Raw genomic sequence first — 194,707 nt, 5'->3', positions numbered from 1 at the left:
GCGATGAGCGAGCCCTGGAAGCGCTTTGAGCACGACCAGCCCAACGTACTCTGGCAGATGGACTTCAAGGGGCACTTCGAGACCCTCGGGAAGGAGCGCTGCAGCCCCCTGACGGTACTGGACGATCACTCGCGCTTCAGCATCCTGCTGCGCGCCTGTGGCCCCACCGACACCGCTACCGTGCAGGCAGGCTTAAGGGAGGCGTTTGGGCATTACGGCCTGCCGTTGCGCATCAACACCGATAACGGCTCGCCGTGGGGCTCGCCCGGCAGTCCGGGGCAGCTTACCGAGCTGGCCGTCTGGCTGATCCGGCTGGGCATCCGCATCAGCTACAGCCGGCCGTATCACCCGCAGACCAACGGCAAGGATGAGCGGTTTCACCGGACGCTGAAGGCAGAAGTGCTGAACGGACGAAGCTTCGCTACGCAGGAGCACGTGCAGCAGGAACTGGACCGCTGGCGCACCATATATAACTGCGAGCGCCCGCATGAAGCGATCGGCATGGATACACCGATCAGCCGTTACAAGCCGAGCCCGCGGGCGTATCCATCAGCGCTGCAGGAGCCAGAGTACGGCCCGGATGACGTGGTGCTGCGGGTCAAATCCGACGGCCGGCTACGCTTTGAAGGACGGCATCTCAAGGTCTCGAATGCTCTTTATGGGCTGCCGGTTGCAGCACGCGCAAAGCCGGGCGAAGACGGCGTATTTGAATTCTGGTTTGCACATCACCGCATCCTCACCCTTGACCTGAGGAGCGAGAATCGCTGACCATAAAGTGTCAATGATGTCCCCGCACGTTTGTCAATCATGTCCCCGGTCTATACACCGCCGCAAAGAAAGATAAGCAAAGAAAGCGGCTCAAACCGCTAATTCTTAAGCGGGTCCCCCGCGCAGTCACGGTAGTGGTGCATCTGGAATCCGTGTTCTCGCACATTCAACGTAAGCGACAAGGCAGTCATGCCTCCCGCCTCGCACTACGTGCTCGCCGGCAAGGTTTATCAGGCAAACCCACGCCTGCGCTTCGCGTAGCAGAATCATCAGTTTCACCTCGCCAATGTACGGAAAGTACCGTTGAATTTTGCTACGGAATACTACTGAATTCAGGTAAAAAATTTACATGTATTTAAGTTTCCTAAACGACAACGAACAGCACACGCGTGACGAAGACCGCTGAGCGTCGGTAAACAACACGCGCGTGATGACAACTGCTGAGCGTCAGTGAACAAAACACAGGTGATGAAGACTGTTGATCGGTTGGCGAACAGAGCACAGGTGATGAAGACTGCCGGGCGGTTGGCGAGCAGAACATGGGTGGTGAAGGCTGCTGAGCGGTTGGCGAGCAGAACGTGGGTGGTGAAGACTGCTGGGCGGTTGGCGAGCAGAACGTGGGTGGTGAAGACTGCTGGGCGGTTGGCGAGCAGAACGTGGGTGGTGGAGACTTCTGAGCGGTTGGCGAGCAGAACGTGGGTGGTGGAGACTTCTGAGCGGTTGGCGATTGAAACGTGGCGGTGCAAATCGCTGGGCGTGGGCGAGCAGTGGATGGTTGGATGAAATATCGCTGAACGTAGGCACTGGCATACGGTTTAGTGAACTACCGCTACGGCGCGCGCAGCGCCGCCGGAAGTATGACGCCCTTGTCACGAGCGCCGAATGTGCGAGAACACGGATTCCAGATGCACCACTGCCCCCTCCAAGCCAGGGCCCCCACTTATGAGCTGGCGGTTTGAGCCGCTTTCTTTTGCCTATCTTTTCTTTGCGGCAGGCAAAGAAAAGTAGGTGCCGCCCCGCACAGGGGCAACACCAATAGACCACTAACAAATCAAGGAAAGGCCAAAGAAAAATCCAGACCAAGGAAACACCAACACCGTAAGCAAACAGACAACAGGCCCTGCTAGCGGCACACAAATTCATTTAGTCAGACGAATAAAACAGCGGGTTTCCCCTCCCCTGTGGAGGGAAGAACGAGAAGCCGTAAACACAAGGAGCAACAAGCCACACGCTGCAAGCGAAAGAAGTGAAAGAGTGAAAGAGCACCACCCTGACCGACCACCGCGCGAGAGCGAAAGCAAAAGCGAAAGCCAAAGCCAAAGCAACCGCGCAAAACCCCCATTGCTATGACTCTGAACAAAAAACTAGCCTCAATGATCGCGGTCCTCTGGACCGGCCTGATCCTGATCGGCGGCTTCGGCGCATGGCAAAACCGTGCGTCGATGATCTCGGACCGCCGCGATCAACTCGCCTCGCTGATCGACCAGGCGAATCACATCGTCAACCGCTACTACACCCTCGCCCAGCAACACACCCTCACCGAAGACGAAGCCAAAAAGCAGGCGCTCGAAACACTCGCCGCCATGCGTTATGGCAAAGACGGCTACATCTCCGTCAACAACTCGCAGTCGGTCATGCTAATGCACCCGATCAAGCCGGAAATGGTCGGCAAGAACATGGCGCAATTCACCGACCCGGCCGGCAATCACCTGTTCACCGATATCGTCGAGGCAGGCAATCACGAGGGCGGCGGCTACGTCGACTATCTCTGGGCCAAACCCGGCGGCGATAAACCCGTGGCGAAAACCAGCTTCTCACTGCGCTTCGCGCCGTGGGACTGGTATCTCGTCACCGGCATGTATATGGACGACGTGCAGAGCGCGTTCTACGCGAATCTGTTGCGCTGGCTCGTCCTTACCCTGACGCTCGGCGCGATCGCCACCGCCGTCATGCTGCTGGTGTTGCGCAGCATCCGCCGCACGCTCGGCGGCGATCTCGAAGTCGCGGTCGAAGCGGCCCAACTGATGGCGCGCGGCAACCTCGCGACGAACGTGCCGCTGCAGGCGAACGACACCAACAGTCTGCTGCACGCCCTCCACACCATGCAGGCCGGTCTCGTCGATACGGTTTCGCGCGTGCGTCTGGGCACCGAAAACATCAATATCGGCGCAACCGAGATCGCCGCCGGCAATACCGATCTGTCGCAGCGCACCGAGGAGCAGGCCGCGGCGCTCGTCGAAACGGCGTCGAGCATGGATCAGATGACGGTCAACGTGAAGCAGAACGCGGACAGTGCGTTGCAAGCGGCACATCTGGCCGGCCAGGCCGCGGACGTGGCCACCCGCGGCAGCCGCGTGGTCGACGACGTGGTCCGCACAATGGGCGAAATCACCAGCAGCTCGCGGCAGATCGGCGACATCATCGGCGTGATCGACGGCATCGCGTTCCAGACCAATATTCTCGCGCTCAACGCCGCCGTCGAAGCCGCCCGCGCAGGCGAACAGGGGCGCGGCTTCGCAGTGGTCGCCGCCGAAGTGCGCAGCCTCGCGCAACGCTCGGCCACGGCCGCAAAGGAAATCAAGGCGTTGATCGAAACCTCCACCCATACCGTGGAAGCCGGCGCATCGCTGGTGGCCAACGCCGGTTCGACGATGGGCGAGATCGTGCAGTCGGTGCGCCGCGTGAACGAAATCCTCGAGGAGATCAGCAATGCGTCGCGCGAACAGAGCGCGGGCATTGAACAGGTCAATCGCGCAGTCGGCGAAATGGATCAGGTCACGCAGCAGAATGCCGCGCTCGTCGAACAAGCCGCTGCCGCGGCCCATTCGCTGAAGGATCAGGTGGGCGTGTTGCGCGAGGCGATCTCGAGCTTCGCGTTGCCGGCCTGAGGCAAAGCGCGCTCTGCAGGCGGTAGAACGCCTGGCAACGCGCGTCAGATAAAAAGAAGGCGCTCGACAGGCAGGGAGCGCCTCTTTAACACGCCGCGTCGGAGTCGACGCATTAATCGAACGAACCAGCCGCGCGGATTTTCAAGTCCGCGCGGCTTTTTTGTCGCCGCCCGTGACTGCGCCCGCTTTGCGAAGACGAACACGAAGATGAAGCAGAAGCAGAGGCCAAGGCGAAAACAAAGCCCCCGTTCAGCAAACGCTTACCACGCCCAATCCCGCAACCAGGTTAAGCCGAATTTGGCATTGCCGAATTCGGCTTAAGGCATTTTCATCAAGCTCCACCGCTTCCGATAATGGCCGCTTTTGAACGCGCGCCTCGCGGCATCCAATACGGAGCATCTTCTCTCGCGAGCGCCGTCCCACCAAGGCTCGCCGTCATGTTGCTCCACTCCCTCTACCTGCTTGCGATCGTCGCCGAGGCCATGTCCGGCGCAATGATGGGCATGCGTCGCGGCATGGACCGCTTTGGCCTGTGTCTTGTCGGCACCGTCACCGCGCTCGGCGGCGGCACGGTGCGCGACGTGTTGCTCGGCCACTATCCGCTTGCATGGATCTCGCATCCGGATTACGTTCTGATTACAATCGGGGCAGCGTCGATTGCCGCGGCCGGCGCCAAGTGGCTGCGCAACTGGCAACGGCTGTTCGTCACGGTCGACGCGATCGGCCTGATCGCGTTCACGATCATCGGTTGCGATATTGCCGCGACGCTGAACGTGAGTCCGGCAATCGTCGTGCTGGCCGGGGCGATCACTGGCGTGTGCGGCGGCATGTTGCGCGATCTGCTGTGCAATCAGATGCCGCTCGTGTTGCGCGAGGAACTGTACGCCAGCATCGCGCTCGGCGCGGGCGCCGCGTATGTGCTCCTGCAAGCCTGCGATGTGGCGCCGGGGCCGGCATCCATCGTGGTGCTGGCAGGCGGCTTCACGGTGCGCATGCTGGCCGTGCGGTTTCGCTGGCAATTCAAGGTATTCACCGCCGCCGATTCGGGCGGCGCAAGCTAATCCCGCTGCACGCCACGCGCGTGCCGCATCCACTCGAGGAGCCCGCTCGACAGTCACGCGTAACAGGCCGCCGGCGTTGCCGGTTTCAGCTCGCCACGCAGCGCTGCTCGCTCACCGCACTCATGATCCAAAAGAAGAAATCGCAGTCCCATGATCCCTACGCGCCCGTCGCGAAGAACCAGTTGTTGGCCGCGCGCCTGCCGATGTGGCGCTCGAAACTCGTCATCCTGCTGGTGTTCGGCGCGTTCGCGTCGCTGGCGGCGCGCGCGTTCTGGGTGCAGGTGGTCAATCAGGACTTCTACGTCGATCAGGGGCAGAAACGCTATCAGCGCACCATCGAACTCGACGCAACGCGCGGGCGCATCGTCGACCGCAATGGCTCGCTGCTCGCCGTCAGCCTCGCGACCTATGAGATCTGGGCCTCCCCCAAGCTGCTCGACGAAGCGACCTTCGCGCCGCTGTCGAAACTGCTCGACCTGCCGATGGCGGAACTGCGCCGGCGCCTGAACGGCGACAAGACCTTCGTGCTGCTCAAGCGCCAGGTGGACGCCGATACCGCCGATCACCTCAACAAACTGGGCCTCGCCGGCATCACGCAGATCGCGGATTCGAAGCGCTTTTACCCGGAGGGCGAATCGGCGGCGCACGTGGTCGGCTTCACGGATATCGAGGACAACGGCCAGGAAGGCGTCGAGCTCGCCGCCAACGAACAACTGCTCGGCGTGCCGGGCCAGCGCGAAGTGATCCGCGACCGTCTGGGCCGGGTCGTGTCCGAGACCCGGCCGCTCGTGCCCGCGCAGAACGGCGACACCGTCCACCTGACGATCGACCGGCGCATTCAGCAGCTCGCTTACGCACAATTGAAGGACGCCATCGCCAGACATCACGCTGAAGCCGGCAGCGTGGTCGTGCTCGATGCGCGCAACGGCGAGATTCTCGCGCTCGCCAACTATCCGAGCTTCGATCCGAACGACCGCGCGCGTCTGACCGGGCGGCAATTGCGCAATCGCGCGGTCGTCGACACCTTCGAGCCAGGCTCGACGATCAAGCCGGTTGTGGTCGCGCTGTCGATCGACGAAGGCAAGGTACGGCCGCAAAGCATCATCAATACCGCGCCGGGCTGGTACAAGATCGGGCCGGCCGTGATTCACGACACCTCGAATCATGGCGCGATGACGGTTGCCGAGGCGGTGCAGAAGTCGAGCAATATCGCGCTTGCCAAACTTGCACTGAATCTGCCCGCCGAAACGATCTGGAACAAGTATCAGGAATACGGGCTTGGCCTGCGGCCGGATTTGACCTTTCCGGGTGTCGCGTCGGGCAAGGTACGCCCGTACAAACGCTGGCGTCCGATCGAACAGGCGACCATGGCGTATGGCTACGGACTGTCCACCTCGCTGCTGCAGATCGCGCAGGTCTACACCGCATATGCCGGCGACGGCACCATGCATCGCGTGAGTCTGTTGCGCAAAGACCAGGGCCTGGACCGGCAGGCGAACGGGAGTCCGGATGCAACCGGCGCCGCGCAGGCCGCGGACAAAGGCCATGCGGTCACCACGCCCGCTACCGCGCGCGCCATCCGCTCGATGCTCGAAATGGCCACGGGTCCGGGCGGCACGGGGCGTGCGGCGGCGGTGGAAGGCTACCGGATCGGCGGCAAAACCGGCACGGCGCGCAAACAGGTCGGCGCCACTTACGCGAAAAACCGTTACCGTGCGCTGTTTGTCGGCATGGCGCCCATGAGCGACCCACGGTTGATCGTCGCCGTCATGATCGACGACCCGGCCGGCAAGGCGTTCTATGGCGGGACGGTAGCCGGCCCGGTATTCGGCGCGGTGACAGGGGGGGCGCTGCAATTGCTGGGCGTGCCGCCGGATGCGTGAGCCGGGCTCGGTGCACCCCGCTGGTCCGTCAATCCCGCTGCTATGCGCCGTTCCGGCAGCGAGGCTTAGCGTCGAGCGTTATCGCTGCCCGCTTTCACCAGCGCCTCGATGCGGTTGCGGCCATTGCGCTTGGCCTGGTACATCGCCCTGTCGGCTTCTTCCATCATCGCGTGGCCGTGCACGGCCGCCTCGGCCGGCGTGCCCGTAATCGTGCGCGCGGCCACGCCGATCGACACGGTCAATACGATGCGTTCGCCGTGGTCGTCCTGCAATTCCAGTTTCTCGACTGCCATCCGCACGCGCTCGGCCGCCGTCAGCGCGTCGGCCCGGTCGCCTTGCAGCAGCGCGGTGAACTCTTCGCCGCCGTAACGCGCCACGGTGTCGCCGAGGCGCACCTGCTGCCGCACGCAGGCCGCCACCGCCGCCAGCGCGCGGTCGCCGGTCTGATGTCCGTAGGTGTCGTTGATCCGCTTGAAATTGTCGATATCGATAAACAGACACGCGACCGGCACACCGTAGCGGACAGCGCGCATGATCTCCTCGCGCAACCGTTCGTCGAAGTAGCGGCGATTGGCGAGGCCGGTCAGCGAATCGGTCATGCCGAGTTGCTTGAGCCGCTCGCGATGCGCGACGTTGTCGAGACTCGCCGTCACGATGCTTGCAAAGCGCTCCAGAATATCCGTCGCCATGCCTTGTGCGAAACGCGCCGGATCGTCGCTGCAGAGGCAGAGATAGCCGCTCGTGGTATCGCCCGCGGCGAGCGGCAGCAAGATCGCGCTCGCTGGCGTGCCGGGCCCGCCGAAGAACGCGCGGCACGCCGTTTCCGGCAGATCGGCCGGCTGGCCCAGCCACGGCTGGCCCTCGTCGCACAGCCCCTGGGCGGCGAGACCCGCTTCGCGCGACGTCCTCAGATTGGGCTGGGCGAGCGCATGCAAAGCGCCCGGTTCGAGAAGTTCGAGCAGCATCGGCGCGCGGTCGTCGAGCCACACCACCACGCTCGCCAGCGAGAATTCCCGCGGCAAATGGCTAAACAGCGTGTCGAGAAACGACGTGAAATTCTGTGCGCCGATCAACCTCAACTCGACGTTCTGAAAGCGGCGCAGCGTGCGCTCATTGTGCTGCACAGTATCGACGAGCGAGCGAAGGCGGTCTGAAAGCGGCGTTTGAGCGAGATTCGTCACGTTATCGATGCGAGCCCGAAGGCGGAGCGGGGTCGGCGGCCCCAATCGCTGTAATAACGGCCAATTCCGCGAGGTCTTGAGGGTTGGATCACCGCGCACGCAAAACAGCCGCTTGACGCGACGATCGGGCAGAAAGATTCGGCGCGGGAATTTTGAGCGCGCTCTTAAGTTTGGCTTAATTCTTACCTGTAACTATGGCAGCCAACATCCCCTGTTGAGCCGCCAGAACATCGGCGGCGCTTTTTTCTCCGGGGGTGTCGCCGACGCGCCGATAGATGGACAGCCTGCCTGCGAAAAAGGAGTCAAACCATGGTGGAAGACACGGTATTCGAGCATTTGCGCGCGATGCCCGGCAACGAATGGGTGCGCCAGATCCACTCGTGCAAGGTCTCGGACCCTTTGCAACCCCCTTGGGGACGCTCGTACAGACTCGTCGAATGGACCATGAAACACAATCCCGAGTCGAGCCGCCGCGTGGTGCCCGCGGAAAGCACGCCACTGGAAATCGCCCAGGCGGTCGTGTCGCACATTCCTGGGCGCCGTTTCTGCCAGCATAGCGACGACTGATCGCGCAGCCGGCAACCCGTCCTCAGCTTTTCGCGTCCTTGGCCATTTCTGCCTGAAACAGCGCGAATTCTTCCGCAGCGGCTTTGGCGATACTCGGGCGCCGCATCAACCGCTTGTAGTACCCGGCAACCGCCGGCCATTGCGACAGATCGATCCCGCCATACGAAGCCCAGTTCAGCACCGTGACCAGATAGGCGTCGCCCACGCTGAACGCGTCGAGCACATACTCGCTTTGCGCCAGATGATCTTGCAGAACGCCTAGCCGCAGCGCGGCCTTGTCGCGCGCATAGCGCTTCACGTCTTCAGGCGCGTGCGCATCGAGCAGCGGCACGAACACTGCCTTGTGCAACTCCGTACTGATAAAACCCAGCCACTGCTGCAGCCGGGCGCGCTGCGCCGTACCCGCGGCGGGCGCGAGCCGTGCGTCGGGATAGCGATCGGCCACATACGGCAGGATCGCCGTGTTTTCGGTCAACAGCCAGCCTTCGTCCGTGCGCAGCACCGGCACCTGACCGAGCGGGCTGATCGGATAGAAGTCCGAACCATCGGCCAACTGCTTCGACTTCGTGTCGACCTGAATGTACCCAGCCTGGGCCCCCGCCTCGTACAGCGAGATGCGGGTGGCGAGCGAGCAAGCGAGCGGAGAGAAGTACAGATCCATGGGGAATTCCCTGTCGTTGGTGTTTTTGTACTATATTGCATATAAATAACTTCCGCCATATTTTTATGCCGACCAGTACAAAAAAAGATGCCCGCCCACGCGGCCGCCCGCGTGCCTATGATTCCGACCAGGCGCTCGCCGATGCAAGAGACGTATTCTGGCGCAGCGGTTACGCGGGCACCTCACTGGATCAACTGAGCGCCGCGACGGGCATGAACCGCCCGAGCCTGTACGGCGCATTCGGCGACAAACGCGCGTTGTATCTGACCACGCTCGAACGTTATATCGAGGCCGGCCGGGTCGCGATGGTTCATGCGCTCGCCGAGGACCTGCCGCTGCCGCAGGCGCTGCAGCGTGTCTATGACGGCGCGCTCGCGTGGTACATGCCCGCCGAGGGCGATCCGCTCGGTTGCTTCATGATCGGCACCGCCACGGTCGAAGCGGCGTCTGACGCCGAGGTCCGCACCATGCTTGCCGAAGGGTTGCGCACCTACGACAAAGCCTTCGAGAAGCGCTTCAAGTTGGCGCAGGCCGCGGGCGAACTGGCCGCTGATGCACAACCGGCCGTCCTCGCAAAGCTCGCGTCGGCGATTCTGCACAGTCTCGCGTTGCGCGCCCGCGCGGGCGACTCGCGCGCGTCGCTGCGAGCGACGGCGGTTGCGGGCGTGGCCTTGCTATGCGGCGATGCGGACGGGTCATCTGGACCGGCATCGGAGAAAACGGCAGCGAAGGGACGTGGACGCTAGGCGGAAGGTGTTTCTCCCGCGTCGTTAGTTGTGCCGCCCGGATCATGGACTGCGGAACAGCAGCGCCTTTGCAATGGTTGACAGTCGCAGAGAACGGATACGCCTATGATGGGTTGATTCACCCGACACGCCATGGTTTCGACATGAACTATCCGTACGACGTACTGACTGCCGCCTGTCTTTTCATCATCGTGGTCTCCACCTCCATCATGCTCGTGCTCAGCTAAGAGCCGTAACGCCCTCTCCCCGGACAGGGGTTGAATGCTGTTCAACGCGCACCGCGCGTTTCCGCAAAAAGACGGGCTATACTGTACATATATACAGTACTTTTCGTCTGAGCAATGCGTCTTCCTCCCTTCGATCCGCCCACGCTAGCCGAACTGCGCGCCTGGTGGCGTACGCGCGACGAGCAGGCCGTCCAGCGGCTCATCCTCGAGATTCAACGCCAGCGGCTCACGCTGCTGGAGTTGCGCAACCTGATCGACAGCGGCGTCCAGCAGGCGCGCGCCGCCGACCGCACGCTGGTCGAGCGCGGCGAACCATTAATGACGCTACGTATACGAATCGCGCAAGAAGTGCTGCGTGTCGGGGATATCGACGATACGCGGCAGATGAGCCGCGCCGCACAGGAAAAGCTCGCCGTGCGCACCCAGGGCCAGATGGAGTACGCACGTGAGGGCCGCTTGAGGCGGCAGCGCCGGAATATCTAGTTCGAGCGTAGCGCTCGAACTAGCCGGCGTATTTCTGTACCCGTGCCCAGACGAAAAAACGGCGCGCGGCGAGGTGAGTGCCGCTGGATCAGCGCGTTTGCGTGGCGACGCGCAGGCCGAGCGAAATAAACAGCACGCCGATAATCTTGTTTTGCCAGCGGCTAAGCCAGGTCAGGCGCTTGACGAGTTTGCCCAGCGGACGAATGGTCAGCACGATCAGCGTTGTATAAAGCGCGCTCATGCCCACGAAGATCAGCCCGAGCGTGGCGAACTGCGGGAATGAGGCGCCGTGCTCAGGGTGAACGAACTGCGGCAGGAACGCGAGGAAAAACAGCGCGGTCTTGGGATTCAACACTTCGGCGGGAATCGCCTGCAAGAAAGCTTTGGAGGCGGATACCGGCGCAACCGCCGGCAAATGCGTGCTCGCCTGCTTTTCGCGCAAGGCGCGAATGCCCAGGTAGACCAGATATGCGGCGCCGACGAATTTCACGGCATTGAAGGCGAGTGCCGAGGTCATCAGCAAGGCCGACAGCCCGACCGCCGCGCCTAGCGTATGGATGAAATCACCCACCGCGATACCGAGACCGGTGAGTATGCCGGCCTTGCGCCCGCCATGCACCGTGCGTGTCAAAACCAGCAGCACGGCCGGACCGGGAATCAGAAAAAGCCCCAATACAACGGCAACGAACGTTCCCAGCGTAGAAAGATCAAGCATGTCGTCTCCTCAGTGGCGCGCCCGCTTCGGTGGACAGGCGCGCGTTCAAGCAGACGATTATAGACATTCGCCGATTACGCGTCGGCGATCCGTTACCATGGCGGACGCGGGGCCGCATGAGACGCCATATGAGACGCACATGGCGCATGAGGCCCGCGATTTTTTCGTCCACTGAAGTCTTAGCCTTGCCCACCTATACCTTGCCCGCGCCGCTCAGCGCGGAACTCGAGATTCGTAAGAGCCGTTTCATCGCGCATGCGATACCGGTTGCCGACCGCGACGCCGCGATGGCCGAGTTGCGGCGTCTGCGCGACGCGCACCCTGGCGCGACGCATGTGTGCTGGGCGCTGCTGGCGGGTGGCCAGTCAGGCATGTCCGACGACGGCGAGCCGTCCGGAACCGCTGGGCGGCCCATTCTCGAAGTGCTGCGGCATCATGATCTGGATGGTGTGCTCGCAGCCGTCGTGCGCTATTACGGCGGCGTGAAGCTGGGCGCCGGCGGGCTGGTGCGCGCCTATACCGATGCGATCGCCTCGGCGTTACTGGACGCGCCGCGCGTGGAGCGGATTGCCCAGGTTACGCTGATCGTCGAAGTGAGTTACGCCGACGAAGCGAAAGTACGCCGATGGATCGAAGCGGAAGGTTACGGACTCGTCGATAGTGCCTACGGAATGCTGGTGAAGATGACGATCCGGCTACCCGTCAACGCGGTAGAGGACGCACGGCTCGCGCTCGTGGATATGACTCAGGGCAAAGCCGGTTTCTTTTGACCGCTTCGCCCCCCTCCCTCCGCGACGAGGGCAAACGCGGAATCAGAATGCGTATCTGATGCCTGCAAAAACACTCCGCCCCTCGCCGGGATAAAAGATCGCCCCGCTCGCAGTGGCGGCATTGGCCACCGTGCTGATATCGCTGACGTAGCGCTTGTTGGTCAGATTCCTGGCATCCACGAACACCGACACGCCATTGCGAAAATCCATCCCGGCTTGCAAGCCGAGTAACGTGTAACCCGGCACGCGAAGCGTATTGGCATCATCGGCCCAGGCGCCGGCGGGCACCCAATCCACGGTCGCCGAAACATGAAAACCATTGGGCCGCGCATAACTCAAAGCGGCGCGCAGCACGTTGACGGGCACGCCGGCGATCCGCTTGGACCCATACTGCGGATCGTCCTTGAAACGGAAATCGCTCAGATTCCATAACCCCGACAGCGTGATCCGGTCTCCCGAACCCGGCCTGAAGACATCGCGCCACACATCGACCGAGGCGCCGGCTTCAATACCACGCAACACGGTCTTGTTGGCATTGAACGTAGCGGCCGGAATATCCGGATTGGTCGTGTATTGCAGCAACTGATCGCGCACCATCGACTGATACGCCGTGAGATCCCAACTCACGCCGCCACGCGTGCCGCGCGTTCCGATCTCGAGCGTCCATGCATGTTGCGACTGCAAGGGCGTGAAGCGTGTGGTCGACGCGAACGACTGCGTGAGATCGGTGAAATCCGGCGTATCCTGGCTGCGCGTGATGTCGACAAAAGCCTGAATCTCGCGATTCGGCTGCCACAGCAAACCGAGCTTCGGATTGATACCGTTATAGGTCTGGCTTGCCGATTTATAGGTTGGGTCCGCTGCGAGGCCGCCATGGTCGACATATTCACGCACGTCACGCAGCGCCTTGACGCCCGTCATCAGTGCGACAGTCGGCAGGAAGAACAGACGATTCTCGACATAGGCCTCGTAGTTGTATGCGTTCTGCGACGCGTCGAGTGTTTGCGTGCCGCGATTGCCGGCAACGTTGACGTACTGCCGCGCCTGCGTATTGCCGCCGAAAAAGCGTGCGCCCGCAATCACGTCGTTGCGCATTCCGCCGAGGTTCAGCGTTGCCGTATAGCGAGGCGCCACGCCATAGGTCCAGCCGTCCTGGTCGAGCACCTGAAAGATCGGGTGATACAGGCTCTTGTGGATCGCCCACGTGTCGATGTCGAGCTGGCCGATGTCGAGTTTCACCGTCGTGCGGTTCGCGATCCGCTCGGTGCGCGTGTTGCGCGCCTGGTCGCCTGACAACGCGCTGGCGGCAGCTCTCGTCGGATTGTTCAGCGCATCGCTCAGGCTCAGCGTGCCCGGCAATTGCTGATCGACGACGTAGGCGCCGAGATAAAAGCGCGTCTCGACGTTCGGACTGAAACGGTAGCCGACGTTGGCGTTGAACTGCTCATATTGGCCGCGTGAATGCTGGCGGAAGCCGTCGCTATGATCGACCGTGAACGTGCCGATGAAATCGAGCGGCCCCACCACGCGCGAAAACTGCGCGCTGCTGCGCACCGTGCCGTAACTGCCGCCTTCGAGCCGCAAGATGTTTGGCGCAGCCGCTGTGTGCGCGGTCGGCGTCAGAAAATCGATGGCGCCGCCAAGGGTCGACGATCCGTAGGCGAGTCCGTTGCCGCCCTTGTAGACCTCGGTGGCCTGCAGCGCGAGCGGATCGATCTGGTAGTAGTCGCCGCTGCCGTCAGCCAGATTGGTCGGTATGCCATCCTGCAGAATTTCAAGGCCGCGCGTATGGTAAGAACGGGCAATGCCCGAGCCGCGGATCGACAGACGCAGTTCCTGCCCATAGCGGTTCTGCACGAACACGCCCGGCACGTCCTTCAGCACGTCACGCAAGGTGAAGGCATAGGTATTCGTATAGGACTCGCTATCCACAAAGCCGACCGAGCCCACGGTTTCGTCGAGCTTGCGCTTCTGTTGAGCCGGTGTGCTAGAAGTCAGCGAACGCTCAACCTGCCCTTGCACGACGACTGGCGCCAACAGTTTCGGCTCCGAAGCGTCAGACGGTTTGCTGGTCTGCGCGAGCGCGTGCGTGGCGAAAAAAACTGCGGCGCTCGACAGCGCACTACTTCTTTTGATGAATCGATACATAGGATGAGGTCCCGGCGCTGCATCGTGGCAGCGTCTTTTTGAATGTGGTCTATCGCGCGTATTCGATCGGGTCGAGTACGCGTGCGAATGGGCTGCGCGGCGAGCACGCGCTAACAGGCCCACGCTTGCGTATGCAAGCGTGCACAGGCACTGCTAGCGGTGAAAGCCAGCGGCGTAAGAGAGAGGGTCTGCGCGCTCAGGCGTGCATGCGCGTCAGCGGCGAGGCGGCATCCAGGTGGAAGCACACCACGCCAGGCTCGCAGGCAGACCGGCGGAGATCAGAGAACGGCGGCAGGTGGCGCGCGGGGCTGCGCGTAGAGATGCGGCGTAACGGACGGCGCGCTGACGCTGGCATGGACGACAACGGTATGCGCGAAAGCGGCCTGAGTCGCGAAGGCAAGCGGCACCGGCGGCACGACCGGGAAATGTGCGAGCAGTCCGCAGTAGCCACACGCTTCCCAATGAAACGCCAGCGCATGCGAGTCACTCGCGCCACTGCTCGCTAACGCGTCGGCCTGTGCCGAACAATGATCGACCAGCGCTGCATCGAGACGCTCTTGCGCGCTCAACGCTTGCGACACCGTAGGCGCAAGCGTTGCCATCAGGATTGCGAGCAATCCGAGGATACTGCCGATCTTCTGTAGATGGCGGCGCAGCATGTGGCGAGGTGTTGGAGAAATGAAAGCCGTGCGATTATGCCACGCAACATCGTCGAAATCGCAAGCCCATCGGCACACCATAATGGCTATAGCGGCCTCTACGATATGACACAAGTTTCGCCATTTACATGCGTGGCGCTTATTGCACCGCATCGGCTCGCTGTTACCATGCTGCTCTGCACCGGGATGACTCAACTTAAAAGGCTACCCCTCTGACCTCGACCGCCGCTTTTTCCAGCACAGCGCCCAAGTCGCCGCAACAGAATCAGTCTCCGCGGCCATCGCCCGGCCCCCTGCGCCAGGCCCTGAGATCCGCTGTGGTCAAGGGTTGCGGCGCCGTCGCACTGCCGTTGATGCTGTCTGCCTGCTCCTGGTCGTGGTTCGGCCTGAATTGTCCATCGCGAACGGCCGCGCATCCCACCGGCTGGCTCAGCGTCGCCCCCGCCCGCGATTTCGTCTACATGGCGGCCGTCAATGGCCAGGTGTCGCCGAACCGGATCGAAAACACGGCGATGACCGGCATCGTGCTAAAAACCGATATCAACGAGGCCGTGCGCAACAGCATCGCGAGCAGTTTGCAGATTGCCGGTTTTCATCTCACCGAGGGCAGAAAGGTTCTGAGCGGCAGCATCGAGAAGTTCACGGTAGACGACACGCGCTCGCCCACGTTCTGGACGCTGAAAATGCGCTACATCGTGACCGATGCCGCAACCCAGAAAGTTGTGTTCTCGACCACCAAGACTGTCCGGCAGAAATCGCCTAAATTCACGAGCAATACCATCGCCATCGAAGACACGGTCAAACTGAGTGTCGATGCGTTGATCAGCGACCCAGGTTTCGTTAGATCGGTGAATTGAACGGACGGGCGGACTGAATCGGCACGGTCCGCCGATTCGCTACAATCGCGAAATAGCGGGAAAACGCAGAATCGGGGGCGTAACTGGCGCCTGCGGTCCTGCCTGCCCGATTCGTCGCAGTTTCGTCCTCTTCTCCGTGCGAGCCGTCATGTCCCTCACCGCCTGGCTGTTCTTCCTGCCCGCCTGCTTCGCGATCAACCTCGCACCTGGCCCGAACAATCTTCTATCGATCAACGTTGCCGCGCGGCACGGCTTCATGACGGCCTTCTTCGGCGGCGCCGGCCGGCTCGTTGCGTTCGCCTTGATGCTGGTGCTGGCCGCAACCGGCCTTGCGGTCGTGCTGCACGCATCCGAGTGGTTCTTTCTTGCGATCAAGCTGGCGGGCGCCGCCTACCTGATCTGGCTGGCAATCCAGCTGTGGCGTAGCGACGCGCCCACTATCGACACGATGCAGCAAGAAGACGCGTCGCTCTGGCGGATCGCGCGGCAGGAGTGCCTGGTGGCCGCCGGCAATCCGAAGGCGATTCTGGTTTTCACCGCGTTCCTGCCGCAGTTCGTCGATATCGCCAAGCCGATGCTGCCGCAATTCGCGGTGCTCGGCGCAAGCTTTCTGGTGCTTGAATGCGTGGCGATCGCGCTTTACTCGTGGGCGGGCATGCACCTCGGCAAGTGGCTGGTTCGCGCCAGGGTCCGGCGCTGGTTCAATCGCTGTTGCGGGACGTTTCTTGGGGCGATCGGGGTGAGTTTTCTGCTGGTGCGGCGGACATAACGCGCCGGAGCGGAAGAGAGATACCGGGCTTACCCAACGATCGTGCCGGAAACATGCATGTTGTACGGCCCACGCCCGCAATGGTGAAACCGGCCTGCTAGCCAGTCCATTGGCCCAACCATAAACAATAACGAATACACCGCCGCAGAAACTTTAACTGTCGTCAATCGTCTCGCACCCCTATGCTCGATCAATAACCCGCCATCGCGGCAAGACCATGCGCGGCGCCGGGCAAGCGAGTTCTCATCGTCACAGGGGCGGCATCATGAAGATCTGTATCTTCGGAGCAGGAGCGATTGGCGGTTTGATGGGCGTGCAACTGGCGCGTGCGGGCGCGGACGTAAGCTTTGTCGCGCGCGGCGCGCATCTCGCTGCAATGCGCGAACACGGCGCGAGGCTGATCATGGACGGCGAAACGTACAGCGCGCCGGTACGCTGCACGTCGGACCCGCGCGAACTCGGCGTGCAGGACTTCGTGATCATCACATTGAAGGCGCACTCGCTGCCCGGTGTGGTCGAAACCATGCAGCCGCTGCTCGGCAAGCACACGGCGATTGTCACCGGCGTCAACGGCATTCCTTACTGGTACTTCTACCAGCACGGCGGAAAATTCGCCGGCACGCGCCTTGCCAGCATTGACCCCGACGGCAGCCAATGGACGAGGCTCGGCCCCGAACGCGCAATCGGCTGTGTGCTGTACCCCGCCGCGGAGATCGTCGAACCGGGTGTCATCAAGCACGTGTACGGCAAAAAATTCCCGATCGGCGAGCCGAGCGGCGAACGCACGCCACGCATTCAGCAACTGCACGAGATCATGCAGGCGGCAGGTTTCGATGCACCGGTCCGTGACAATATCCGCGACGAAATCTGGCTCAAGCTGTGGGGCAATCTGTGCTTCAACCCGATTAGCGCGTTGACTCACGCCACGCTCGACATCCTCACCAGCGACCCCGGCACGCGCACGGTATCACGTACGATGATGCTGGAAGCCAAGCGCATTGCGGATCAGTTCGGCGTGCATTTTCGCGTCGATGTGGAAAAACGCATCGACGGCGCGGGTGCGGTCGGCGCGCATAAGACCTCCACACTGGTCGATCTGGAGAACCGCCGTCCGATGGAGATCGATCCGCTGCTCACGGTGGTCCAGGAAATGGGCCGTCTCGTTGCCGAGCCCACCCCGACCATCGACGTCGTGCTCGCCCTGATCAAACTGCGCGAACGGATGGCCTTGCAAAACGGTTGAGCGTCCGCCCGCGCTGCGCCACCAATTCGCGTGAGACCTCAGGCAAGGATCGAACACCAGGTGTTCGATCCTTCATTTACGCTGCTATTGATTTACGCTGCTATTGATCGATCGCCAGCCACACCGCCTTGGGCTCGGTGAAGTTTTCAATCGCGACGTCGCCATGCTCGCGGCCAAAACCGGAATCGCCGGAACCGCCCCAAGGCAAGCGCACGTCGGTATAGCCGTACGTATTGATCCACACGGTACCGGCCTTCAGATCACGCGCCACGCGATGCACGCGGCCAATATCGGCGCTCCATACGCCGGCCGCGAGGCTGTACAAGGTGCCATTGGCAATCCGGATCGCGTCGGCTTCGTCGTTGAAACGAATCACGGTTGCCACCGGCCCGAAGATCTCCTCCTGCGAAATGCGCATTTCATGCTCGACATTGGCGAACACCGTCGGCTCGACGAAGAAGCCTCGCTCGCCCACACGCGCACCGCCGGTCACAAGCGACGCCCCTTCGGCGCGCCCGGCCTCGACGTAGCCGAGCACGGTCTTCATCTGCGCGGCGGAGATGAGCGGCCCCATGGAGGTTTCGCGCGCCGCCGGATCACCGACCTTGATCGCCTTCGCCCGCGCCGCCAGACGCTCGACAACTTCGTCGTACACATCACGGTGGGCCAGAATGCGCGAGCCGGCCGAACATACCTGACCCGTGTTGAAGAAAATGCCGGACGCCGCGGCTCGCACCGCATTGTCGAGATTCGCATCCGGAAAGATCAGGTTCGCCGACTTGCCGCCGAGCTCCAGCGTGACGCGTTTGAAGTTGCCGGCCGCACCCTGCAGAATGCCGCGCCCCACTGACGGCGAGCCCGTGAAAGTCACTTTGTCGATGCCGGGATGCGCCACGAGCGCATCGCCGACCACCCGCCCCTTGCCGGTGACAATGTTCAGTACTCCCGGCGGTACGCCCGCTTCGAGTGCGAGTTCGCCGATACGCAACGCGGTCAACGGCGTAATCTCCGCCGGTTTGACGATCAGCGTGCAACCGCATGCCAGGGCGGGCGCGATTTTCCACATGCCGATCATCAGCGGGAAATTCCACGGCACGATCGCGGCGACCACGCCAACCGGCTCGCGCAACGTGTACGTCAATGCGTCGGGACGTACCGGCACCACCTGTCCGTTGATCTTGTCGCACCAGCCCGCGTAGTATTCGAGCGTGTCGATCGCCGCGGGAATGTCCTGGCGCATCACGGCCGAGATCGGCTTGCCCGCGTCGAGGCTTTCCAGCGCCGCAAGTTCTTCCAGATTCGCGCGCATCAGGCCGGCGAGACGCGCCAGGATGCGGCCCCGTTCGGCTGCCCGTATCGCGTTCCACACTTTCAACGCGGCCCGCGCCGCGTGTACCGCCGTATCGACGTCGGCCGCACTGCCTTGCGCAACCAGTGCAATCGGTTCTTCGGTTGCCGGGTTGATGTCGACGGAATATTCACCGGTGCCGGGCGGCAAACGCTTGCCGTCTATCAGCAGATCATGGCGCCTGAGGTCGGTTTCAGTTTCCATCATGAAGCTCCTTGTGGGAAATGTCGCGTGGGCTGACTAGCAGCGGATCGGTCAGGGCGGCGAACTGCGCCCACGCCGCCGCGGCGTTGGGTCTGAGGGAGCGGTTGCGGCGATGCACGAGCAGTGTGGTCAGATTCATCCCGGGAACCAGCGGTCTGCTCACCAATGACGCGGCGGGTACGGGCCAATGTCCACCGACAGGCAAAACACCAATGCCGATGCCCAGCTCGACCATGCGCGACACCGCCGCGACGTGTCCGAGTTCCTGAACCGGCCGCCGCTTCAGACCGTGCGTACTGAAGGCAAGCTCGAGCGCGGTGCGCACACCCGCATCGGCGTTCAGCGTGACGAGCGCATAGTCCTGCAAGGCGCACCACGGAACGGCAGCCTGCCGCGCCAACGGATGCGCGGGCGGCATCACCACGTGCAGTGGCGTCGTGAAAACCATTTGTGCATGCAACTGATCGGTGTTCAGCGGCTGCGCTACCGAGACGACACCGAAGTCCACTTCCCCCTGCTCGACGCTCGCGAGCACACCGCCTTGCGGCTGGTCCTTGACGGACACGATCAGTTCGGGAAACGCCGACGCACAACGCGCGAGCCCCTGCGCCACCCAACTCGACGACAGCACCGGGTTGCTCGCCAGCACAACCACGCCGGTGTGTCCTTCATAAGCGGCACGCTCCTCGCGCAACGTCAACTCGATTTCGTCGAGCAGGCGACCGATTCTGCGTTCCAGGCTCGCGCCCGCATGAGTCAGTTCTACCTGGCGTGTGGTGCGATCGAACAGTTTCAATTCGACCGCCTCTTCAAGCTCGCGCACACAACGGCTCACCGCCGACTGCGTCAGATCGAACTCGCGCGCCGCACGCGTAAAGCTCCGTTCACGCGCAACGGCGACGAACACTTTGAGTTGCTGCAGCGAAACATTCATGACGTCACTACCGGGTATGGGCCGCTCACCCTATTCGCCTGTCTGCTCGGGCCAATGACTCAGCCGCGAGGACTTGCTGCCGGCAACCGCGAGCGCGCCCTGAGGTTCGTTGTGCGATTCGATCCAGCGCGAACGCATGGGTGAAAGAATGAACTTCGCCGAGATGCCCGCCGCGATCGTGACCACCGCGGAGACTATAAAGACGAGATTCCAGCCACCTGTTGCCGACAGTACCGAAGCAATCGGCACCAGCAGCGACGCCGTCCCCTTCGCGGTGTAGAGCGTGCCCGCATTGGCTGCCGCGTATTTGCTGCCGAAGGTGTCGGCACAGATCGCCGGGAAAATCGAGAAAATTTCGCCCCAGAACAGGAAGATCAACGCGGCGAACGTCATGAACGCATACGGGTTGCTGCCGTATTGCATGAGGCCGAGCAACGCGAGACCCTCGCCGATGAAGATCACGAACATCGTGTTTTCACGGCCGAGCTTGTCGGAAATGAAACCGCACAGCGGACGGGTAAAGCCGTTGCAGATATTGTCGATAGAAAGCGTGGCGGTGAGCAGCGGCAAGGTCATGCCGAAGATCGTCATCGGGATGCGTGCGATCCCCCAGTCTTTCGCGATCGGACCGATTTGCGCCGTCGCCATCAAACCGCCCGCCGCCACCGCGACAAACGACACGTAGATCACCCAGAACACCGGTGTCCTGATCATCTGACCCGGTGTGTAATCGACCTTGGTGACCGCGAACTTTTTCTTCGACGCGGCTTGCTGGCGCAGGACCGGTTTCTTCAACAGCAGCGCGAGCCCGAGTATGCACACGCCCTGCAGGATGCCGAAAAAGAAGAACGTATGCTCATATCCCGAACGCGTAATCATGTTGGCGATCGGAATCACGGTGACCGCCGCGCCCGCGCCAAAACCCGCCGCAGTCAAACCCGCCGCGAGACCACGGCGATCCGGAAACCACTTCAACGCGTTGCCGACACACGTACCGTACACGCCGCCTGCACCGATCCCGGCAATGACCGCCGACACGTACAGCATCGGCAAGGTTGTCGCATATGAATTGATGACCCATGCGAGACCCGCGCATACCGCACCGCCGGCGACCACCGGGCGCGGGCCGAACTTGTCGACCAGCCAGCCTTCTACCGGCACGAGCCACGTTTCGGTGAGAATGAAAATAGCGAAGGCGAGTTGAATGGATGCCTCCCCCCAGTGATGCCGCGCATTCATCGGCGTGACGAACAATGTCCATGCGTATTGCAGATTGGCCACCAACGCCATGCACATCATGCCGATGACGAGCTGCCACCAACGGTTCGCCCAGAACACGCGGGCCGTGGTCTGCTGAGTGATATCGTCCATGCGCCTTGTCTCCGCCATTTTTATAGAGTGCGGCCGGCCGTCGCGCCGCACTCCATGCGTCTCGCCTTCTGGTTATGACCCGAATAGCCTTGCCATTCGGGAGTATTTAATTTTTGCGTCTTTAATTCGCATTATTCGAAAACTGGCCTGCCTGACTCATCGCTTTGCAGCGCAACTGCTTTTATTCCGATCAATTAAACATCGGTACTGCATCAATTCTTGCTGCAGGGCCCGTCACACCTCAAATCCAAGCGTTAACCCGGGTACTGCGCCGGGTACTGCGCCGAGCACCGCATTGCGTAACGCACCGGCAATTCCGCTTCTAATGCAGGTCCATGCTAGGGTCATTGCTGAATTACTAATAATTAAAGTTTGTTATTATGTTGATTCACATTTGCTTATACATTGGCCATGACGATGCGCAATGCGACTCTGCGGCAACTGAAGGTCTTTGAAACGGTGGCGCGCCACCTGAGCTTCTCGCGCGCCGCGGAGGAATTGCATCTGACGCAGCCCGCCGTCTCCACCCAGGTTAGGCAACTCGAGGAACACGCGGGGCTGCCGCTGTTCGAGCAGCTCGGCAAAAAAATCTATCTGACGCCGGCCGGCACCGAGATGCTTCACTACAGCCGCGCGATCATTCAGCAGTTCCACGAAGTCGACGAGGCGATGGGGCAGCTCAAGGGCGTCTCCGGCGGCAAGCTGAACGTCGCGGTGATCAGCGCCGGCGACTATTTCTTTCCGCGCGTGCTGGCTGAGTTCACGCGGCGCTACTCGGGCGTCGTGCTCAATCTTGCAGTACACAATCGCGCGGAACTGTTGCATCAACTCGCGACGAATCAGACCGACCTCGCGGTGATGGTGCGCCCGCCGCACGAAACCGACGCGACCAACGAGCCGTTCGCGCCGCACCCTTATGTGATCGTGGCGGCGCCCACGCATCCGCTCGCGCACAAACGCAACATCAGGATGAGCCAGTTGGCGAGCGAGGCTTTTATCGTGCGCGAGCGCGGCTCGGACACGTGGAATTCCATGGAAGAAGGCTTCGCCGGCCGGCTCGCCAATCTCAAGATCGCGATGGAGATCAAGAGCACCGAGACGATCAAGCAGGCCGTGATCGCCGGCATGGGTATCGCGTTCCTGTCCGCGCATACGATCAGTCTCGAGTTGCAACTCGGCCACCTGGTCGTGCTCGACGTCGAGAGCTTTCCGGTCATGCTCAACTGGTACGTGGTGCATCGGAAGAACAAGCGCCTGCCGCCGGTTGCCGTCGCCTTCAAGCGCTTCCTGATGGAGGAAGGCGCGAGTCTCATCGAGAAAATCACCCGCGTGAAGGAATTGAGCGTCTATAAGCAGTAGGTTATGCAAACCCATTAAAACTTTGACTATTTCAAACTGATCAGTATCCCTATGCTGCAAGTGAGTTCCCTTACTTGTCAGTTCAGGAGACCGATCATGAATCACGCTTCGCTTGAAACTCATGCCGGCACGCGCTCCACACCCGCTGCCGTGACCGGTGCCGACGACGCCCATCTGAGCGCGTTCAACGCCGCCTTCAGCGATCTTGGTCTGCGGTTTCGCTGGGACCAGGCCACACTCGAGGTCCTGAAGGAATTCAACAGTGAAGCGGCGCGTATTACCGCCTATATCGAGCGATTTCACTCGCATCTTCACCGGGCGTACGACGCCGAGTTTCTTGCCCAGATGATCCTGAGCAAGAAGCTCAGGTACTACAGCGAATTCGCGGCAGCCGGCGAAGCCAGCGAATAGAGACTGCGCGAGGACGGTCCCGCCATTCATCCGGTTTTCCGCTCGACATATCCCTGTATTCATCTTTGACGGTACATCGCGCGATGAGTGGCGTGCTGGCGGACGAGGCCGCGCCTGTGTGCACTCATGTTCCCCGTGCCATGCCAGCCACGGCGGTGCCGGTATGCCGCCGCGCGCACCGTGTCGGGCTCTATCTCACGCAGCACCCATGTTTGTTCTTCGCCACCGTGCCATTCGATTTGCGCCAACAGCCCTTGCCGCCCGAGCGTTATCGCGTGACAACGTGCATCGCCGTGCGCATGACCGCGTCCACTGAACGCGTGAGCACGGGGATTGCTGGAATAGGCGCGCTTCGCCATCAGATGCGTGCCTAGCGCGGCGGCCAACACGCTCATCGCAAGCAGCGCGGCAAGCCCGAACGGCTGGGCCTGTTCAGTCACAAAACCGTAGCCAAGCCATCCGCACAGCAATAGCGCCGACACATTGACGATACCGTGGCCCGGACGCGCCGCCGCGCTGAGATCCAGCACGCCGCGCAGTGTGCAGAACGCGATGGCAGATGCGGCAAAAACCAGCGCGCCGACGAAAACCGCCGCATAGAGTTCGATACGCTCGACATTCGCCCGCGCCGTTACCGTCGCGCCAAGGTAGCTGGCGAACCCGCCCAACACGACGGCGAGCCCCGTGGCGCTGCCCAGCAACGCAACGAGCCCGGGCCGTCGCGTCATAGTGAAACCTCACAGGCCACGGCCAGTGCATTGCTGAGCGTGCCGATTCCTTCAACCGCGATCGTCACGGTCGCGCCGTCCTTGATCGACCCAACACCGACCGAGGTGCCGCACGCAATCACGTCCCCTGGTTCGAGCGTCAAGTCCTGTGAAATCAGACGCACCTGCTCGGCAGGCGAAAACACCATATCGGCCAGCGGATAGTTCTGCCGCTCGACACCGTCGAGCGTCGTCACAAGGCGCGCCGTGCGCCAGTCGAAACCGGAGACGATGGAGGGTCCGATGCAGCAGAACGTATCGAAGCCCTTTGCGCGGCACCATTGCGGAAAATGCGGGTTCTCGTTCAGCAGGTCGGCTGCGGTTACGTCGTTGACCAACGTGTAGCCGAAGATCGAAGCCGCAGCCTCCTCCGCACTCGCATCGCGGCAGCGCCGTCCGATCACAATACCGAGCTCACCTTCGTAGACGATCTTGCCAGCGTAACTGGGCGGCCGCCGGATCGCATCGCCCGAGCCGATCACCGATCCCGCCGGCTTCAGCAGAAATAGAGGATGCGCCGGCACGGGCTTGTCGAGTTTCGCCGCGAGCGCGTGGTAGTTATTCCACAGCGCAATGATCTTGCCGGGCGCACACGGCGCGAGCGGCGTGAGTGCCCGTGTCGACAGCACAGCGCCGGTCGGAACCGGTTGATCGAGACTCTCGTACTCATGCAGATAGCCGCCTTCCACCCGGCCGAACACGATGCCACCATCGCTCGACATGAAACGCATCCACGTATCCATACGTCGCTCCTTGATCTGTCAAATTGCGCCGGCGGTCCGCAATGCGCTGATCTGTTCGGGCGAGTAGCCGAGTTCAGCCATCACCTCGTCGGTGTGTTCGCCCAGCAGCGGCGAGCGTTTGACTTCGGTCGGGCTATCCGAAAGTTTGATAGGATTGCCAACCGTCAGGTACTTTCCCCGGGTTGGGTGGTCAACTTCGACAATCGTTCCGGTTTTGCGCAGCGACGGCTCTTCGGCGATTTCCTTCATCGACAGAATCGGTCCGCAAGGAATGTCGTACTTGTTCAGAATCTGCATGGCCTCGAACTTGGTCTTGGTCATGGTCCAGCGCTCGATCTCGGCAAAGATGTCCTTCAGATGCGGCAAGCGTGCAGCGGGTGTCGCATAGTTCGGATCGGTGGCCCATTCCTCCTTGCCGATCACGTTGCAGATTTTCGCCCACACCGGCGCCTGCGTAATGAAGTAGATATACGCATTCGGATCCGTCTCCCAGCCCTTGCACTTCAGAATCCAGCCGGGCTGGCCACCGCCCGACGCATTCCCCGCGCGCGGCACCGCTTCGCCGAAGGTTCCGTTCGGATACTGCGGGTACTCTTTCATCGTGCCGGTGCGTTCGAGCCGCTGCTGGTCGCGCAATTTCACGCGGCACAGATTGAGCACACCGTCCTGCATCGCGGCGAGCACCTTCTGCCCGCGCCCGGTTTGCGTGCGCTGGTACAGCGCCGTGACAATGCCAAGCGCCAGATGCAAACCCGTGCCGCTGTCGCCGATCTGCGCGCCGGTCACCACCGGCGGGCCATCGTCGAAACCGGTGGTCGAAGCCGCGCCACCCGCGCATTGCGCGACGTTTTCGTAGACTTTGCAGTCCTCATAAGGACCCGGGCCAAAACCCTTCACTGACGCCACAATCATGCGCGGGTTCAATTCCTGAATCCGTTCCCACGTGAAACCCATACGGTCGAGCGCGCCCGGCGCGAAATTCTCCACCAGCACGTCGCACTTCTGGATCAGCGCCTCGAGCACCAGCTTGCCTTCCGGGTTCTTGGTATCGATCGTGACCGAGCGTTTGTTGTGATTGAGCATCGTGAAGTACAGGCTGTCCACGTCGGGAATATCGCGTAGCTGCTCACGCGTGATGTCACCGGCACCCGCCCGCTCAACCTTGATCACATCCGCACCAAACCACGCGAGCAACTGCGTGCAGGTCGGGCCCGATTGAACATGCGTGAAATCGAGAATGCGCACGCCTTCGAGTGCTTGACTCATATCCTGTCTCCTTTGTCGGCCAGAGTTAGCGCGTTACTTGTACATGGTTTGATTCTTCGTACCCGGCGCGTATTCGCGCGGGTCGACCCAGATATTCACGATCGCCGAGCGGCCCGTGCGATGAATCGCTTCGCGAGCGCGCTGCAAGGCGCCGGCTATCTGCGCCGGGTCGCGCACTTCTTCGCCATGGCCGCCGAGCATTTCCGCGAACTTGCTGAACGGCACGTCGCTCAGCAGATTGCCGACGTTGCCGCGCGCTTCACCGTACTTGGCAAGCTGCCCGTAGCGGATCTGGTTCATCGCCGAGTTGTTGCCGATCACCGCGAGATACGGCGCGCCGAAGCGGTTGGCGGTTTCCATGTCGAACGCGGTCATGCCGAACGAGCCGTCGCCGTAGTAGCACAGCACTTCTTTGTGCGGATGCGCGAGCTTGGCGGCGAGTGCAAAACCGGTGCCGACACCGAGCGAGCCGAGCGCGCCCGGGTCCATCCATTGACCAGGACGGCGAGGACGCACCGCTTGCGCGGAAATCGTGACGACGTCGCCGCCATCGCCGATGTACACGGTGTCGTCGGAGAGGAATTCGTTGAGTTCGTAGGCGACGCGATAGGGATGGATCGGCGTGCTGTCCGACTTGAAAAGCGGCATCAGTTTTTCGGTCGCGGTGGCCTCGGCGTCCTGCAACTGCGCCATCCATTTGCGTCGCGCCTGACGTTTGCCGCCTTTGAGACGGCCGCTCGCCGCCTGCAGAACGGCAGCCAGAATCGCGCCCGGATCGCCGACCAGACCGAGATCGATATCGCGGTTCTTACCGACCGTGCGGTAGTCCATGTCGATCTGCACCAGTGTCAACTCGCGGCTGATGCGTTTGCCGTAACCCATGCGGAAATCGAACGGCGTGCCGACGACGATCAGTACGTCCGCATTCGCAAAGGCCTGCGAACGGGTGCGGTCGAAGTGATGCGGATCGCCTGGCGGCAGCAGTCCGCGGCTTGCGCCATTGAAGTAACCAGGAATGTCGAGACCGCGCAACAACGCAATCGCCTCTTCATGACCGCGCGCGGTCCATACCTGCTGGCCATACAGGATCGCGGGCCGCTCGGCATCGACGAGGATATCGGCCAGTTTCTCGATATCGCGCGGATCGCCGATCGACCGGGTCGAGGCTCGATAGTGGCCCGACTGCGGCACAACTGCGCGCGTCAATTCCACTTCGCGGTCGAGCACGTCGCGCGGAATTTCCAGGTATGCCGGACCGGGCGCGCCGTTGAAGCATTCGCGCGCCGCCATCGAGATCATGTCGGCAACCCGCTCGGTACTCGGCACGCTGGCAGCGAATTTGGTAATTGGCGCCATGATGTCGACGTGCGGCAGGTCTTGCAGCGAGCCCATCTTGTGCTGCGTCAGCGCGCCTTGTCCGCCGATATGGAGAACCGGACTTTCGGAGCGGAACGCCGTCGCGATGCCCGTGACCGCGTTCATGCAACCGGGGCCCGCCGTCGTCACCACACAGCCGAGCTTGCCGGTCTGCCGTGCGTAACCGTCCGCTGCATGTGCGGCGACCTGTTCGTGGCGCACGTCGATGATGCGAATCCCTTCATCGACACAACCGTCGTAGATGTCGATGATGTGGCCGCCGCACAGCGTGAAGATCGTGTCGACTCCCTCGTTCTTCAGCGCCTTGGCCACCAGATGGCCACCTGAGACAACGCCGGCATCGCGAGTCTTCTGCCTGAGCGTGTCTTCGGCCGTCGTGCTGCCCGTGCCCGGATTCCCGGTTGAAACAACTGCGGACATAGTCGTCTCCAGTCCCATGCAAAGCTGTCGGCCGGAGTCAGTGCTTTCACGCTTACTCCAGCCTCACACACCCTATGCCGATCACCACCGATACATACCGTATGTGATATATCACATACAATCAAGTTCGATTTCAAGATGCGGCTATCCCGGTGTTTTGTGCTAAATGCTTGCCTGCACTACGTTGCAGCGGAACGGCATCGTGTTGGTCTGCTCGATCCGAGGGAAAACACTGAGTGAGTGTCTGCTCCTGCATCGTTTGATATATCACATACCATATTTCACAACCCGTCAAGCAAGGCTTATCCCCTACTGCTCAATGACCGCAGCTGGACGACGAGACGGGAGCACTCAGGGACCATGAGCCGCAGACGCCTGCTGAACGCGGCATAGAGGGATTCTGATGGCACTAAACAGCGCTATTTGCAGGCCAGCCTCGGCCGGCGCAGCCAGATCGGAAAAACAAAAAAACCCGCAGTGATCGCATCACCGCGGGCTTTTTTGATCCGTCGCGCCAGTCAGCACCCAAGCGGGCGCCTCGTCAGACACCTAAGCAGCCATCAGTCCAGAAAATCGCAATTCGCTTCGACAAACGCCGCCAGATCCAGCGAATGCTGGCGCGTGAGCCGCTCGGCCAGTTCGGTATCGCGCTGCTCCAACGCCTCGATAATTCGCAGGTGATCGACGATCGAACGCGACGCGCGGTCGCTTTGCGAAATGGTCATGCGGCGAATCGCCCGCACGTGGATGAAGATGTTTTTGATCGTGTCGAGAATGATCTGCGATTTCGACAACTCGACGATCGCCTGATGAAACGCGATGTTGGCGTCGGAATACTCGGCAATGTGCTCGGCCGGCGTGGCGTCGCGGAAATTGTCGAACATGTGGCGCAGGCGGGCGATTTCCTCGTCCGAGGCGTGCAGCGTGGCAAGACGCGCCGCCATGCTTTCGAGCGCGGCCCACATCTGGATCATTTCGACGATCTCACGCTTGCTCTTGCGCACGATGTAGATGCCGCGCCGCGGCACCATGCGCAGAAAACCTTCCTGTTCGAGCAGGGTCATCGCCTCGCGCACCGGCGTGCGGCTCACGCCCAGCGATTCACTCAGCACACGCTCGTCGAGACGGATTTCTTCGCGAGATTGATAGATGTCCGCGTCGGCAATGGCCTGGCGGAGCATCGCATACGCCTGATCGCGCAAGCTTGCGCTCGCGCCAATCGGCTGCAACGACAGCGTCAAGGGTGTGGCCACTGCTTCAGTTTGAAGTTCTGACGACATTCATCGCCTCTTGTTGAACATGCGCACGATACGGCGCCGCCCCGGCTATTGTGCCCTCCTGTTCGCCCAAACCGACGAACCGGCCATGCTGCGCCGCGAGTTGCGCAACCGGCTGCGGAATCCAGCGGGTCAACAGGACGGTGGCGGCCGAGCCCAAACCCACAACAGCGACGGCCAGCAGCGCGAGAGGAACAAATTCCATTTGTAACTCCGAATGATTGAGTGATCCGATCCCTCAATCATATGCTGCAATGCCGCATTAATCAATATTCTGTATGTAGTATATCAGTGGCTGTTGTTTCCAGACATCAGGTCAAGGTAGCACGGATCGCCCGATGCGCAACACGTCAGAATTACCCCGCGATCACGCGCTGCCCTCCTTCGCCCAACCGCCGCCCAGTGCCCGGTACAGTGCAATCGCGTTGGTGAGACGCAACTGCTTCAGCCGGATCAGCTCCTGGCCCGACTCGAACAGGCTGCGTTGCGCGTCGAGCAATTCCAGATAGGTCGCCACGCCGCTCGTGTAGCGCCGTTGCGCGAGCCGCATCCGCTCATTGTCCGCCTCATAGACGCCCTTTTGCGCATCGACCTGTGCGTCGATCTGATCACGGGCGGCAAGGGCGTCGGCCACCTCGCGGAAAGCAGTCTGAATCGTCTTTTCGTAGCCGGTGATCGCAATGTCCTTGCGCACCGTTGCGAGATCGAGGTTCGCGCGATTACGGCCACCGCTGAAGATCGGCAAGGTCAGTTGCGGCGCGAACGACCACACCCCCGAGCCGCCCGCGAACAGACGGGAAAAGCCGTCGCTGACCGAGCCCACTTCGGTGGTGATGCGCAGGCTCGGAAAGAACGCCGCCCGGGCCGCGCCGATATTCGCGTTCGCGGCTTTCAGGCGTTGTTCGGCTTCGCGCATATCCGGCCTGCGTGTCAGCAAATCCGACGACAGGCCGGCCGCCACCGGCATCATCGTCAGGTCGTCGAGCACCGGCGCGCTGCGCTGCAAGTCAACGGTGAAATCGCCCAGCAGCAACTGCAGCGAACTCGCCGCCTGGGTGCGCTCACGCGCCAGCGCAGCCAACGAGGCGCGCGCGGAGTCGACCAGCATCTGCGCGGTACGCAATTCGATCGCAGTACTCATGCCCGCGCCATAGCGGCGCTTCGTCAGTGCGTAGATGCCCTCACGCGCGGCGAGCGTACGGCGCGCCAGTTGTTCCTGATCGTAAAGCGCGCGCTCGGCGACATACGCCGACGCGACTTCCGCAATCAGACTGATCTGCACGGCGCGCTGCGCCTCCACACTGGCGAGATACTCGGCCAGCGCGGCGTCCGACAGACTCTTCACGCGCCCGAACACATCCAGTTCGAAGGCGCTCACGCCGAGCGCCGCGCGATACTGGCTTGCCACGACGTTTTCACCGAGCGACGAATCCACGGTCCGGCCGCGGTTGTAGCTGGCGGTGGCATCGACGGAAGGCAGCCGCTCCGCGAACTGGATGCCATACAGCGCGCGCGCTTCCTGAATGCGCAAGGTAGCGGTGCGCAGGTCGCGGTTGTTGGCGAGCGCCATCTCGATCAGATGATTCAAGGCCGGGTCGGTGAAATAGACACGCCAGTCGTCCAGATCTTGCGCGGTGGAATCGCTGCTCACGTGATTGTCCGCCGCCGAAACTGGAAAGGCCTGCGGCACCGGCGCCGGCGGACGCTCATAGCGCGGCGCCATCGAGCAGCCCGCAAGCACCATCAGCAGTCCTGCCAGCGCCGCGCGCGCCACCCGCCCGGCGTGCGCCGGCTCCTGCGTCCGTCTTTGCATCGGGTCGTGTTGCATCGGGTCTTGTTGCACCAAAGCGCGCTTCATTCCTTTATCTCCATTGCATTCGTCGCGGCGAGGCCAGGGCGCCGGCGCTTGCCAACGTTGAATAGACGCCCGACCACCACAAAGAACAGCGGCACCATGAAAATCGCCAGCACGGTCGCGCTGATGATGCCGCCCAGCACACCCGTGCCAATTGCGATCTGCGCACCGGATGCCGCGCCCGAGGCGAACGCGAGCGGCACCACGCCGACGCCGAACGCAAGCGATGTCATCACGATCGGCCGCAAGCGCAGACGCGCGGCTTCGAGGGTGGCGTCGATCAGCGGCATACCCTCGGCATACAGATCTTTCGCCACCTCGACGATCAGGATCGCGTTCTTGGCCGACAGGCCGATCGTCGCAATCAGGCCGACCTTGAAGTAGATATCGTTGGGCATGCCGCGCAGCGTCACGCCCAGCACCGCGCCGATCACGCCGAGCGGCACGACCAGAATCACCGCGAGCGGAATCGACCAGCTTTCATACAGCGCCGCGAGCGCGAGGAACACGATCAGCACGGACAGCGCAAACAGCATCGGCGCCTGCGAGCCCGACAGACGCTCCTCGAACGATTGCCCCGACCAGTCGAAGCCGATCCCCGCCGGCAATTTGCCCGCCAGCGTTTCCATCACCCGCATCGCTTCGCCGCTGCTGTAGCCGGGAGCGGCAGAGCCGTTCAGCGTGAACGACGGGTAACCGTTGTAACGCGTCAATTGCGACGGCCCGGCACGCCATTGCAACGTGACAAACGCCGAGAGCGGTACCATCTCGCCTGCCGCATTGCGCACGCGCAGCTTGCGCACATCGTCGACGTCGACGCGATTGCGCCCGTCCGCCTGCACGATCACGCGCCGCACCTGCGAGCCGTGCATGAAATCGCCGATGTAGTCGGAGCCGAACATGACGGCGAGCGTGGTGTTGATCTCGTCCATCGTCACGCCCATCGCCGCGGCCTTGTTGCGATCGATGTCGAGCACGATCTGCGGTGCGTCCGGTTGACCGGCGAACATCAGGTCGGTAATGCCAGTCTGCCGGTGGCCTTCGGTCAACAATTGTTCACGCGCCGCCACCAGCGCCGCGTAGCCGGCGCCGCCGCGGTCCTGCAAACGGAAGTCGAAACCGCTCGTCGAGCCGAGGTCCGGCAACGCGGGCGAGTTCATCGCGAATACCATGGTGTCCGGCGTGCCGGCAAAGCGCTGGTTCACGCGTTCGACGATGGCCTGTACATGCGCCTGGGTATCCTTACGATCTTTCCAGTTCTTCAGTGTCGAGAAGATCATGCCGCTGCTCGGGCCGCTGCCGTAGTTGCTGAAGCCGCCAATCGCATACACGTACTCGACTGGCTCCTTGTCGAGCAGATAGCCCTCCACGGCCTTGATGCTCTGCATCGTTTCCGCCATCGTCGCGCCTTGCGGGCGCATCACCATGATCATGAAGTTGCCCTGATCTTCGTCGGGCAGAAACGCGCTCGGCAGACCCGTGAACAGCATGGCGACCGCCGCGCCGATTGCCGCGTACGCCGTCATCCAGCGCACCGGCTTGCGCAGTATCTTCGCGACCGCGCCGTGGTAGCGGCCCGTCATACGCGCAAACATCCGGTTGAACCAGCCGAAGAAACCGCGCTTTTCATGGTGACCGGCGGCGACCGGCTTGAGCAGCGTCGCGCACAGCGCCGGCGTGAGCGACAAGGCGAGAAACGCCGAAAACCCGATCGATACTGCCAGCGACAACGCAAACTGCCGGTAGATGTTGCCCACCGCGCCGCTGAAGAACGCCATCGGCAGGAACACCGAGGTCAGCACCACCGTGATGCCGATAATCGCGCCGCTGATCTGGCGCATTGCCTTCACCGTCGCTTCGTACGGCGATAGCCCCTCCTCGGCCATGATCCGTTCCACGTTCTCGACCACCACGATCGCATCGTCGACCAGAATGCCGATCGCCAGCACCATGCCGAACATCGTCAGCACGTTGATCGAGAAACCGAGCGCAAGCATCACGCCGAATGTGCCGAGCAACGCGACCGGCACGACCAGCGTCGGGATCAGGGTCGCCCGGATGTTCTGCATGAACAGGTACATCACGAGGAACACGAGCACGCCGGCCTCGATCAGCGTGCTGATCACTTTCTGGATCGAGATCTGCACGAACGACGCGGTCTCGTACGGAATCTGATAGCTCACGCCCGGCGGAAAGTACTTCTTCAACTGGTCCATCGTCTCGCGCACGCGTTTGGTCGTGGCGACCGCATTCGAGCCCGGCGCCAGCTTGATCGCCATACCCGTCGCGGTCTTGCCGTTGACGCGCGAGGTGAACGCATAATCGCTGCCGCCGAATTCGATCCGCGCCACGTCGCGCAGATACAGCGCCGAGCCGTCCGGCCGGGTGCGCAACGCAATGCCGCCAAAGGCCTCCGGCGTGCTCAGCTGACCGCCCGCGAGCACGGTGGCGCTGATCTGCGCCGAGGCCGGCACCGCCTGGTTGCCGATATCGCCGACCGTCACACGCGCGTTGTGGCTGCGGATCGCCGCGACCAGATCGGACGCGGAGAGATTCAGCGAAGTCATCTTGATCGGGTCGGGCCAGATCCGCATGGCGTATTCGGCGCCCCAGAACTGCACCTTGCCGACGCCCTCGACACGCCGCAGCGCCTGCACGACATTCGCCGACGCGAGTTCGCCGAGTTGCACCTCGCTCATGCGGCCGTCGTCGGAAGTCAGCGTGACGACAAGCTGGATGTTGTCCGCCGCCTTCTCGACGGAGACGCCGTCGCGCCGCACCGGTTCCGGCAAACGCGCCTCGACCGTCTTCAAACGGTTCTGTACTTCGACCGCGGCAAGATCGGGGTTCGTGCCCTGCTTGAAGGTCAGGGTGATGGATGCCGAACCGGCACTGCTGGTCGCCGAGGTATACATCAGACCAGGTGCGCCATTCATCTCGCGCTCGATCACCGCGGTCACCGATTCCTCGACGACCTGCGCCGAGGCGCCCGGATAGTTCGCCCAGATGTTGACCACGGGCGGCGCGATGTCCGGGTACTGCGCGACCGGCAGCGCACGGATCGCGAAGACGCCCGCGAGCATGATGAGTAAGGAAATCACCCACGCGAAGACGGGGCGATCGATAAAAAATCGAGCCATGGTGCTCTCTGATCAGTTGGATTTCGACCGTCGCGGCGCATGCTGCGGGCGCCGCGCGGCCGGTTGGCGGGAACCAGCCGGTTCACCCGCTACGTGCTGGCCGGGGCCTTCGCTGCGCCCGGCTGGTCCGCACTGCGTTTACCCGGTTCACTCTGTTCACTCCGTTCGCGCGGCGTAACGGCCGTGCCGGGCACAAGCGTCGCGGCGTTTTCCACGATGACGCGCTCGCCGCCCTTCAGACCACGCGTGACAAGCCAGTTGCGGCCCTTCAGTTCGTTGACCTGCACGGGCACCACCGCGACCTTGTTCGTGGCATCGACGATCTTGACCGTTGCGTCGTCCGCCGTGCGGGTGACGGCATCGCGCGGCACCGCGATCGCCGCGGTATCGATCGCGCGATCCAGCCTGATGCGCACGTAGGCGCCCGGCAGCAGCTCGCGTTGCACGTTGGGAAAGAGCGCACGCATCGCAACCGAGTCCGTGCCCGGATCGACCGCGAGATCGGTGAACAGCAACTTGCCGGTCTGCGCGTATTCGCTGCCGTCCGGCAGTGTCAGATAGACCTTGATGTCCTTCTGCGCGACGCCTTGCACGCGTCCGGTATCGATCGCGCGACGCAGCGCGGCGACGTCCGCCGCCGGTTGCGAGAAGTTCACGTAGATCGGATCGATCTGCTCGACCGTAGTCAGCGGTGTGGCCGAATCCTGGCCGACCAGCGCGCCTTCAGTCACGAGCGCGCGCCGGGCGCGGCCGTCGATCGGCGCGGTGACTGTCGCGTAACTCAATTGCAGGCGCGCCCGCTCGAGTTCGGCGCGAGCCGAGGCCACCTCGGCCTTCGCCTGACGCTCTTCGATCAACGCTTCGGTGTGGTCGCGTTCGCTTACCGCACGATCGGTGACGAGATCGTCGTAGCGCTTGCGCTTGTCGGTGGCGCCGAGCGCATTGGCTTCGGCGCGCGCCAACGCGCCGGCGGCCACGTCCAGTGCGGCCTTCAGCGGCGCGGGGTCGATCCGGAACAGCGGCGCGTTCTTGCGCACCTCCTGTCCTTCGTCATAGAGACGCGCCGTGACAATGCCCGCTACTCGCGCACGCACTTCTGCTTGCCGGTATGCTTCGAGCCTGCCCGGCAACTCGACGCCAAGCGGTACGGATGACGGATGCACCGTCATCACCGCGACTTCCTGCGGCGCGGCGGCCGCAGCATCGGCTTGCGGGTTCTGTTTGCCGCATCCCGCGAGCAGCGTGAGCAGTGTGGCTACGGCAAGCGTGATCGGAATGGCGCGTGTGGTTTTCATCTGAATCCTTTGTGTCGAAGCGGTCACCACCGCCGGGCTGCCGCCGGACTCATCCAGCAGTCCGCGAAAGGCGATCGATTATAATCAGTCATGACTGATTGAATACAGCGAAAAACCGTAAGACTGTTGCTTGGTGGCGACAGCAAAGTGAAAGGTTGGTGTGAATGGCCCGCAAAACGAAAGAGGAATCGCAGAACACGCGTAACGGCATCCTCGATGCCGCTGAGCTGGTGTTTCTGGAAAAAGGCGTCGCGCAAACCGCGATGGCCGATATCGCCGACGCGGCGGGTGTGTCGCGTGGCGCGGTCTACGGACACTACAAGAACAAGATCGAGGTCTGCCTCGCGATGTGCGACCGCGCGTTCGCGCGCGCCGCCGAGGGCTTCGAGCTAGCCGAGGACGGCCCCGCGCTGGAAGCGCTGCGCGAGGCGGCGCTGCACTATCTGCGGCAATGCGTCGAATCGGGTTCGGTGCAGCGCGTACTCGAGATCCTCTATATGAAGTGCGAGCAGAGCGAGGAAAACGCCCCGTTACTGCGGAGACGCACGCTTTACGACAAGCAGACACTGCGCATCACGACCGCGCTGCTGCGTCGCGCAGTCGCCAACGGCGAGTTGCCGGCCAGCCTCAACCTGCATCTCGCGAGCGTGTACTTTCAATCGCTGGTGGAAGGCATTTTCGGCACGATGGTGTGGACCGACCGCCTGCGCCACACGCCCTGGGAAGACGTCGACGCGCTGCTGCTCGCCGGTATCGACACACTGCGCGATTCGGCACGGCTACGGCGCACGGAATCTCGCGCCGCGCTCTAAACCGGCTTGGTGTAAACACGTAAAACGCGCGCTATTCGCGCAGACGCGATCGATAATCGCGCAATTGGCATCGAATGCCGATTGTGAGATGGGCATCGCATCATTAACCTTCGGGAATCCTGCAACGGGTCGGCGGCCGCCGCGCTTCTTCCAGCATGTGTTCTGCGCCGCGCGATCCTGAACAGCAGTCCGAGAATCCGAAGGAGACACCCTGATGAGCACCACTATCCCCAAAGCACCGAAAACGGCCACGGCCGGCAACGGCACGGCGCGCAACCAGGCACGCAAGGCGGCGCTCGGCAGCTTTATCGGTGCCGTGGTCGACTGGTACGACTTTCTGCTGTACGGCATCGTTGCCGCGCTGGTCTTCAATGCCGAGTTCTTCCCGAAGGTCAGCCCGGCGATGGGCACGCTCGCCGCATTCGCCACCTTCGGCGTCGGTTTTCTGTTCCGGCCGCTCGGCGGCTTCGTGTTCGGCCACTACGGCGACCGGCTTGGACGCAAGCGCATGCTGGTCCTCACGGTGATGATGATGGGACTCTCCACCGCGGCGATCGGCCTGCTGCCGGCTTTCTCGAGTATCGGCTGGTGGGCGCCGGTGCTGCTCGTCACCTTGCGCGCGATTCAGGGCTTCGCGGTCGGCGGCGAATGGGGCGGCGCGGCCTTGATGGCGGTCGAAAGCGCGCCGGAGAAGAAAAAGGCGTTCTACAGCAGCGGCGTGCAGGTTGGCTATGGCGTGGGTCTGGTGCTCTCGACCGGCCTCGTCGCGATCATCAGCCGCTCGATGGACAACGCCGCGTTCCTGAATTGGGGCTGGCGCCTGCCCTTCCTGTTCAGCGTGGTGCTGGTGCTGATCGCGCTTTGGATCCGTTCGAGCATGGAGGAGTCGAAGGAGTTCGTCGAGAAGGTCGGCCAGCACGGCGAACGCAGCGTGCGGCTGCCGATCGTCGAGGCTCTGCTGAAACACCCCAAGGCCTTTCTGCTGATTATCGCGCTGCGTCTTGCCGAGTTGTTCACGATGTATATCGTGACGGCGTTCGCCCTCAACTACTCGACCGCCAATCTGCACATGCCGCGCGAGTTCTTCCTCACGATCGGCCTGCTGGTCGGCGCGGTAAGTTGCGTGACGATTCCTTGCTTCGCGTGGCTGGCGGACCGCTTCGGCCGCCGCCGCGTGTATATCATCGGCGCGCTGGTCGGGATGTTCAGCGCGGTGCCGTTTTTTCTCGCGCTCGAAGCACGCTCGACGGTGTGGATCGTGATCTTCGCGGTCATGCTCGCCAACGTCGCCCACGACATGGTCGTGAGCGTGCAGCAACCCATGTTCACCGAACTGTTCGGCACCGAGTACCGCTACAGCGGGGCAGGCGTCGGTTATCAGGTGGCGAGCGTGGTGGGCGGCGGCTTCACGCCGTTCATCGCGGTGGCGCTGGTCAGCTTTGCCGGCGGCTCCTGGCATCCGGTGGCGGCGTACCTCGCCATCGGCTGCCTGATCTCGGTGCTGGTGGCAGCGAAGATGAAGACCGGGCGCACGGTCGCCTGATTTTCCGCGCGGTTTTCGCCGCGCGCTTTGCCGCACTCCTTACCGCGGTTCTTACCGCGCTTCTCACCGCATCCGTCACCGCACTCCTTGCCGCGGTTCTCACGCCTCACTATTCACTGATTGTTGCAACGGGCCGGCCGGAAAGTGCCAATGCCGGCCCGCTTCTCCTATCCCCGCCTTCCTGCCGATTCCGGCATTCATACCTCGTCTGCGGTCATTCATTCCGAAGCCTCATGCCGCGCTGCCGCAATTCGGCAGATTACGGTCGTATTTCACCAGGCTAATGCCTTATGCATTCTTATCTCATATTGCAAAGGCCATGTTCGCGCCCTATCGTTCGTCCAAGCGCGTGATATATCCATTCTGCGTACATCATATGAAATTAGAATTCATATATTTATTCCATATCAGCCAGCAATTTTTACACCGCGACACTCAAGTAGTGTGTATGAAGCGCCGATAACAAAGAATTTCTCACCGGAGACCGACCATGAGCAGTATCACCGAGCCGAATGGCACTTCAGGCTCAGCCCCATTCTTTTCCAAAGAGGCCACCGTCGCGAAACCGGGGTTTTCGCGCTGGATGGTTCCACCCGCCGCGCTCGCCGTGCACCTTTGTATCGGCCAGGCATACGCCTTTTCCGTGTTCAATGGACCGTTGACCAAAGTCGTCGGCATTACGCAATCCGCCGCTGACGACTGGTCGCTGACGTCGCTCGGCTGGATCTTTTCGCTGGCGATCGTGTTCCTGGGTTTGTCGGCGGCATTTGCCGGCAAGTGGCTCGAGCATGTCGGCCCGCGCCGCACGATGTTTACCGCCGCATGCTGCTTCGGCGGCGGCTTTCTCGTCTCCGCGCTCGGCGTGTATCTGCACCAGATCGTGCTGCTTTATCTCGGCTACGGCGTGATCGGCGGGATCGGACTTGGGCTCGGCTATGTGTCGCCGGTGTCGACGTTGATCCGCTGGTTTCCGGACCGTCGCGGCATGGCGACCGGCATGGCGATCATGGGCTTCGGCGGCGGCGCGATGATTGCCGCGCCGTTGTCGGTGGCCTTGATGAACCACTTCCGTAGCGCGACCAGCATTGGCGTGGCCGAAACGTTCGTGGTGCTCGGCATTGCGTACTTCATCTCGATGACGATCGGCGCACTCGCGATCCGCGTGCCGCCGGCTGACTGGAAGCCGGCCGGCTGGACACCGCCCGCAACCAATCAGAAGAAGATGATTTCGCGTAACCACGTGCACATCGATCAGGCGCTGAAGACGCCGCAGTTCTATCTGATCTGGCTGGTGCTGTTCCTCAACGTGACCGCCGGCATCGGCATTCTCGGCCAGGCCTCGGTGATGATTCAGGAAAGCTTCAAGGGCACCGTGACGGCTGCCGCGGCGGCCGGCTTCGTCGGTCTGCTGTCGCTGTTCAACATGGGCGGCCGCTTCGTGTGGGCCTCGGCTTCGGACTGGCTCGGCCGCAAGAACACCTACTTCATCTTCTTCGCGCTCGGCGCCGTGCTGTACTACGTCGTGCCAGGCTTCGCGGCTTCCGGGCAGATTGCCCTGTTCGTGCTTGCGTACTGCGTGATCCTGTCGATGTACGGCGGCGGCTTCTCAACGGTGCCCGCGTATCTCGCGGACATGTTCGGCACAGCGTTCGTCGGCGGCATTCACGGCCGCCTGCTGACCGCGTGGGCAGCGGCTGGTGTCGCGGGTCCGGTGCTGGTGAACTACATCCGCGCCTATCAGGTGGCGCACGGCGTCGCCAAGGCAGACGCCTACACGATGACGATCCACATCATGGTCGTGCTGCTGGTGATCGGCTTCGTCTGCAACCTGCTGGTCAAGCGTGTCGACGATAAACACCACATGACCGACGCACAACTCGCCAAAGGCGCCTAAGGAGAGACTCGCATGTCGACCGTTCAAGCCGTTCATCCGACCAACAAGGTCAAGCTCGCCGTCTTCTGGCTGTATGTGATGCTGCCGCTGGCATGGGGTGTGATCAATACGCTCTCGCAGGCGTTGAAGCTGTTCAAGTAAGTGTTGCGCCGCACCCCGCACGATGTCATGAGCGGGGTGCCTGCAGTTGCTTGTCCGACTGCTTATCCAACTGCTGATCTAGCCGCGCCGGTAACGCGCGCGCTCATCCTTCCCCGCCGTGGCTACCACTGATACGCCGCACCGGCGCCGACTGTCGTCGTGGCAGAACTGATGCCCGCCCCGAGCTTTACCTTGAGGCTCTGCGTCACACGCGCCGACAAACCCACCGCCACCGCCTGATAGCCCTTGTAGCCGGCCGTCCCGACACCAATGGCGAGGTTCTTGTTCGCATCGACCTCAGGAACCATGGTCAACGCAATGGCCGACGCCGTGCCCGAATACGCATTGCGCGCGATTTCGTTCATGCCGCCCTGGAACTGCTGCATGTTCACGGCGTCTGCGGGCGCCTGCCCCGCTGCGACGTTGGTGATGCGGCGCTCGTTGCCTGCCGAACCGACCGAAACCGTGTTTGACTGATCGGCAACCGAGCCCTCGCCAATCGCAACCGAGTTCGGCGCACTCGCTTGCGCGCCGCCGCCGATCGCCACGGTACCGTTGCCGATCGCCTGCGCCGTATTGCCCGTGCTGTTGACGGCGACATATGAGCTGCCGGTGGCCTGGGTATTCTTCACGGCGAGATTGATGTCGCCGATCTGCTGACCGAGGTTGTCGATCTGCTGGTTCGTATTCCAGAGTTGCGCGCCGGTAACCGCGTCGCTGCTGGTCGCCGACACTTCGCCATCCTGCAGGTTGGTGAGCGTGACCTTAGGTGCGTTGGCCGCCGTGCCGCCGAGCGTGACCTTGTCGTGCGCGGAACTGTCGTACTGGAGCGCATTCGCCACCGACCCGCTGATGTTGCTGACCGTGGTTTGCAGCCCGGCAATATCGTTGGTGTTCTGCGTCACGCGGCCGTCCAGATTGGTGATCGCGCTGCCGACGTTGTTCACGACCGTGCCACCCACGCGATACGACGGCGCCGTCACGGAACCGTTCGGGTTGACCGTCGCCCCGCCGCCAAGCGCCACCGCCGTACTCGCCGCCTGCGTATAGAGCTGCGCGCCGCTGATGGCGTCGGCGCTGGTGGCATTGACTGCGCCAGGCGCCACGCCGGTGAGCACCCGATTGCCTGCCGTGCCCGCTATGTTGATCAGACCTCCGCCGGTCGTCGCACCAATGTTGATGATGCGCGACACAGGATCTTGCGTGACGATGCCAATGCCGCCGGTCTCCATGTTTTGCTGCAAGGTGGTCAGTCCGCTGTCGAGCGAGCCGAGCGCGTCGCCAACCGTGGTTTGCGTGGCTCCTTGCACGTGATACGTGGGACCACTCACCGAACCATCGGCATTGATCTGCGCACCACCGCCGAGCGCCGCTGCCATGGGTTTGATCTGACCGACATTGACCCCGGACGTATCCGAGGTGCCCGCCGCGATACCCGTCAGCTCGCGGGCGCCGCCGGTGCCGGTGAAATCGACGCTGGCGCCGTCGACGTCCTTGGCGACCGTGAGATTGCGCGACACCTGATCCTGCTGGACAAGACCGATCTCGCCATTCGTGATCTGATTCGTGATGTTGCTCACGTCTGCCTCGATCGTGGTGGCGCGCGCATCCAGGTTGGCGATCTGCGTGGTGTTATTCGTGACGCGCTGATCGAGGTTCGCGATATTGCCGGTGTTGGCGGCAATATCAGCGGCGTTCTGCTCTACGGTCTGGTTGGTCGCGAACAGTTGCGACCCGTTCACGGCATCTGAACTGTTGGCAGCAAGCGCTCCGGCGAGCACATTGGTGATCCGCACCGGCGTGCCGGTGCTCCCCAACGTCACCGTGTCATGCGAAGTCGAGTCGTATTGAACCGAGTCGGCGCTCGCCGCGACGCCGGTTGTCACGGCTGCCGCGAGCGCCGAACCTATGTCGCTGTATGTATTTCCGCCAATGCTGTAGACGGGTGTCTTGAGCGTTCCGTCCGGATTGACTTTCGCGCCACCGCCCAGCGCTACCGCCGTGCTCGCCGTATTCGCATACAGTTGCGCACCGTTCACCGCCTGATCGCTGGCGGCATTGATCGCACCGGCGGCCACACCCGATACTGCACGGGCGCCGGCATTGCCCGCCATATTGACGCGCGCACCGTCAGTCGCCGCACCGACAAGCAAGTCATGAGACGTTGGATCCTGGGTCACCAAACCGACTGAGCCGGTGTTGATTTGCGTCTTTAACGACGAAAGACCCGTGTCGAGTGCGCTCAGCGCGCCGCCCACCGTGGTCTGGGTGCCGACCTGAACATGATAAATCGGGCCGGTTACTGAACCGTCCGCATTGACCGTGGCGCCGCCGCCGAGCGCGGAGACAACCGGACTGAGCTGGCTGAGATTGACGGCGGAACCCGCCGCGGTACCCGCCGCCACGCCGAGCAATTCGCGCGGGCCGGTGGTTCCGGTGAAGTCGACATGCTTGCCGTCCTTACCTTTTCCGACGGTGAGGTCATGCGAAACCGGGTCCTGCTGAACCAGACCAACCGCACCGTTGTTGATGTTAGTGGTTATGCCGGCAATGTCCGCGGTATTTTGTGCGACGACCTGATTGGTGCTGTAAAGCTGCGCGCCGGTGACAGCGTCGGAACTATAGGCGCTCAATGCGCCATCCGCGACGTTGGTGAGCTTGACGGGGATGCCCGCATTGCCGAGCGTCGCGATATCGTGCTTTCCGGTGTCGTACTGGAGCGCGTCGGCGCTGCCCGCCGCGCTGCTTTTCACAACGGCGGCCAAAGCTGCGCCAACATCGTTATAGGTCGTCCCGCCTATGGCGTAAGCCGGTGCGACGATCGAACCGTCAGGGTTGATCGCCGCAGCACCGCCAAGCGCCGCGCTCACGCCCCTGAGTTGGCCCACCGTCGCAGCATCCGAGTCGAATGTGCCGGCTGCCACGTTAATGATCTGGCGACGCAGCGCAGCGCTACCCACCGCCACCGAATTCACCCGATCGGCCACCGATCCGCTGCCGAGTGCTACGGAGCCTTGCGTGTTGACCTGAGCGTTCGCACCCAGCGCCAGCGCATTGGTTGCACCAGTGGCCGTGAAAGTGTTGGTTCCCATAGCGACGGAGCCGTCGCCGTTCGCCATACTGCTCGTTCCAAGCGACAAGCTGTTGGCGCCTTCAGCGTCAGCCATATAGCCGATCGAAACACCGTTGGTTGCGTCGAAGCCGCTCGATGCACCGGCTCCCACAACAGTAGCGTTCACCGCCAATGCCGCCGCCGCAGCGCCAATTGCGGTCGATCCGCGACTGCCGGCGGCGGCCTGAGCGCCGACCGCTGTTGCATTGACCCCTGTCGCTGCCGCGGTCGGCCCGACCGCCATTGCATTCATATCTGTTGAGGTATGCGTCGCCACGCCACCCGTGACATTCTCGCTCACCGCAATGTAATCGGTCACAGGAGCCGCCGCCGAGACCGCCGCGAGATTCATCGAACTCGCCTGAGCACTGCCCACCCGCTGCACCGCCGCAACCGGCGGATGACCAGCAAACGCGCTTGCGTTATCGATCGCCACCGCCAACTGTTCGGACGTGGCGGCGTCAATCGGCAACTTTGCCGGGTCGGCGGATAGCGCTGCCTGCATCACCTTCGCATTGATACAACCCTGCGCCTCTGCCTCGCACTCGGCCGCACTTGCCGGCAATGAAAACGCCAACGCACCCAACAATCCCGCGCTGGCGACGACCAGCGTTCCACATGTCGACGCGCTCTTCGCACCACGACTCTTCGCCACCTCGGATGCAGCGACGTAGGTGCGGGTCGTTCTGTTCCAAACAGTCTTATAAGTCTTGTTCAACATTCCTCCCAATTTTTCTATCGAATTCAGGCCCGAAATTCAGATTCAGGATTTTTCTTAAGAAATCCTAATCATCAAACCCAAACATCGAAAAACTTAAGAACACAGTGCGCTTCTCTCGATCGACAAGCGCGCCACCGCCAGTGTGCCGCCAACCGCCGCGATGGCCGGCATACATATGTAGGTCAAACGTCCAGAAATTTAAGCATGCGTCGCACGCTCATCTGGCAGACAGACACGACACACCCAGTTTGCCGTCAGCGTCCGAGGCGGTGAATACGACAACTCCTAAAAGCACTTTTTTAGCCTGGATAAGTACAAACGGCCTACCCCGCTTAAGACGAAAAGTGCCAAATGTCTTAAATCAACCGGGGTATTTTTAGGCGATGTTAAGACGCGCTCTTAACGCTTCTTAAATCTGGAGGGCAAACACTGAGTCCGCGGTGTGACGCCGTGCGTCACACGGGATCAAGCGGGAAAGTGAGCGAGCGGTTTGAGGCCGCTCACCGAGGTGGATCTACCGCGCTTCCCGGAGCATCGGGAAGCTAATCACGGAAATGCTCCGCGCGAATGCGTCCGCCGACGACTTCGCGCCTTAGATTTTCTCAAACAGCACGTCTTGCGCACCTTCCCACAGCACCTTGGTGCCGAGTTCGCGCAATTTCTCCCGGCCTTCGACGATGGTCAGGAAGTGATTGCCCGCGAGTTGGCCCATCTTGCTCGCGAAGCAGCACGAACCGTACGCGAGGATGATCTCGGTTTCGCTGTAACCGCCCGGATAGAACAGGATGTCGCCAACCGACGGATGGCTCGTGTGATTTTCGAAGCCGACTGCCGCGCCGTCGTTTTCCAGTTTGAAGTCGCCAAGCGGAACCCAGCAGCCCTCGCCGCTCCAGCGCACGTGGATGATCTTCTGACGGTACGGCAGAAGCTTCAGAAAGGCGGCCACCGTTTGCGGCGCGTCAGGATGAGTTTCGGCGGTAAACACATGGCCGCAGGAGGTGATTCGAAGTCGGGTCATTGTCAGGATCCGTGTGACAGGTTGAGTGAAAAGGTCGGTCAGACGATGGCTGGGGCGAGGCTGCAGGCGCAATATTCTGTCGGCCGGTGCAAGGCTTCGACAGATACACTTGCCGCCCAACTGGTCAGGCCAGTTGAACCAGTGGTGACGGCTGCCACGCAGAAAGCCCATCACCGTGTCCCGGCGACAAACCGCGAGGACTCGCCGCAATGCTCTGCAACCCAGCAAAGGCAACAGGTACTTCAGGCTGGTCTGCTCTATTCATAGTAGACAAGTGGGCGGGAAACCGGCCTGAACACCCTTCAGGCCCAAGCGTGCCAGCTCCATCTCCCGACCCGCCACGAAACTTCGTAGTTTGCAAGCGATGCAATGCGCAGCAAACTGCGAAAAGTGCATAACGTCCGTTCTGGCAATTCAACGGACGGCGAAGCTGGCGACGGAATCGGCATCACCGCGGAAATTACACGCGTCGCCGCGAAATCCTTGCCCTCGATACCCCTGCGACCACCTTGACATGCCGGGCCACACGCGGCCAGAAGTTCGCCGCGCCGCCTGGCAAAATAGCGTGTTGCAAACGGCGAAGACCCGCGCGCCAGCAGGTACCGGCGCGGCGCCCGGGCATCGCATGCTGGCGAGCCGCCCGCATCACCCAGCCGCGCAACCCGACTCTTAGCCGCGCAGCCGGTAGGCAAGCGGCGTCACACCGTAGCCACGCTTGAACTGCACGGAGAAATGACTGGCGTTCTCGAAACCAACTGCAAGCGCAATTTGCAGCACCGGCTGATCGGTGGCGCGCAGCAGCCTCGCCGCCTCCTCGAGCCGCAAACGCGTAACGAATTGATGAGGTGTTTCACCGGTCTCGCGGCGAAACACACGAGCAAAATGAAAACTACTTAACCCGGCCTGCGCGGCCAGCTCGCCAATGGCCAGATCGGCGGCAAGATTAGCGCGAATGTAATCGGTTACACGGCGGATGCGGCGCGGCACCAGCCGCTCGGGATGCGCCGGCAAGCCGGCCCCGGCCTGACGGCCGCGCGAGTAGTGTTGCAAAAGATGAGCGGCGAGCGCGTGGGCCAGCGCGTCGACATACAGCCGCGAGTCGGCAGGGTCGCCCGCGGCGCGGTGCAGCGCACCGAGCATCTCGGCGACCAGTGGATCGTGAAACTGCATCGCGTCGCCAAGCGTCAGCTCGCGTGAGCCGCCCAGTTCCATCTGGTCGGCAACGCTGTCGATCAGGCTGCGCTCCAGGTGCAAATGGACGGTCGACAGCGGTTCATCGCTGATCGAACGCCAGCGCCACGAGATCGGCACGGGCGGCACGAACCAGACGTCGCCCATGCGCAGCTCGGCGCTCTCCCAGCGGCCATTCACGTTGCGCTCGAGGTGTTCGGCGCCGCTGCCGAGCGTCATCAACGTGACGTCCTGCAGGCCAGGTGCTTCCAGCAGCTCCTGCTCGGCCGGCTCGAGATACGAGCGCAGCACCAGGTGCCGCCACGGGCGATCCACGCTCGACACCAGTTTCTGGCCCGCCATATAGCGGTCGTAGGCAAGCGTCGTTGTCAGCCTTGGAATTTTTGCCATCACGTCTCTTCCTGGGAGGTCCCTTATGTACATGTGCAAACCCTGTCACACCCCTGTCGCCGGTTAGAGGTCAGCGCAAGATCTCAAAAATGATAGCAAGGAACCGGCTACCGTAATATTTGGAAATAGTTAATCATCCAGGTTGTCGTCTTTCACGCGTTTCGAACGCTGGAGCTACCGTTTCATGGAACACGAATGCGATACGCTGCCGCATTGGCTGACCGGCTCGCCGCAAGGCGAAGCCAGCCACGTGTCGGCGGCTTACAACTCAGCGGTTACCGCAGAACCGGCTTACCCGGCCGGCACGCGGCAACCCGAGAATTCAGCCCACGCGGCTGAAGCATCCCGGGCATCCGCCCGCACCGCATCAGGCATCGCGCCCGCAGGTTTCCTCACACTCTTCACCGAGGAGGAGATCGGCACGCCCTCGCCCGCCGCGCGGCGGGCCGCACCGGTCATCAGTCCGCTGGTGCGATTTGGCAGCGCGCAGGACCGCATGGAGTTTGTGCGGCGGCGCATCAAGCAACTCGGCTTCGACTCGTTCAGCTATTCGGCCACGCGCACCAGCGCGCACCACAAGACGATGTTCGTGCTGACGAGCTACGAGTCGCAGGCATGGCTCACGCGCTATTTCCGCGAGCGTTATTTCGAGCTCGATCCTCGGGTCGCCCTGGCGTCGCCGACCGGCATGCCGTTCCTCTGGAACACGGCCGACATGCGCGCCGACCTGCCGCGTGCGCAGATGCGCAGCGAAAGGCTCGGCGGGCTGATCGACATGCTGGAGGCCACCGGCCGCAAAAGCGGGATTCTCACGCAGATGCCGCTGCCCGAGCCGGAGTTGAGCGCAAGCCTGTGCTTCAACTCGGAGATCGGCAACCCGCGCTGGATGACGGAGTCGATCGTGGCCGAAACGCTGATGTTCGCGCACACGATCCACGAATTCATCTGGATGCACGCGAAGAGCGTGATCGGGATCGCGCCCGCGGAGCAGCAGCGCGTCACGCTGAGCGAGTTGCAGCACGCGGTGTTGAAGGCGGTCGTGCAGGGGCAGCGCGACAAGGAAATTGCGTATTTCCTCGGGCTGTCGCCGCATAACGTCGACTATCACCTGCGGCGCTTGCGGCAGTTGTTCAACGTGCGCAATCGCGTGCAGTTGATCAACGTGGCGCAGGGGTATGTAACGTAAGGGAACAGGAAGGGACGCTACGGCTCGCGCGCTTATCGCGCCGGCCGTAGCGTTTGATCTTTAACACCGCATCCGCGCCGCCCGATGGGCGGCGTCCAATCTCAAACGCTGCGCATCGTGCGCAGGCAATCCGCCGCGAGTTGCTGGTAAAGCCGGGTGCCGGCCGATTTCGCCACGATCTCGTCATCGCTCAGCGCGCGCACCACCCGCCCCGGCACGCCGGCCACCAGCACACCTGCCGGCACCCGCCAATCCTTCTTGACGAACGCGCAGGCGGCCACGATGCTCGCCGTGCCGAGCACGACGCCGTCCATCACGACAGCGTGCATGCCGACCATCGTGTTCGGTTCCAGCGTCGCGCCGTGAATGATCGCGCTGTGTCCGACGTGACTGTCGACGCCGAGCCGGCAAGTATTCGCCACGCCGGTATGCAGCACACAACTGTCCTGCACGTTGCTGCCGCGCTCCACCACCACCGCGCCGAAATCGCCACGCAGGCTTGCATGCGGGCCGATGTAACAGCAGGCGGCCACCGTCACGTCGCCGATCAGCACCGCACTCGGATGAACGTACGCCGATGGATCGACGTGCGGCCGCTTGCCGTTGAACTCGTAGAGCGCCATCGTGCCGCCGTTGCGGTTCAGCCCGCGTCCGCAAGCACGTGATAGTCGTCCGCGCCCCAGTACGCGCGCATGCGCAGAATCTTGCCGGCGGCGTCGAAGTCCATCACGTCGGTCACGTCGATATGCGCGGGCCGGCCGTCCTGCCCCGTGATATGCACGCGAAAGCTGATCGACGCGCTATTGCCGTGCGAGCCGCGCGGCGGTGTCATCAGTTCGAGCCGGGCCCCCACCGAAGTCGCGTACGTGTAGAAAGTCTGGATCTCGCTCCTGCCCTCTTTCAAGGGCGTGCCGACCGGGTCTTCCACGCTCGCGTTATCGGCGAACAACGCGACGACGCGCGCGGCGTCGGCCGCATTGAAGGCCTCGATGTATTCGACGAGGCGGCCCTTCATGTATTCGCTGGTGTTCATCTGTGCTCCTAGCGCGCGGTATAGCCGCCGTCGATCACCAGCTCCGTGCCGGTCACATAGCGGCCGGCGGGCGACACCAGATACAGAATGCCTGCCGCGATATCCTGCGGGTCGCCGATCTTCGCGAGCGGTACGAGCGTCTTCATATGCGCGAAAATCTGCTCCGGGTCACCGAGCTTTTCGAACGCCTCTTCCAGCAGCGGCGTGCGGATAAAACCCGGGTGCACGGAATTTGCGCGGATGTTCTGCGCGGCGTACAGCATCGCTTCGGTCTTCGCCATGAGCCGCACGGCGCCCTTCGATGCGTGATACGCCGGCACGTCCGGCCCGCCAACCAGACCATACATCGAGGACAGGTTCACGACCGAACCGCCGCCCGCCGTCAGCATGTGCGGAATCGCGTACTTGGTGCAGAGGAACACGCCCGTCACGTTGACGTCGATGACTTTCTGCCATTGCTGCAGCGTCATTTCGTGCGTCGGCAGATTCGCACCTTCGATACCGGCGTTGTTCACCAGTGCGTCGAGCCTTCCGAAGCGCGTGGCGATTTCGCCGAACACGCGCTGCACGTTGTCTTCCTGCGTGACGTCCATCTTCCAGAACGCCGCGCGGCCGCCCGACTCGTTGATCTCGGCGACGAGGCGCTCGCCCGGCTCCGTCAGCACGTCGAGCACCGCGATCGCCGAACCGGCCGCCGCCAGGGTGCGGGCTGTCTGCGCGCCGATGCCGCGTGCGCCGCCGGTAATGGCGGTCACCTTGCCGCTCATGTCGAACAGTTGATGGGGAAATGTCATACCGTCTCCGTCATGTTGTAGTGTGAATTTGCGCGGCGCCCGGACCTGAGCGGGTTGTGCGGATTGTGCGGGGCACACCCCTCGAGCCGCTCACCCCGGTTGCGCCGCATCCGAAGCATGCCTCAAGCGGCGCGCCGCTCCGCGAGAAATTCCAGGCATTCGCGATTGAAATACCGCCGATGTTCGACCATCACCCAGTGCCCGCAGCGATTCATCAGAACAAAGCGTGCGTCGGCGCAGTGTTCGAGAAACCGCAGCGCGCCGCTGGCTGGATTGAAGCGGTCGTCCGTGCCCCAGAAACCCAGCACCGGACATTTGAGTTCGGCGAGACGCTCAGTCAGATTGGGCACGCGCATGGTCGACAGCACTTCGGGTGGCTGCTGCTCGCACACGCTTAGCCGTTCTTCGACCAGCGCATCCGTGACGAGGCTGCGATCGAACACCAGCAGTTCGAGCAATTGCCGCATCGTCAGGCGGTTCATCTGACGGTTCGTGAAGAGCGAGACCATCTTCTGGATGCCTTCCATCCTGAAGTAGGTCTCGCGTTCCTCGACACCGCCCGGCGCCATCATGATCAGGCTGTCGACGTCATCGGGATAGTCGAGCGCGTACTGCAACGCGATCGCACCGCCAAGCGAATTGCCGAGCAGGGTCGCCCGGCCGATGCCGTTCGCCGTGAGTTGCGCGCGCAACGCGCCGACGAAGAAATCGAGTGTGTAGTTCACGTCCGCGGGCTTTGACGACGCGCCATAGCCCGGCAGATCGACCACGATCGCCCGGTGACCAGCTGCCGCGAACTGCGGATAGTTGTGCTTGAAGTTGCTGAAGCCGCTCGCGCCAGGGCCGCTGCCGTGGATAAACACAACGGGTGCGCCGCTGCCGGCTTCGAAGTGATGCAACGTCAGGCCGCCGGGAACCTCCGTGAAAATTCCCGTGGGCGCCTGCAAAGCTTGCGTCGTGCCGCCGGACTTGCCATGCGTGCCGGCGAGCGTATTGGCGTGTTCGGATTCGGTGGGCGTTGCGTTCATGCGCGCTTGTCTCCGTTGTCGGCCGGAGTTAGTGCAAAGCACTTACTCCGGCCCCATGCAAGTTGGTTGTTGCGTCGCGCCGCGCTCTTTTGCGCGGCAGAGTGTATGAGGGTCGCCAGCGAACACATCATCCGGTCGAATCCGCAACGGAACATCGTCTTTTCAGACTACGAGGCAGCGCCGCATTTCTCCTACCATCGGGCACACATGAACAGACGGAGACAGCGGCAATGACAGGGTTCGATTTCAGCGGCAAGGTGGTGCTGGTGACAGGCGGCACCAAGGGGATCGGCGCGGCCATCGCGCAAGCGTTTCAGGCGGCGGGCGCCACGGTTTATGTGTGCGGACGCACGCCGCCTGAGAACACGGCTACGGGTTTTCCTGAGAACGCGCCGCGTTTCATCGCCGCGGACGTGCGCGACATCGACACCATCGACGCCATGCTCGCGCGGATCGAACGCGAAACCGGCCGGCTCGACGTGCTCGTCAACAACGCGGGCGGCGCGCCGTTCGCACTTGCCGCACAGGCTTCGCCGCGCTTTACCGAAGCCGTCATCCGCTTGAACCTGCTGGCGCCGCTGCACATCGCGCAACGCGCGAACGCGCTGATGCAACAGCAGCCGGAAGGCGGCGTTTTACTTTTTATCGGCAGCGTGAGCGGTTTGCGGGCCTCACCGGGAACAGCGGCCTATGGCGCGGCGAAAGCCGGCCTGCTGAATGCAGTGCGCTCGCTCGCGGTGGAATGGGCGCCCAAGGTTCGCGTGTGCGCGGTGAGCCCGAGTCTCGTCGAAACCGAAGCCGCCACCAGCGGTCACACGGGTTCCGCCGCGATGGACGGCGCAAACGCGCTCGACAGTATCACCGCAACGATTCCCGCTGGCCGGCTGGCAAAACCGGGCGACGTGGCCTCGGCGTGCCTGTTCCTCGCCTCGCCGCACGCCGCCTACGCATCGGGCAGCAATCTGATTCTCGAAGGCGGTGGCGAAGTGCCCGCCTTTCTCGCCGCCACCGACCTGCATAAAGCGTTCGCGGCCCACCCATAGACGCATTCACCGGCCCACGCCTCGCATCCCTGGGGCAAGCGACTAGTCCGTTTTGACGATTCTCGCGCCGCACGTGCCCCCTAACCTCTGATCACAACAAATTTCAGACGTGACCACAGAGGAGACAGGATGCAGATCAACGGAACACAAACGCGCGCACCGGTAATGCGCGCACTGTGCGCGGCATGCAGACTCGCCGTGCTGACAGCGGCGTCGGCGGCAACCATGACGACCTTCGCCACGCCTGCTTACGCGGGCGACACCATCAATCTCGGCACGGACACCACGCTCGACTACACCTTCACGCTCGGCTACGGCCTCGGGATGCGCACGCGCTCGCCGAGCGGCAATCTGCTCACGCCGGCGAACATCAACGGCGACGACGGCGACCGCAACTTCGCGAAGAACAAGCTGATCGAGAACCAGGTGAGCCTGCTCGGCGAGGTGAACCTCAAGCACGACGACTGGGGGGTCTTCGTGCGAGCCAACGTGTTCTACGATCAGGCCTACCAGCACCCGAACAGCAACAACGCGCCCTACACCGTCAACCATAGCGGCGCATACAACCAGTTCACCAGCGACGCGAGCTACTTTGCCGGTGGCTATCCGCAGTTGCTCGCGGCCTACGCGTACGACACCATCCATCTGGGCAACACGAGCCTGAACGTCAAGGTCGGCGATCAGGTTGTCGCGTGGGGCGAAAGCGTGTTCTTTCCGAACATCGCGGGCGCCCAGGGGCCGTCCAACGCCACCGCTTCGTATGTGGCCGGCGCCGAGGTCAAAGACATCCTGCTGCCCGTGCCGCAGATTTCGACGCAATGGCAACTCGCGCCGAACTTCAGCCTGCTCGGCTACTACCAGTTCGCCTTCGAACCTAACCAGCTCGTGCCGCCGGGCGCTTACTGGAGCTACTCGGATGTCGTCGGTCCCGGCGCGCAATACATCATCGGCCCCGGCGGCATCAAGATTCCGCGCGGCAACGACATCCGGCCAAACGGCGACGACCAGTGGGGCCTCGGCGCACGCTGGCGCGTCTTCGGCGACACCGAAATCGGTGCGTACTACCTGCATTACAACGACATGAACCCGAGTGTCGTGACGACGTATTTCCCCACGCTGCAATATCAGCAGAAGTACTTCGACCACATCAAGCTCAGCGGCCTGAGCTTCTCGACCGATCTGAACGGCGTGAACGTCGCGGGTGAAACATCGTACCGGCAAGGCGCCGCGGTGCTCGTGAACACCCCCACGGGTGCGCAGTCGACGCGCGGCGACGTATGGCAGTCGAATCTCTCGGCGATCTACTCGATCGGACCGACCTTCCTTGCCGCTTCGCAAACGCTGGTGGGCGAAATCTCCTATGTGCACGCCGGCAACATCACGCCGGTCATGGGGTCGACGACGCTCACCAACACGCGCAACTCCGCCGCCTTCGAGGTGGCATGGACGCTCAGCTACAAGAACGTCTTCAACGGCTGGGACGTCGACGTGCCGATCACCTACGCCGACGACTTCACCGGCCAATCCGCGCTAAGCGGCGCACTCGGTTCGCTGACTGGCGTGGGTGACCACCGCGTGACGGTCGGCGTGAACTTCACGCGCCTGAGCAACCTGAAACTCGGGATCGTCTACGCGAAATTCCTCGGCACGCCGGACCCGACCAATCGTCCGCTCGCCGATCGCGACTACGTGCTCGCCACCGCCACTTACTCGTTCTGATGCTGCGAAGCGCCCCGCACATCGCGTGCCTCGGGCGCTTTCCAGCAGGCAGCACCCTTTGAATCAGCCGTCTTTTTACTGCAAGAGGATTTGGTCATGAGTCGAATTTTCAATCCCGCATTGCGTGTCTGCGTGTTCGCGGCAGGCGCCGCGCTCGCCTTCACACTGGGCGCCCCGTCGTTTGCCAAAACCAGCCCGGAAGATCTCGCCAAACTCGAAGGCCCGCTCACGCCGATGGGCGCCGAGCGCGCGGGCAACGCCGACGGCACGATCCCCGCATGGAGCGGCAAATGGTTCGGCACGCCGCCGGGCGTCGACTACAAACCGGGTCAGCGCTTCCCCGATCCGTATGCGAACGAAAAGCCGCTCTTCGTGATCACCGCGCAGAACATGCAGCAGTACGAAGCACGCCTCACCGACGGCGAGAAGGCGCTGCTCAAGAAGTATCCCGACAGCTTCAAGATTCCGGTCTATCCGAGCCACCGCGATTTCAGCTATGGCGACGCCGTGTACAAGGACATTCGCCTGTACTCGCCCAGCACCACGATGACGAAAGACCAGAACGGCCTGAAGGACTTCCCGCCGGTCACGCCGTTCCCGGTGCCGAAAAACGGCGTCGAGGCAATGTGGAATCTGCGCTTCGCCTCCGCGGTCGAGGGCGAAACCGCGACCTACGACCAGGCCGTGGTCTACCCGGACGGCAATATTGCGTGGGGCAAGGTGCAGTACGCGATTTACGGGCCGCGCAGCGCGGAGCACTTCGATCCGAAGAACCCGCTGAACGCGAAGAGCTTCTTCCGCCAGACCACCATGCTGCCGCTCTCCGATCGCGGCACGATCATCACCGGCTATGAAATGTGGGACCAGGAAGGCTCCGACACCCGCCGCACATGGTCGTATAACCCCGGTACGCGGCGCGTGCGCCAGGCGCCGGAGTTCGGCTTCGATCAACCCGAAGGCCCGGGCGGCTTTCGCACCGTCGACGACGACCGGCTCTTCAACGGTTCGGGCGAGCGTTACGACTGGAAGATCATCGGCAAGCGCGAAGTGTATGTGCCGTACGACAACTACAAGCTGATGGACCCGTCGATCAAATACACCGATCTGCTGACCAAGGGGCATGAGAACACCCAATACATGCGCTTCGAACTGCATCGCGTGTGGGTATTGCAGGCCACGCTCAAGTCCGGCTATCGCCATCAATACGCGAAACGGGTGCTGTATCTCGACGAGGATACCTGGAACGCAGTTGCCGCCGATAACTACGACGCACGCGGCACGCTGTGGCGCACCAACCTCGCCCCCACGCTCTACGCGTTCGACGCCAAATCGTTCTACTCGACCGCCGTGTTCTATCACGACCTGATCTCCGGCGCCTATTACGCGGACCGTCTGTCGAATCAGGAACCGATGCCGGTGCTTACACGCGGCTCGCAACTGACCGAAGCGTACTTCTCCCCGGATGCGATTCGCGGCGCGGGCAATTGATTTCGTTGCGCCCCTCTTGAAACCACGGCCGGGGACGGATTCCGATCCAGCCCCGGCGCTTTTCCCTTTCTATTCGCGCTCGCGATGACTTCGACACTTCACACCACGCTCGGCGACGAGCTTTACCACGCATGGCGCGAGCGCGCGCCGATCGCACCGTTCTCGGCGCGCGCCGCGGGTTTGCCGCTCGCCGACGCCTACCGCGTGCAGCAGCACTTCGTCGCCCGTCGCATTGAAGCGGGCGAAACCATTGTCGGCAAGAAGATCGGCGTGACAAGCCAGGCCGTGCAGGACATGCTCGACGTGCGCCAGCCGGATTTCGGCGTGCTGCTCTCCGGCATGCACTACGTCGCCGGCGAGGACATCCCGATCGACAAGCTGATCGCGCCGCGTGCAGAAGGCGAAATTGCCTTCTATCTGAAGGACGATCTGCGCGGCCCGGGCATCACGCGAGAGGCCGTGCTTGCAGCAACCGAAGCGGTCGGCGCGTGCTTCGAGATCGTCGATTCCCGCATCCGCGATTGGGCGATTCGCATCGGCGACACGGTGGCCGACAACGCGTCCTGCGGCGTCTACGTGCTCGGCGACGAACGCGTCGCGCCACACACGCTCGATCTCGCCGCCTGCCGCATGACGCTCGACAAGAACGGCACGCTGGCCGCAGAAGGCGTCGGCGCCGCCGCGCTGGGCCATCCGGCCGACGCCGTTGCATGGCTCGCGAACACGCTGGGCGAACTCGGTGTGCCGTTGCTCGCGGGAGAAGTCGTGCTGTCGGGTTCGCTGGCGGCCTTGATTCCCGTCACGCGCGGCGACCAGTTGCACATGCGGATTGAAGGCATCGGCAGTTGTTCCGTGCGCTTCATCTGACCGTTTGACTGTCTTTTCCTTGAGGATGCACTGATGAGCAAGATTAAATGCGCGCTGATCGGGCCCGGCAATATCGGCACCGATCTGCTGTACAAACTGCGCCGCAGCGCGGTGCTCGAACCCGTGTGGATGGTGGGCGTCGACCCCGGCTCCGACGGCCTCGCGCGCGCCCGCGAAATGGGGCTCAAAACAACCGCCGACGGCATTGACGGCCTGCTGCCGCATCTCGCCGCCGACGATATCCGCATCGCCTTCGACGCGACTTCCGCGTACGTGCACCGCGAGCATTCCGACAAGCTGACCGCGCGCGGCGTGCGCGTGATCGACCTGACGCCCGCCGCGATCGGCCCGTTCTGCGTGCCGCCGGTCAACCTTGCTGCGCAGATCGACCAGCAGGCCATGAACGTCAATATGGTCACCTGCGGCGGACAGGCGACGATTCCGATGGTGTATGCAGTTTCACGCGTACAGCGCGTGGCGTACGGCGAGATCGTCGCAACCGTATCGTCGCGTTCGGTCGGACCTGGCACGCGCAAGAACATCGACGAGTTCACCCGCACCACAACGCTTGCCATCGAGCAGATTGGCGGGGCTGCGGCAGGCAAGGCCATCATCGTGATCAATCCGGCCGAGCCGCCGCTCATCATGCGCGACACGATCCATTGCCTGACCGAAACCGATCCGGACATCGAAGCAATCACGGCATCCGTGCACGCCATGATCGAGGAGGTGCGCCAGTACGTGCCCGGCTATACGTTGAAAAACGGCCCGGTGTTCGACGGCCGCCGCGTGTCCGTGTTCATGGAGGTCGAAGGTCTCGGCGACTATCTGCCGAAGTACGCGGGCAACCTCGACATCATGACCGCCGCTGCCGCGCGTACCGCCGAAGTCTTTGCCCAACAGATGCTTGCCGCATCCCCTGCCACCGCGTAAGGAGTCCCCATGTCTTTAGCAGGAACCCGCATCACCGTCCACGACATGACGTTGCGCGACGGCATGCACCCCAAGCGTCACCAGATTTCGCTCGATCAGATGCGCTCCATCGCGCGTGGCCTCGACGCTGCCGGTGTGCCGCTCATTGAAGTCACGCACGGCGACGGCCTGGGTGGCGCATCGGTCAACTACGGTTTTCCGGCGCAGACCGACGAGGCGTATCTGAGCGCCGTAATCGCCGAACTGAAACAGGCCAGGGTGTCTGCGCTGTTGATACCGGGCATCGGCACGGTTGACCATTTGCGCATGGCGCACGGGCTTGGCGTGCACACGATTCGTGTGGCGACGCATTGCACGGAAGCGGACGTGTCCGAGCAGCACATCGGGCTTGCCCGCAAGCTGGAGATGGACACGGTGGGCTTTCTGATGATGGCGCATATGTCGCCGCCGGAGCAGCTCGCGAGCCAGGCGAAGCTGATGGAGTCGTATGGAGCGAATTGCATCTATATCACCGACTCGGCGGGCTATATGTTGCCTGACGATGTGACTGCACGGATTGCTCTTGTTCGCGCCGCGTTGAAACCTGAGACGGAACTGGGGTTTCACGGGCATCACAATCTTGCGATGGGCGTTGCCAATTCGATTGCGGCTATTGCTGCCGGGGCCAATCGCATTGACGCGGCCGCGGCGGGGCTTGGGGCGGGTGCCGGCAATACGCCGATGGAGGTTTTTATCGCCGTGTGCGAGCGGATGGGGATTGAGACTGGCGTTGACGTGTTTGGGATTTCGGATGTCGCCGAGGATCTGGTGGTGCCGATTATGGATGCGCCGATCCGGATTGATCGCGATGCGTTGACGCTTGGGTATGCGGGGGTTTATTCGTCGTTTTTGCTGTTTGCCAAGCGGGCTGAAGCGAAGTATCGGGTTCCGGCGCGGGATATTCTTGTCGAAATGGGGAGGAGGCGCCTGGTCGGCGGGCAGGAGGACATGATTGAAGATACGGCGTTGACGTTGGCCCGCGAGCGGGGGGTGTTGGTGTTGTAGTGTTGCCCCTGTGCGGGGCGGCACTTTTTTTTGGCCTTTCCTTGTTCTGATTTCTTTGGCCTTTCCTTGAGCTGGCTTTTTGGCCTTTCCTTGGTTTCTTATTGGTCTGGTTTGGCTGTGCGCTTACGGCGTTGGCCTTTCCTTGAATTGTTATTGGTTTATTAGTGTTGCCCCTGTGCGGGGCGGCACTTACTTTCTTTGCCGCCGCAAAGAAAGATAAGCAAAGAAAGCGGCTCACACCGCCAGCTCATAAGTGGGTCCCCCGCACAGCCACGGTAGTGGTGCATCTGGAATCTGTGTTCTCGCACACTCCGCGTTAGCGACACAGCGCTCATTCGCTCCCACTCCGCACTGCGTGCGTCGCGGATGGGTCTGCCAGGGAAACCCGAGGCTTCGTTTCGCGTGGCCGGGGCCATTGGCTTGGTTTCGTTTCACGCAGCGGGGGCCATCGGCTTCGCCTCGGCGAAAGACCAACCGGCTCTGCGCGTTGGAAGCGTGGTCGACGCTAAACATAGCTAACGATACGCAGGTGCTGCAGGGTGCCAGCGCCACGCCGCTTTGCGAAGTACTCGAGTACGACACACCGCTCGTGAAACGAGCGGGTCTCAGGTACGACATGCCGCATTAGTAAGTACCGCTGAGGTGCAAACGACAAGCGGTTTAGTGAACTACCGCGTCGGCGCGCGCAGCGCCGCCGGAAGAATGACGCCCTTGTCACGAGCGCCGAATGTGCGAGAGCACGGATTCCAGATGCACCACTACCGCAACTGTGCGGGGGACCCACTTATAAGCTGGCGGGGTGAGCCGCTTTCTTTGCTTATCTTTCTTTGCGGCGGCAAAGAAAGTAAGTGCCGCCCCGCACAGGGGCAACACTAATAGACCACTAACACAACAAGGAAAGGCCAACGCCATAAAACCACAACCAAAGCGCCGCGCAGGCAAAAAAAACAAACCTTTATTCCTCAAACACATGCCGCAAAGCCGGCGGCTCCCCCCCATCCCGCACCTTGATCTCCACCACCTTTCTCGCCGTGCTCGAAGGCCGCACATCCGCTGCATCGAGATAAAACTGCGAGTACCAGTCCCGCATCTGATACAACGGCCCATCGCCCTCGCACAACAACGGATTGTCGATCCGCGTCTTCGTGTCCCAGATCGCCACATCCTCATAGAACGCGGCCTGCGCCTGCTTCGAGTAAGCCCGTGCAATCTCCATGTTCTGTTCGTCCGATAAACCCGGCACCTTCTTCACCATCACCCCATAACGCAGCTCGAAGCTGTTCATGTCAATCGGCACATGGCAATTCAGCAGAATCGAGTGAATCGGATGACCACCGCTTTGTCCCGTCATTTCCGTGATGTGGTACGCCGGGCCAAAGTATGTGGATAGCGCAACCAGCTCGTCGTCGCCCAGACGTTCGCTGCGGCCAACCAGCAGTTGCGTCGCTTTATGTCCTTCGAAAAGATTCGCGAAGTAGTCGACCGGTGCGCCATGCACCGTGGCAAAGTGCGCCATGTCGGAAATGTTGTCGACCAGCTCGCGGCAGTTGGTGCCGATCGTCATCAGGTCGACGACCCAATCGGACCACTCGTCGGAGAAACATGCGTCAATGCGCGGAATCGCGACGTCTTCGCCCGGCGGATTGCCTTCCGGATCGTGCCAGATGAACAGTAACCGGTTCTGCTCGCAAGTCTGCCACGTGCCGATCTTTGCCTTCGGCGGAATCCGCTTGCAGTAGGGAATCGACTGGCAGTTGCCCTCGCCGTCCCACTGCCAGCCGTGAAACGGACACACCAGCGTGTCACCGTCCACACGGCCAGTGCTCAGATCGCCGCCCATGTGCGGACAAAAACCGTCCACCACGTTCACCCGACCCTGCGAATCCATAAACGCGGCAAGACGCTGGCCGAAAATGTTCAGCGTGTGCGGCTTGCCGTCCTTGTATTCGCTGGCAAGTCCAAGGCAATGCCAGCCGCGCGCATATCGCTGCACCAACGGCTGTGCTTCAATTCTGTAGGGACGTGCGGACATCTCTTATCTCCTCCAATGGAAAAGACGGCGCTTCTGAATAGCCGCCGTCATCGGTGCTTCTGCGCAGCGGGCGCAGACCTTCATGCTCACGCTCGACGATAAGCGCGACGCACTCCGCCTTCATCGTCCCGACGGACTAGGGACTTCAGCTACTTCAGCGGCGCCATTCGCGCCCGTCGGTGTCCGCCGTTGTCCGTAGCTATCCGCTAGCGCGCCGGATTGCCATGCTCGAGCGCAGCCGGCTCGACTTCGCCGGAAGCCGATGCCGCACCACGCACGGGGGCATCCGTTGCATTCGGCATGTTCGATTCCTTCGCCACGGCCGCGCCCGTCGCGCCAGCCCTCGCACCTGCTCGCCGCTCGGCCCGCTCCACCCCAAGCCATGCCGCAAGCGCCGGCAGCAGAAACACCGCGCCGAACAGATTGACGAGGAACATGAAGGCAAGCAGCACGCCCATGTCCACCTGGAACTTGAGCGCGGAAAACGCCCACGTCCCCACGCCGATGAACATGGTCACCGCAGTAAACAGGGCCGCGGTGCCGCGTTGACGCATCGCAGCCGCGAACGCCTCGGGCAAGGTGGCGCCGCCGCGTACCTCATGCTGCAAGCGTTCGTACAGGTAGATGCCGTAGTCGACACCCACGCCAACACCCAGCGTAATCACCGGCAAGGTGGCAACCTTCAAACCGATGCCGAGCCACGCCATTACCGCGTTGCACAAGATCGACACCACCGTCAGCGGCACGACGATGCACAACACCGCACGCCACGAGCGGAACGTCACGAAGCACAACAACGCGATCGCACCAAAAATCGACAGCAGCATCGCCACTTCGGCGTCGCCCACCGCTTCGTTGGTCGCGGCCATCACACCCACGTTGCCGCCCGCGAGCCGGAACGCAATGTTCGGTGTGTGATCTTCAGCGGCCAGCCGTTTGATTTCGTCGACGATGTGCGCGATCGTCTTGCCCTCGTGGTCCGTGGTGTAGATCAGCACCTGAATCGCCTGGCAGTTCTCAGTGTTCATGCCGTTATCCGGATCGAACGCACTCGCACCTTGCGTGAGACCGTCGCTCGAACGCGGCAGTGCGCCCCAGCGCGGATTGCCCTCGTTGAAAGCGGCAATCGATATCTTCGCGAGCGAAGGCACGCTCACCACCGACTGCACACCCGCCACGCCGCGCATCGCCATCTCGAAGCGCTCGATCGCGCTCATCACCGGGTAATGCAGGCAGGCGTCGTCGTAACCCGTCGTCTCGACAATCACCGCGAGCGCATCCACGCCGATGTTGTACTGGCTCGTGATACGCGCGTTATCGAGGTTGTAGCGCGACGTGGCGCGCAACTCCGGCGCTCCGGCGCCGATATCGCCAATCTGCAGATTGCGCGACTCCCGCGCGCCGAACGCGAGCAACAGCAAGGCGATCACGAACACGCCGAGCGCCGGCGCGGGCCGGGCGAAGATCGCGAAGCGCTTCCACAGCCGGCTGCCGCCTTGCACCGCGCGGCTTTGCGCGCGCGCCAGGGTACCCGCTTCCAGTCGCGTGTACGACAACAGGATCGGCAGAAACACCTTGTTGGTGACAATCATCAGCAGCACACCAAGGCATGCCGTGACACCCAGCTCGCGCACAATCTCAATCTGGATGCGCATGATCACCATGAAACCGAGCGCATTCGTCAGCAGTGCAACGGTACCCGGCACAAACAGTTTGCGAAACGCGTCGCGTGCCGCATCGGCCGGGGACATGCCGGCGACCAGCGCCTGCTTCCACGCATTGGTCATCTGCACCGCATGCGAGACGCCGATCGAAAAGATCAGGAACGGCACGAGAATCGACATCGGATCGATACCGAGACCCAGCACCGGCAACGCGCCGAGCAGCCACACCACCGGCAGCAGCGCAACGAACAACGCCAGCACCGTGGTCTTCGCCGAGCGCGTGTACGCAAACAGCAACGCAGCGGTAATCAGGAACGCGAGCGCGAAAAACCCGATCACGCCACTGATTCCCTGCTCCACGTCCCCCACGAGTTTCGCAAAGCCGATGATGTCGACCTCGACATCCTGGTTCGAATAGCGCGCGCGAATCTGTTCAAGTTGGCGCGCCACCGCGCTGTAATCCAGATGCTTGCCGGTAACCGGATCGGTCTCGCGCAACTCCGCGCGGATCAGCGCGGAATGCAGGTCGTTGCCGACCAGCCGGCCGATTTGTCCGGAACGCGCCACGTTGCGGCGTACTTTCGCAAGGTCGTCGGGATTGCTGCTGCTGAACTGACCGGGCACGACCACGTCGCCACGAAAACCCGCCTCGGTGACCTCCGTATAGCGCACGTTCGGCGTGAACAGCGAGAACACGCGCGAGCGATTCACGCCCGGAATGAAGAACACGTCATCGGTTGCGTGACGCAGAGCGTCCATGAACGCCGGGTTGTAGATGTCGCCGTGGCCCTTCCAGCGCAGACTCACGAGGATCGTGTTCGCGCCCGGAAAGGCGCTCGCATAGCGGTTGAACACCTGCATATACGGATGCTGCATCGGGATCATCTTGTTGAACCCGGGATCGAGCCGCAGACGCGTGGCGGAACAGCCCAGTGCGACGGTCAGTGCGAGACACAGCGTCAGCAGGATGCGCCTGTGCCGCATGATGGCGTCGGCGCAACGTTCGACAAAACGTGAAAGACGGGACGGAGAAGGACGGGACGATGCGTTCATGATGCGTCTCACGGCAAGGCAACTGGGAGCGCGGCGGGCGTGGCGATTTAGTGGCCGGCGGGCGCGCTATGGAATTTCGGAGAACGAAGCCGCGAACTCAGGACGGTGACGCGCGCGGAGCTGCAGGCGCTGGACTCATCGTTGGCGAAACCGGCAGCAACGCCACGCCCGCCTCGCCGCCCAAGGCAAGCTCACCATGCCCGGCGTCGACCACGGCAGCGAGGCTCTGCACGCCGCCGACTTTGCGTACCGTGAAGCTCTGCCCGTTATCGCGCGAGATGACGATTGCGCCGCCCTGGCCGACCAGCACGAGTTCGCCGTCAGCCAGTTGAACCGCGCCGAAGTACGAGGTGCCGACACGACTATCGATATGGGTCCACGTGTCGCCTTGGTCAGTGCTGCGCAGCACGTTGCCGCGCATGCCGTACGCGAGCCAGTCGCCGTTTTCCAGCTTCAGCACGCCGAATAGCGAACCCTGATAAGGTACGGGCCGCTTCTCCCACGTCGCGCCGTTATCCGTCGAACGCAGCAGCGTGCCGGTTTCGCCGGCGATCATCAAACGGCCGCTTGCGTCGCCTGCAATCGCGTTCAGGTGGCGATCGTCGGCGGGCGTTTTCTGTTGAGTCCAGGTGGCGCCCGCGTCGTGCGAGACGAATAGCTGTCCGAAGCTGCCGCTGGCGAATACCAGTCCGCTCGCGTTGCCCCACACGGACAGCAGCGGGTCCGAATGCTTGCGATCGAAACGCACCTCGCTCCAGTGCGCGCCGCCATCCACGGTGCGCACGATCCAGCCGTCATGTCCCACTGCGATGCCGATGCGCGGCGAGATGAAGAACACCTGGGTGAGCGTGGACGCTTCGTCGGAGACCATCGCCGCCTGGCGCCAGGATGCGCCTGCATCGTCGCTCAGGAGAATGACGCCGCGCTCGCCCACCGCGACGAGGCGCGCGCCCGCTTTGGCGAGTCCGTTGATCTGCAGGCGGTCGGCCTGAATGGTGGTTGCCGCGAAAGCCGGCAACGGGCGAGGCGAAAACGCAAACAGCGCCGCGCCCAGCACCGCCGCGGAGAGCAGCAAACCTGGTAGTGTCGATTTCATTTTTGTCTCCTGTCGGCCCGAGTTGGCGCTTTAGCTGTCGACCCGAGTTAGCGCTTTAGCGCTTACTCGGGTCCCATGCAAAGCTCTTACTCGGGCCCCATGCAAGGCTGTCGGCTGGAGTTAGCGCTTTAGCGCTCTACTCCAGCCCCATGCAAAGCTCCGAGTGCGGTCTACGCCGCTGTTTCGAAGAGTGCGGCAGCGCCCATGCCGCCACCAACGCACATCGTCACGACGACAAAGCGCACACCGCGCCGCCGCGCTTCGAGCAGACCGTGCATCGTCATACGGGTGCCCGACATCCCGAACGGATGGCCGACCGAGATCGCACCGCCATTCACGTTCAGACGATCGGAAGGAATATGCAATTGATCGCGGCAATAAATCACCTGGCACGCGAACGCCTCATTCATCTCCCACAGGCCGATGTCGTTCACCGTCAGCCGATGACGCGCCAGCAGTTTCGGCACCGCGAGCGCCGGGCCAATGCCCATTTCGTCGGCTTCGCAGCCCGCCACCGCCATGCCACGGTAAATGCCGAGCGGCTTCAAACCGCGCTGCTGCGCCTGCGCTGCGCTCATCACGACCACCGCCGCCGCGCCGTCGGACAATTGCGACGCATTGCCCGCGGTGATGAACTCGCCCTGCGCCACCGCTTCGCCGCCGCTCCAGACCGGCTTGAGCGCCGCCAGACTGGCCGCGCTGGTGTCGGCGCGATTGCATTCGTCACGGGTGGCGCGCACGCTTTCGCTGCCGGCCGGTTTGCCCTCCTTGTCGAACAACGCGCGCTGCGCGTCGAACGGCACGATCTCTTCGTCGAAGCGGCCCGCTGCCTGAGCCGCGGCCGTGCGCTGCTGACTGGTCAACGCGTACTCGTCCTGCGCCTCGCGTGAAATCCCGTAGCGCCGCGAGACGATTTCCGCCGTTTCGATCATCGCCATATACGCGGCCGGCTGATGCGCGAGCACCGCTTCGGAGCGTGCCCGGTACGCGTTCTTGTGCTTGTTCTGCGTCAGCGTGATCGACTCCACACCGCCCGCCACCACAATTCGCGCGTCGCCGCACAAGATGTTTTGCGCAGCTGTCGCAATTGTCATCAGGCCGGACGAGCACATCCGGTCCATCGCCATGCCCGGCACCGAGGCCGGCAATCCCGCCGCGGCCGCCGAAAGCCGGCCGATATTGTAGCCTTGCGTTCCTTGCTGGGCGGCACAGCCCATCAGCACGTCGTCGATATCGGAGGGGTCGAGCTGCGCGCGCTCGAGCGCGGCACGCACCACGTGGCCGCCAAGCGCGGGCGCTTCGGTGTCGTTGAACACACCGCGAAATGCCTTGCCGATCGGTGTGCGCGCAACCGAGACGATGACCGCTTCGTTCATGAGATTCCCTTTACTGGTTTCTACAGGTAGTAGCGGCTGATGGTGTCCGCCACGCAACCGGGTTTTGACTCGCCGTCGATTTCCACGCTCACGCGAATCCAGGCCTGCACGCCGCCTTCAATCGCTTCCGCACGCAGCAACTGGCCGACCCCGCGAGTGCGCGCGCCGGCTCGCACCGGTGCGGGAAAGCGGATCTTGTCGCAGCCGTAATTGACGCCGAGCCGCGCGCCGTCGACACGCACGATCTGCGGCAGAAAATAATTGACAAGCGAGAGCGTGAGAAAACCGTGCGCAATGCAGCCGCCAAACGGACCATGGCGAGCGCGTTCGGCGTCGACGTGAATCCACTGATGATCGAGCGTCGCGTCGGCGAACAAGTCGATGCGCGGTTGATCGATCGCAAGCCACGCGCTCGCACCGAGCATTTCGCCCACCGCGGCTGTCAGCGCTTCGGGATGGGCAAATACGCGAGCGGGCTGGCTGTGGCCGCCCATGTCGTCCACGTTGCCATCTCCGCGCGTGCCGCCGATGCCGCCGGCTTCAGTCATCACGCTGTCCATCACGCGTGCTGACTGCTGACCGACAGCACTTCGCCGGTCATATACGACGCGTAGTCGCTTGCCAGAAAAACCATCACGTTCGCCACCTCCCACACTTCGGCGGCGCGTCCGAATGCTTCACGCGACGCCAGTTGATCGAGCAGATCGGCCGAAGCCGACTTCTTCAGAAAATCGTGCAGTGCAATACTCGGCGCCACTGCGTTGATGCGCACACCGAACGGTGCGGCCTCGAGTGCCGCGCAGCGCGTGAGCGCCATCACGCCGGCCTTCGCCGCCGCGTAATGCGCCTGCTCCGCCTGCGCCCGCCAGCCGAGCACCGACGCGTTATTCACGATCACGCCGCGGCCGCGCTGTTGCATATGCGGCAAGATCGCCCGCGTCATGCGGAAGGTGCCGGTAAGGCTAATGTCGATCACCCGCGACCATTCGGCATCGTCCATTTCGACGATGCGACGCGCGCCGCCGAGCCCCGCGTTGTTGATCAGCACGTCGACGCCTTGCATCCTGTCTTCGGCGTCCGCCACCAGCGCGCGTACGTCGTCTTCCACCGAGACGTTGCACAGACGGCCGTAGATCTTTTGTAAGCCCGTTTCCGCACGCAAGGTCTCGACTGCTTGCGCGAGGCGCCGCTCGTGGATGTCGGAGATGAAAAGCGCGCGGCAGCCTTCTTCGGCACAGCGTTTGGCGGCGGCAAAGCCGATGCCCACACCGGCAGCCGCCGTAATCAGCACGGATTTACCGGCCAGCAGTTGATGGCCCGGCACATAGGCAGGCGCGGTGCGCACCGTTTGGGATTCGTTCATAGCGTTCCTCGGGGTTCTCTTGGCATACCGAGCCCGCGCTCGGCCATGATGTTCAATTGGATTTCGTTGGTGCCCGCGTAGATCGTGTCGGCGCGCGAGAAAAGGAACACGCCTTGCAGGCGGGTGCGCTTTGCGTTGGCGCTATCGATCAGATTGGCGTCGAGGCCCAGCACATCCATCGCCAGTTGGCCGAGCTCGCGATGCCAGTTCGACCAGTAGTACTTGTAGATCAGCGCTTCACGGCTCAATGCACCACCGTCGTTCTCACCGGCATCGGCGCCCGCCAGCATGCGCAGCGCGTTGTAACGCATCACGCGCAAACCGGCCCACGCCCGCGCGATCCGTTGACGAACCAGCGGATCGTTCGCGACTCCCGCCTCATGCGCCGCGTCAATCACCCAATCGAGTTCGCGAATGAACTGCATCTGCTGGCCCAGCGTGGACATGCCGCGCTCGAATCCGAGCAGCGTCATCGCAATGCGCCAGCCGTCACCCGGTGCGCCAACCAGATCGTCAGCGGAGGCGAGCGCGCCGTCGAAGAACACTTCGTTGAATTCCGCGCCGCCGTTCAACTGCCTGATCGGGCGAATCTCGATACCGGGCTGGTCGAGCGGCATCAACAGGAATGAGAGTCCGCGATTGCCGCGCGACTCCGCGTCGGTGCGCGCGATCACGAAGATCCAGTCGGAATCGTGCGCGAGCGAGGTCCAGACTTTCTGGCCATGCACGCGCCAATTGCCGTTTTCGTCGCGCACCGCACGTGTGCGCACGTTCGCGAGATCCGATCCCGCGCCCGGTTCCGAATAGCCCTGGCACCAGAACTGCGTGCCGTTCAGGATGCCGGGCAGGAAGCGCTTGCGTTGGTCTTCGGTACCACAGGCGATCAATGTCGGTCCGAGCAATCCCTCGCCGATATGGCCCATGCGCCCTGGACCTCCGGCGCGCGCGTATTCCTCGTGAAAGATCACCTGTTCGGCGACGGACATCCCACGGCCGCCCTGTTCTTTCGACCAACCCAGGCCGGTCCAGCCGCCGCTCGCCAGTTCGCGCTCCCACTTCTTGCGCAGCGCCGGATAGGCCTCTTCGTCGCCGGGGCCGCCGCGGTATTGCAGACAGGCGAACTCGCCGTTCAGATGCGTACGCATCCAGTCGGCGACTTCCGCACGCAGGCGCTGTTGTTGCGTTTCGTTGTTCATCAGAGAACCCCCGCGAGGACGGCTTGCGCGTGGTCGGTATGTGCCGGTGGCAGCGGCAACGCGGCGCCCGATACCTCGCTCCGATCGATCACCTGCTCCGCGATAAGCGACAGCATCTGCGCGGTGGTGCCGAATTGCGCGCTGCAAGCCTGTGCGCGCTTGAAATACAGTTGTGGGTCGTATTCCCATGTGAAACCGACGCCGCCGTGCAACTGGATCGCTTCCTGGGCGCAGAAGCGGAAGGCGTCGTTGGCGGTGGCTTTGGCTGTGGCGATATCCGCCAGCACGTCCGGCGCTAACGAAACGCCAGCCTGGTCGCGCTGTTCACTGTGTGCCCGATCCCACGCCTGGGCCGCACCGAGCACGGCCGACTGCGCCGCTTCGATCTCGACCATCATCTGCGCACATCGATGTTTGACCGCCTGAAACGACGCAATCGCACGGCCGAACTGCACACGCTCCGCGGTATAGGTCAGGGTGAGGTCAAGACACTGCTGCGCGCCGCCGAGTTGTTCGGCGGCCAGCGCCAATGCTGCGAACCATGCGGTATCGGAAAGCGCGCGTTGCACCTCGCTGCCGCATACCATCATGGCGTCACGCGGCACGTCGACCGCATTCAGTTCGATACGTGTCAACGGACGCGTCGCATCCAGCGTGACAAGCGGCGTGCGGGTGAGGCCAACACGATCAGCCTGGGTCAGTTCGAACAATCCAGTGGTCTGTGCTTCGTTCGCGATCAAGGCGGGCACCAGCAACAGATCGGCGCTCGCGCCATCAACAACCTGGGCCAACGTCCCGGACAAACGGTAACCGTGAGCCGTCTCTTCCGCGTAGACGGTCACCGTACGTGCGTCAAAGCCGGGCACGGCATATGCCGAAGCCCTGCGCCCATCGAAACCACCCGCCGCATCCAACGCCAGCGTCGCGCTCACCTCGCCGCTCGCGATCCGCGAGAGCCACGCGCGAGCCGCCGCGGATTCGCACCGCGCGAGCGCCGTGGCCGCCAGACACACCGTGCCGAAGTAAGGCACGCAAGCAAGGCGCCGCCCCATCTGTTCCATCAGCAGCACCAGTTCCATCGCACCCAGGCCCGCACCGCCGGCCGCCTCCGGCACGGTCAGCGCGCACCAGCCGAGTTCGCGCGCGACTGTGCGCCACAACGCATCGTCGCGACCCGAGTTGTGTTCGATCGCGTGCCGCACCGCCGCCGATGCACTGCGCTCGGCCAGCACCTCGGCGGCCGAATCGCGAATCATGATCTGTTCTTCGGAGAAAGCGAGGTTCATCGCGTCAGCTTCCGTAGACCTGCTGCGCCGGCTCGCGTTCGGCAACCAGCGCCGCGACCGCCCCACCCAGCGCCGTGACCTGCCAGCGTGCGCCGATATCGATGCGCGGCCCCGTACGCCAGCCTTCGGCCACTGCGATCATGCCGCCCGCCGCTTCGAACACCTGACCGGTCACGTCACGCGATTCAGCGCTGCCGAGCCAGACCACCAGCGGCGCAACATTGGCCGGATCGAAGTAATCGAATCCATTGGCGGGTTTTTTCATCATCTCGGCGAACACGCCTTCGGTCATCGAAGTGCGCGCCGCCGGCGCCAACGCGTTCACCCGTACGCCGTAGCGTTGCAATTCCGCAGCCTGCATCAGCGTCAAGGCGGCGATGGCCGCTTTGGCCGCACCATAGTTCGCCTGGCCGATCGACCCTTGCAGTCCCGCCCCCGAACTCGTGTTGACGATGCGCGCATCCACCTCGCGCCCCGCCTTCGACGCGTCGCGCCACTCGCGTGCCAGCAGTTGCGAAAGGCAGAAGTGCCCGCGCAGATGCACCCGCATCACGTCGTCCCAATCGGTCTCGGTCATGCTGGTGAACATCCGGTCACGGCAAATGCCCGCGTTGTTCACCAGCACATGAATCTCGCCGAAAGCTTCGTGCGTGGCGTCGATAATGCGTTGCGCCGTCTCGACACGCGTGATGTCGTCAGCGTTGGCCAGCGCCCGGCCACCGGCTCGCACGATCTCGTCGCAGACGATTTGTGCGGCCTCCTGACGAATATCGTTGACCACGACCGCCGCACCCTCGGCGGCAAACGCCAGCGCGTATTCGCGGCCCAACCCTCCCCCCGCGCCGGTAATGATCACGGTGCGTTCGTTGCAGATTCCCATGCTTGATCCTCGTAGACAGTGATGCGCCTGGTTGCGCTTACGGTTACGCTTACAGGCGCTCGATGATCGTGACGTTGGCAAGGCCGCCGCCCTCGCACATCGTTTGCAATCCGTAACGCCCTTGCGTGCGTTCAAGCTCGTGCAGCAGACTCGTCATCAGCCGCGCGCCGGTGGCGCCGAGTGGGTGGCCAAGCGCGATCGCGCCGCCGTTCGGGTTGGTCTTCTCGTGCGGATAGCGCGTCTCGGCCAGCCACGCGAGCGCCACCGAGGCAAACGCTTCATTCAGTTCCACCACGTCGATGTCGGCGAGCGCGAGGCCGGCCTTCTTCAGTGCGTGACGTGTTGCGGGAATCGGCGCGGTGAGCATCCACAGCGGATCGTCACCGAGCACGCTCAGATGATGAATACGGGCGCGCGGCGTGAGGCCGTAACGCTTGAGTGCCTCCTCGGAGACGATCAGCAGCGCCGCCGCCGCATCGCAGGTCTGGCTCGAAACGGCCGCCGTCAGCGCGCCGCCGGGCATCAGCGGTTCGAGCGACGCCATCCTGGCGAGCGTCGTGTCCTTGCGCGGCGTCTCGTCATGCAACACACCGGCGAACGGCACGATTTCACGCGTAAAGTGCCCGCCTTCGATCGCCGCCAACGCGCGCCGATGGCTCTCCAGCGCATAGCGCTCCATCGCTTCGCGCGACAGGTTCCAGTGATCCGCGATCCGTTGCGCCGCATGGAACTGCGAGACCGGCGCATCGCCAAATCGCGCGCGCCAGCCGATGCTGCCCGAGAACGGATCGGTAAACCCCAGCGGCTGAGCCGCCGTCATCGCCGACGAAATCGGAATCTGGGTCATGGTTTGCACACCGCCCGCCACCACCACATCCTGCGTGCCGCTCATCACGGCTTGCGCGGCAAAATGCACCGCCTGCTGCGACGACCCGCATTGACGGTCCACCGTGACGCCCGGCACCGTCAACGGCAAACCCGCGGCGAGCCAGCAGGTGCGGGCGATATTGCCCGCCAGCGGGCCGATCGTGTCGACGCAGCCGAACACCACGTCGTCGTATTCATCGGCGGGAATGGCGTTGCGGGCAACCAGTTCCTTCAGCACGAAGCCGCCAAGATCCGCGGCATGCACCTGCGCGAGTCCACCTTTGCGGCGGCCGGTCGGCGTGCGCAACGCATCGACGATATAAGCCTGTTTCATCACGATTCCAGTTCGAAAGTGCGTGCCGGTCCGATCGGAGCACAGGACTCGATCAGCGCGTCGGCCACGCGGGTCTTGTGAAACGTCGTGTCGCCCCAACTGCCCGAGAGCGCCCAGATACGTTTCATGAAAATCTGCAGGTCGAGTTCCCACGTGTAGCCGATCGCGCCGTGCACCTGCATCGCATGGCGCGCGGCGAGCTGCGCGGCGGCCGTCGCGGCGAGCTTCGCGTGGGAGACGTAGAGCGCGCGCTGCGGATCGTTGTCGGCGATCGCGCAGGCGGCCCGATACACCACCGGCCGCGCGAACTCGTAGCGGATCGCGACGTCGGCGAGCAGATGCTTGAGCGCCTGATACGAGCCGATCGGCTTGCCGAACTGCTTGCGCTGCGCGCTGTAATCGATGGCGACATCGAGCACGCGCTGCGTGAGCCCGAGCAATTGCGCGGCGACGGCAAACGCGCCCTGGTCGAGTGCGCGCGCCAGCAACGGCTGCGCTTCAGCGGCCGTTGCGACCCGCGTGTGCGGCGTTGCCTGCCAATCGAGTTCGAACAGCCGGCGTGAGGGGTCGACGCTCTCCACCGCAGTCAGCTTGCAAGCCTCAGGCGTGAGCCAATGCAACTCGCCATCCCGCTCGCACAACAACACCTTCGCGATATGCGCATCGCTGACATACGGATTCACCGGATGGGATATCGCGACACGTGCCGCACCCATTGCGATATCGCGCAACAGCGCGTCGCGTTGCGCGCCCGCCGGCAAACCTTCCAGCATGCCGACCGCCACGAGCGCCGTGTCGAGCAACGGTTCGGGTCCCGCGAAGTAGCCGTAGGTCTGCGCGAGCAGCGCCCACTCCACGTCGCCGAGCCCGAGACCCTCGTGACTTTCCGGCACCGACACCGCCGTCAGCCCTTGCGATGCGAACATGTCCCACATGCGCGCCGAGCGGCCCGTGGGGGTGGCCCACAACTCGCGGATCAGCTCCGGCGTCATCTCCGTCATCAGAAAGCGCTTGACGCTGCTCGCCAACGCTTCCTGATCTTCGTTGAATACGAAATCCATAGTTCCTCGCTCAATCCTTTAAGCGTCTGAATGCGCGCCGCCGCGGCTTGCCTGCCGCCCACGGCACCGGCAAGCACCGGCATTACGAGCGCGGCATGCCCAACATCCGTTCGGCGACGATGTTGCGTTGAATCTCGTTGGTGCCTGCATAGATCGGTCCGGCCTGCGCGAACAGGAACCCGTCGAGCCAGTTGCCGAGCGCCGCGTGTTGCTCCTGCGTTTGCGGCACGATCTCGCCGTGCGCGCCGAGAATATCGAGCGCGGTCTGATGCATGCGCAGATCGAGTTCGGACCAGAACACCTTGTTGGTGCTCGACTCCGCGCCAATGTGGCCGCCCTTCTGCAAACGGCTCGCGGTCGCGTAGGTGGAGAGCGCATAGGCCTGCGCATCCATCCACGAGCCGATCACCCGGTCGCGCAAGGTCGGATCGCGATCGGCCTGCTCACGGTGTGCGAGATAGAGCGCGCGCAACGCTTCAGCCGTGCGTTGAAAACGAGCGGGCGAGCGCAGCATCAAGCCACGTTCGAATCCCGCGGTCGCCATCGCGACCTGCCAGCCCATGCCTTCGCCGGCGAGCCGGTTTTCGACCGGCACTCGCACGTCGTCGAAGAAAATCTCGGCGAACCCGGTGTGGCCGTTCAACTGACGGATCGGCCGCACGGTAATGCCCGGGGTCGAGAGCGGCACCATCAGGAAAGTCAGGCCATGGTGCCGCGTGGATTGAGGATCGCTGCGAAAGAGGCCAAACAGCCAGTCGGCCCACACCGCGCGGGTCGACCAGATCTTCTGGCCGTTCAGGATGTATTCGCCGCCTCGGCCCTCATCGGTGCGGATCGCGCTCGCGCGGATCGCTGCCATGTCGGAGCCCGCGTTGGGCTCCGACCAGCCTTGCGCCCATACGTGTTCGCCCGCCGCCATGGCCGGCAGAAAGCGGGCCTTCTGCTCGTCGGTGCCGAAGTCCATCAAGGTCGGGCCGAGCAGGAAGATGCCGTTCTGATTCACGCGCATCGGTGCATCGGCGCGCCAGTACTCTTCCTCGAAAATCAGCCACTCGATCAGATCGCAACCGCGTCCACCCAGTTCGCGTGGCCACGTCACCATGCTCCAGCGGCCCGAATGCAGCGTGCGCTCCCATTCCCTGTGCGCGGCAAAACCCGCTTCGGTATCGAAGCTCGGCAGCGGCTCGCGCGGCACATGGGCCGCGAGCCAGCTGCGAATCTCGGCGCGAAACGCGCGTTGCGCCGGCGTGTAGTCGAGCTTCATGCGCGCGCTCCCGCCTGACGTTCGGCTTCGTTCGCGCCGTTGAACTGGGCGTCGCGTTTTTCGACGAAGGCCGAGCGCGCTTCCGCCGAATCGTTCGTCATGTATGCCTGCAAGGTGAAGCCCTGTTCCCAGCGGTATTTGCCTTCGAGATCGCCGTCCTCGACACCGTTCAGCGCTTCTTTCGCGAGTTGCAGCATCGCCGGACTCTTTGCGGCGATCTTGCGGGCGATCTCGAAGGCCGCGTCACGCAGTTGTTCGCGCGGCACCACGCGCTCGACAGCACCGAGCCGGTAGGCTTCGGCCGCGTCGACCATGTCGCCGGTGAAATACATGGCGCGCACTTTCTGCACGCCAAACATGCGCTGCAGGTGCGCGCCGCCGCCCATCGCACCACGGTCGATTTCGGGCACACCGAAGCGTGCGCATTCAGACGCGACGATCACGTCCGCCGCGCCGCAAATACCGATACCGCCGCCCAGCACGAAACCATGCACCGCGACGATCACCGGCTTCGGGTTGCGGTGCACCGCGCGAAAAGTCGCGTAATTGCCGGCGTTGACTGCAACGATCCGTTCGGGATGCGCCGCCAGTTCCTTGATATCGACGCCCGCGCAAAAGCCGCGTCCCGCGCCGCGCAGCACGATCACGTGCACGCTGTCGTCGCGGCCGAGCGCGCCGATGGCGTCGGCCAGAGCCTGCCAGCCGCGCGCATCGAGCGCATTGACCGGCGGCTGGTCGATCACCAGCTCGCCGATACCGCCTTCGCGTTCGATCCTGAACGGCAGCGGGCGAACGCTATTGATGGGTTCTGTCATGTCTGCGTCCCTGCTGAATGATGTGGGTTTGCTTTAGCGGGTCGTGCGTCGCGCCGGGGAAGGCGTCGCTCACGCGGGAACGGCGATGCCGCGCATGGCCGCCAACGCGTCGAGCCGTGCCACAGCCTCGTCGACGATGCGTGCGATCAAGGTCTCGCAAGGCTCGATCGCGCCGATCACCGCCGCGACCTGACCGCTCGGCAACACGCCTTCGTCCGGTTGACCCTCGACGATGGCGCGCTGAATCAGAAACGGCGCATTCGCCGCCATCAAGGTCTGGCTCGCGGTGTAGCTGTGATCGCGCAGTGCCTTGAAACCGAGCGCGGCCATCTGGCCCAGGCTCATACCGCTCTGGCGGCGCCACGCTTCCGCCGTGCGCAACGCAAACAGCGTGCGGCGCAGCGGACCGAATGCTTCGAGGCGCAGCAGATAGCGGTTGTCGATCATTCGCTGCGGCAAGCCGTCCAGTGCCGCGGACACGCGGATTTGCGAAGGATCGTCGACCTCCACATAACGCGCGAGCGTCGAGCGCGGCACCGGCGATTCTTCGGCCATCAGAAAGCGCGTGCCCATCGCAATGCCTGCCGCGCCGTAGCCAAGCGCCGCCGCGAGACCGCGCCCGTCGAAGAAACCGCCTGCGGCGATCACCGGCACGTCGACCGCGTCGAGTACGCGCGGCAGCAGCAAGGTCGTGGGCATCGAGCCGGTATGGCCGCCGCCCTCGGCGCCCTGCACCGTGACCGCGTCGGCGCCCAGCTCGACCGCTTTGGCCGCGTGCTTCGGTGCGCCCACGGTGGGAATGCACATCACGCCGGCGTCCTTGAAGCGGCGGATCGTCTTTGCGTCCGGTCCACGGCCATAGCTCACCGCACGCAACCGGTGCTTGATCGCCAGATCGACCACCTGAGCCGCGTTCGGCTGGAACATATGGAAGTTGATGCCGAACGGTTTGTCCGTCAGCTCCTTCACGCGCAGAATTTCCGCTTCGACACGGTCGGCTTCCAGCGTCGCGCCGGCGAGAAAACCGAAGCCACCCGCATTGCAGGTTGCGGCCACGAGCTTCGCGTCGGCGACCCAACCCATCGCCGTCTGCACGATCGGATAGCGGCAGCCGAGCAGATCGCACAAGGGCGTATGCAGCGTCGCGCTCATGCGGCCTCTCCTTCGGCCTTGCCGTCTGCATGCGTGGCGGCAACCGGGCGCTGCGATTCGGCCATCTTGCGGGCGTCGTAGCCACCCAGCCTGTCGCCGCTCACCAGTTCGTTGTGCGCATGTGCGAAGTGGTGCCAGGCAAATGCTGCATCCATCGCCGCGCGTTTGCCCTGCAATTCTTCGACGTGATTCACGGCCTGCTTGGTCAGCGTCAAACCGAGACGCGGCATGCGCGCGATCTTCGCGGCGATTTCCGTCGTGGTGTCCTGCAGGCGCTCGCGCGGCACGACGCGGTTGACCATGCCCATCTGATAAGCACGCGCTGCGTCCATCCGTTCGCCGAGAAACAGAAATTCCTTGGCGATGCGCGGATTCAGTTCATACGCATGGGCGAAATACTCGACGCCCGGAATGCCCATGCGCACCACCGGATCGGAAAAGAACGCATCATCGGAAGCGACGATCAGGTCGCACACCCACGCCAGCATCAGACCGCCCGCCACACACGCGCCCTGCACCATCGCGATGGTAGGCTTGGGCAAATCGCGCCAGCGGCGGCACATGCCGAGATAGACCTCCTGCTCGCGGGCGTAGAGAAACTCGCCGCCTTCCTTGCCGACATGGTCGTACCAGAGCGAGGTGCGCTCGAACGACTGATCGATGTCGCGGCCCGGCGTGCCGATATCGTGGCCCGCCGAAAAATGCTTGCCCGCGCCGGCAAGCACGATGACCTTCACTGCGTCGTCGTTCGATGCGCGCTTGAATGCCGCGTCGAGCGCATACGTCATCTTCGAGTTCTGCGCGTTGTGATACTCGGGGCGATTCATCGTGAGCGTGGCGATGCCGTCGCTCACGCGATAATCGACAACGTTTTCGTGAGTGGCTTGCATGATGTCCCTCACACGCGGCGCGGCGCGGGGTTGTTGCGCACGACGCTCGCACGCAGATTGTGCGGATCGAGTGCGCGCACGATGCGCAGATCGTCGGCGCCCGGCGGCGGCGTCACGTGCATGTCGGAATGCTGTTTCAGTTCGAAACCCGTGGCGTCCTGCACTTCGTCGAAGCTCACACCAGGATGCAGCGAGCGCACCTGCACCGCATGGTTCGCGCCGCCAAAGTCCATCACGCACAGATCGGTGATCACGCTGCGCAAATCGGTGAACGCACGCATACCGGCAATTTCGCGCGCCGGGTTGTAGCCCACGCTGCACACCATGTCGACTTCACCGGCCACAAACGTACGTTTGCCATGACCGGAAACGAAGAACGAATTCGCGTGATTGATGCTATTGCCCGGAAAACCGCGCGCGCCGAGCAATTGCGTTTTGGGGCGCGCATAGTCGTCGCCGAGCCAGGAAATATTGGCCTGGCCGAAGCGGTCGATCTGCGTGGGCATCACGAGCGCATGACGCTTGCCATGCCACACGCAATCGAACACGCGCTCATAGGTCATCAAGCCGGACGCCTGCACGCGATAGCCCGCTTCACGCGGCCCGAGCGGCACCGGGCTTTCGACCAGGTAAGCCTCACCGTCGGTCAGCATCAGCCCCGCGTTGTAGGCAAGGCGCGCAAGACCGGCGGCCAGACGCGGCCCCGTGCCAATCCCGGTTGCCAGCACTTCGCCGTCATCGCGCCAGACACGCGCCGCCGCGGCGATCATCAGTTCTGCGAGAGAATAATCGAGAGAGTCGCTCATCTGCGCTCCATTACAGAATCGGCAACGGCAACGCCGCTACATGGGACCGGCCGCCTGCGCGTTGCAGATAACCCGGTTCGTCGGCGCCTACTACATCGCTCAGGTAGGCCGCTGTTTGCTGCTGATCTTCCGCGCTCGCGCAATAGGCCTTCAGATGCGCCAGATCCCAGCCGTAAGCAGGGGCGCACGAAGTGGGATGGGCGCCGCACGGTGCGTGCACCACGCCGCTCACCAGCGACCGCTCGAAGGTGTTGCGGCGCGCGAGATCGAGGTCGTCGCTGGCCAGCGTTTCGACCAGCGTTTCGCTGCTGACGAAGCACTTCTTCGCCGCGCGGGCGAACCATGCGTCGAAGAACGGATCGGGACCGTCGATCCGCGTATTGCCCATCCTGTCCGCGGCGTTGACGTGCAGCAAGGCCGCATCGAGTTCAAGCGCCGGCATCGCCAGCAATGTTTCACCGCCGTAGGGCGATTGCACGGTGCGCAAATGCGGTGCGTGCTTCAGCAAATCGGTGCCGAGACCCACGCGCGTCGGCAGGAACGGCAAACGCGCCGCTGCCGCGCGCAGGCCGAGTTGCAGCAGGCCTTCGTCGAGTTCCCAGACGTCGAGTGCGCCCTGCTCACGCGCCCTGCGAAAATGCGGTTCGAGCGGAATCACGTCGAGCGAGACGAAGCCGAACACCAGCTTGCGGACTTTGCCTGCCGCGCACAGCAGCCCGACGTCGGGGCCGCCATACGCGACCACGGTGAGGTCTTTCAGATTCGAGCGGACAATCTCGCGCACGAGGGCCATCGGTTTGCGGCGCGGACCCCAGCCGCCGATGCCGATCGTCATGCCGTCGGCGAGTTGCGCAACGGCATCGCGCGCGCTGAGTGCTTTGTCGAGTGGTTTCATGCGTTATTCCTGCGGATTTGCTGCGGGGTTTCTGCGAGTTTTCTCATGACGGCCTAGCGGAATCCCACGCTGAAGTCATGACCCCACAGGCTCACGCGGGTCGCTTCATAGACGTTGTGCTGTGCCCAGTCGACCGTCAGGCCGCCATAGCCGTACTCCAGATCGAAGCCGCCCGGCGTTTTCATGTAGAACGAGATCATGTGATCGTTGCAATGACGGCCAAGCGTGGCGGAAAGCTTCACGCCATGCGCCGCGACGCGGTCGAGCGCGCGGCCCACTTCGTCCATCGAATCCACTTCGGCCATCACGTGGATGCAGCCGGACGGCACGGCAAGGTCCATGATCGCGAGGCTGTGGTGGCGCGCATTCCTGCAATGCAGAAAGTGGATGCGCTTTTCGGGCTCGGCGGGGTCGTCGGTGAAACGCACACGGAAGATGTCGGAAAGCTCGAAGCCGAGCACGTCGCGCAGGAAGGTGTCGGTCGCGTCGAATTGCGGGGCGGGCAGCACGGCGTGGCCGAGTCCCATTGCGCCGGTTACGAAACCGGGTACGCCGAGCGGCGAGGCGAAGCGGCGGAAATCGGCGCGCACGCCCCAGAAGAACTCATGCCGGTTGCCGGACGGGTCGGTGCACCACACCATGGCCTGCACGCGGCGCAGCGCGGCTTCCTGCGCGCTGGCGCGGATCGGTTCCACGCCGGCCAGCTCGAGGGTGCGGATCGCGTCGTCGAACGCGGCCGCGTCGGCCAGCTCCCAACCCGATGCGAAGTAGCGATCGGCGTCGCCGGGCACGATCAGGTAGCGGAAATCGCGCTCGTCCATCTTCACATACAGCGCGCCTTCCGTTGCGTCCTGCACCTGCATGCCCAGCACGTTTTCCGCGTAGCCGCGCCATGTGCTGGCATCCGCCGACTGCACGACCACGTAGCCTAAAGCCCGTACATCGATCATCTCCGACTCCTCCAGAAGCTGTTGTTGTCAGGCTTATTCTGGCGGTCCCGGGGGTGGCTAACATCGTCTGTTGGGACTAGCTTGCAGCGGTGTTTTCAGCGGTTTTTTCGTGACTTTCGACGCCGCTTCCAGCGTCACTTCTGACGGCTTCGCGAAGGCGGTATTTGAGCACCTTGCCGGCCGCGCTGACGGGCAACTGCTCGACCAGCGTGACATGGCGCGGCACCTTGTAGTTCGCCATGTTCTTGCGGGCCCAGTCGGTCAATTCCTCCGGGCTTGCATGCTCGCCTGAACGCAGCACCACGTACGCATGCCCCACCTCGCCGAGCCGTTCGTCCGGTATGCCGACCAGGGCCACTTGCGCCACGGCGGGATGCGCGCTGAACAGCCGCTCGATCTCCGCCGGATAGCAGTTGAAGCCCCCCACGATGAACATGTCCTTGATCCGATCAGTGATCCGCAGATAGCCGCGTGCGTCGAGCGAGCCGAGGTCTCCGGTGTGCAACCAGCCTTCGCTGTCGATCGTGTCGGATGTGGTGCCCTGCTCGCCGAAATAGCCTTGCATCACGTTGTAGCCGCGAATCAGGACTTCTCCTGTCTCGCCGGCGGCAAGCGCTGCGCCGCTGCTGTCGGCGATACGAATCTCCACACCGGGCATTGCGCGTCCCGACGTGTTGGCGATCGTCTCGGCATCGTCACCGCCGCGGCACAGCGCTGCAAAACCACATGACTCCGTGAGGCCATAGCCCGTCAGCACGGTTTCGAAGCCCAGTTGCGCGCACATCCGTTCGATCAGGCTCGGCGCGATCGCGGCAGCACCGGTCACCGCGACCCGCAATGACGACAGATCGCGCGTCGCCAGGTCCGGCATGTCCAGCAACGCGTGATACAGCGTCGGCGGCCCCGGCAGGACGGAGATGCGATCCCGCACGATGCGTTCGAGCACGCGCTCCGGGTTGAATACCAGATGCGGCAGCACGGTCGCGCCGCTCGCGAACGCCGCGAGCCAGCCGGCCTTGTAGCCAAAGGCATGAAAGAACGGATTGACGATCAGATAGCGGTCGCTTTCGCGCAGCGTCGCAATCTGCGCCCAATCGTGAACCGCGCGCAGATTCTGGCCGTGTGTGGTCATCACGCCCTTGGGGCGGCCGGTCGTGCCGGAGGTGAACATGATGTCCATCAGCGTGTCGGGACGCACCCCTGCCTCGCGGGCCCGGAACGCTTCCATCGAGGTGCCTGCCGCGCGCAGTTGAAACGCGTCCCAGGTCTCGTCGCAGCAGCGGCCCGCTTCCCCTGCCGGGCCGTCGAACACCACGATCCGCTCCAGCGTCGCGGGACGATGTGCGGCCAGCATGGCCGGATACGAATCGCCGAGAAAGGTGCCGCAGCAGAACAGCAGCCGCGCGCCGCTGTCCTCGAGAATCGCCGCGGCTTCCAGGCCTTTCATGCGGGTATTGATCGGCACCAGCGCCGCGCCCGTGCTGTGAATCGCCAGCGCCGCCACGATCCATTCGGCGACGTTCGGCGCCCAGATCGCGACACGCTCGCCCGGCTGGATGCCGCAGCTCATCAACGCGCGGGCCGCTTCGATTCGCGCGGCGTCCAGTTGCGCATAGCTCAGGTTGCCCTGAACGGTTTCGATCGCGGTGCGCGTGCCGTAGCGCGCGGCGCCGCGCGCGATCAGCGCGGGCGTCGTCAGGATGTGGTTGAGCGTCATGATGGATTCGATGGATGGGGTTCGCGGCAAGCGCAACACGCGAGAACCGCGTGTGCGAACCGCGAACCTAGTCGGGAAAAACCACGCGCAGCGTCGGGCTGGCGGGCGTCGCACTGCAGGCCAGCGTCCAGCCGTCGGTCAGATCGGCCGCATCGAGCACGTGGTTGGCATTCAGGTTCACGCTGCCGGCCTCGACCCGGCACATGCAGGCGCCGCACAGGCCACTGCGGCATGAATTGGGGGCCGGCACGTCGGCGCGCAGCATCGCGTCGAGCAGGGTTTCGCCGGTTTCGCAGACGAAGCTGAAGGTGTTGCCGTCGAGCAGGGTTTCGATTGCGGCGTTTGCGATGGGAGCCGGTTGCCCTGATCCGGAGGCCGAAGGCACGTCTGGCTGCTCCGGCGCCGCGGTCGCGTCCGATACGCGCGATAGGCCGGATACGGCCGATGCGCCGGATTTGCCGGTATCCGGCATCGCCGGCAAATCCGGCAGTGAAGCAAACCGCTCCACATGCACCTTCGCCCGCGGCAACCCGAGCGCCAGCATGGCCGCCAGCGCATTCTCCATAAATAGCGCCGGTCCGCAGATAAAGCATTCCTGCGTGCTCCACGGCCGCGCCAGCTCTTCCAGATGACGTTGCTGCGGAATGCCCTGCACGCTGTCGAGCCAGTGAATCACCCGCAGTCTTCCCGCATGCCGCTGTCCGAGTTGCCGCAGTTCCTCGCTGAAAATCACTGACTGCGCGTCCCGATTCGCGTAGATCAGGGTCAGCATGCCGCGCCCGTTCACGAGCGCGGATTTGAGAATCGACAGCACCGGTGTGATGCCGCTGCCGCCCGCGAACAGCAGCAGGTCGCCGTCGAGCGAACGTGGCGTGAACACGCCGGCGGGCGCCATCACGTCCAGCTCGTCGCCGGGCCGGATGCTGTCGCACATCCAGTTCGACACGCGCCCATCGCGCACCCTTTTGACAGTGATCTTCGGCGCGCGGTCAATACCCGGCGCGCTCGACAAGGAATAACAGCGCTGCACGGTGGCATCCGCGCACGGCACCTTGAGCGTGAGGAACTGCCCCGGGCGATAGCTGAAGGCATCGTGCAGCGCCTGCGGCAGATCGAACACGAAAGAGCGCGCGTCGGCGCTCTCCGCGATCACGTCCGCCACTTTGAGCCGGTGAAAACGCGAATCGGCCATGGCGGGCGAACTCAGGCCACGCCCATGATCAACTGCGCGTTGTCGATCCGGTACTCACTGCCATTGATAAAGCGCGATTCGTCAGATGCCAGGAACAGCACGAGATTGGCGATGTCTTCCGGCAAGCACATACGTGCATGCGGATCGACCGATTGCGTGAGCGCATCGCGTGTTTCTTCAGAAGTACCGAAGAACGGCGCGGTCATCGGCGTGAGAATGCCGTCCGGGTGAATGGTGTTGCAGCGAACCTTGTAGCCCTGCTGCTTGCAGTGCGCGGCAATGGCACGCGTCATGGCCGTCACCGCGCCCTTGCTGGCCGAATAGGCGCAGAACATGCCGAGCCCGCCCAAAGCCGCCACCGACGACATATTGACGATCGAACCGCCCTTCTCCTTCATCGCCTTCACCGCCGCGCGGCAACCGAGAAAATAGCCTTCGGCATTGATCTGCAGTACTCGCTGCCATTGTTCGAGTGTGGTGTCCTCGATGCTGCCGAGCAGCAGCACCGCCGCGTTATTGACCAGCACGTCCGGCGTGCCGAAGGCCGTTTGCGCCGCGCCGAACACATCGTTCCAGCCGCTCTCGGACGTGATGTCGTGACGCACGAACAGGGCCGCGTCGCCGATCTGCGCCGCCACTTCACGGCCGGCTTCCTCGTTGACGTCGGTGAGCACCACGCGCGCGCCTTCACGGGCGAACAGCAACGCGTCCTGTTTGCCGACGCCGCTCGCCGCACCCGTCACGACGGCGATCTTGCCTTTGAGTCTGTCTCCCATCTTCGTTCTCTCTTTCAGTGTCAGTCAGTTTCAGTCAGGAAATGGGCGGCGTTCGCGAGAACCACGCCCGCTGCGGCCCGGCCCGCCTGGCGGCCGGACCAGATACAGTCCGCGAGCGAAAGGCCGCTCACATAATGATTCGATGCGAGGCCGCACGCAGCCCGGCCGGCGGCGAACAGGCCTTCGATCGGTGTGCCCCGCGCCGACAGCACCGCGTTGCTCGTCTCGTCGACTCGCAAGCCGCCTAACGTGATCGACGGGCACGGGAAAACGCGGCTGTCCGATGAAATGTCGATCGCGTAGTACGGGCCGTGCGTGAGCGGTTGCAACATGGCAGCGGATTTGCCGAACGCACGGTCGATGCCGTTCAGCGCGCTCAGGTTGTACGCATTGACGGTTCGTTCGAGCACCGCCGGATCAGCGCCAATGCGTGCGGCAAGGCCAACCAGCGAACGGGCGCGCTTGCGGCCTGCCAGCATTAACAGCAGCGCGGGCACGCTCTGAAACGCCCACAGCTTGCCGCGCCAGCATTCCTTGAGCGCGTGCTTCACAAGCCGGGCGTCGAGAATCAGCCACGCATGCCCTTCGCGGGTTTCGCACATCGCGTGGCCGAGCGCGGCGCCATACACTTCCTCGTTGCAAAAGCGCTCGCCGTGGCGATCCACGACGCAGCCTTGCGCCCATGCATAGGGCGGATTGATGAAACGCCACGCGGACACCCGTTCGAGCCGTTGCGCGACGCCACCGGCGGACAAACCGAGCCGGATGCCCGAACCGTCGCAACCGGTAGTGCCAAGACGCCAGTTCGGCAGATAACGCGGTGCGTAGTGCGCCACCATCGACCGGTTGAAGATGAAGCCGCCGGTGCTCAACACCACCGCATCGGCCTTGATCGTGATGAGCCGGCCCTCGCGCTGCTCGACGCGATGGAGCGTGGCGCGTAAGCGGTCGGCCCACGCCGGCATGCCGTTATGCAGGCGCTCGGCCCAGCGCGCGAGCCGCCGATGGACGCGCTGCGCACGGCCAGGCGCCACTTGCCAGACTTGCGCGCCGATCACTCGCCCGCTGCGGTCGGTGACCAGTCTGCGCACGCTGGCATGGCGCATCGTGTCGACGAATGGCTGCGCCTCCACCGCGCGCCGCAGCGTGTCGTACAGCACGCGCCCGGACATGCCGTCGCCGACCACGCGATGCCCACGCGGCGCGGGCGCATGTTCGCGCACCGCGTCGCCCACGGCTTCATTGCCCGAGTAGTACAGGTAATAACGGTTCTGCGGATACGAGGTCTTGCGCGGCGGCACCGACGCGGCAAAACGCACACCGAGACGCTCGAGCCAGCGCAGCATATCGACGCTGCCCGCGCAAAAGCGCTTGAGCGTTGCCGCGGACACCGCGTCGCCCACTTCCTGCTGCAGGTACGCGAACATTGCCTCGGGCGTGTCGCCGTAGCCCGCTTCGGTTTGATAACGCGTGCCGCCGCCCGCGTACACCACGCCGCCGCTTCTAGCGCTCGCGCCGCCGCCCTCGAAGCGCTCGACGATCCGCACTTTCGCCCCGGCTGCCGCCGCTTCCAGCGCGGTGCACGCGCCTGCCGCGCCAAAACCCGCCACCAGCACGTCGCACACGTCGTCCCAGCGCACGCAGGCGGGGTCGTCGACGACGAGCGGCGCTTCGACCGGTGTGGCCGATTCCTGCGACGCGGACGAAGGGTTCTGCATCGCGCGTCCGCTCAGACCGTTGCGCAGCGCGCGGGCGCGGCAGCAGTGGTGTAGATACCGTCCACATACACCAGCGGATCGACTTCGCCGCTGATTAGCACCTGCTCGACGCGGCCGATAAAGATCGCATGCGTGCCGTAATCGAAGCGGCCGTCCTGCGTGCAGATCAGACTCGCTTGCGCATCGTGCAGATACGGCACGCCATGATCCGAACGCTGCCAGTTGCCGGTCGTGAAGCGTTCTTCGCCTTTGAGGCGTCCGCTGCAATCGATCGCAATGTGCTGATGCTGCGCCGAGAGCACATTCACGCAAAACGCCGCGCCCTGGTCGAGCGGCGGAAAAATCGACGACGTGCGGTTAATGCAGATCAGGAGCGACGGCGGCTCGGTCGACAGCGAATCGACCGCGGTGGCCGACATCGAATAGCGCCGTTCGCCGTCGCTGCAACTGATCACGGCGACCGAGCGCGCGAGGCGGCGCATCGCAAGCAACATGTCCGCGCGCAATGGATGAGAAGTAAGGTCGGTCATGGCGTGACTCCGCGAAGTTCGTTGCTGGCAGCGCGTGCCGGTTCTGAGGGACTGCTGTCGCGATCATCGCCGGCGTCGGCGAGATGATTCGCGGCGATGTAGCCGAAGGTCATGGCGGGTCCAAGTGTCGAACCCGCGCCGGGATAACTCGCGCCCATCATCGACGCGCTCGTGTTGCCGATCGCGTAGAGTCCGGCGATCGGCGTGCCGTCTGCGTGCAGCACCCGGGCGCGGGCGTCGGTGAGAAGACCGCCTTTGGTGCCGATGTCGCCCGCGTCGATACGCACCGCGTAGAACGGTCCGGTCGCAATCGGCGCGAGGCAAGGATTCGGCTTGACGCTGGGGTCGCCGTAGTAGATGTCGAAGGCGTTGCCGCCTTTGGCGAATTCTTCGTCGATACCCGTCGTGGCGTAGCGATTCATCTTTGCTACAGTGTCGCGCAAGCCTTGTGCATCGACGCCGATTTTCGCGGCCAGCGCATCGAGCGAATCGGCCTTGTAGAGCAGCGAACGAAAGGCCGCCGGAATGCGGGTGTCCGGCATCATCGCGCCGGGCATGATCGGCCCGCACGGGTACTTGTGGCGGAACTGCGCGTCGAACACCATCCAGGCCGGTACGCACGCGCCGGTTTGCGCATGGTCGCGATACATCGCCGGCACGAACTCCGAATACGGCGCAGCTTCGTTGACGAAACGCTTGCCCAGTCCGTTGACCACCACACAACCGGGCAAATTGCGCTCGACGAACAGCGCGCGCTGCTTTTCCTCCTGATCCACGTGGACCGTCGGCGCGCCCCACACGTGCTCCATCAAGGCGATCTGCGCGCCCAGTTTCAAACCGACGGCAATCGCATCCCCGGTATTGTTCGGCGGCGTTGCGCTCCACTGCGCTTGCGTGGGATGCGGCAGATAGCGCTCGCGCATCGCCTGGTTGCGCTCGAAGCCACCGGCCGCGAGAATCACGCCGCGCCGCGCGAGCACGCGCACGGTCTGCGCACCACGCTCCACCACGACACCCGTTACACGTCCGTCTGCTTCGAGCAGTTCGGTCATCGGCGCATTGAGCCACAGCGGAATGTCGCGATCGAGCAAGGCACGGCGCAGGCCGCCTGCCAATGCATTGCCGAGCGTCAGGCGGCGATCGCGCCGCGAACGGCTGCGCGCGCGCAGATCGAACCAGTAGCGGCCGAATTGTTTCAGCGCGAGCCCGATGTATCCGGGCGCTTTCGAGAGCAGGATGTGCGCCTCTTTCGAGGTCACCGCCACTCGCCCACCGATCAGCGTGCCGGGTGAAGGCAGCCGCAGGCGCGCGAACTCGTCACCAAGCGACGCACCATCCACCGGCAGCGGATCGAGCGCGCGGTAACCCGGCATCGATCCGGGCAAATCCTGAAAGTAGTCCGCGTACTTCGGCAACGCTTCATAACGCACCGGCGTATTCGCTTCGACGTAGCGCAGCATCTCAGGCGCGGTGTCGAGATAGGCGTCGATCCGCTCGCTCGCGGTGGCGCCTTGCGTGCAAGCGTCGAGATAGGTTCGTGCGGCCGCGCGCGTATCCGTGACGCCCTGTTCGGCGATATGGTGGTTGCACGGAATCCAGATGCCACCGCCCGAAACCGCCGAGGTCCCGCCGTACACTTCGCTCTTTTCGAGCACGATGACGGACAGGCCGCGATCGGCCGCGCGGCAGGCGGCCAGCATGCCGCCCGCGCCGGAGCCGACCACCACCACGTCGAACACGTAGTTCTGCGTTTGCTGTTGGCTCATGGCGGCATCCATCAGACGAAGAAATCGGTGTTCGGACGCCCTAACATCACGGCGCCGAGATTCTGGCCGAAACGATCCAGGTTGTTCGCGTAGTGCGCGCGCGCGGCATGCAGATCGAGAAAGCGCCGCACCAGCGGATTGCGGTTGTAGATGCCGTTGCCTCCCGCATAGCGCAGCAACGCGTTGGCAGCCTGCGCGCAGCGTTCCGCCACTTGCGCGGATTGATAACGGAAGTGCACGCGGCGCTCGATCGATACCGCCGTGCCGCCATTGACCGCCGCGAGCAGCTCGGCGAAGTTGCGCATCAGCAGCACTTTCATTTCGTCGATCGCGACCGCCGCGTTGGCGCATGCGGTTTGCGCGCCGGTGTCGTCGGTGGTTTTCGCGCCGCTGTTGGCGCTCACGCGAGTGGCCGCGTAGGACGTGAAGTCGTCCAGCGCGCCTTGCAATGCGCCAATGCACGCCGTGCACACCGCACGCACGAAAATCTGCGCGAACGGCAGATGGAACAACGGTGCATCGTTGAGCGCGAGACCGGGGCTCGTGCCCATCATGCCGTCGATCGCCTTGTGCGTGCGATAGTCCGGCACGAACGCATCGTTCACCACGATGTCGTGGCTGCCGGTCGCGCGCAGTCCTAGCACGTCCCAATCCTGTTCGATCGTGTAATCGCTTTTCGGCAGCAGGAAGGTGCGGTATTCCGGCGGCTCGCCCGCTTTCGCCGGCGGCACGAGCGCACCGAGAAAGACCCATTCGCACAGCTCGCTGCCGCTCGAGAATTTCCAGTGCCCGGACAGCCGGAAACCGCCTTCAACCGGTGTCACACGGCCCACCGGCATGTAGGTCGACGCGATCAGCGTGCCTGGGTCCTTGCCCCACACGTCCTGCTGCGCGCGTTCGTCGAACAGCGCCAGCTGCCAGTTGTGCACGCCGATCACGCCGTACACCCATGCGGTCGACATGCAACCGCGCGCCACCGCCATCTGGATCTCGAAGAAGGTTTGCGGATCGAGTTCGTAGCCGCCATAGCGCTTCGGCTGAAGCACCTTGAAAAAACCGGCGGCCTGAAAATCGGCCAGCGTTTCGGCCGGAATCCGGCCATTCGCCTCGGCCTGCGCGGCACGCCCGGCGAGTACCGGCGCGAGCGCTTCGGCGCGGGCGATCAGTTCGGCTGCAAGGGCGTTCGAATCATTGTCGCGATGCACGGCTGTCTCCATGATGGCGCGCGAGAAGGACGCCGCGCCTGTTTTGTTGGGATCATCTTCGAGCTGCGGTCGCGGCGTCGCATCGTCTGAAGAGACTAGCGACGCCCGCCTCGCCCGTTGTTACGCGGCAACGTTATGCAGCGACCTGTGCTTTCTGCTTCTCGCTCTTCAGGCGATTGAAGTAAGGAATCACGTGCTCGCCGATGTTGCGGATCGTTTCGAGCTGCGCTTCCTGAGACACCGTGCCCATCTGGCACAGGAACAGCACTTCATCCACACCCGCTTCCATCAGGCGGCCCACGTAGCCGATGCAATCGTCGACTGTGCCGTACGCGTGATTCGGGTTCATCATCGAAAGCGCCGGATCGCTGAAGTCGACCACCACCTCTTCTGAAGCGAAGCGCGAGCGGATCACCATTTCGCCGGTATTGCCCTTCACGAGGTCGTCGCCCCAGCTATCCGGGTTCGGACGTTCGCCGCCCGTGTACCAGTACGCCAGCGACTCCATGAAATAACGCTGACCGCGAATGCCGATCTTGCGGGCCTGCTGGCCGTCGTTCAGCACCACGGTCGGGCACAGTGCGGCCAGATGCTGCGTCGGACGGAAACCGACCTGGTCTTCGGGCTTGCGGGTCGCCCACGCTTCGCGATACAGCGCGTTTTTCTTCGCGACTTCATCCGGGCCGCCGAAACCGAGCACCAGTGCGCCGAGACCACGCTGACCGGCACGCAGCAGGCCATCGTTGTTGGTGCAGGCCATGTACATCGGCGGATGCGGGTCCTGGAACGGCTTCGGATGAATCGGCCGTTTAGGAATCTTGATGTATTTGCCGTCGTGCTCGATCTCGTCCTGCACGAACATCTTCGGCACCAGGTACATCGATTCGTCGATCATCGGTTGCAGCTCGGCGAGGTCGTAGCCGAACGCCCCTGCTTCCTGCTGGCTGCCGCCTTTGCCGACGCCGAAATGCACACGGCCGCCCGACAGAATGTCGAGCATGGCCACGCGTTCGGCCACCTTGATCGGATGATTCATCGCGGGCGGCAGGCAGATCACGCCATGGCCGAGGCCGATACGGGTCGTGCGGCCGGCCAGATAAGCGAGAAAAGTCTCCGGGGCGCTCATATGCGCGTAGTTCGTCAGCGACGTGTGTTCGACGCACCAGACGGTATCGAAACCCATCTGTTCTGCGAGCAAGGCCTGCTCGACGGTCTCCTTGAATACCCGGTGATCGCCTTCCCGCGAAGCGTCCGTGGTCTGGGCTTCGTAAATCAGAGAAAACTTCATTGCGTGCGTCTCCATGAATTTTGGACTGTGCTGAAACGGGCGGTCCGCTCCCGGCTCACCGATTCCGACGATGATCGTGACGGTCCACGGAATGAAGTTTCAGTTCGCGCGTGCGCCCCGGCATCGTCTATTTGGATTAACGGTGCGTGCTTTGATGTGGAAGCGCTGATCGCAGGCCTGTTTACCGCATGTTTCGCCGCGTTTTTCGTCGCCTAGCTAGTCCGATTGGACCTCGTACGGCGCGCCTTGCTGACGCTACGATCGAGCCGCTATACAACGCTGCTCAACTGATGGGAGTGCAATGCAATGAAGGCTTCGATGATGCTGTACCCGGTCGAGACGATCGACGCGGCGCTGCCGCTCTTTGTCGACGGGCTCGGTTTGACGGTGAAGTTCCGTGACGGCGAACGCTATTGCGCGCTCGATGGCGGTGCGCTGAGCGTCGCGCTGGTGGCGGGCGAGGAGCGGATCGTCGAACGCGCGGCGCTGGTGTTTCGCGTCGACGAAAACGACGACCTGTATGCGGCGATGGCGCGGGTGGTCGCGGCGGGTGCGTCAGTACGCGTGCCGGTACAGCAAGGGCCGCACGAATGGCGCGCGGTGCTGGAGGACAGGAACGGCGCGTTGCTGGTGTTGTCGCAAAAGCGCGCGGTTTAAGCGCCTGGAAGACGTGCGGCGCCTGCTGAAGGCGCCGCACAGGCGATATGGATGGGTACAGGCAGGTCCACGCGCACACAGCCGCGTGGCACACGTTCGTTCAGTGGCGTTCAGCCGAGCGGCACCACACTGCCCAGCAGAATGCGCACGAGCGTGGCCTGACGCGTGACACCCGTCTTCGAGAAGATGGCCCGCAGATGGGCCCGCGCGGTGTTCTTGCTGATACCCAGTTCGTCGGCCGCCTCTTCCAGCGTCAACCCATTGGTCAACAGCAAGGCGAGCGAGGTCTCCGCCGGCGTGAGGTCGAACAGCTTGCGCACGATCTCCTGCGAGCCTTGCGATTTGCGATCGGGATCGCGCAGGAACAGCACGGTGGCAGGACGGCGTTTGTTGTCCTCGGACCAGTCCGAGAGCGGAATCGTGCGCACCAGCACGCCGAGTTTCGGCTTGTCGCAACCGCGCGTGATCGGCATGGCTTCGACAATCGGCGCGGCCGTGCCGAAGTGGCCCATCAGCGCATGGCGCACCAGCCGTTGCAAATTGCGGTTCTCCTGCGTATCGGTCGCCTCGACGTTGCCATGCACGATGCGCAGGCCGTTGCCCTGCGCGAGAATCTCGTCGGCCACGCTGTTGGTGCGCATGATCGCGCCGCTCTCGTCGAGCGTCACCGTACCCACCAGCATGCGGTCGATCGCGCTCGCATACAGCGTGCGCTCCGACTCCACGATATCGAGCCGTGAATGCAGTTCCACCGCGCGCCGCAAATGCGGCAGCAGTAGCGCGCAAAACGCTTTGTCGCGTGCGGAAAAATGCTTCGACGCGTGACTGCGGCATACGCGAAAGCGGCATTCGACACCGGATTCCGTGCGCAGATCGGCACCCATGATGTAGCGAATATCGGCCGGTTTCAGGAACTGCTTGTAGAGTTCGCTGGTGAGCCAACCCGTGTCGCCGAATACTTCGTCGACCGTCACCACGCGATCGGCCGGCAAACCGACGAACGGGTCGAGCGAATAGTAGTAGTTGTTGTACGACGCTTCGCCCGGCACGCCCGAACCCATTTCGGAAGCATGCACCATCAGACCGCGCCGGTCGCTCGAAGGTGAACGCAGAATCAGGGTGGCATAGCTCGCACCGAGCGAAGTGCGGATCAACTCGAGCGCGCTTGCCCACGGCGTGCTTTCCAGCGCCCCCTGATAAATGCGCGCGGTCAGTTCGCTGAACTGCGCGACGCTCACCTCGGCCAGTTCACTCATGGCCTGGCCCTCTTCAGGGGCCCATTTTGTCTCCATCAACACTCTCCGTCCTCCATGCGATGTTGCATCGCGACGCCAAGCTTAAGGGTCGATCTGTTCGCTGGCATCAGGAGAAGTACTTAGCTCGGGAAAGTTTCGCTGAGCGTGCGAACGAACTCTCGTCCAATCGGACGATGCCCCCGTCAAGCTGCCGCGCTTCAATGCATTCAATGTTGCGGCGTGCGCGCCGAATACCCTGATTTGCAGCTCGATTCGGGTCTGGCGCGGCCGTATCGCCTATACCCGGTATAGCCGCTTTCATCATATTCTCAGGAGACCCGATGGCGCTCGATCCCCAGGCGCAGGCCGTGCTCGCCGCTTTCGCCGGCATGCCCCCACTCGATTTCGCGCAACTCACCGTGCCCGCATACCGTGCAATGCTCGCTGCGGGCGGCGGTTTTGCGCCGGGCGACCCCGTCGCTTCGGAAGAAGATTTGACGATTCCGACCGCCGGCGGCCCGCTCGCCGCGCGTCTCTACCGGCCAGTGGTCGAAAACAGCGATGCCTTGCTGCCCCTTACTGTCTTCTTTCACGGCGGCGGCTTTGTTTCTTGCGGGCTCGATACTCACGCGAACATTTGCCGCTGCCTCGCGCAACGCGCGCGAACGGTCGTGCTATCGGTCGATTACCGCCTTGCGCCAGAGGCACGCTTTCCGGCCGCCGCACTCGATGCGTGCGACGCCGTGCGCTGGGCCGCGTCCAGTTCAGCCGATTTGCGCGTGCGGCCCGGCGCGCTCGCCGTTGCGGGCGACAGCGCCGGCGGCAATCTGGCAGCGGTGGTCGCGCAACAGTTGCGTCATGGCGCCGTGAATGTCGCGCATCAGGTGCTGTTCTATCCGGTGGTGGATTGCGCCACCGAACATCCTTCATATGAATCGATGGGTGACGGGTACCTCCTGACGGCGAACATGATGCGCTGGTTCAAAGACCAGTACTTCGCGCCGGGCGCCGATCGTGCCGATCCACTCGCCAGTCCCCTGGCCGCAGCCGATCTCACGGGTGTGGCCAGCGCCACCGTCATCAGCGCCGAATACGATCCATTGCGCGACGAGGTCGAGCACTATGCGGCGCGGCTCGCACAAGCGGGCGTGCTCACAACGCATCTGCGCTGGCCGGGACAGATGCATGGTTTCGCCAGTCTGCTCGGTGCGCTCGATGCGGCCGACCATGCACTCACGATCGCGGCGCGCGCCTTGCGCCATGCGCTGCACGTTCAGAACACCTGACTCCGCCCAACTGACAAGACATGACTGCATTGATCCGCCTCGCGGCCGAAGACGGTATCGCGACGCTCACGTTCGACCGCCCCGAGGCACTGAACGCGCTCAACGAAGCGATGGCCAACGAACTGAACGCCAAGCTCGCACGCCTCGCTCATCATGACGAGATCCGTGCGATCGTACTGACGGGCGCCGGCAACGCCTTCATGGCGGGCGGCGACTTGCAGACCATGCGCGCCGCACTCGACGAAAAACCCGTGGTACGCGACCGTTCGATCGGCAAACTCGTGCGGCTCGCGCAAACCGTGGTCGAGACCGTCACGGGTTCGCGCAAGCCGGTGATCGCCAGCATCAACGGCGCCGTGGCGGGCTTCGGCTTGAGCCTCGTCGCGGCCTGCGATCTGGCTATCGCCGCGAAGAGCGCGACCTTTACGTCGGCGTATGGCCGCATCGGCACCTCCCCCGACGGCGGCGCGACCTATACGCTACCGCGCGCGCTCGGCACCAAACAGGCCGCGCAATGGATGTACCTCGACGAGCGCCATACGGCCGATGAAGCGCTGCGAACCGGCATCGTCAACTGGGTCGTCCCGGACGACGAACTCGCCGCGCAAACGCGCTCGCTTCTGAAGCGAATGGGTGCGCTCTCGCCGGATGCCTTCGCGCAAACCAAGAACCTGATCCTGCACGCACCCGAGCGCAGCTTCGCCGAGCATCTGTACGCGGAACAACGCAGCTTTCTGCACTGCGCGGCGGGCGAAGATTTTCGCGAAGGCATCGACGCTTTCTTCGACAAGCGCGCACCCGTATTCGGCTCCAGCGCACGTTAAGCGCCTTGCCTCGCTTCTCCATACGCGCGAGCGCAATAACAGCAGCAACAGCAGTAGCACAGGGAAAACTTCATGAAACTGGCCACTACCGACGAAATCGTCGCCGAGCTGAAAGCCGGCCGCATGATCATTCTGGTCGACGAGGAAGATCGCGAGAACGAGGGCGATCTGCTGATTGCCGCCGACCACGTCACGCCCGAAGCGATCAACTTCATGGCGCGCTTTGGCCGCGGCCTCGTTTGCCTGACGCTGAGCGCCGCACATTGCGCACGCCTGAAGCTGCCGCCGATGGCGGAGCAGAACGGCACGCAGTACGGCACCGCGTTCACGGTCAGCATCGAGGCGGCGCAAGGCGTCACCACCGGTATTTCCGCGGCCGATCGCGCGCATACGATACGCACTGCGATTCATGCCGATGTGCGCGCCGAACATCTCGTGCAACCGGGTCATGTGTTCCCGATCGCAGCGCGTGAAGGCGGCGTGCTGGTGCGTGCCGGACATACCGAGGCGGGTTGCGACCTCACCGCATTGGCAGGGTTGACGCCTGCCGCGGTGATCTGCGAAATCATGAACGACGACGGCACCATGTCGCGTCTGCCGCAACTGATCGAATTCGCCGAACACCATGGCCTGAAGATCGGCACGATTGCCGATCTGATCCACTATCGCAGCACGCACGAGTCGCTCGTCGAACGTGTCGGCGAGAGACCCTTGCACACGCCGTGGGGACCGTTTCGCGCCATTCAGTATCGCGACACTGTGCGCCAATCCACGCATCTGGCCCTGGTGCGCGGCAATCCGATGCCCCATGTGCCCGTGCTCACGCGCGTGCACGAATGCTTTTCGCTACTCGATCTGCTCGATGCGGAACCTTCCGCGCATTCATGGCCGTTACACGCGGCGCTGCAGAAAATCGACGCGGCCGGATGCGGCGTGGCGGTTCTGCTCGATTGCGACATGCGAACCGATGCGATGACCGGCAGCAACGGCGTACAGGCGCGTAGGGACGGCCGGCTCTCAGGTATTGGCTCGCAGATTTTGCGCGATCTCGGCGTGCGTCGACTGAATGTGTTGTCGAGTCCGTTCAGGTTGCCGGCGCTGTCGGGCCATGAACTTGAAATCATGGCGTTCATTCCGCTTGGCGAAACGGATCTGGATAATCCTCACGCGTTCGAACGCACGGCTGTGGCGCCGCCGGCTGGCGCGCCGCTGGGGTCCACCGCGGCAATGCGGGCAAGCGCTCGACAGCAGTCATACGAACTCGAAACTTCTTCATGGTGAATGCCCGATGACTCAAGCCAATCAGCCTTATGTCGCTCTCGTCACTGGCGCCTCGCGCGGTGCCGGCAAGGGTATCGCGCTCGCCCTCGCCGCGAGCGGCGCAACGGTCTACGTGACCGGACGCACCCAACGGGAAGGCGACGCGCCCTTGCCCGGCACCGTGCACGCAACGGCGATAGAAATCGATAAGCTCGGCGGCAAGGGCATCGCGCTGACCTGCGATCACGCCGACGACCAGCAGGTGGCCGAAGTATTCGACTACATCCAGCACAACAGCGGGCGCCTCGACATCCTCGTCAACAATGCCACGACGCTGCACGATGAACTGATTCGCCCGGCACCGTTCTGGGCAAAACCTCTGGAACTCGTGGATATTCTCGATGTCGGCCTGCGCTCCGCGTATGTTGCGAGCTGGCATGCCGCACGTATGATGGCCGCGCAGGGCGATGGTCTGATCGCGTTCACGTCCTCGTTCGGCGCGAGCTGCTACATGCACGGCGCGGCGTACGGCGCGCAGAAAGCAGGCGTCGACAAATTCGCCAAGGACATGGCTGTCGATCTGAAACCGCATGGCGTCGCAGCGGTTTCCATCTGGATGGGCATGCTGCAAACCGAGCGCACTGCGCGTGTGATCGCTGAGCATCCCGAACAATATGCGGGTTTTAGCGAACTCGCGGAAACACCGCAGTTCACCGGGCGGCTGATCGATGCGTTGTATCGCGACCCGCAACGTCAGCGGAAATCCGGTCTGGTGCTGGTCGGCGCGGAGCTTGCGCGCGAGTATGGCATCACCGAACTTGACGGGCGCCAGCCGCCCTCGCATCGGGAAGCGCTGGGTGGGCCGGTACAGGCACATCCGGCGATCGTGGCCTGATCATCGCGGCACACGGTACGCGGCGCAGGTGCGGGCTGCGCCGCGGATGTGCGGCGGCGCGGCTCTGAATACCCTGCCGCTCTGCTGTCCCGCCGTTCCGCACCGCTTCGTACCCTGCGCGTGTGGCACAGGTAGCACGGGCGACTAGAAGCCGCTCACCACCATCGCGTACACCAGAGCCGCACCACCCACCGCGCCGAGGAACGTGAAGCACTGTTCGTCCGCGCCCGAGCGGCGCGACCAGATTCGTCCTGCCAGCGCAGCCAACCCCGTGATACCCAGAAACAACGATAGCGACGAGCCGGCCGTACACACCATGCCGGGAAACTCGTCGCTCCAGGCGCACGCATAGAGCTGCCGCACGGATACGCCAACCACGCCGATCGCCACCAGCAAACCGGCAACCAGTCCGTCCCGCTGAACTCTGGATTTCATCTGCATCCCTCCCCCTTCACGTCCTTGCTCATCCCGCTCGTCCCCGTCCCTATGCGTGGCTCAACCGCCTGCCACGTGGCTGTGCGCCTCGATACGGCGGACCAGAAAAGCTGGTCGCGCCGCTCCCGGTTCATACCGTCATTGACGGCGATTGGCGGAGTACGGGCATCGTCCGGATGGACTAAGGGGATTGCCTGAGCGTGCGCAGAAGCACGGCCGAGGTGCCGACGGCGGCCTCGTGAGCGGAAATGCGGGGATGTTGCGAAGAAAACGGCGGGGACGTTGCGAGGAGACGATCGAGGCGGGGAACAGCAAACGTGACGGCAAGCGCCATCACGTTTGCACAGTAATACCGGCAGCGCTACCAGCGCCCCAGTCAGGCCGTTTGCGGCTTACCCACCCACCACGTCCCAATCACCTCTTCGATTGCGCGAGCGGCAGACAGCAACGCCGCTTCGCCGCGCGGTTTGCCAACAATCTGAATGCCGACCGGCAAGCCACTTGCACTCATCCCACACGGAATCGCGATGACCGGCATGCCGGTGAGCGTCACCGCATAGGCGATCGCGAGCCAGTCGATATATGTCTCGAAGTGCCGCCCGGCTGCCTCGCGGACATCGCGTGCTTCCACCGGGAACGGCAGCACGATGGAAGCCGGACAGATCAGCACGTCATAGCGCTGCAACAGCGCATTCATCTTGTGAAACAACGCGCCGCGCGTGCGCTGCGCGGCAAGCATCGCAGGGTTATCCACCTGCAGGCCGAACTCGATGTTCCAGATCACGTCCGGGTTCAGCACGTCGCGATGTTGCGCCAGCACTTCTTCGTAGTTCGCCGCGTACGAAATACCACGCAGCGTATGGAACGCCTGGGTTGCCGCGCTCAAATCGATATCGCTTTCATCCACGCCAACACCGGAAGCGCTCAGGCGGTCCATCGTTTTGCGGCAGATCGCGAGGATTTCGGGTTCGACGGCCGCGATACCCAGCCCTTCGCTGAACGCCACGCGCGCGGGCCGCTGCGGCTTGCGTGCATGGTCCAGAAACGAGGTCACCGGTTCGCTCAACGACAAAGGCGCGCAATCGAGGTCGCCGCACATCGCGTCGAGCAACAGCGCGGCATCCGTTACGTTGCGCGCCATCGGCCCATGAATGCCCAAGGTGTTGTACGGATCGGCGGCCGGCCCGTACGACACGCGCCCGGGCGTGGGACGCATGCCCACCACGCCGCAAAACGCCGAAGGCGTACGCAACGAGCCCGCCAGATCGGAACCTTGCGCGACCCACGCGGTGCCCGACGCCAACGCCGCAGCCGCGCCGCCCGAGGAACCGCCAGCCGAGCGCGACAGGTCCCACGGATTGCGGGTCACGCCGAACACGCTGTTGTACGTATGGCCACCCGAGCCGAACTCCGGCGTATTCGATTTTGCATAGACCACGCCACCGCGTGCCTCAAGCAGCGTCACGCCGGCATCGGATGTGTCCGGAATACGATCGCGATAGACGAGCGAGCCGCGCGTGGTGCGCACGCCGGCAACGTCGGTCAAATCCTTGATCGGCACCGGCAGCCCGCATAGCAAACCGCGCTCGCCGACCGGCTTCTTCAGCAATGCATCGGCATGGGCATGCGCGCGTTCGAAACACAGCGTGGGCAACGCGTTGACCTGCGGTTCGACGCGCGCCACCTGGGCGGCCAACGTGTCGAGCAGATCGTGCGGACTGACGGCCTCCTCGCGCAGCAGATCGACAATTTCGCACGCGCTTCGCTCAATGAGACTCAAATCGACGGACATAGTGGCTATCGGCTCCGTAGTGGGGTGCCCGTCAGTTTCGCATGCCGGCTGCGTTTTGCGTCGTCAGAACGCTCAGCTCTTCAAGCGATACCCGGTCTTGAAGATCCAGGCGACGATTGCGAGAAACACCGCCAGGAACAACGCGGTCATGCCGAGGCTGACCTCGACATCCACATCGGCGAGGCCATAGAAGCTCCAGCGAAATCCGCTGACCAGATAGACGATCGGATTGAAGAGCGTCACGACTTTCCAGAACGGCGGCAGCATATTGACCGCATAGAAACTTCCGCCAAGGAACGTGAGCGGCGTGATGATCAAGAGCGGCACGAGCTGCAATTTCTCGAAGCTATCCGCCCAGATGCCGATAATGAAACCGAGCAGACTGAACGTCACTGCGGTAAGCACCAGGAACAGAATCATCCAGAACGGATGCTGCACCTGCAGCGGCACAAAGAGGCCCGCGGTCGCCAGAATGATCAGCCCGAGCAGAATCGATTTGGTGGCCGCCGCGCCCACATAGCTCACCACAATCTCCAGATACGACACCGGCGCCGACAGCAACTCGTAGATCGTGCCGGTAAAGCGCGGAAAATAAATGCCGAACGACGCATTCGAAATGCTCTGCGACAGCAGCGACAACATGATCAGACCCGGCACGATGAAGGCGCCGTAACTGATGCCATCCACTTCCTTGATGCGCGAACCGATAGCCGCGCCGAATACGACGAAGTAAAGCGACGTTGAAATCACCGGCGCGATAATGCTCTGCATCAACGTGCGCCAGGTGCGCGCCATCTCGAACTTGTAGATCGCGCGAATTGCGTAAATATTCATTGGTTACCTCGGAGCAGACTGACGAAGATGTCTTCGAGCGAGCTTTGCGTCGTATGCAGATCCTTGAAACGGATGCCGGCGTCGTCGAGCGCCTTGAGCAACGCGATGATGTCGGTGCGCCCGCCGTCGCCCTCATACGTATAGATCAACTCGTTGCCGCCCTTGCCGACATCCAGCCCATATCCGGCCAGCGCCGCGGGCACCTCGGCGAGCGGACTGTCCAGTTGCAGCGTCAACTGCTTCTTGCCGAGCTTGCGCATCAGCTCCGTCTTCTCTTCTACCAGCATGATCTCGCCCGCGTTGATCACGCCAATGCGATCGGCCATTTCCTCGGCTTCGTCGATGTAGTGTGTGGTGAGAATGATCGTCACGCCGCTCGCGGTCAGCGAGCGCACCAGCTTCCACATATCGCGGCGCAACTCGACGTCGACCCCCGCGGTGGGTTCGTCGAGAAACAGCACGCGCGGTTCGTGCGAGAGCGCCTTCGCAATCAGCACGCGGCGCTTCATGCCGCCCGACAGCGTAATGATCTTGTTATTGCGTTTTTCCCACAGCGACAGGTCACGCAATACCTTTTCGATGTAAGCGGGGTTTTTCGGCTTGCCGAATAGCCCCCGGCTGAACGAGACGGTCGCCCAGACGGTCTCGAACGAGTCGGTGGTGAGCTCCTGCGGCACGAGACCGATCAGCGAGCGCGCACCGCGGTAGTCCGTCGCGATGTCGCGGCCGTCCACCATCACGCTGCCCTCGCTTGCCTTGACGATGCCGCAGATGATGCTGATGAGGGTGGTTTTGCCCGCGCCATTAGGGCCCAGCAAGGCGAAGATCTCTCCGCGGTTGATCGCCAGATTGATGTTTTTGAGCGCATGAAAACCCGTGGCGTAGGTTTTCGACAGATTCGTGACCGAGACGATTGGCTGCATGGATTCGACGATGGCAGACACCGGTTTTGATTAGTAGGAGGCGGTGCGAATATGCGGCCGCACCCGCAATGTAATTGAAAGTGGGAAAGCCTGCAGCATAACCCCGATATTCCGGAAAAACGGCCATGCGAGGCCCGTCAGGGTTCGGCGCACGCGAAACTGCTGGCAAGATTCACGTTGCCCTTGCCGTTATAGCGGGGAAACAGCGGGTAACGGCACAACGGACGCGAGCGTCCGTTGGTTGCGGCCGCGATATCGGTGGCGGTCAGCGTCTCGGGCGATACGCCACGCGTCACCCAGTTGTCGAGCGCGCCCAGCAGATCCACGGAGGGAATGAACACGCCGCTGCCATGTTGAAAACCCGGCACCATGTAGAGCCGCATGAACCCGTTGACCTGGTCCAAGCCGAAGCGGTCGATCAGCGCCTCGTAATAGGCAATCGTCTGGTTCGGGCTGATGACTTCGTCGGCAAGGCCTTGCAGCGTGATGAGCTTGCCGCCGTGCGCGATGTAGCGTGCGAGATCGGGGTTCATCGCGCCGATCGTCTGTGACAGCGTAACGAGTTGGCCGCGATACTTGCCAGGATGCGACGGGTCGAAGCCGAGCGGATCGAACTGCTCGTTGCGCGTCACGAAATAGCGGATGTAGCCGTCGCCCTGCGCGAACAGGTAGCCATTGGCGAAGAAGGTCGGCACCGGCAAACGCTCAGGCTGATGCGCAAGCCCGAGCAGGCCGGTCAGACGCGTGCCCTGAAAGACGTTGTAGCCAGGATAGCCGGTGACGCCCCACGCGAGCTTGTAGGGCAACGACAGACCATCGCGCATCAGCAGCAAGGTGGCGAGTTGCGCGTCGGTGAGGCATTCGTCATGCACGGGGGTGCGTCCGGCGCAGCGCAACGAGGCAATGATTTCCGCTTCGTGTTGCCGGCAGCCGGCCACGTCGCTGACGATGCCGTCCGCCGCGCCATCGAGCCGGTCGCAAACCGCAACCGTGCGTTCGTACACGTGCTCGAGCAATGGCGGCGGGATGAAACCGCCGGGCGTCGCGTATTCCGCGTGACCCAGCTTCACGCCCATCAAGCGCACGCCGGAAAAATTGAGCGCGGGGGAATTGGCGATCACGCCGTCGTAGTCGTCGGGATAGCGCTGCATCACCGTGTAGCCTTCGCGGCCACCCGTCGAGCCGCCGGCGAAATACATTCGCTGCGGCGGGCGGCCGTAAGCACGCACAATGAGTGCGAGCGCGGCGTCGTGCGTTTTCTTCAGATGCGCGTAGCCGAAATTCGTCACCGCTTCATCCACGAGGCCGAACACCGCGAGCGACGAATTGCCCACATGCCCGGAGTCGTCGCCGAAGGTCGCATAGCCCTGCGCGAGCGGTGCGCGATCCGGCGAGAACGGCATCACGCCCGTGCCGCTCACCACCACGCCGTTATAGCCCCCGCCGCCGATCTGCAGCGCACGGCCGTTCCAGCGGCGCGGCAGATTCAGGTCGAAGCGGATATCCGGTGTGGTGGCGTTGAGCCCCTTGATACGGCCGGTAATGCGGCAATATTCGCCGCCTTGCTGATTGCCAGGCGCGGTGGCCGCCACCATCGCCGCGCTTTCGATCTGCACGCCGGCGGTAGGTAAAGCGATCAGCTCGGGAGGTAACACCGCACCCGCAAGCTCCACGCAGCGCATGGCGAGCAGCGCGTCCTTGCCCACGGCGAATGCCGCCGGTGCGTTCAGCCATAGCAGCGCGCCGGCGACTATCGCCAGCGTGCGCGAAGCTCGCATCAAATTCACATGGCGCACGAGGCGCGCACGCGCCCTCATCCGTAACGCGCGCGGTTGGCAGCCGTGCGCGACTGCTGCCCTTTCCAGTCGTTCCAGCCGCGCGCGATCATCAGCACCGCGCCGATGGCGACCAGATCGCCGCCGAGTCCGATCAGCGTGCCGCGAAAGCCGTGGAACGTATGCCGCGTCGCCGTATCGACGATCAACGACACCAGCGTGCCGGTCACAAAACACACGAGCCCGGTACGGCCGACGGTTACCACGGCCGGCAACCGCTGGGCGAGCCAGGCGATGCTGCCCACGCGCACGAACTGCGCGGCGAGCCAGGCGATAACGATAAAGTTGATCACGCGTTCCATGGAAAGGTTCTGTTTAAGTACGCCAGGCAACGGCTGCGTCAGTATGAAGAGCTTGACGATGGCGAACGCCAGCACCGCGGCCACCGCGGCACGCGTGAACCAGCGCGCCGTGCGGGTGGCGTGAAAGCGTTCGCTGACGGGTTGCACCCGGCAGAGAATACCAAGCACGAACATCAGTTGCCAGGCAAACGGATTAAAAGCCCAGTCGGCCACGTCGTCAATGCTAAATAGCGCGGCCAGCGGCCGGGCGAGCGCCCAGACCGTCATGCTCAGGCCCAGTGCGGCAAGCGGCGAGCGGCGCGCCAACGGCACGGCAAACGGGACGCACAGCGCGAAGATCACGTACATGGGCAGCACGCTCGACAGATACGGCTGGTGCCGCAGCACGGCAATATCGAACGCTTCACGCAGCGGCTGAAGCGCAAACGGTTGCCAGCCGCTCAGGTCGACCATCGGCTGGTTCAGATGCAGGAACGCGAGAACGGCGCCGGACAGCAGCGTCAACACGGCCGTCAACAGATAGGCGCGATAGATCTCCCAGCAGCGCCGGACAAAACGCATCGCCGCAGCGCTCTCGCCACGCCCTGAAAGGACCGCCGTATACGCCGCCGCCGACGCGTAGCCGCCGAGGAAGACGAACACTTCAGCGGAGTCGCATAACGCATAGCTATGCAACATCAGATGCGACAAGGTGCTACCGGGGATGTGATCCAGCACGATGACGATCAACACGACGCCACGGAAAAAATCCACTTCGATCGAGCGTCCGCGACGAATGTCCATTCTGGTTCTCGCAAGATGGCGCGTGTCTGCAATGCGCCGTGAAAAACGGGGAATTGCCGTTGTATTGCCGTTGTTCCTGTTAGGAACTCCATGACAATAAAACGTTCCCGCCGAGTCCGTGCGCGAGCCCGGCGCGCGCTGACAACCGCCCTTTAAATACATAGGACGTGGCAGCAATCTGAAATTCGAATGTCGGTACGCCGTAATACTGAGCCGTCGCATGAAATCGACGGAAAACCTTGCAGCAAGTTTTGCGGCTTTTAATGCGTCCAGCGCGAGCGCAATCGGTAAAGGCCACTGAAAAAAATCACGTATTACGATGCGCGATTTTTTTCGCTTTTTTTCATCGTAGGATGAATTTATGCAATACGGCTGGAAGAAAACCTCATGAACAACAGGATTGCCGGCTTCGACGGATTGCGCGCGATTGCAGTCTTGATGGTCTTTTTTCAGCACCGTCTATTCGGTGAAATCGGTGAGATCGGTCACCTCGGCGTGTGGATCTTTTTCGCGCTGAGCGGCTTTCTGATCACCGGGATTCTGTCCGCGCAACGCGCACGTATCGAAACAAACGAAAGCAGGTTCGGTGCTGAACTGAAGCGCTTCCTGTTGCGCCGCACGCTGCGCATCTTTCCGGTCTACTACCTGATGCTGGTCACGATGTGCGTGCTGATGGCGTTCGGCCTGGCAAGCCCTGAGTTAGTGGGCGGCATGCCGTTTCATTTCGCCTATCTGTCGAACATCTGGATCGGTTCCGTGCTGCATTACTGGCCAGGTCGTTACTCGCATCTCTGGAGTCTCGCGATCGAAGAACAGTTTTATCTGGTGTTCGCGCCATTATTACTGCTGGTTACGGCGCGGCGGCATCGCACGGTGTGTCTCGCGGTCGTCGCGGTTGGGCTGACCTCGCTGCTGGCGATGCGTGCGGCGCAGTGGCAGGACATCACCATCTATACGCATCCGCTGACCAACTTCTGGCTGCTCGCATTGGGTGGAATGGGCGGCCTGATGATCGCCGGGAAAACGAGCCGCTTGCGCATCGTGCTGGGACACGGCCTGACGCTGTTCGTGCTGGGTGTTTGCCTTGCGGGATTTTGCGCGACCGAGCCGATGTGGAGTCAGTTGAACAGCCCGCTTGCCTTCACGATGGTCAGCGCCTTGTACGGCGTCACGATCGCGGCGCTTGTGTGTTCGATTGCGTGCTGCCGCAACGCCGCAGTGATCGGTCTGCTTGAAACCGCGTGGCTGGCGAACTTCGGACGCATCAGCTACGGCTTTTACCTCTACCACAACCTGATTCCGGACCTGACCCGCAACCGCCACGCCACGACGTTTTTTGGCGGCGCCGTACCGACATGGGCGCACGCCGCCGGCATTGCCGCGTCGTTCCTGATTTCGCTGACATTGGCCGTGCTGTCCTGGCGCCTGATCGAAGCGCCGATTCTGCGCCTGAAAACACGGTACGCACAGCCCGGCACGAGGGCTCAGGCTGGTGCGCAGATTGGCCCGCACATAACGCCTGCGCCGGCCTCTTCGTTTGCCGCGCGCAACGAGCACGCATTGAAGGATGAAGACGCCACTTCAGATGCTGTTTGAAGACGGGAACGAAGGCGGGAATGAAGGCAGGAAAGCTTACGATATGCCTTCATGCGACTTGAGTGCAGGCGCGGTATCATGCGGCCTCACCTGGCCGGCTGCTTCGAACCTTGCGCGACACGCGGGCACTGAACAGGCCGAACAATAAAAACAAGCCACTGCCCGCGCATGCTCCGGTCCATCCGGTCAGCGCGGTTGGCTCGCGGACACCAACGATGTTTCATTTCAGTTTCGCCGACGGCGTGCTTGGCGCGAGCCTGCAGACGCTCAGCCTCTACGCGCTGCTTGGCATCATTGCGGCGCTGCTACTCGGCGGCATGGTCAAGGGCGTGGTCAGTATCGGCGTACCGCTGGTGGCGATGCCGATTCTCAGCCAGTTCATGCCGATCAAGGAGGCCGTTCTATTGCTGTCCATGCCGATCATCCTCGGCAATATTCCCCAGGCACTGGAAGGCGGCGAGTTGCTGCCGACGGTCCGGCGCATTGCCGCGCCGTTGATCGGCACGGTGGTGGGCAACCTTGTCGGCGTGAGCGTATTGATCTCGCTCGCGCCACATCGCGCACAGGCTGCCGCAGGCATCTTGCTGATCGTTGCGGCCCTGCTCCTGCTGCTGTCGCCGCGGCTTACGTTGTCGCCGACGTGGGCGAAGCCCGCGGGCTTCGTATTGGGATTCGGCGCAGCAGTCATGGAAAGTATCGCTTCGGTGCCGGGTCCTTTGCTGGCGATGTATCTGATCGCCACGGGTGCCACGGGGAAGGCTTTTACCAAGCAGATCGCGATTATCCTGGTGGTATCGATCATCACGCTGGTGGCGGCGTTCAGTGGCGGCGCGCATGCCAGCTGGAGCGACCTGGTCATTTCGGCGTGTGCCAGCGTGCCGGTGATCGCGGGCATGCTCCTGGTACGGCCGCTTAGGGACCGTTTGCCGCCGGCGGCGTTTCGGGTTCTGGTTCTACTGTTCGTGCTGGCAGCCGCCGCGCAAATGGTCTGGAAATCCGGGGTTTTATAAGGGTTCGGGTTGCGTGCGGCGCTCAATCCAGGCCGTGGAACGCGCATTGCTGGTGATTGCTTACTGCAATCAACCGGAGAGCGCTTTTGGCAACCATTCTGGCAACCAAGGCAAATCCCCCAAACGAGCCGGACCACAAGCCCGATGAAGATCCGGGCAGCCCGCCTACCGAGGTATCCAGGCCGATTGGCGACGCCATCCCCACGCCGGTCGAACCGGGTCTCGATGAGCCATTGCCGGCAAAAGGCGAAACGCCACCACCGGTGAACCAGTCAGACGACGCAGACGACGCGTGATAAATAAATTGCTCAGGCGGCAGCCGGCTCGTGGACGATCTTCAGCGCACTCTTGTGCTCCTTGATCAACCGGTAAACAGTTTCGCCAGGGACGGTTTCCCGTTCGAGCAGTTCATCGGCAATGGCGCGCAGTACGGGTTCGTAAGCGTGCAGCAGTCCATAGCACAACTCGTTCAATTCCTTGAGCAGCACATTGGCGTGTTCGATGGCGCTCTTCATTTGCAGGCCCGCGTACTGCGACGGCAGCGCTGCGAGGCTGAACAGATCGCCGTCGCGATTGAAGCCGAACTTGGACACCATGTCGAGACTGATGCGCGACGCTTCCTGAAGATCCGACGCGGCACCGCTCGACGCTTCGGAGAACGTGAGAATTTCGGCGTTGCGCCCGCCAAGCAGGACCTGGATCTCGTTGCGGATTTCAGTCTCGCGGTACAGGTGCTTGTCCTGCGCCTTCGTGATCAGCGCGACACCCAATGCGCCGCCACGCGGCAAGATCGTGACCTCTTCCAGCACGCCGGTGCCGAGCAGTGCGGCAACGAGACCGTGTCCCGCTTCGTGCACCGCGATACGCGTGCGTTCGTCTTCGCTCAGCGCCCGCTCCGCGCCGCTCACGTCGCCGATGCGCGCAATCTTGATTGCCTCCATGAAATGCTTCGACGCGATTTCCGTCTCGCCGGCTTTGCGTGCGACCAGCCCGGCCTGATTCACCACCATCGCGACGGTAGCAGGAGAAAGACCCGTGGTCAGGCGAGCGAGCTGGTCGTAGTCGATGTCCGCGGCCTTCGACTTCAGCTTCTGCGCGTAGAAGCGGAAAATTTTCGCGCGCTCCTCGCGGTCGGGCAAACGGACCTGGACCGTGCGGTCAAACCGGCCCGGACGGCGCAATGCTTCGTCCAGATTGTCCGGGTGATTCGTCGCCGCGACGATGATGACGCCTTCGTTGGCGGCAAAGCCATCCATTTCCGCCAGCAACTGATTGATGATGCGGTTGCTCTCCGCTTCGACGGGGCCGCCGCCGGTATCCGTGCGTTTGGCGAGACCGTCGGCTTCGTCGATGAAGATCACGGTGGGCGCATTCTTGCGCGCGAGTTCAAACAGATGTTTGACCTTCTGGATGCCGACGCCGTAGTACTTTGCGCTGAAATAGCTGCCCGTGATTGAAATGAAGTTCGCGCCGCATTCACCGGCGAGCGCCTGCGCAAGCCGCGTCTTGCCAACGCCCGGGCCGCCGACCATCAGAACGCCGCACGGCGCGCGCACGCCCATCGACGTGAATTGCTTCGGATCGGACAGATAGCCGCGGATGTCCGCGAGCGCCGCCTTGGCTTCCCCGGCGCCGATCACGTCGTCAAAACGCAGCGTGGGCGTCTTGCCGAGCAACGACGCACCGCCCTTCATCTCGCGGCGCATGAACCACACCATGCCGCCGATCAGCAACAGTGGCAGCAACAGGCCGATCGTGTCGCGCAGCAGGCCGAATATCGACATCCAGCGCGCGGCGCCGGTGCGGATATCGGCGTCCGGCAGCCACACCAGCTGATACGACGCGGCCTGATCGGCTTTGGGTTCGCCGAGCAGCAGTGCATGCGAGAACGTCGCGTTGTGGTCGGTGACGAAGTATTTCGCGCCCTGGCGCGTCGACACCAGAATCGCATTCGGGCTCACGCCGATCGCGGCCACGTTGGCCTCGCGAATATCACGCAGCATTTGCGACGCGTCTTTCTCATCGTGCGTCCACGCCGAAGGGTCGTGACGCATCTGACTCGCAATGCCGGTAAGCACCGGATCGGTTTGCCCGTCGCGCTGCTGGTAAGCCCACACACTCAATGCGAGCAATACGGCGAAAAGTACTGCACCGACCCCAATGGCGATCTTGCGTGCACGTCTTTTCTCAAGCGAATTCTTTCCCGGCTTCATGAGTCACTTCCAAAAACAGGCCAAGACAGGCCCTCGATACTGGTGAAAATCAGGTGGTGGAGGCTGGTGGGAGCAGATCGGCAGATCGGCTGGAGCGGCACCATGCATGCGCGGAAAGAAGGACACCCAACCATTTGCCCCTTTTAGCGGCCCGCGAATCGGCTAGTATGCCGGCCGGCCCTTCGGTCCATGTTGCAGAAAGGGCCTGTTTCTACCGCTGATCCGACGGTTTATATCGCCGAATTAAGGGGAGCGATCGCCCCATTGAAGCGATTCCGGCTGCTCCGGCGCACAGTTTATCAGCGCTATATTCCCTGCGTATTCTGCATACCTGAAAGTAACCGCGCCCTATTTAAAAGCGGTCAGAGTTACAGTAAATCGTGGAATATAGGCGACACTCGTCCAGACAGGGCTGGCGGCGATAAGCGGATTTTGCGCGTCGCGCGGGGGCGAGGCCGGGGTTTAACCGAGCGAGCGCCCGGCGAGGCCGACACTTTAGTGGCAATCCTCGACCGGTCGCTCGGTCAAGTCCGAAGGCGCAACCATCACGCCGCCGAACGCACGATGGGCAAGGCGCCCAACGTTTTCGCAGCTAGGCGGCGAGCCTCTATGTGCCCGTCCGGATCTTGCCGCACTCTCAGGTCCGTCTTTTTTTTGCCGGTACCTTGTGGCACCGGTCAGCTCTCCTGCAACTACCCCCGATCCTCGCAACTCTTCTCTTCGACAGATTCAGACGGCAGTACGCCACCTCGGCCTGTTCTGTTATAAACGGATTCATTACTTAGCCGATGAAAGCGACACGCAGCTAATCATCGGACAATACCGCAGCTTTTTTGATACGCTTTACCATACGTCTCAGTTCTGGACGTTGGCGTGTTAAATACTTCGCTCCGCCGCTTACATCACCGGAACCGCGCCCGTCATTCGCACCACCAATCCATGAACCAGCGCACCCTGCCACCGCATCTGGCCGCTGCCGCCGCAGCCGAATCGCGCTCCGCTATTTCCACGAGCCGTTTCAGCACGCATGGGCTACCAGTCGATGAACAGTTTCTCGCCTGGCGCCGGCGCGTGGGCCACGTGGTCGACGTACCGCCGTCGAAGGAACAGGTCGCGACGGGATTTCGCGGCGAGATCGATCTCTATGCCGTAGGCGGCATGGTATTTACGGATTGCAGCACGCAGGCGCTGCGGCTGGAACGCTCGGTCGCCCGGGTCTCCACGGACACGCGGCGCGACTACGCCTTTCACCTGTTCGTGGAAGGCGAAATCGGCAACGTGATGGGTGTGCGCAAGAAACGCAGCGCGCCGGGCTCGGTGCAGGGCATCGTCGCGTTCGATATGAATCAGCCGTTTCGGGCCGAACGGCCCGAAAGCCGGCTGTTGAACCTGTTCGTACCGGCCGAGATCGTGGACGCGGAGTTGGGTGACGGCGCGGCGATTCACGGCCGGATCGTTCCGCAGGGCCCACCGCTAACCGGCCTCGTGCTGGACCACATGATGGCGATCGCCCGGGAAATCCCCATGCTCGACCCGCTCGCCGCGGCGGATGCCCTCCATACAGGCGCTCAACTGCTGATCGCCGCGTTCCGCAAAGAGGCACGCCTGACAGGTGCGAGCCGGGGCGCGCTCCAGGCCGCCGTGATGGGACAGGTGCGGCGCTACGTCGAGGCCAATCTGCATCAGGGCGATCTCACGCCAACCAGCGTGGTTGAGGCGCTGCAACTGAAACGCGCCACCATCTACCGCTGGTTCGAACACGATGGCGGGCTTGGCGCCTATATCCGCAATCGCCGCTTGCGGGAAGCGGCGGACGAACTAGTCCGTTTCCCACATCTTCAGGTGACGGACATCGCGTACGGACTCGGTTTCCAGAGTGCGTCCGATTTCACCCGTGCATTTCGCCGTGCCTTCGACATGAGCCCGCAAGACATGCGGGCACAAGCGCTGATCCTGCAGCATCGCGGCGTGAGCGAGCTTACGGCAGGGGCTGCGAAGCGCGGGCATCGCACACACGGGGCGTTTCTGCCTCGGGGAATGCCCGCAGTGCGGCAAGCGTGAGCAGGGTCACGGCAATCAGATACCACGCGGGAACCATGGGATCGCCCGTCCGGTTGATCAGCCACGTCACGATGAATGGCGCAAATCCGCCGAACAGAACAACACCGAAGCTATAAATCACCGCCAATCCGGCCGCGCGCTGATGCGCCGGAAACGCTTCCATCATCAGCACGGAACTCGGGCCGGCATTATTGACCGCAAGCGCTACGTACGCCGTGATGATGACGAGCGCGGCGACATCGCCCACACCGTGCGTCAGCGCCCAGAATGCCGGCCATGCGGCCGCCAGCGAGGCCACGAGCGCCAGGTACTGCACTGTCTTGCGGCTCGTCTGGCCGTCGGCCACGCGCGCCACGAGCGGCGTCACCACAAGAATCACGAGGCCGGACAGACAGGCCGTCAACAGGCTGATCGCATCCGGCCGATGCAGCGTGCGAACCAGATAAGCCGGCATATAGAAGACGGTGAGGTAGATGCCCACCGAGGGCGCGGACATCATCAGCAGGCCGCAAATGACGGGACGCGGATGCTCCGCGAGCATGCGCCACGGGCTGAGCCGCGCGCGGTGCAGCGGCGCGGCCACCGCCATCCGGCGACGCAAATACCAGCCGACCGGCCCAATCAACCCGCCCAGAATGAACGGCACACGCCACCCCCAGTCGTGCATCTGGGCGGGCGACAGCAGCGCCGTGGTGCTCACGCCGACCAGCGCGGCGACGAAAGCGGCCGCGCCCTGGCTGGCCCCACGCCAGCTCACCATGAAACAGCGGTGCCGGTAAGCAACCGACTCCATCAGCGAGGCCGACGCCGGCCCTATCTCCCCGCCTGCCGCGAGCCCCTGCATCAGGCGCGCGAGCACCATCAATACCGTCGCCGCGGGACCGATCGACGCGTAGCCCGGCAGGCAAGCGATCAGCCATGTGCCAACGGTCATGAGAGTCAGCGACAGTGTGAGGCCGGCTTTGCGGCCACGGGTATCGGCAACATGGCCGATCACGATCGCGCCGAGCGGGCGCATGACGAAGCCCGCGCCGAAGGTAGCGAGCGAAAGCAGCAAGGACGACGCGGGACTAGTCGAAGGGAAAAAAAGATTACCAATTATGACAGCGGAAAAACTGTAGACGGTGAAGTCGTACGCGACGAAGCCGTTGCCGATAACGATGGCCGTGACGATACGCCTGAGTTCGGCGCGGGACGGTTCGGCCCCTGTGCGGGCAGCAGTTTGCATGGATTGCGCTCGACGAGCAGAGCGTCGAGAAATTCGGGAAATTGTTGGAATGTCAATGCAGCCCGTTTTTTAACGGCGCAAAGAGACGCAACTTTACACCGCTTCCCCGCTTGTTCGCTCGCACGTGACCAATAGACGGCGTAATTGCCAGACGCGCGCAGCGCATCGGAGCACGCTGCTACACTTGCACACCGCCAACTTCCCAAAGAATCCCGCGCCGGCCGGCATCGTGTGCAATCGCAATCTGCTCGACGTGCGGCACATTCTTCGGCAGACACACTCCGCCCCCATGCTTCGATTCGAGAACCTCAGCAAACGCTATAGCGAACGCATCATCTTTCAAGGCCTGCATTACGACACTGCAGCAGGATGCGTGGCGCTCAACGATGAATCCGGCAGCGGCAAATCCACGCTGCTCAGCATTCTCGCCGGGACGATCGAAGCCGACACTGGCGAAGTGTGGCTCGGCGGCCACTCGCTGCGCAGCGCATCGCATAATGCGAAATCCGTGCTGACGTATGTGCCGGAAGACTGCATGGCGTATCCGGACCAAACGGGTCGCGAGTATCTGAATCGCCTGGCTTCGCAGAGGAACACGGTGCTCGACAGTCAGGCTCTCGATCTCGCCAGCCGCTTCGGGCTCGATCAGCATCTCGACAAGCGCTTCGAACAGATGTCGTTTGGCACGCGCAAGAAGATCTTCCTTACCGGGGCCACGCTCGGTGAAACGAAAGTCGTGATCGCGGATGAACCGGCCGGCGGACTCGACGCCTCGGCGCGCGCGGTTCTCGTCGATCTGTTTAAAACGCTGGCTGAAACCCGTACGGTCTTTTTCTCGAGCTACGACGCCGCGTTCGTGCAGGCATGCGAGGCGAAAACCATCGGCTTTGCGGACCTGGGTGCTGTTGCCGATGAACGTGGGTGATTCAATGAACCATCGTGACGGGCGTGGGGGTTCGCCTCGACAGAGACGCGAACATGGCCAGCCGTCTGAAGAAGCCCATGTGGCTCGCGTCGATCACCATGACGTCGGGTTGGGTGGAGGCCGCGTAGTCGGCGATGGCTTTCGTGCGGTGGCCGAATACCCGTTTCCAGTGATACGGCACGCCCGCTTCTTCGAGAATCGTGCGCGCGTCGATCAACGCTTTCAACATGGCCTGTTTTTCCATCCGCACCAGTGAGCTTCGGGTGTGGAAGGCTGCCGCGCGCCCCTGATCGACTGGCTCGAGTACTTCCAGCAATTCGACTTCGGTTACGCCTCGCTCCAGAAACATGAACGCCGCGTAGCGAGCGGCTTCTATCGCGCCGCCATGGTCGAGAACAGGGATCAGCATTCGTATCATCGAGAACTCCAGCGGGTACTTTGTACTTCTAGCTTAGCCAATGCGGCGTTAACTTCGTATAAAAATCCTCACGCCAAAGCGCGCCGCAGTGGAATGTGTCCGCGTGCAGGCACATTCCACTGCGGCGCACCGTGTCCTCACGATGCCTGTATCGCGGCGGGATTCAGTTCGATGTGCAAAATCACCAACCACCGTTTCGGACAATCCTCGGCAATCTGCAACTCCTGCTTGCGTTCGCCGACCGTCTTCACAAAACCCTTCTCACGCGCGAAACCGAACGCGCGCCGCGCATCGGATTGCAACCATAGCGTGAGCAGCCCACATGTCACGCAACTAAACAGCCAGATCGTTTCATGAGGCAACGTGGCGTCGAACTGCTGCGCGACGTACGTGAAAATAGTCGTGAGAACCTGATTGGTTACGAAGGCGATGGCGACAACCTTGCACATCCCTCTGAATATCATGGCGGGTCTTGAGGGCGTCATGGACTCTCACACTCCGAGCATGCGGCGCGCTTCGGCTTCAGCGAGAGCCAGTGCCGCGCCTGAATCACGCATCGGCCGGCCGCAGCCGCGCCCGGTAACCTGCTGAATCTGCTTGTCTTGCCGCGTGGTCGTCACGCGCAGTGCGCCTTTGAACATGTGGCCCGGCGCGGGAAACACGCACGCCTCGACAGTCACGTTACCCTTGGTTTGTTTGAATGCCATACACCCTCCAGCCTGAACGCAGATTTTTTCTTACGGCGGAACGCCAGATTCAAACTATACGGACGACGCCATAAAGGCCGGGAAACGATTGCCGCCGGCGATATAAAAATCCCGTGAAATTCACCGCACGCCGACCAGCCGGTAGCCCACGCCGGCCTCGGTGACGATGTGTTCAGGATGCGCCGGATCGCGTTCGAGCTTGTGGCGCAGATGCGCCATGTAGATTCGCAGGTAGTGGTGATTGTCGATTTGCGAAGGCCCCCAGACCTCGCCGAGCAGTTGCTCATGCGTCAGGACGCGCCCAGCATGGCGCACCAGCGCGCAGAGCAGGCGATATTCGGTGGGACTGAGGTGGACAGTGCGGCTGCCGCGCACGACCTTGCGCTCACTGAGATCGATCGTGACGAGGCCGAACTGAATCTGCGGCACGCCCACCCTGCTGCCGTTGGCCTGTCTGCGCAAATGCGCGCGAATCCGGGCGCTGAGTTCGGGCAAACCGAATGGCTTGGTGAGGTAATCGTCCGCGCCCGCATCGAGCGCGGCCACCTTGTCTTCTTCGCGGCTGCGCGCCGACAGGACGATCACCGGCATCGCGGACCAGCCGCGCAGCGCGCGGATCACCTCGATGCCGTCCATGTCCGGCAAACTCAGATCGACGATGGCGAGATCCGCCAGCCGCGTCGCAGCCTGCGCGAGGCCCTCTGCACCGGTCTGCGCTTCGAAGACACTCATGCCGTCCGTTTCGAGGCTGGTGCGAACGAAGCGGCGGATGGCTTTGTCAGCGTCGATCACAACGACTGTTACGGTGGGATCGCTCATGAATGTGCCACGTCGACAGCACACCGTTGAGGTTGCGGCCAACGTCCGGGCGGGGTCTCCATAGATTAGTGAACGTCAATAACGAACAGCCACCAGCAACGGGTCAATGCATCGGCTTGAGATCGTCCAGAGCCAGGTTGAGCTTCAGCACGTTCACGCGTGCCTCGCCGAAAAGGCCGAATTGCCGCCCCAAGGTATTACGCGCAACCAGATCGTTCACCTGATCGAGCGGCAGGCCGCGAGCCTTCGCCACGCGCGCCGCCTGGTAGGCCGCCGCCGCGGGACTGATCTCCGGATCGAGCCCGCTGCCCGACGAGGTCACCAGATCCACCGGCACCGGTTGCGACATGTCGTTACCCGCTGCCTTCAATGCATCGAGACGGCCTTTGATTTCGTCGGCGAGCGCGGGGTTGGTCGGCCCGAGATTGGAACCACCCGAGTTCTGCGCGTTGTAGGGCTGCGGCGTCGTGGCCGACAGGCGTCCCCAGAAATAGTACGGCGCGTCGAACTGCTGGCCGATCAGCGCGGAGCCGACCACCTTGCCGTTCTTCTCGAGCAGGCTGCCGTTCGCCTGGCGCTCGAAGGCCGTATGACCGATTGCGGTCACAACGAGCGGATAGATCACCCCGGTGATCACGGTCAACAGGATGAACAGGACAATGAGCGGACGAAGCAGCGTTTTCATGATGTTCACTCTATTGGGTTAAACCCAGCCGAACACGTTCAGGACCATATCGATCAGCTTGATGAACGGGAACGGCAGCAATATTCCGCCCAGCCCGTAGATCAACAGATTGCGGCGCAACAGCGAGGCCGCGCCCAGCGGGCGGTACCTCACCCCCTTGAGCGCTAGCGGGATCAGCGCAACGATAATCAGCGCATTGAAAATCACCGCCGACAGAATGGCCGACGACGGCGAACTCAGATGCATCACGTCGAGCACACGCAGTTGCGGGTAAGTCGTCGCGAACGCAGCCGGAATGATCGCGAAGTATTTGGCGACGTCGTTGGCGATCGAGAACGTGGTGAGCGAGCCGCGCGTCATCAGCATCTGCTTGCCGATCTCGACGATCTCGATCAGCTTGGTCGGATTCGAATCGAGGTCGACCATGTTGCCGGCTTCCTTCGCCGCCTGCGTGCCCGTGTTCATCGCCACCGCGACGTCGGCCTGGGCGAGCGCCGGGGCGTCGTTGGTGCCGTCGCCGGTCATCGCCACGAGCCGCCCTTCGGACTGATGCGTGCGGATCGTGGCGAGCTTGGCCTCAGGCGTTGCTTCGGCGAGGAAATCGTCGACGCCCGCTTCGGCTGCTATCGCAGCGGCCGTCAGGCGGTTGTCGCCCGTCACCATGATGGTCTTGATGCCCATCTTGCGCAGTTCTGCGAAGCGTTCCTTGATGCCGCCCTTGACGATGTCCTTCAACTCGATCACGCCCAGGCAGCGCGCGGCACCCTCACCGCGGTCATGTTGCGCGACCACCAGCGGGGTGCTGCCGCGCCGCGCGATTTCCGACACTGCGGCTGTGAGCTCCGCGGGGAACCGGCCGCCGCGTGCCTCCACATAGTGTTTGATCGCATCGGATGCGCCCTTGCGAATCTCGCGCTCAGGGAGATCGACGCCGCTCATGCGCGACTGCGCGCTAAAGGCGAGGAAGGTCGCCTGCAACGCGTGCATGTCGCGTTCGCGAATATTGAAGCGCTGCTTGGCCAGCACGACGATGCTGCGCCCTTCCGGTGTTTCGTCTGCGAGCGAGGACAGTTGCGCCGCGTCGGCGAGCTGTTCCTCCGTGACGCCCGGCGCCGGCGTGAACGCCGAAGCCTGGCGATTGCCGAGCGTGATCGTGCCGGTCTTGTCGAGCAACAGAACGTCGACGTCACCGGCCGCTTCCACGGCGCGGCCCGAGGTGGCGATCACGTTCGCCTGCATCATGCGGCTCATACCGGCCACACCGATCGCCGACAGCAGCCCGCCGATGGTGGTCGGAATCAGGCATACCAGCAGCGCGACCAGCGCGGTAATCGTGACCACGTGCCCTGCTTTCGCGGCTTCGACCGAGAACATCGAGAACGGCAGCAGTGTCGCGGTCGCGAACAGCAGCACGAGCGTCAGCGCGACCAGCAGGATCGTCAGCGCAATCTCATTCGGTGTCTTCTGACGCTTCGCGCCTTCCACCATCGCGATCATGCGGTCGAGAAAGGCCTCGCCCGGATTCACGGTGACGCGCACGACGATCCAGTCCGACAGCACGCGCGTGCCACCCGTCACCGACGAAAAATCGCCGCCCGATTCGCGGATCACCGGGGCGGATTCGCCCGTGATGGCCGATTCGTCGACCGAGGCGACACCTTCGACGACCTCGCCGTCAGCCGGAATCACATCGCCGGTTTCGACCAGCACGACGTCGCCTTTACGCAGCTCGGTCGCGGTCGTGATGCGGATCGGCGACTTGGGATGCGCCTCCTGCAGTTTCTTCGCCATCACGTTGTGCTTCGCGCCGCGCAGCGAAGCCGCCTGCGCCTTCGAACGGCCTTCGGCGAGCGCCTCCGCGAAGTTCGCGAACAGCACGGTAAACCACAGCCAGAGCGCGATAGCGAGAATAAAACCGGCGGGCGCCTCGGCCTGACCGCCGAGCGCGGCGATCCACAGAATGGTGGTCAGAATGCTGCCGACGTACACGCAGAACATCACCGGGTTACGCAACTGGTGGCGTGGCGCGAGCTTCCTGAACGAATCGACGAGCGCCGGCCGGGCAATCGCCGGGTCGAACATCGAGCGCGCGGCGTTGCGTGCCTGGCCGATGTTGCCCGGCTGATGAACCGGCGGTTGGAGTCCGTTAGTCATACTATCCTCTCAGTCAATGTCCCGCGACCATGATCAGATGTTCCACGAGCGGGCCGAGCGCCAGCGCCGGCACGTACGTCAAAGCGCCCACCAGCACCACGGTGCCGAGCAGCAGCACGACGAACAGCGGGCCGTGCGTCGGCAGCGTGCCCGCCGTAGCGGAGATGCGTTTCTTGGCGGCCAGCGATCCGGCGATCGCCAGCACTGGCACGATCGACCCGAAGCGGCCGAACCACATGGCGACGGCCAGCGTGCCGTTGTAGAACGGCGTATTGACCGAAAGGCCGGCGAACGCGCTGCCGTTGTTATTGGCGGCCGAACTGTAGGCGTAGAGAATCTCGGAGAATCCATGCGGTCCGGGATTGGCGATGCCCGCTACGCCGGCCGCCGTCAGCACGGCAATCGATGCACCTACCAGTACGAGCAGCGGCGTGAGCAGCACGGCAATCGACACCATCTTCATCTCGTACGACTCGATCTTCTTGCCAATGTATTCCGGGGTTCGCCCGATCATCAGCCCGGCCACGAACACCGCGAGCAGGGCGAACACGAGCATGCCGTACAAGCCCGAGCCGACGCCGCCAAAGATCACCTCGCCGAGTTCGATCAGCAGGAGCGGAACAAAGCCGCCCATCGGCGTCAACGAATCGTGCGTGTTGTTCACGGCACCGCACGATGCGGCGGTGGTCGCCACGGTAAAGATGCCGGATTGCGCGATGCCGAAGCGGGTTTCCTTGCCTTCCATGTTGCCGCCCGCTTGCGTTGCCGATGCCGTTTGATCGACGTGCAGCGACGCATACAGCGGATTACCGCTCTGCTCCGCCGAAATCTCGCCCCAGCAAGCGAGCGCGAAAGCGATCGTCATCGCCGCGAGCACCGCATAACCCTGGCGCCGGTCGCTCACCATGTGGCCGAACACCACGCACAGGGCGGCTGGAATAACCAGCATCCCGACCATCTGAACGAAGTTGGCGAACGGCGTGGGGTTCTCATACGGATGCGCCGAATTGGCGTTGAAAAAGCCGCCGCCGTTGGTCCCGAGCATCTTGATCGCTTCCTGCGAGGCGACCGGCCCCATCGCGATGGTCTGCTTGTCGGCCTTGTTGTCCACCATCACCGGATTGCCCTTGGCGTCCTTGACGGGATTGCCTTGAGCGTCGGTCTTCGGCGTTTGATACGTCGTCACCTGCAGCGTCGGCACGTCTTCGTACGACTTGAAGTTCTGAAGCACGCCCTGGCTGATCAGGACAAGCGCGACCACCGTCGCGAGCGGCGCGAGGATATACAACGTGATACGCGTCAGATCGACCCAGAAATTGCCGATCGTCGCCGCCGTGTGGCGTGCGAACCCGCGAATCAACGCAACCACGACAGCAATGCCGGTGGCGGCCGACAGGAAATTTTGCACCGTGAGCGCCGCCATTTGCGTCAGATAGCTGACGGTCGATTCCGGCGTGTAGTCCTGCCAGTTCGTGTTGGTCACGAAGCTCACCGCCGTGTTGAAGGCGGCATCGGGCGTCATCGGTCCGAAGCCTTGCGGGTTCGCGGGCAGCCATTGCTGCAGACGCAGGAATCCATACACCGCGAACACGCCGAGGGCATTGAACGCCAGCACGGCCAGCGCGTAGTGTTTCCACGACATTTCGGCGCTGGGGTCGACCCCGGCGAGCTTGTAGAGCGCGGTTTCGATCGGCCGCCCTATGCGGCGCACCACCACCGAGGAACCGTCCACCACGCCGGTCATGTAACGGCCGAGCGGTATGGCAAGTGCGATCAGCACGACGATGAACAGGCCGGGCTGAAACAGGTTGTTGAAGTTCATTCGAGGGCCTCCGCGCGCAGCAAGGCATACACGAGGTAAGCGAACAGAATCAGCGTCGAGGCCGCTGCGAGCCATGTCATCCAGGTGGTCATGGACGGCCTCCCGGCGCGCGGCGCAGCTTGTCGCAGCCAATCACGAAGGCCGCGACGAGGCCGCTGAATGCAACGATTGCGATGAGATAAAGCAGATCCATGGTCTGATCTCCACGAGGGACTCCTGCACCATGAAATTTAGGGAAAACCGTGTAAACACAGCGTTAATACTTCACGGCGTTTCGTAAACACGATGGGCACGGACGCAGAGAGACCGCCGCGCCGGCGTCGCGGCGCGGTTCTGCTGGAAGACTTTCAGCGCTTCGTACTGCCGTTTGAAATCAGGCGGCGCTCAAGCAGCCTATGCCGCCTGAGCCGCCTTATCGTGCGCGGCCTGTTCGAGCCAGAGCCGGCTATCGGGAAACCAGAATGCGTCCGGGCGCGGAGGCGAGACGAGCTTTACCGGAAGGGAGGGATTGAAGATCTTCGACCATGCGGACAGATAAGACGGCGTCTTTACGAGGAATCCGCAATTGGCGAGAAGCAGGCACGAAACCAGCGCCTCGCGGCCGATTTCGAGTCCTGGATAGCCGCTGAAATGAACGGGCGTGCTGCCAAACGCAAGGTGTTTTGCCGGTGCAACCGTAACCGGTTTGCCGAACGGCCAGGCGATAAAGAAATCGATGAACGCCTGTTCGTCGCTCGATATGAAAATATCGGTGAGGTGCGGGTTTTCCGCGAGCGTGGATTCCACCTGCCGGCAAAAGCTGCCCCATGAAACCGGCACGGCCTCCAGCGTCTTGTCAGTCCCTCTGAAATGCGCGCCAAGGGTCGATGCGCCGATTCCGAGCGTGCGGCAGATCGCGTCGACTTCTTCGAAGACATGCGCGGCCGGCCGATAGTACGCGAAGAAGAGCTCGCTCGCGCTTCTCAGTTGAAGCTGGCATTCATAGCGCTCACGAAAGCCCAGATGGACCAGATCGCGAACGGTCGAAGTCCTTACCTTATGGGTGACCGCGGCGCCTAACGTGGGATGCACGGCTTCGAAGAAAACCGGGAACCAGTCCAGTTTTCCCTCGGCATCGCCATACAGCCCGCCGCGCGCGCTAATGCACGGGGTGAGGCATTTTTCGTCGCAATACATCAGAATAAACAGGACCATCTGCATCACGGAGAAAAAACCGGAGTTCTCCTGAATCTCGATGGAAAAAACACCCCTGTTCAAACGTTGTTTCGCATGAAGCGAAATCCGGCGCGGCATGGCCACGGAATGCTTGAACCCTTCGCTGCGTCGGATCTGTTTCGCCCGATCGACCACCTTTCTCAACATGCCGGCTCCTAATTAATTAGGTATTCTTTGAAATGGCACGCACCTCGCACCTCTCTTTGTTGCGGGGGAAGGGACGGCCCAGAATAGCATTTCAAGAAGTTCAGTCACGTCAGGTTCGGCTCGTCTTAGTGAGCTAGCGCACAAAGAATCGGTAAGGTTTTCCCCGGATGAATCAGGGTGGTCCGGGCAACGGACTCGAGACAAGTATCGCCGCCACAGCAAGAACGCCCATGAGCACCCACGCCTCAACGCGCAAGACCGTTACGAAGCGCCGGAACGGCCGCCTCAAGGACGTCGGCGAGGCAATTTTCAACGACGTCAACAATCTGGGCATTTCGACGAAACGGTTGTGCCCGCCAAGCGCCGCGGCGACGAGCACAAGGCCGAGCTTCAGCAGCAACAGTTGTCCATAAGCAGAGTCGGGAAGACTGGCCGGCGACCCGACGCCACGCCAGCCGTTATACGCCCCGGTGACGAACAGTACGATCAGCGCGAACGTCGCCGCATCGGACAGCGACTGGATAAATGCAGCACTGATCGCGCGCTCCGTTGCAGGGGCACGTAACAGGAGAGGCGCCACGACATAGGCGGTCACCACCACGAGCCCCACCCACGCACTGATAGCCAGCAGATGCAGCCAGTCCACCCATACCGGCAGGCTGAACGGCCCGGCATCGACCGGATGCCCTGAATGACTGCGGGCGAGCGCGACCCCGGCCAGCGCAAGACTCATCGTCAACGGAAATCGGACCGCGCGATCGGGCGAAGATACAAACGAAAGCATCGCCACGCCCGACAGCAACGTCGCGCCGGCTAGCCAGGCATGGCCCAAACTGGTGCCCGCCAGCATCGAGCGAACCGCAGGCCACGCCTCCAGAAGCGCGGTCTCGCCCATCAAAGCGCAGTGAACCCAGAAAGCCAGCACACTGGAGGCCACAGCGACGATGGATGCGATGCGCAACGCGAGCGTCAGTTGCCGGCTGACGCCCGTGCGCCACGGCGACGTTCGCGGCACGAGCCAGCGATCGCAGAGCAGCGCGCCGACAGTCACGGCAAAACAGAGATTCTGCAGCGCGACGAGCCCAAGCCGCAGCGTGTCGAGGGAACCGTCGCCCATCACTTCACCTGGAACGCGTAAGTGCCATTGGCCTTGTGGCCGTCCAGAGTCATGACCGCCCAGCGGACCTCATAAGCGCCTGGTGCCACCTTCGGAACGGCAAGCGTCAACACCCGGGGATTCGCCGGATCGACCCGGCCCTTTTCCTGACTGACGATCGCGCCAGTGGAATCGGCTACTTTCACCGTGCTGAACGCGCCCTCCAGGTCCTCGTTGAAGGTGAGCCGAAGTGTCTGCGGTGCGCTATTGACCGAGCTGCCGGCAGCAGGCACCGCGCTCTCGAGCTTGCCGTGCGCGAACCCGTAAACAGGCGCGAAACCTACGGCGGCGAAGGCGATCACGTGCAATAGTTGTGTGCGAATGCGTACTTTCATCTTTTACATGTCCCATGTCGGTAAGGGTGAACGTGCGTTGCGTTGGGCGTGATAGGGTCACGACGCTTCGCAAGCAAGCACACTGCTACGGCTTGTGCATTTCCATGCCCGGCAGTTCGCCGGTGTATTCATACGCAACGGTTCCTTTCGGATGCCTGAACCACCCCGGGTCCCGATAATCGTTACGCCCCAGCCCCTCCCGCACTTTCACGACGCTGAACATGCCGCCCATTTCCAGCGCGCCGAACGGCCCTGTGCCGGTCATCATCGGCAGTGTGTTGTCGGGCAGCGGCATTTCCATTCCGCCCATCGAGCCGCCCGTGCTGCCCATCGCCATGTAATCGGGCACCAGCTTGTTGATCCGCTTCGCCAGGTCCTGCTGCGGCACGCCGATCAGGTTCGGCACCTGATGCCCCATCGCATTCATCGTGTGATGGGACTTGTGGCAATGAAACGCCCAGTCGCCGGGCCGGTTCGCCGTGAACTCGATGGCGCGCATCTGGCCAACGGCGACATCCGCGGTCACCTCGGGCCAGCGCGCGGAAGGCGGAATCCAGCCGCCGTCCGTCCCCACCACTTCGAACTGATAGCCATGCAGATGGATCGGGTGATTGGTCATCGTGAGATTGCCGACGCGGATGCGTACGCGATCGCCGGCACGCACCGGCAACGTGTCGATGCCCGGAAAAACACGCGCATTCCACGTCCACATGTTGAAGTCGGTCATCTCGTTCACGCGTGGCGTGAAACTGCCCGGGTCGATGTCGTACGCGGACATGATGAACACGAAGTCGCGATCCACCCGCATGACGCCGGGGTCTTTCGGATGAACGATGAAGGTGCCCATCATGCCCATGGCCATCTGCACCATCTCGTCGGCATGCGGGTGATACATGAACGTGCCGTGTTTCTCCAACTGGAACTCATAGACAAAGGTCTTGCCCGGCGGAATGTGCGGTTGCGTGAGACCGCCCACGCCATCCATGCCGCACGGCAGCAGCATGCCGTGCCAGTGAACCGTGGTGTGCTCCGGCAGCTTGTTGGTCACGAAAATGCGGACCTTGTCGCCTTCGACCGCCTCGATAGTCGGCCCCGGCGCCTGGCCGTTATAGCCCCACAGATGCGCGCTCATGCCCGGCGCCAGTTCGCGCACCACCGGCTCGGCAATCAGATGAAACTCCTTCCAGCCGTTCTTCATGCGCCACGGCAGCGACCAGCCGTTCAACGTGGCGACGGGCGTATATGGCCGGCCATTCGGCGGCGCGAGCGGTGGCTGCATCGTGGCCGTGGCCGCCGTGGGCGCCTCGGGCAGTGACGCGGCGCCAGCCTTGCTGACCAATGCAGCGCCCAACATCGCGGCGCCTGAGCCGCTGAGAAAATTTCGACGAGACACCATGTCATTGCCCTTCAGAATCGGTGGATGGCGCTTGTGGCGCGATGGATGCGAGTGGCGCCGCGGCGGTGGCGTCCAGCGGCAAACGGCCGCCGAGCGCCTGTTGCAGATCGGTCTGCGCGAGCCAGTAGTCCTTGAGCGCGTCGATCGCGCTGTTCACGGCGCCGATCTGCTCGCGCGAATCGGCGAGCAGTTCGAACACGCTTGCGAGCATGCCGTTATAGCGAAGCAGCAGTTCGTCAGAAATGGTTTTGCGGATCGGCACCACTTCGTCGCGATAGTGTTTCGCGACGTCGTAGCCGCTCACATAGGCCGAATACGATTCACGCACCTCGGAGCGCGCGTTGATCGCAGTCTCGGCGACGCGATTCACCGACTGCAGATAGATCGCTTCGGCGCGCGCCACTTTCGAGGCTCCCCAGTCGAAGACCGGAATTTCGACGCTGATCTCGTAGCCCTGTTCGCGGCCGTCGGAGGTCGTGAAATTGTTCTGATACCCGACATCCAGCGCATTGACGAATCGCGTTGCCCGGCTTAGGCCCAGAGAACTTGCAACGCTTTGCGTTTGCAGTTTCGCGGCCTGGATGTCGAGGCGGTTCTGCATCGCAAAGCGCTCGAGGTCCTGCAACTCGGGCCGGGTTGCAGGCAGATCGGGCAAACGCTCGGGGAGGTCGTACTGCGCTTGCGAGCCCCATAGGCCCATTGTGCGAGTGAGTTTCTCCCGTGCAGATACGGACTGCTGCCGCGCTTTCGCCAGTTCCACCACGGCTTGCGCGTAGAAGGCCTGCTCACGCGCGTAGTCGAGCTTGCTGAAGTTGCCCGCCTGCTGCATGCGCAACGCGAGTTCGGCGCCGGCTTGCGCCGAGTCTTTCACCTGCTCCGCGTAGGCGGCGGATTGCGCCGCCGCGACGGCTCCGATATAGGCGCGGCGCGCGTCGGCGGCGACCTTGAGCATGGCATCGGCCGCGAGCAGGCGGGTCTGCTCGAAACGGCTGCTTTCGATGCGTGTCGCCAGCGGCAGCGTCAGCACGCCCAGCAAGCCAAGCGTGAACGTGCGGCTGATGCTCAGATCGTTGCCGCCGTGCGTACGGCTGAATGTGAAACCAGGATTCGGCAGACGTCCTGCCTGTACCAGGTCCGCCTCGGCAATGCCGAGTTCGCTGTACGAGGCTTGCAATCCACGGTTATTCAACAGCGCGATCTGGATCGCGTCGTCCATACCTAGTGGCCGGGACAGCAGTTCCTGCGTGCGTTGGGCCACAGCGCTGCGGTCTTCGTCCGTCCTCACCAGCACGGCATCTTTTCCAAGGCGCTGCGATGCTGTGCTGGAAACGGTGTCGAAGCCACCGTCCTTCGAAAACGTCGTGCAGCCGGTAAGCAGCGCCGCGACGGTGAGAGCGGCGATGACGCGGCTATCGGGAAAGAGCGCTCGTCTCATTTCGCCGGCCCCTCATGATGGGTGCCGTGCTCATCGTCGGCGGCAGTGCCTTTGGTGGCGCTGGTGCCGTCACCCCCTGAGAGCATTTGACCGTGATTCATTCCAGACCCGCCGGACGGACTCGCCACCGCGCGATTGAGCGTTTGCCAGCTGGCTGCCTTCTGCTCCCGGTATGGCCGATAGTCCGCGAAGACAGACGGCACATTCACTGCCGGAACCGAAGCCGCGGCGTCCGCCGGGTCAGGACGTGTGGACGTGGCGTGCACGAGCGCCGGCAATACTGCCGTCGCGCCGAGCAGCGCCGCAATAAACGTTCGCATTGATTTTCTCGTCGTATGCCGCCCGGACGGCCGACGTGCAACGTGCGGCCATCAAGGCGAAATTGAACATCGCAGCGTCACGCTGCGAAGGAACTAGACGAGAGAGATTCGGGGAGGTCGTTCGATGCCGCCGGTCAGAAATGACACGACACGGGCAGCAGGAGGAAGAGGCGCAGCGGAATGGACAACGGCGGTGGAGATCGCGGCTAGTGGACCGGCCGGCAAGCCACCGCCGGAACAGCAGGACGCGCAAGTCGAGCAGGTGTGAGCATGATGCGCACCGCCCGGGTGACTGTGGCCCGGGGCCTGGGTCTGAGTCTGAGTCTGGAAACTGGCATCATCATGGGCGCTATCGGCCATCATCGTCGCGGCAGCGCCATGCGGATGGTTCATCTCATCCGCATTCTGTTGGTGCATAGGCGCCCCTTCTCCACCGGCCTGCGAGGACTCGCATTTCATGGAGACGGCCGCGAACGACTGAACCGGAAGGCTCAGTGCGAGCAGCACGACAAGGAAGAGTTTGCGCCAGTAAGACATGGGTACGGAGTCTAGCACGCTGATTAAGAAGATTGTAAGGCGCTAAACGGATCAGCATGAGCCGTTTTTTTCCACCAGGAGGGTCAAGACCAGCGGCAGCATGAACATGGACATGGACGCTTGACCTTCCCGCGGTGGGAAGGTCCAAGCTTGGCTTCTGATTTCTCACTGGAGGCAGGAAATGGAACTCGAAATCCCGGATATGTCGTGCGGCGGCTGCGCCAATGCCATTGCTCGCGCAGTAACAGGCCTCGACCCCGCGGCAAAGCTCGACGTCGATGTCGCCGTTAAAATCGTGAAGGTCGCGTCGACATTGCCGCCGCAGAGCGTTATCGAGGCAATCGAAGCGGCGGGCTTTCATCCTTCGCTCAAGGGCTGAACAGAGCGCATCAGGCTATGCCTGTCCGTTGAGCGTGGCGCCCGGTTCGCAACATCATGGTCGTTTGATATCACGTTGTCCCTAACGGAAAACCCAATATGAAAAACCTTCGCGCATTCCGTGCCCTTTGTCTTTCAGGCGGCATTGCGTTCGCCGTCGCGGCAACCCCCGTCCACGCCCAGCAGGCTGCATCGATGCCCGGCATGGACATGTCCGGCTCAGCGGACGCCGGGTCGAGCGCATCGACCCAGGCATTCAAGGACGCCGACGAGAAAATGATGCAGGCCATGGACGCGCCGGCCTACACGGGCGATGCCGACAAGGACTTCGTCGCGCACATGATTCCGCATCATCAAGGCGCGGTCGAAATGGCGCAGGTGGAACTGAAGTACGGCAAGGACCCCGAGCTGAAACGCCTGGCCCGCAACATCATCAAGGCACAACACGACGAGATCGCGTTCATGCAGCGCTGGCAGGCGAAGCACGGTGCCAGGTAATAACCGGTACGTCACGGCGTCAATGAATACTTTGATCTTGTGACGCCGTGCTTGACCCTCACGCAACGTCAGGTTTTAGTCTGCATGCAGGCATGAAGAAAGGAGCGATTTCGATGCTGCTGAAAGTAGGTGAACTAGCCAGGCGATCCGGCATTACGGTGCGCACGCTTCATCACTACGACGCAATCGGCCTGCTCACGCCTTCTGCCCGCTCCGATGCCGGCTATCGGCTTTACAACCGTGACGACATTGCCAGGCTGCACCAGATTCAGGCGATGCGGCGGCTGGACATGTCGTTGGCCGACATCGGGACCTTGCTGGCCAGACCGGACTCCTCCCTCGCTTCGGTTGTCGAGCAGCAGATCGCAGCGCTGACTCGGCAGATCGATCGGGCAACCGACCTGCGCGACAGGCTTCATCGTTTGCGCGGACAGTTGATGACGGGAGAAGAGCCCGATCTTGCCGACTGGCTAACCACGTTGGAGTTGATGACCATGCAAGATAAATATCTTACGCAGGAAGAGCAGAACCAGCTTCGTTCGAACAAGAGCGCCGGGGCGGCCGACTGGCCGGCATTGATTCAGGCAGTGCATGCGCTGATGGATCGCAACATTCCGGTCGAAAGTAAGGAAGCCCAGGCGTTGGCGCAACGCTGGGTGTCGCTGGTGGCGGATTACACCGGCGGCGATCCGGGTCTGCTTTCGAAGCTCGACACGATGCATCGCAATGAGCCGTCGCTGCAGGTGAAGAGCGGCATCACGACCGAACTGATGGCCTACATGACACGCGCAATCAGGCACTCGAAGTTCGCGCTCTATGCGAAATACCTGTCGCCAGAGGAGCTGCAGCGCATGCGTGACGGCGACCAGCGCTACGTTTCCGAGTGGCCGGGTCTCGTCGCGGAAATCCGGCTTGCGATGGAAGGCGGCAAAACCGTTGACGACCCATCGGTTCAGAAGCTCGCACTGCGCTGGATGGATCTGTTCAACGATTATGTCGGCACGGACCCCGAGACGCACCGGAAACTGTACTCCGCCTACGCGAACGAACCCGCGATACTGGCGGGCACGGGAATCGACCAGTACATGCTCGCCTATCTTCGCGACGCACTGGAGATCGCGCAGCCGCATTGATGCGGTGTGGTGAGCGATAAGCGGCGGAGGCCATGCGCACGAACTTCACATCAAAGCATGCGCAATGGCTTCCTCGTGGATATCGAACGCGTCAGTCACGTGGCCGGCGCTTACGCGCAACGCTCCGCCGCGTTTCGCGCAACATACTTCCGATAGGCAAGTCCGGCAAGGGCAATGTCCTGCAAGCCGATGCCGACCGCCTTGTAGACGATGATGTCGTGTGCGTGGACGCGCCCTGCCACCCTCTCGTCGAGCACATCGCCCAGTTCGACGACCTCGCTCCAGTCGAACGTGCCCGCCGCGGCCAGTACCAGATCTCCGGCCTCTTCCCGTGCCTGTTCGCGCAACTCGACAACGATGCGAGCCGCGCGAGAGAGCGTCGCGTCGTCGAGTTCACGCGTGGTCGGCAGGCTCGAACCGATCGCCGCGATCAGCGTGCCGGACGCGAGCGCTGCGCCGTCGAACAAGGCGCCGGTTGCACGGGTCGCGGTCACGATCACATCGGCGCCGCGCACCGCGTTCGCGGCGTCGGCAGGGATCGCCTCAATACCGCTCGCCCCGTAACGGCTGTTTAATCGATCGCACAACGCCTCCACGCCTTCGAGCCCGACAATCCTGAACGAGCGCAAGCCTGTATGTCCGGCCAGCGCGTGAGCATGAGCCTGTCCCTGCACCCCCGTTCCATACAGCGTGACCGTTCGCGCATCGGCGCGCGCCAACGCGCGAACCGCGATGACTGTCGTTGCCGCTGTTCTGATGCGAGTAAGCGCATTGGCATCCAGGGTGGCGAGCAGACTGCCGTCTACGGTCGAGAACAGCACGATCGAAAAATTGAAGCGTCCGTTGATCGTCGTGTACACCTTCGCTCCAGCCACACCGGCATCCGGCAAGACGGCGCCGAGCGTCGACAGCTTCACTGCCCCCGCCTCCGTGCGCACACGGCGCTGAACTGCCGCGCGACGCTGCGCGACTGCGCGCAGGGCTTCCTCAAGCACAGGAATGGCCTCGTCGAAATGGACTAGCTCGTCGATCTGCGCATCGCTCAAATGAATCATGAATAAGGCCTCCTTGATACCGGCACGGCACGCGTCATGTTGCTACTCGACGGTTGCCGGGGCGTGCTGGAAAGTAAAACTATCCGCATACAGATGGTCGATGCTCGCCCCCTTCGAGATGAATGCCCGCTTCGCATCGGCGATCATGGCCGGAGAGCCGCACAGATACACCGCATGTTCCGACAGATCGGCGTAATCGTCACACGCTGCATGCTGCACATAGCCGCGCCGGCCGGCCCAGCGCTCATCCGCTCGCGACAGCACAGGCACATAGCGGAACTCGTAGAGGCGCTGCGCCCATTGGGCGATCTCATCATGGAAATAGAGATCAGCCGCCGTGCGCCCTCCCCAATACAAGCTCACCGGCGGGCAATCGGGATCGTCCATCAACGACTCGAGCATCGCTTTGAGCGGCGCAAGACCGGTACCGGTCGCTACCATCAGCAGCGGCCGGTAGTCTTCCGCGTGTAAGCGGAACGTGCCCAGCGGCAGTTCCACCTCGAGGCTGTCGCCAGCCTTGAGGCCGGCGATCACGCGATCGGTAAAGTGGCCACCGGGAATCTTGCGCACGTGAAAATCAATCTGGCCGCCTTCGGCTGCCGATGCCATCGAAAAGCTCCGGCTGCTGCCATCTTCGAGCAGCACGTTCATGTACTGGCCCGGGCGGTACAGAAGCGCGGCCTCGGCGGGCAGCGTCAACGTGAGGTGAGTGACATCGCAGCTCAGCGCGCGTATTCCGCTGATGCGGGCCGTATGCCGCGAGGGTTCGGAAGCCGGGCCCCCGCCGTGACCCGCACCGATCACCATGTCGCTGCGCGGCCTCGCCTGACAGGCGAGCGCAAACCCCGCGTCAGCCTCCTCCTGCGTGAGTCCGAGCGGAAACTCTTCATAGTCGAGCGTACCGCCCAGCACCTTGATACGGCACGTGCCGCAACCGCCGAACTGACAATCGTGGGCAAGCACTACATTCGCGCGCAGTGCGGCGCTCAGCAGCGACTCGTCGTGCTCCGCTGCGAAGCACGCGCCCGTTTCGAGTACCTGAATCTGATAAGACATGAACGCTACCTCATGACGAGACCATCCGGACGGCTGGCCGTCGGCTCATTCCGACGGCCGCCGGTCACTTCTTGATGTCGGCTTCCACCAGCACGCTATGGCCCTGCGCCGAAAGCAGTTCGTGCAGCGCCTGCAATGCGGCGACACCGCACTGGGTGTCCTGCTCACCGTTGCCGCCGCTGAGGCCGATGCCGCCGATCACCTGACCGTCGACCACGACCGGAAAACCGCCGACAAACGCGGCAAATTTGCCTTCGAAACTCCACTGGATGCCGAATGCTTCGTTACCCGGCAATGCCGGGCCGTTGGGCGGCGTGGTGAAAAGATGCGTGGAGCGTTTATGACCAGCGGCCGTGAACGCCTTGTTCCAGGCGATCTGCGGCCCGGTGATTCGGGCCCCGTCCATCCGCTCGAGCACCAGTGGATAACCGCCCTCGTCGACGACACAAATCGATTCGAGTACATTGATCTGCTGCGCCCGAGCGATCGCGGCGCGAATCATCTCGCGTGCCTCGGCCAGTTCCAGTCGAAATACCTGTTTCATTGTGCTGTCCTCTGTATAACGAAACGGTATCGGTCAGATGCCCCGATACACCGTCTTGATCTGCGTATAAAACTCCAGCCCCCCGCGACCCGATTCCCGAAACGTCGACGTGCTCGAACGCTTCAGGCCACCGAATGGCGCGTTGATCGCATTGCCCGTGGTCGGGCGGTTGATTTTTACGGTGCCCGCTTGGATGTCTTCGGCGAAACGGTGCATATGGCGCGGATTGGCTGTGGCGATCGCCGCGGATAAGCCGTACTCGGTGTCGTTTGCCTTGGCAATCGCGTCTTCATAGCTGGTCACCGTCACAATCGCGATGACCGGCCCGAAGATTTCCTCGCGGCAAATGCGCATCTGCTGCGTGACGTCCGTGAAGATTGCGGGTGTCACGTAATAGCCGTGGTCATACTCCGGCCCGCTGAGGCGCTCGCCGCCGTATAGATGCGTGGCTTCCGCCTTGCCCGACGCGATGTAGGCGAGCACGGTGTCGAGCTGCTTCTGCGTCGCCAGCGGACCGATGTCCATGCCCGGTGTGCGGCCACTGCCGATCCTGAGTTGCTTCACCTTGGTCAGCAACTTGTCGGTGAATGCCGCGCGCACGTTCTGCATCACGAGCACACGACTCGTGCCGGTACAGGCCTGGCCCGTCAGCGAGAAGCCGCCCTTGATCGTCAGATCGACCGCGCGGTCCAGATCGGCGTCGTCCATGACGATGAGCGGGTTCTTGCCGCCCAGTTCCATCTGGGTGCGCGTGGTGAGCGGCACCGCGCGGTGAATCTGTTCGCCCGCCGCGGTGGAACCGGTAAACGACACCGCCCGCACAACCGGCGCTTCGGTCAACGCCGCGCCGATCTCCGCTGCGCGCCCCGTGATGTAGTTGAGCACGCCAGCGGGGATGCCCGCCTGCACCAGGGCCTCGGTGAGCCGGTAGCCGATCAGCGGCGCATCGGACGAAGGCTTGAAGATTACGGTGTTGCCCGCGATCAGCGCCGGCGCGATCTTGCGTGCCGGAATCGAAATCGGGAAATTCCACGGTGTAATGACCGCCACCACGCCGAGTGGCTCGCGCTGCGTATGGACAGTCATGTCGGGGTCGTCGCTCGGGAAGGTCTCACCGGAAAACGACTGCCCCTCCACCGCATAGAAGCGCAGCACCTGCGCGGAGCGAAGAATCTCGTCCTTGCTCTGCGCGAGCGGCTTGCCCTCCTCGCGTGTGAGTTCTTCTGCGAACGCGTCTGCATGGTGTTCCAGCCATGCTGCCGCGCCAGTCAGAACCTTCGCGCGCTGCACGACCGGCGTGCGCCGCCAGGCTGCAAAAGCGCCCGAAGCCGCGGCGAGCGCCGCGTTGGCATCGTCGGGCGTGGATGCCTGGAAGCGGCCGACGATGTCGCGCGTGTCGGCAGGATTCACGTTAGCGAACGTGCGGCCGCTGATACTCGCGGTCCATTCGCCCGCGATGTGATTCCTGAACTCGGGTGTTGCCGGATTGCTCATGACGGATACCTGTACTGATGTTGCGGCGCCGATCAGACGATCGCACTACCGCAACGGGTGCTCACAGAAAAGCGGTACGGGAGCCTTATGCCCGCGCCGCACTACGTTCAGCTCGCCAGCGCGAGTTCCGGCAGCGCGAGGTCCTGTTCGACGTAGTCGTAATAGAGCGCGGTGGTGTAGAGCAGACGCATCTGCGCACCGATCTCGCAGATCTTCAGGCAGCGCTGCTGCAACTCGGGCGTATTCGCCTGTTCGAGCACGATCTGGTAGCCGCGCTCACCGTGAATCTCGTCCGACACAATGTGCAGATCGAAGAACTCCACCTCCTCGTCGGTGAAGTGATACTTCTCTCGCAGCGTGGGTGTCTGCTTGCGATAAATCGACGGCACCTGCGATTCGAGCCCGACCACCAGTGCCGCCACCGCGACGATCGGGTCTTCACGCATGGCCACGGAATAGCACCATGCCTGCAAACCGCGCGTGGTCGGCGACATGTTGTCCGGGTCGACCACGCGTTCGCGCGTCGTGCCGCACGCCTCGGCAAAGCGGATCAGCAAATCGGTATGGCGGTCGCCGCCAATCTCCTCTTCGTACATGTTGGCGAGCAGGAAATCCTTCGCCTCGGTGAGATTGTCCGGCGTGCGCGCGTAGATGTAGGCCAGGTAGTCCGCGAAGGGGCCGACGTAGTGATAGTGATTCTCGGCCCATCGCGCGAGATGGGCGCGACTCAGCTTGCCGCTCGCCCAAGCGATGCTGAACGGCGCCTTGTTTGCACTCTTGCCTTTGATGGCCTCCTCGAGTGCGCTGCGGAATTCATCACGGTTCATCAATTCAGCCATTTCAAGCTCCTGACAGATAGGAAACAAAGGGTTGGGGACAAAGGCTCCGATGCCGCCGGGCATGGGAAATCTGTGAACCAAGTTTAGCGCCACTTACGAATACTGTATACCGTTTTATTTTGACAGAGTGAAATATGACGCTTGCACCGAGTGTCTGTCGATCAGGAAAAGCTCTGTGGATCCCCACTACAAGCGGTGTTTCGAGGATACGGGGGAGGCAATGGCCGATTACCAACACTAGCCGAGATGTGTCATCTATGCTGTTTTGGTATACTATATTCTGAAAATGCAGCTACAATCGACACGCCGGCGAGCGTCTTCGGTGCATCGAACGCATCGCCGGTCAGAGTGAGTCACGGAGAGAACGTCATGCCAATAGTCATATTTCACCGGAACGGCGAGGTTCATCGGGGCGAGGTCAAGGAAAACACCAACCTCGTCGTCCGCGCCGGGATCAAACAATTTCCCTATCCGCATCTGCGTTATGAATGCGGAATGGGCAAGTGTTCGAAGTGCGCCTGTCTCGTGCTTGGAGGCGCGGAACATCTGCCGCCACCCAACTGGAAGGAGAAGAAGCAGTTGGGCGAACGGCTGACGCAGGGCTATCGACTTGCATGCCAACTCTGGATCGAGCACGACATCGAACTCGTGCAGGGCGATCTCGAAGCAGCATGAACCCATGCACCAGGGCATCCAGCATGTACGTCATCCTGACCAGCAAACCAGGCCAATACCGGACCGAAGCGGTAGAAAACATCGTGCCGCTCGACACCTATGACTATGTCTACTGTGGACGGCATATCGCGACCCACGTGATCGCCGCACTGAGCGCGGAGACAAAGATCAAGGTGACTGACGAAACCGAGCCGCCCGTCGTCAATCTTGTTCCAACCAGATTCCTTGAAAAATTCGCGACGCGAGATGCTGCAGTCAAGGCACTGCAGCATCTCGCGGGACACGGCAAAGCCGAAGCGCAGCTGATTCGGCGGTAACAGTGCCGCTACTCACGTTCCGTACGGCAAACGAAACACAGGTTTCCTAATGATCCAGATCACCTTCCTCAGCAACGACAACAAGTCAGTCAACGCACCGCCCGATAGCAATCTGTTGCGCGTGTCGTTACGCGAAAAAGGCGGTATTCCATTTAAATGCGGCGGCGGTCTGTGCGGCGCGTGCAAATGCAAGATCGAAAGCGGGATCGAGCACACCGACAGCATCAAGGACAAGGAAAAACGTCACCTCAGCGACGCGGAAATCGAGAATGGTTACCGGATGGCCTGCCAGACGTTCGTCAATGGCGATATCAGCGTGTCCTGGTGAAACCTCCTTAATGAATTGTCCTGCGCGCCGGTCTCCGGCACGCAGGACTTCCGGCACCGCCCGCGCGGCGCGATTGACGGCCGGCTCACTACCAGATCACGATTGCGACCAGCGTTGAAATCAGCAATCCAGCCACCACCGGCAACAGCAGATGACGCACGGCCTGCAACACCGGTACCCGCGCAAAACTCGCCACCGCGGCAAGCGCGGACCACGCAGTGAGCGTCTTGCCGGTCCACACCGAACCCATCTGACCGATCGCCGCCAGCGTCGACACATCGAAACCCACCGTACGGCCCAGCGCACCTGCCAACGCGCCCGTCAATGGCAGCCCTGCGAACCCCGAACCGTCGATACCCGTAACCATCCCGGCGAGGAGAATCCCGTACGAGACAAAAAACGCGTTGTGCGGGATGTAAACCTCGCCCGCTTTCACCAGATCGGCAAGCAGGCCGGGCGCCGCCGTGCCAGCCGGTAAGCCGAGAATCGGCGCGGCCGTCCCTGCGACGCCAATAAAGAAGAACCCCGCGATCGGCAACACCGAACTCATCGCGCGAAACGAAAAAACAAAACCTTCGGTGACGTGCTCGGCGGTACTGCGGCAGATCGATCGATAATCGCGTGCGGCAGCGACAGCCACCATCAGCAACGCCGACACGCCACCCACCAGCGCCGCCGCGGCCGCTCCACTTGCTCCCTTGAAGCCGGGGATGACATGCGGCAACACCATATAAGCCACGATCGCCAGGAAGGTGACCGGAATGAAGATTGCAAAGCATTTCGACCACCACTCCTGGGTGGGCGTGAGCAAATCGCGCGCCGCCATGCCCATGCGCGAAGTCGTCTGGATTCCTGACTGACCACCCTCGCCTACGGAGGCATGTTGCAACTTGCCGCGCCGAATGCGCGCACGGCTCGGCGCAGTCACGACGACGACCGAATTAGCCGTGACCTGGGTTGCTTCCCAGCGCTCCAGATGCCGCGCGTCAGGTGCCTGGATCTGCTTGCGGATCTTGAGGTATGCGATCAGAAACGCGACGCCGCCGGTGATCAGCGAAAGCAGCAACGCCTTATCGGCGACCGCCGGCATTGCAACCGCGGCAGCCTTCGCGCTGATGCCTGGAGCGACCTTGATCACATAGTCCGACGACAGTGCCGTGCCCAGCCCGGCGATACCGATGCACAGCGCCGCGCCAAGCGGCGGCACACCCGCGTAAATGGCCGCCGGCAGCAGGATGCCCGCGATCAGCGGCACTGCGGGCGTGGGCCAGAAGAACAGCGACAAAATATAGCTGACGAAACCAAGCACGAAGAAGCCGACGTGCCCATTGACCATGACTGCCCTGAACGGCTGAACCATTCTGATGTCGGCATTGATCCGCTTGAGCGCATTGAGCAGCGCCGTCATCAATGAGATCACGAGGAAAATATTGAAGAGTTCCCGGGCGGCGGTGAGCGGCGCGAAGAACACCGCTTCTAACGCGGTGGACACGTGCCCGGAAAAGGCCAGCACCGTGGCAAAGGTGGCGAGGATGGCGGGCGCGACGACATTGGCCCTGAACACGAGGGTCGCAATGATGGCCACAACCCCGCAAAGATAGACCCAATGCGCCGAGGTAAGGACGACGTGAGATTCCATTACTTCTCCTGATAGCGCGAGCAGCTGGTGCGAGCAGATTATTGAAAGGTTTGAAGGGACAGCTGGTATACTATGTACTATATTCATCGAGATCAACGACAGAGATAACAGCGTTTACCCGGATGAATCACATGAATTCAACGTTAAAAGTACAATGTATACATAAATAACCAACAAACTCAGATGCCTTTCCCATTCGCTCGACTAGTTCAATCGCCCGTGCGCCAAGGCGCGCAGAACCAGCAAGGTATAAGGTCTACAGTATTCCCCGGTTGACGCTGAGGTAGAATTCGTGGCACGACATCGCCACCAGCAAGACCGTTGGAGACCCCTATGAATACCGAAGCGGAGATGTCCGCAGTGGCCGGCGCCCAGGAGACTTCCGGCGCGCCCATCATGCACAAGCAGTTGTCACAGCTCGTCGTGGCACGCTTGCGCGAAGCAATCCTGTCGGGCACCTATGCACCTGGCGAGCGTCTGGTTGAAGGACGCCTTGCCGAAGAGCTCGAAGTGTCGCGCGTGCCTGTGCGTGAAGCGCTACGCGCGCTGGCCTCCGAAGGACTTGTCGAGGTTCGGCCGCGGCACGGCGCGGTCGTGGCATCGCTCAAACCATCCGCCGCGCGTGAAATGATCCAGATTCGCGCCACGCTCGAAGGGCTCAACGCCCGGCTCGCGGCCGAACACCGCACGCCGGAACTGATCCAGAAGATCGAAGAGGTGCTCACCGAGGGCAAGGCCAAGGCGGACGCCGGTGAAACCGCCGGCCTGCTGGAATTGAACGCGCGCTTTCACGATCTGCTCTACGCCGCGGGGGCGAACATGATTCTCGGCGACCTGATGCGTTCGCTGCGCGACCGCACCCGCGTCCTGTTCATCAAACCGAGCGACGAAGAGGTCCGGCTGACGTGGGATGAACATGCCGCGATCCTGCGCGCAGTCCAGTTTGGCGACGCGACGCTGTCGGCATTGCTCGCGGAGCGGCATGTCATGCGCGCCGCCCAGCACTATCTCGACAGGAACGCGCGCTAAGCGTCCCATTCTTTGTTCATGCGCGCGGCGCACGGTGTCGCGCACACTTTCCTTTCATTTCTGGCTGACAGGGACTTGACAGACTAAATTTGGCGATTGACGGTATACAGAATACTAATGCCAAATTTTTGTCAGCGAGCCCCATGACTCTCACGTTCTCGCAGCCGGATTGCGCCATCGGCGCCCCCTCAGCCTGCTCCCCGCCGCCCGCACCAGATCCGGCGCCGCGGGGCAACACCGCCCCTTACCGCTACGCGACGCTTTGCCAGGCGGCCGAAGCGATGGCCAACGACGAGGTGGATGCAGTAGCACTGGTCGCCTCGTGTGAAGCAGCCTTCCAGGCCGACAATGCGCGCCTGAACGCAATCGTCGTGTCCGACTTCGACGCCAGCTACGCCGCAGCCCGGGATCGCGATTGTGAACGCCGCGCCGGACAATTGCGCAGTCCGCTGCACGGTATCCCCTTCACGATCAAAGAATCGTTCGACGTCAGCGGATGGCCCACCACACTCGGCGATCCTGCCCATCGCGGCAACGTGCCGGGCACCCATTCCGACGTGGTCAAGCGCCTGCTCGATGCCGGCGCAGTGCTGCTCGGTAAGACCAACGTCCCGATTTACCTGCGTGACTGGCAGACCTATAACGACGTGTACGGAACGACGCGCAATCCCCGCGATCCCTCCAGGACACCAGGCGGGTCTTCCGGCGGCAGCGCGGCAGCCGTGTGTGCCGGCATGTCATTCTTCGATGTCGGCTCCGACGTCGGATCGTCGATCAGAAATCCGGCCCATTTCTGCGGAATCTTCTCTCACAAGAGCACGCACGGCATCGTTTCGCTGAAAGGGCATGGTTTTGGCGGCGGCATGGCCGTGCCCGACATCAACGTGGCCGGCCCTCTCGCACGTTCGGCGCGGGATCTCGAACTCGTGCTGAACACGATCGCAGGCCCAACGAGTGCAGCGGCTAGCGCCATTCGGCTCGCGCTGCCTGTCTGCGAGCAGGCCGAGTTGCGCGCGTTCCGCTTTGGCGTGCTCGCCAATCACCCGCTCGCCGAAGTCGACGAGCCGGTCGAGCGATGCATCGTCGAGTTGGGCAAGCAACTGAAGCATGCCAGCGCTACTGTGGTCTGGGACGCGCGCCCGGCGCTGGACGCGGCCCAGTTGCTGCGTACCTATATCCTGCTTCTGCGTGCCTCGACGTCGCATTATCTGGACGACGGAGCTTTCACCACCGCACTCGCTGCCAGCGAAACGGTTGCGGCCGACGACCCGAGTTATGCAGGACTGCAATACGTCGGCACCGTGTTGCGTCACCGCGAATGGTTAAGCCTGCAAGCACTGCGTGAAACGTTCTGTGAAGCATGGCGCCAATTGTTCGCCGATATCGATGTCCTGCTTTGCCCGGTTGCCGCCACCGCCGCGTTTCCGCTCGACGAGGCCGGCGCGCCCTGGCAGCGCACCTTGAATGTCAACGGCCGGGCTCAGCCAATGACGACGCAATTGTTCTGGGCGGGTCACTCCGGCCTGTGCGGATTACCGTCGACCGTCGTGCCGGCAGGGACCACCGCCGGCGGGCTGCCCATCGGCGTTCAGATCGTTGCCCCGCTTTACCACGACTTGCGTTCGCTGCGCGTTGCCGCGCTGCTCGAGGGCGCCGGCTACGCATTCGCACCGCCTGAGCCGCGCAGCGCGTTCGCCTGAGCCTAATCCCGGCTGCAATCATTGTGCAATCACTGAATTAGTTCGCTACGGAGTTCATCCATCATGGTCTGGTTCGAATCACTATCGGGCAACGAAAAGAAAGCTTTTGCCGGCGCGTTCATGGGCCACGCCGTCGATGTGTATGACTTCATGATCTACTCGTTTCTCATCCCGGTCCTTGTCACGACATGGCATATGAACAAGGCGGTGGCCGGCGGCATCGTCACGTACACGCTGATCGCATCGCTGGTCGGCGCCATCGGTGCCGGATTGCTCGCCGATCGCTATGGACGCGTTCGGATCCTGCGCTGGACCATCGCGCTCTTCGCGGTTGCGTGTTTTGCCTGCGGCTTCGCCAACTCGCCGGCCCAACTCGCCGTATTGCGCATGGTGCAAGGCTTGGGATTCGGCGGTGAATCGTCACTTTGCATGGTGCTGGTCACGGAGATGATCAGGAATCCGGCACATCGGGGGAAATACTCCGGTTTTACGGCGAGCAGCTATTCGTTTGGATGGGCCGCTGCCGCGCTCGTCTACAGCGCGACGTTTTCGTGGTTGCCGGCACAATGGGCGTGGCGCAGTTGCTTCTTTATCGGCGTACTGCCGGCTTTGCTGGTGATCTATTTGCGGCGCAATCTGCAAGAATCGGATTCGTTCGCGCGCACCCTCGAACAGCGCGGCACACCGGCGATGTCCGCCGGGCTGCGCCGCGTTTTTTCCGGTCCGCTGCTCGGCAAGACTGTTCTCTGCAGTCTGCTCTCAGGCGGCATGCTAGGCGGCTATTATGCGATCGCAACGTGGATGCCGACCTATCTGAAATCCGAGCGCGGCCTGTCGATCTTCGGCACCGGCACCTATTTGACCGTGATGATTCTCGGCTCCTTTGTCGGCTACGTGCTGGGGGCATACTCGTCGGACCGTATCGGCCGGCGGCTGACGTACATGATCTTCGCGGCGGGCGCGTTTACGATGGGCCTCGCCTACATGGCCATACCCGCGTCCAATACGGTGATGTTGCTACTGGGATTCCTGCTTGGCGTGCTCATGCAGGGGACCTTCTCCGGAATCGCCGCAACCATTTCGGAAACCTATCCGAATGAAATCCGCGCCACCGGCTATGGGGTGGCCTACAACGTAGGGCGCGTGATCGGTTCGGTTTTCCCGTTCGGTGTAGGGTGGTTAAGCACGGGGTACCTGTCGCTGGGATGGTCCATCCCCCTGGTAGCAGGTGTGGGTTATTTCTGCGTGATCATCGCCGCGTGGCGATTGCCTGAAACGAACGGCATCCGGCTTGACGATGTCGCGGCTGACGCCGCGGAGCCCGTGAATATGACGGTAACCTCGCTTTCACCGCAACGCGAAGCGGGTCAGTAGCGCCGCTGTAACTGACCCGGTAACCGCCGGGCCGGCATGGCTTCCTCCGGGCGCCCCTTGCGGCCCGGACTGTATCTTCACATCGTTCACACGGAGCCAACCGGATCACTCAGAGCACCTCGCTGTGCAGCCAGCCCCGACTGCTCGCCGAACTGCAACGCAGCAAGCTGCGCATAAAGCGGCGAGCTCTGTAAAAGCTCGGCATGCCGGCCCTGCGCCACAATGCGGCCGTGTTCCAGCACGACAATGCGGTCAGCCTGCTGCACGGTCGCGAGACGGTGCGCAATGACCAGGGTGGTGCGATTCTGCGCGGCATTGTCCAGTGCCTTTTGCACCAGCCGTTCGCTGGCGGCATCGAGCGCGCTGGTTGCTTCGTCGAGCAGCAGGATGGGCGGATTCTTCAGGATCGCGCGCGCGATCGCAATACGTTGGCGCTGCCCACCGGACAGACGCACGCCACGCTCGCCGAGAAAAGTATCGTAGCCCTGCGGCAATTCTTCGATAAAACCGGCTGCGGCGGCCATGTCGGCGGCTTGTTGTACTTGCGCCAACGTCGCGTCCGGCGCGCCGTAGCGGATGTTGTCGAGCACGCTCCCTGAAAAGATCACCGATTCCTGCAGCACCACGCCGATTTCCTTGCGCAATTCGACGAGCGGCACATCGCGCGTCGAAACGCCGTTGATCAGAATGCTGCCGGACTGCGGATCGTAAAAGCGCAGCAGCAGTTGAAACAGCGTGGTCTTGCCCGCGCCGGACGGCCCCACCAGAGCGACATGCTCGCCCGGACGAACATCGAGAGACAGTGCGGAAAGCGCGGCGATGCCAGGGCGCGACGGATACGAAAAACTGACGTTGTCGAAGCGGATACCCTCGCCTCGCGCCGGCAGTGCAACCGTAGTGTCGGCCTCCTGCACCGGCGAGCGCGCCGCCAGCAATTGCAGCAAGCGCTCGGTCGCACCGGCCGCGCGCTGCAGATCGCCCCATACCTCGGCGACCGCTCCCACGGCGCCTGCCGTAAATACCGCGTAAAGGATGAACTGAGACAATTGGCCCGCCGTCATCCGCCCGGCCAGCACGGCTTGCGCTCCGAGCCACAGCACGAACACGATGGCGGTGAACACCAGCACGATCACCACAGCGGTCAACCACGCGCGTGCGCGAATGCGCGTGAGCGCGGTCTCGAAGGCCGCCTCCACTGCGCCGGCAAAACGCCGCGTCTCAAAGGGCTCTTGCGTATATGACTGCACGGTCGGCATGGCATTGAGCACCTCGCCCGCCAGCGCGCTCGTGTTCGCGATCTTGTCCTGGCTCGCGCGCGAGAGCCGTCGCACGCGCCGGCCAAAGATCACGATAGGCGCCACCACCACGATCAGCGTCGCGATGATGTAACCGGACAAGACCGGGCTCGTCACCGCCAGCATCGTCAGGCCGCCGGTCAACAGGAAGAAGTTGCGCAGTCCCAGCGACAGGCTGGTGCCCACCACCGCCTGGATCAAGGTGGTGTCGGCGGTGAGGCGTGACAGCACCTCGCCGGTCTGCGTGGTCTCGAAGAACTGCGGACTCATTCCCAGTACGTGGTTATAGACCGCGCGCCGCAAGTCCGCTGTAACCCGCTCGCCCAACCATGACACGAGATAAAAACGTGCGGCGGTGGCGCCGGCAAGTACCAGTGAAACGACAAAGAGCGCGAGGAAATAGCGGTCGATGTGCGCCCGGTCGCCGCTCGCGAAGCCACGATCGATCAGGTATTTGAAAGCCACCGGCAACACCAGGGTGGCGCCCGCCGAGGTCACCAGCGCGAGGAACGCGAGCGCCCAGCGGCCGGCATAGGGCCGCAGGAAGGGAAACAGGGCGAACAGAGGGCCAATACGCCGTGAGGCTGACGAAGACGGCGAAGGCGGTGACAATGAGGAAGGCGGGACAGCGTCTGACATGAAGATTCCCAAGCGAATCGGAGGTCACCCAGATTGTGCCAGTCCTGTGGATTCCAAGGCGGCTCTGATGTGCTTGCCGTGGCTATCCATCTGTATCAAGATCGAATCGACTCACCCGCACGAGGCCATTCCCATGACAGACGACACCGATCCCGACAAACTGAAAGGCCCCGGCGGCATGACGCTGCGTCAGATCCACGAACAGGTGCACAAGAGCGTCGAGCGCGACCGCGAAGAGCAGGCATCGCACCACGCTGTCGCGCCGCAGCGCAGCCGGTGGCAGCGCTGGGTGCGCTACGTGTGGGGCCGCAGCGGACGCCGCTAGGCGGTGCGCTTAGGGCCGGTTGTTTTCAGACGTAGTCGCGTGCAGCCTGACAGAGCGTTGAAACTGAACCGCGGCGTCAGTTCGTTGCACCGACGCTGCGCGATTGCGCGGACCACTCAAGGAATCGGCCCCCGCATACGATCGATCTGCTCGTTGAGCCGGGCGACCGAACTGGCGAGAAAATCGGCTCTCGCATCGAGGCGGGAAAGCAGCAGCGTCACGAGGAGAATCGCGAACGCAAACGGAATGACGGCGGCAGCGAGCCATTGAGGCTTGACGCCGTTCGCCGCGCCGCACACCGATCCAACGGGGAAATTCGCCGCGGCCATGCCGGTGTAATGCATGCCGGTGATGGCAATACCCATCACACAGGCCGCAGCAACGCGCTTGCGCATCACATGGTGCTGATCCACGCCGCGCAGCGTGTGCGCGACCCACAGCGCCACCGTGGAGGCAGCGATTGCAATGACAATCGACGCAGCGAAAATACTGGGTTCGTAGCTGATCGTGGGGCTCATCAGCATCGCCGCCATCCCCATGTAGTGCATGCCGGCGATCCCGAAACCCATCAGGACCCCACCGACGAGCAAATGGGACAGCTTCAGACGTTCCTGCGTGACGACATGCAACGCAAACCCGGAGACGACTACCGCGATAACGAGCGAATAACAGGTGATGGCGAAATCGTAGCCAATCGGAATGCTTAGAGAGAACGAGAGCATCCCGATGAAGTGCATTGACCAGATGCCGATGCCCATGACCAACGCGCCGGCCGCCAGCCAGATGTGCCGGGCACGCGCGTAGGTCAGAAGGGAAAGCCGGTCGGCAAGATCGATGGCGGTGAAGGAAGCAAGCGTCGCGACGATAAGTGAAACGGCGACTAGCCCCAGGTTGTAGTGGCTCTGCATGATGGGTCGGCGGCTCCTTGATGAAAGCTCGATTACCGTTTATCGACAGCCTCCCACGGCCGCCAGGCCGACGAAGAACTGCTCTCTATAAATCGCACTGGCCAGTGCGGTGATGAATGCGTTCTGGATTTCTTTGTGCCGCCGAATCCCCCGGCATCTGGCGTATTCTAAACGCGCCCCGTGCGCTTTCGTGAGCACAATCGATCGAGACGGATTTCTATTTTCCGTTTCTGGTGGCTAGTACTCATTGAGTGGCGGAAGCGGCGGGCTTTCCTGCTGCATTTTTTTCTTTTTCCAGACGCGCCGCAGTGCCCATTCCGTGTCCTTCCAGCGGAATCCTCGCGCGATGCCGTCGGCATAGTGCACGGTCACAGCCTCGGTCAATTCCGCTACTTTCGGGTCGTCCGCGCGAGCGAGGTTTTCCAGACGCGCCGGATGGCCAAAATCTCCGCTCCGATCCATCCAGCGATACAAGGCCGGAATGGTCAGCCGCCATTCGCCCTTGCGCGCCACCGCGCATAACCTGCGCCACGCTAGCGCATCGCTTTCGCGCCATCGCTCTCGCGCGTCGCTTAACCGATGCTTTGCGCGCCGCAGAAACAGGGCGATGCCCCCACGTGCCCACAGCGCCAGGAAAAACCCCAGCGCGATCGCACAGGCGGCGATCAATTGCCCGCTGTGAATCACAATGATCCGATGCGACAGACCCTGGCTCATCACATCGGCGGGGATCTCGAAGAGGGGTTTCTCGCGCGAGCTGGATGCGGAAAAGGTCACCCCCGGCAACTCGATCGTCTCTTTCTTTTGCGTCTTTGTGTTCCACCATTCGATTGTCACGGGCGGCAGCTTGAACCGGCCGCTGTGATCGGCGATATAGGTCACGCTGTCGGTTCGCTCTCCCGCGACCAGCCCCACCCGGTCCTGCACGACGTTGCGGGTGGTGGGCGATCTGGGGTAACGCTTCAAGCCGTCGACCTCGCCCAGACTCACCGGCGGAATCAGCATCGACTCAGTGCCCGCCGCGCTTTGCGTGATGCTGCGCGTAATCGAATCGCCTATCCGCAACTGCTCGGTCGACGGCTCGATTTTCTGCGTGGCCGTCAGTTTCGTTGTCGGAAAGAACACCGCCATGCTCTGCGCACCCGGCGGCAAGGTCGCCACGAGTTTCAGCGCGGGCGTCATGAGTTGCACCGGCGTCGTCATGCCGCCTGGATAGACGGTGATCGCGAACGGTGGGATGTCATAAGTCTTGCCCGCCTGAGGGGCGATGCGATACGCCCGGCTCACGCCGAACCAGCGCACGCCGTCGATGTCTTCGGAAAGGTTGTCGGCCTGCTCGTCCGGCAAGCTTACGATCGCGTCAGCGACGGTGAAGAGCGGCCAGTTCGGCGCCTCGGTAAACCAGGCGGTCGTGAGCAGATCGACAACCAGTTTGACCTCGCTGCCCGCGACAACCGGACCGGCAGGTTCGAGATGCGCGCGAATCATGGTCCGCGGCGCGGGATCTGCAAAAGCTGCAGTTGAAGCGCAAGCCGCGCCGAGCCAGACGATGACGAGCAGAAGCTGCCGCAAAGCCACTGTCATGGCGTGCCCGCTCCTTTTGCATCGGACTCGGCCTCAAAGCGCTGCTGCAAAAAAACCGCTGGCGAGGTATTCAGATTGCGCATCCAGAGGTCTTCACTCGGACGTGGCGCCCCTTCGATCACGGTCGACGTGCCCCGTCCTTTCTTCTTGTCGGTCTGCACCTGATCGGGCGGGTCCTCTTCCGGGTCCATTTCATCCTGCTCGTCTTTTGCGAGCAGGCGCTGCAGGAATGCGCGATTGGTCGCGGCTTCGCGCAGCGTGGGCTGAAGCTGGAGGGCGTTGTCGTACGCCTTGATGGCGGCGGGGTAGTCGTCGAGATGCGCGAGCGTATTGCCCATGTAGAAATACGCTTGCGGTGTCTTCAGACGCGAAAAACTCGCAAGGGCGCCGGCATAGTCGCCCGCGAGATATTGCGCGCGCCCCTTCCACATCGGATCGTCGAAGTGCTGCGCGGCCGCCTTGTAGTCGCCATGATCGAACTTCCAGCGACCCTGCTGATCGTGCGTCGCGAACAGATCGATCCAGTGCCATTCGGCGGCCTGAGCATGACGGGGAATGGCGCTGAAGGCGAGCGAGATCAGCACCACCGGAAGCCACTTGACGCTCCAGCCGCGCCGGCAACTCCACAGCGCGAGCAGCAGCAATGGAACGACGAGCCAATAGCCCGTTTCTTTCCAGTGCGGCACGATCTTCGACTCCTCCACTTGCGCAAGGTAGGCCTGCGCGCGGTGCTGGACCCACACCACGTCATCGTCGTCCACGCGCATGCTGGCGAGCGGAATACCGGCTTCATCCGCGACCTTGCGGATCGCGTCGGCGTCGAAGGTGCCCATTAGCGGGTGCCCTTCGGGGTCCATCGCGATCATGCCGTCGGGGCCGCGTATCGGGCCGCCGTTTGCCGTTCCGACAGCCAGCCATAGCAGTTGATGACGCAGTGTTTTGGCCTTCTGCACGAACGCGTCGGTCTGGTTCGTATCGAAGCCGTCGCTCATGAAGACGATCGTGCCCGCAGTGGGATCCTTCGCGAGAAGCCGCTCGGCTGCATCGAGTCCGGCCGTCGCGTTCTTGCCGTCGCGTGGCATCAGCGAAGGCGACAGCGCCGGCACATAGAGGTCGAGCATGGCCGGGTCCTCGGTGGGCGGCACAACGAGGTGGCCCGTCGCGGCGAACACCACCAGACCGGTGCGCGCCCCTTTACGCGCCTTCGCCAGATCGAGCACTTTCTGTTTGGCACGCTCGAGCCGCGTAGGCGCGACATCGGTTGCGTCCATCGACTGCGCGAGTTCAAGTACGACGACGAGCGGCGCCTTGTCCTGATTGAACGGCGGGCGCTCCTGCTGCCAGGTCGGCCCCGCCGCGGCAAGCGCGCCGATGCCGAGCAGCAGACCGAGCGTGTGAACCGGCTGAATCACGCGGCGCTTCGTATCGCCGACGATCAGATGTTCCAGCAGAACTGGATCGATCACGTTGCGCCACCGCGCACGCACGCTGTTACGGCGAAACCAGGCGAGCGGCAGCAGCACGGCGGGAATCAGCAGCAGCAACCATCCCGGCCGCAGAAAATGGAAAGCCGTCAGATCAATTTCCACGACGAACCTCCGCGAGGCTCACGCGTTCCGGTGGTGGCTCGCGACGCGGCGCGCGCAGCATCGCAATCAGCAGCGCCAGCACGTGATACAGCGCGAAAAACGCCACGGCCAATCCGACCGGCATCCAGTAGAAATCGCGCTGCGGCCGGTAAATTTCGCGCTTCACCTTCTCGGGCGTGAGTCTATCGAGCGTGGCATAGACGTCGGCCAGGTCCTGCTGCCGGCCAAGCGCGCGAAACGCACGGCCTCCGGTGATGTTCGAAATGCGGGCGAGCGCATCGAGATCGACCTTGTCCTCGCCAGTCGTATCCGGATCGCCAATTCCAATCGTATGGATCACTAATTTGTGATCTTTGGCTATCTCAGCGGCGCGTTCCGGCGGAATGGCGCTGCTGGTGTCGTTGCCGTCGGTCAGCAGAATCAAGACCTTCTCCTGAGCCGGCGAGTTCTCCATCAGCTTGACTGTCAGACCGATCGCATCGCCGATGGCGGTGCGCGGCCCCGCCATGCCGATCTGCATCTGGTCGAGCAGAATCTGCACGGCGTCGTGATCGAGCGTGAGCGGCGCCTGTGGATAGGCGGCGTCGCCGAACACGACAAGGCCGAGACGATCGCCCTTGCGTTTCGCGATGAAATCGGCCACCACACGTTTGACCGCGGTGAACCGGTCCATCCGGGCGCCGGTGGCATCGACAAAATCGCGCGTCGCCATCGAACCCGACAGGTCGATGGCGAGCATCAGATCGCGCGCGGGTTCTTCGCGCACGATCGGTGCTTCGACATAGACGGGTTTGGCTGCGGCGACCACCAGCAACGCCCACAGCAACGGCATGAGCAAACGTTGCAGCCAGTTACGGCGCAGCCGCACGCCGCCGGGCGCCGGTTTCTCGCCGGCAGCCTGCGCCATTTCATGAAAGAACGGCACGCGCACCGCGGAGGCACGGGTGCGGTACGCCGGCACGAGCCACCACACGAGAAGCGGCAGCGGCAGCAGCGCGAACAGCCATGGAAAATCAAACTTCCACATGATGATGTTCGATCCAGTCGCGTGCATGGCCGATAAGCGCTGCCGCATCGCCTTCGGAGATTGCGGCAACCACCTCGGGCGGCGCATAGCTCGCCAGTTCGAGGAGCACCCCGCTGCCGGCGTCGAAGCGGCCATGCGTGCGTTGCAAAAACGCGAGCCATTCGCCACCGGTCAGCGCGGCAACCTGCTCGCGCGGCGCGACCGCGAGCGCGGTCCGCTTGATCAGGCGCGGTATCGCCGCAAGCGCGTGCGCGCGCTGTTCGCGATCCGCGTGGGCCGACGCGAGACTGGCTTCGATGCTCGCCAGTTCGCTGAGTGCGACGCGCCGGTAGCGCTGCTTCTCGCGACGGCGCAAGAATAACCAGAGCGCGACGCCCAGTGCCGCCACCAGCAGGACGGCAACGAACACCCAGCCGATGGTGTGCGGCGCGTACGACACCGTTTCCGGCAGCGGCAGTTCCTGCAACGGCTTGAGTTGTCCTGACGAATCAGGTGGAACGAGCGATGCGTCGCTCATAGACCGCTCCCCGTGGCCGTCCGCGCGCGCTGACCGAAGAGACGCCGCACCTGATCGACCGTCGGCTCCGCCGTCGAGAGGGCCATCAGCGGCACACCGCTCGAGCGCAGCAACTCCGCCACTTCGGCGGTGCGGCCATTGAACAGGCTCGACAGCGGCGCGCGGACCCGCTCCTGCTCGATCCGCAGTTCCACCTGCAGATGCCCTTCGCTGACCACCAGCGCACGATGTTCGGGCATGCGCTGCCACAAAGGATCGAAGATCATTGCCGCAACGACGTCGTTGTGCACCGACAGTTGCCGCAGCAGCCGCTGCGTGCGTTCGTTCGCGCCCGCAAAATCGCTGATGATGCAAATAAGGTAGTCGTGGCCGGCTAATTGCAGCACGCCTTCGAGTGCCGTGTTCAGTTGAGCGTAGTCGGTGCGCGCTTCGCTATCGGCATGTAGCGTGCGATTCATCGCGGCAAGCGCACCGAACAGAACATTGATCCGGCTATGGCTGCGCAGCGGCTTCACCCGCACGATCCGGCTATCGTTGAACAGCACGCCGCCGACCCGATCGCCGGCCGTGAAGCCCATCCACACGGCAAGCGCCGCCACTTCCGCGGCCACTACCGACTTGAACGCGCGGCGCGACCCAAAAAACATGCTCATACGCTGATCGACCACCACCAGCAGCGGCCGGTCGCGCTCTTCGGTATAGGCGCGAATCTGCGGCTTGCCGAGGCGTAACGAAACCTTCCAGTCGATGTGACGGATATCGTCACCAGGCAGGTAAGCGCGAATCTCCTCGAAATTGAGCCCGCGGCCACGCAAGCGTGACGCGTGACTGCCCGACAGCACACTCGATACCGGCGCGGGAGCGATAAAGCTCAGCCCGCGAGCATGAAACTGGAGTTTCGCCAGATGCGCTGCGTCGATATAGACACGGCCATCGGCTGATGCTGCAGCGTTCGCAGATTCGGACATCATGACCACGGCGATTCCTCGCGACGATGCGACGATGCCTGGTGCGCCATGCGCCAGGCAGCAGATGTCAGGCCGGCACGGCAACCTTTTCGATCAGCCGGTCGACCACGGCGTCTGCGCTGACGTTCTCGGCATTGGCGTCGTAAGACAGGATCAGCCTATGCCGCAGTACCGGATGAATGACGGCGCGCACGTCGTCGGGCGTGACGAATTTGCGATCCTGCAGCCAGGCCTGCACGCGGCTCGCACGGTCGAGGCCGATCGAGCCGCGCGGGCTCGCACCGATTTCGATCCATTTGCCCAGATCGGCGTCGAGTTCCGTGGCGTGCCGCGTGGCATTGACGAGCGACACAATGTAGTCGTCTATCGCCGGCGCAACCGCGATCTGCCTGATTTCTTCACGCACCGCGAAAATGACATCCTGCGCGAGAACATTGGGCGCGGCGGCGGCATTGCCGCTTTCGCGCCGCAGTAGCCGCAACATGTCGGTCTCGCTTTGCGGCGACGGATATGTAATTAGCACTTTAAAAAGAAACCGGTCCATTTGCGCTTCAGGCAATGGATATGTGCCTTCCTGTTCGATCGGATTCTGTGTGGCCATAACAAGAAACAGATCCGCCATTCGATGGGTTTTTCCCGCTACAGATATCTGCCTTTCCTCCATGGCCTCTAATAATGCGGATTGAACCTTTGCCGGAGCGCGGTTAATTTCATCCGCAAGAATCAGATTGCCGAAGATCGGGCCAGGCTGAAAACTGAGCGTGCGCTCCGTGCCGCTTTGCAGCAGTGTTTCGGCGCCAGTGATGTCGGACGGCAACAGGTCGGGTGTGAACTGAATACGGCTCATGGTAGCCGCCAGACGAGTGGCAATCGCTTTGACGGTACGCGTTTTGGCAAGTCCGGGCAGGCTCTCGAGCAACACATGCCCGTCGGCCAGCAGCGCGATCAATACCTGCCGGACCACCGCCTGCTGACCCACTACGGCTTCATTGACGCCCGACTCAAAGCGCAACACAGTTTCGCGCATGGCTCTCGATTTCCCCATTCTTTTGATGGTGGAACAACTTTGGTGTCCTTGGATATCGTCCTTGGGTATCAATACTCGCCGCCAGACACGTTAATGCACGAAGCTCATTCCGTCAAAGTTTCATGCCCACAAAAAAAAAGAGTGAAATGTGCTTGAAAAATTGCTAGCCTGCGTCTTACGTTTTGTTAAGCTTCACCCGGCGCATTGGTTACCGGCGTCAATCGTTATTCCGTATCGCTAAGCTTCTTCAGTGCCAATGAGAACTGGCCGTGTTCGATAAGGGCCAGCAGCTTCACCCTGAGAGAGAAGGGATGATGAGTTCAGGAAAACGAGGCACGGTAACGGCTGCCCGCTCTACAGGCACGCCTCCCGCGAACCCGGTGCGCGCTGCGCGCTATCGCAAACTGCTCTTGTGGGGCGGGCTTCTCGTCATGCTTCCTGCATGCGTCGGCGCAGCGGTCAGTTGGGCCGTCACTTCGCACACTCAGCCTCATGCGCAAGTTGTCTATGGCGACGGAACCCACGGTCCACTCGGCATGGCCTGGGTGCCCGGCGGACAATTCCTGATGGGCAGCGACTCGAAGCAGGCGCAGCCCAACGAACGCCCTGCTCACAAGGTGCGCGTACACGGTTTCTGGATGGACCGTCATCACGTCACCAATGCCGAATTCCGGAAATTCGTAGAAGCGACCAGCTACGTCACGACGGCCGAGAAGAAACCCGATTGGGATACCTTAAAGGTGCAATTGCCGCCCGGCACGCCACGTCCGCCTGACAGTGCAATGGTTGCGGGCGCAATGGTATTCGTCGGCACGAATCACCCGGTGCCGCTCGAAGACTATTCGCAGTGGTGGCGCTATGTGCCCGGCGCGAACTGGCGTCACCCCACTGGACCGGAGAGCAACATCGCCGGTAAAGACGATCATCCGGTTGTTCAGGTTTCCTACGAAGATGCGCAGGCCTATGCGAAATGGGTCGGCAAACGCCTGCCCACCGAAGCCGAATGGGAGTTCGCCGCGCGCGGCGGACTCGAACAGGCCACCTACGCCTGGGGCAATCAGTTCGCACCGGATGGCAAGCAGATGGCCAACGTCTGGCAAGGCCAGCAGGTGCAGTCATTCCCGGTGGTCAGCCCCAAGGCGGGCGGCGCTCTGGGCACGAGTCCGGTCGGCACCTTTCCGGCGAACGGCTACGGGCTCTCCGACATGACCGGCAATGCCTGGCAGTGGGTGGCCGACTGGTATCGCGCCGATCAGTTCCGGCGCGAAGCGGTGAACACCAGCACGATCGACAACCCGGCCGGCCCGCGCGATTCATGGGACCCGGCCGATCAGGGCGTCCCCGTGAACGCTCCCAAGCGCGTGACGCGCGGCGGCTCGTTCCTGTGCAATGAAACCTACTGCCTGAGCTACCGTCCGAGTGCGCGGCGCGGCACCGACCCCTACAACAGCATGTCGCATCTCGGTTTTCGCCTCGTGATGGACGAAGACACCTGGAAGCAACCGCTTGCACGTCAAGCGTCGGCTCGCGCAGCAGGCGCGGACGGAAGCTAGAACGCACTGCCCCTTTGAGTTGGTCGCATTTCTTCCGCGCGCTATTGCTCGCGGGTCGTGGAATTGTGCAAACAGAATGGAGCTCGGATGCAGTCGAACTGTCGATCGAAGTGCTTGCAACGTGTCGGGGGGCCGATCCGCCCTGCGCTCAGGTCGGTATTCAGTGTCGCTCGTGTTGCGTTGATTTCGCTCGGCGTCGCGCTCGGCGCCGCCGCCTGCACCACGTCCGGTGGCGCGAGCGCGTCGCCGCCGGCCGTCAGTTCAAGCGCCGCGCTGCCATCGTGGCGCGACGGCGCGGCCAAACAGACGATTCAAAAGTTTGTCGCCGACGTCACCCGTGAAGGCTCGCCGAACTACGTGCCGCCTGAAAAGCGCATTGCCGTGTTCGACAATGACGGCACGCTCTGGAGCGAACAGCCGCTCTATTTCCAGTTCGCCTTCATGCTCGATCAGGTGAAAGCGGCAGCGCCGAAGCATCCCGAGTGGAAGAACAATCCGGCCTTCAAGGCGCTGGTCGCCAAAGACTACGCCGCGCTGGCGAGCCAGCAGAAACAGGTGCTGCAACTGGTCGCGCTCGCCAATAGCGGCATGACTGTGGACGAGTACGACAAGACCATCCGCGACTGGCTGGTCAGCGCCCGGCATCCGAAATTCAACCGCCCCTACACCGAACTCGTCTATCAACCGCAACTGGAATTGCTCGCCTATCTGCGCGCCAATGGCTTCAAGACCTTCATCGTGTCGGGCGGCACCATCGAGTTCATGCGGCCGTGGGTCGAGAAAGCGTATGGCATTCCCCCCGAGCAGGTGATCGGCTCAAGCCAGGTCGTGCAGTACCAGATGCGTGACGGTCAAGGCACGCTGGTGCGCCAGCCGAAAATCGATTTCGTCGACGACGGTCCCGGCAAACCGGTCGGCATCTATCGGAGCATCGGCCGCAAGCCGATTCTCGCGTTCGGCAATTCGGACGGCGATCTGCAAATGCTCCAGTACACCGCGTCCGGCAGCGGCCCGCACCTTGCCCTGCTGGTGCATCACGACGACGCCGTGCGCGAATTCGCGTACGACCGCACGTCGAAAATCGGCAAGCTCGACAAGGCGTGGGACGAAGCCATCGCCGACGGCTGGACCGTGGTCAGCATGAAGGACGACTGGCAAACCATCTATCCCGCGCCGAAGCATTAAGCAATAAGCAAACCGAACAGGACGCAAGAGGACATAAGAAAACGCGAGCCGCGTGCAGCTTGCGGCCGCTGCGAGGCAACCCCGCGCGCAAGGAACGCGTAACGGGTGAACCGAAGTCAACTCCATTGGAGCGACACGATGAGAAAGTTCCTGCGAAAGGGGCGCTATGCAGCCGGGGCGACAGTCGTCGCACTTGCCGCGTTCGCTGCATTGATTCTTCCATCCATCAACGCGCCCGCGCAGACGCCCGCGCCGGCCAAACCCGCGGCGACGAGCGCGCCGCCACCGGCCGCCAGGACCTCGGCCAAGCCCAACATTCTCGTGATTTTCGGCGACGATGTCGGGCAGGCAAATATCAGTGCGTATACGCGGGGAGTGGTGGGCTACAAGACACCGAACATCGATCGGGTTGCCAGCGAAGGGATGATCTTTACGGACTACTACGCTGAAAACAGCTGTACGGCGGGGCGTTCGTCCTTCATCACAGGACAGACGCCGTTGCGTACCGGGCTTTCCAAGGTCGGCGCGCCTGGCGCACCGGTCGGTCTGCAGAAGACCGACATAACGATTGCCCAGGCGCTCAAGCCGCTCGGCTACGCAACCGGCCAGTTCGGCAAGAATCACCTTGGCGACAAGAACGAGTACCTGCCGACCAATCACGGTTTCGACGAGTTCTACGGCAACCTGTATCACCTGAACGCCGAAGAAGAGCCCGAACGCCCGTACTGGCCGAAGGACAAGAACGACCCCTATGTGAAGAACTTCTCGCCACGCGGAGTGATTCACAGCACCTCGGACGGCAAGGTGCAGGACACCGGGCCGCTCACGGCCAAACGCATGGAGACCATCGACGACGAAACCGGTGCCCACGCGGAAGAGTTCATCCGCAAGCAGGCCAAGACCGGCACGCCCTTCTTCGTCTGGATGAACTACACGCGCATGCACGTCTTCACGCACGTGCGGCCCGAGTTCAGAGGCAAGAGTGGCATGCCCGGCAATGAGTACGCGGACGGCATGTGGGAGCACGATCAGGACGTCGGCAAACTGCTCAAACTGCTGGACGATCTGAAGATCGCGAACAACACCATCGTGATCTACACGACCGACAATGGACCGAATCAGTTCTCGTGGCCGGACGCGGCGACTACGCCCTTCCGCAGCGAAAAAGACTCCAACTGGGAAGGCGCGTTCCGGGTACCGGCAATGATCCGATGGCCCGGTCATATCAAACCGGGAGCGGTGTCCAACGAAATGATTTCCGGGCTCGACTGGTTCCCGACGCTGCTTGCCGCAGCAGGCGACACCAACGTCAAGGACCGGCTCCTGAAGGGATGGGCGCCCAAGGCGGGCGGCGCGAGTTTCAAGAATCACCTGGACGGATATAACCAGCTACCGTTCCTGACCGGACAGACAACCAAGGATCCACGCACGGAGTTCTACTACTTCGACGACGACGGCGATCTGGTGGCCATGCGCTGGGATCAGGACGGCAATGCCTGGAAGGCGGTGTTCTGCGAGCAGCGCGCGAAAGGCAACCTGAATATCTGGCAGGACCCACTTGTCTGCCTGCGTCTGCCGAAGCTGTTCAACCTGCGCATGGATCCTTATGAACGGGCGGACATCACCTCGGATCAGTACAACGACTGGGTCACGAAGAATGTCTATCTGAACGGCATCGCCACCTTGAAAGCGTCGACGTTCCTGCAGACCTTCGTCGACTATCCGCCGAGCCAGCGGCCCGCGAGTTTCAGCGTGGACGGTGTGCGCCGGCAGGTCGACAGGAAGATCGACGAGTCGTTCAAGAAGCGCGGACTCGAGTAAGACGTCGTGTGATGTCGTGCAGTTGCGCCCGCCGGCTTCGGCCGGCGGGCGCAACGTTCCGGTCGCGCGCAATCCGCATCGGGCCACATCGCGCTACGTCGCGCTACGCCAGGCCAATCAGGATCAGTTCACACCCTCCCGACGCAGATCAATCCCATGACTGAAACGCTGGCCAACCGTGCCAAAAGTCCACGCCGCGAGCGGCGGGCACATGAACGCGCGCAGCGTCGCGACGATGCACACTTGCCGGAGCCTCAGAAAGAATCCGCCAACGCGGCAGACTTGCCGATTGCCTGGCCGCTGCTGCTTCTGTTCGCCTCGGGCGCGGCGTCGCTGATTTACCAGGTTCTGTGGATCAAGCAACTCGCGCTGGTGGTCGGCGTCGAGGTGCAGGCCGTCACCACCGGCGTGAGTGCTTTTTTCGCAGGCCTGGCCGTGGGCAGCTGGGTTTTCGGCAAGCTGGCCGACCGGCTGGTTCGGCCGTTGCGCCTCTACGCGCTACTCGAAGCGGGCGTGCTGATGTTGGCCCTCGCCAGCACATGGATGCTGCCGCATGCCGCGGCGCCGTTTGCCTCGCTGCAAGATCGGATCGGACCGCTGGCCTGGGCGATACCCTTCGCGCTGGTCGGCTTGCCCGCCATCCTGATGGGCGGCACGCTGCCGGTGCTGATGCGCGCGCTGCGCCCCGCCACCGCCCAGGTGGGCCGCTCTGGCGCCCGTCTCTATGCCGCCAATACGGCCGGCGCGATTGCCGGCACGCTGGCCGCGAGTTTTGTCCTGATTCCATGGCTCGGTGTGCTGGGCAGCGCCTGCGCCGCCGCCGCGCTAAATGCCGGCGCCGCGCTCGTCGCCGCATTGCTGGGACGCAGCAAGCAGGCTTTGGTGCCGGCAGTCGAGTGGTCCGCGCCGCTCACGCCGGTGGGCCCATCTTCTGCGGACATCGCGCATGAGGCGTCGTCATCCGCTCCCGTGACTGCCTCGAAGGTCCATTTCGCGCTTGCGCTCTACGCCATCGCCGGCGGCGTCGCGCTCGGTTACGAGGTGGTGTGGTCGCAAGTGATCGTGCAATTCATCAGCACGCGCAGCTTCGCCTTCGCCGTGGTGCTGGCCACCTACCTGCTGGGCCTCGCGCTCGGCAGCGCCCTGGCGTCGCGTTATGCCGACCGGACGCGCGATCCGTGGGGCGCGTTTGCGACACTGATCGTATCGGCCGGACTGGTCGCGCTGCTGGAAGTCGCCGTGCTGGGCAACGGGCTGCTGCACTGGCAAAGCCTCGCGCGAGTTGCCGCATTCGGCGCCACCGGCAGCCTGTTGACCGCCATGTGCGCGGGCTTCGCGGTAGCGGCCCTGTGCATCGTTTTCGTTCCCACCCTGCTGTTAGGCGCGGCATTCCCGTTCGCGTTGCGTCTTCACGTGGACAACCGGCATACGGGGCGCGACGTCGGCGCGGTCGTGGCGCTCAATACCGCCGGCGGGATCGCCGGCACCCTGCTGACCGGTTTCGTGCTCGTGCCGCAGTTAGGCCTCGTTCACACCCTCGCGGCGCTTGCCGTCCTGGCGGGCGCGGTGGGCCTCGCCGCCGTGCTGCGCGGCCCGGATGTCCGGCGGCTCGCGCGCTGGAGTGTGCCGTTCCTCGCCGTGCTGACGCTCGCCGTTGTGATCGCGACGCCGTCCGACCGGCTCGCCACCCTCCTCGCCGAATCGCGCGGCGGCAATCTGAGCTTCTACGAAGAGAGCGCGGGCGGCACGGTGGCTGTGGTCGAACAGCATGCCGGCCAGCGGCAATTCCGGCGGCTCTATATCCAGGGCGTCTCCAACTCCGGCGACACGATGGCGTCGCGCCGATACATGCGCCTGCAGGCGCTGCTGCCTTTGATCATCCATCGCGAAACACCACGCACGGCGCTGGTGATCGGACTCGGCACCGGCATTACCGGCGGCGCGCTGCTCACCTGGCCGGGGCTGGAACATCGCGTGGTCGCCGAACTGTTGCCGGCCGTTGTGCGTGCCGCGCCGCAGTTCAAGGGCAACTACGCGATGAGCACGGACGCCCGCATGGACATCCGGATGCGTGACGGACGGCGCGAACTGCTGCGCAATACCGAACGCTACGATCTGATCACGCTCGAACCGCCGCCGCCGTCGGCGGCCGGTGTCGCCAATCTGTACTCGTCGGACTTCTACCGCCTCGCGGCAACGCGTCTGCAGCAAGGCGGCATCGTCGCGCAATGGTTGCCGTTACCGACGCAGAATGAAGAGGACACGCGCTCGTTGATCCAGAGCTTCATCCAGGTGTTTCCGCACGCCGCGTTGTGGACCACGGAGCTGCACGAGATGATGCTGGTCGGTTCAATGCAGCCGCTCGAACTGGACGTACCGCGAATCGAGGCGCGCTTCGCGCAACCGCAGGTCGCGGCGGCACTGCGCGAAGTGGGTATTGCCTCGCCGGCCGCGCTGCTGGCCACCTGGATCACCGACCGCGCCGGCCTCGCGTACTACGCCGCGGATGCGCAGCCGGTCACGGACGACCAGCCGCGCATCGAATACGCCACATGGGTTCGCGAGGACGCATTCCCGGCGACGCTGACCCACCTGCTGGCGCTTCGCACAGCCCCGCCGTTGCAAGGCGCTGACGAAGCATTCCGCACTGCCATGGAAAACTCGCGCAACGGGTTGCAGAGCTTCTATTCGGCCGGACTGGATGCCTACAAAGGCGATCGGGATGCATGGGCGCAGGACATCGGCGACGCCGTACGCGCGGACCCGGACAACGCTTACTACCGGTGGCTCATCGGCGACGCCAGCTAGGCGCCGTGTAAGCGCTTGTAAGCGCGCGTGAGCCGGGCCACGCGCGCTTCATTACACGTTATCTTTCGACTCCGTGCTGATCGCACTTGAATTTCAGAACGATCAGTCTTAATATCCTCTCACCATGAAACGAACCCCTTCTTCCACCCGCCCCGCCACCGCGCTGTCCGAGCGTGGGCGGCCGCGTGAATTCGATCTTGACGAAGTCACCGGAATTGCCGGCAAAGTCTTCTGGGAGCAGGGCTACCATGCCACGTCGATTGAATCCCTATGTCAGTCGACCGGCCTTTTCCGGGCCAGCCTTTACAGCACGTTTGGCGATAAGCATGGGCTTCTCGTCGCCGCATTCGACCGTTATGCGGAAGGCGCCATTGCTCGCCTGAAAGAACGGTTAGCCGTCGATCTGCCGCCGCGGGAAGCACTTCGCGAGGCCCTGCTTCATTACACCGAGGTCGCCAGCAAACTGTCGGGACGCCATGGATGCCTCATCACGAACGCCGCGATCGAGATGTTGCCGGCCGACGAGGCTTTACGCCCCCATATCGAAACCACCTTGAGACGTATCGCCTCTCACCTTGTCGCCGCCGTGGTCCGCGGCCAGCAAGCGGGCGAATTCAACGCTGGGCTCGACGAGCAGTCTGTCGGCACCTTCCTGCTCTGCATGGTTCAGGGCTTGCGCGTACTAGGGAAAGTGAATGTCAGTAAGAGCGAGCTGGTGTCGATCGTCGACATGACGATGCGAGCGCTGGTCTAAAAAATTTTGCCCATTTCTGGAATGATCGTTCATGAATAAATCCATCGAATTTGCGACCGCATCGGCGCCAGGTTCGGGCACTCAATCTGCCAGCCCGGCTGGGAAATCGATTCGTGGCGGCTACTGGAAGGGCGTCGCGTTTTGCGTGATGGCGACCATCCTGATGGGCATCATGTTTCCGGTGATGACAAGCGCTCTCGTGCATGTCGACCCGTTCACGTTTACCTCGCTCAGATACCTGATTGCCGGCGCTGCGTTTCTTGTCCTGCTGCTGGTCAAGGAAGGAAGAGGCGCGCTGAAGGCAAACGGTGAATCGCTGGCATTGGCCTGGCTGCTCGGATCGGTCGGCTTTTGCGGATTCGGATCTTTCGTCTTTCTGGGGCAACAACTGGCGGGACGCGAAGGGGCGCTGACGGCTTCGATCATGATGGCCACACAGCCGATGATGGGCCTGCTCGTGAATTCGATCGTGCGCAAACGCCGGCCACCGCTCTATTCTTTTCTATTTATCCTGATGTCGTTCGCCGGAGTCTCGCTTGTGGTGACAAAAGGGGATATCGCGGCCGTTCTGCGTGAACCGCAGCATTATTCGGCGAATGCCTTAATCGTGCTCGGCGCGCTGTGCTGGGTGATATACACCTTCAGTGCGTCCCACTTCAAGAACTGGTCCGCACTCAAATACACGACCATAACCACCTGGCTCGGACTCTCCACGATTATCAGCCTGAATGTTCTGCTATTCGCGCTTCACGTTGTGCCGGTGCCATCGGCAGGCGCTTTGCGCGCAATCGTCCCTCACCTTCTCTATATGGGTCCGATCGCCGGTTTTATCGCGATCCTGTTCTGGAACATGGGTAACAGGATTCTCACCCCGCTCAATGGCGTTCTGTTCATGGACGTGCTGCCTGTCACGACTTTCGTCGTCTCTTCGTTGACCGGCGTGGTGCCGGGACATTGGCAGATCATAGGCGCATGCATAACGGGCGCCGCGCTGATTTTCAACAATATCTATTTGCGGCGTCAGGCTCGACCACCTGTGCAGCAAAGGTAGTGCGCCGAACGCGGGCTGCCCGGGGTCGAACGGGCGCCTTGGCTACCTTGACGCCCGATGCAGCCGGCCTGGGTGCTGCCGGATGGACCACCGAGGGCCACGGCGCGCCCACGCGCGCCGCAGCCCGGAACCGCCTTATTGCTTCGACAGTTGACCGTAGCCGATCACCGAGTTATCAGCCGCCTTGAACAGATAGACGATGGTTCGCTTGTACAACGTCGTGCTGCCAGAAACGGGCAGGAACGTGATTGCCGCATTCCCCGTATAGGTCGCGCCCGAATTCAAGGTGCAGGTGCTCGTCGTGCCCGTCACGGTCATCGTGTACAGATTCTTGCTCGAACCCGGCGTGGTCAATGCCAGGGTGCCCGTGACACCACAACCTTGAATCGTGCCGCTGAGGCCGCCGGCATTGTCGACCGTAATCGAAGTCGACGTTTGTGCCCACGTGCCCGCCACGCTCGACTGGGTGACTGCGAGCGCATTCGCCGGGTCGTACTTCAGCGCGAGATTCACGGTGCTGCCGTTGGCCGAATAGCTGCCCGTGAAAGTCTGGTTCGCGGCGATCGTGCCGCTTCCCAGGCTGGCGGTGTACCTGATGCTGCTGAACGTCTCGAAGCCGGTGGTCAAGGCCCAGTTCGACGCCGCGGTGGAGATCGTCCCGAAGAAGGTCCCCGTGACGAAGGAGAACAATCCGTTGAGGTAGGAAAAGTTGCCGGCCGGGTCCAGGAAGGCCGTCATGTTGGTTGAGACCGATTGCGTCCAGATCCCTTCGGAACCGTTGCCGGTGGCAGCCGTTGAGCCGGCTTGCGGGGACGTCAGGCTCGGCAGGGCCTCACCGGTCAGGACCGGTGCCGGCGTGGACGCAGCCGCGGGTGCGCTGGCCGCGGCCGGTGCGCTCGCGGTGGCCGGTGTGCTGGCCGATTGGTGGGTCGGCGTGCTGCTGTCGCCGCCGCCCCCGCCGCCACACGCAGCCAGCGTCAATGAACCCAGCATTGAAACGAGTAGAAGTGATTTTGATTTCATTTTCATTTTATTAGTTCAGAGTGCGGACTCTCAATGCCGCAAAATGATTGGTTGGATCTCGATTTACCCTGCGCAAAATCGCGCCATCTTGTATACGGCAGCAAAAGAAAAGTCTTTAACATTTACTGAAGAATTGCTTGCCGATAATGCAGGCTTGACGAAAAGCATTTTTTGCGATTCACACCGGTATTGGCACGAGGTCTATTATTCGCAACGCATAGCACTCATTCGCCTCAAATGCGAATATGTGTATGAATATCAATGATCTGGAACCGGTGAATGACTGGCAATGGCCGGCGCACCATGCCGGGGCACGGGAAAGAGTCGAAACGAAACGGGCGCGCTGGTAAAGTGCCCCTGATCCCGTTGCTTCCCTAACGCATTCACTCATCTCGTGACGCCGCAATGCCGCTCAAGCAAAGTCCTGGAGGCGTCCGCGCCTCGCTCGTGCACCGCGCGCCGTCTCGTCCGGCCATCCCGGCCGTCGGTGCTCTCAGCCTTTCTTTACAGGGGTGCGCACAGCGCGGTGCGCCGTCGTATGAAATCTTTGGCGCTTATTTCCCGCTCTGGTTATTGAGCGCGGTAGTCGGGTTCATCGGCGCAGTCATCGCGCATCGGATCTTCGTCTCCACGGGATGGGTGCGGATCGTCCCGTATCAGCTCTCCGTCTGCATGGCAATCGGCCTGACGGTCGCCGTGCTCTTCTGGCTTTCGGGAACAGGACAGCTCCTATGAAAATCGCAGGCAAGCGCCAGGCCTCCGTCAAAGGCCGCGTGATCGCGGGCGTGATCGTCGTACTCGGGGTCGCGGTAGCCTGGTATGGCTATGACCGGACCAACCGGTTCCCATCGACCGATGACGCAACGATCGACGCCGACGTCGTCCACGTCGCGTCGCCGGTCGGCGGCCGGATCATCCGGCTGCCGGTGCAGGAGAACCAGCGGGTCGCAAAGGGCGACGTGCTGTTCGAGATCGATCCCGTGCCTTATCGGCTTGCGCTCGCGCAAGCCGAGGCCGATCTCGAAGTGGCTCGCGCCGCGCTCGAAACACGGCGCAGGTCGCTGGTCGGCGAGCGCGCCAATGCGGTCATTGCCGGCGACCAGACCGGCAAGGCGGCACACAACTACGAACTGGCCTCACGCACCGTGCAGCGGCTCACGCCGCTCGTGGCGAAGGGCTATGTGCCGGTCCAGCAACTGGATCAGGCGCAGGTCGCGCAGCACGACGCGGCGTTGTCGCTCAAGCAGGCCAATGAGCAGAAGCAGGCCACTGCGCAGACGATCGGCGACGAGGCGGGTGCCGTCGCCACCGTGCATGCGCGCGAGGCCGCTGTCGCGCTCGCGCAGCGCGGCCTCGACGACACCGTCGTGCGCGCGTCGCAGAATGGCTTCGTCACGGGGCTGTCGGTGCTGGCGGGCGAAACGATCGCGCCGCATCAGTCGATCTTCACGCTCGTCCACGCGGACGAATGGTTCGCTGTCGCCAACTTCCGGGAAGGCGCGCTCGCGCGAATCCAGCCGGGCGACTGTGCGACCGTCTACTCGATGATCGACCGCAGCCAGGCGATTCGCGGCGAGGTGGTCGGCATCAGCGCGGGCGTGGCCGATTCGGACCGGATCAACCTGCCGCGCACCTTGCCGATCGTGCAGCAATCCGTGAACTGGGTGCGGGTCGCCCAGCGCTTCCCCGTGCGGGTGCGGCTCGACGAACCGGCTGCCCGGCTGGTGCGGATCGGTGCAAGTGCGATAGTCGAGGTCCGGCATGGCGCAGCCTGCCGGTGATCTCGCCCGACCGGGCCCCGCCGATATCCTGAAGCTGCTCGCGCCCTATCCAGGGCGCGCGGCAATGGCGGCCCGCATCGCGCTGATCTGCGCGTTGACGGCGTTTGTGACGAGCGCATACGGCACGCCTGAAGCCGCGATCTCCGCCTATGTCGTGTTCTTTCTGAACCGGCCCGACCGCGTCCTGAGCGTGGTGCTGAGTTCGGCCCTGCTCGTGCTCGTCACGCTGATCATCGCGCTCGTGATGGTCGTGGCCATGTTCGCGCTCGACGATCCCATGTGGCGGGTCGCGTGCATCGCGGTTCTATCGTTCGGTCTCCTGTTCGTGACCTCGGCGAGCAAGCTGCGGCCGGTGGGCGCGATCATCGCGATGATCGTCGGCTTTGCACTCGACGAACTCGGCAGCGTCCCGTTCGGCGAAGTGGCGACCCGCGCCCTGCTCTACGCATGGCTGATGGTCGCGATCCCGATCGGCGTTTCGATCGGCGTCAACCTGTTGATCGCACCGTCGCCGCGCCAGCTCGCCGGCCGCGAACTGGCGAAGCGTTTGCGGCTCGCGGCGCAGAGCCTCGCCGAACCCGAAGCGGCTGCCGCCGCGCTTGGCGCGTGCCTGCGCGAGGGCGATGCGGAGATCGGCACGTGGCTCAAGCTTTCGGTCGTCGACGGGTCGTCGGCGCGTACCGATGTCGCGCCGCTGAGGCAAGCGGTGTCGTCGACGCTGACGATCCTGGTCGCGGCCGATCTGGCGGCGCGCGAACCATCGGCGCGGCTGCCCGCAGCGTTCGCCGCGCCGATTGCCGAAACGCTCGGGAACATGGCCCGAATGCTCGAGACAGGCGGCTATCCGGTCGACATCGAACTCAGCCTGCCTCGCGCAATCGATCTGACGCCGCTGGCAAAGATCGTCGCCGAGGACATGCACGATGCGATCACCCGCTTCGCCGTGGCCGAAACGCAAACCGATGGAGCAAGTGAAAGCAAGGTCGAAACCGAAGCGCAACCTCAAGCTCAAGGCGAAGTCAAAACCACGCCGCCACCCGCGGGCAAGCGCGGCGGGTTCTTCCTTCCGGATGCATTTAGCAATCCCGATCACATCCGCTACGCGCTGAAAACCACGGTAGCGGCAATGTTCTGCTATCTGCTTTATTCGCAGATCAACTGGCCGGGCATCCATACCTGCTTCATCACGGTTTACATGGTGTCGCTCGGCACCACTGCCGAAACCGTCGAGAAGATGACGCTGCGGATCGCCGGGTGTCTCGTGGGCGCCGTCCTGGGCATCGCGGCAATCGTGTTCGTGACGCCGGTGCTGACCTCCGTCGCCGGCTTGATGACGCTTGTGCTGATCGGTGCATGGCTGTCGGCGTGGGTCGCTTTCGGTTCGCCACGCATCGCGTATGCCGGCTTCCAGATCGCCCTGGTGTTCTTCATGTGCATATTGCAGGGCGCGGCGCCTGGCTACGATCTGACGCTCGCGCGCGATCGCACGATCGGGATCCTGATCGGCAACGTGGTGGTCTATCTGGTTTTCACGCGCGTGTGGCCGGTCACTGTGGCCGCGCGTGTCGACTCGGGGCTCGCCGCGCTGCGGCAGCAATGGGCGCGGCTGGCGGCGCTGCCTGATGCCGTGGCGCGCCGGGCACTCGCCGCGAGCGCCATGACTCAACGCGGCGCGCTGGAACAGGACATCGCGCTGATGCACTACGAGCCGTCCTGGGTCCGCCCTGACGCACAGTGGATCGCCGCACGCCGCAGCGCGCTGGCGAGGCTCGATGCGCTCGAAGGCCCCATGTTCCTGCTCGCCGAGCGTCGACCGGGCGATGCCGCGATTGAAGGCTGGCTCAAGCAGGTCGTGGATGAGCCTGATCTATCGCCAGGCGAAAGCGGTGTTGCTGAGGCGGCTTTGCCGCCCGCGCAGGACCCGGCTTTACCCGTCGCCCCCCATGCCGCTTTGCCGCAAACAACAGTCGGCGACGACACACGCACCGCCTTGCACCATCTCGGCGACTCACGCCTCACTCAACTCGAACACGCTGCGTTGAACGACGCAGCGAAGGGACTCGCCACTCATGCGCCGGCATAACCCTTCATTCGCACTGGCGATCCTGGCCGCAGCGGGTTTGGCCGGCTGCGCCACGTCATCGCTGGACATGGCGCCTGACAGCCCCGATCGACCGTGGCAACCGCAAACGGACGCGGCGGGCGCCATTGTGCCGGGACCTGCGGCCGTTGCGGGTTCAGCTAGCGCAGCCAGTCCGGTTAGCCCGGCTGCTTCGGCTGCTTCGGCTGCTTCGGCTTCATCGCTCAACGCCGCTCACGCCGCCAACGCCGCTCGCGGCTATCAACTTCCCGCGAACCCCGCGCTCGCCGCCGTGCCGCCTCCGCCCGCACTCGACCAGGCGCACGCCTACGACCTGCCCGAACTGATCGATCTCGCGGAATCGGCGAATCCGTTGACCCGCATCGCGTGGAACGACGCGCGCAATGTGGCGCTCGCGGCCGGCATTGCGAAGAGCGCGTACCTTCCACGACTGTCGGTTGCGGCGATGGGGCAATACGCCGGTCTTCATAATTCGGAGACGTCCGTGCTCGGCGATTCGTCGTCGACTGCAAGCGGGCACGGCATGACGTCAGTGGTCGCGCTGCAATGGCTGCTGTTCGATTTCGGCGGACGCGCCGCGCGTGTCGAAGCGGCGTCGCAAGCATCGGTGGTGGCGAACATCGGTTTCACCGCGGTCCACCAACAGGTCATTTTCGACGTCAGCGTCGCGTTCTACACGTACCAGGCCGCGCGCGCCCGCATCGTCACGACACAGCAAGGGCTCGGCAATGCCGAAGCGATTCTGGCCGCGGCGCAGTCGCGCTACAAGCACGGTATCGGCACGGTCATCGAAGTGGCGCAGGCCAACCAGAACCGCGCGCAAGCGAAGCTCGCGCTGGTCCAGGCCCAGGGCGCCGAAAGCAACAGCTATCTCGCGCTGATTGCCGCGATGGGGATTTCCCCGCTGTCCAAACCCAGGATCGCGGAGATGCCGGCGCACACGCTCCCCGCCATGACGAACGATTCGATCGACCAGATCGTATCGAGCGCAATCGCGAGGCGGCCGGATGTGTTGAGCGCCTATGCGGCAGAGCGAGTCAATCTTGCGAAAGTAAAAGCGGCCGAATCGGAATTCATGCCGAAGATATTCCTCGCGGCAAACGGTGCATATAACACCGGTAGTTCATCGATTTCAGCGGTTCCCGCGATCGGTCAACAACTGCCGACCGTGAATCTGAGCGGCGGCCGCTACGGCGGCAGCGTGATCGTCGGCGTGACGATTCCGCTGTATGACGGCGGCCTGCGATCGGCGGTGCTCGCGCAGGCGCGCAACGACGCCGACAGCGCGTCGACGCGTCTTACTCGAAGCCGCGAAGAAGCGGTCCGGCAAATCGTCGCTGCGCAGAATACGCTGCAGACGAGCCTTGCCGCGCAGGCAGCGGCGAAAGAACTGCTCGCCGCAGCCCAAACGACTTATGACGCCGCGTTCGACGCCTATCGGCAAGGCGTCGGCTCGATCACCGACGCGCTGCTCGCGCAGAATCAATTGCTGGCGGCGAAGAACGCGGACGCGGATAGTTACAGCAGTGCATTGGCTGCGGCAGCCGCGCTCGCGCTGGCGACCGGATCGATCGAGTCGATTCCGATGCGGGATAATGGCTGAGTCGCGTGGCGCATGAAAGGATGAAGAAAGCATGAGCTTTTCAGCGGTGGTTGTCGTACTGCTATGTGCGTGTTGCTGGATCGCGGTAATCATTGCGAAGACCGGGCTCATGCGTGAAAAACGCGGCGCACAAGATCAACGCCGGGATCAACAGCAAGATCAGCGAGGTCTGCAGATACTGCGAGAGGCACTCGATAAACACAAACATGACGTGCCCGACGTACGGAACGTGCGCGAAGTCCGGGACGTCAGAGCGGTAAGCCTTCTGAAAAATCTGCAGACACGCAAAAACAGGCGCGAGTAAGTACCTCGGCCCGACACCCGCAGCGCGTGGCTGCATCGATAGCCGTTCCCCGGCGGTGCACGTTTTTTGCTTCTCGATGGTACCTGTCGCAAAGCGTCACGAGCGCGACGGCCAGGCGGGAACCCGACCCGCCGCGTGCGGGCATCTGCCCGGGCGACCCGCTGCGGAGGCGCTATGCGAGCAACCCACGACACGGTACACACGGTACGTATTGCAATTCTTGCCGCAATGATTTCACTGCTTGCCGCATGTGGCGGGCACGGAGGCAGTTCCAGTAGCGGCAGCAGCACGAGCACGCCGCCGGGCGGTGTCAGCCTGCAAGTGGTCTCATTCGGCGACAGCCTGTCGGACGTCGGCACTTATGCGCCGATTGCCAGCGTGGTAGGCGGGGGGCGTTTCACGACCAATCCGGGGCAAGTGTGGGATCAGGACGTCGCGCAGTACTACGGCGGCTCATTGAGCGCCGCGTTTACGATCGACCTCGGCCATCAGTTGAGTGCGCAAGGCGGTTTCGGCTACGCAGAGGGCGGCTCCACCGTGGCAACGCCCGCAAATCAGTACGACTTTCTTTCCGACGTGATCGGCAATGTCGAAATGCCGGTCACCCAGCAGGTGTCGAGTTATCTGAGCGCGCACGGGAGCTTCAACGCCAATCAGCTAGTGCTGGTCTGGGCCGGTGCAAACGACGTGCTGCGCGCCGGTTCGCTGTCGGCTGCAACGCCGATCGTGCAAACGGCGGCATCCACCCTCGCGCAGCTTGTCGGGCAGATCGTTCAGAACGGCGCCACGCACGTGGTCGTGGTCAACGTGCCGAATATCGGCTTGTCGCCCAAAGGCATCAGCTCGCCCGACGGCGGGGCCAATCTGACGCAGGTATCGCAACTTTTCAATGAGGACCTGAATGCTGCCTTGCAGACCAACGGCCTGCAAGGCAAGGTCATCCAGGTCGACGCTTACACGTGGGTCAACCAGATCATCGCGAACTATCAGGCCAACGGCTTCACCGTGACAAACACCGCGCAAGCCTGCGATCCCGCCAAAACGCCAGATGACACGGCGTTGCTGTGTTCACCGGCCACCTACGTGACGCCCAATGCCGACCAGACCTATATGTTCGCCGACGACCTGCATCCGACGACGCATCTGCATGCGCTGTTCGCTCAGTACGTCGAACAGCAGATCGCCCAGAGCGGATTGGGACACTGAGCGATCATCAAGGACAGCAGAATGACCTGGCTGACCTTGTGTGTGCGCGGCGCTATTTCAGGCTGCCAGAGAGAAACTGCCCCAACCGTTCGCTTTTCGGATTGACGAGGATGTCTTGCGGATCACCTTCCTCTTCAATCTTGCCCTTGTGCAGAAAGACCACGTGATTCGATACGTTGCGGGCAAAGCCCATTTCGTGCGTGACCACGATCATCGTGCGCCCTTCTTCAGCCAGCGCCTGCATGACTTTCAATACTTCGCCGACCAGTTCCGGGTCGAGCGCCGAAGTGGGTTCGTCAAACAGCATGACTTCAGGTTCCATGGCCAATGCGCGTGCAATGGCCACCCGCTGCTGCTGACCACCCGACAAATGGGACGGATACTTGTTCTCCATACTGGCCGTGAGTCCCACTTTGGTCAGGTACTTGCGGGCACGCGTCTGCGCTTCGGCCCGGCTCAAACCCAACACGCTGACCGGTGCCTCGATAATGTTTTCGAGCACGGTCATGTGCGCCCACAAGTTGAAGTGCTGAAACACCATCGATAGCTTCGCGCGCATTTTCTGCAGTTGCTTGCGATCGCTCACCTGCAATGCGCCCTTTCTATCCCGGCTCGTCTGAATCTCCTCCGCGTCGACGGTGATGCGTCCGGAGCAAGGTTGCTCAAGAAAATTTATGCACCGCAGGAAGGTGCTTTTCCCCGAGCCGCTCGACCCGATGATACTGATGACGTCACCGGCCTTTGCCTTGAGCGACACACCCTTCAGCACCTCGTTGTCACCAAACTTCTTGTGCAGATCGTCGACAATCAGCTTATACATGCTCAATACACTCCATCTTGACTGCGGGTAGCCGGGTTCAATGCCCTTGAGGCTTCAGAAACGCCAGCATGCGTATTTCCATCCGGCGAAACGCCCAGACCAGCGTAAACACAATGGCGGCATACAGCAGGGCAGCAATGCCGTAGGCCTGGAAGGAAGCGTAGGTTGCCGAGTTGACGTCGCGCGTCACTTTCAGAATGTCGGGTACCGTGGCGGTGAAAGCGAGCGTTGTTGCGTGCAGCATCAGGATGACTTCATTGCTGTAGTTGGGCAGCGCCCGCCGTAATGCGGACGGCAGGACGATACGCGTATAGAGCTTGAATTTCGACATGCCGAAAGCCTGGGCGGCCTCGATCTCGCCGTACGACGTCGCTTTGATCGCGCCGGCAAATATCTCCGTGGCGTACGCGCACTCGTTCAACGTAAACGCGAGCAAGGTGCAATTCATCGCGCTACGGAAGAAGCTGTCGAGCAATGCGTGCGAGTGCACGACCTGGAGGCTGTAGAGGCCCGTATAGCAGAGCAGCAACTGGACATAGAGCGGCGTGCCGCGGAACACATAGGTATAGAGCCAGACCGGTCCGGAGATGAAGCGGTTACGCGACGAGCGCGCAACGGCAAGCGGAACGGCAAGACAGAAACCCAGTCCGATCGACGCGACGAGCAGCCACAAGGTGACGACAAGACCGCTGTAGTGATAGCCGTCGCTGTACAGATAGTTTTGCCAATATTGCCTGACGAGTTCAATCACAGCGCGGCCCTCCGTACGCCCATCGAATAGCGTTTTTCCAGCCAGATCAATACGAGGTTCGACACGGTTGTGATCGCGAGATAGATCGCGCCCGCCGTCAAGGTGAAAAAGAAGAACTGCAGCGTGCTCTTGCCCGCGTCCTGAGACGCCTTGACGACATCAGAGAGGCCGATGATCGAAACCAGCGCCGTGGCCTTGACCAGCACCTGCCAGTTGTTGCCGATACCCGGCAGCGCGAAACGCATCATCTGCGGGAACATGATCCGGCTGAAGACTCGCCATGAACTCATGCCGTAGGCAAAACCTGCTTCCAGTTGCCCGCGAGGCACCGCGAGAAAAGCGCCGCGAAACGTCTCGGTGAAGTAAGCCCCGTAGATAAAGCCGAGCGTGATCACGCCGGCAACGAACGGGTCGATATCGATCTGATCGATACCGAGTGAGTCGGTCAGATTATTGAGCAGGATCTGAATGCCGTAGAACAGCAGCAGCATCAGTACGAGGTCAGGAACCGAGCGGATCAGCGTCGTATAGGTCACGCCGATGCGCGACAGTATCCGATTGGGCGACAATTTCGCCGCCGCGCCACCCAGGCCCAGCAAAAACGAAGCGGCCAGCGACAGCATGGCCAGCTTGATCGTTTCCCACATGCCCGCAAGAAGAAGCGGGCCATACCCGTGAAATGACATGCTTAGGTATCCTTGATGGCGAAGCGTTTGGTCGCGCAGCATGGTTGCCGCGCATGGCCGGTTTCGCGAGCTTGAGCAGACGACGCCGCTCGGCCGCGCAGCCGCGCGGCTGCGCAACGAGCAGGTCGTGTCGATCCGCGAGAAAAGCGCTGAGCTACCGCTCAGCCGCCATAGACGTCGAAGTCGAAGTACTTCTTCTCGAGCTTCTTGTAGGTGCCGTCCTTGATGATGTCGGCGATGGCCTGGTCAACCTTCGCCTTCAGATCGGCGTCTTCCTTGCGCATGCCGATGCCCGCGCCATTACCCAGGACCTTTTCGTCGACGATATCCTTGCCGGCGAACGCAAAGCCTGCGCCGCGCGGGGTCTTCAGGAAGCCGATTTCAGCTTCCACTGCATCTTGCAGCGATGCGTCGAGGCGCCCCGAGAGCAGGTCGGTATAAACCTGATCCTGGTTCTGGTACGGCACAACCTTCGCGCCCTTCGGCTCCCAGTAGGTCTTCGCGTAGGTTTCCTGGATCGTGCCCTGTTCGACGCCGATCGTCTTGCCGGCCATCGATTGCGGCGTAGGCAGCAGCGGCGAGCCCGCCTTCGCAACGAGGCGCGTGGGCGTGTTGAACAGTTTCGAGGAGAAGGCAACCTGTTCCGCGCGTTGCGGCGTCATGGACATCGACGACAGCACGCCGTCGAACTTCTTCGCTTTCAGCGCCGGAATCATGCCGTCGAAGTCGTTTTCGACCCACACGCACTTGGCCTTCAAACGCGCACAGATTTCGTTGCCGAGATCGACGTCAAAACCGACCAGCTTGCCGTCCGGGCCCTTGGACTCAAACGGCGGGTAGCTGGCGTCCACGCCGAAGCGCACGGTCGACCAGTCTTTTGCATACGCACCGGTTGCTACGGCGGCAAGCGCGAGGCACAGGACAAACTTCTTCATAAACTCTCCAGAGACGGACTTCGAGGCGCTGAACGGTACAAGGGGCGGACTGCCCCTAACCCGTGGGTTCTGCCCGGCAATGTTGTATAGACAGGAGCGTTTTGGTTAGCGTCCGTCTGTATCGCCAGATGTTGTATAGACATCATAGTAGCGAGTCGTCTTTCAACATCGCAACTAGGGTTTGCGCGCATGATCCCTGATTTATGCTCGAATTTACGGGAGTTTACAAATACATTCAGCAAGTTTGGCGTGCACTATTCCTGCGTAAATTGTCCTTGTTGTATAGACATATCAGCTTTTCCGGTGTCAAATCAAGCTGTCTAGACAGGATCATGCCGGAACTCAGTTGAACGCGACATAAGCCGCCACGAGGATCATGCAAACGCCGAACACCCATCCCTGGATCCGCAGCGCACGTGCCGATCGAAACCGGCGGAGAATCAGCTGGCCCCCGGCTATCCACGGGAAGTGGCAAGCCACGCACACGAAAAGAAACCCGGCCGTGAGCTGGAAAACCTGTGTCGGGAGCGATTGCCCCGCATCGAGAAACTGCGAAAACATCACCAGAATCATCGAGTGAATCTTGGGGTTGAGGAGCACGGACAGGAATCCGTCTCCAGCACGCAGTCGCACCTCGTCCGCTTCGCCGCTGCTCGATGCTGGAGCCGACGAACGGAAAAATCCCCAGGCAAGGTAGAGCAGATAGACGGTGCCGGCCCATTTGAGCAGCATCTGGATTTCAGGGTGGCCATGCAACGCCTTGCCCAGACCCATTCCGTAGACAACGCACAGCGCCAGATTCGCCAATTCGAAACCGGCCCAGAACGGGATCGAACCGCTTACGCCGTAGCGGCCGCCGGCGGTCGCAAGAACCGTGTTGCCGGGCCCGGGGCTCACAACCATGGGTACGGTGTAACCAAAAAACAGAATCCAGATGTTCCATGAAATCATGAAGAAACCTTGTGTCGGCAAAGAGTCGGGGGCAGCGCGTCCGCCCAGGGCGTGTGTGATTAGAAGCGACTTCCTCCCGGGTCACAAACGGGTTATCTTCATGCTCTCGATAAGATGAAGTAATCGACCAATCCATGCGACGCTTGCCCCCGCTCGGCGCGCTGCGGGCCTTCGAGGCCGCGGCGAAGCACCTGAGCTTTACCCGTGCCGCCGCTGAGCTTTGCGTGACACAAGCCGCCATCAGTCATCAAATCCGTCAGCTCGAGGAATGGCTGGGCGTGCGCCTTTTCGAGCGTCGAGGACATGCGCTCAAGCTCACTGCAAAGGGCGAAGCCTATCTGCCGGAACTGACAGGCGCGCTCGATCGCATCGCGGCGGCAACGGTGCGCCTCATGGAGCCTGATGAGCGGCCTCTGCGCATTACCGTTCTGCCGTCGTTCGCTTCGCGATGGCTGGTGCCGCGTCTGGAAGCGTTTCGCGCCTTGCATCCGGAAATCGACGTGCGCCTCGATAGTTCGGCGGACGTCTGGCCGTTTGCCACCGAGCGCTTCGATCTTGGCATTCGCTCAGGACTCGGGAAATGGACAGGCCTGAAGGCCGATCTGATCGCGCGGGAAACACTGAGCCCGGTCTGTAGTCCGAAACTCGCCGACGGGCCGCCCGCCATCCGGATTCCGGACGACCTGCGCCACGTTCGCTTGCTGCACGACACGCCGAGGCAGGGATGGCAACGCTGGTGTGATGAGGCCGGGGTGGAAGGGCTCGACATGGAGACAGGCGCTTCGTTTAACGACGCCAGCCTCGCATTGCAAGCCGCAGTAGATGGACAGGGGGTTGCGCTCGGGCGACTCATGCTCGCTCAGGACGAGCTTCATAGCGGCCGTCTGGTACAGCCTTTCGACATCGTGCTACCCAACGACTACAGTTACTGGCTCGTCTATCCGCCGGCCGCAATGAACCGCCCTAACGCCGCGGCATTCCGTACGTGGCTGCTGTCAGAGGCATGAGGAGAATGATGTCATGGAGCGCACTGAATTCCTTGCCGCCATCCGGCAGTTGGCAGCCGCCGCGGAGCTTCTAGCCAGGGCCGGACCGCAAAGTCTGCAGTCCGATGCTTTCCAGATGCTCGCGTTCTTTCGTCAATACGAGCATGCGGGTCCCGGTTCGAATGCGCCGGCAACATCCGACGACGCCCTGTTCGCGCGCACGGGTCACGCCGCCCTCACCATGGCGGGACGCAATGAGTTTGCCGCGTCGCATGCGCTTCTCGGACAGGCTCAGGCGCTTTTGTCCGTTGCGTAGGAGCCCTTCTCATTGGCGTTGTGCGTCAAACCGAAAGAGGCGCTCCGGTAGGCGCCCTCTCCTGCTCAGAGCATGCGCCGCAAGACATCGTTACGCGCGATCAACTGGTGCTTGATGACCGCGAGCACGTGCAGCGCGACCAGGCCGGCCAGCAGAGCGCAACTTGCGCGATGTATGGTGAACAGTTCGTCGGTCAGCGCGCCTTTAGGAAAGGGCGTGTGAATCTCGATCAGGCCGAAGAACGAATAACCGTTCGGGACCATCAGGAAGCCGCTCGCCAGCACCGCAAAGATAGTTAGGTAGATCAGATTGTGGATGCCGCTTGCCAGTAACCGTTGCCACCCGGGCATGCCGGAGATTGCGCGAGGTTCGGCCCGGACGAACTTCCACACCACCCGCAGCGGAAAGAGCACGATCAGCACCGTGGCGATCGACATGTTCAGCCGCGAGAGGAAATCGTGGACGGGTCCACCGGCAATGTGGGCCAACGCGTAGCCCGCGACACTCGCATAGATGATGACGGCGGCGAACACCCAATGGAAAAATCGCGTCAGGCCGTCGTAGCGATGGTCGGCTCGCGCGCGCTTCGGCTGGTATGTGCCGTGCCCGTCAAGCAGACCGTTCTGCGGCGCCACGGCGCGCGGTTCGCCTGGTTGACCGCAGCCCTGTGTTGCTTCTCGCGGCATCCAGTTCACAGACATGTTCAGGTCCAAAGTCCAAAGTCGTCAGGCCGTTTCGAAACGCCGGTGCACGTTCCGCGCATGGTTTGTTGCCCGGCGGACGCTATCCATATTCAGTGCCGCCCGGGTCGCCCACTTCCGGGCAGCAGCGCATCCTACCTATCGTGCATACGCGCGTCAATAAAAACGCAAATGACAATCATCCGCATTTACAAAACCATTCACATGGCTTTCGCCGGGCTTGCGCCGAGGCCCGGTGACCTGGTATCGGGTCATCCGGGCCTTGCGTGCGGACGCCTATGCAGCGGCCGGATCGCTGATCAGATCGCTGCCGTTTTCGAGCCGTCCGGCAAAGCGCCGCAAGAATGCGTGTTGCACGTCGACCGTGACACTGAAGTCGTACCAGTTCCCGCTCGATGCAACCGGCCAGTTCGTCTCCGCCGTCGCGCCCGCTGCAACCGTGAAGGTCCAGGGGCCGTCGGTGCGATACGCGTTCGACACCACCGTGAACGTACATGGCCCGGCGCCGCTATTCATCAGCGTCAGATAGACGGCGCTGTTGGCGACGTCGTAGCAGACGCGAATTTCCGGATTGGCGGCCGTGGTGCCGACCGTGGCCGCCACGTCGCCCGCGAATAGCCGCAAGAAACCATTCGCGCCGCGCAGCGCGAGGCCATACTGCGTGCCGGTCAACGCCGAGCCGCTCCACGAGTCCGTCAGTTGCATACCCCCATCGACCGCATAGCGGCGTGGCGGATTCGCCGGGGTCGCAACGTCGTATGCCGAGAATGCCGCACCTTGCGCGCCGCCGTTCGCGACGATCAACCACAGCGCCGCTGTCGACGGATCGACGCGCGCGCTCGCATGGAACTCGTACGGCAAGGCCTTCGAGGGACGCGTGCCCGGCTCCTGTTTCGGCATCGACTGAGTAGACGGAATCGTGGGTGCGGGCAAGGTGCTGCATTGCAGATTTGCCGCGGCAACATAGCCGCTGGTATCCGGCAGCGACGGCCAGCCGCTGTCGGGATTGCCGAAGTTGAACGCCGCGGTCAGGTCGCCGCATATCGCGCGACGCCATGTGCTGATGTTCGGGCAATGCACGCCAAAACGCTTCTCGATGAATTGAATCACCGAGGTGTGATCGAACACCTGCGAACACACGTAACCACCTTTGCTCCATGGCGAAATCACCGTCATCGGCACGCGAAAACCGAGGCCGATCGGCTGGCCGCCGTAGACTTCGCCGGTGGTGGTCATGGTGGTCTTGCCTTCGCTTGCGGAGCCGGGCGGGGTGGGCGGCGGATCGTGATCGAAGAAACCACCCTGTTCGTCGTAGTTCAGCAGGAACACCGTTTTCGACCAGACGTCGGGCGTCGCGACAAGTCCCGCGAGCAGACGCGCGGTCAGATCCTCGCCGTATGAGGGCCGATAGTTCGCGTGCTCAGACAGCGCGGCCGGCGCAATGATCCACGAGACTTGCGGCAACGTGCCTGCGGCGACGTCGGCGGCGAATGCCTGCGCGATGTCGGGGACAGTCGCGAGGCCTTTCTTGTAGAGGTTGCTGCCAACCGGCGCGGTCTTGAAGCTCTGAAACCACGCGAGCGCGTTGTCGTCGAAGTTGTCGGTCTGTTGATAGACCTTCCAGCTGATGTTCGCGGCTTCGAGCGTCTCGGCAAAAGTCGGCCAGCTGAAACCTGGCGTTGGTTCGGTGTTATCGAGCGTCGGTGATTGCCCCACTGACAAACCGTTGCTGCCGCTGAACAGATGCAAGCGGTTCGGGTTGGTCTGCGTGAACACGGAGCAATGGTATTGGTCGCAGATCGTGAACGCGTCGGCAAGCGAATAGTAGAAGTTCAGATCGGTGCGCGTGAAGTAGCTCATGCCGAGCCCGGGCGCGCGTGCCGTGTTCCATGCGTTGTAGAGACCGTGATTCCACATCGCGATGTCGACCGGATAACTCATTGCCGGCGCGTCGGCGCACATTGCGCTGGTGGTCGTCGAGTCCATATGGAACGGCAAAATATAGCCGTCCGGATTGCTGGGGTACGGCTGTTTCCACACCGCGTTGCCGTTGGGCAGGGTGATCGCCATCCGGTCGTTGAAACCCCGCACGCCGCGCAGCGTGCCGTAGTAATGATCGAACGCGCGGTTTTCCTGCATGAAGACGACGATGTGCTGGATGTCGTTGATCGTGCCGGTGGTGTTGTTGGCGGGTGTCGCCAGCGCGTCGCGGATCAGCGCGGGCATCATCGACGCAGCCGCCGATGCACCGACCGACCCGGCCGCGAGACGCAAGAACTGACGTCTTTGATTCGAAATTTTCATCAGGTCACCTTGGAGAAATCGGAGCGCGCGCAACACGCCAACGAGCTATGAGCAGGTGTTGCGCGCGGGGTGTTCATCGGGTGCTTGGGGTTGTCCTCTTTGCGCACGTCATGGCGCGCAATGCAGCGTCGACTTCGCCACCGCGGGCGTCGACGCCCCCGTATCGGGCTGACTCGCCGCCGGCGGGGCCGATGCGTTGCTCTTCGGGCCGTCACTTGTGCCGCCGCCGCACGCGCCGAGCAGCAACGCCAGCGCGGCCGCGCCGCAGCACTTGATAAGGGCGGAGCGATCCACCCGTGATTGATATCGGTTCATCGAATCTCCTCGTTCAAGGCAGCAGGGACGCGAGCGAGCGCTTCGACGCGAACAGCGAGAGCACCTGCTGCTGCGTGATCACCTTGTTCCACATCGCGAGGTCGTTGTAGGCCATCGTGCCGAGCACGCCGTTGCCGCGCGAGTAGTAGTTGCCGCGCGCATCTTCGTTCAGACCGATGGTCGAATAGATGCCCGCGATCTTCGCCACGTTCATCCCGGCGAGACTCAGCGTGCCGCTCTGCAAACCGTAGGTGGGATCGTCGACGTAGGCCGTCGCGGTGAGCGCGGCCGTATCGAAGGTGATGGCCACATACACCCACGTGTTCTTCGTGAATGCGATCGACAGGTCCGCACGCTTGGCTCCGTCGCCGACGTTGAACTTGAACGTGCCATTGCTCTCCTGCGCGATGACGAAGCCCGGATTCAGGCCGGAATTCCAGTCCTTGTTGCCGAGCGCGGGCGAATCGTTCTGCAGGTCGTTCGAGTTGAACCAGAAGCCGATCGAGAATTGCGCTTGAGTGCTGACGTCGTCGGCGAGCTTCATGCCGTTCAGCGCATTGGCCGCGCTGTTCAGCGACGAGACTTGCATCGCCTTACCGCTGAAGTTGTCGGCAATCAGCGATTCAGTCGTGGCCGATGCCGGATCGAACTGTTGCAGCGAAACGCTAGGCGTGATCGCATCGGCAAGACCCGTGTCGAACGAGAAGAAGTGAATCAGGCCGCTGGCGAGCGTGCTGTCGAGCAGCACCGGCTGCACGTAGCTGATCTGCGCGAGCGACGAAACCGCCGCGCCGCCCGCAACGAGCGTGTAGTTGAACGTGTAGATGCCGTTCGCCGTTTTGCCGAGCTGGCTGTCGACGTAAGACGTGGCGTTGCCAGGCAAGGTCGCGATCAGCGTGCCGTCGCGATACAACTGGTACTGCGCGGGCGCCGTGGCCGGCGCGACCCATGACAGGGCGAGGCTCGCCTGATCGGCGCCCGGCGTCGAGGCAAGTGAGCGCGGTGCGCTGCCGCCGAGCAAGGTGGTGCCGTCGATGGCGTAGGTGGCCAGACTCGGCTGGATCGCGAACCAGCCGAGCACAGTCGGCGTCACGTCGGCCTGGGTCGCGCCGGTTGCGAGTTGCGCGAGGGTCGGCGCGGCAGCGATGGCGCCAGGCGCGGTGGTCGTGCCCGCCACGGTCAGCGGCTGATTCGAGGCAATGAAAGCGGTTTCGTTCGAGAGCAGCGGCAGGCCGCTTTCCGTGCCGGTCGCGTCGAGCCCCTGGTCGGTCGTGACCATCACCAGCCACTTTTCGTTGACGCCAGACTGGGTTTGCCGCGCCGCAATGGCCGCAAGCAACTGGCCGACTTTCTGGTCGGCGCTCGCGAGTGCGTTCGGATAGTCGCTTTGCAAGCCGGATGTAGCGGCAACCGTAGCCGGTCCGCTCAGGTTCGCGAACACGAGATCCGCACTGCCGGTGCTGATCGACTTGGTGGCGGCGTCGACCACGCAACTATCGACGCCCGCGCAATCCACCGCGGCGTCGATGTATCCCGCGGAAATCGCCGGAGACAGCAGCGCGTTCAACGTGCTCCAGCTATCGAAGGTGGCCGTCTTCCAGTTGCCCGCCTGCTTGATGCGCTTGAACAGCGTGTCCGTCTGGATCGCCTGGCCCGCGTAGTCGTTGCGCACGCCGTGGCGGTTGGTCCACGTGCCGGTCAGCACGGTGGCCCAGCCGGGACCCGCGAGCGTGGCCTGCTGGGTGGTCGTGCCGCTCACGCCACCTGCGAGCGCTGGCACGATGGCAAGCCGGGCAAGATTCGGCGCCTTCTGTTGGGTAATCGCCTGCTGTAACGCCGTGTACTGCACCCCTGAAATGCCGATCACCAGGGCCTTCTGGCTGACGGCCACGGCCGGCGTGCCCGGGCCAGCGGGTTGCGCGACGGTCTGCGCGGATGAACTCCCCACGCCGCCGCCACATCCTGCCAACCCGAGAGAACACGCTAATGCCGTTAGGACGGCAATCGTACTGCCCCACCTGCGTTGTTTTTGGTTCGTCATCCGTCGCTCCCAGACAGAGCTGACGGGGCATGATGTCATGCCGGACGTCAGCGGGTGATTGAGGAGCCACGAACTTTACGCAGAGATTATTGCAATGTAATGCCACATTTAACAACAAAACAACAACTTTCTTACGTGTTGTTAGCTGACATATAGCTGTCAAATCGAAGTGAGACGCGCGCGCGTCCGAGGAGCGGGACGAAGCCGCGCCGGACGTGATCGAATCGTATGGACGGTCCGGTTGAGTGGGTTAGGTGGGTTAAGCCGCCAATGCTCGCACCACGAGCGCGGTGTCCCAATAGAACGGGTTGAGTTCGAGAATCTTCCCGCTCCGGATGACGAAGTGCTGAAGAAGCGGCCAGTCCACTGCAACACCACTGCGTTTCGCGACGGCATGAATGTGCGACCGGCTAAAGATGTTCTCGCCGATCGTGTAGAAAGTCGGGGCGATCACGTCAAGACTCGACCATTGCTGGCCAAAAACCTTCATCCATGCTTCGAAGCCCGCGTGCCCGCGCCAGATCCCGCCATACGGAAGCGACGCAGGTTGGCGAATCACGCACTCGGAGTCGAGTGTCTTCGCAATCGGCGAGAAATCTTCGCCATTGGACGCGAGATACTGCGTTTCGGCTTCGTAAAACGCCATCAAAGTCGCCAATGCATCAGGTTCGACGTCAGTCATTTTTCATCACTCTATTAGCATTACTACATAAATTATCGACAAGACCGGAAGACGGATATTTCACGCCGCTTCTCGCGCTATATCTCCCTGTTCCGTTCGTTGAAGGCTTTTTTCTTCGCCCTGTTGCCACAACCGGCACCCACCATCGAACACCAACGCCTGTTCGCGGTGCGACTTGTGTCGAGAAACAACATCCTGCATGCGGGCTCCTCACATGCCTTCAGGCGTGTGTCAGGTTGTGAGGCAAGCAACTCGATTGCATCCCGGGCAATGGTGGAAAAAACGCACGCATAGCCGTCAACGGGCACCTTTCGCAACGTCACGGCATCGTTTTCGATTTGCAATCCAACCGGCGCTGCGGCCGCCAGATCGTTCAATACATGTAGATCGCGCTTGCGAGGCGGCAGCCCCTCAAGCATTCCCTCGAAAATCAGGAGCAGTACGCGTCGCAGCGCCTTGATCCGGGCGAGATCATCGTCCGTAGCAGGTACAGGCGAGTCCAGCAGCCCGGCTTCAACGGTCCAATTCTCAAGATCCTCCGCGGTATTGAGCCGCTCGATATCTCTATGGCCGCGCTCCCCCAGCGTCGAGGCAAGATCAAGGCACAATCGGTCCGCGGTAAATCGAAAATTCAGATCGTCAGCATTTATCGACATCGGAGCCTCAGATTAAACGTGCCCGCCTGAACAGGGTCTGGCGCATAACCGCTCGTACACAGGACCGGGCGCGGCAGGCGCCAGCTGTCCCGACTGGTACGCGAGCACTCACGTCTCGCGATCCATCGCATTGGAACCATATTAGTAGGTTCCAAGTTTTCTGACAAGCTTTAAAGCACCAGGCCTGCCCCTCGGGAAAACCAGCCGATCGAGGCACACCGCCGGGCTGCAATTACATCGCGGACGCCACTTCCCGCAACGGCGAGTGACCGGATGGCGGCCGGCGCAATGCCCACGCATCGCTCGCGGCCACAATCGCACCTTGCAAGGCAGCACCATGACCGAAAGCGGCAATCGCCACGTCTGGCGGATAAGGCACAGCTCGCGCCAGCAGCGAGCGCATACCATCAGGAATGCCAGGAATACGCGCCATACCGCCGCCGATCACGATCCGCGAGGGATCCAGCATCAGCGTCAGATTGACGACGTGCCGCGCGAGGCTGCCGAAAGCGTCCTTGATCAGCGCTGCGACCTGGGGCATGGAATCCTGTAACGCGAACGCTTCGTGTGTGCTGACATGTCGTCCAAGCAGCGCGCTCACGCGATCGGCAATCGCGCGGCCGGAAACGAAGTTTTCCAGCGACGCGCCGCCATCGGCGAACAGCACGTCGTCCGCCGCGCCGCGCAACTGGTAGCCAATCTCGCCCGCCGCGCCATTCGCGCCGCGCAGCACTTTTCCATCGATCACCGCAGCGGCCGCCAACCCCGTTCCCAGGTTCAGATACAGACCGCAGTCGACGCCCGCAAGCGCACCACAGCGCGCCTCTGCCAGCGCCGCAGCCTTGACGTCGGTTTCGACCGTGACGCACTGGGCAGCAAAGCCTGCGCGCAGTACATCGTGGAGTGCGAGCCGGTCCCAACCGGGATTGTTCGGAGCAAGCCGGATGCCGTCGGGTTCGATAATGCCAGGGGTGACCGCGGCCACCGCCAGCAAGCGCCGCTGCGCGCCGCCAGACGTCTTCGCAATCAGCGTCCGAGCGGCTTCGAACATGCGCCTCATGACGATCTCCGCGCCCTGCTCCGCGAGCGTCGGAATTTCCGCTTCATGAAGGCGCTGTCCCGCCGGCGTCGTGGTCGCCATGGCGATCTTGGTGCCGCCGAAATCGATAGCCAGCAGGAATCCGTTTGCATCAGCGCCGGCGCGCTGAATTTCATCCAGGTCTTTAACGTGCATGTGTTTCGGTATTCGCTGTTGCAATACTCTCCGCCTGGCGTTCGAGAAACACCTCACGGATAGGCTTCGGGCCAAACGGCCATTGGCGCGCGACACGCGCCCAGATCAGGAACGCGATCAGCCCGAGGACGAGCCAGCCCGTCGACATCAGTTGGGATTGACGGTCGGTCGCATAGAAAACGTAAAGCCAGCCAAGCAGTGCGACCAGGCTCGGCACCGGATAGAGCCACTGCCGATACGGTCGATGCAAGGTCGGCTGACGGCGGCGCAGCACGGTCAAGGCGGCGATCTGCGCCACCGACTGCAGCAGCACCGCGACGGCGACCAGCATGTTGATCACCGAGGTCAGATCAAAAAACGTGCCGGCCGCGGTAACCACACCCATCACAAGCAACGCGACGTGCGGGAAGTTGTGCTTCGGATGCAGCTTGCCGAATGCCGCAAGAAACACGCCGTCGCGGGCCGCATAAAAAGGCACGCGCGATCCACCGAGCAATCCTGCAAAGACCGACGCGAGCGCCGCCACCAGGATCAGCACGGTGACAACCGCCGCCGCTGAATGCCCCCAATTGCGCGACACGACGAGCGACGCGACCGAAGTCGATTTAGCCACCTCCTGCCATGGCACCGTGCCGATCACACCGATGTTCAACGCGAGGTAAAGGATCATCATGGCGATGATCGACACAATGATCGAGCGCGGCATGACGCGTCCGGGATTCTTCAGCTCGTCACCCATGTACGCCGTCGTGTTGTAGCCCGCGTAGTCGTAAATGGCGATGATCAGACCCGCACCGAGGCCCGTAAAGAACTTGCCGAGATCGCCCGCGTCGGGCGGCAGTGTCGTCGCAAGGTTCAGATGGAAGTTCGAGTATGCGGCCGCAATGGTGAGCCCGACCGCGAGCATCATGATGATCCACAGCACCGCGCTCAAGGCACGGATCGATTCGATCCGCCGATACAGCGCGAGGACCACCAGCGCGGTTGCGCCGACGCCGATCGCATGCGTTTGCCACGCCGAAAGCGTCGGCAGGAAGAACCCCAGGTACTGGACAAAGCCGATGATGCCCGTGCTCATGATGAGCGGAATGGACAACATCGCGGTCCAGACGAACAGAAAGGGCATCAGCTTGCCGGTGCGGTACTGGAAGGCTTCGCGCACGTAGAGATAGGTGCCGCCCGCGCCCGGCATCGCCGCGCCGAGTTCCGCCCAGACGAGGCCGTCCGCCATGGCCAGCACCGCACCGAGAATCCAGCCGATGACGGCAAGCGGCCCGTTCATCACGGCCACGATGGCCGGGATAGTCAGGAATGGGCCCACGCCGCAGATCTGAATCATGTTCACCGCGGTCGCCGAGAACAGGCCGACGGAACGACGGAAATGCGGCGCTTCGGTCGCCGGCCGCCCGGCCGCGTCAGCCGGTGCGATTGGGGACGGCTCGTGCCAGGCAGAATCGCTCATGTATGTCTCCTTGCGGCGCGTGCCGCGTTGATAGTCAGATGCTCCGGGGTCCATCTGTTTTTTTGCGAATGATAGGAAACTTTCTTTACTAATGCAATCGAACCAAAAATGTTTCCGGTTCGAATCGACGGCGAGCGGCTTGCCCAGCCGGACAGTCGTTGATAGGATCGGCCATCCCGAAACCAGACGCCCCATGCACGCGCATAGAAAGAACAGCCGGCCGACAGTCACCGTCACCCGTGGTCCCGCGTTCGTCCGCCAGGGCAACGAATGGGCTATCTACCAGCATCTGTTGTCGCTGGCGCCCGCCTCCAGCCCGCAACTCGCGCAGAGCACCGGGCTGTCCAAGGTGACGGTCTCGGCCGCGCTCGGCAATCTCGAACGGCTTGGAATCGTCGAACAAACTGGCGTGCGTGGCGGCAGCGCGGGACGCTCCCCGCGCCTTTACGCGCCCCGGGCGCGGGCCGGTTTCGTGGTGGCGATCGACATCGGCGCCGAATGGATACGGGGCGCGGTCGCCGATCTGACCGGGACGGTGGTGGCGCGGCTCGAAAAGCGCACCGCTGCGCGCGTGGAACGGCTGGTCGCTCGAATCGTCGAGCTCGTCGGCGCGATGCTCGAAGAACAGCACATTTCGAAGAGCGAGGTTCTGGCAACCGTGCTCGGCTCGCCAGGCGTGCTGGACGCGGAAAGCGACCGGCTGCGTCTCGCGCCGAACCTGCCGGATCTGGAGCGTGCCGGGTTGATTCCGTCACTGCGGGAAGCGCTCGATACCGACTTGCTGGTTGAGAACGACATCAACCTGGCCACACTGGGCGAACAGCAGCACGGCCTGGGGCGCGGCGTCGACAACTTCGTTTTTATGTGGGTCGGCACGGGCGTGGGGCTGGGGATCATCGCGGATGGCAGGCTGCATCGCGGCGCCCATGGCTTTGCCGGCGAGATTGCGGTGTTGCCCGCGGCTCCGGTGGTGGGCTCGAAGTCCGACGGCATCTACCGCCCGATGTTCGAGGTGTCCGCCGCCGCGAAGGGGATCGTCGCGCACGCGCAGCGGCTCGGCCTCGAGGTGGCCAATGCGGAAGCGGTGTTCGTGGCGGCCCACGCGGGCGATCCGCGCGCACTTGACTGCGTCGCGGAAGAAGCGCGGCAACTCTCGTGGGGGCTTGCGTCGATTATTCCTATTCTCGATCCGAAGCTGGTGGTGCTCGGCGGTGGGATTGGGCGAAGCGGCGCCCTGCTTCTCCCGACGATCCGGGCTCATCTCGCCGACTGGTTGCCGATTCCTGTGCCTGAGTTCGCCGTGTCCGCGACCGCCACCGACGCCGTGCTGCTGGGGGCGATTGTTTTAGGCGTCGAACGCGGCCGGCTTCGGGCGTTCGAGCGGTTGGGGTATGCGACTTCGTAGGGTGGCAAGGATTCCAGACTACCGAATATCCCCTGGTGGCGGGTTTAACCCCCGCCCATGAGATAGTCAGTCAGCCTGGAATTAAGCCAGGACTTAGGCCCGGCCGCCCTTCCCGGAAAGACCAGAAATCGCCTGCAATGCGACGACGCGCGCCTGCGCGAACACCATGCCTTTCCATGCGTCGTTGTCGCAATAGAAAACGTCTTTCAGGTCACGCCCGATCTGCTGCGCCTGGTCAGCAGCTGCATCCGGATGCCGATGCAGCCAATGGTCCGCGCGCAGCGCTTGCAAGACCCGCGACGTCTCATAGGTTCCGAATTCGAGGCCGAGCGTGGTCTTTTCGACTGTCGGGAATCCTTCGTAGACGGCATTCATCAACGGCCCGTCGATAACGGCAGACACTGAACGCGGATCGACAATCTGTTTGACATCCGCGCCCCACCAGTCACGCGCCCGCTGCAGTTCAGGCAGGTCGTCTCTCATGAAGATTTTCTCGCCGTGACCATGAGCGCCGAGACCGGTGTGGATATCCACCCACGCCAGACGATCGACGTTGGGCAAGTGCGCGCCGAGAATCGCATTGACCTCGCGTGTGCTCCAGCATCGCGAACCTCCGCCGTAGAACATGCCGTCAGGCACTTCGTATTGCCCCTTGGTCACGGTCTCGCGCAACTTGCGCTCGCCATGCTGCTGGATGTAGCTGGCAAGCGCGTCATTGTCGGCATCCGTCGGAGGCCACGTCCCGGGCAGGAGCAATGCGTCGAGCTCCCTGTAATCCGGGTTGGCGCCCTTAGCAGTGCTGAAATCAACGCAGTTGCGATTCAGGTCGACATTGTCTTCGTTCACTCTGCGCAGATGCGCAAACCCATAAGGATTGACAGCGTGAATGAGGAGCAGCGCGACCGCCTTATGCCGCAGTTCGCCCAGAAAATCGGTGTCGTTCAGCAAGCCGACCTGGCATCCCGATCCGCAAAAACCTTCCACGCCATGCGTTCCAGAGGTGATGACGAGCAGCGACCTGGCGTTGTCGGGCGCAAGCAGGGCTGAGTCGATCGAAAGCGCCTCGCCATCAGGCCCGAGCCTGTTTGGATGGAATGCCCGCCCAACAGTCATACCCAAAGCTTGAGATGCGCCAAGAAATTTTTCTCGCGCTTCGACGTAGGTGGCTGAAAAGTAATTTTGTACCGTCATCGCTCGACCTCTAACCGTTGCATGAAAGTGCCGGCGGCGTATTCCGGACACGCCGCCCGTAACCTATCAGTGATGCGTCTGAGTGTCCGCGAACGGATCGTCAGTCGCCGGCCACAACGGCCTGCCCGCCTTCGTATAGAGCCGGGTGGCAAAGTCTCTTTCGAGGGTGCCCGGCGCGTCGACATGAATGATGTCTTTGGCGAGCGGTGCAAAGCCCGCGTGGAAGTGATTCAGGGACTTCACAACAATGATCTTGAACTGACTCGGATCGAGTCCCAACGCGACCATGAATTCCGGGTGGAAGACCTGCGTTCGATGCGTGTTCAGAATCAGATTGACGTTGCCGATGCTGACCCATGCCGCGTCGCCGATACTGATGGGCACGAGGCCGAATCGCTGCGTGATGCCGGACGCGAGCCGGCGCACGGTCACGTCCAGATCCAGCGGCTGACCCGATGCGGCGCCGACTTTTCCTCCAACGCGCAGTTTCAGTCTTGCGCCTTCGCCCGCTTCCTGGCAGAAACGAACGGCAACCGGATCCCAGTACAGCGCGCTAATGACGTTATCGATGCCGCGCTCCAGGATTCTTTGCAGAATAAAAGTCGAATCCCCGGGTGCGCCACCGCCTGCGTTATCGGACACATCGGCTAGAACAATCGGGCCCTCGGCGGCCGCGCATGCGCGATCCAATGCTTCGTCTATCGATTGGAACACCGGCGTCAGAGCTGCGCGTTTGCTCCACAGTTCGTCGCCCAGTGCCGCGGCCACGGCGGCGGCCTGGTCATAGTCACCGTCGGCGATCACGAGCATTTTGGCGCCGACGTCCGCGACATCGCCCCATGGGAAGCCATGCACGAAAGACACGGAAAGAATGCCACCGGAGCCTTCCATCGCTTTGATTCTTTCGACGAACTCGCGCAGAGGCTGATCCTGCGTCCTGAAGATGCCCAGCATCCGGCAATCGAACATCGCCATCCGGGGCCTGACTTTACCGGCCACCGTGTCGGCGACGAGATTGAAGAGCTGGCCCGCACAAATTTCGATATCGACGTGCGGGTACTCCTTGTACGTCACGATTGCCGTCGCCTTATCGAGCATCAGCGGGGTGAGATGGGCGTGCAGATCAAGTTCCACCCCAATCGGCAGGTCCGGTCCGACAACATCCCGGATATGGCTGAGCAGATCGCCTTCAACGTCGTCGTAACCGTCGGCCACCATCGCGCCGTGCAGCGCGAGGATCACGAAGTCGACGGTGCCGGCTGCCTTCAGATCGGCCACGATCCTTTCCCGAAAGGCTTCGTACACCGCGCGGCTGGTAATGCCGCCCGGTTCCGCCACCGCGCACAGACTTTCCACTGCCGTCCAGCCTCGCGCATCGGCCATCTGCTTCCAGGTTGCAAGCTGGGCGGAGCAGCAGTTCAGTTGGCGCTGCGTGGCGTCTCCATAGGCGAGCAATAGCTGCTCGAAGCTTTGCAGCCCGGTTGGGATTGGCGAGAAGGTATTGGTTTCGGTGTCGAGCCCAGCCATGAAGAATTTCATTTTGTCTCTTTCGATCGCGAATTGTCATCAAGCGAGGGGGCGCCCTGCCGGTGCCTCCCATTGTACAGAACGATAAAAATATTTCCATTTAGGAAAATCACACCCCCTCCAACTACCTCACAAGCACGTGGCACGCGGCAAAAGTCGCCGGTCGCGACCGGGATGACGCGCTTTCCCAAGTTGTCCAGGACGGTTCAAATACCCATTTTTGAAAATCTTTTTCTTTTTAGGATAATTTTTGCTACCTTGTGCACGTGGCCCGGTACAAGAAGCGCTAAAGATCCGGCCGGTCCACGCCAGCCAGCTGAACCGAGACCATGGAATTCAAGGAGGAGACCCATCGTGGGTATAAAGACCAAGCAGAACAGGCCCCCGCGGGGAAAACACAACAACGGCTGCGTCGTCGTGCGGCCCGTGGGTGGGCGCTATGCCTCGATGCTCGTCGGACCCGCGGTGGGACTGACGGTACTGTGCGCCCATGCGCAAACGGCGCCCTCCATTCCAGCGCCGGCTTCCGCGCCGGTCGCCGCGAGCGCCGCCAACGCAGCGGCGCCGGCCAAACTGCAAACGCCCGCGAAGAGCGCTGCGGCAGGCAACGCCACCACCCTGAACACCGTCGAAATTACGGCGAACCGGCGCCGGGAACCGGCGCGTGAAGTGCCGATGCAGGTCAATGCGTTGAGCTCGGAAGAACTTCAACGCAAGGGCGACGCGTCGATGCGCGATTACCTGACGAAGGAGCCCGGTGTATCGCTTTCCTCGGTGGGAGCCGGCAATGCCCAGATCACGATGCGCGGGATTACGACCGGCACTGACATCTCGCCGACGGTCGGTGTCTACGTCGACGAAGTGCCGTTTGGCTCCAGCACGATCTATGGATCCGGTTCACAACTTTCACTGGACATGGGGCTGCTCGACCTCAACCACATCGAGTTGCTGCGAGGCCCGCAAGGCACGCTGTACGGCGCGGGTGCAATGGGCGGCCTGCTGAAATACGTGACAAACGAGCCGGACACCGAAGGCGGCATCACCGGTCACGCGGGCATCATGTTCTCGGGAACCGACCACGGCGGCCTCAACCATACCGAGAGCGCGGTGGTGAATGTGCCGATCAAGCAGGATGTCGCCGCCCTGCGAGTCAGCGCATTCAACCAGCAGGATGGCGGTTACGTGAACCGTATCGGCAGCGATCCGGAAAAGGGCGTGGACGGCGCCAGCACGCGCGGCGGCCGGGCATCCCTGACAGTCACGCCAACCAATGCCCTGACCGTGCGCCTGACCGCGACCACGCAGCAGATCAAGCGCGATGGCACGGCGGCCGTCGACTACAACTTCTACACGCGGCAACCCGTCTACGGCGACCTGACGCAGAACCGGCTGGTCGATGAACCATTCGACCAGATCATCGAACTCTATTCCGCGAACATCGAATACGACTTCGGGTGGGCACGCCTGAACGCCATTTCGGCCTATCAGACCATACGCTCCAGCCAGACCAGCGACGATTCGGCTGTCTATCCCGGCATCCTGAACGCCCAGTTCGGTGCGCCGCTGTTTCGTACGACTTCCGCGAATCTGGCGATCTCGACGGATAAGTTCACGCAGGAATTGCGCCTTACGTCCCCGGCGAATCGCAAGCTCGAGTGGATTGCAGGGCTCTTCTACACAAGCGAACGCAGCAACCAGAATCAGGCGCTCACCGCCACCGGGCCCACCACATCGCTCAATCTGCTCACGAATCAGTTTCCTTCGACCTACAAGGAATATGCAGCCTACGGCGATCTGACCTATCACTTCACCACCCGCTTGTCCGCAACTGCCGGTTTGCGGGTTGCCCACAACGATCAGACATTCAGCGCCATCGCGTCGGGCCCGCTTGCCGGATCGGGGAATCAGCCGGGCCAGTCGGCCGACACGAGCAAGACATATCTCTTCACACTCGGCTATCTGGTGACGCAGAACAGCAGCCTGTACGGGCGGATTGCAAGCGGCTACCGCCCGGGCGGTCCGCAGCCGAGCTATCACGACCCTGTTACCGGGCAGATGTCGCCGGGCACGTTCAATCCCGACACGCTGACCAGTTATGAAATTGGCTACAAGGCCGATTTCCTCGACAAGCGCGCGTCGTTATCCGTTTCGGCCTTCGATATTGAATGGAAGAACATCCAGCTCAATACCATCATCAACACCCTCGGTGTGGTCGCCAATGGCGGCAAGGCACGTTCACGGGGACTGGAGTTCTTCGGCACGCTGAATCCGACTCCGCAGTGGCATCTGGGCGCGGGCCTCACCTATCTCGACTCGCGGCTCACCCAGGACGTAGTGGGCATTGGAGCCATGTCGGGCGACCGCCTGCCCAATACGCCCGATCTCTCGGCCACGGTCAATGTCGACTATCTCTTCAACGTCGCCTCGTATCGCGCTTATGTGGGTGCGACCGAGGCATATATCGGCCAACGCAACTCGAACTTCCCCGGAAGCAAGACAGCGCCGAACTTCAGCATGCCAGGCTACTTCACGACGGACCTGCGTGCCGGTATCGATCTGCACAAGGCGAATGTCTCGCTCTTTGTGCATAACCTGTTCAACAGACGCGGCATGCAGGCAGCGGGCAGCTCCTTCGTGCCGCTCGGCGGACCGGCGTCGGTTATTTTTATCCAGCCGCTGACAGTCGGCATGCAGGTTGACGTGCCGTTCTAAAACGGATCATGGGCGCGGAGATTGCCGGTGTCTCCGCGGCGGCGCGGCCTGCATTGTCGGGTCGCGCCGTCATACCGCAGGGCGGTGCGCTCCGCCTCCAGCCACACGCGTTGCCCATTCGAGCCGGCGCTACTGAGATAGTCCATGTTTGAATCCAACGATTTGTTATCCGAACTAAGATCGCGGCAACCGCTGCTATGGCTCAACCCTGATGCCGGTTGCCCCTTGCCGGCGAACGCGCCCACCGCGGACCAGATCACAGAAGCCGAAAACCGGCTGGCGCGCTGCGAGCCGTTGATGGCGCAGCTGTTTCCCGAACTCCACGCGAGTGCGGGGAAGGTCGAGTCCGCTCTGGTACCTGCGGACCGTCTGCAATCCGCATTGACGGATCCGGGCAAGCCTCAAGGCACGTGGTTCATCAAGCGCGACGATGCGCTGCCGGTTGCAGGTTCCATCAAGGCGCGCGGCGGTTTTCACGAGGTGCTGGCTCTGGCCGAGTCGATCGCGATCGAACAGGGTCTCGTGGATGCCACCGGTGATCGCAGGCTTCTCGCGTCACCATCGGCACGGGCGCTATTTGCACAGCACACGGTCACGGTAGGCAGCACCGGCAATCTCGGCTTGAGTATCGGCGTGATGGCGGCGGCGTTGGGGTTCAAGGCGGTCGTGCACATGTCCACCGACGCGAAACTGTGGAAGAAGGAGCGCCTGAGGCAACGTGGCGTTCAGGTCGTCGAACACGAGGGCGACTATGCCCAGGCCGTGGCGGGCGGACGCGCGCAGGCGCTAGCCATGCCTCGCTGTCATTTCGTCGACGACGAAGGTTCGCTAATGCTGTTTCTCGGCTACGCGGCGGCTGCCCGCCATCTGGCGAAACAGCTTGCCGAAGCGGGCCGCCACGTCGACGCGGAGCATCCCCTCTTCGTCTACATCCCGTGCGGCGTCGGCGGTGCGCCGGGCGGCATCACCTACGGCCTGACCGCCCTGTTCGGCCCGCATGTGCATTGCTTCTTCGCGGAGCCCGTGGCTTCACCTTGCATGCTGGTTCAACTGGCGGCCGGTTGCGCCGAACCGGTGTCCGTGTATGACATCGGCCTCGACAATCGCACGGAGGCCGATGGCCTCGCAGTCGGTCAGGCATCCTATCTTGTGAGCCCGCTCATGGCCACGCAGGTCGCAGGCATATTCACGGTCAGCGACGACGACCTCTACACGCAGTTGCATGTGGTCAAGCGGACCATGAAGATCGAGCTCGAACCATCGGCCGTGGCGGGCGTCGGAGGTCCGGCGTGGTTGAGCGAGTCGGCCGCCGGTCGTGACTACCTGCGCGCTCACAATCTCGACCTGAGCACCGCAACGCACGTGATCTGGACAACGGGCGGATCATTGGTGCCGCCTGAGGAACATCGGCGTTTCCAGGCTCGCGCGAAAGCGCCGGGCGTCTCTCACGGCTAAGGGGCCGCTCCACTTTCGCGCCGCCCCCTTCAAGTATTCAGGCAATGCCCAGTGACGCGTCCGGTATGACACGGACGCGTTTCAGCCGCGCGCTCCCGTGCTCCGCCGCGCCACTGGGCGACTGCCTGTTGCGCTCAATTAAAAGCGAAGTCGATCGCGCGACCGAGCGCCGGCCAGGGCGCAAGCCCATGCCCCTGTTTGGCGAAGACCGCGTAGTCTTCAACCTGATAACCGTTCGAGCCGCGCAAGGCTTGCAATCTTGCGGTGAGATCGCGCGCGTTCCCGACCATGCGGTTGCTGCGAACGCGAGCGTCGAGTTCGGCCTGAGCCATAGCGAGTGCGGCCGGCACAGGGGTCGGCGTCTCCTCCTCGCTACCCATGGTCACGAGCACCCGTGGACTGACCGTGCCGGCGCTCACCGCCGCCGAAAATTTTTCCTCATTCGCCAGCACCGCTTTCTCGCTCCACCAGATCGACGGACTTGCTGCGATAAAGGTTCGAAAAGCGCCCGGTTCAACGAACAACGCGTGGAGAACGGCCAGACCGCCAAGCGAATGCCCGAAGATCGCCTGGTTCGAGCGGTCGATGGAGACCATCTCCGCGATGCGAGGCTTGACCTCCGTTTCGATCGTTGCAAGAAAATCGTCGAGACCGCCAACCCGTTCAGGAGTCAGATTGAATCCCGGTATCTGCTGCGTCGCAAGGACTTCGGCACTGACCGGCAAGCTGAGGTCGTACATTCGCTTCAACCCGAAGGCGTAGGACATCGACGTCAGTTCATTCAATCCCGGCAACGGCCCAAGCGGCTCAATGGCCTTCTTGATGAAAGCAGGGTCGTTGGGATAGCCGATACCCACGACAACCACATCATGCACATTGGCGCGCACAGCTTCTGTCGCGCTCGCGAAATAGGCGTGCGCATCGAGCACATAGAGTACCCGGTAGCCGCGTTCGGGTGCCGGCAGCAACGGCAACGCCACGCTGATCGAATATTCATGGCCATTGACCCCGGAAACAAAATCGATTTTCCGGGTATTGGGGATCGAAACAGGCTGAACTTGCGTCATACGCTTCATCTACCTCAATGATTGGTTAGGGTCTGCACAACGCAGACGCCGTCGTGCTGGGAAACAAAAGTGACGGGCTCTGGTCCCGTCACTGGCATTCATGATTTCTTGTACGTTCCTGATGCGAGCCGATGCTGGTCAGCGTTCAGCCGCTCTGTTTGCGCTCGAACGAAAGATTCCTGGTGCGCGGCAAATTGATCTGGAATCCGATCATTCGGCCGCCCTGCTTCGAGAAACTGAACGCGGCGGACCAACCCATCATGGAAGGCGCGAGACAGGCAAGCGTCTCGCCCAGACAGATCAGCTCGCTTTCGGCTTGCCCGTAGGCGTCGCCGCAGCGAAGCACAATGCGTTCACCCTCCCGGGCGATAATGGCTGTGCAGTCGGCGTCGGCGCTGTAGTACTGGCCCGTGACCGCTTCGACGAAAGCTTCAACGTCGGCGGTGTCTCTGCTGACCTTTCGATAGACTGCGGATTGTCCGCCGAACCGGATCGTCAACTCGCCGCCCCGAATTGCATCGTCCAGCCCAAGCTCAACCTCGCCCATGCCTATGGCAGGCAAGATAGCCCGCCCGTCGGGCGCGTGCCGCAACGGCACCCCTTGCGATACGCCGCACATCGACAGCTTCAGCACGCCCTCTTCGTCGACCAACCCATAGATCATGCCAGTGTCCGCAGACCACCAGTCGCCAAGCAGATCCTTGTAGTCGGCCGCGGCGATCGTCGGCGTGCGGTCTCCCAGGTGCCCGGCGAGGATGAGATCGAGTGCCTGCTCGGCCAGTTTCACCGGACTGCACCCAGGCGCACCATTGGCCATGATCACAATGTCGAGCCCGTGGTCGGGCGCCGTGAGCATCTGGCTCGACGCGCCGATCACGCCGCCGGAGTGATGCACGACACGCACGCCTCGATAGGGCTCGACCACCAGACCCAGCGCATACGCGCCGACGGTTCCGTCCGGAAAGGGCACCAGCTCGGTCAGCGCGGTCCAGGTGGCGGGCGAGCCGAATCGGTCTCGGGTTCGGAGATGTTCGGTCCAGCGCAACATGTCGTCGATCGTCGAGACGATGGCGCCCGCGCCGCGGTTCTCTTCCGAAGGAAACAGGCCGCGCCGCCAGCCGCCGCCAGGCGCCGGCGTATGCATCGTCGCAATGCCAGGCGTGATGCTGTAATCGCTTGGGATCGAGTCGGTATCGAACATCCCCAACGGATCGAACAAACGCTCTTTTAGCTGCGCCTCGAACGACGAACCGCCCGCTCTTTCGATCGCGATCGAAACGAGGTGATAGCCGCCGTTGTTGTAAAGCATCGTCTCACCAGGCGCGAAGTTGCGGCCCTTCTGACGAACCTGTGTGGCGAGTCCGGTCCCGACTGGCGGCACGGCCAATCCACGGCATAGAAGACCAATGTCTATAAAGCAGCGCGAGCCGCCGCGATGCAGAAGGAGTTGCCGGACCGTAGGCTCGCCGCCCGGGCCGGTGAGTTCGGGAATGTAGTTTCGGATCGGCGCGTCGAGATCGAGCTTGCCATCTTCGACCAGCAGCAAGGTCAGCAGAGCGGTGAAGTGCTTGCTGATCGAGGCAATCCGCATGCGCGTGCCAGGCGTGTTGGCCACGGCATGCTCCAGGCTGGCGAGCCCGAAGCCGCGCCGGTACAGCAGCTTGCCGTGCTGCGCAATGCCCACCACCAGACCCGGCGCATCGCCGCGATTGAAGGGCGCGAAAATACCGTCAAGGGCACTGCTGACATCCGCGTTCAACTCTGGACCTACCATTAGCGCTTCTCCACAGATTGGCCGCCGTAGCGGCGCGATTGCATGCAATATATGGCTATATATTCCGGTTCAGGAATTCTTCCAGAACGGGTATTAATGCACTCGGACGTTGCCTCACACGAACAGGGACTCAGTCTGCGTGCCTGCGCTCGAACGAGAGATTCCGCGTTCGCCCCGAGTTGATCTGAAATCCACTCACTCGGCCGCCTTGCTTCGAAAAACTCAACGCGCAGGACCAGCCTGAGAGAGACGGTGCAGTAGAGGCAAGCGTCTCGCCCAGACAAATCAGTTCGCTCTCGGTTTGTCCGTATGCATCGCCGCAGCGAAGCACGATGCGTTCGCCGTCGCGGGCGATAACGGCTGTGCAGTCGGCGTCGGCGCTGTAGTACCGCCCCGTGACCGCTTCGGCGAAGGCTTCAGTACTCGCGATATCCTTCGCGACCCTTCGATAGACGGCGGATTGGCCGCCGAACCTGACTGTCAGCCCATCGCCGCGCACGGCTTCGTCCAGCCCGATTTCGACATCGCCCATGCCCGCGCCGACGCCCCGTGCAAGCACTCGGCCGTCAAGTCCGTGCTCCAGCGGAAACCCCTTCGGACTGCTGCACAGCGACAGCTTCAGCACACCCTCTTCGTCGACGAGGCCATAGATCATGCCGTTGTCCGCAGACCACCAGTCGCCAAGCAAGTCCTTGTAGTCGGCCGCCGGGATCGTAGGTGTTCGCTCACCCAGATGTTCGGCGAGAATGAGATCGAGCGCCTGCTCGGCCAGCTTCACCGGATAGCACGCGGGCGCGCCATTGGCCATGATCACGATGTCGAGCCCGTGGTCGGGCGCCGTGAGCATCTGGCTCGAACCGCCGACCACGCCGCCGGCGTGGTGCACGATTCGCACGCCCCGATAAGACTGGACCATCAAACCCAGTGCATAAGCGCCGACGGTTCCGTCCGGAAAGGGGGCTAGCTCGGTCAGCGCGGCCCAGGTTGCGGGCGAGCCGAACCGATCTCGCGTACGGAGATGCTCGGTCCAGCGCAGCATGTCGTCGACCGTCGAAACAATGGCGCCCTCACCGCGGTTCTCCTCCGAAGGAAACAGGCCACGCCGCCAGCCGCCGCCAGGCGCCGGCGTGTGCATCGTCGCAATGCCAGGCGTGATGCTGTAGTCGCTTGGGATCGAGTCGGTATCGACCATCTCCAAAGGATCGAACAGGCGCTCTTTCAACTGCGCCTCGAACGACGCGCCGCCCACCCTTTCGATCGCAATCGACACCAGGTGATAGCCGCCGTTGTTGTAGATCATCATGTCGCCGGGCGCGAAATTACGCCCCGTCTGGCGAACCTGTGTGGCCAGCGCGGTGCCCAGCGGGGCAATCGCCAGCCCGCGGCACAGAAAGCCAATGTCCAGATAACAGCGCGAACCGCCGCGATGCATCAGGAGTTGCCGGACTGTGGGCTCGCCGCCCGGGCCGGTGAGTTCGGGAATGTAGCTTCGGATCGGCGCGTCGAGATCGAGCTTGCCGTCCTCGACCAGCAATAGCGCCAACAGACTGGCGAAGTGCTTGCTGATCGAGCCGATCCGCAGGCGTGTGCCCGGCGTGTTGGCCACGGCATGCTCCAGGCTGGCGAGCCCGAAGCCGCGCCCGTACAGCAGCTTGCCGTGCTGCGCAATGCCCACCACCAGGCCCGGCGCATCGCCGCGGTTGAAAGGCGCGAAAATACCGTCAAGGGCACCGACATCCACGTTCAACGCTTGAACCACCATCACGCCTCTCCACAAGACATAGCGCCATCGAGGCGCAACAGTTAGTAGTACGTTGGAGCAATTTCCAACGGCACATCATTTGCAAACCGGCGATCCCGCGATCCGGACAAACCGGCAGTACGAGAAGCCCGGCGAAGGCGCCAGTCTAACGGCTATGGCCGCGAGCACTCACCGGCCATATGACCTCAACGCGCTCCTCGCGAAACACAACGATCTCGTCATGCAGATTGAGCGTCGGGTCGCAATGGCCCGGCACCAGCAGAAGCTGGCTGCCAAGCGCCGGTTTGACGACGTCGCGATTGAGCATCTGCACACTTCCATGTTCGTCATTGACGACCGTATAGTGCAACGTGCTGCTTGCGCCGTCATCGCCCCAAACCGTCGGCAAACCGGAATCGACGGCGAGAGACTTGAGTCCCGCGTCGACCACCACGACCTGTCCGGCGTCACTATGGCCAACGCTGATCACCGAGGTGGCGAGAAACAGGCTGTGCTCGAAGCGCAGTGCGTCGGTATAAACGTTGCGACCGTAGTCGCCATCCATGAAGGCGTAAGAACCGGGCTGCACTTCGGTATAGACCCCACTCGCAAGATCGAACTCGACGCTGCCGCTGCCGCCACCGGTGACAACCGCGCAGACCACACCATCACGGCGGAGTGCGTCGACGACCTCCTCAGTGCGGGCCGCGGCAAGCGCCGAAGCGTCACGCCGCTCGCCATAGTCGCGGATATGCTGGATACCGCCCTGATAGGCCTGCAAGCCTTTGAACGTCAATTGAGCGTGGGCGGATATCACTTCCAGCAATTGCAACACCTGCCTCGCGTCGGCTACGCCGCAGCGATTCTGGCCGACGTTGATTTCGACAAAGACATCAATACGGCTGCCATGCCCGGCGGTCGCCGCCGCTAAGGCCACCACCTGATCCGGGTGGTCGACACAAACGCTGAAACGCCCATGCAGCGCCATGCGCGCCAGCAGGTCCAGCTTCGCCGATCCGATCACTTCGTTGCTGATATGAATATCCGTGACGCCGGCATGAAGGAAAGGCAACGCCTCGCTGACCTTCTGGCAGCAGATGCCGACTGCCCCGCGCTGGATCTGCGCCAGCGCGATCGCCGGGCATTTGTGCGCTTTGGCATGCGGACGCAGCGCTACACCGGCCTCATCGGCTCGTGCCTGCATGACATCCAGATTGCGCTCGAACGCGTCGGCGTCCAGCAGTAGCGCAGGTGTATCGATGCTTGTAATCGGATTCCCCGGACTGGCTGCCGGCAGGACCTGGATATTGTGAATGCTGCTCATAGTTCGGGCCTCACGCGCACAACGTCTTCACGGAGTGGCCAAAGGTCCTGGGCGAGACGCGAACGCGGGAACGATGCGACGTCGGCTGAACTCAGGCCCGGACTATCGACGGTAATGATCGCGGAGGCCAGTGCCTGGAATCCCGCCCGGAAATGATTGGAGCTTTTGAGCGCAACGATCCTGCGGCTGTTCACGTCGATGCCGTGAAGCAGCAGCAACGCGTGGTCGAAGGTTTGCGTAGGACGCGAGATAACGATGACATCGACGCCTTCGATGATGAGCCTGCACGATGTCCCGAGATCGAACTGAAGACCCTCGAGCATGGAGCCCGGAAGATTCGTGAAGCGGCCATCGGTAACGGCTTTGACATACGCCTGCGCAACGATGGGGGCACCTTGCATCTTGCCGAGCTTCCCGCCGAGTTTGACCTCTATCGTTGCGCCGACGCCGGCACGCTCAGCCTGTTGCGCGACTTCCCGGTCGTGAATTGCCACGAAGCACGCGGTCTCGGGCGGAAGCTGCGCGTCCAGAAGCGCCCGCAACAAATACGTCGCATCGCCAGGCGCGCCGCCGCCCGGGTTGTCCGAGCTCTCGTTGATCACTACCAGACCTGACTCCACTGCAAGGGCCTGCCTGACGCCTTCCTCAGGAGCCAGGACTCTCGGCCTGAACGCCTCCCGGTTCGCCCAGATCCAGTCCGCAACTTCGTCGGCGCAGCGCTGCGCCAGGTCCAGGTCGCCATCGGTCGTACACACCACCGTGGGGCACGGCGCGGGAATAT

173 protein-coding genes (1 of these 173 cut by a window edge) are annotated in these 194,707 nt (G+C 62.6%); 63 read left to right on the top strand and 110 right to left on the bottom strand.

What is annotated here, in order from left to right:
* Positions 1–768: integrase core domain-containing protein (locus BCY88_RS28255; RefSeq protein ID WP_147408554.1), on the top strand; the 768-nt coding region annotated here is incomplete at its 5' end.
* 332 nt (positions 769–1,100) lie between these two features.
* On the opposite strand, the gene BCY88_RS39950 is transcribed toward BCY88_RS28255, so the two are convergent.
* Entirely contained in the window at positions 1,101–1,514 is a 414-nt protein-coding gene (locus BCY88_RS39950) for a hypothetical protein (protein ID WP_183081472.1), read from the bottom strand.
* Between the two features lie 600 nt (positions 1,515–2,114).
* Between BCY88_RS39950 and BCY88_RS28245 the strand changes: the two genes are divergently transcribed.
* From BCY88_RS28245 to BCY88_RS28235, 3 genes are all read left to right on the top strand, one after another.
* Positions 2,115–3,656 (top strand): methyl-accepting chemotaxis protein, encoded by a 1,542-nt coding sequence (locus tag BCY88_RS28245; protein WP_120347442.1) that lies wholly within the window; start codon positions 2,115–2,117, stop codon positions 3,654–3,656.
* A 437-nt stretch (positions 3,657–4,093) separates the two neighbouring features.
* Positions 4,094–4,717, top strand: a complete 624-nt coding sequence (locus BCY88_RS28240; protein ID WP_120347441.1) for a trimeric intracellular cation channel family protein — start codon at positions 4,094–4,096, stop codon at positions 4,715–4,717.
* Between the two features lie 122 nt (positions 4,718–4,839).
* Positions 4,840–6,600 (top strand): peptidoglycan D,D-transpeptidase FtsI family protein, encoded by a 1,761-nt coding sequence (locus BCY88_RS28235; RefSeq protein ID WP_120347440.1) that lies wholly within the window; start codon positions 4,840–4,842, stop codon positions 6,598–6,600.
* A 65-nt stretch (positions 6,601–6,665) separates the two neighbouring features.
* Here the strand turns inward: BCY88_RS28235 and BCY88_RS28230 are convergent, their stop codons facing one another.
* Entirely contained in the window at positions 6,666–7,781 is a 1,116-nt protein-coding gene (locus tag BCY88_RS28230) for a GGDEF domain-containing protein (protein WP_120347439.1), read from the bottom strand.
* Between the two features lie 309 nt (positions 7,782–8,090).
* On the opposite strand from BCY88_RS28230, the gene BCY88_RS28225 reads away from it, so the two are divergent.
* Positions 8,091–8,348: a DUF2866 domain-containing protein gene (locus tag BCY88_RS28225; RefSeq protein ID WP_120347438.1), complete on the top strand. Its 258-nt coding sequence runs from the start codon at positions 8,091–8,093 to the stop codon at positions 8,346–8,348.
* Between the two features lie 22 nt (positions 8,349–8,370).
* Here BCY88_RS28225 and BCY88_RS28220 read toward each other — a convergent pair whose 3' ends face one another.
* A complete protein-coding gene (locus BCY88_RS28220) occupies positions 8,371–9,009 on the bottom strand; it encodes a glutathione binding-like protein (protein ID WP_120347437.1) in 639 nt (212 codons plus the stop codon).
* A 65-nt stretch (positions 9,010–9,074) separates the two neighbouring features.
* Between BCY88_RS28220 and BCY88_RS28215 the strand changes: the two genes are divergently transcribed.
* From BCY88_RS28215 to BCY88_RS28210, 3 genes are all read left to right on the top strand, one after another.
* On the top strand, positions 9,075–9,755 hold the full coding sequence (locus tag BCY88_RS28215; protein ID WP_120347436.1) for a TetR/AcrR family transcriptional regulator: 681 nt from the start codon (positions 9,075–9,077) through the stop codon (positions 9,753–9,755).
* Between the two features lie 68 nt (positions 9,756–9,823).
* The gene (locus BCY88_RS39945; RefSeq protein ID WP_183081471.1) at positions 9,824–9,982 is read left to right on the top strand and encodes a hypothetical protein; all 159 of its coding nucleotides are present in this window, start codon (positions 9,824–9,826) and stop codon (positions 9,980–9,982) included.
* A 114-nt stretch (positions 9,983–10,096) separates the two neighbouring features.
* The gene (locus tag BCY88_RS28210) at positions 10,097–10,465 is read left to right on the top strand and encodes a hypothetical protein (RefSeq protein WP_120347435.1); all 369 of its coding nucleotides are present in this window, start codon (positions 10,097–10,099) and stop codon (positions 10,463–10,465) included.
* Between the two features lie 88 nt (positions 10,466–10,553).
* Here the strand turns inward: BCY88_RS28210 and BCY88_RS28205 are convergent, their stop codons facing one another.
* Complete coding sequence (locus tag BCY88_RS28205; RefSeq protein WP_120347434.1) at positions 10,554–11,180, bottom strand: LysE family translocator; 627 nt, start codon at positions 11,178–11,180, stop codon at positions 10,554–10,556.
* A 146-nt stretch (positions 11,181–11,326) separates the two neighbouring features.
* On the opposite strand from BCY88_RS28205, the gene BCY88_RS28200 reads away from it, so the two are divergent.
* Positions 11,327–11,950: an IMPACT family protein gene (locus tag BCY88_RS28200; RefSeq protein WP_404935739.1), complete on the top strand. Its 624-nt coding sequence runs from the start codon at positions 11,327–11,329 to the stop codon at positions 11,948–11,950.
* A gap of 42 nt (positions 11,951–11,992) precedes the next feature.
* On the opposite strand, the gene BCY88_RS28195 is transcribed toward BCY88_RS28200, so the two are convergent.
* Together BCY88_RS28195 and BCY88_RS28190 are read right to left on the bottom strand one after the other, a co-directional pair.
* Complete coding sequence (locus BCY88_RS28195; protein WP_120347432.1) at positions 11,993–14,098, bottom strand: TonB-dependent receptor family protein; 2,106 nt, start codon at positions 14,096–14,098, stop codon at positions 11,993–11,995.
* Positions 14,099–14,376: 278 nt separating this feature from the next.
* Positions 14,377–14,757 carry a DUF2946 domain-containing protein gene (locus BCY88_RS28190; protein ID WP_183081470.1) on the bottom strand — a complete coding sequence of 127 codons (381 nt, stop codon included), beginning with the start codon at positions 14,755–14,757 and terminating at the stop codon, positions 14,377–14,379.
* A 317-nt stretch (positions 14,758–15,074) separates the two neighbouring features.
* Here BCY88_RS28190 and BCY88_RS28185 point away from each other — a divergent pair, with 317 nt between their 5' ends.
* From BCY88_RS28185 to BCY88_RS28175, 3 genes are all read left to right on the top strand, one after another.
* The gene (locus BCY88_RS28185; RefSeq protein ID WP_120347430.1) at positions 15,075–15,614 is read left to right on the top strand and encodes a hypothetical protein; all 540 of its coding nucleotides are present in this window, start codon (positions 15,075–15,077) and stop codon (positions 15,612–15,614) included.
* Positions 15,615–15,762: 148 nt separating this feature from the next.
* The gene (locus BCY88_RS28180) at positions 15,763–16,383 is read left to right on the top strand and encodes a LysE family translocator (RefSeq protein ID WP_120347429.1); all 621 of its coding nucleotides are present in this window, start codon (positions 15,763–15,765) and stop codon (positions 16,381–16,383) included.
* 265 nt (positions 16,384–16,648) lie between these two features.
* Entirely contained in the window at positions 16,649–17,626 is a 978-nt protein-coding gene (locus tag BCY88_RS28175) for a 2-dehydropantoate 2-reductase (RefSeq protein WP_120347472.1), read from the top strand.
* Positions 17,627–17,726: 100 nt separating this feature from the next.
* Here the strand turns inward: BCY88_RS28175 and BCY88_RS28170 are convergent, their stop codons facing one another.
* From BCY88_RS28170 to oxlT, 3 genes are read right to left on the bottom strand one after another with little or no spacing between them, the layout of a single operon-like run.
* Positions 17,727–19,178, bottom strand: a complete 1,452-nt coding sequence (locus BCY88_RS28170) for an aldehyde dehydrogenase family protein (protein ID WP_120347428.1) — start codon at positions 19,176–19,178, stop codon at positions 17,727–17,729.
* Positions 19,168–20,112, bottom strand: a complete 945-nt coding sequence (locus BCY88_RS28165; RefSeq protein ID WP_120347427.1) for a LysR family transcriptional regulator — start codon at positions 20,110–20,112, stop codon at positions 19,168–19,170. The genes BCY88_RS28170 and BCY88_RS28165 overlap by 11 nt, the downstream gene beginning before the upstream one ends.
* Positions 20,113–20,142: 30 nt before the next feature.
* Positions 20,143–21,483: an oxalate/formate MFS antiporter gene (oxlT, locus tag BCY88_RS28160; protein WP_120347426.1), complete on the bottom strand. Its 1,341-nt coding sequence runs from the start codon at positions 21,481–21,483 to the stop codon at positions 20,143–20,145.
* Between the two features lie 411 nt (positions 21,484–21,894).
* Between oxlT and BCY88_RS28155 the strand changes: the two genes are divergently transcribed.
* Both BCY88_RS28155 and BCY88_RS28150 read left to right on the top strand, forming a co-directional pair.
* Positions 21,895–22,842 (top strand): LysR family transcriptional regulator, encoded by a 948-nt coding sequence (locus BCY88_RS28155; RefSeq protein ID WP_120347425.1) that lies wholly within the window; start codon positions 21,895–21,897, stop codon positions 22,840–22,842.
* A 96-nt stretch (positions 22,843–22,938) separates the two neighbouring features.
* Positions 22,939–23,253 carry an HAD family hydrolase gene (locus tag BCY88_RS28150; RefSeq protein WP_120347424.1) on the top strand — a complete coding sequence of 105 codons (315 nt, stop codon included), beginning with the start codon at positions 22,939–22,941 and terminating at the stop codon, positions 23,251–23,253.
* Positions 23,254–23,312: 59 nt separating this feature from the next.
* Here BCY88_RS28150 and BCY88_RS28145 read toward each other — a convergent pair whose 3' ends face one another.
* From BCY88_RS28145 to BCY88_RS28105, 9 genes are all read right to left on the bottom strand, one after another.
* Positions 23,313–23,981: an NAD(P)(+) transhydrogenase (Re/Si-specific) subunit beta gene (locus BCY88_RS28145; RefSeq protein ID WP_120347423.1), complete on the bottom strand. Its 669-nt coding sequence runs from the start codon at positions 23,979–23,981 to the stop codon at positions 23,313–23,315.
* Positions 23,978–24,763: a fumarylacetoacetate hydrolase family protein gene (locus tag BCY88_RS28140; RefSeq protein WP_120347422.1), complete on the bottom strand. Its 786-nt coding sequence runs from the start codon at positions 24,761–24,763 to the stop codon at positions 23,978–23,980. Before BCY88_RS28140 ends, BCY88_RS28145 begins: the two co-directional genes overlap by 4 nt.
* 18 nt (positions 24,764–24,781) lie before the next feature.
* Positions 24,782–26,029, bottom strand: a complete 1,248-nt coding sequence (frc, locus tag BCY88_RS28135) for a formyl-CoA transferase (protein WP_120347421.1) — start codon at positions 26,027–26,029, stop codon at positions 24,782–24,784.
* Positions 26,030–26,062: 33 nt separating this feature from the next.
* Complete coding sequence (locus BCY88_RS28130; protein ID WP_120347420.1) at positions 26,063–27,826, bottom strand: thiamine pyrophosphate-binding protein; 1,764 nt, start codon at positions 27,824–27,826, stop codon at positions 26,063–26,065.
* Positions 27,827–28,386: 560 nt separating this feature from the next.
* The gene (locus BCY88_RS28125) at positions 28,387–29,106 is read right to left on the bottom strand and encodes a GntR family transcriptional regulator (RefSeq protein ID WP_120347419.1); all 720 of its coding nucleotides are present in this window, start codon (positions 29,104–29,106) and stop codon (positions 28,387–28,389) included.
* Positions 29,084–29,308 (bottom strand): hypothetical protein, encoded by a 225-nt coding sequence (locus BCY88_RS28120; protein ID WP_120347418.1) that lies wholly within the window; start codon positions 29,306–29,308, stop codon positions 29,084–29,086. Before BCY88_RS28120 ends, BCY88_RS28125 begins: the two co-directional genes overlap by 23 nt.
* Positions 29,309–29,470: 162 nt before the next feature.
* Positions 29,471–30,931 (bottom strand): efflux transporter outer membrane subunit, encoded by a 1,461-nt coding sequence (locus BCY88_RS28115; protein ID WP_404935738.1) that lies wholly within the window; start codon positions 30,929–30,931, stop codon positions 29,471–29,473.
* 26 nt (positions 30,932–30,957) lie between these two features.
* A complete protein-coding gene (locus tag BCY88_RS28110) occupies positions 30,958–34,098 on the bottom strand; it encodes a multidrug efflux RND transporter permease subunit (RefSeq protein ID WP_120347417.1) in 3,141 nt (1,046 codons plus the stop codon).
* Positions 34,099–34,187: 89 nt separating this feature from the next.
* Positions 34,188–35,393 carry a MexX/AxyX family multidrug efflux RND transporter periplasmic adaptor subunit gene (locus BCY88_RS28105; RefSeq protein WP_120347416.1) on the bottom strand — a complete coding sequence of 402 codons (1,206 nt, stop codon included), beginning with the start codon at positions 35,391–35,393 and terminating at the stop codon, positions 34,188–34,190.
* A 164-nt stretch (positions 35,394–35,557) separates the two neighbouring features.
* Between BCY88_RS28105 and BCY88_RS28100 the strand changes: the two genes are divergently transcribed.
* From BCY88_RS28100 to BCY88_RS28085, 4 genes are all read left to right on the top strand, one after another.
* A complete protein-coding gene (locus tag BCY88_RS28100; protein ID WP_120347415.1) occupies positions 35,558–36,205 on the top strand; it encodes a TetR family transcriptional regulator in 648 nt (215 codons plus the stop codon).
* A 214-nt stretch (positions 36,206–36,419) separates the two neighbouring features.
* A complete protein-coding gene (gene shiA, locus BCY88_RS28095; RefSeq protein ID WP_120347414.1) occupies positions 36,420–37,748 on the top strand; it encodes a shikimate transporter in 1,329 nt (442 codons plus the stop codon).
* A 490-nt stretch (positions 37,749–38,238) separates the two neighbouring features.
* Positions 38,239–39,642: an L-lactate MFS transporter gene (locus tag BCY88_RS28090; protein ID WP_120347413.1), complete on the top strand. Its 1,404-nt coding sequence runs from the start codon at positions 38,239–38,241 to the stop codon at positions 39,640–39,642.
* A 12-nt stretch (positions 39,643–39,654) separates the two neighbouring features.
* On the top strand, positions 39,655–39,783 hold the full coding sequence (locus BCY88_RS28085; RefSeq protein ID WP_120347412.1) for an MFS transporter small subunit: 129 nt from the start codon (positions 39,655–39,657) through the stop codon (positions 39,781–39,783).
* A 122-nt stretch (positions 39,784–39,905) separates the two neighbouring features.
* Here BCY88_RS28085 and BCY88_RS28080 read toward each other — a convergent pair whose 3' ends face one another.
* The 3 genes from BCY88_RS28080 to BCY88_RS28070 form a co-directional block, all read right to left on the bottom strand.
* Entirely contained in the window at positions 39,906–43,616 is a 3,711-nt protein-coding gene (locus BCY88_RS28080; RefSeq protein ID WP_120347411.1) for a YadA-like family protein, read from the bottom strand.
* A gap of 592 nt (positions 43,617–44,208) precedes the next feature.
* Positions 44,209–44,634, bottom strand: coding sequence for a DUF3830 family protein (locus BCY88_RS28075; protein WP_120347410.1), 426 nt, complete (start codon positions 44,632–44,634; stop codon positions 44,209–44,211).
* A gap of 669 nt (positions 44,635–45,303) precedes the next feature.
* Positions 45,304–46,215 (bottom strand): helix-turn-helix domain-containing protein, encoded by a 912-nt coding sequence (locus BCY88_RS28070; RefSeq protein ID WP_120347409.1) that lies wholly within the window; start codon positions 46,213–46,215, stop codon positions 45,304–45,306.
* A 184-nt stretch (positions 46,216–46,399) separates the two neighbouring features.
* On the opposite strand from BCY88_RS28070, the gene BCY88_RS28065 reads away from it, so the two are divergent.
* Positions 46,400–47,401 carry a helix-turn-helix transcriptional regulator gene (locus tag BCY88_RS28065; protein WP_120347470.1) on the top strand — a complete coding sequence of 334 codons (1,002 nt, stop codon included), beginning with the start codon at positions 46,400–46,402 and terminating at the stop codon, positions 47,399–47,401.
* Between the two features lie 101 nt (positions 47,402–47,502).
* On the opposite strand, the gene BCY88_RS28060 is transcribed toward BCY88_RS28065, so the two are convergent.
* The 4 genes from BCY88_RS28060 to BCY88_RS28045 form a co-directional block, all read right to left on the bottom strand.
* Positions 47,503–48,024 (bottom strand): LbetaH domain-containing protein, encoded by a 522-nt coding sequence (locus tag BCY88_RS28060; RefSeq protein ID WP_120347408.1) that lies wholly within the window; start codon positions 48,022–48,024, stop codon positions 47,503–47,505.
* 17 nt (positions 48,025–48,041) lie between these two features.
* On the bottom strand, positions 48,042–48,434 hold the full coding sequence (locus BCY88_RS28055) for a nuclear transport factor 2 family protein (RefSeq protein ID WP_120347407.1): 393 nt from the start codon (positions 48,432–48,434) through the stop codon (positions 48,042–48,044).
* 8 nt (positions 48,435–48,442) lie between these two features.
* Positions 48,443–49,228 (bottom strand): SDR family NAD(P)-dependent oxidoreductase, encoded by a 786-nt coding sequence (locus BCY88_RS28050; RefSeq protein WP_120347406.1) that lies wholly within the window; start codon positions 49,226–49,228, stop codon positions 48,443–48,445.
* Positions 49,229–49,350: 122 nt separating this feature from the next.
* On the bottom strand, positions 49,351–50,256 hold the full coding sequence (locus BCY88_RS28045) for an alpha/beta fold hydrolase (RefSeq protein WP_120347405.1): 906 nt from the start codon (positions 50,254–50,256) through the stop codon (positions 49,351–49,353).
* A 230-nt stretch (positions 50,257–50,486) separates the two neighbouring features.
* On the opposite strand from BCY88_RS28045, the gene BCY88_RS28040 reads away from it, so the two are divergent.
* The 6 genes from BCY88_RS28040 to dmpG all read left to right on the top strand — a co-directional run bounded on the left by BCY88_RS28040 (position 50,487) and on the right by dmpG (position 57,350).
* A complete protein-coding gene (locus BCY88_RS28040) occupies positions 50,487–51,299 on the top strand; it encodes an SDR family oxidoreductase (protein ID WP_120347404.1) in 813 nt (270 codons plus the stop codon).
* 129 nt (positions 51,300–51,428) lie between these two features.
* Positions 51,429–53,018, top strand: coding sequence for a DUF1302 domain-containing protein (locus BCY88_RS28035; protein ID WP_120347403.1), 1,590 nt, complete (start codon positions 51,429–51,431; stop codon positions 53,016–53,018).
* 96 nt (positions 53,019–53,114) lie between these two features.
* Entirely contained in the window at positions 53,115–54,506 is a 1,392-nt protein-coding gene (locus BCY88_RS28030; RefSeq protein WP_120347402.1) for a DUF1329 domain-containing protein, read from the top strand.
* A gap of 84 nt (positions 54,507–54,590) precedes the next feature.
* The gene (gene dmpE, locus BCY88_RS28025; protein WP_120347401.1) at positions 54,591–55,373 is read left to right on the top strand and encodes a 2-oxopent-4-enoate hydratase; all 783 of its coding nucleotides are present in this window, start codon (positions 54,591–54,593) and stop codon (positions 55,371–55,373) included.
* Between the two features lie 33 nt (positions 55,374–55,406).
* Positions 55,407–56,306 carry an acetaldehyde dehydrogenase (acetylating) gene (locus BCY88_RS28020; RefSeq protein ID WP_120347400.1) on the top strand — a complete coding sequence of 300 codons (900 nt, stop codon included), beginning with the start codon at positions 55,407–55,409 and terminating at the stop codon, positions 56,304–56,306.
* A 9-nt stretch (positions 56,307–56,315) separates the two neighbouring features.
* The gene (dmpG, locus tag BCY88_RS28015) at positions 56,316–57,350 is read left to right on the top strand and encodes a 4-hydroxy-2-oxovalerate aldolase (protein ID WP_120347399.1); all 1,035 of its coding nucleotides are present in this window, start codon (positions 56,316–56,318) and stop codon (positions 57,348–57,350) included.
* A 955-nt stretch (positions 57,351–58,305) separates the two neighbouring features.
* On the opposite strand, the gene BCY88_RS28005 is transcribed toward dmpG, so the two are convergent.
* From BCY88_RS28005 to BCY88_RS27880, 26 genes are all read right to left on the bottom strand, one after another.
* Positions 58,306–59,382, bottom strand: coding sequence for a 3-ketosteroid-9-alpha-monooxygenase, oxygenase component (locus BCY88_RS28005; RefSeq protein ID WP_120347398.1), 1,077 nt, complete (start codon positions 59,380–59,382; stop codon positions 58,306–58,308).
* Positions 59,383–59,588: 206 nt separating this feature from the next.
* Entirely contained in the window at positions 59,589–62,099 is a 2,511-nt protein-coding gene (locus BCY88_RS28000; protein WP_120347397.1) for an efflux RND transporter permease subunit, read from the bottom strand.
* A gap of 97 nt (positions 62,100–62,196) precedes the next feature.
* A complete protein-coding gene (locus tag BCY88_RS27995) occupies positions 62,197–63,195 on the bottom strand; it encodes a WD40/YVTN/BNR-like repeat-containing protein (protein WP_120347396.1) in 999 nt (332 codons plus the stop codon).
* 170 nt (positions 63,196–63,365) lie between these two features.
* Complete coding sequence (locus BCY88_RS27990) at positions 63,366–64,571, bottom strand: acetyl-CoA C-acyltransferase (protein ID WP_120347395.1); 1,206 nt, start codon at positions 64,569–64,571, stop codon at positions 63,366–63,368.
* Between the two features lie 20 nt (positions 64,572–64,591).
* Positions 64,592–65,065, bottom strand: a complete 474-nt coding sequence (locus tag BCY88_RS27985) for a MaoC family dehydratase (protein WP_120347469.1) — start codon at positions 65,063–65,065, stop codon at positions 64,592–64,594.
* Positions 65,066–65,130: 65 nt separating this feature from the next.
* Positions 65,131–65,934, bottom strand: a complete 804-nt coding sequence (locus tag BCY88_RS27980; protein ID WP_120347394.1) for an SDR family oxidoreductase — start codon at positions 65,932–65,934, stop codon at positions 65,131–65,133.
* Positions 65,931–67,130, bottom strand: a complete 1,200-nt coding sequence (locus tag BCY88_RS27975; RefSeq protein WP_120347393.1) for an acyl-CoA dehydrogenase family protein — start codon at positions 67,128–67,130, stop codon at positions 65,931–65,933. The genes BCY88_RS27980 and BCY88_RS27975 overlap by 4 nt, the downstream gene beginning before the upstream one ends.
* Positions 67,130–68,416 (bottom strand): acyl-CoA dehydrogenase family protein, encoded by a 1,287-nt coding sequence (locus BCY88_RS27970; RefSeq protein ID WP_120347392.1) that lies wholly within the window; start codon positions 68,414–68,416, stop codon positions 67,130–67,132. Before BCY88_RS27970 ends, BCY88_RS27975 begins: the two co-directional genes overlap by 1 nt.
* A gap of 4 nt (positions 68,417–68,420) precedes the next feature.
* On the bottom strand, positions 68,421–69,296 hold the full coding sequence (locus BCY88_RS27965; RefSeq protein WP_120347391.1) for an SDR family oxidoreductase: 876 nt from the start codon (positions 69,294–69,296) through the stop codon (positions 68,421–68,423).
* A gap of 49 nt (positions 69,297–69,345) precedes the next feature.
* On the bottom strand, positions 69,346–70,497 hold the full coding sequence (locus tag BCY88_RS27960) for an acetyl-CoA C-acetyltransferase (protein ID WP_120347390.1): 1,152 nt from the start codon (positions 70,495–70,497) through the stop codon (positions 69,346–69,348).
* On the bottom strand, positions 70,497–71,558 hold the full coding sequence (locus BCY88_RS27955; protein ID WP_120347389.1) for an acyl-CoA dehydrogenase family protein: 1,062 nt from the start codon (positions 71,556–71,558) through the stop codon (positions 70,497–70,499). The genes BCY88_RS27960 and BCY88_RS27955 overlap by 1 nt, the downstream gene beginning before the upstream one ends.
* Positions 71,559–71,640: 82 nt before the next feature.
* Entirely contained in the window at positions 71,641–72,822 is a 1,182-nt protein-coding gene (locus tag BCY88_RS27950; RefSeq protein ID WP_120347388.1) for an acyl-CoA dehydrogenase family protein, read from the bottom strand.
* Positions 72,819–73,637, bottom strand: coding sequence for an enoyl-CoA hydratase family protein (locus tag BCY88_RS27945; protein ID WP_120347387.1), 819 nt, complete (start codon positions 73,635–73,637; stop codon positions 72,819–72,821). Before BCY88_RS27945 ends, BCY88_RS27950 begins: the two co-directional genes overlap by 4 nt.
* Before the next feature lie 69 nt (positions 73,638–73,706).
* A complete protein-coding gene (locus BCY88_RS27940) occupies positions 73,707–74,789 on the bottom strand; it encodes an NAD(P)H-dependent flavin oxidoreductase (protein WP_120347386.1) in 1,083 nt (360 codons plus the stop codon).
* Entirely contained in the window at positions 74,786–75,679 is an 894-nt protein-coding gene (locus BCY88_RS27935; RefSeq protein WP_120347385.1) for an enoyl-CoA hydratase, read from the bottom strand. Before BCY88_RS27935 ends, BCY88_RS27940 begins: the two co-directional genes overlap by 4 nt.
* A gap of 8 nt (positions 75,680–75,687) precedes the next feature.
* Positions 75,688–76,485 (bottom strand): CoA-transferase subunit beta, encoded by a 798-nt coding sequence (locus tag BCY88_RS27930; protein ID WP_120347384.1) that lies wholly within the window; start codon positions 76,483–76,485, stop codon positions 75,688–75,690.
* Between the two features lie 10 nt (positions 76,486–76,495).
* Entirely contained in the window at positions 76,496–77,380 is an 885-nt protein-coding gene (locus tag BCY88_RS27925; protein ID WP_120347383.1) for a CoA transferase subunit A, read from the bottom strand.
* 53 nt (positions 77,381–77,433) lie between these two features.
* Entirely contained in the window at positions 77,434–78,330 is an 897-nt protein-coding gene (locus BCY88_RS27920; RefSeq protein WP_120347382.1) for a VOC family protein, read from the bottom strand.
* Between the two features lie 76 nt (positions 78,331–78,406).
* The gene (locus tag BCY88_RS27915; protein WP_120347381.1) at positions 78,407–80,047 is read right to left on the bottom strand and encodes a FadD3 family acyl-CoA ligase; all 1,641 of its coding nucleotides are present in this window, start codon (positions 80,045–80,047) and stop codon (positions 78,407–78,409) included.
* Positions 80,048–80,114: 67 nt separating this feature from the next.
* Positions 80,115–81,239 (bottom strand): ferredoxin--NADP reductase, encoded by a 1,125-nt coding sequence (locus BCY88_RS27910; protein WP_120347380.1) that lies wholly within the window; start codon positions 81,237–81,239, stop codon positions 80,115–80,117.
* An 11-nt stretch (positions 81,240–81,250) separates the two neighbouring features.
* Positions 81,251–82,015, bottom strand: coding sequence for a glucose 1-dehydrogenase (locus BCY88_RS27905; protein ID WP_120347379.1), 765 nt, complete (start codon positions 82,013–82,015; stop codon positions 81,251–81,253).
* A 20-nt stretch (positions 82,016–82,035) separates the two neighbouring features.
* Positions 82,036–83,733, bottom strand: coding sequence for an FAD-binding protein (locus tag BCY88_RS27900; protein ID WP_120347378.1), 1,698 nt, complete (start codon positions 83,731–83,733; stop codon positions 82,036–82,038).
* Between the two features lie 11 nt (positions 83,734–83,744).
* Positions 83,745–84,263 carry a flavin reductase family protein gene (locus BCY88_RS27895; protein WP_120347377.1) on the bottom strand — a complete coding sequence of 173 codons (519 nt, stop codon included), beginning with the start codon at positions 84,261–84,263 and terminating at the stop codon, positions 83,745–83,747.
* Positions 84,260–86,029: an FAD-dependent oxidoreductase gene (locus BCY88_RS27890; RefSeq protein ID WP_120347468.1), complete on the bottom strand. Its 1,770-nt coding sequence runs from the start codon at positions 86,027–86,029 to the stop codon at positions 84,260–84,262. Before BCY88_RS27890 ends, BCY88_RS27895 begins: the two co-directional genes overlap by 4 nt.
* An 11-nt stretch (positions 86,030–86,040) precedes the next feature.
* Complete coding sequence (locus tag BCY88_RS27885; RefSeq protein ID WP_120347467.1) at positions 86,041–87,234, bottom strand: acyl-CoA dehydrogenase family protein; 1,194 nt, start codon at positions 87,232–87,234, stop codon at positions 86,041–86,043.
* 133 nt (positions 87,235–87,367) lie between these two features.
* Entirely contained in the window at positions 87,368–88,522 is a 1,155-nt protein-coding gene (locus BCY88_RS27880; RefSeq protein ID WP_120347376.1) for an LLM class flavin-dependent oxidoreductase, read from the bottom strand.
* A 306-nt stretch (positions 88,523–88,828) separates the two neighbouring features.
* Here BCY88_RS27880 and BCY88_RS27875 point away from each other — a divergent pair, with 306 nt between their 5' ends.
* On the top strand, positions 88,829–89,179 hold the full coding sequence (locus BCY88_RS27875) for a VOC family protein (protein WP_120347375.1): 351 nt from the start codon (positions 88,829–88,831) through the stop codon (positions 89,177–89,179).
* A gap of 110 nt (positions 89,180–89,289) precedes the next feature.
* Here the strand turns inward: BCY88_RS27875 and BCY88_RS27870 are convergent, their stop codons facing one another.
* Positions 89,290–90,471 (bottom strand): helix-turn-helix transcriptional regulator, encoded by a 1,182-nt coding sequence (locus tag BCY88_RS27870; protein WP_120347374.1) that lies wholly within the window; start codon positions 90,469–90,471, stop codon positions 89,290–89,292.
* 284 nt (positions 90,472–90,755) lie between these two features.
* Here BCY88_RS27870 and BCY88_RS27865 point away from each other — a divergent pair, with 284 nt between their 5' ends.
* The 4 genes from BCY88_RS27865 to BCY88_RS27850 all read left to right on the top strand — a co-directional run bounded on the left by BCY88_RS27865 (position 90,756) and on the right by BCY88_RS27850 (position 94,679).
* Positions 90,756–91,700, top strand: a complete 945-nt coding sequence (locus tag BCY88_RS27865; RefSeq protein ID WP_120347373.1) for an alpha/beta hydrolase — start codon at positions 90,756–90,758, stop codon at positions 91,698–91,700.
* Positions 91,701–91,720: 20 nt separating this feature from the next.
* Positions 91,721–92,524, top strand: coding sequence for an enoyl-CoA hydratase/isomerase family protein (locus BCY88_RS27860; protein ID WP_120347372.1), 804 nt, complete (start codon positions 91,721–91,723; stop codon positions 92,522–92,524).
* 72 nt (positions 92,525–92,596) lie between these two features.
* The gene (ribBA, locus tag BCY88_RS27855; RefSeq protein ID WP_120347371.1) at positions 92,597–93,805 is read left to right on the top strand and encodes a bifunctional 3,4-dihydroxy-2-butanone-4-phosphate synthase/GTP cyclohydrolase II; all 1,209 of its coding nucleotides are present in this window, start codon (positions 92,597–92,599) and stop codon (positions 93,803–93,805) included.
* Between the two features lie 7 nt (positions 93,806–93,812).
* Positions 93,813–94,679 carry an SDR family NAD(P)-dependent oxidoreductase gene (locus BCY88_RS27850; RefSeq protein WP_120347370.1) on the top strand — a complete coding sequence of 289 codons (867 nt, stop codon included), beginning with the start codon at positions 93,813–93,815 and terminating at the stop codon, positions 94,677–94,679.
* Positions 94,680–94,823: 144 nt separating this feature from the next.
* Here the strand turns inward: BCY88_RS27850 and BCY88_RS27845 are convergent, their stop codons facing one another.
* From BCY88_RS27845 to BCY88_RS27820, 6 genes are all read right to left on the bottom strand, one after another.
* Positions 94,824–95,114 carry a hypothetical protein gene (locus tag BCY88_RS27845; protein WP_147408562.1) on the bottom strand — a complete coding sequence of 97 codons (291 nt, stop codon included), beginning with the start codon at positions 95,112–95,114 and terminating at the stop codon, positions 94,824–94,826.
* Between the two features lie 376 nt (positions 95,115–95,490).
* The gene (locus BCY88_RS27840; RefSeq protein ID WP_120347368.1) at positions 95,491–96,906 is read right to left on the bottom strand and encodes an amidase; all 1,416 of its coding nucleotides are present in this window, start codon (positions 96,904–96,906) and stop codon (positions 95,491–95,493) included.
* 72 nt (positions 96,907–96,978) lie between these two features.
* A complete protein-coding gene (locus BCY88_RS27835) occupies positions 96,979–97,740 on the bottom strand; it encodes an ABC transporter permease (protein ID WP_120347367.1) in 762 nt (253 codons plus the stop codon).
* Complete coding sequence (locus tag BCY88_RS27830) at positions 97,737–98,663, bottom strand: ABC transporter ATP-binding protein (RefSeq protein WP_120347366.1); 927 nt, start codon at positions 98,661–98,663, stop codon at positions 97,737–97,739. The genes BCY88_RS27835 and BCY88_RS27830 overlap by 4 nt, the downstream gene beginning before the upstream one ends.
* Positions 98,664–98,800: 137 nt before the next feature.
* Complete coding sequence (locus tag BCY88_RS27825; RefSeq protein ID WP_120347365.1) at positions 98,801–100,480, bottom strand: tannase/feruloyl esterase family alpha/beta hydrolase; 1,680 nt, start codon at positions 100,478–100,480, stop codon at positions 98,801–98,803.
* Positions 100,477–101,583: an OpgC domain-containing protein gene (locus BCY88_RS27820; RefSeq protein WP_120347364.1), complete on the bottom strand. Its 1,107-nt coding sequence runs from the start codon at positions 101,581–101,583 to the stop codon at positions 100,477–100,479. The genes BCY88_RS27825 and BCY88_RS27820 overlap by 4 nt, the downstream gene beginning before the upstream one ends.
* A 387-nt stretch (positions 101,584–101,970) precedes the next feature.
* Here BCY88_RS27820 and BCY88_RS27815 point away from each other — a divergent pair, with 387 nt between their 5' ends.
* The 3 genes from BCY88_RS27815 to BCY88_RS27805 all read left to right on the top strand — a co-directional run bounded on the left by BCY88_RS27815 (position 101,971) and on the right by BCY88_RS27805 (position 104,485).
* Positions 101,971–103,179 (top strand): acyltransferase family protein, encoded by a 1,209-nt coding sequence (locus BCY88_RS27815; protein WP_120347363.1) that lies wholly within the window; start codon positions 101,971–101,973, stop codon positions 103,177–103,179.
* A 215-nt stretch (positions 103,180–103,394) separates the two neighbouring features.
* The gene (locus tag BCY88_RS27810; RefSeq protein ID WP_120347466.1) at positions 103,395–104,189 is read left to right on the top strand and encodes a sulfite exporter TauE/SafE family protein; all 795 of its coding nucleotides are present in this window, start codon (positions 103,395–103,397) and stop codon (positions 104,187–104,189) included.
* Positions 104,190–104,287: 98 nt separating this feature from the next.
* Positions 104,288–104,485: a hypothetical protein gene (locus BCY88_RS27805; protein WP_120347465.1), complete on the top strand. Its 198-nt coding sequence runs from the start codon at positions 104,288–104,290 to the stop codon at positions 104,483–104,485.
* A 12-nt stretch (positions 104,486–104,497) separates the two neighbouring features.
* Here the strand turns inward: BCY88_RS27805 and BCY88_RS27800 are convergent, their stop codons facing one another.
* The gene (locus BCY88_RS27800) at positions 104,498–106,402 is read right to left on the bottom strand and encodes an AAA family ATPase (protein ID WP_120347362.1); all 1,905 of its coding nucleotides are present in this window, start codon (positions 106,400–106,402) and stop codon (positions 104,498–104,500) included.
* Between the two features lie 939 nt (positions 106,403–107,341).
* On the opposite strand from BCY88_RS27800, the gene BCY88_RS27795 reads away from it, so the two are divergent.
* Entirely contained in the window at positions 107,342–108,463 is a 1,122-nt protein-coding gene (locus BCY88_RS27795) for an AraC family transcriptional regulator (RefSeq protein WP_120347361.1), read from the top strand.
* On the opposite strand, the gene BCY88_RS27790 is transcribed toward BCY88_RS27795, so the two are convergent.
* A complete protein-coding gene (locus BCY88_RS27790) occupies positions 108,381–109,691 on the bottom strand; it encodes an MFS transporter (RefSeq protein WP_120347360.1) in 1,311 nt (436 codons plus the stop codon). The two genes, BCY88_RS27795 and BCY88_RS27790, sit on opposite strands and share 83 nt — an antisense overlap.
* Before the next feature lie 289 nt (positions 109,692–109,980).
* On the opposite strand from BCY88_RS27790, the gene BCY88_RS27785 reads away from it, so the two are divergent.
* Positions 109,981–110,616: an ABC transporter ATP-binding protein gene (locus BCY88_RS27785; RefSeq protein WP_120347464.1), complete on the top strand. Its 636-nt coding sequence runs from the start codon at positions 109,981–109,983 to the stop codon at positions 110,614–110,616.
* 1 nt (position 110,617) lies between these two features.
* Here the strand turns inward: BCY88_RS27785 and BCY88_RS27780 are convergent, their stop codons facing one another.
* The 15 genes from BCY88_RS27780 to BCY88_RS27715 all read right to left on the bottom strand — a co-directional run bounded on the left by BCY88_RS27780 (position 110,618) and on the right by BCY88_RS27715 (position 123,225).
* Positions 110,618–111,034: a universal stress protein gene (locus BCY88_RS27780; RefSeq protein ID WP_120347359.1), complete on the bottom strand. Its 417-nt coding sequence runs from the start codon at positions 111,032–111,034 to the stop codon at positions 110,618–110,620.
* A gap of 137 nt (positions 111,035–111,171) precedes the next feature.
* Positions 111,172–111,498, bottom strand: coding sequence for a hypothetical protein (locus BCY88_RS27775; RefSeq protein ID WP_259461535.1), 327 nt, complete (start codon positions 111,496–111,498; stop codon positions 111,172–111,174).
* Between the two features lie 27 nt (positions 111,499–111,525).
* Complete coding sequence (locus BCY88_RS27770) at positions 111,526–111,741, bottom strand: hypothetical protein (RefSeq protein WP_120347357.1); 216 nt, start codon at positions 111,739–111,741, stop codon at positions 111,526–111,528.
* 120 nt (positions 111,742–111,861) lie between these two features.
* The gene (locus tag BCY88_RS27765) at positions 111,862–112,560 is read right to left on the bottom strand and encodes a response regulator (protein WP_120347356.1); all 699 of its coding nucleotides are present in this window, start codon (positions 112,558–112,560) and stop codon (positions 111,862–111,864) included.
* A 103-nt stretch (positions 112,561–112,663) separates the two neighbouring features.
* A complete protein-coding gene (gene kdpC / locus BCY88_RS27760) occupies positions 112,664–113,245 on the bottom strand; it encodes a potassium-transporting ATPase subunit KdpC (protein WP_120347463.1) in 582 nt (193 codons plus the stop codon).
* Positions 113,246–113,263: 18 nt separating this feature from the next.
* A complete protein-coding gene (gene kdpB, locus BCY88_RS27755; RefSeq protein ID WP_120347355.1) occupies positions 113,264–115,399 on the bottom strand; it encodes a potassium-transporting ATPase subunit KdpB in 2,136 nt (711 codons plus the stop codon).
* A gap of 13 nt (positions 115,400–115,412) precedes the next feature.
* Entirely contained in the window at positions 115,413–117,221 is a 1,809-nt protein-coding gene (gene kdpA, locus BCY88_RS27750) for a potassium-transporting ATPase subunit KdpA (RefSeq protein WP_120347354.1), read from the bottom strand.
* Entirely contained in the window at positions 117,218–117,313 is a 96-nt protein-coding gene (gene kdpF, locus BCY88_RS27745) for a K(+)-transporting ATPase subunit F (protein ID WP_028193906.1), read from the bottom strand. The genes kdpA and kdpF overlap by 4 nt, the downstream gene beginning before the upstream one ends.
* On the bottom strand, positions 117,310–117,414 hold the full coding sequence (locus tag BCY88_RS40125; RefSeq protein ID WP_220669700.1) for a potassium ABC transporter ATPase: 105 nt from the start codon (positions 117,412–117,414) through the stop codon (positions 117,310–117,312). The genes kdpF and BCY88_RS40125 overlap by 4 nt, the downstream gene beginning before the upstream one ends.
* Before the next feature lie 200 nt (positions 117,415–117,614).
* On the bottom strand, positions 117,615–118,583 hold the full coding sequence (locus tag BCY88_RS27740) for an O-fucosyltransferase family protein (protein WP_120347353.1): 969 nt from the start codon (positions 118,581–118,583) through the stop codon (positions 117,615–117,617).
* 172 nt (positions 118,584–118,755) lie between these two features.
* On the bottom strand, positions 118,756–119,700 hold the full coding sequence (locus tag BCY88_RS27735) for a copper resistance D family protein (RefSeq protein ID WP_120347352.1): 945 nt from the start codon (positions 119,698–119,700) through the stop codon (positions 118,756–118,758).
* Positions 119,700–120,074, bottom strand: a complete 375-nt coding sequence (locus tag BCY88_RS27730; RefSeq protein ID WP_120347351.1) for a copper resistance CopC family protein — start codon at positions 120,072–120,074, stop codon at positions 119,700–119,702. Before BCY88_RS27730 ends, BCY88_RS27735 begins: the two co-directional genes overlap by 1 nt.
* Before the next feature lie 85 nt (positions 120,075–120,159).
* Positions 120,160–121,470, bottom strand: a complete 1,311-nt coding sequence (locus tag BCY88_RS27725; RefSeq protein WP_120347350.1) for a copper oxidase — start codon at positions 121,468–121,470, stop codon at positions 120,160–120,162.
* Position 121,471: 1 nt separating this feature from the next.
* Positions 121,472–122,905 (bottom strand): TolC family protein, encoded by a 1,434-nt coding sequence (locus BCY88_RS27720; RefSeq protein WP_120347349.1) that lies wholly within the window; start codon positions 122,903–122,905, stop codon positions 121,472–121,474.
* Positions 122,902–123,225, bottom strand: a complete 324-nt coding sequence (locus BCY88_RS27715; RefSeq protein ID WP_120347348.1) for a hypothetical protein — start codon at positions 123,223–123,225, stop codon at positions 122,902–122,904. Before BCY88_RS27715 ends, BCY88_RS27720 begins: the two co-directional genes overlap by 4 nt.
* Positions 123,226–123,349: 124 nt before the next feature.
* On the opposite strand from BCY88_RS27715, the gene BCY88_RS39940 reads away from it, so the two are divergent.
* The 4 genes from BCY88_RS39940 to BCY88_RS27695 all read left to right on the top strand — a co-directional run bounded on the left by BCY88_RS39940 (position 123,350) and on the right by BCY88_RS27695 (position 125,771).
* Positions 123,350–123,493 (top strand): hypothetical protein, encoded by a 144-nt coding sequence (locus BCY88_RS39940; protein ID WP_183081469.1) that lies wholly within the window; start codon positions 123,350–123,352, stop codon positions 123,491–123,493.
* Between the two features lie 450 nt (positions 123,494–123,943).
* Positions 123,944–124,141 (top strand): heavy-metal-associated domain-containing protein, encoded by a 198-nt coding sequence (locus tag BCY88_RS27705; protein WP_120347346.1) that lies wholly within the window; start codon positions 123,944–123,946, stop codon positions 124,139–124,141.
* Between the two features lie 98 nt (positions 124,142–124,239).
* Entirely contained in the window at positions 124,240–124,638 is a 399-nt protein-coding gene (gene copM, locus BCY88_RS27700; protein WP_120347345.1) for a CopM family metallochaperone, read from the top strand.
* A 113-nt stretch (positions 124,639–124,751) separates the two neighbouring features.
* Complete coding sequence (locus BCY88_RS27695; RefSeq protein WP_120347462.1) at positions 124,752–125,771, top strand: MerR family transcriptional regulator; 1,020 nt, start codon at positions 124,752–124,754, stop codon at positions 125,769–125,771.
* Positions 125,772–125,881: 110 nt separating this feature from the next.
* On the opposite strand, the gene BCY88_RS27690 is transcribed toward BCY88_RS27695, so the two are convergent.
* From BCY88_RS27690 to BCY88_RS27670, 5 genes are all read right to left on the bottom strand, one after another.
* Positions 125,882–126,826: an ornithine cyclodeaminase family protein gene (locus BCY88_RS27690; RefSeq protein WP_120347344.1), complete on the bottom strand. Its 945-nt coding sequence runs from the start codon at positions 126,824–126,826 to the stop codon at positions 125,882–125,884.
* A gap of 42 nt (positions 126,827–126,868) precedes the next feature.
* Positions 126,869–127,882: a 2Fe-2S iron-sulfur cluster-binding protein gene (locus BCY88_RS27685; RefSeq protein ID WP_120347343.1), complete on the bottom strand. Its 1,014-nt coding sequence runs from the start codon at positions 127,880–127,882 to the stop codon at positions 126,869–126,871.
* 64 nt (positions 127,883–127,946) lie between these two features.
* Positions 127,947–128,426, bottom strand: coding sequence for a GlcG/HbpS family heme-binding protein (locus BCY88_RS27680; protein WP_120347342.1), 480 nt, complete (start codon positions 128,424–128,426; stop codon positions 127,947–127,949).
* Positions 128,427–128,459: 33 nt separating this feature from the next.
* Positions 128,460–129,920, bottom strand: a complete 1,461-nt coding sequence (locus BCY88_RS27675) for an aldehyde dehydrogenase family protein (RefSeq protein WP_120347341.1) — start codon at positions 129,918–129,920, stop codon at positions 128,460–128,462.
* A gap of 107 nt (positions 129,921–130,027) precedes the next feature.
* Entirely contained in the window at positions 130,028–130,759 is a 732-nt protein-coding gene (locus BCY88_RS27670) for an iron-containing redox enzyme family protein (protein WP_120347340.1), read from the bottom strand.
* Between the two features lie 369 nt (positions 130,760–131,128).
* Here BCY88_RS27670 and BCY88_RS27665 point away from each other — a divergent pair, with 369 nt between their 5' ends.
* From BCY88_RS27665 to BCY88_RS27655, 3 genes are read left to right on the top strand one after another with little or no spacing between them, the layout of a single operon-like run.
* Positions 131,129–131,434, top strand: coding sequence for a 2Fe-2S iron-sulfur cluster-binding protein (locus BCY88_RS27665; RefSeq protein ID WP_120347339.1), 306 nt, complete (start codon positions 131,129–131,131; stop codon positions 131,432–131,434).
* 23 nt (positions 131,435–131,457) lie between these two features.
* A complete protein-coding gene (locus BCY88_RS27660) occupies positions 131,458–131,751 on the top strand; it encodes a hypothetical protein (protein ID WP_120347338.1) in 294 nt (97 codons plus the stop codon).
* 49 nt (positions 131,752–131,800) lie between these two features.
* Positions 131,801–132,079 (top strand): 2Fe-2S iron-sulfur cluster-binding protein, encoded by a 279-nt coding sequence (locus BCY88_RS27655; RefSeq protein WP_120347337.1) that lies wholly within the window; start codon positions 131,801–131,803, stop codon positions 132,077–132,079.
* Positions 132,080–132,167: 88 nt separating this feature from the next.
* On the opposite strand, the gene BCY88_RS27650 is transcribed toward BCY88_RS27655, so the two are convergent.
* Entirely contained in the window at positions 132,168–133,718 is a 1,551-nt protein-coding gene (locus BCY88_RS27650) for a hypothetical protein (protein ID WP_120347336.1), read from the bottom strand.
* Positions 133,719–134,051: 333 nt separating this feature from the next.
* Here BCY88_RS27650 and BCY88_RS27645 point away from each other — a divergent pair, with 333 nt between their 5' ends.
* From BCY88_RS27645 to BCY88_RS27635, 3 genes are all read left to right on the top strand, one after another.
* Positions 134,052–134,747, top strand: a complete 696-nt coding sequence (locus BCY88_RS27645) for a GntR family transcriptional regulator (RefSeq protein WP_120347335.1) — start codon at positions 134,052–134,054, stop codon at positions 134,745–134,747.
* Between the two features lie 143 nt (positions 134,748–134,890).
* Positions 134,891–136,447, top strand: coding sequence for an amidase (locus BCY88_RS27640; protein ID WP_120347334.1), 1,557 nt, complete (start codon positions 134,891–134,893; stop codon positions 136,445–136,447).
* Between the two features lie 60 nt (positions 136,448–136,507).
* Complete coding sequence (locus BCY88_RS27635) at positions 136,508–137,821, top strand: MFS transporter (RefSeq protein ID WP_120347333.1); 1,314 nt, start codon at positions 136,508–136,510, stop codon at positions 137,819–137,821.
* 86 nt (positions 137,822–137,907) lie between these two features.
* Here the strand turns inward: BCY88_RS27635 and BCY88_RS27630 are convergent, their stop codons facing one another.
* Entirely contained in the window at positions 137,908–139,755 is a 1,848-nt protein-coding gene (locus BCY88_RS27630; protein ID WP_120347332.1) for an ABC transporter transmembrane domain-containing protein, read from the bottom strand.
* 133 nt (positions 139,756–139,888) lie between these two features.
* On the opposite strand from BCY88_RS27630, the gene BCY88_RS27625 reads away from it, so the two are divergent.
* On the top strand, positions 139,889–140,080 hold the full coding sequence (locus tag BCY88_RS27625) for a hypothetical protein (protein ID WP_120347461.1): 192 nt from the start codon (positions 139,889–139,891) through the stop codon (positions 140,078–140,080).
* 116 nt (positions 140,081–140,196) lie between these two features.
* On the opposite strand, the gene BCY88_RS27620 is transcribed toward BCY88_RS27625, so the two are convergent.
* The 7 genes from BCY88_RS27620 to BCY88_RS27590 all read right to left on the bottom strand — a co-directional run bounded on the left by BCY88_RS27620 (position 140,197) and on the right by BCY88_RS27590 (position 147,700).
* Positions 140,197–140,988 carry an MHYT domain-containing protein gene (locus tag BCY88_RS27620; RefSeq protein ID WP_120347331.1) on the bottom strand — a complete coding sequence of 264 codons (792 nt, stop codon included), beginning with the start codon at positions 140,986–140,988 and terminating at the stop codon, positions 140,197–140,199.
* Positions 140,989–141,225: 237 nt separating this feature from the next.
* Positions 141,226–142,572: a BatD family protein gene (locus tag BCY88_RS27615; protein WP_120347330.1), complete on the bottom strand. Its 1,347-nt coding sequence runs from the start codon at positions 142,570–142,572 to the stop codon at positions 141,226–141,228.
* Positions 142,569–144,161: a vWA domain-containing protein gene (locus tag BCY88_RS27610; protein WP_120347329.1), complete on the bottom strand. Its 1,593-nt coding sequence runs from the start codon at positions 144,159–144,161 to the stop codon at positions 142,569–142,571. The genes BCY88_RS27615 and BCY88_RS27610 overlap by 4 nt, the downstream gene beginning before the upstream one ends.
* On the bottom strand, positions 144,151–145,188 hold the full coding sequence (locus tag BCY88_RS27605) for a vWA domain-containing protein (protein ID WP_120347328.1): 1,038 nt from the start codon (positions 145,186–145,188) through the stop codon (positions 144,151–144,153). Before BCY88_RS27605 ends, BCY88_RS27610 begins: the two co-directional genes overlap by 11 nt.
* Complete coding sequence (locus BCY88_RS27600) at positions 145,175–145,705, bottom strand: DUF4381 domain-containing protein (protein ID WP_120347327.1); 531 nt, start codon at positions 145,703–145,705, stop codon at positions 145,175–145,177. The genes BCY88_RS27605 and BCY88_RS27600 overlap by 14 nt, the downstream gene beginning before the upstream one ends.
* The gene (locus BCY88_RS27595; RefSeq protein WP_259461534.1) at positions 145,702–146,676 is read right to left on the bottom strand and encodes a DUF58 domain-containing protein; all 975 of its coding nucleotides are present in this window, start codon (positions 146,674–146,676) and stop codon (positions 145,702–145,704) included. The genes BCY88_RS27600 and BCY88_RS27595 overlap by 4 nt, the downstream gene beginning before the upstream one ends.
* 64 nt (positions 146,677–146,740) lie before the next feature.
* Positions 146,741–147,700, bottom strand: a complete 960-nt coding sequence (locus BCY88_RS27590) for an AAA family ATPase (RefSeq protein WP_120347326.1) — start codon at positions 147,698–147,700, stop codon at positions 146,741–146,743.
* Between the two features lie 431 nt (positions 147,701–148,131).
* Between BCY88_RS27590 and BCY88_RS27585 the strand changes: the two genes are divergently transcribed.
* The 6 genes from BCY88_RS27585 to BCY88_RS27560 all read left to right on the top strand — a co-directional run bounded on the left by BCY88_RS27585 (position 148,132) and on the right by BCY88_RS27560 (position 156,872).
* Positions 148,132–149,253: a formylglycine-generating enzyme family protein gene (locus BCY88_RS27585; protein WP_120347459.1), complete on the top strand. Its 1,122-nt coding sequence runs from the start codon at positions 148,132–148,134 to the stop codon at positions 149,251–149,253.
* A gap of 87 nt (positions 149,254–149,340) precedes the next feature.
* Positions 149,341–150,438 carry an HAD family hydrolase gene (locus tag BCY88_RS27580; protein WP_120347325.1) on the top strand — a complete coding sequence of 366 codons (1,098 nt, stop codon included), beginning with the start codon at positions 149,341–149,343 and terminating at the stop codon, positions 150,436–150,438.
* A gap of 138 nt (positions 150,439–150,576) precedes the next feature.
* Positions 150,577–152,259, top strand: coding sequence for an arylsulfatase (locus BCY88_RS27575; protein ID WP_120347324.1), 1,683 nt, complete (start codon positions 150,577–150,579; stop codon positions 152,257–152,259).
* Between the two features lie 156 nt (positions 152,260–152,415).
* Positions 152,416–155,067: a fused MFS/spermidine synthase gene (locus tag BCY88_RS27570; RefSeq protein ID WP_120347323.1), complete on the top strand. Its 2,652-nt coding sequence runs from the start codon at positions 152,416–152,418 to the stop codon at positions 155,065–155,067.
* Between the two features lie 124 nt (positions 155,068–155,191).
* Complete coding sequence (locus BCY88_RS27565; RefSeq protein ID WP_120347322.1) at positions 155,192–155,821, top strand: TetR/AcrR family transcriptional regulator; 630 nt, start codon at positions 155,192–155,194, stop codon at positions 155,819–155,821.
* A gap of 31 nt (positions 155,822–155,852) precedes the next feature.
* The gene (locus BCY88_RS27560; protein ID WP_120347321.1) at positions 155,853–156,872 is read left to right on the top strand and encodes a DMT family transporter; all 1,020 of its coding nucleotides are present in this window, start codon (positions 155,853–155,855) and stop codon (positions 156,870–156,872) included.
* A gap of 135 nt (positions 156,873–157,007) precedes the next feature.
* Here BCY88_RS27560 and BCY88_RS27555 read toward each other — a convergent pair whose 3' ends face one another.
* A complete protein-coding gene (locus BCY88_RS27555) occupies positions 157,008–157,610 on the bottom strand; it encodes a hypothetical protein (protein ID WP_259461533.1) in 603 nt (200 codons plus the stop codon).
* On the opposite strand from BCY88_RS27555, the gene BCY88_RS40470 reads away from it, so the two are divergent.
* From BCY88_RS40470 to BCY88_RS27525, 6 genes are all read left to right on the top strand, one after another.
* Positions 157,609–158,160: a hypothetical protein gene (locus BCY88_RS40470; protein WP_259461532.1), complete on the top strand. Its 552-nt coding sequence runs from the start codon at positions 157,609–157,611 to the stop codon at positions 158,158–158,160. The genes BCY88_RS27555 and BCY88_RS40470 overlap by 2 nt on opposite strands.
* A gap of 140 nt (positions 158,161–158,300) precedes the next feature.
* Positions 158,301–158,630 (top strand): hypothetical protein, encoded by a 330-nt coding sequence (locus BCY88_RS27550; protein ID WP_120347319.1) that lies wholly within the window; start codon positions 158,301–158,303, stop codon positions 158,628–158,630.
* On the top strand, positions 158,627–159,676 hold the full coding sequence (gene mdtN / locus BCY88_RS27545) for a multidrug transporter subunit MdtN (protein ID WP_120347318.1): 1,050 nt from the start codon (positions 158,627–158,629) through the stop codon (positions 159,674–159,676). Before BCY88_RS27550 ends, mdtN begins: the two co-directional genes overlap by 4 nt.
* The gene (locus tag BCY88_RS27540; RefSeq protein WP_120347317.1) at positions 159,657–161,759 is read left to right on the top strand and encodes an FUSC family protein; all 2,103 of its coding nucleotides are present in this window, start codon (positions 159,657–159,659) and stop codon (positions 161,757–161,759) included. Before mdtN ends, BCY88_RS27540 begins: the two co-directional genes overlap by 20 nt.
* Positions 161,746–163,380 carry a TolC family protein gene (locus BCY88_RS27535; protein ID WP_120347316.1) on the top strand — a complete coding sequence of 545 codons (1,635 nt, stop codon included), beginning with the start codon at positions 161,746–161,748 and terminating at the stop codon, positions 163,378–163,380. The genes BCY88_RS27540 and BCY88_RS27535 overlap by 14 nt, the downstream gene beginning before the upstream one ends.
* 532 nt (positions 163,381–163,912) lie before the next feature.
* Positions 163,913–164,890, top strand: a complete 978-nt coding sequence (locus BCY88_RS27525) for an SGNH/GDSL hydrolase family protein (RefSeq protein ID WP_404935737.1) — start codon at positions 163,913–163,915, stop codon at positions 164,888–164,890.
* Between the two features lie 52 nt (positions 164,891–164,942).
* Here the strand turns inward: BCY88_RS27525 and BCY88_RS27520 are convergent, their stop codons facing one another.
* The 5 genes from BCY88_RS27520 to BCY88_RS27500 all read right to left on the bottom strand — a co-directional run bounded on the left by BCY88_RS27520 (position 164,943) and on the right by BCY88_RS27500 (position 169,033).
* A complete protein-coding gene (locus BCY88_RS27520) occupies positions 164,943–165,710 on the bottom strand; it encodes an ABC transporter ATP-binding protein (protein WP_120347313.1) in 768 nt (255 codons plus the stop codon).
* Positions 165,711–165,747: 37 nt separating this feature from the next.
* Positions 165,748–166,461: an ABC transporter permease gene (locus BCY88_RS27515; RefSeq protein ID WP_120347312.1), complete on the bottom strand. Its 714-nt coding sequence runs from the start codon at positions 166,459–166,461 to the stop codon at positions 165,748–165,750.
* The gene (locus BCY88_RS27510) at positions 166,458–167,147 is read right to left on the bottom strand and encodes an ABC transporter permease (protein ID WP_120347311.1); all 690 of its coding nucleotides are present in this window, start codon (positions 167,145–167,147) and stop codon (positions 166,458–166,460) included. Before BCY88_RS27510 ends, BCY88_RS27515 begins: the two co-directional genes overlap by 4 nt.
* 161 nt (positions 167,148–167,308) lie before the next feature.
* Entirely contained in the window at positions 167,309–168,082 is a 774-nt protein-coding gene (locus BCY88_RS27505) for an ABC transporter substrate-binding protein (RefSeq protein WP_120347310.1), read from the bottom strand.
* A gap of 342 nt (positions 168,083–168,424) precedes the next feature.
* Entirely contained in the window at positions 168,425–169,033 is a 609-nt protein-coding gene (locus BCY88_RS27500) for a LysE family translocator (RefSeq protein WP_120347309.1), read from the bottom strand.
* 134 nt (positions 169,034–169,167) lie between these two features.
* On the opposite strand from BCY88_RS27500, the gene BCY88_RS27495 reads away from it, so the two are divergent.
* Entirely contained in the window at positions 169,168–170,040 is an 873-nt protein-coding gene (locus tag BCY88_RS27495; RefSeq protein WP_120347308.1) for a transcriptional regulator GcvA, read from the top strand.
* A gap of 13 nt (positions 170,041–170,053) precedes the next feature.
* Positions 170,054–170,335: a hypothetical protein gene (locus BCY88_RS27490; RefSeq protein WP_259461531.1), complete on the top strand. Its 282-nt coding sequence runs from the start codon at positions 170,054–170,056 to the stop codon at positions 170,333–170,335.
* A 65-nt stretch (positions 170,336–170,400) separates the two neighbouring features.
* On the opposite strand, the gene BCY88_RS27485 is transcribed toward BCY88_RS27490, so the two are convergent.
* From BCY88_RS27485 to BCY88_RS27450, 8 genes are all read right to left on the bottom strand, one after another.
* Positions 170,401–171,036: a cytochrome b gene (locus BCY88_RS27485; protein ID WP_259461530.1), complete on the bottom strand. Its 636-nt coding sequence runs from the start codon at positions 171,034–171,036 to the stop codon at positions 170,401–170,403.
* A gap of 276 nt (positions 171,037–171,312) precedes the next feature.
* On the bottom strand, positions 171,313–173,340 hold the full coding sequence (locus BCY88_RS27480; RefSeq protein WP_120347307.1) for a phosphocholine-specific phospholipase C: 2,028 nt from the start codon (positions 173,338–173,340) through the stop codon (positions 171,313–171,315).
* Positions 173,341–173,448: 108 nt separating this feature from the next.
* A complete protein-coding gene (locus BCY88_RS27475) occupies positions 173,449–173,655 on the bottom strand; it encodes a hypothetical protein (RefSeq protein WP_120347306.1) in 207 nt (68 codons plus the stop codon).
* A 13-nt stretch (positions 173,656–173,668) separates the two neighbouring features.
* Positions 173,669–175,603, bottom strand: coding sequence for a LamG-like jellyroll fold domain-containing protein (locus BCY88_RS27470; protein WP_183081468.1), 1,935 nt, complete (start codon positions 175,601–175,603; stop codon positions 173,669–173,671).
* Between the two features lie 352 nt (positions 175,604–175,955).
* Positions 175,956–176,378 carry a nuclear transport factor 2 family protein gene (locus BCY88_RS27465; protein ID WP_120347304.1) on the bottom strand — a complete coding sequence of 141 codons (423 nt, stop codon included), beginning with the start codon at positions 176,376–176,378 and terminating at the stop codon, positions 175,956–175,958.
* 77 nt (positions 176,379–176,455) lie between these two features.
* The gene (locus tag BCY88_RS27460; protein ID WP_120347303.1) at positions 176,456–177,034 is read right to left on the bottom strand and encodes a CGNR zinc finger domain-containing protein; all 579 of its coding nucleotides are present in this window, start codon (positions 177,032–177,034) and stop codon (positions 176,456–176,458) included.
* 232 nt (positions 177,035–177,266) lie between these two features.
* Entirely contained in the window at positions 177,267–178,268 is a 1,002-nt protein-coding gene (locus tag BCY88_RS27455; RefSeq protein WP_120347302.1) for an ROK family protein, read from the bottom strand.
* Positions 178,258–179,730, bottom strand: a complete 1,473-nt coding sequence (locus BCY88_RS27450) for an APC family permease (protein WP_120347301.1) — start codon at positions 179,728–179,730, stop codon at positions 178,258–178,260. Before BCY88_RS27450 ends, BCY88_RS27455 begins: the two co-directional genes overlap by 11 nt.
* A 193-nt stretch (positions 179,731–179,923) precedes the next feature.
* Between BCY88_RS27450 and BCY88_RS27445 the strand changes: the two genes are divergently transcribed.
* The gene (locus tag BCY88_RS27445; protein WP_183081467.1) at positions 179,924–181,135 is read left to right on the top strand and encodes an ROK family transcriptional regulator; all 1,212 of its coding nucleotides are present in this window, start codon (positions 179,924–179,926) and stop codon (positions 181,133–181,135) included.
* Positions 181,136–181,228: 93 nt separating this feature from the next.
* On the opposite strand, the gene BCY88_RS27440 is transcribed toward BCY88_RS27445, so the two are convergent.
* On the bottom strand, positions 181,229–182,326 hold the full coding sequence (locus tag BCY88_RS27440; RefSeq protein WP_120347299.1) for a M14 family metallopeptidase: 1,098 nt from the start codon (positions 182,324–182,326) through the stop codon (positions 181,229–181,231).
* Positions 182,327–182,392: 66 nt separating this feature from the next.
* Positions 182,393–183,865, bottom strand: coding sequence for a M81 family metallopeptidase (locus BCY88_RS27435; protein ID WP_120347298.1), 1,473 nt, complete (start codon positions 183,863–183,865; stop codon positions 182,393–182,395).
* A gap of 342 nt (positions 183,866–184,207) precedes the next feature.
* Between BCY88_RS27435 and BCY88_RS27430 the strand changes: the two genes are divergently transcribed.
* Positions 184,208–186,565: a TonB-dependent receptor gene (locus tag BCY88_RS27430; RefSeq protein WP_259461529.1), complete on the top strand. Its 2,358-nt coding sequence runs from the start codon at positions 184,208–184,210 to the stop codon at positions 186,563–186,565.
* Between the two features lie 144 nt (positions 186,566–186,709).
* Positions 186,710–188,020, top strand: a complete 1,311-nt coding sequence (locus BCY88_RS27425; protein WP_120347296.1) for a D-serine ammonia-lyase — start codon at positions 186,710–186,712, stop codon at positions 188,018–188,020.
* 134 nt (positions 188,021–188,154) lie between these two features.
* Here the strand turns inward: BCY88_RS27425 and BCY88_RS27420 are convergent, their stop codons facing one another.
* The 5 genes from BCY88_RS27420 to BCY88_RS27400 all read right to left on the bottom strand — a co-directional run.
* Positions 188,155–189,087: an alpha/beta hydrolase gene (locus BCY88_RS27420; protein WP_183081466.1), complete on the bottom strand. Its 933-nt coding sequence runs from the start codon at positions 189,085–189,087 to the stop codon at positions 188,155–188,157.
* Between the two features lie 145 nt (positions 189,088–189,232).
* Positions 189,233–190,861, bottom strand: coding sequence for a serine hydrolase domain-containing protein (locus BCY88_RS27415; protein ID WP_120347294.1), 1,629 nt, complete (start codon positions 190,859–190,861; stop codon positions 189,233–189,235).
* 130 nt (positions 190,862–190,991) lie between these two features.
* Positions 190,992–192,623, bottom strand: coding sequence for a serine hydrolase domain-containing protein (locus BCY88_RS27410; protein ID WP_120347293.1), 1,632 nt, complete (start codon positions 192,621–192,623; stop codon positions 190,992–190,994).
* A gap of 145 nt (positions 192,624–192,768) precedes the next feature.
* Positions 192,769–193,926, bottom strand: a complete 1,158-nt coding sequence (locus BCY88_RS27405; protein WP_120347292.1) for a DSD1 family PLP-dependent enzyme — start codon at positions 193,924–193,926, stop codon at positions 192,769–192,771.
* Positions 193,923–194,707 carry the 3' portion of a M81 family metallopeptidase gene (locus BCY88_RS27400; RefSeq protein WP_120347291.1) on the bottom strand. The gene runs 733 nt beyond the window's last position, so 785 of the gene's 1,518 nt are visible here — the last part of the coding sequence; its start codon lies beyond the right edge, outside the window; its stop codon occupies positions 193,923–193,925. Before BCY88_RS27400 ends, BCY88_RS27405 begins: the two co-directional genes overlap by 4 nt.

This window comes from Paraburkholderia fungorum (assembly GCF_003610895.1).
GTDB lineage: Bacteria > Pseudomonadota > Gammaproteobacteria > Burkholderiales > Burkholderiaceae > Paraburkholderia > Paraburkholderia fungorum_B.
This window is presented reverse-complemented; position numbering and strand designations above follow the sequence as displayed.

Bases quoted from the DNA above. Each gene is read 5' to 3' on its own strand.
- BCY88_RS28245 (WP_120347442.1), top strand. From the start codon at position 2,115: ATGACTCTGAACAAAAAACTAGCCTCAATGATCGCGGTCCTCTGGACC.
- BCY88_RS28240 (WP_120347441.1), top strand. From the start codon at position 4,094: ATGTTGCTCCACTCCCTCTACCTGCTTGCGATCGTCGCCGAGGCCATG.
- BCY88_RS28235 (WP_120347440.1), top strand. From the start codon at position 4,840: ATGATCCAAAAGAAGAAATCGCAGTCCCATGATCCCTACGCGCCCGTC.
- BCY88_RS28225 (WP_120347438.1), top strand. From the start codon at position 8,091: ATGGTGGAAGACACGGTATTCGAGCATTTGCGCGCGATGCCCGGCAAC.
- BCY88_RS28220 (WP_120347437.1), bottom strand. From the start codon at position 9,009: ATGGATCTGTACTTCTCTCCGCTCGCTTGCTCGCTCGCCACCCGCATC.
- BCY88_RS28215 (WP_120347436.1), top strand. From the start codon at position 9,075: ATGCCGACCAGTACAAAAAAAGATGCCCGCCCACGCGGCCGCCCGCGT.
- BCY88_RS28210 (WP_120347435.1), top strand. From the start codon at position 10,097: ATGCGTCTTCCTCCCTTCGATCCGCCCACGCTAGCCGAACTGCGCGCC.
- BCY88_RS28205 (WP_120347434.1), bottom strand. From the start codon at position 11,180: ATGCTTGATCTTTCTACGCTGGGAACGTTCGTTGCCGTTGTATTGGGG.
- BCY88_RS28200 (WP_404935739.1), top strand. From the start codon at position 11,327: ATGAGGCCCGCGATTTTTTCGTCCACTGAAGTCTTAGCCTTGCCCACC.
- BCY88_RS28195 (WP_120347432.1), bottom strand. From the start codon at position 14,098: ATGTATCGATTCATCAAAAGAAGTAGTGCGCTGTCGAGCGCCGCAGTT.
- BCY88_RS28190 (WP_183081470.1), bottom strand. From the start codon at position 14,757: ATGCTGCGCCGCCATCTACAGAAGATCGGCAGTATCCTCGGATTGCTC.
- BCY88_RS28180 (WP_120347429.1), top strand. From the start codon at position 15,763: ATGTCCCTCACCGCCTGGCTGTTCTTCCTGCCCGCCTGCTTCGCGATC.
- BCY88_RS28175 (WP_120347472.1), top strand. From the start codon at position 16,649: ATGAAGATCTGTATCTTCGGAGCAGGAGCGATTGGCGGTTTGATGGGC.
- BCY88_RS28170 (WP_120347428.1), bottom strand. From the start codon at position 19,178: ATGGAAACTGAAACCGACCTCAGGCGCCATGATCTGCTGATAGACGGC.
- BCY88_RS28165 (WP_120347427.1), bottom strand. From the start codon at position 20,112: ATGAATGTTTCGCTGCAGCAACTCAAAGTGTTCGTCGCCGTTGCGCGT.
- oxlT (WP_120347426.1), bottom strand. From the start codon at position 21,483: ATGGACGATATCACTCAGCAGACCACGGCCCGCGTGTTCTGGGCGAAC.
- BCY88_RS28155 (WP_120347425.1), top strand. From the start codon at position 21,895: ATGACGATGCGCAATGCGACTCTGCGGCAACTGAAGGTCTTTGAAACG.
- BCY88_RS28150 (WP_120347424.1), top strand. From the start codon at position 22,939: ATGAATCACGCTTCGCTTGAAACTCATGCCGGCACGCGCTCCACACCC.
- BCY88_RS28145 (WP_120347423.1), bottom strand. From the start codon at position 23,981: ATGACGCGACGGCCCGGGCTCGTTGCGTTGCTGGGCAGCGCCACGGGG.
- BCY88_RS28140 (WP_120347422.1), bottom strand. From the start codon at position 24,763: ATGGATACGTGGATGCGTTTCATGTCGAGCGATGGTGGCATCGTGTTC.
- frc (WP_120347421.1), bottom strand. From the start codon at position 26,029: ATGAGTCAAGCACTCGAAGGCGTGCGCATTCTCGATTTCACGCATGTT.
- BCY88_RS28130 (WP_120347420.1), bottom strand. From the start codon at position 27,826: ATGTCCGCAGTTGTTTCAACCGGGAATCCGGGCACGGGCAGCACGACG.
- BCY88_RS28125 (WP_120347419.1), bottom strand. From the start codon at position 29,106: ATGTCGTCAGAACTTCAAACTGAAGCAGTGGCCACACCCTTGACGCTG.
- BCY88_RS28120 (WP_120347418.1), bottom strand. From the start codon at position 29,308: ATGGAATTTGTTCCTCTCGCGCTGCTGGCCGTCGCTGTTGTGGGTTTG.
- BCY88_RS28115 (WP_404935738.1), bottom strand. From the start codon at position 30,931: ATGCAACACGACCCGATGCAAAGACGGACGCAGGAGCCGGCGCACGCC.
- BCY88_RS28110 (WP_120347417.1), bottom strand. From the start codon at position 34,098: ATGGCTCGATTTTTTATCGATCGCCCCGTCTTCGCGTGGGTGATTTCC.
- BCY88_RS28105 (WP_120347416.1), bottom strand. From the start codon at position 35,393: ATGAAAACCACACGCGCCATTCCGATCACGCTTGCCGTAGCCACACTG.
- BCY88_RS28100 (WP_120347415.1), top strand. From the start codon at position 35,558: ATGGCCCGCAAAACGAAAGAGGAATCGCAGAACACGCGTAACGGCATC.
- shiA (WP_120347414.1), top strand. From the start codon at position 36,420: ATGAGCACCACTATCCCCAAAGCACCGAAAACGGCCACGGCCGGCAAC.
- BCY88_RS28090 (WP_120347413.1), top strand. From the start codon at position 38,239: ATGAGCAGTATCACCGAGCCGAATGGCACTTCAGGCTCAGCCCCATTC.
- BCY88_RS28085 (WP_120347412.1), top strand. From the start codon at position 39,655: ATGTCGACCGTTCAAGCCGTTCATCCGACCAACAAGGTCAAGCTCGCC.
- BCY88_RS28080 (WP_120347411.1), bottom strand. From the start codon at position 43,616: ATGTTGAACAAGACTTATAAGACTGTTTGGAACAGAACGACCCGCACC.
- BCY88_RS28075 (WP_120347410.1), bottom strand. From the start codon at position 44,634: ATGACCCGACTTCGAATCACCTCCTGCGGCCATGTGTTTACCGCCGAA.
- BCY88_RS28070 (WP_120347409.1), bottom strand. From the start codon at position 46,215: ATGGCAAAAATTCCAAGGCTGACAACGACGCTTGCCTACGACCGCTAT.
- BCY88_RS28065 (WP_120347470.1), top strand. From the start codon at position 46,400: ATGGAACACGAATGCGATACGCTGCCGCATTGGCTGACCGGCTCGCCG.
- BCY88_RS28060 (WP_120347408.1), bottom strand. From the start codon at position 48,024: ATGGCGCTCTACGAGTTCAACGGCAAGCGGCCGCACGTCGATCCATCG.
- BCY88_RS28055 (WP_120347407.1), bottom strand. From the start codon at position 48,434: ATGAACACCAGCGAATACATGAAGGGCCGCCTCGTCGAATACATCGAG.
- BCY88_RS28050 (WP_120347406.1), bottom strand. From the start codon at position 49,228: ATGACATTTCCCCATCAACTGTTCGACATGAGCGGCAAGGTGACCGCC.
- BCY88_RS28045 (WP_120347405.1), bottom strand. From the start codon at position 50,256: ATGAACGCAACGCCCACCGAATCCGAACACGCCAATACGCTCGCCGGC.
- BCY88_RS28040 (WP_120347404.1), top strand. From the start codon at position 50,487: ATGACAGGGTTCGATTTCAGCGGCAAGGTGGTGCTGGTGACAGGCGGC.
- BCY88_RS28035 (WP_120347403.1), top strand. From the start codon at position 51,429: ATGCAGATCAACGGAACACAAACGCGCGCACCGGTAATGCGCGCACTG.
- BCY88_RS28030 (WP_120347402.1), top strand. From the start codon at position 53,115: ATGAGTCGAATTTTCAATCCCGCATTGCGTGTCTGCGTGTTCGCGGCA.
- dmpE (WP_120347401.1), top strand. From the start codon at position 54,591: ATGACTTCGACACTTCACACCACGCTCGGCGACGAGCTTTACCACGCA.
- BCY88_RS28020 (WP_120347400.1), top strand. From the start codon at position 55,407: ATGAGCAAGATTAAATGCGCGCTGATCGGGCCCGGCAATATCGGCACC.
- dmpG (WP_120347399.1), top strand. From the start codon at position 56,316: ATGTCTTTAGCAGGAACCCGCATCACCGTCCACGACATGACGTTGCGC.
- BCY88_RS28005 (WP_120347398.1), bottom strand. From the start codon at position 59,382: ATGTCCGCACGTCCCTACAGAATTGAAGCACAGCCGTTGGTGCAGCGA.
- BCY88_RS28000 (WP_120347397.1), bottom strand. From the start codon at position 62,099: ATGAACGCATCGTCCCGTCCTTCTCCGTCCCGTCTTTCACGTTTTGTC.
- BCY88_RS27995 (WP_120347396.1), bottom strand. From the start codon at position 63,195: ATGAAATCGACACTACCAGGTTTGCTGCTCTCCGCGGCGGTGCTGGGC.
- BCY88_RS27990 (WP_120347395.1), bottom strand. From the start codon at position 64,571: ATGAACGAAGCGGTCATCGTCTCGGTTGCGCGCACACCGATCGGCAAG.
- BCY88_RS27985 (WP_120347469.1), bottom strand. From the start codon at position 65,065: ATGGGCGGCCACAGCCAGCCCGCTCGCGTATTTGCCCATCCCGAAGCG.
- BCY88_RS27980 (WP_120347394.1), bottom strand. From the start codon at position 65,934: ATGAACGAATCCCAAACGGTGCGCACCGCGCCTGCCTATGTGCCGGGC.
- BCY88_RS27975 (WP_120347393.1), bottom strand. From the start codon at position 67,130: ATGAACAACGAAACGCAACAACAGCGCCTGCGTGCGGAAGTCGCCGAC.
- BCY88_RS27970 (WP_120347392.1), bottom strand. From the start codon at position 68,416: ATGAACCTCGCTTTCTCCGAAGAACAGATCATGATTCGCGATTCGGCC.
- BCY88_RS27965 (WP_120347391.1), bottom strand. From the start codon at position 69,296: ATGGGAATCTGCAACGAACGCACCGTGATCATTACCGGCGCGGGGGGA.
- BCY88_RS27960 (WP_120347390.1), bottom strand. From the start codon at position 70,497: ATGAAACAGGCTTATATCGTCGATGCGTTGCGCACGCCGACCGGCCGC.
- BCY88_RS27955 (WP_120347389.1), bottom strand. From the start codon at position 71,558: ATGGATTTCGTATTCAACGAAGATCAGGAAGCGTTGGCGAGCAGCGTC.
- BCY88_RS27950 (WP_120347388.1), bottom strand. From the start codon at position 72,822: ATGAAGCTCGACTACACGCCGGCGCAACGCGCGTTTCGCGCCGAGATT.
- BCY88_RS27945 (WP_120347387.1), bottom strand. From the start codon at position 73,637: ATGACAGAACCCATCAATAGCGTTCGCCCGCTGCCGTTCAGGATCGAA.
- BCY88_RS27940 (WP_120347386.1), bottom strand. From the start codon at position 74,789: ATGAGCGCGACGCTGCATACGCCCTTGTGCGATCTGCTCGGCTGCCGC.
- BCY88_RS27935 (WP_120347385.1), bottom strand. From the start codon at position 75,679: ATGCAAGCCACTCACGAAAACGTTGTCGATTATCGCGTGAGCGACGGC.
- BCY88_RS27930 (WP_120347384.1), bottom strand. From the start codon at position 76,485: ATGAGCGACTCTCTCGATTATTCTCTCGCAGAACTGATGATCGCCGCG.
- BCY88_RS27925 (WP_120347383.1), bottom strand. From the start codon at position 77,380: ATGAAACCACTCGACAAAGCACTCAGCGCGCGCGATGCCGTTGCGCAA.
- BCY88_RS27920 (WP_120347382.1), bottom strand. From the start codon at position 78,330: ATGATCGATGTACGGGCTTTAGGCTACGTGGTCGTGCAGTCGGCGGAT.
- BCY88_RS27915 (WP_120347381.1), bottom strand. From the start codon at position 80,047: ATGACGCTCAACCACATCCTGACGACGCCCGCGCTGATCGCGCGCGGC.
- BCY88_RS27910 (WP_120347380.1), bottom strand. From the start codon at position 81,239: ATGGCCGATTCGCGTTTTCACCGGCTCAAAGTGGCGGACGTGATCGCG.
- BCY88_RS27905 (WP_120347379.1), bottom strand. From the start codon at position 82,015: ATGGGAGACAGACTCAAAGGCAAGATCGCCGTCGTGACGGGTGCGGCG.
- BCY88_RS27900 (WP_120347378.1), bottom strand. From the start codon at position 83,733: ATGCAGAACCCTTCGTCCGCGTCGCAGGAATCGGCCACACCGGTCGAA.
- BCY88_RS27895 (WP_120347377.1), bottom strand. From the start codon at position 84,263: ATGACCGACCTTACTTCTCATCCATTGCGCGCGGACATGTTGCTTGCG.
- BCY88_RS27890 (WP_120347468.1), bottom strand. From the start codon at position 86,029: ATGAGCCAACAGCAAACGCAGAACTACGTGTTCGACGTGGTGGTGGTC.
- BCY88_RS27880 (WP_120347376.1), bottom strand. From the start codon at position 88,522: ATGAAGTTTTCTCTGATTTACGAAGCCCAGACCACGGACGCTTCGCGG.
- BCY88_RS27875 (WP_120347375.1), top strand. From the start codon at position 88,829: ATGAAGGCTTCGATGATGCTGTACCCGGTCGAGACGATCGACGCGGCG.
- BCY88_RS27870 (WP_120347374.1), bottom strand. From the start codon at position 90,471: ATGGAGACAAAATGGGCCCCTGAAGAGGGCCAGGCCATGAGTGAACTG.
- BCY88_RS27865 (WP_120347373.1), top strand. From the start codon at position 90,756: ATGGCGCTCGATCCCCAGGCGCAGGCCGTGCTCGCCGCTTTCGCCGGC.
- BCY88_RS27860 (WP_120347372.1), top strand. From the start codon at position 91,721: ATGACTGCATTGATCCGCCTCGCGGCCGAAGACGGTATCGCGACGCTC.
- ribBA (WP_120347371.1), top strand. From the start codon at position 92,597: ATGAAACTGGCCACTACCGACGAAATCGTCGCCGAGCTGAAAGCCGGC.
- BCY88_RS27850 (WP_120347370.1), top strand. From the start codon at position 93,813: ATGACTCAAGCCAATCAGCCTTATGTCGCTCTCGTCACTGGCGCCTCG.
- BCY88_RS27845 (WP_147408562.1), bottom strand. From the start codon at position 95,114: ATGAAATCCAGAGTTCAGCGGGACGGACTGGTTGCCGGTTTGCTGGTG.
- BCY88_RS27840 (WP_120347368.1), bottom strand. From the start codon at position 96,906: ATGTCCGTCGATTTGAGTCTCATTGAGCGAAGCGCGTGCGAAATTGTC.
- BCY88_RS27835 (WP_120347367.1), bottom strand. From the start codon at position 97,740: ATGAATATTTACGCAATTCGCGCGATCTACAAGTTCGAGATGGCGCGC.
- BCY88_RS27830 (WP_120347366.1), bottom strand. From the start codon at position 98,663: ATGCAGCCAATCGTCTCGGTCACGAATCTGTCGAAAACCTACGCCACG.
- BCY88_RS27825 (WP_120347365.1), bottom strand. From the start codon at position 100,480: ATGAGGGCGCGTGCGCGCCTCGTGCGCCATGTGAATTTGATGCGAGCT.
- BCY88_RS27820 (WP_120347364.1), bottom strand. From the start codon at position 101,583: ATGGACATTCGTCGCGGACGCTCGATCGAAGTGGATTTTTTCCGTGGC.
- BCY88_RS27815 (WP_120347363.1), top strand. From the start codon at position 101,971: ATGAACAACAGGATTGCCGGCTTCGACGGATTGCGCGCGATTGCAGTC.
- BCY88_RS27810 (WP_120347466.1), top strand. From the start codon at position 103,395: ATGTTTCATTTCAGTTTCGCCGACGGCGTGCTTGGCGCGAGCCTGCAG.
- BCY88_RS27800 (WP_120347362.1), bottom strand. From the start codon at position 106,402: ATGAAGCCGGGAAAGAATTCGCTTGAGAAAAGACGTGCACGCAAGATC.
- BCY88_RS27795 (WP_120347361.1), top strand. From the start codon at position 107,342: ATGAACCAGCGCACCCTGCCACCGCATCTGGCCGCTGCCGCCGCAGCC.
- BCY88_RS27790 (WP_120347360.1), bottom strand. From the start codon at position 109,691: ATGCAAACTGCTGCCCGCACAGGGGCCGAACCGTCCCGCGCCGAACTC.
- BCY88_RS27785 (WP_120347464.1), top strand. From the start codon at position 109,981: ATGCTTCGATTCGAGAACCTCAGCAAACGCTATAGCGAACGCATCATC.
- BCY88_RS27780 (WP_120347359.1), bottom strand. From the start codon at position 111,034: ATGATACGAATGCTGATCCCTGTTCTCGACCATGGCGGCGCGATAGAA.
- BCY88_RS27775 (WP_259461535.1), bottom strand. From the start codon at position 111,498: ATGATATTCAGAGGGATGTGCAAGGTTGTCGCCATCGCCTTCGTAACC.
- BCY88_RS27770 (WP_120347357.1), bottom strand. From the start codon at position 111,741: ATGGCATTCAAACAAACCAAGGGTAACGTGACTGTCGAGGCGTGCGTG.
- BCY88_RS27765 (WP_120347356.1), bottom strand. From the start codon at position 112,560: ATGAGCGATCCCACCGTAACAGTCGTTGTGATCGACGCTGACAAAGCC.
- kdpC (WP_120347463.1), bottom strand. From the start codon at position 113,245: ATGAAAACGCTGCTTCGTCCGCTCATTGTCCTGTTCATCCTGTTGACC.
- kdpB (WP_120347355.1), bottom strand. From the start codon at position 115,399: ATGACTAACGGACTCCAACCGCCGGTTCATCAGCCGGGCAACATCGGC.
- kdpA (WP_120347354.1), bottom strand. From the start codon at position 117,221: ATGAACTTCAACAACCTGTTTCAGCCCGGCCTGTTCATCGTCGTGCTG.
- kdpF (WP_028193906.1), bottom strand. From the start codon at position 117,313: ATGACCACCTGGATGACATGGCTCGCAGCGGCCTCGACGCTGATTCTG.
- BCY88_RS40125 (WP_220669700.1), bottom strand. From the start codon at position 117,414: ATGGATCTGCTTTATCTCATCGCAATCGTTGCATTCAGCGGCCTCGTC.
- BCY88_RS27740 (WP_120347353.1), bottom strand. From the start codon at position 118,583: ATGTTGAGAAAGGTGGTCGATCGGGCGAAACAGATCCGACGCAGCGAA.
- BCY88_RS27735 (WP_120347352.1), bottom strand. From the start codon at position 119,700: ATGGGCGACGGTTCCCTCGACACGCTGCGGCTTGGGCTCGTCGCGCTG.
- BCY88_RS27730 (WP_120347351.1), bottom strand. From the start codon at position 120,074: ATGAAAGTACGCATTCGCACACAACTATTGCACGTGATCGCCTTCGCC.
- BCY88_RS27725 (WP_120347350.1), bottom strand. From the start codon at position 121,470: ATGGTGTCTCGTCGAAATTTTCTCAGCGGCTCAGGCGCCGCGATGTTG.
- BCY88_RS27720 (WP_120347349.1), bottom strand. From the start codon at position 122,905: ATGAGACGAGCGCTCTTTCCCGATAGCCGCGTCATCGCCGCTCTCACC.
- BCY88_RS27715 (WP_120347348.1), bottom strand. From the start codon at position 123,225: ATGCGAACGTTTATTGCGGCGCTGCTCGGCGCGACGGCAGTATTGCCG.
- BCY88_RS39940 (WP_183081469.1), top strand. From the start codon at position 123,350: ATGCCGCCGGTCAGAAATGACACGACACGGGCAGCAGGAGGAAGAGGC.
- BCY88_RS27705 (WP_120347346.1), top strand. From the start codon at position 123,944: ATGGAACTCGAAATCCCGGATATGTCGTGCGGCGGCTGCGCCAATGCC.
- copM (WP_120347345.1), top strand. From the start codon at position 124,240: ATGAAAAACCTTCGCGCATTCCGTGCCCTTTGTCTTTCAGGCGGCATT.
- BCY88_RS27695 (WP_120347462.1), top strand. From the start codon at position 124,752: ATGCTGCTGAAAGTAGGTGAACTAGCCAGGCGATCCGGCATTACGGTG.
- BCY88_RS27690 (WP_120347344.1), bottom strand. From the start codon at position 126,826: ATGATTCATTTGAGCGATGCGCAGATCGACGAGCTAGTCCATTTCGAC.
- BCY88_RS27685 (WP_120347343.1), bottom strand. From the start codon at position 127,882: ATGTCTTATCAGATTCAGGTACTCGAAACGGGCGCGTGCTTCGCAGCG.
- BCY88_RS27680 (WP_120347342.1), bottom strand. From the start codon at position 128,426: ATGAAACAGGTATTTCGACTGGAACTGGCCGAGGCACGCGAGATGATT.
- BCY88_RS27675 (WP_120347341.1), bottom strand. From the start codon at position 129,920: ATGAGCAATCCGGCAACACCCGAGTTCAGGAATCACATCGCGGGCGAA.
- BCY88_RS27670 (WP_120347340.1), bottom strand. From the start codon at position 130,759: ATGGCTGAATTGATGAACCGTGATGAATTCCGCAGCGCACTCGAGGAG.
- BCY88_RS27665 (WP_120347339.1), top strand. From the start codon at position 131,129: ATGCCAATAGTCATATTTCACCGGAACGGCGAGGTTCATCGGGGCGAG.
- BCY88_RS27660 (WP_120347338.1), top strand. From the start codon at position 131,458: ATGTACGTCATCCTGACCAGCAAACCAGGCCAATACCGGACCGAAGCG.
- BCY88_RS27655 (WP_120347337.1), top strand. From the start codon at position 131,801: ATGATCCAGATCACCTTCCTCAGCAACGACAACAAGTCAGTCAACGCA.
- BCY88_RS27650 (WP_120347336.1), bottom strand. From the start codon at position 133,718: ATGGAATCTCACGTCGTCCTTACCTCGGCGCATTGGGTCTATCTTTGC.
- BCY88_RS27645 (WP_120347335.1), top strand. From the start codon at position 134,052: ATGAATACCGAAGCGGAGATGTCCGCAGTGGCCGGCGCCCAGGAGACT.
- BCY88_RS27640 (WP_120347334.1), top strand. From the start codon at position 134,891: ATGACTCTCACGTTCTCGCAGCCGGATTGCGCCATCGGCGCCCCCTCA.
- BCY88_RS27630 (WP_120347332.1), bottom strand. From the start codon at position 139,755: ATGTCAGACGCTGTCCCGCCTTCCTCATTGTCACCGCCTTCGCCGTCT.
- BCY88_RS27625 (WP_120347461.1), top strand. From the start codon at position 139,889: ATGACAGACGACACCGATCCCGACAAACTGAAAGGCCCCGGCGGCATG.
- BCY88_RS27620 (WP_120347331.1), bottom strand. From the start codon at position 140,988: ATGCAGAGCCACTACAACCTGGGGCTAGTCGCCGTTTCACTTATCGTC.
- BCY88_RS27615 (WP_120347330.1), bottom strand. From the start codon at position 142,572: ATGACAGTGGCTTTGCGGCAGCTTCTGCTCGTCATCGTCTGGCTCGGC.
- BCY88_RS27605 (WP_120347328.1), bottom strand. From the start codon at position 145,188: ATGTGGAAGTTTGATTTTCCATGGCTGTTCGCGCTGCTGCCGCTGCCG.
- BCY88_RS27600 (WP_120347327.1), bottom strand. From the start codon at position 145,705: ATGAGCGACGCATCGCTCGTTCCACCTGATTCGTCAGGACAACTCAAG.
- BCY88_RS27595 (WP_259461534.1), bottom strand. From the start codon at position 146,676: ATGATGTCCGAATCTGCGAACGCTGCAGCATCAGCCGATGGCCGTGTC.
- BCY88_RS27590 (WP_120347326.1), bottom strand. From the start codon at position 147,700: ATGCGCGAAACTGTGTTGCGCTTTGAGTCGGGCGTCAATGAAGCCGTA.
- BCY88_RS27585 (WP_120347459.1), top strand. From the start codon at position 148,132: ATGCTTCCTGCATGCGTCGGCGCAGCGGTCAGTTGGGCCGTCACTTCG.
- BCY88_RS27580 (WP_120347325.1), top strand. From the start codon at position 149,341: ATGCAGTCGAACTGTCGATCGAAGTGCTTGCAACGTGTCGGGGGGCCG.
- BCY88_RS27575 (WP_120347324.1), top strand. From the start codon at position 150,577: ATGAGAAAGTTCCTGCGAAAGGGGCGCTATGCAGCCGGGGCGACAGTC.
- BCY88_RS27570 (WP_120347323.1), top strand. From the start codon at position 152,416: ATGACTGAAACGCTGGCCAACCGTGCCAAAAGTCCACGCCGCGAGCGG.
- BCY88_RS27565 (WP_120347322.1), top strand. From the start codon at position 155,192: ATGAAACGAACCCCTTCTTCCACCCGCCCCGCCACCGCGCTGTCCGAG.
- BCY88_RS27560 (WP_120347321.1), top strand. From the start codon at position 155,853: ATGAATAAATCCATCGAATTTGCGACCGCATCGGCGCCAGGTTCGGGC.
- BCY88_RS40470 (WP_259461532.1), top strand. From the start codon at position 157,609: ATGTTGGTTGAGACCGATTGCGTCCAGATCCCTTCGGAACCGTTGCCG.
- BCY88_RS27555 (WP_259461533.1), bottom strand. From the start codon at position 157,610: ATGACGGCCTTCCTGGACCCGGCCGGCAACTTTTCCTACCTCAACGGA.
- BCY88_RS27550 (WP_120347319.1), top strand. From the start codon at position 158,301: ATGCCGCTCAAGCAAAGTCCTGGAGGCGTCCGCGCCTCGCTCGTGCAC.
- mdtN (WP_120347318.1), top strand. From the start codon at position 158,627: ATGAAAATCGCAGGCAAGCGCCAGGCCTCCGTCAAAGGCCGCGTGATC.
- BCY88_RS27540 (WP_120347317.1), top strand. From the start codon at position 159,657: ATGGCGCAGCCTGCCGGTGATCTCGCCCGACCGGGCCCCGCCGATATC.
- BCY88_RS27535 (WP_120347316.1), top strand. From the start codon at position 161,746: ATGCGCCGGCATAACCCTTCATTCGCACTGGCGATCCTGGCCGCAGCG.
- BCY88_RS27525 (WP_404935737.1), top strand. From the start codon at position 163,913: ATGATTTCACTGCTTGCCGCATGTGGCGGGCACGGAGGCAGTTCCAGT.
- BCY88_RS27520 (WP_120347313.1), bottom strand. From the start codon at position 165,710: ATGTATAAGCTGATTGTCGACGATCTGCACAAGAAGTTTGGTGACAAC.
- BCY88_RS27510 (WP_120347311.1), bottom strand. From the start codon at position 167,147: ATGTCATTTCACGGGTATGGCCCGCTTCTTCTTGCGGGCATGTGGGAA.
- BCY88_RS27505 (WP_120347310.1), bottom strand. From the start codon at position 168,082: ATGAAGAAGTTTGTCCTGTGCCTCGCGCTTGCCGCCGTAGCAACCGGT.
- BCY88_RS27500 (WP_120347309.1), bottom strand. From the start codon at position 169,033: ATGATTTCATGGAACATCTGGATTCTGTTTTTTGGTTACACCGTACCC.
- BCY88_RS27495 (WP_120347308.1), top strand. From the start codon at position 169,168: ATGCGACGCTTGCCCCCGCTCGGCGCGCTGCGGGCCTTCGAGGCCGCG.
- BCY88_RS27490 (WP_259461531.1), top strand. From the start codon at position 170,054: ATGGAGCGCACTGAATTCCTTGCCGCCATCCGGCAGTTGGCAGCCGCC.
- BCY88_RS27485 (WP_259461530.1), bottom strand. From the start codon at position 171,036: ATGTCTGTGAACTGGATGCCGCGAGAAGCAACACAGGGCTGCGGTCAA.
- BCY88_RS27480 (WP_120347307.1), bottom strand. From the start codon at position 173,340: ATGAAAATTTCGAATCAAAGACGTCAGTTCTTGCGTCTCGCGGCCGGG.
- BCY88_RS27475 (WP_120347306.1), bottom strand. From the start codon at position 173,655: ATGAACCGATATCAATCACGGGTGGATCGCTCCGCCCTTATCAAGTGC.
- BCY88_RS27465 (WP_120347304.1), bottom strand. From the start codon at position 176,378: ATGACTGACGTCGAACCTGATGCATTGGCGACTTTGATGGCGTTTTAC.
- BCY88_RS27460 (WP_120347303.1), bottom strand. From the start codon at position 177,034: ATGTCGATAAATGCTGACGATCTGAATTTTCGATTTACCGCGGACCGA.
- BCY88_RS27455 (WP_120347302.1), bottom strand. From the start codon at position 178,268: ATGCACGTTAAAGACCTGGATGAAATTCAGCGCGCCGGCGCTGATGCA.
- BCY88_RS27450 (WP_120347301.1), bottom strand. From the start codon at position 179,730: ATGAGCGATTCTGCCTGGCACGAGCCGTCCCCAATCGCACCGGCTGAC.
- BCY88_RS27445 (WP_183081467.1), top strand. From the start codon at position 179,924: ATGCACGCGCATAGAAAGAACAGCCGGCCGACAGTCACCGTCACCCGT.
- BCY88_RS27440 (WP_120347299.1), bottom strand. From the start codon at position 182,326: ATGACGGTACAAAATTACTTTTCAGCCACCTACGTCGAAGCGCGAGAA.
- BCY88_RS27435 (WP_120347298.1), bottom strand. From the start codon at position 183,865: ATGAAATTCTTCATGGCTGGGCTCGACACCGAAACCAATACCTTCTCG.
- BCY88_RS27425 (WP_120347296.1), top strand. From the start codon at position 186,710: ATGTTTGAATCCAACGATTTGTTATCCGAACTAAGATCGCGGCAACCG.
- BCY88_RS27420 (WP_183081466.1), bottom strand. From the start codon at position 189,087: ATGACGCAAGTTCAGCCTGTTTCGATCCCCAATACCCGGAAAATCGAT.
- BCY88_RS27415 (WP_120347294.1), bottom strand. From the start codon at position 190,861: ATGGTAGGTCCAGAGTTGAACGCGGATGTCAGCAGTGCCCTTGACGGT.
- BCY88_RS27410 (WP_120347293.1), bottom strand. From the start codon at position 192,623: ATGGTGGTTCAAGCGTTGAACGTGGATGTCGGTGCCCTTGACGGTATT.
- BCY88_RS27405 (WP_120347292.1), bottom strand. From the start codon at position 193,926: ATGAGCAGCATTCACAATATCCAGGTCCTGCCGGCAGCCAGTCCGGGG.